Here is a 182,430-nt window from a genome sequence, read left to right as displayed (position 1 = left end):
CAGAACCTGTTTCGACAGCGGGAGGCGTATTCTACACAAGCCCAGGGGCTTGTCAACCACGCTTCCCTCCTCCGCTACCATCAGGTCTGGACCTGAACGCTACCGGACAGCTAAGTCATTGATCTACAAGACTTTTTGCCGTTCCGTTGCAGCGGAAGTGGGGCGCATTATAGGCCTATGAATCAGCAGGTCAAGCTTTATTTGAATAGGCTTTGGTAAAATCTTTTCTGTGTCTAATTATGCTGTTGCAAGGCGTTAGCTCACAGGCTTTTCCTAGGTATACCGAGCTCTCCATCCAACGCGTATGACTTATATATCTTTAAACGGTAGTCATGCGGGTTAATAGTAACAGTGCTCTATGCTTGCTAAATCTTTAGATACGCCCAGCAGCACGCCAACAAGCGAGGAATACATGAGGCTTTATTTGTTTGCTTTTGGTCTTACCGCTCTTTTTGCTTTTCAGTCAGCAGCCGCAATCGAGGAAGATGATTACTCCGCCACGTTTAGCTCGTGCCTTGATGAGTCCAAGGGCACGACCAAGGACATGCTGGACTGTATATCTGCAGAAACAAAGCTTCAGGACATGCGCCTTAATGAGGCCTATCAAAATACAATGGCGGCCTTTAGCGAGACACAGATGGGTAAACTTAAAGAAACCCAACGCTTGTGGATCAAATACCGGGATGCCAACTGCAGTCTTTATGCAAATGCAACAGGCGGTACGATTGATGCGTTGAATACGGCGTCTTGCTTATTAGATATGACCAAGGCCCGTGCTGATGAGCTAGAGCGCTTTACAGAGCAGGATCCTTCCCTTTAAACAACTTACTCACCATTCGTTAATCCTTTACTAACGAAAGCGGATTTGTCGGTTTTATCCAGAGAGTATGCACGCTCTATTTTTGCGATCTGAACACTGTACCCTTCGTACCATTTGGTGCGCCCTTTTAAACGTGCCTGCTGGTGCTCGGACTGATCTCTCCATGCTCTTATAGAACGCTCATCAGCCCAGTAAGAAATGGTCACGCCAACACCGTCTTCCCTCCTTGCAGACACTACCCCCAAGAACCCTGGCTGCTCTTGTGCCAACTTGAGCATACGCTTAGCAGTCTCAGGGTACTCGCTTTCTTGAGCACTTCGCTTTGAGATAAAAATAACTGCATAAACTGCATAACATGACGTAGAGGGAATATTCATTTCCCTTTCCTTCCAGCCAAGACGGCCTGAGTGATGCAGGCCTCTATAAATGCCTTAACAAGAGGTGGCAAGAGGCCTTTCAAGGCCTGACGCTCTGATTGGAAGAGAGTAGCAATAAAGAAGGGATGGTTATGCAGCTCAACAGCCCGAACCTCTGCCGCTGCGTTGTACCCTGCTGCTTTGAGCCTGCCAGAGAGTATTTTTGCTTCAATATCTGTATTAAGGCCATAGGCACAGCGGTATTCTTCGTAGCTCCCTGTAGCCCCATACGCTTTGGAGATGCAAGAGCCAGGGGTAAAAGTTACCTGCTCGCTTCTTTCTATTCTAATGCACACTCAAGCGGGCTGACTATAGGGTTATTACTTGCCAGTGCGGTTTCAGCATGTGCAGCGTTGGCCCAGTTCAATTCGTTACGAGCGTATTCGATCAGTGCGTATTGAAACCCAGCACAGCTACCTAAAAAGGGTAGCGCGCGAAGCCTTGCGTATTGAATAGCAGATAAGACGCCCTCCTCGCTTTGATAAGGGCTGCCGGGTGTGCACCATATCCCGTCAAATGCCTCAAAGATTGTCTCCTTTATATCGGCTGTAGCTACCCATTGGAAAGCAAGAGGTACCTGCATGCTCTGTTGAGCCAATTGCAAGGCTAGTGGAATAGCCTTATGCGCTGTGATGTTAGGATTATAGTCACCTATCAGGGCAACCCGAACATTTTGCCTATTTGTAGAGGTGTCTCTTACCGATGCGCTCATAAGCCTCTCCTGTATAGTTGTTGTTTCTTGAGCAGACACTATAAAAAGAGATGGACATGCCCACTATTGGCGCGCTGGCATGCTGGTCTTGCATAAATGCATAATCGACTCGACTACTCTGATCTTGCGCTGATCCTTGCATTAGTAAGAGGCGGCTCGCTCTCACGCGCGGCCGAACGGCTTCGCGTAGACGTATCGACGGTGTTTCGTTCTATTCGGCGTCTTGAAGCATCATTAGGCAGCGAGTTATTTGAGAAGAAGCGAACCGGCTATATGCCTACACCGACTGCCTTGCTGCTGGCGGATCAGGCTGAGCGGGCCGAACATGCCTTAGATAGCGCGCGGGCTAGTCTTGCATGTGCTGAAGCCAGCGCAGGCACAGTACAGCTGACCTGCACTGAATCCGTATTAGAAAGCCTTGTAGCCCCAGCGCTTGCCGATGTTCTGCCGGCTTATCCACAGTTGACCCTGGAAATAACAACCTCTGATAGCTTCGCCAACCTGAGTAGGCGAGATGCGGATATTGCCTTACGGCTGACAAAGATACCCCCTGAACATCTTGTAGGCCGCTGTTTGGGAGAGGTGTCTTATGTCCTGTGTGGACAGGCTAGCTATCTGGATCAAGTTAAAGATAGGAGTTGGGATACGCTAACCTGGGTATCACTCGATGACTCATTTAATGACCACCCTACAATAACCTGGCGCCAACACCATTACCCCAACCTCGTTCCACGGTATCGTTGCCAGAGCATACATGCCGTTACGCAGTTGGTACGTTCAGGGTTAGGCGTAGCCATTCTGCCGCACTTTGTAGTGCAGGCAGATCCCGAGCTTTATCCGCTAAGTCCTCCGTTAGCCAATTGCGACAGTGAACTCTGGATTCTTATACGTGCAGATGGTCGTGTACTGCAGCCTGTGCATACTCTTTACAGAGCATTAAGCGAGGCTATTTTTCTCTGAGTACGCCAGCAGTCAGGGCAAGTCCCCTTCATTTAAAAGCTATTCATATGGGACTTGATGACTGCTCCATAAGGTTTCTGCTGTACAGGAGCCAAGTGAAATCCTGCCCAGGCCGGGGCTTTCAATGCCATTGGTCGCCGAGGCACACCAAGAGTCAGACTATATGCTTGCAGCATCAGATTTTATAGTTTGATTAATGTAGGCTGTGCGCCTCTTGGTTAATGGTGCGTTGCAACCTCACTCGACACCAAGCCAACATACTCTGCTCATTTATGGAAAGCTTGCCGCCATGGCTCAATCAAATTCCTGCTTATCCGCACAGCAAGAAATTGACTCTCTGCTGGATCATCTACAGGCCGCCAATGATTTGATCGAGCACGCACTCGCCATGATTGCTCAGGTTCATCGTGGAGAAAAAAGTCCTGAAGAACTTAAGCCGCTGCGCGATGCATTCAGCTCGGTGATTAGCCTGCAGACACCTGAACACTTCGCTATTCGGCATTAAAGTAGCTGCGACCAATCTGCTTTATTGAAAGGTGCCAAGGGTACCTTTCTCTTACCTGCCTTTTATCCCTGCGCAGCTAACCAAGGCAGTATGTCTTGGCAGGGGGTTTCTATCTTTAAAGTACATATCGTGTCAGCACGCGTCTTGCCTATGTTGATCAGAATTAAAGGCTTACCAAGCTCTACAATCAGCTTGCATAGACGAAAGCTCGAATAGGCCATCAGGGACGTGCCGATTGCAACCAATGCTTGAGCCTGCCGTACGCCTTCCCAGGCAGCTTCAGCTGAGTCTGCTGAAACCCCTTCGCCAAAAAACACGACATCTGGCTTGAGTAACTCACTACCGCAGCAAGGGCAACCAGCCAAACGAAAGCCATTAAGATAAGAGGCTGCCAGATGAGCATCTCCATCGGGTGCCAGAACAGCATTGATATCTTGTAAATCAGGATTCCTTTCCTTTAGTTCAGCCTGAACGTCTTCGCGCTGCATGCGCTTGCCACAATCCAGACACACTACTCGATGCAGGTTGCCATGTAGCTCTGTGACACGGTGACTGCCCGCCTTTCCATGCAGCGCATCTACGTTTTGTGTAACGACTCCTGAAATATGCTGCCCTGTCTCTAGTTCAGCCAGTGCTTTGTGCGTTGAGTTAGGCATGGCATCACGTACGGCTGGCCAGCCCACCATGCTACGTGCCCAATAGCGCTTTCGGGCCTCAGGAGAGGCCATGAACTCTTGAAACATCATGGGCGCCTTACCCCGGCGCACTCCATTGGCGTCACGGTAATCCGGAATACCTGACGCAGTACTAATGCCTGCACCCGTCAGTATCAGCGGCTTGCGGTTGTAAATAAGCTCTTTCAGATCGGACAGCTCTTTTTCAAAATCAGGCATGACGGCATCTTCATCATTTAATAATGGACTAGCTCGGCAGCGACGCTGAGCAACAAAGCGCAGCCCTATGCGAGCACAACCCTATAAAAATTACGCGGGTAAAAGGTGCTTCCTTAACAAGGATGGCGCTATCACACGTCAAAAGTTGACCGCCTGTCGTCCTTTCAATGAAAAAGCGTCGATCTTGTATCGTTCAGCTCTTGTTCAGCCCAGATTCAGAAAGTATTCAGCCACTCTGGCGTAGTCTGAAACTGTCAGAAGATGCTCCAGTGAGGAGGCCCGATCATGATGTATCCCCAGCTGGCTGCTGCGTTCCCCGCTCCGACCGACGCAGCCGGTTCACATGTATCGGTAACTTCCTCATGTTCTTCGGCGATGTTCCTTGCAGCTCCATTGTGCACAGGCCAGTTCATCCCTGGTGGTGCATAGCCACTTTCCCCAGTGGCAGTTTCTCGATCCCCATGAAGTGCTCCTGACCTCTCCCCATCGGAGAGGTTTTTTTTGTCCGATACAAATGACCCACATCCAGAACCCTTTCCTTTATCCTCCTTTACCGAGTACTTGCCCTGATAGAAGGGCACAACACTCACCGTACCGGTCAGAAGTCGAGGATAATGACCTATCGATTCGAGTTGACCTTTGTTTGCCGAACATTCAGGAACACCCATGAAAATTCTCGTCGTCGAAGACGAAAACCTGCTCCGTCACCACCTTAAGGTGCGCCTTAGCGAAGCTGGGCATGTGGTCAATGCCGTAGGTAATGCCGAGGAAGCCCTCTATAACGCGCGCGAATTTCACCATGACCTAGCCATTGTGGATTTAGGCCTGCCGGGCATGAGCGGACTTGACCTGATCCGCCAGCTTCGCACGCAGGGTATGGCTTTGCCGATTCTGATCCTCACTGCTCGCGGTAGTTGGCAGGACAAGGTGGAAGGCCTGGGCGCTGGTGCCGACGACTATGTCGTCAAACCGTTTCAGTTCGAAGAGCTGGAAGCGCGCCTGAATGTATTGCTGCGCCGCTCCGCCGGCTTTATCCAGCCTAGCATCAAGGCCGGTAACCTGCGCCTGGATCTTGGTCGCCAGCAGGCTTTCAATGAAGAGCAGCCTCTGCAGCTGACGGCCTATGAGTATCGTTTGCTGGAGTACCTTATGCGTAACCACCAGCAGGTCATTACGAAAGAGCGCCTGATGGAACAGCTTTATGATGACGATGGCGAGCATGACAGCAATGTTATTGAGGTATTAGTTGGCCGCCTGCGGCGCAAGCTGGAAGCCTCATGCGGCATGCAACCTATTGAAACGGTCCGCGGACGTGGCTACCTGTTTACCGAGCGCTGCCAATGATCCGATCGTTCCGCCTGCGCCTTCTGTTAAGTGCGGCCCTTTTGGTCATCATCTGTCTGGGCTTGATGATCCCGGCCATTGGCAAGGCGTTTGACGGGACGGTAGAAAACTTCGTAGCCGCTCGCCTTGAGGCCAATGCCAATACGCTGATTGGTGCGGCGCGGGCCATCGACGGGCGTCTGGCGATGCCGGAAATGATCGCCGAGGAGGTCTTTGACCGTCCGCAGTCACCTATTCTGGGGTATGTATACGATCAGAATGGTCGCTTACTCTGGCGCTCCCGCTCTGCGGTACGTGAACGACCCAATTATCGACCAACATTTGATGGGACTGGCGTCAAGCTGGTCAAAACCACAGATGATGAGGGCCGTGGCTTTTTCGTTTTTGATCGTGAAGTCCTGCTGGGGAATCCGCCGGTGGCAGGCTTTAGCATCGTCACCATGCAGCCTGCCGAAGAATATGATCGCCTGCGCAGCGGCTTTATGCATCAGGTTACGCTTTGGCTGAGTGGCGTCCTGTTCGCCCTGCTGATCCTTCTGGCTGTAGGGCTACATTGGAGCCTGCGCCCGCTGCATCGTTTGAGTCGCCAGCTGGATGCCATCGAGACGGATCAGCGCGATCTGCTCGATGAAAAGAACGTGCCCAGCGAGATCAGCCGTTTGATCCGCTCACTCAATCGTCTTCTCGACTTCGAGCGCCTGCAGCGGGAGCGCTATCGCGATACGTTGGGTGATCTGGCCCATAGCTTGAAAACGCCTCTGGCTGTTCTTCAAGGCGTCACAGAAGACCTGCGCCGAAAACCCAGCCTGGAGCATGAAGTCTCTGCCCTTCAGGTTCAGATCGAGCGCATGAATCAACAGGTCGTTTTCCAGCTTCAACGGGCCACACGCCGTGGCGCGGTGCTAAGCAGACCGCTGGAGCTGCAACCACTCGTGGAGTCACTGTTCAGCACGCTGGACAAGGTATATGCCGAAAAGAAGGTCCAGTCTTCACTGCATTTTCCGCCGGGCATGAAAGTCCAGGCCGAGGAAGCCGCCATGCTGGAGGTCTTTGGCAATCTCTTGGAAAACGGTTATCGCCTGTGTCTGACCCAGGTACAGGTCAGCGCCCAGTTCATTGATGACAGCTGGATCATCGATATCGAGGATGATGGCCCCGGTATTCCAGCCGAGCGACGCGATACGGTCTTGCGCCGTGGGGTGCGTATTGACAGCCGTCATCCGGGTCAAGGAATTGGGCTGGCTGTCGTTCAGGACATTCTTGAAGGCTACCGGAGCGCCCTGACTATCGATGATTCTTCGTTAGGTGGTGCTCGTTTTCGCTTTCGTCTGCCAAGCGTCTCCCCTGAACGTCCCCGATTAGGGCACAATGAAGTCCGGACGTGACTTGCAAGTCAATGTTTGCGTCTGCCCTGTTACCCCCGCCATTTGCTCTATAGGACCCCGGCATGGAACGCGATTGCCGCCACCTGGAATCACTGTTGTACCGCGATATCCCGATCACTCAGGCCCTAGGCCTACAGGTGAAGAGTTGGGAAGCGCATTCCCTGCGTCTGCACGCGCCGCTCGATGCTAACGTCAATCATGCCCACACGATGTTTGGTGGAAGCCTCTATTGCATCGCCGTACTGGCGGGCTGGGGCTGGCTCTATCTGCGCCTGCGCGAAGCAGGCCTGGAAGAGGAAGGCCATATCGTGATTCAGGAAGGTCAGATTGCTTATCCCTTGCCTGTGACCACAGATGCCATCGCGCTGTGTGATGCCCCCAATGAGCGTGACTGGCAGCGTTTCGAGACCATGTTCCGCCGTCGCGGCCGCGGTCGTCTGACGCTGCACTCTCGCATTCTGGCTGCCAACGGTGAAGACGGCGTACGCTTCACCGGACAGTACGTGCTCCATAAGTAATATCAGGCCTGGCGGGATGCCAACTCGACGAGCGTGTCCCGCCAATGTGCCTCAGCCGGTAAGGCCAGAAAAGAAGGATTGAGAAAGTCTTCTCTTGCCTCATACGTTAATAGCTCGCCTTTGAGGTTGAGCACAGTACCACCAGCACCTTCCAATACGCCTTGAGCGGCGGCCGTGTCCCATTGAGAAGTCGGTGCCAATCGGGGATAGCAATCCGCGGCCCCTTCAGCCAGCAGGCAAAACTTTAACGAGCTGCCAACACTGGCTAGCTTGATCTCGCCCAGATGCTCACTAAGCCCAGCCAGGAGCTGCTCCTGAGCAGGACTGCTGTGTCGGCGGCTGGCAACAACCGTAAAGCCCTGCACGGGTGTAGGCCGGACATTGATCTCTTCGCCTTCCTCCCCTCGAATACGCCAAGCGCCCATTTCCGTTCCGCCGCAGTAATACAGGTCACGCGTTGGCACACCGACTACACCAAATACGACACGACCCTCTTCCACCAATGCGATGTTGACGGTGAACTCTTCACTACCGGAAATGAATTCCTTGGTTCCATCAAGCGGGTCGACGACCCACCAGCAGCGCCAACGGGCGCGCTCTTCCAGAGGGATATCACAGGCTTCTTCTGAGAGTACGGGGATGTCTGGAGTCAGCGCGGCCAAGCCTTCGCTGATGACACGATGGGCAGCCAGATCGGCCGCGGTCACTGGCGAGGCATCTGCCTTTTCCGTTACGGCAACATTATTGCGCCAATATGGCAGGATTGCTGCGCCAGCCTGGCGAACCAGATCGACGACGTTAAGCACCAGCGGTGCAGTAATGGAGACGGGCACCATCATAGAAACCTCCAAATACAGATGAGGCCGCCTCAATAACGACCGCACAGTGAATATCAGGCGGCGAATTCGCCACGCTGGATCAACAGATCTCGCACAAGATAGAGCGCAGCCAACGCCCGTCCCTCAGTAAAGCGGGGATTATCCATCAGACTGAACAGCTCGCGCAGGCTAATCTTGTCCACCTCGATCGGCTCGGGCTCATCGCCTTCCAAACGTTCGGGGTAGAGATCACGTGCTAATACGACATGAATCTTCTGGTTCATATACCCAGGTGACAGAGAAAGCTGCGTCAGGTATTCAAGCTGACGTGCACCATAACCTGCCTCTTCCTTGAGCTCGCGGTTGGCACCTTCCAGTACAGTCTCATCCTTCTCGACAAGTCCCTTGGGCAAGGACAGTTGATAGTCTTCAGTACCGCCGCAATATTCTTCGATCAGCAGTGCATGTTCGTTATCAATCATGGCTACGACCATGACTGCGCCTGGGCCGGTCCCCTTGTTGGCCAGTCGCTCATAGGTGCGTTCTTCGCCATTGGAAAAGCGCAGCTCGACCTCCTCAACAGTGAAAAGACGACTCTTGGCAACGATCTGACGGGCAAGCACAGCGGGTTTTTGGCGCATAAACGGCTCCTGAACGAATCGGGTCGGCTATCATAACGCGCCTTGTTTAAAATCCGTGGCCGGGGCGATCTGTCTTGGCGCAATCACGAAGGACTACTCACCACGTTATGGTTGAGTCCTGAAAAGAGGAAGCCATGCCTACCCTTGCCTGGAACCAGATCGACACCGTCCTACTGGATATGGACGGCACGCTGCTTGATTTACACTTTGACAATCATTTTTGGCTGGAATATCTCCCACAGTGCTACGCAAAGCATCATGGACAATCATTTGAATGGGCCATGGCCGAACTTGAGCCGCTGTTCGAGAAAAATGCTGGCAAGCTGACCTGGTATTGCCTGGACTACTGGAGTGCTCAGCTGGGGCTCTCGATTACCACGTTAAAGCGGGACATTGCCCATCTTATCGCCTTGCGTCCGGATGCCGATACGTTCCTGTCTGCCATCCAGGCGGCGGGCAAGCGCGTCGCGCTGATCACCAATGCGCACCGGGACTCGCTCTCGCTGAAGCTTGAACGTATCGAACTCGCTCCTTATTTCGACCGGATGATCAGTTCTCACGACTACGGCTTTCCCAAGGAGGATCAACAGTTCTGGTTCGCGCTCCAGCAGGACTTCGGCTTTGATCCTGCACGTACGCTGTTCATTGACGATAGCCTTCCTGTTCTGCGCAGTGCCCAGCGATACGGGATTGCTCACCTGCTGGCCGTACGCACCCCCGATAGCCGTCAGGGTCCGCGGGACACGGCCGAATTCGAGGCAGTAGAAGACTACCGAGAGCTACTCCCTCCTCAGTAGACAATTGTTACTGTTACATCCCTGTCTACAAGCAGTGCAGATGCTCATCCATGGGTTGGCCTTGCTGATGAGGCGGCGCACTGCTTAATGTGCCTGCCATGCAGTACCGAGCAGGTGCCCTTCGTCATTCAATTCTGTTTCTTTATCTATCTACGGCGCTATGCTGATAGATTCTGTCTTTATACTGCCGGAAGCCTGTCCGCCTGATCATGGACATCAAACAGCTCAAATTCCTGATTGCCCTCGATGAGACGCGCCACTTCGGCCAAGCGGCCGAACGGTGCTACGTCACTCAGCCAACCCTTTCGATGCGCCTGCGCAGCCTTGAAGAGGAGCTGGGGCTTGAGCTGGTGCGCCGGGGCCAACGCTTCGAAGGCTTCACCGAAGCAGGTCAGCGCATTCTGGCCTGGGCTCGAACCCTTATGGCGGCGCATGAGGGGCTTTATGCGGAAGCTGCTGCCTATAAGGGGCAACTGGTCGGTACTCTGCGCCTGGGGATCGTCCCCCTGGCCAGCTACGACCCCATGCCTCTGCTGCATCACCTGCGCCAGCTGCACAGCAATCTGCGCTTTCAGTTATCGGTGCTGAGTACCGAACATATTCTCGAACAGCTGGCGAGTAACCAGCTCGACCTGGGAATCTCCTATCTCAGCCATCTCAACGATCAAATGTTTGAAAGCCAGTCTCTGACCGAAACCCGAATGGGCCTGTTGTTCGACCAGCGTCACTTCCAATTTGAGGAGCCAGAGTTGAGCTGGGAGCGGGTAGCCGATTTGCCCCTTGGCCTTCTTACTGGGGGAATGCATTTTCGCCAGTCCGTCGACCATGGCTTTCGCAGCCGCGGCCTAACGCCTCGACCTGTGTTGGAAAGCGATGCGGTGCACCTGCTTCTGCAGGCCGTCAATGCAGGGTTGTGTTGCGCTGTAATGCCGCTCAAAGGCGGATTCGATGCACTGACCGAGCACTCCTGTCTGCTTCCTATTCAAGGTGGACGAGCCTTGGCACCCCTCGGACTGATCATGCGTCGTACAGCGCCTCGCCTGCCTGTAGCGGAGGCCTGCTTTGCCGAAGCGCGCTTACTCTACTCAAGCAAATGAAGCAGGTCGCTTGATAAGCCCCATCTATCGGCATATTGGTACCAGCGATTAGACGTCGCCCTTCAATAGGCTTAGGCTTTGATATGTGTCAAACAGCCGCAGGCTAATTGCTGCTATGTCTCGCTCGAATCCGCACACCGATACACCCTCGGAACAGCCCGCCAGCCAAGCGCTGCACGGATATACCTATGCCGAGCTGAAAACCCCGGAAGTCACTGGCCAGACGCCACTGGCTGAGGAATGCGCTGTTGCCATTTCCTACAATGGCATTAGCCATACCGTCATGATGGCTACACCTGCCGACATTGAAGATTTCGTTGCGGGCCTTAGCTTAAGCGCCGGAATCATTCATTCCATCGACGACATCTATGGCATGCAGGTGCGCCGCGTCGGTGAAGCGCTCAATGTTGAAGTCGAAATTTCCAGCCGGACGTTTTGGGCTTTGAAAAACCAGCGTCGCCAGATGGCTGGAACCAGCGGGTGCGGCCTGTGTGGCGTCGAGGCGCTTGAACAGGCGCTGCCGCAACTGGATCGCCTGCGTAAGGTGCAACTGCCACCTGCCGAGCATCTGGCTAATCTGCGCCAGCGGATCAACGAGGCTCAACAGTTGGGACAGCGCAGCGGCGCAGTCCATGCGGCCCTGTTTGCCGATGCTGAAGGCGAGCTAGGCCTCTGCCGTGAAGATATTGGCCGCCATAATGCGCTGGACAAGCTGATTGGTGCATTGATGCGGCAAAAGATCAGCACCCGCGCAGGCTTTGTGGTTGTTACCAGCCGATGCAGCCTTGAGTTGATCCACAAGGCCGTTCGCGCCAACCTCGCAACGCTCGTCACCCTCTCTGCACCCACAGGCCTCGCTGTGGAGTGGGCGCGCCGGCATCGTCTCAATCTTATTCATTTACCCCATCAGTCTCCGCCTCGCGTGTATAGCCCGGCGCCGCTCATTCCAGAACATCGGGAGTAGTCATGAGCAAGCAACAACGTTCCTATAAACCCTACCAGGGTCCTGCTGCAGGCTGGGGCGCGCTGAAAAGTGTCGTGCACTTCTGGCTCGATAGCGGCAAGGCGGTCAAGAACATCCGAACCCTGCTCAAGACCAACCAGGACCACGGCTTCGACTGCCCGGGCTGCGCCTGGGGTGAAGCGCCGGAAAATGGCTTGGTAAAATTCTGCGAGAACGGCGCCAAGGCGGTGAACTGGGAGGCAACCAGCCGCCGTGTAGACGCGGCGTTCTTTGCCAAGCACAGCGTTAGCAGCTTGAGCACCCAAAGTGACTATTGGCTCGAATACCAGGGTCGCCTAACTGAACCGATGCGTTACAACCCGGCAACGGATCACTATGTACCGATCAGCTGGGATGATGCGTTCAAAACCATTGCCACCCATCTAAAGGCTCTGGAAAACCCAAATCAGGCCGAGTTTTACACGTCCGGCCGTGCCAGTAACGAAGCAGCATTCCTGTATCAGCTGTTCGTAAGGGCCTACGGGACCAACAACTTCCCCGACTGCTCCAACATGTGCCACGAAGCCAGCGGAGTGGGCCTGGGGCGCAGTATAGGCGTTGGCAAGGGCACTGTGACCTATGAGGACATGGAGCACGCCGATGCGATCTTTGTAGTGGGCCAGAACCCTGGTACCAACCACCCACGCATGATTGAGGTCTTGCGTAACGCCGTGAAGCGCGGGGCTCAAGTGGTCTGCTTCAACCCGCTCAAGGAACGAGGGCTGGAGCGCTTTCAGCATCCCCAAAACCCGATCGAGATGCTGACCAATAACTCCTTACCAACAAACACGGCCTACTTCCGCCCTGCCCTGGGCGGGGATATGGCTGCCATGCGCGGAATCGCCAAATTCCTGCTGCAATGGGAGCGTGAAGCGCAACTCAATGGCAAGCCAGCTGTGTTTGATCATGATTTCATCCAGAAGCAGACCTTGGGTATTGATGAGTACCTGGCAGTGCTGGATGCCACGTCCTGGGAACACATTGTTCAGCAGTCGGGTTTGACCCTGGCCGAGATCGAGCAGGCTGCACGCATGTATGCCAAGGCCGATCGCGTGATTATTTGCTGGGCCATGGGGGTAACCCAACACCGCCATTCCGTCCCAACAGTTCAGGAGATCGCTAACCTGCAATTGCTACGTGGCAATGTGGGCAAGGAAGGCGCGGGGCTGTGCCCTGTACGTGGCCACAGCAACGTACAAGGCGATCGCACCATGGGAATCGATGAAAAAGCCCCGGCCTGGCTCAGCGATGCCCTGGAAAAGCGCTTCGACTTCAAGGCGCCTCGCGAGCGTGGTCATAACACCGTGGAAGCTATCGCAGCCATGCTGGCGGGCGAAGCCAAAGTCTTTATTGGACTGGGCGGTAACTTTGCCCAAGCGACTCCAGATACACCGCGCACCCATCAGGCATTGCGTAACTGTGACCTGACCGTACACATCGCGACCAAGCTTAATCGCAGCCATCTGGTGACTGGCAAGGAAGCATTGATCCTTCCGTGTATAGGCCGTACTGAGCTAGATATGCAGGCCACGGGTAAGCAAGCCATTACCGTAGAAGACAGCTTTAGCATGGTCCATGCCTCGGCAGGTGTGCTCAAGCCGCTTTCTCGTCAGATGCGTTCCGAACCGGCCATTGTTGCGGGAATCGCCAAGGCGACTCTGGGTAATCATCCGGTCGACTGGGAATGGCTGATCGAGGACTACGACCGCATCCGTGACCTGATCGCTGATGTGATTCCGGGCTTCAAGAACTTCAATGTGCGCCTGGATAATCCTGGCGGCTTCTACCTGGGCAACAAGGCGCGTGATCGCGTCTGGAATACGGCAACCGGCAAGGCCAACTTCGCGCCCAGCCAGTTGCCGCTGGACCTGATTCCCGAAGCGGCACGCCAGAACGGTCAGAAGCCAGATCTGATTCTGCAGACCATGCGCTCGCATGACCAGTACAACACCACGGTATACAGCCTGGATGACCGTTATCGCGGGGTGAAAGGTCAGCGTGATGTCGTATTTGTTAACGAAGCGGATATCCGCCGCCTGGGCTATGAGCCCGGTCAAAAGGTGGACATTGTCTCCCTGTGGGATGATGATATTGAACGCCGCGTCAGGGGTTTTACCCTGCTGCCATTCGATATCCCGGAAGGTCAGGCAGCGGCCTACTACCCCGAGACCAATCCGCTGGTACCGCTGGAGAGCTACGGCGAGGACAGCTTTACGCCTACCTCCAAGTTTGTGGCCATCCGGGTAGAGCCAGCCCATAGCAATACTATCGCTTCGGTCGCCTGATACCGAGCCGGTAGCCTGCCGTCGACAATGACGGCAGGCCTCTTTCATGGCAGGGCTCTATACTAAAGAGCCCAATGCCATCACCTCTCTCCTATGCATCGCCTCTCCCATTGGATAGCTGAAGACTCGCTGCGCTCTCAGATACTGACCTGTGTGGCCGGGCTACACCTGCCAGACGCTTGGGTAGCGGCAGGCTTTGTCCGTAATCTGGTCTGGGATCGTCTGCATGAGTACAAGACGTCTACACCACTGACGGATATCGACGTCATCTACTTTGATTCTGCCTGCATTGACCCTGAAAGAGACGCAGCGCTTGAAAGGCAACTTAAGGCTTGCATAGCCCTGCCTTGGTCCGTCAAGAATCAAGCGCGCATGCATACCCGAAATGGAGATCTGCCCTACCACAGCAGCCTGGATGCCATGAGCTACTGGGTAGAAGTAGAGACGGCCTTGGCTGCCCGCTTGCTGCCTACTGGACAGGTAGAAATCGCCAGCCCGTTTACGCAGGCGGGCCTGTTCAATCTCTACGTAACGCCCAACCCCAAGCGCTGCAAGCCGGAGGCTTTTAGACAGCGACAGCGCGAGAAAGGCTGGGCGCGTCAGTGGTCAAAACTCCAGTTTCTGCCTGCAGTGGATATGAGGCTAAACCAGCCGGATTTAGAGTCTGACAGGAAAAATTGTTTTTCGAACTCGAACAACTCATGAGACTCCATTGCCTACCGGTTACACTCATGGAAGATCGGTCATTATGGATATCAGGCTCAGGGACCCAGGAATTTTATGAACGCTGCATCGCTCCCTCTCGATCATCCCTTTGCTCACCACAACGGCTTTAGCCGGGTCTTTGCGCCTGACACGCTTACCTTGGGCTTCATTCTTCCGGTGGCGAGCTACCCGAACGAGCCAGGGCCATCGCTTGAGCATCATGCTGAACTGACCCAACTGGCCGATCAGCTGGGCTTTGCTGCGCTCTGGGCCAGGGACGTACCGTTTTACGATCCAGGCTTTGGCGACATGGGGCAGGTCTTCGAAGCGTTTACCTACCTGGGCTTTCTGGCTGGCACAACCAAGCGTATTACCCTGGCGACCGGCAGTGCCGTAATTACCCTGCGCCACCCGCTGCATTTGGCGAAGATGGCGGCCTCGGTCGATCAGCTCTCCAGCGGGCGGCTCATACTGGGTATCGCCTCGGGGGATCGACCCGTCGAGTACCCGGCCTTTGGTCTGGAGGATGAATATGAGCAGCGCGGAGACCGTTTCCGCGAAGCATTCGAGATGTTCCGTCTGGCCAGCGAAACGTCCTTCCCTAACGGCGACTTCGATCGCTTTGGCGACCTGCAAGGTCTAGCCGATCTGGTACCCAAGCCGTTCAGTGGCCGTATTCCAGCATTCGTTACAGGCCGCAGCCGCCAGGCAATGGATTGGATTGCAGCCAATGCCGATGGCTGGTTTTATTATTTCATTGGTGTCGAGCATGTCGCGGCCATCACCACACTATGGCGCGAGACCATCAAGCGTGTAACCGGTGAGGATACGTTCAAGCCCTTTGCCCAAGGTATGTTCTTTGACCTGGCTGAAGATCCGGATCAGGCGCCTATGCCTATTCATGCCGGACTCAGAATCGGCCGCCGTTATCTAGTGGACTACCTTGAGCATATGCAGCGTCGTGGGGTTAACCATGCCGCCTTGAACCTGAAGTCTTCCCGCCGCCCGGCCAAGGAGGTGGTCCAGGAACTGGCTGAATACGTTCTGCCGCACTTCCCTTCCCATGAACCTCTTGGGCTGTGAGGACTCAAGAGAACTCAGACTTAACAAGGGAGAGTGCTCCATGCCCCGTACCGTACGCTTTCATGAAACCGGTGGTCCAGATATACTCAAGATTGAAGACGTAGACGTCCGCTCACCTCAGCCAGGTGAAGTACAGATTCGCACAAAAGCGCTAGGCCTGAATCGTGCCGAGGCTATGTACCGCGCTGGTCAGTACACACATCAGCCTGTATTTCCGGCCATCCTCGGATACGAGGCGGCAGGTGTTATCGAGGCGGTTGGCGAGGGTGTTACTGAGTTTGCCGTAGGCGATACCGTAAGCGTCATACCGGCTTTCTCGTTCGAGCAATATGGCCTGTATGGAGAGTTGGTTAATGCGCCTGCCCATGCAGTGGTGAAGCATCCTGACGCCCTTTCCTTTGAAGAAGCGGCGGCTACCTGGATGATGTTTACAACCGCTTATGGTGCGCTGGTGGATATTGCTGATATGAAGGCTGGCGATACGGTCCTGATTCGCGCGGCTTCCAGTAGCGTAGGATTGGCTGCTATCCAGATTGCCAACTTTGTCGGCGCAACACCTATTGCGCTTACCCGGACGAGTCACAAGCGACAAGCGCTGCTCGACGCGGGTGCCAGACACGTCATTGCGACCGAAGAGCAGGACCTGACGGATGAAGTCATGAAGCTCACTGACGGCAAAGGCGCCCGTATTGCCTTTGATCCAGTAGGTGGGCCGGACGTGCCCAAGATTCTGAAGGCACTTTCATTCCTGGGCATTTTCTTCCAGTACGGCGCATTGAGTACCGAGAACCTGTCGCTTCCGGTCATGGACGTGCTGGGCAAGGACCTCACCATCCGCGGCTATCAGCTATTTGAAATCACTCAAGACGCTGACCGACTGGCCAAGGCCAAACACTTTATTCTGGATGGCCTGACCCAGGGCAAGCTGAAGCCTCAAATTGCTAAGACTTTTCCATTGGAGCAGATTGCCGAAGCTCATCGGTATATGGAGTCCAATCAACAGGTCGGCAAGATCGTCGTCACCGTTTGATCTACAACTGAGATAGGCCGTCTCGATTACGCCTGTCGAGGCGGCTCTGTCGGGTCATGATCCAGATGCATGACCTTTTCCCATTGACCTGTCATGTCATCAAAGCGCTCATCCATCACCCCAAAGCCGTGCCGCTCGTAAAAAGCTACTGCACGTACATTCATGCTGTAGACGGATAGCTCAAGGCGCGATTCGATAGACTTGGCATGCTCCAACAGAAGGCTACCGATTCCTTCGCCTTGGTGGGCCGGGTCCACAAACAAAGCCGCCAATACATTTTGCTGCAATGAGCAAAACCCCAAAACGGCCTGATCGCGTACGTACACCCAGTTTTCGGCGCTGGGCAGATACTTTTCTTTCATATCCCGCCGTTGGCTGCGCCAGAAACCAGGCTCGACGCCATCATGTGCCTCAATAGAGGCTGCCAACCAAATCGAGACCATCTGCTCATGCTCAGCGTCTTTCGCTTTACGGATCATCGTATCCCTACCTTCTCAGCTAGGCCAAGACGTTACCTTCATGAACAATATTGATAATGACCATGAAGCATAGACGCTGGAAATCTTTAATCCAACAGCAGATCATGAGAAATATTCATTTAGCCAGTTACTAGGTAAGCCCTATGTCCAGCCATTCCTCCCGTTTTCGTGCCGACTCTGTAGGTAGCCTGCTGCGCAGCCCCATCCTGAAGGAAGCTCGCCGTCGTTATCAGACTGGAGAAATGCCCAAGGAGGTGCTGCGGGCGATTGAAAATGATGAAATTCGCAAGATCGTTGCCCAACAGGAAGCCATTGGCCTTCCCGCTGTAACGGACGGAGAATTCCGCCGCGCCTGGTGGCATTTCGACTTTCTTGAACAGCTCGGCGGCGTAGAAGGCTACGAGGCAGACCAGGGTATCCAGTTCCAAGGTCAACAGACCAAATCCCGAGGGATCAAGGTCACGGGTAAATTAGACTTTACCCAGCATCCGATGCTGGAGGACTTCAAGTTCCTGGCCAGCGCTACCACTCGCAGTGTGGCCAAGATGACTATTCCAAGCCCTAGCGTGCTGCACTTCCGGGGCGGACGGAAGAACATCAGTGAAAGCGTCTATCCGGATATGGACGAGTTCTTTGCTGACCTTGCCAGCACCTACAAGAAAGCCGTGAATGCTTTTTACGAGGCGGGATGCCGTTATCTACAGTTGGATGACACCGTCTGGGCTTATTTGTGCTCGGAGAAGGAAAAGGCAGCAGCGCGCGAACGTGGCGATGACCCCGAGCGTTTGGCTGAGATCTATTCGAGTGTTCTCAATCAGGCCCTTGCCGGCCGGCCGGATGATCTGCGGATCGGTCTGCATGTGTGTCGCGGCAACTTCCGCTCCACCTGGATTAGCGAAGGCGGATATGAGCCAGTGGCTGAAGTCTTGTTCGGCAATACGGACATCGATGCCTTCTTCCTGGAATATGACACCGAGCGTGCAGGCGGCTTTGAACCGCTGCGCTATTTGCCCAAAGGTAAGCGCCAAGCAGTACTAGGCCTGGTAACGACTAAACAGGGTGAACTGGAAAGCCCCGATGCACTCAAGCGCCGTATCGAAGAGGCCTCACAGTATGCAGCTCTGGATCAATTGTGTCTGAGCCCACAGTGCGGATTCGCCTCCACGGAGGAAGGTAACCTGCTCACCGAGGAGCAGCAGTGGGCAAAACTGCAACGGGTGGTTGATGTGGCACGTGAGGTATGGGGAACCGCTTGATCGGCTCATAAGGCCGTGGCTGGAAAAGGGCATTTTAGAGCGATATTGCCCTTTTTCCGCTGTATTTCGATCAAGATAAAAAGAGGCAGACTGCCGTTCCGTAATAAAGTTTCTGTAATAAATTCATACATTTGCCTTTTGTGGAAGTTATCGCACCCTTAAGCAGGTTCCACTTGCCAAGCGAAGCGGCAATCACGAGGATCAGCGCCATCATCCTCACGTGAGTTTTGATTATGAAGTACTCCTCGATCCTTTTGTTGTCCCTGAGCCTGGTAGGTACTAGTGCGATAGCTGGCAACGATATGCAAGCCGGCGTTGGCGGTGCGTTAGGCGGGGTGCTAGGTTCGGTCGTAGGCAATGCCGTAGGCGGAAGCACAGGCGCCACGATCGGAGCAGGTCTTGGTGGCGCAGCGGGTGGTGCAGTAGGCGCCAAACGTGGCGATAAAACAGAAGCAGCCATCGGCGGCGGTTTAGGCGCAGCAGGTGGTAACGTACTGGGTAAAGCCGTAGGCGGTAGCACAGGCGCTATGGTGGGCGCTGCGCTAGGCGGCGGCGGTGGTGCAGCCCTGGGCAGCAGCATGGGCGATTCGGATAATCGTCACAGTAGCGGCCGCCGTTACGATAATCGTCGTTATGCTCACGACAACGGTTGGCACCGTGGTCAGCACAAGAAACACTGGAAGCGTCACGGTCGTTGGGACGATTGATCCCTACCCTGACGCTAAAAGAAAGGGCCACGTCTGTGGCCCTTTTTCATTTGCCGCCACTATTTCTCTTTGCTCAAGTCCACCAGCGGTATTTCACGTACCTCAATCTGGCGGCCTTGCTGGATCGTATCGACACGCTTGAGTGCCTCGTTTACCGCACCCGCATCACTGAGCAGGCTGTAGGTAATTTCAAAGTCCCGTGTTTCTTTTGGGCCTATCTTGGGTACCAGGTTCAGGTCACGCTGGAAGCGTCGGTTATAGGAGAAACTGGTTCCCGGCTCTAAACCAGTGACATAACCCTGCCCGGTGGTGTCGGTGTTTTTCCATAGGGAAAAAGCCGGCAACTGATTGATATTGAAGCTCAGGCTGACACCCTGTTTACCGGCCTTATCGTGAAGTACAGCGAGGCTGTTGCCTTGGGCATCACCGTAGGGAAACAGGTTGTATACCATCTCGTCGAAGCCCTCAGTGGGGCCCCGATAGGTTTGCCAATCCTTTAGGTCCCGCTTGGCGTAATCGTTGAACGGTGAAACCTCACGTACCGGCGCTGCGAACTTGGCGCCCTCTTCCAGGAGCGGTGTGCCGAAGTTGCTGTGGTAGAGCGCCTGATATTCCTTTTCGTAGTCGCCCTGATTGGTTAGGCGATCATGAAGCGTAAATTGCGTAGCGCCGGGTTGAGTCGTCAGTCTCGTGTCGACTAGAAAATCGATTTTTTTGAACGCCTGCTCACGCAGTTCGCCCTTCAGGTGAATCGCATAGGGCGGCTGTTCGTCAATTGTCAGCACGACCCTGGAGGCTGGGATATTGGCTGCACGTCCGTGAAGCGTCAGCAGCTCGCCGTTATCCATACCCGGATGGCCCACCCACTCGTATCCGCAACGGGTGACCATCTCGTTGAAACCTTCCAGCCACCCCAGCCCACCACGACCATTGAGTTCAATGAACGCTGGATTGACGACTTCATGAACGGGAGAATCCCAGCCCAGCCGTACAGTACCAGAGGTTGCGTAGAGCACATTCATGCCACGGTTCGGCACAACGGTCATCCTCATGGCGCCGGTATCGATTTCGATCAGGCTTACCCCTTCCTGACGGCCGCCGTGCAATGTCTTGAGGTTAACCGAGAAAGGTTTGTCTGTTTTGACGCCAAGCTGCTCACTGGTAATGCTCCAGTTTTCAGCCGGTTTGTTTGGAGCGATAAGGGTGTATTCCCAAGCGAATGCAGGAGTGGCAGCTGCCAGTAGGGTAAGACTGGCCAAACGCGCGACCATATTCATATGCAATTTCCTTGTTGTTTGTTGTTATGCCCTGCCACTTAGAGCTGAAACGATTTAGCAGAGTAGAAAAAGTGTAGAACAACAAGGCGCGTTTGCACGTATCCAATGCAGGTATAGCGCGCTTAGCGGAACAAAACGAGAGATAGGTCAAGGTGCCTATGCAGACACCTTGATTTAAGACGCATTACTCTTCGAGGCGCTCGACCTTACCCACCACAAGGCCGTAACTCAACGCCCCTACCAAGGCGGTGATGCTGATATAAGTGATGGCCGGAGCGAAGTTGTTGCCATCGACCAGCAGGCCGACCACGATCGGTACACTGATGGATGCCAGGTTACCGATAAAGTTGAACATGCCGCCGGTCAGCCCCAGTAGGCGAGCGGGCGCCAGGGCCGACACCATCGACCAAGTGATCGACGCCAAGCCATTACCAAAGAAGGCGATAGCCATGCAGGCGATAATCAGCGCCGGCGTATCAACAAAGTTCGCACCAATGATGCAGGTGGAAATCAAAAGACCGCTGATGATGGGCAGTTTGCGCGCCATACCCAGCGAAACGCCTCGGCGCACCAGCCAGTCCGAGAGCAAACCCGAGCAGATAACGCCTAGAAACGCTGCCAGAAAAGGCACCGAAGCCAGAAAGCCCGCCTTGATGAAATCCATGCCGCGGTATTTGACAAGGTAAGTCGGAAACCAGGTCAGGAAGAACCACAGCGTAGAGTTCAGGCAGAACTGACCGATGTAAATACCCCACAGCTTGCGCTTGTTGAGCACGGCCCATAGGTCCGCCCAGCGAAAGGCCGCACGGGATTGGTTCTTTTTCTCCAGATCCACAAGGCCGCCGCCCTGCTCGATCAAGGCGACCTCAGCCGCGTTAGCACCTTTGAAGTCCCTGGGCTCACGGTAGATCAGGTACCAGATCACGGCCCAGACAATGCCGACCCCGCCTGTTACCACAAACACCATGTGCCAGCCGAATGTCTGTTGCAGATAGATCAGTACCGGTGTCAGGAAAGCCAGCCCTACAAACTGCCCGGAGGTATAAAAGCCAATCGCGGTGGCCCTCTCTCCTTCAGGAAACCACGTAGTGACCACACGGTTGTTGATTGGATAAGCCGGAGCTTCCAGTGCGCCAACCGCAAGACGCAGAATAACCAAGCCCACAAAGCTGCCTACAAAGCCCAGCCCGATAGTGGCCAGGGACCACAGGGCAATGGCAATCGGATAAAGCACGCGAGGTGACACCTTGTCCACCAGCCAGCCGCCCGGGATCTGCATGGCCGCGTAGGTCCAGCCGAATGCCGACAAGATCAGCCCCATGTGCACGGGATCGATGTTCAAGTCCTGAGCCAGGTGAGGAGCGGCAATGGAAAGGTTGCTGCGGTCCAGGTAGTTGATCACTACCGTGACGAACAGCAAGACCATGATGAAGTAGCGCGAGCGCGTCGCAGGCTGGGCTTGCGCCTGAGCCTGGATCGAGCTGTACGCCGTACGGGTTGAAGAGTGTTGCATCGCCGTTACACCTGTCTTGGACTTGTTATACACAACGGGATGACTCACCGGCGGAGCCCCGCCGGTGGCCTGCTGCAAACATTACTGCCCGATATCGCGCAGTGGCTTGCCGCTCATGAGGTTACGTTCGATCTGCTCCAATGTCGTACCCTTGGTTTCCGGAACCAGCCAGAACACCAGCAGGATGAAGAACGCATTGAGTGCGCCGTACAACCAGAAGGTTGCAGCATTGCCAATGACGTTCAGCAGTGTCAGGAAGGTTGCACCGACGATCATATTGGCGATCCAGTTGGTAAACGTGGAACAACCGATACCGAAGTCGCGGCCCTTGAGAGGCTGTACTTCGGAGCACAGGGTCCAGATCAGCGGACCAGCCGACATGGCAAAACCCACGATAAAAATCAGCAACATGGCAACCGTGAAGATCTGCTGACCATGGCTTAGCGTGCCCATGTTCATCATGGTGCCCACAACGCCCATCCCTACCGCCATAACGACAAAGCCGGTGTAGAAAATTGGTTTGCGGCCCCAACGGTCCACCAGGAAAATCGCAATAAAGGTCGCCAGTACGTTAGTCAGGCCTACCGCAGCGGTAAACCACATCTGCGCATGCGTGTCGTAGCCCATGCCCTCGAAAATACGCGGTGCGTAGTACATGACTACGTTCATACCGGTGAACTGCTGGACAACTTGCAAGAGTACGCCCAAGCCAACGGAGCGACGGAAGTTGGAATTTTCCTTGAACAGCTGCCAGCCGCGCTGCGGGATGCGCAGTTGCTCTTCGATATCGCGGACTTCCTGCTGAATCGTCTCTTCATTGCCGCGCAGCTTGTGCAGCACATCCAGCGCCTCTTTCTTGCGGCCCTTCATGATCAACCAGCGCGGGCTGTCTGGAAGCGCCAGCACACCTAACAGGAACAACACGCCAGGAATGGCGATGATGCCCAGCATCCAGCGCCAGGCGCCGCTGTAACTGAACGCGGTATCGGACAGGAACGCAGCCAGAATACCAACCGTGATCATCAGCTGATACAGCGAAATCATCGAGCCACGAATCTGCTCCGGCGCCACTTCAGCCAGGTACAACGGGGCGGTGAACGATGCGATGCCAATAGCCAGACCCAGAATGAAACGGCCTGCGATAAGCGAGTTGGGTGACCAGGCGAAACCGCACAGTACCGATCCCAACACAAATAGAATCGCACCCAGGATCAGCGAACGCTTACGACCCAGCGCAGCAGACATCCAGCCGGCACCCAGCGCCCCTAGGGCGGCGCCAAGCATCATGCTGCTAACGATCCACTCGATCACGCGGTCGGAAATTTGGAATTCTTGCTGAATGAATTGCGTGGCGCCGGAAATCACGCCGATATCCAGGCCAAACATCAGCCCGGCCAAAGCCGCCAGAATGCAGGTGAACACTGCGGTCCCCCGGGTCTTCTCGGCGGTATGGGTACTACTCGTCATAAACTGGACTCCTGCCTTTTGGGCGTTGTTTTTGTAATGCCGGTCCCTCAGCAAATGCAGGCATGTGAATTTGCTATCAACCTTGGCTTTTCAATGACTCGCCAGGTTCTGCTCAGGTTCGTTACAGGATGTGAAAAATGCCGAGCCAGACGCATTTCTCGCGCCTGGCTCATCTTCACGATCTGAAAACTGGGCTTACCACTCGGCGAAACTACCGTCCTTGTGGCGCCAGATCGGATTGCGCCAGCGGTGGCCAATGGCCGCGCGCTCGATCACGTACTCCTCGTTTACTTCGATGCCCAGGCCCGGCCCTTGCGGGATCTTCACGTGGCCATCGCCATAATCGAAAACCTCGGGGTTTTTGATGTAATCGAGCAGGTCGTTGCCCTGGTTGTAGTGGATGCCCAGGCTCTGTTCCTGAATGAACGCGTTGTAGCAGTTGGCATCCAGTTGCAGGTTGACCGCCAACGCGATCGGGCCAAGCGGGCAATGCAGCGCGATGGCGACATCGTAGGCCTCGGCCATATTGGCGATCTTGCGTGTTTCAGTGATACCACCGGCATGGGACGGGTCAGGCTGGAGGATGTCCACGTAACCGTCCTGCAGGATGCGCTTGAAATCCCAACGGGAGTACAAACGCTCACCCAGCGCGATCGGTGTATTGCTCATCAGAGCGATTTCCTTGAGCGCCTCATAGTTCTCGCTGAGCACCGGCTCCTCGATAAACATCAGGCGGTAGGGCTCAAGCTCCTTGATGAGGATCTTGGCCATCGGCTTGTGAACTCGACCGTGGAAGTCGACACCGATGCCAAAATGCGGGCCGCAGACGTCACGGATGGCTGCCACGTTGGCAATGACCTGATCAACCTTGTCGAAGGTATCGACGAACTGCATCTCTTCCGAGGCATTCATCTTGATGGCGGTAAAGCCTTTTTCCTTGCGCTCCAAGGCATGGGCCGCTGTCTCGGCCGGACGGTCGCCGCCGATCCATGAGTAAACGCGGATGCTCTCGCGCACCTGTCCGCCCAGCAGATCATGCACCGGTACACCCAAGGCCTTGCCTTTGATGTCCCAGAGAGCCTGATCGATGCCAGCCAGGGCGCTCATGTGGATACCGCCGCCCCGGTAGAAACCACCGCGATAGAGTACGGTCCAGTGATCCTCGATATTGCGCGGGTCCTTGCCGATCAGGTAATCGGCCAGCTCTTCCACAGCCGCCGCCACACTATGGGCACGGCCTTCAAGGACTGGCTCGCCCCAGCCGGTTATGCCTTCATCGGTTTCAATCTTCAGAAAGCACCAGCGTGGAGGAACGATATAGGTAGTCAGTTTGGTGATTTTCATTGTTATGCCTCGATGCATTCAGGGCCGGCGGGCCGACCCGGGTCAAATCCGATGATTACTGCCCGATCAGCGCTTTCCAGCCATTGGCAAACGCGTGCGCACTGCGGCTGACGTCTTCAGGGGTCATGCCGGGCTTGTAGATGGCCGACCCCAGGCCGAAGCCGTTCGCGCCCGCTTGGACGTACACGTCCATGTTGTCAGGCGTGATGCCGCCCACAGGCAGCAGAGCCGTCTCTTTCGGAAACACCGCACGCCACGCCTTGACCACTGCCGGGCCAAGCTGCTCGGCCGGGAACAGCTTGAGCGAATCGGCCCCAGCCTCCAGCGCCGCAAAGCCCTCGGATGGCGTTGCAACACCCGGCGCACTGATCAGACCAGCCGCCTTGGTGGCACGGATCACCGCCGGATTAGCGTTGGGTGACACGATCAGCTTGCCGCCGGCAAAGGCAACGTCGGCGACTTGTCGCTCAGTCAGTACCGTTCCAGCGCCGATCAGGCAGTCATTACCCAACTCGGCAGACAACAGCCGGATGCTTTCCAGGGGCTCGGGCGAATTCAATGGAATTTCGATTAGACGAAAACCGGCCTCGTACAAGGCCTTGCCGACCGGCACGATTTCAGCTGGCGTAATACCGCGCAGGATGGCAATCAGGGGCAGTTGTTTCATGCAGGCGTCAAACATGGCGGGTATCCTCCGAAGAAGGGGTGGCGGCAGTCACCAGACCGGCTGCACAGGCGATGCGCCACAGGCCGGTACGGGTTGCCTGCTCAAGCAGACGTACATCGGTAATTTCAAAAAAGGCCAAGGCGTCCTGATAGCGACGACACAACGCCGGATCACCAATCAGCACCAGTGGTGGGCAGGCGGCGCCCTTCAGGCTGGCCACGACACTGCGCAACTCCTCACCGATCAGTAGCCCTGAGAGGTAGTCCAGGCTGTGACGTGCAGGCAGATCACCGGCCAGGAATAAGCTGCGCGTGGTAAACAAGCGTCCGACGGTCCCCTCTGCTCCGCTCTCACGGGCATTGGTGAGGCCACGCATAAAGGCGTCGTTGGACGGCTCGCTTCCCTCTTCCCGCGCAGGACGCCCCAGAATCGAGTGCTCGCGCAAGACAGCAAACAGCTCACCAGTCATGTAGGTGGAGAAGTGATCGAGTCGGCTGCTGCGGATCGTTGCCCATTTGCTGTGCGTGCCAGGCAGTACCAGCAAGGCATGCTCAGCCAGGGCAGGCTCCAGCTCGAGCGCTCCGAAAATCTGAGTCTCCTCCCCTCGCAGCACGTTTGGCAGTGTGCCGCGCTGCATCACACCGGGGATCAGACTTAGCTCGCCGCAACCACTGTCAAACGTCAGCAACCCTTTGGCAAGGCTGTCTACATCGGCCGGGCAATCTACGTAGGGAACCTCACGCCAGCCCTGTCGACTACCGATCATGCCGGCTGCAATGGCAGGCACAGACGGCCACTGCTGACGCCAATCGCCTACCAGCTCACGAAAGGCTTTGGCGAAATCGCCATCGGGTGTATGCAGGATGCCCCAGGGCTGAGAGCGGTTATCCAGTACCTGCGCATGATCGCCCAACAGATAGGCCCGTAGCGACGACGTGCCCCAGTCGAGGCCGATCAGGCGTGGCGTTGCCGTTTCATTCATGACTGACTCCACCGGAGAATGTCCATCCAAGATCAAGGGAAATGGCCTGCGCGCACGCGATGACATCCGGGCAAAGATCCCGCAGCCGTGCTTCAGACATATAGGGAATCGCACTGGCAACGCTCAGGGCTGCCACAATAGCGCCGCTGGCATCACGGATAGGTGCTGCCACGCAGCGGATACCCAATTCGTTTTCTTCCAGATCAAAACTATAGCCACCGGCGGCATAGGCCTGCTGCTGCTCCAGGTAATCCGGCCAGGGCGTGAAGTCTTCACGTAAACCCGGTTGCCCGGCGCGCCGCCTGAGACCTTCTTCATAGAGCGCCTGCCACTCAGACTCGGGTAGATCCAGCATGAGCGCCTTGCCTACCCCAGTCAGTGCTAGAGGCATGCGCAGCCCCACACGTGAGCGCATCTCAAGGCCGCGTGCGCCAGGAAGCTTGTCGAGATAAAGCACATCGCCCCCTTCGCGTACGCCCAGGTGAACGGTGTCCTGAGTCAGCGTGGCGAGTCGCTGAAGATGCGGCCGCGCCAGATTGGTCAGCGGCAGCTGGTCACGGGCCTTGAAGCCCAGCTCTATAAGTTTGGCCCCAAGCTGATACTGCCCCGCCACGCTGCGCAGATAGCCCGCCTGAACCAATGCAGTGACCAGCCGGTGCGTAGTGCTGCGCGTACAGCCAATCGCCTCGCCGATGGCGGCCAGCGTACGGGCGCCTTGAGCGATGGCATCGATAACGGCCAGGCCACGAAACAGTGCCTGAGCGCCAGCGGGCGCGTTGTTGTTTTGATCAGACATGACGCTCACTCTATTCCTTTGAAACAGCAATCTCAATATGTGAATACTAATCCCATAATATGGGATAAAGAAGTGTTCGACGACTTGTCACATGACTGCAACAATTTGGTTATCTAATGCGCGAGCATCGTGCAGAACAGTGAGGAGAACCATGGCGGGCAAGTCGATTCTTATCGTCGATGACGAGGCGCCTATTCGCGAGATGATCGCGGTTGCGCTCGAAATGGCGGGTTATGAATGCCTGGAAGCAGATAATGCACAGCAGGCCCATGCCCTGATCGTCGACCGCAAGCCCGATCTAGTCCTGCTCGACTGGATGCTCCCGGGTACGTCTGGTCTTGAGTTGGCGCGGCGCTTGAAGCGCGACGAGCTGACTGACGCAATCCCGATCATCATGCTTACCGCCAAGGACGACGAGGACAACAAGGTCCAAGGTCTGGAAGTGGGTGCAGATGACTACATCACCAAGCCCTTCTCGCCTCGCGAGTTGGTCGCTCGGTTGAAGGCAGTGTTACGCCGTACCGGCACATACGACAGTGAAACGCCGATTGAAGTGAATGGATTGATCCTTGATCCTATCAGTCATCGCGTGACCATTGACGGTGCACCAGCTGAGATGGGGCCGACCGAATATCGCCTGCTGCAGTTCTTCATGACGCACCAGGAACGTGCCTACACCCGAGGCCAGTTGCTGGATCAGGTGTGGGGCGGCAACGTCTATGTTGAGGAACGTACGGTAGACGTGCATATTCGCCGACTGCGTAAGGCATTAGGTGAGACTTACGAAAATCTTGTGCAGACCGTACGCGGAACGGGCTATCGTTTCTCGACCAAACTTTAAGAACGGGATGTGCTGTCTTGAACATGGATTGGCGTTCACTGCTGGCCCGCCATGTCTGCTTGCTCTTGCTCATTTGCCTGCCCCTGGGCTGGCTGACTGGAGCCTATGGCGCCATGCTGGCTGCCGGTCTGTTCACTTACCTGATATGGATGTCTTACCACATTGTCCGCCTTCAAAAGTGGCTGGTCACCGCGGAAGAAGGTGTAGAGCCACCAGAGGCCAATGGCTTCTGGGGTGAGGTTTTTGACAGCCTTTACTACGCCCAGCGCCGGGAGCGTGAAAAGCGTCATGCCTTAGAGGCCGTGATCGAACGTGCCCAGGCTTCGACCGCCGCGCTGCGGGACGCTATCATTCTTATCGACCGTAACGGCAATCTGGAGTGGTGGAACCATGCAGCCGAACAGCTGCTTGGGCTGCGTCAGCCGCAGGATTATGGTCAGCCCATCGCCAACCTGGTCCGCCATCCCAAGTTTTATGAATACTTCAACAAGGGTGATTACCAGGAGCCGCTGGAGCTGGCTTCGCCGGTCAATGCCACTCAGCACCTTCATATTCTGATTACGCGCTTTGGTGAAGGTGATCGCCTCCTGCTCGTACGGGACGTCAGCCGTCTTCATCAACTGGAGCAAATGCGCAAGGATTTCGTCGCAAACGTCTCCCACGAGTTACGCACACCGCTTACCGTGATCGCCGGCTATCTGGAGACACTGGTCGACAATGCCGCCGAAGATACCAATCCACGCTGGCTACGCGCATTGGGCCAGATGCAGCAACAGGCCAGCCGAATGCAGCACCTGATCGACGATCTTCTGCTGTTGGCCAAGCTGGAAGCGACCGACTATCCTGCTGAGAATAAACCTGTCGCCGTAGCGCCGCTGTTGCAGATCATCCAGCAGGATGCACGAGCCTTTTCAGGCCAGCGTGGTCATAAGATCACCCTGGAAACCGATACGAGTCTGGCGCTGAAAGGCAGCGAGGCCGAGCTGCGCAGTGCATTTTCGAATCTGGTATTCAACGCGGTGAAGTACACGCCAGACGGTGGGCAGATCAGGATTCGCTGGTGGCAGGACGCTCATGGTGCCCGGATGTCGGTTTCTGACAGCGGGCCGGGTATCGAAGCGCGTCATCTGCCCCGTCTGACCGAACGCTTCTATCGGGTGGATGCCAGCCGAGCCTCCAGCACAGGCGGTACAGGTCTTGGGCTAGCCATCGTGAAACACGTCTTGATCCGTCATCATGGGCACCTTGAAATCGAGAGTACACCGGGCAAGGGCAGCGTTTTTACCTGCGTTTTCGACCCCTCCCAAACGGCCGCTGTAACGGTCTCCGCACTAGCCGTACAACAGCACTGATGAGCGAGACTTGAAAGTCGCTCGCCGGAACCCCATGCTAGGGCCACCTTTTATCACTTTGAACCCCTAATGGACCCTTCCCCTAGTTTCGATACCTCGGTACTTTTCGCTGACTTCGGTCTTGTTCTTTTTGCACTGCTGCTGGTGCTGCTCAACGGCTTTTTCGTCGCCGCCGAGTTTGCCATGGTCAAGCTGCGTGCCACACGTGTGGAAGGCCTGGCTGAAAGCCATGGGTGGCGTGGCCGTATCCTACGTACCGTTCATGGCCAGCTCGATGCTTATCTCTCTGCCTGTCAGCTAGGCATTACCCTCGCCTCCCTGGGCCTGGGGTGGGTAGGTGAACCTGCGTTTGCCGAGCTGCTGGAGCCTCTGCTCCGTATGGCTGGTGTGAATACACCTGAGCTTGTACATGGTATTGCGTTCTTTACAGCGTTCTTCATCATTTCCTACCTGCACATCGTAGTGGGTGAGCTGGCGCCCAAGTCCTGGGCGATTCGCAAGCCCGATCTACTTTCGCTGTGGACAGCCGTACCGCTGTATCTTTTCTACTGGATGATGTATCCCGCCATCTGGCTGCTCAATGCCAGCGCCAATGCGATTCTGCGCATTGCGGGACAGGGTTCGAGCAATGGTGATCATGAGCATCATTACAGCCTGGATGAACTGAAACTTATCCTGCATTCCAGCCGCGCACTGGACCCGACTGACCAGGGCATGCAAGTGCTGGCCTCGGCTGTCGAACTGGAAGAGCTGGAAGTCGTAGACTGGGCCAACTCACGCGAAGACCTCATTTACCTTGAGCACAACGCTTCGCTGGAAGAAGTTCTGACGATCATTCGTCGACATAAATACAGCCGCTACCCCGTCTACAACGAAGACGAAAATGCCTTTATCGGCGTGTTGCACATCAAGGACCTGTTGCTGGCGATTGCCGGTCTTGATACCCAAGCCGAGTCGTTCGAGCTGGAGGACCTTATCCACCCGCTGGAGCGCGTCTCAAAGCACATGCCGCTTGGCAAGCTTCTGGATCAGTTCCGCCAGGGCGGCGCGCATTTTGCTCTGGTTGAAGAAGCCGATCACAAGGTCGTGGGCTTTCTGACCATGGAAGACGTGCTGGAAGTACTGGTGGGCGATATTCAGGACGAACACCGTAAAGCCGAGCGCGGCGTATTGGCCTATCAGCCCGGCAAACTGCTTGTACGCGGGGATACCCCCTTGTTCAAGCTCGAACGCCTCCTGCATATCGACCTGGACCATGTCGAGGCGGAGACCATGGCCGGTCTCGTCTATGACAGCTTGAAACGTGTACCCGAAGAGGATGAAGTACTGGAAGCCGAGGGCCTGCGCATTATCATCAAAAAGATGAAAGGTCCGAAGATCATCCTGGCCAAGGTCATCAAACTGGGTGGCGAAGAAGACACGTCGCAGCATCACTGACAGGTGCCAGACAGAAAAAGGCCGGCGTTCATGCCGGCCTTTTTTATTCAGGCTTACAGTTCGCCAAAGTAGGCCCGATTGCGGCCTTCCTGTTTGGCATGGCTCAAGGCGTTGAGCGCTGTATTGATCAGGGTCTTGTCGCTATCGTCCATGGTCGGCACGATACTGGCAATGCCTGCACTGATGCTAAAGCTGACGGTCGCGCTACCATATTCCAGACGCAGCATGCTCGTCTCGGCGCAGATGCGATTAGCCAGCGCCACCGCCTCGGCCTCGCCAGTGGCCGGCAGAACGAGGACGAACTTGTCATCCCTAAAGCGGGCGGCCATATCACCTGCGCGCTTGGTGTAGTTTTTGAGAAGGTTGGCCAGGGCCCGCAGGCACTCATCACCGAGCGGGCTACCAAAGGCATCGCTGATTTCCTTGAAATGGTCGATATCAATCACAACTAATGACACCACCGTTGCATTGCGCTTGGCGCGGTTGACCTCCTCGGTAAAGTGACGCTCAAAACATGGACGGCTCAACGCGCCGGTCAGTGTGTCGATTGTACTTAAGCGAATCACTTCATCATTGGCTGCTCGCAAGGTCTCGTTGGCCCGCTCGAGTACGTCCGCCTGTGCTTCGATATGCTGCTGCAGCTCCTCGTTACGCTTATGCTGCCGCTCAAGCATCTGCTGTTGGGTCTGCAAGGCTCGTTCATGCTGTTGCACCTGCTGATTACTGGCCGAAAGAGCTTCTTCATGTACCCTCAACTGCTCGGCTCGCTCATGGTCCTGACGAACGTCCAGCGCGATGGCTAGCAACATGAACTCAAAGGCAAAACCGAGGATCTGTGCATCCAGAATAAAAGGCGATAACGCAATCCAGTCCAGGACGGCCATGAGCATTAGTACCGTACTCACGGTCAGTACGGACCAGGCAATGGCGAGATACTTGGCCGACGGGTTACCCTCTCGCCATAGCGATAAGGTCATGGCTATTCCCAGGCAGCAGCTCACAAGGCCTGCCAGCTCGATCATCAGAAAGCGAACCAGCATTGGCTCGATAATGATCAGGGCTGCCGCCAATGCCCAATAGCCAATCAGGCCCAGGACAACCAGCCGCCAACCGCGGTAGCGATCCACGTTAAGAAAACGTCGGGCAAACACTAAGGCGGTAAGAAAGCTCAAGCAGCCAAAGCCCACGTAAGCTCTCATGGAAAATGCAGGCCACTCCGGCCACAGGTAGCGTTGGCCGATACCGGTCAGGCTGAGCTCATACCCCAGGACGCTGACCAGGTAGAGGCAATACCACAGGTGATTGGGGTCGCGGCGCCGCCAATACTGGCTACCGCTATAGACCAGTAAGGCTGACATGAAGCCAAAAAAGAGCATTAGCAGGGTTAGCGCGGTTTTTTCCTGCGCAATGTAATGCTCCGGTGTCATCAGCCACATCGGAACCAGCATCGGCTCATAAGAGCGCAGGCGAAGATAAACAAAGGCCTTATCGCCTGCCGACAGGGTTAGCGGAAAGACAAACGCCCGCTCTTTGAGGGAGCGGACGTTCATAGGCAGACTGTCCCCGGCGGTTTCCACCGGCCCCCACGCGCCGTTGGACAGGGAGCGAACCCGCATATCGACCTGATTGAGAATAGGCGGCTGAATCACCAGATAGCGCTGCTGGTCGCGATCGGTAGGGTTATGCACTTCGAAGCGCAGCCAGGCCCCGATCTGTTGCCGGCCCAGATTGACCGTTTCACCGCCCAGTGACTGCCAGCGATCCTCAAGGCCCGGGGCCGCCGCCTGCTCAAAGGTTAAGGTGGCAGAGGCCTGCAGGTAGCTGACCGAGTGCAGTGAAACCTTTTCCTGCGCATCGTTCAGAATCACCGCCTGGGGCAATGGATCAAACAAGGTCTCAGCCTGCAGCGAAGCGCTGAAGAACATGATCCAGAACAGCATTACCCCATACAGACGCATCAGTCATTCCTCGACCAGACCTGAGAATGCTCGGTTCATATTTGAAAAAGCAGTACTTTTCAGTGCAGCAATCCGTCACTGCAAACAACCGAAAGCTTGCAAGTACTAGGTACTACTCATTGCCTGCCGCCCTCGACTGAAACGAGTATGGCTAGTCAGAGCAGCACTAGGGGGAAATTTGAGAGGTAAACTGCAAAACAATCAAGCGCTACGGCCCACCAATCGCAAAATTAGGCAGGCTATCGACCGGCCGGGCGAACCGGAACGGAATCGACTCCAGCGACAACCCCGTGTTGCGCTGTACAACGAAATGCAAATGCGGCCCGGTACTGTGACCCGTGTTGCCAGACAGCGCCAATGGTGTACCGGTCATTACACGTTGTCCCTCCCTCACCTTGACCGAGCCTTGCATCAGGTGCAGATACACGCTCATGGTGCCATCATCATGCAGGACGCGCACAAAATTACCTGATGGATTGGCACTGCGGCCCTGCTGCTGGTCGTTTTCAACCTTGACCACGGTGCCTGAGCGCGATGCGATGATAGGCGTACCCTCCGGCATCGCGATATCGATAGCGTAGCGGCCTCTTGTCGTATTGTGGCTAAAGGCGCCGTTCGGCCCCTGACTGATCCGGAACGGTCCACCCACCCAAGGTAATGGATAGGCATAATCCTGCGCGCCCCGTCCCGGGTCACCCATTGCATAATTGAAGGTTGGCTTGTAATGAATGGCTACGCCCTGAACCTCTTTTTTGAGGCGCATCAGGGTTGTTGTACTGTTCGGTGGTAGAACACGGCGAACCGAGGCCGACTCGTTGATACCAGCCACATTCTTGAGCTGATCCAGACGAAGCTCGACCTGAACCGGCATCAGCAGGTCGTTACGTGCCTCAAAGACAGTTTCATTGCCCAGGTTTTTCGTATTCAACCGAACCTGCCGCTCGATACGCTCATTGGTGTCATCCTCGAAGATAAGCACCTTGGCACCCTTGGTGGCCTTGTCCGTATAGGTCACCACACCGTTGGCATCCGTATATTTATAGATGGGCGATGCCCACGTCGCTGCCGCCAGCGTGAACGAGCCACATAGCAAAAAGAGACGTTTCAACATGCAGGAACAGAACCGGGTGCTTTTGAGGGGGCGCAAGCCTACCAGTAGAGCACGCTCCCGACGAGGCGTTACTCGTCGGGATGTGGTGATAGGCAGCGGCATGACCTGGGCTCATGCACCAGGAACATAGTGTTTTTGCGCTGTACCGCGAGCGATCAGGCGAGACAGGTATTCCAGCTTGGCTGGATCCTTGTCTACAAAGCGGAAGAACAGCTGCAACCATTCGCTGGAGGGCTTGGGTTCCAAGGCCGCCACGGAATGCAGATAGCCGTTGAGGCGTGCAATCTCCTGCACCTCCTCACCCTGCTCCAGGTCCAATACCGCATTATCCAGCACCTGAGGCAGATTATCGCCTCGCTTGACGATAAGAACAGCTTCCTTGAGGCTCAGGGCCTTGATTACGCAAGCCATACTGGCATTGGCAAGGCGTAGTTGGCCCTGCCCAAAATTAGTCTTGCCACCACCGGAAGGCGCACGCGTCGCCGGTGCCGGAGCCGGCTGGTTTCCCGTCAGCGCACTGAGCGAGTCGTTGGCAAAGGCTGATGTCGCACGCTGGGGGCCACGCGCCACAAGCGCTTCGAGCTTGCCCACACGGCTCAGTGCCTTTTTGACCTTTGTAATGAGCTGTTCATTGGTAAACGGCTTGCCAACGAAATCGGAAACGCCAGCCTGGATAGCCTGCATGACGTTGTCCTTGTCACCACGGCTGGTCACCATGATAAAAGGCGTTTTTTGATGCGCCTCTTCGCTTCTGCACCATGTCAGCAGCTCAAGGCCAGACATTTCCGGCATCTCCCAATCGCACAGGATCAGATCGAAGGATTGCCTGCTCAGCATTGTCTGAGCCTTGCGTCCGTCCGCAGCATCCTCCATCTCGATACCCGGGAGTTGGCTACGTAGCCCTTTCTTGATCAAGTCGCGGATAAACGGTGCGTCATCCACGATCAGTACAGATACCTTACCCATCGATTACTCCATGAAGCCCCGAGCGCAGCTTCATGGATCGCTGAACGCCACGTCGGGAAAGCAAGCTTACTCGCAGCCCAAAAGCGTAGCTGAGAACATGGCCGCCTTCCTGTCGGGGGCCATGGCATCAGTCACGCGGTTTGTTGACTTCCTCTGCCATCCGGGTCAATCCCAAGTGGCGTACATCTGTTCCACGGACCAGGTAGATCACCAGTTCCGCGATATTACGGGCGTGGTCGCCAATGCGTTCCAGCGAACGCAGCGCCCAGATAACGCTAAGCACGCGGGAAATTGCCCGCGGGTCTTCCATCATGTAGGTCGCCAGTTCGCGGATCGCCGTCTTGTATTCACGGTCAACGATCTTGTCGTGCTGAGCGACAGACAAAGCCAGCTCGGCATCGAAGCGCGCGAACGCGTCCAGTGCCTCTTGAACCATCTTGCGTACCTGCTCGCCAATATGGCGCACTTCCACGTAGCCACGCGGGGCCTCACCGTCTTCACACAACTCGATGGCACGACGTGCAATCTTCGAAGACTCATCACCGATCCGCTCAAGGTCGATCACCGACTTGGAAATGCTGATGATCAGACGCAGGTCCGACGCAGCCGGCTGACGACGCGCCAGGATGCGCAAGCACTCTTCGTCGATGTTGCGCTCCATCATGTCGATCTGATCGTCTATCTCCCGCACCTGCTGCGCAAGACCGGAGTCAGCGTTAATCAGGGCACTTACAGCATCACTGACCTGCTTTTCGACCAATCCACCCATCGCCAGCAGATGGCTACGGACTTCTTCGAGTTCGGTATTGAACTGCTGTGATATATGGTGGTTAAGGCTTTCTTTGCTGATCATGGCGTTGTCGTCCTGTAAAGAATGGAGCCAACCCCCTCGGGCGGCGTTCCCTGGAACAGACCGCATCAACTACGTGGCACTGCTTACCTATAAAGCTGTGATTGCCACTGTATCGTCAGGCTGCCCGGTTTATTTAGATTCCTTTCTGAAAAGTTGCTGAGTGGTACATTCACCCAAGCCATGCGCAGCGCCCGATTAGGTTATCGGCAAGGATGCGCAGGGGTATAGGGCAGTAATCGAATTCGTAGTCAGCAATACGTTTCAGTGGGAAATCCGATAGTTAAATAGACATAAGGTAGACCATAGACTGTGACGGTTTCATTATCCGTAACGACCTGTAATGTAATCTTCGGTCTGCTTCTTGGTAGGGTTCGTGAAAACAGTGTCGGTATCGCCATATTCAATCAATTTGCCCATGTACATAAAGGCGGTGTAATCGGATACGCGAGCAGCCTGCTGCATGTTATGTGTCACGATGACAATGGTGTACCGCGTTTTCAGCTCATAGATCAGCTCCTCAATCTTGAGCGAGGAAATCGGATCCAGTGCCGAGCTGGGTTCATCCAGCAAGAGTACTTCCGGCTGCACGGCAATGGTTCGGGCAATCACCAGACGCTGCTGCTGACCGCCGGAAAGCCCTAGCGCCGACTCGTGCAGGCGATCCTTTACCTCCTCCCAGAGCGCGGCACCCTTCAGAGCCCATTCCACGGCCTCATCAAGCATGCGCTTTTTCTTGATGCCCTGAATACGCAGACCATAGACCACATTCTCATAAATGCTCTTGGGAAACGGGTTGGGCTTCTGGAACACCATGCCAACCCGACGCCGCAGCTCGGCCACGTCGGTCCCTTGGGCAAAAATATTTTGCCCTTCTAGAGAGATCTCACCGTTGATCCGGCAGCCATCGACCAGATCATTCATTCGGTTAAAGCAGCGCAGCAACGTAGACTTACCGCACCCGGAAGGGCCGATGAAAGACGTGACACGCTGCTTGGGAATACTCAGCTTGATGTCGAACAGTGCCTGCTTTTGACCATAGAACAGGTTTAGACCGGGTACTTCCAGGGCCACTGGCTCGGTCACAGGGTCAAGCCCCTGCCGTTCACGCCTGCCAACATTAAGCCCGAACCTTGGCCTTTGCATTTCACGCATGGATGACTCCATTGGGCCTCTCGACCACCTTGGGGCACCGCGGCATACCGGGCGCCCGGATTCGTTTAGTTGTCTATCGCCCGATACTTTTCGCGCAGGCGATTACGAATCGCCACGGCTGAGAGGTTGAGCGCAGCAATCACCAGAACCAATAGCAACGCCGTTGCATAGACTAACGGCCGGGCCGCTTCGACATTCGGGCTCTGAAAGCCAACATCGAAGATATGAAAGCCCAGGTGCATGATCTTTTGGTCCAGATGCAGATAGGGATAATTCAAATTGACGGGCAGTGTGGGGGCAAGCTTTACCACGCCCACCAGCATCAGTGGCGCCACTTCGCCTGCCGCGCGTGCAATCGCTAGGATCAGGCCCGTCATCATCGCCGGGCTGGCCATCGGCAGAACAACCCGCCACAAGGTTTCTGCCTGGGTCGCACCCAGTGCCAGCGACCCTTCGCGTACGCTTCGAGGAATCCGTGCTAGCCCCTCTTCAGTCGCTACGATCACAACGGGTACAGCGAGAATGGCCAGGGTCAGGGATGCCCAGAGCAGGCCGGGTGTACCAAAGGTAGGTGCCGGTAGCGAGGCGCGAAAGAACAGTTGGTCAATCGAGCCGCCCAGCACATAGACGAAAAAGCCCAGGCCGAATACGCCATAGACAATAGCCGGTACGCCAGCGAGGTTGTTGACAGCAATGCGGATCAGGCGCGTCATAAACCCCTGTTTGGCGTACTCACGCAGGTAAATCGCTGCAATGACACCAAAGGGTGTCACGATCACGGCCATGATAAGGGTCATGATGACCGTTCCGAAAATGGCCGGGAACACTCCGCCTTCAGTATTGGCCTCACGCGGGTCAGAGGACAGGAATTCCCACAGCTTGGCGAAATAAAAGCCCAGCTTTTGAAAAGTGCTCATGGCGTTAGGCTGGTAGGCATGGACCACGTTGCCCAAGCGGATCTCAGTTTCCTGCCCGGTGGCATCCCGTAGCGTCAGGCTGTCCCGGTCGAACTCCTGGCGTAGCGCGTTCAGCTGCGTTTCAAGATCATGGTAGCGCGCGTCCAGTTCGCTACGCTCGGCAGCCAGATCCGCCTGGGCAGCAGCATCCAGCCGTTCGTTCAACTCAAGGCTGCGTGCCTGCAATCGGAGTTGCTCAATCTCATGATTGACGCTGCTAATCTCGACCTTCTCGATACGGCTGATCCGACTGGCCAGCGAATCGATGCGCTTGAGACGTTCGCGCATCTCTGGCAGAGCCGCTTCCCCTTCCGCAACAACCTTGCCCGCTTCCTTGACGTTCACCAGATAGCCGTAGAAGTTACCCCACTCACGGCGCTCCAGGACGATGATGCCCTTGGGTGCCTTCTGCTCCTGCAACCACTCGCCTACGATCCAGACAAAATCACTGCCATACAGCTCCCGGTTGCCCAGTTTGATGAGTTCTCGGCTCATAAGGGTTGACCCCTCTTCTGCAACCGGCAGCCCAGCACTCTTGAGTCGCTCCCGAGGCACATCTTCGACCTGGACAACCTCGCCCATGATCATGCGCGGCGCTGCGCCTGGCACGGCATAGCGCGCCTCAACGATGTCAGACGGCCAGAAATGGGCCAGACCACGCACGGCAATCAAGGTGATCAATCCAATCGTCATGATCACAGCGATTGCCACAGCGCCACCGCTCAACCAAATGCCTGGCGCGCCGCTTTTGAACCACTGTTTCAGGGAGTCCTGCTTCACGAAGTTGTTCACCTATCAGTTCCAGCCCCTTCCAGGGTCCTACGGCTGCCGGAGCGCCGCTTACAACGAGGCATATTTCTTACGCAGTCGATGACGGATCATTTCCGCCAGCGTGTTCATTACAAACGTGAAGGACAGCAGTACCAATGCCGCCAGGAACAGCACGCGGTAGTGGGTGCCGCCTACCTCCGACTCCGGCATCTCTACAGCCACGTTGGCTGCCAGCGTTCGCATGCCTTCAAAGATATTGGCATTCATGATGGGCGTATTGCCGGTAGCCATCAGCACAATCATGGTCTCACCCACAGCACGACCCAGGCCGATCATGAGGGCAGAAAAGATCCCAGGACTGGCCGTCAGGATGACCACTCGGGTCAGGGTCTGCCACGGTGTTGCACCCAACGCCAGGGAGCCATAGGTCAGGCTGCGCGGCACACTGAAGATGGCATCTTCAGCGATGGAAAAGATGTTTGGAATAATGGCAAAGCCCATCGCCAAGCCTACAATCAAGGCGTTGCGTTGGTCATAGGTAATATGGTGCTCATGCAGCCACAACCGCATATCACCGTTAAACCACCAGGTTTCCAGATGAGGGCTCATACTCAACGCAAACCAGCCCGTCAGCAGCACGACTGGAATAAGCAGCAGGCTTTCCCAACCATCAGGCAGGCGGAAACGAATGGACTCGGGCAGCCGTGACCACAGAAACCCTGCCAGGACGATGCCGATCGGTACCAGCAGGAGCAAACTGAAAATCCCGGGCAAGTGCCCTTCTACATAAGGCGCGAGGAACAGGCCGGCAAAAAAACCCAGGATAACGGTGGGCAATGCTTCCATAAGCTCAATGACTGGCTTGACCTTACGGCGCATGCGCGGCGCCATGAAATAGGCCGTATAGACTGCGGCGGCAACAGCCAGCGGAGCCGCCAGCAACATGGCATAGAACGCAGCCTTAAGCGTGCCGAACGTCAGTGGCGCCAGGCTCAGCTTCGGTTCGGAATCATTGCTCGCCGACGTGGACTGCCAGACATAGGACGGCTTTTCATAGTTTTCATACCAGACCTTACTCCACAAGGCCGACCAGGAAATCTCTGGATGCGGATTATCCAGAGTAAAGTTTATAAGCTGGCTGTTGCGCTCAAGCAGGATATGGTTGGCCCGTGGCGAGAGCGCCAGATAACCATTGCCATCGGCTACCTTCTCGGTCAATACCGTGCGCCCGGCAGTGCTATGGAAAATGCCTAGGGTGCCCTTTTCATCCAATGCGAGGAAGCCCTTGCGCCGCTGCTCGGCTACGATCTGCGTGATCGGCGCATCCTTGAGCTGGAAATTACGAATGCGCTGAAGTTGGGGCTCGCCATCCTTTCCACGCGCCATGAACCATTGGCTGATACCACCCTTGGCATCGCCTACCAGCAGTGAAATACCGCCCAATAATTGAGCTGTCACGGTAACCTGATTGTGAGCATCATCGATCAGTTTGTAATGCCCGTTCAGGGTACGATCACGCAGGTCAAAGACGTCTGCGGCAGAGCGCCCATTGATGACATACAGCCATTGACCACGAGGATCAAGATGCAGCGCCTGAACCGTTTGCGAAAGGCGCGGCAGGTCAACCCGCTGCTGCTCAAGCGTGGTTTCGCCGGTCAGCATGTCCTCTGTACTGGTCAGCTTGAACACCAACAGCTCGGAAGCATTGGATGCCGCCAAGGTCAACTCGCCCTCACCTGCCGTCAGGCTGAGGTGTTCGAGGGCTCGTCCTTCAGGATCGACTACAACGGGTGTTGGGCCATAGGGGTAATCGACCTGAGGCACGATGACCCGTTTATTTTCGGGATAAGTCGATTTATAGATGTGCCGGACCAGCAGCGCCCGACCATTGGAAAGCCCCAGCGCCAGAACCGGTCTGACCAGATCCCGGGCAACCGAAACCACCTGGGTGCCAGGAGGAATCGGCAGCGCCTGTCGGCTTAGCTCCGCACCGTCCTTGATCCTGAAAAAGACCACGTCCCCCGCTGGAGTAACCTGCATACCAACTTCGTTCTGCTCTTCCACACTGAGCGCAAGCGGCGCTCCGGCTTGCTGCACCCAGGCGGCAGGTGCCTGCACCGCATCAGCGGTCAGCGTAGCCCCTTTGAAAAGCGGCAGTACGACATAAGCCAGATAAAAGAAGATCAGGGTAATCGCGGCCAGTACTGCCAACCCGCCCACCAGCACATACCACCGCGTGAAACGATCCATGCTGGCTCGCCAGCGGCGCTTGCGACGCATCGCAGGCGTATCGAAATCGATGCGTGCAGGGGATCGGGTTTGGTTCATGAATAGGGAGCCTGGACCTTCGTCGCGCAGAGCCTAAAGACGAGATATGACAATCAGATGACAGTAATAAGACATGCCAATGCCCACCCGTGCAGAACACGGGCAGGCAACTGTAAAAGAAGCCAGGCTCAGAAGCCCAGATCTTTCCTGGCTTTTTCAGCGACTTTAGCCGGAACTGGAATATAACCGTCTTTTACGACCGCTTCCTGACCGGTCTTGGAAAGTACCATTTTCAAGAACTCGCTTTCCAATGGACTCAAGGGCTTGTTTGGCGCTTTGTTCACATAGATATAAAGGAAGCGGGACAGTGGATAACTACCATTGAGAGCATTCTGCTCAGTGTCTTCCACATAATTGTCAGAGCCTTTTTTGGCCAGCGGTACGGTACGTACGCTGGATGTCTTGTAACCAATGCCGGAATAACCGATACCGTTGAGTGATTGGCTGATGGACTGTACGACCGAAGCCGAGCCCGGCTGCTCATTCACATTTGGCTTGAAGTCGCCCTTACACAGCGCCTCCTCCTTGAAATATCCATAGGTACCGGATACCGAATTGCGGCCAAACAGCTGAATCGGTCTGTTGGCCCATTCGCCAGTCATGCCCAGGTCACCCCAGGTCCTGATGTTCTGCTTGCCACCACAAAGAAGTGTGGATGAAAAGATGGCATCCACTTGTTCGATGGTCAGCCCCTTTATGGGATTGTCCTTGTGGACAAATAACGCCAACGCATCCACAGCCACCGGAACCGCGGTTGGTCTGTAGCCATATTTCTGTTCAAACGCTTGGACTTCGGAGTCTTTCATCCTGCGGCTCATCGGGCCCAGGTTGGATGTGCCCTCGGTCAGGCCGGGGGGCGCAGTCGAAGAACCGGCAGCCTGCACCTGAATGTTTACACTTGGATAGTTACGCTTGTAAGTCTCGGCCCACAGCGTCATGAGGTTGGCAAGAGTATCCGAGCCCACACTAGACAGGTTGCCCGATACCCCGCTGGCCTTCTGGTAGTCCGGAAGAGCCGGGTCGATGGCCGCTACAGCAGTCGTTGCGCCGAACCCAACAGCGGCAAACGTCATGGCGGCCATCAGCCTTTTGAATCTCATACCACGTTCCTTGCAAGGATGGTTAGGTAGCGCCCGTCGGCAGCCTATGGGCATTGAGCCACTATATGACTGAAATATGACCATATTGTGACGTCACTCAGGCTTATGCGCTGAATGTTCAACCGTATTTAGTGCACCGCGCACCATCATGGAGCCTGTCTTTCACCACCATTTTCTGCATTGAGTAAATTCCCCAGCAGCTACGCCCCATGGGATGAATTCAAGCCTGCCGTGCCTACACGGCGCGAACCTTGCTTGCCTAGCTATCGACCTCTGGCCGTCCAAGGAGATACCCCGTGGCTCATGCGCTTTCTTCGCACGCCGCCTCCGTTACGCCATCGGCAATAGCTGCTCCGCTGCCCCGCGCCAAGCTGATCGCTGCCGCCAGCCTGGGTAACGGACTGGAAATGTTCGACTTTACCGTCTTCAGCTTTTTCGCCAGCCTGATCGGCCAGCTCTATTTCCCCTCGGACACGCCTTATGGCTCGCTGCTTATGGCCGTTGCGGTATTTGGCGTTGGCTTTGTGATGCGCCCTTTGGGCAGCATGATCCTGGGCGCCTATGCCGACCGCGCCGGGCGCAAGGCAGCCATGCTGTTGACGATTCTGCTGATGGGGCTGGGTAGCCTGTTTATTGCCTTAACGCCAACCCATGCCCAGATTGGAATCTTCGCACCGCTGCTCCTGCTGGTTGGGCGTCTGTTACAAGGCTTCTCAGCAGGCGGCGAGATTGGCGCAGCGACAGCGTTACTATTGGAATCAGCCAGCCGGGGTAGACGCGGCTTTTATGTCAGCTGGCAGGTCATCAGCCAAGGCGGCAGCTCCCTGCTGGGCGCCATGCTGGCTGCGATCCTGCACGGCTCGCTCAGCGAAGAGGCGCTGCATAGCTGGGGCTGGCGCGTACCGTTTCTAATTGGCCTGCTGATTATTCCGGTCGGCCTCTACATCCGGGCCCATGTGGATGAAACCTATCAAGCCCAGGTAACCGATAAACCAGAACCTGCTCCAGTCATGGCCTTTCTGCGCAGCCATACACGAGGTTTCCTGCTGGGTCTTCTGATCATTATGTCGGCCACCTTGATGACCTATATCATCCTGTTCTACATGCCGACGTATACCACTCGGGTCTCGCATCTTTCTGCTACAACAGCCTATTGGATGAGCACTGCCAGCAGTGCTGTGCTGATGGTGTCCGCCCTCTTCGCCGGACTGGCTGCCGACCGCTTTGGCCATCATAAGCGGTTGGCTGCCATCGCATTGGTTATCGCTATCCTTAACATCTATCCCGCCTTCGCCTGGCTGGACTCACCAGATACGCAAGGGCTTGCCCTACTCTGCCGATTGATTGTCGTAGCTGCGCTAGGCATGAACATGACGGCGGGTCTGCTGCTCATCAGTGAGTCCCTGCCCCGCTCCGTCCGGGCAACAGGCCTTGCCATGACCTATGCCATTGGCGTCACTCTGTTTGGCGGCACAGCGCAGTTTATTGTCACTTGGCTTCTGCAAGTCACCCATGCCCCTCTGGCACCTGCCTGGTACCTGATCAGCATGCTATGCATCGGTCTGATCGGCCTGCTGGCCTTCCAGGAACGTCACCTCGACTGATCTTGCCAGTGCTCCCCTATAAGGAATCCGCCATGCCTATTGAAACGCTTCATCGTGATGAAACGACCTTGAGAATTGAAGATTTCCTGCCTGACATGATCACACTGCGACGAGACCTTCACCGGCACCCTGAGTTGGGCTACGAAGAGCATCGCACCAGTGATCTGGTGGCCGCCTCGCTAAAGGCCTGGGGGTACGAGGTTCATCGGGGGCTGGGAGGCACCGGTGTTGTTGGCACCCTCAAGGTCGGCTCTGGAAAGAAGCGGCTCGGTATTCGCGCAGACATGGACGCCCTGCCTATCGCAGAAGCTACCGGTTTGCCCTATGCCAGTGCCAATACGGGTCGGATGCACGCCTGTGGGCACGATGGCCATACCACGACCCTGCTGACAGCGGCCCGCTACCTCGCCGAGACACAAGCGTTTGATGGTACCTTGCATCTGATCTTCCAGCCGGCCGAAGAAGGGCTCGGTGGAGCATTACGCATGATTGAGGATGGTCTGTTCGATCTATTCCCCTGCGATGCCATCTTTGGTTTTCATAACATGCCGGGCGTACCTGCCGGGCAGTTCTGCTTTGTAGAGGGTCCGGCCATGGCCTCCGCTGACACGGCCGACCTACGCATCGTTGGTCAGGGCGGTCACGGCGCTGTACCGCACAAGGCCGTCGATCCCATCGTAGCCAGTGCTTCAACCATCATGGCCTTGCAAAGCATCGTGTCGCGCAATGTCGACCCGTTGGAAACAGCGGTCATCAGCATTGGCAGCATTCACGGCGGTCATGCGGACAACGTCATTCCTGATGCAGTGGATATGAAACTGACGATTCGCGCTTTCAGCAATGACGTTCGTGATCAGTTGGAGCAGCGAATTCGTAGCGTCACACGGGCCCAGGCGGAGAGCTTTGGTGCAACCGCCCAGCTCGATTACCGGCGAGGCTATCCCGTCCTCGTCAACCATGCCCAGGAAACTGCGTTTGCGCGATCAGTAGCGGAAGAATATTTTGGCGGCCAATCCATCGCGCCGAATTTTGCGCCTATCAGCGCCAGTGAGGATTTCGCCTATATGCTTGAACGGTGTCCGGGGTGCTATCTGTTCATCGGCAATGGCAACAGCGCCAGTCTGCATAACCCCGCCTACGACTTCAACGATGCCCTGCTTCCCATCGGGGCGCGTTATTGGGCCAAGCTCGCCGAACGCTACCTCGTCTGAGGCAGCATTCGGACGCAAGCAGAAGAGTCAGGCCGTGACGGGTACGACACGGCGCTCCTGACTAAGAAGCCAGGCGCCGACCAGCATGCCCAGGATAGCAAGGCCTACTACATAATATGCCGGGCCCAACGGGTGCTGCTTGAGCATCAACGTCACAATCATTGGCGTCAGTCCGCCAAAGATGGCGTAGGCCAAGTTATAAGAGAAGGACAGCCCCGAGAAGCGCACCTCTGCCGGAAAGGCAAGCACCATCACGCGCGGTACGCTGCCAATGACGCCGACCGACAGGCCCGCCATTGCATACAGCGGAAACAGCCATTCGGGGTGTGTTTTAAGGGTTGCATACATGGTCCAGGAGACGATACCTAGAAGCGCGCCACCAACGAGGAAAACCCGCCCGCTGCCAAAACGGTCTGACAACGCACCCGAAGCAATGCAGCCACCAGTCAAGAAGAGGATGGCAAGGCTGTTAGCCTTAAGGGCTGTAGCAGCGGCAAACCCATATTGAGTCTGAAGCAGCGTCGGTGTCATAAGGATCACGACCACAATGCCAGCGGTCAGCATCCAGGTCAGCAGCATCGAGACGACTATTGCGCCTCGGTAATCGCGCAGAACCGCCTTGAGCGGCACCTCACTGGCGAGCGACTTGCGCAACTGAAGCTCGGCGAATATCGGGGTTTCATGCAACCAACGACGCAAATACACCGAGAACAACCCGAACACACCACCAATCAGGAATGGAAAACGCCACGCATAATCATGCACTTCAACTGGCGTAAACACGGTATTGATCAGCGTTGCCATGAGCGAGCCGAGCAAAATGCCAAAGGTCAGGCCGGCTGTCAGCGTACCGCAGGCATAACCCACATGGCGGTTGGGCACGTGTTCAGCCACAAATACCCAGGCACCCGGCACTTCACCGCCGATGGCTGCTCCCTGGATGATGCGCAGAAACAATAGCAGCAAGGGTGCGGCAATACCGATCTGTGCATAAGTAGGCAGCAGGCCCATAAACAATGTGGGTAGCGCCATCATAAAGATGCTTAACGTAAACATCTTTTTGCGGCCCAGCAGATCACCAAAGTGGGCCATGATGACACCCCCTAGCGGACGGGCCAGATAGCCTGCGGCAAAAATGCCAAAGGTCTGGATCTGACGCAGCCACTCAGGCATCTCAGCCGGGAAGAACAGCTTGCTTACTACGGCGGCAAAAAACACGAAAATCACGAAGTCGTAAAATTCGAGGGCGCCACCTAAGGCGGACAGGGAAAGGGTCTTATAGTCACTGCGCCCTAACGGGCGTGATTCGGGCAAGGCGGAATGGGATTGCGGTCTCATGGCTCAAGTCTCGTTAGAATTATATGCACACGTTCGCGCTAGACCGTGGAACCTGGACAAGCAGGGGTTTTCCCGCACACAGGTTCGAGCTACACCGGTGAACGTCTCCCTAGTTAAGCAGGGAGGCCGTAAATCCGCACGAGGCGGAGACGAGACATTAATATAAGAGCGAGAACCAGGGAAATGAAAAGCCGTGTGAGCACTGGGCCGTGATACGTTCGTTCCGTCATCTTGTGGACAACATTACGAGCCTGGCCCGAACCGGTTAAACGCAAACCATCACCTGTGTAGCCATGACACGGCCCGGTCGGGTCTGTCATGTGCAAACCAGCACGATAGCAAATTCAAATGCTGCCGCCCAAGCTGTTTAACGAATTTATTTAAACTGTCAACACCCTGTCGTACCCGACTGGCACAGTCTATATACTGCCCATAATCAAACGACATCCGAAACGCCCGGTCAGGTTGGCCATATTCTTGCTTTACACGGTCTCCCAGCCATAAAAATTGAAAAGGGCTCCAGGGGCGCCCAGCGCATGATTGAAGAACTCGAACAAGAAGATCCGATACCTCAAGGCGATCTCGCCATGCAGATCACCGCACTCCCACGTGAAACGAACGGGTTCGGCGATATTTTCGGTGGCTGGCTCGTCGCCCAAATGGACCTGGCCGGCACGTCCATGGCCAGTCGAATCGCCCAGGGCCGTGTTGCCACAGTCGCCATTGACCGTATGGCGTTTCTGGTGCCCGTTCCGGTGGGTGCACAACTCTCCTTCTATACTCAAGCGCTGGAGATCGGCCGTAGCTCGATCCGCATGATGGTTGAAGTCTGGAGCGACGACCCGCTCTCCAACGAATGGAGCAAAGTAACTGAAGCCGCCTTTGTATTCGTCGCTATCGACGGCAGCGGTCGTACTCGCTCGGTTCCTCGCCGCTAGGTTTTACGCGAAAAGGTGATCGTATTCGGGCAGTTTTCGCACAGAACCTAAAGCGGAACGCGTCACCCTTCGTAGCAGACGCCTTTCCCCAGACGCAACGGTTGCAGCAGGTAACCGTTCGTCTCGGTAACAAATACCGCTCAGGCGGCAATTCTCTTAAATGTTCGAATCGTCACATTTACTGCCTTGTTCTAAAGGGCTCAGCTCTTTAGGATGCGCACCATTACTCATGTGCGCAACTTGCTGCACATTGAGCTGCGCAATGAATTGCGCAGGATTTCGCGGAGACGATAGGCCTGGAAGGCCATTCACTATCGCCCTCCTTAGAGCAATGGATGCTTCGGCAAGGTCATGGAATGACGTTCTCCAGTTCACTCGCTACGCATTACCTGGCATTGGCCGAACACCCCATCGAAGCGGGCAACTTCGGCGGTGAGGATGCCCGTTACTCCAGCGAGTATGAACAGCTCGAAGCTGAGCTAGCCAAAGCGTCATCCCTTCATCAGAGCGGCCAGATCGACTGGCAACTGATCTGTGACGGCAGCGAAGTGCTGCTGCGGACCCTATCCAAAGACCTGCGTGTAGCCGCTTGGCTGGCTTGGGCGCTCTATCAACGTGAGCGTTTTACTGGGTTGCAGGCGGGTATCGCCTTATTGCATGCCTTGTGCACCCAACACTGGGATGATCTGCATCCACGCAAAGTGCGCACACGCAGTGCCGCGCTAGGGTGGCTGCTGACACGACTGGAACCGGCCCTTTCTCAATACTCTCCAACACCTGACCAGCTGCCGCTGTTTCAGCAGTTGGTCGAGCACCTCAAGGAACTGGATACCTGCCTGTCAACACACCTAGGTGAAGAGGCGCCACTATTATTGCCGCTGTGTCGCCGTATAGATGAACACGTAAAGCGTGCAGGTCAGGCAGCGGCTCCGGTCAATACGATAACCAGTACCGACACCGTTACAGCCTCTCTTTCGTCATCTTCGTCCTCATCCAACACGCCAGCTGGACCGATTGAAAGTGACAAGGATGCGCATAAGGCTCTTCGCGCCCAACAGGACAGCGCCCGCACGCTTTGTACCTGGTGGACCCGACAGAAAGCGACCGACATTCGCCCCCTGCGCCTGAATCGTGCCTTGCTCTGGCTGGGTATCGACAGCGTGCCTGAGCACAACGCCGAACAGATCACTGCACTTCGTGGACTGCCCGCCGACAAGATCGCCTCTTATAAAGAGCGCTTCGAACAAGGCCAGCATGCAAGCTTGCTGGTCGACGTAGAGGCCAGCCTGGCGCGTGCTCCGTTCTGGTTCGATGGGCAACGGCTGGCATGGGAATGCCTTCAGGCTCAGGGCGCAGAGGCGGCGCTGAAAGAAATCGAAATGCCTTTTGCTCTGTTCCTAAGCCGTGTATCCGGCATCGTGGAGCTACGCTTTCATGATGGTCAGCCCTTCGCCGATGCTGAAACCCGTGCCTGGATCAGTGCGCATGTCATGCCACACCTTCAGGCACCCAGTGCGCCTCGCGAAGCAGCCCCAAGCACAGGTAATAACCGTCCTGCCTGGGAAGAAGCGCTGGAAGCCCTGTTGCCTACCCTGCGAAAGGATGGACTCAAGCACGCGGTTCAAACGCTCAAGCAAGGTATGACTACCGCCCAAGGTGGCCGTGAGCGCTTTTTCTGGCAGCTCACCATGGCTCGCCTCTGCTTCCAGGCCAAGAAATACGATCTGGCCAAGACCCAGTTACAAACGCTCGATGAGACGCTGCAACGCAGCGGTCTGGCCGAGTGGGAACCCGAACTCGCCCTGGATGTTTTGCAGCTGCTTTACCAGTGCTGCGAACTGCTGCCTCAGAACCCTGGAGTACGAGACTACAAGGACGAGCTTTACCGCAGGTTGTGCCACATCGATCTCGAAGTGGTACTTGATTGAGGCCGCACGGCCCTCACACAGAAAGGAGAAATGCCATGGCCAAAGAAGGCTCGGTAGCCCCAAAGGAACGCATCAACGTCACCTTCAAACCCGCCACTGGCAATGTTCAGGAAGAACAGGAACTGCCTTTGAAGCTAATGGTTCTGGGCGATTTTACCCAGCGCGCAGATGACCGCAAGGTCGAAGATCGCAAGCCAATCAGCATCGACAAAAATAATTTCGACGAAGTCTTGGGCAAGCAGGAGCTGACGCTAAACCTGAGCGTGCCAAACCGCCTGCAGGATGATGCCAAAGGCGAAGAGCTGGGTGTCAGCCTGAACATCAACACGATGAAGGACTTCAACCCCGCCAACATCGTCGATCAAGTACCAGAGCTGAAAAAGCTGATGGAGCTGCGTGATGCTCTCGTCGCGCTGAAAGGCCCGCTGGGTAATGCCCCGGCCTTCCGCAAGGCTATTGAAAGTGTGCTGGCTGACGATGATTCCCGCGAACGTGTACTAGGCGAACTCGGCTTGGCTGCCAAGGCCGACCAAGACGCTTGAATCAAGGACAAGGAAGAGTTCAGATGAGTACCAATACCGCTCTCGAAACCGCTCAAGTAACAGGCGAAGCCGGCATTCTTGACCGTATCATCGCTGAAACCAAGCTCACACCTGATGACGAAGCTTATGGCATTGCCAAGCGGGGCGTATCAGCGTTCATTGAAGAGCTGCTCAAGCCACAGAACGAGAAAGAGCCGGTCAAGAAGGCGCTGGTCGATCGCATGATCGCCGAGATCGATGCCAAGCTCAGCCGCCAGATGGATGAGATCCTGCACCATGCCGAATTCCAATCCATGGAGTCCTCCTGGCGTGGTCTGCAGATGCTCGTGGATCGTACGGATTTCCGCGAGAACAACAAGATTGAAATCCTGAACGTATCCAAGCAGGACCTGCTGGAAGACTTCGAGGACTCCCCGGAGATCGTTCAATCCGGTCTGTACAAGCATATCTATACCGCTGAGTACGGTCAGTTTGGTGGTGAGCCGGTCGGCGCAATCATCGCCAACTACTTCTTCGACCCCAGCTCCCCTGATGTAAAGACCATGCAGCATGTAGCTAGCGTTGCAGCCATGGCTCACGCGCCCTTCATTGCAGCAGCCGGTCCTAAGTTCTTTGGCCTGGAAGCCTTTACCGGCCTGCCAGACCTCAAGGATATGAAGGATCACTTCGAAGGCCCTCAGTTCACCAAGTGGCAGAGCTTCCGCGAGCAGGAAGACTCCCGCTATGTGGGCCTGACCCTGCCTCGCTTCCTGCTGCGTACGCCTTATGATCCGGAAGAAAACCCGGTCAAAAGCTTCGTCTATAAAGAAAACGTTTCCAGCAGCCATGAAGATTACCTGTGGGGTAATACGGCCTATGCCTTTGCAACCCGCTTGACGAGCAGCTTTGCCAAGTTCCGTTGGTGCCCGAACATCATCGGCCCGCAAAGCGGTGGCGCGGTAGAAGACCTGCCCTTGCACCACTTCGAAAGCATGGGTGAGATCGAAACCAAGATCCCAACCGAAGTATTGGTTTCTGATCGCCGTGAGTACGAACTGGCCGAGGAAGGCTTCATTGCGCTGACCATGCGTAAGGGAAGCGACAACGCCGCATTCTTCTCCGCCAACTCCGTGCAGAAGCCGAAAGCCTTTGGTAACAGCGAAGAAGGCAAGAATGCCGAGATGAACTATAAGCTGGGCACTCAACTGCCTTACCTGTTCATCGTCAGCCGTCTGGCGCATTACCTGAAGGTCCTGCAGCGCGAGCAGCTCGGTAGCACCAAGGAGCGTACCGACCTTGAGCTTGAGCTGAACAAGTGGATTCGTCAGTACGTCGCTGACCAGGAAAACCCCAGTGCCGAAGTTCGTGGTCGTCGTCCGCTGCGCGCTGCCAACATCAAGGTCACCGAGGTGGATGGCGAGCCGGGCTGGTACCGCGTTGGCCTGAGCGTTCGTCCACACTTCAAGTACATGGGCGCAGACTTCACGCTGTCCCTGGTTGGCAAGCTGGACAAAGAGTAAGCAGGAGCTAGGTGATGAGCTACGGTAGCCTGTTCGAACGTCTTTGCGGGGAAGCGGATCAGCGTACCCGCCTGACCCGGGAGCAAGCCGTTACGGCATCGATTGCTTCTCACCTGGCCAAAATGCTTAGCACCCGTGCGGGCAGCGTGCAAACGCAGCCCGATTACGGGTTGCCTGATCTAAACGATATGCGCCTGTCCCTGCATGATTCGCTGAATCAGGCGCGTGTCGCCATCGAACGCTTTATCGACGCCTACGAGCCTCGCCTCTCTAGCGTTCGAGTGTTATCCCTGCCCCGCAGCCATGATCCGCTGACCCTGAGCTTTGTTCTCGAAGGCTGGCTGGACGTGGACGGGATCAAGAAGCAGGTCAGTTTTACCGCACGTCTGGATGGCAGCGGACAAGTGAAGGTCAGCTAAGGAAAGCACATGTCGTTCAACCACTATTACCAGAGCGAGCTGTCCGCGCTGCGGCAGCTGGGCAAGCGCTTCTCTGAGCGCAGCCCGGCCCTGGCACCGTTCCTGGGTCAGAGCGGTCGGGATCCGGATGTCGAGCGTCTGATGGAAGGTTTTGCCTTTCTGACTGGACGCCTGCGCCAGAAGCTCGACGACGAGCTGCCAGAGCTGACTCACTCCCTGATGCACCTGCTCTGGCCGAACTACATGCGCCCGCTACCGGCGTTCAGCATGCTTCAGTTCGACCCGCTCAAGCGTCCCGGTGGAGCCATTACCGTCGCACGCAACACGCCAGTGGAAGCGCGTCCGGTACAGGACGTAAGCTGCCGTTTCCGGACATGCTTTGCTACAGACGTACTGCCGCTGGAGCTTTCTGCACTGGAATACTCCACCAAAGGCGAAGGCGCCCTGCTCAACCTGCGCCTGACCCTGAGTGCCGAAGGTCATCTGGGTGATATCGGCCTCAAGCGCCTGCGCCTGCATCTGGCGGGTGAGCGCTATATCAGCCAGACCTTGTACCTGGCGTTGCTGCGCCATCTGGAAGGTGTCCAGCTGATACCACTGGATGCCGACAACAAGCCGGTCAAGGCTCTCGACGATACGCCGATCCAGTTCAAGCTGGGCGCTGATCGCCTGCGTGCGGTAGGCGTCGACGAGGAAGAAGCGCTGATTCCTTACCCGCACAATACTTTCCGGGGTTACCGCTTCCTACAGGAATATTTTGCCTTTCAGGACAAGTTCCTGTTTGTCGAGCTTGATGGGTTAAATATCGTTAATGCGCTGCCTCAAGACGTCATCAAGAAGACGCGCGGCCTGGAGTTGCGCTTTGATCTGCGTAAGGTAGGCAGCCAGCGCCTGCGGCCCACCCGCGATAACGTACGCCTGTATTGCACGCCTATTGTTAACCTGTTCAACCATGACGCCCTGCCGATCCGCCTGGATGGCAAGCAGGACGAATATCTGCTGTTACCTGCCGAATACGACACCGAGCACTGCGGCGTTTATTCCGTCGAACGTGTAACTGGCTGGCGACCGGGCGGCATGGGTTATGAAGACTATGTACCGTTCGAATCATTTGAGCACGATGCCAGTTTCGACGTACCCAAGGTTCGCCCACACTACAGCGTGCGCCAACGCACCTCGATCCTGCATGACGGTGTCGACACTTATCTATCGTTCGGCATTCAGGAGTCAGGCAGCCGCTTCGGTGATGCCGTAGCCCAGGAGCGCCACGAAACGCTGTCTATCGAGCTTGTCTGCACCAACCAGAATCTACCGTTGCAGCTCAAGCTGGGCGACATCTGCCTGCCTAGCGAAGACACACCGGAGTTCTTGAGCTTTCGCAATATCACTACCGCGACACCGTGCTATGCGCCGCCACTGTCGCGCGACTTCCTGTGGAAGCTCATTTCCAATATGTCGCTGAATTACCTGTCGCTCTCCGATGTAGAAGCGCTCAAGGTGATTCTCGAAACCTATGACCTGCCGCGTTATTACGATCAGCACGCCGAAAAGATCAGTCGTCGCCAGTTAGGTGCCCTGAAAAGCATCAGCCACAAGCCGGTTGACCGACTCCACCGTGGACTACCCGTTCGCGGTATCAGCACAGAGCTGACCATGGACCCGGAAGGCTTCCTGGGTGAAGGCGACCTGTTTGTCTTCGCCTCGGTCCTCAATGAATTTTTCGCGTTGTACGCCAGCCTCAATTCCTATCATGAGCTGCGCGTGAAAAGCACACAAGGAGAAGTGTACCAATGGACGCCGCGCATGGGGCAACAGCCCTTGCTTTGAGCTCGCTGAGCTGCGGTATCCGTGAGTACACCCTCTTCCAGGGCATACAGCGGGTACTGGAAAAGCTTAGACAGAACAATCCCGACCTGGATGACGAAGCGCTCTACGACCGCCTCGAATTTCAGGCCAACCCGAGCCTGGGGTTTCCGGGTAGCGATATCGATCGTATCGAGTTCTTTGAAGAAGACGGTGAGATGCGCGCGCGGATGCGCCTGAACCTGGTCAGCCTGGCGGGTGCCGGCTCGCCCTTGCCTGCATTTTATAGCGAGCAGGCGCTAGGGGATGGCCCCTCCGGTAATCCAACCCGCGAGTTTCTGGATCTTTTCAATCATCGCTTCCAGCGCTTGTTGCTGCCGATCTGGCGTAAATACCGCTACAACGCCAGCTTTCAACGTGGCGCCATGGATGATTTTTCTGCCCAGCTGTTTGCCTTGATAGGTCTGCGTGGTGAGACGATTCGCCAATCACAGGAACTCAACTGGAAACGCCTGCTGCCCTATCTGGGCCTGCTGAGCCTGCGCGCTCACTCGGCGGCCTTGATCGAAGCAGTGCTGCGCTATTACTTCAAGCATGCCGCCATGCATATCGAACAGTGCATCGAGCGCCAGGTACAGATTTCTGCCGATCAGCAGAACCGACTGGGCCTGTGTAACAGCACCCTAGGCGAGAACCTTGTTCTTGGCCAGCAAGTACGTGACCGCAGCGGCAAATTTCGTATTCACATCCGTGAGCTGGACTGGAACCGCTTCCACGAATTTCTTCCCATTGGCGCAGGTTATGCGCCGCTATGCGCCCTGGTGCGCTTTACGTTGCGCGATCCGCTGGACTACGACCTGCGTCTGGAATTGCGCACCGATGCCATCCGCGAGCTGCGGCTTGGCGCCGATAACCCATGCCGCCTGGGTTGGACCAGCTGGCTTGGCCATGAACATGCGGACGGCGTCGTAACGCTGGCCGGCAAGACTCATTAAGGACTGATGACATGATCAACGTTGACCTGCAACAGTTGGTACAGGCACTGGATGCCGACACCCGCCGCGACCTGGAACAGGCCGCTCAACGCTGCCTGACTCGTGGGGGTAGCAAGATCCTGGTCGAAGACCTGATGCTGAATTTGCTGGAGCGTTCGGACAGCCTGCTGGCCCGCGCTCTGCAGGACGCAGACGTCGAGCCCGGTGAACTGGCGCGTACCTTACAACCTCGTGGAGAAGCCAGTGAGTCACGCAACCCGGTCTTTTCGGCGGAGCTGGTGCAGTGGCTTCAGGATGCCCTGCTGGTTGCCAGCCTTGAGCTGGGCCAGAGCCACATCGACCCCGCCGCGCTGATTCTAGCCCTGCTGCGCAACCCGATGCGCTATGCAGGTACGCAGTACCAGCCCTTAATCGCCAAGCTTGATGCCGAGCGTCTACGCGACTATGCCCAGTCCCGGAAATCACAGACTACGGCAGCTCAGTCTGCTTCTGGCGAATCCTTTCTGGCGCGCTTTACTCACAACTTCACGCAACAGGCCCGTGACGGCAAGCTCGATCCAGTCCTGTGCCGCGATGAATCCATTCGTCAGATGATCGATATCCTGGCCCGTCGCCGCAAGAACAACCCCATCGTGGTGGGTGAAGCGGGCGTGGGCAAGACCGCTATCGTCGAAGGTCTGGCGCTTCGAATTGCCGCCAGTGAAGTACCCGAAGCCCTCAAGGGTGTCGAGCTGCTGTCCCTGGATCTGGGCCTGTTACAGGCTGGCGCCAGCGTCAAAGGTGAGTTCGAGCGCCGTCTGCAAGGCGTGATTGATGAAGTCAAAGCGTCACCCAAACCGATCATCCTCTTCATTGACGAAGCACATACCCTGATTGGTGCCGGTGGTCAGGCAGGTGGCTCTGATGCGGCTAACTTGTTAAAGCCTGCGCTGGCGCGTGGAGAACTGCGTACCGTGGCGGCAACCACATGGAGCGAGTACAAGAAGTATTTTGAGAAGGACCCGGCTCTGGCTCGCCGTTTCCAACCAGTCAAACTGATGGAGCCCACGGTAACAGAAGCCATCACCATCCTTCGTGGTCTGGCCTCCGTGTATGAAAAAAGCCATGGCATCTACCTGCGCGATGATGCCGTCGTGGCTGCTGCTGAACTGTCCGCACGTTACCTGGCCGGTCGCCAGCTGCCCGACAAAGCGGTCGATGTGCTCGACACTGCCTGCGCTCGGGTTCGTATCAGCCTGGCTGCTGCACCAGAGGCCATTGAACGCCTGCGCAGCGAAATCGCTCAAGGCGAGCGCCAGTTTGCTGCGCTGAGCCGTGACCTGGAGTCTGGCCTTGCCATTGACGAAGAGGCGCTGAATCGTCTGGAAAATCGCCTGGTTGAGGCTCAGGCCGAGCAGGAACAGTTGGAAGCCCTCTGGAGTGCTCAGCGTGACCTGGCTATGCGCCTCCTGGAGCTACGTCAGCAGTGTGCCGAAGCACGCGTAAAGCAAGACAGCACAGCCGTCGAAAATATTACCGAAGCTGAAGGCCAAGCGGTAGACGAGATGGACCTGGCCACTCTGGAGCAGGAATTGGTAGCGGTTCAGACTCAGCTTTCGACAGCCCAGGCTGAAGGGCGTTTGGTCAGCTTCGAGGTCTGCCCGCGTCTGGTGGCAGAGGTGATCAGCCATTGGACAGGCGTGCCGCTGTCGCAATTAGCTCGCGAGCACAATGCAAAAGTGGCTCGCTTCGCCGATGACCTCAGCGCACGTGTTCGCGGCCAGGGTCAGGCGGTTGAAGTCCTCAACCGGGCCATGCGTGCAGCCGCTGCGGGCCTGAATAACCCTGATGCGCCCGTAGGCGTATTCCTGCTGGTAGGGCCTAGTGGTGTAGGCAAGACCGAAACCGGTCTGGCGCTGGCGGACCTGCTGTATGGCGGCGAGCGCTTTTTGACCGTCATCAACATGTCTGAATTCCAGGAGAAGCATACCGTTTCGCGCTTGATCGGTGCACCGCCCGGCTATGTAGGCTATGGCGAAGGCGGCATGCTGACCGAGGCCGTACGCCAAAAGCCTTATTCTGTCGTCTTGCTGGACGAAGTTGAGAAAGCCGATCCGGACGTTCTAAATCTGTTCTATCAGATCTTCGACAAGGGCGTTGCCAATGACGGCGAAGGCCGCGAGATCGACTTCCGCAACGTCCTCTTCCTGCTGACGTCCAATCTGGCCAGCGACCGTATCGCCAGCCTGTGCGAAGAAGGCCAGCGTCCGCCGGTTGATGAGCTGGAGCAGGCTATCCGCCCTGCGCTGACCCGTCATTTCAAGCCTGCGTTGCTGGCACGTATGCGCGTTGTTCCCTACTACCCGGTCGGCGGCGATGTGTTGCGTGAACTGGTGGGCGTTAAGTTGGAGCGTCTCGGCCAGCGTCTGGCTCGCCGTCAACTGACGCTAAGCCATAGCGAAGCATTGATTGACCACCTGACCGAGCGTTGCACTCAGAGCGATAGCGGTGCCCGCCTGATTGACCACCTGCTTGACCAATACCTGCTACCACGCATTGCTGACCGCTTGCTAGAGGCAATGGCAGCGGGCGAAACCCTGACCCATGTCCATGCCACACTGGATGGTGATGGCGCGGTTCTGTGTGAGTTTGCCTGAGGTGGTCGCAATGCTTCCCGAAGCCATTCAGCCCCTGCGCCCAACCGAAGTGCTACTTCAACGCTTCGCACGTCTGGCACAGGAGGCCAGTCGTGAGAGTTTGTTGGGTGAACTGATTGAGGCGGCCGCCCACCTTTCCCAGGCCGACCTCTGTCAACTCTACCTTTTGGACGCTACGCATACCTCGCTAACCCTGTCGGCGGCCTGGATCAACGAACAGCGCCAAGCCTGTCACGACAATAGCTTGCCCGCCGATTACGACGGGCAACTGTTGCAGTACTGCTTGTTCCAGAATCGTCCATTGGCCTTGACCGAACTCCATCCAAGCCTGCATGCCGTTGACTTTTTACCGGCGGGGTACACCTGGAAAAGCCTGCTGTGCTTGCCACTGGCCGATGCACAGGGCAGCGTACAAGGCGTCATGGTATGCGCTACACACCGTACCCGTGACCTTGAAGCCCTGAGTGGTCTGCTCTCGCCATTGGGGACCTTTGCCATCGCGCAATTGAACCTGCTTCAGCGTTTACAAACATCCGAGCCGGAAACAGCTCCGGTAACCGAACCGGTCAAACCGTGCGCCAGCGGATACGGCATGATCGGTAACAGCAACGCGATGCGAGGTGTGTACCAATTAATCGGTAAGGTTTTGCACAACCCAGTCACGGTATTGCTGACCGGCGAAACGGGTACCGGCAAAGAGCTGGTCGCCCGAGCCATTCATGATTGTGGCGCCCGCCGTACACAAGCGTTCGTCGTTCAGAACTGTGCCGCATTGCCGGAAAATCTGCTCGAAAGCGAACTGTTCGGCTACCGTAAAGGTGCTTTTACAGGAGCTGATCGAGATCGCCAGGGCCTGTTCGACGCGGCCAATGGCGGCACCCTGTTTCTGGACGAGATCGGCGACATGCCCTTGACCCTTCAGGCCAAGCTGTTGCGCGTTCTACAGGAAGGCGAAGTGCGTCCGCTCGGTTCCACCGAGACTCACAAGGTAGATGTGCGAATCGTCGCCGCAACCCACCGTGATCTCTACAACCAGGTATTGCAGGGTAACTTCCGTGAGGACCTCTACTACCGCCTCACGCATTTCCCTATTGAGCTGCCGGCACTACGCGAGCGTGGCGACGATATTCCACGACTAGCACGCCATTTTGCCGAGAAGGCCTGCGCCTTTTTGCAACGCGAACCCTGTCGCTGGACAGAAGCCGCACTGGATCGGCTGGCGGGCTACGCCTTCCCGGGCAATGTCCGCGAGCTCAAAGGTCTCGTTGAGCGCGCGGTTCTGCTATGTGACGGCAATGAATTGAGACCCGAACATTTCCCGCTGCGCCAGGAGACGATGCCCGAAGTCGGCCTGACCCTGCGCGAGCGGATGGACCAGCTGGAGCGCGGACTCGTCATTGACTGCCTGCGCAAAAACAACGGCAACCAGACCCATGCCGCCCGCGAGCTGGGCTTGCCGCGCCGCACACTGCTGTACCGCATGGAGCGGCTGAGTATCAGCCCGACCGACTTATGAGCCGACTCATGCCCCTCTTGCCAACTTCACACCAACACAACGCATCACTTGAGGTAACCACCATGCCCACTCGACTCTGGATCGCCGCACTACTGACCCTGACGCTGGGCGTGGCTGGCTGCTCCAGCAATCCAAAGAGCACCGATAAGGACTATCGCCCGCTCGGCGATCCGAAAGCACTTAACCGCGGCAATTGACGCAAGGAGTACATACCATGGAACTGGTTTTTGATCTGGTCAGCGCCCAGCAATTCGTACCCGGCATGTTGACGACGCGGACCTTTAAACAGGTCGGCGGCATCATTGGGCGCGCCGAGGACAGCGACTGGGTTATCCCCGACCGTAATCGCGTCCTGTCCAGCCACCATGCGCTGGTCAGCTGTCGTGACGACGCCTTTTACCTTACGGATACCAGCAGCAATGGCATCACGCTCAAGGATAACGGCGCCCGCCTGGTCAAAGGCCAGCCCCATCGCATTGAGCACGGCAATATATTCTGCCTGGGTGATTTCGAGATTCGTGCCCGTCTCCTGCAGGATCCCTCACGCTTCGACCTGGACCTGGGCCGTCCCATGCCAGCCAATAGCGCAAATGGTCTGATCCCGGATGATGCCTTTCTTGAACTGGACCCGCTTACGGCCCTTGATCGCCAGGACCAGGGTTATACCGAGCCTGATGAGCTATCCATCCTGGTTAGCCCACGTGTCGATGAATCCCGTGCCGACTATGCCCGTGTCGACATGGAAAGCCTGACTGTACCCAAACTGATCCCTGTACCCGAGCCAGAAGCAGCGCCACAGCCGGAACCGGTGCGGGCAGTGCCTAAGCATCAGTCACAGGAGTTCTGGGACCGTTACGGTCAGGCACTTGGCCTGGACCTGTCCGGTCTGGATGACGAAGCACGCGAGGCGTTGGCATTCAATGCGGCTCGCCTGCTGCGTCAGAGCATGAGCGGCCTGCAACAAACCCTGCGCACTCGTAGCGAGGTAAAGAACGAGCTGCGTCTGTCCCTCACGACCGTTCAGAGTGCCGGTAATAACCCCCTCAAGCACGGCGCGGATAGCACCGAAACGCTGGGGCACATGCTCAAGGGCGACAAGCCCGGCCAGCTACCGGCAGATCAGGCCATCACCCGCGCTTATCGCGACCTTCAGGCCCATCAGGTCGCCCTGCTCGCCGCCAGCCGCGCTGTCGTCAAGGCCACGCTGGACCAACTGGATCCCGAGCAGCTGACCCTGCGTTTTGAGCGTGAGGGACGCAAGCCGCTATTTGCAACGGCAGGCAGCCGCTGGCGCGCCTATCGTCGTCATCATCACAGCCTGCGCCAGGATGGCGATTGGAGCGAACGCTTGTTTGCCCGTGACTTTGCCACTGCTTATGAAGAGCAGGTCCGTCTGATCGCCACGCTGAACACCGACTTTCAAGGATGAACACCATGATCCGCTTTGCTCCCCTGGCCCTGCTGGCCGCCATGACCTTTACAGGTTGCTCTTCCATGAGCTCCGACGTGACCAAGCTTGACCTGAGCCTGTCCGGTAGCGACACCCTGAACCCGGACCTCAATGGTCGTCCTTCGCCGATCGTGATCCGTCTGATCGAGCTAAAACACCCTATTGCCTTCCAGAATGCGGATTTCTTCTCGCTGTATGAGCGCCCACGCGAGGCCCTGTCGCCTGATCTGGTCGCTTCTGAAGAAATCGAACTGCGCCCCGGTGAGAAGCGTGACCTGAAATTATCCGTCCAGAACGATAGCCGCTATGTCGGCGTACTGGCCGCCTATCGTGACCTGCCGGAAACCCAATGGCGCTATGTGATCGAGGTTCCGTCCAAACAGATCACCCGCGCGGATCTGTCCTTGGATGCCGAGGGCATTCACTCCGCCTCGCCTGAGAAAAAGGCCAAGGACTGACCCCATGACTGCACATAAAGTGATCTGGCAGGAAGGTATGCTGCTGCGTCCTCAGCACTTCCAGCAAAGCGACCGATACCACGATGACCAGTTAAAAGCGCGTACTCGTCAACTGGGAAGTTACACCTGGGGCTTCTTTAGCCTCGTTATCGACCGCCAGTTTCTAAGCATGGGTAAACTGGTGATCAGCCAGGCCTCCGGCGTGCTGCCGGATGGCGCACTGTTCGAGATGACCAGCGAAGGCGAACCCCTGGCGCTGGATGTCCCAGCCAATACCAGCAGTGCCTCTGTCTATCTGGCACTGCCACTGGTCACGGGTAATCATGTGGAGACTAGGCGCCTTGAGCAAAAGGATGTCCTGGCCCGTTATCGCGCCTATGAGGCTGAAGTCGCGGACTCGAATGCTGGTGAAAGCATCATCAGCCAAGTCAGCTGTGGTCGCCCGGACTTCAAATTGCTGCTTGGTGAGCGGTCCAATGACGAAGCCTTTGTCAAACTCAAAGTCTGTGAAGTGTTGGACACAACACCAGATGGGGTCATCAGCTTAGACGGTGATTTTACCCCTACCTATCTGCACGTCCATGCATCGGACTACCTGCTCTCCTGCCTGAAAGAAGTCATCAGCATGCTGGCCCATCGAGGTGACATCCTGGCCGAGCGCATCCGCGCCACTGGCAAGGTAGGTACCGCTGAAGTCGGTGACTTCATGATGCTTCAGCTGATCAACCGCTACGAGCCGACGCTTCGTCATTCTCTAACGCTGGAGCAGCTGCATCCTGAACTGATCTTCCGCGAGTTGCTTGGGCTGCTAGGCGAGCTGGCTACCTTCTCTAGTGAAACCAAGCGTCCGCGCCTGGATAACCGCTACCAGCACAGCGATCAGGCTCAAAGCTTTCGCAAGCTGATGGACTCACTGCGCCATGTTCTGTCGATGGTACTGGAGCAACATGCTGTCGAGCTGGTCCTGCAACAGCGTCAGTACGGCATTCAGGTATCGCCGCTGCATGATCACAGCCTCATTTCTTCCGCCTCCTTTGTCCTCGCCGCCAGCGCCCAATGCGATTCGGAAGAGCTGCGCCAACGTTTACCGGCACACCTGAAGATTGGCCCGGTGGAGCGTATCCGCCAGCTGGTCAACCTGCACCTGCCCGGTATTCGAATCAAACCCATGCCGGTCGCTCCGCGGCAGATCCCGTTCCACTCCGGCAAGACCTATTTCGCCCTCGAACTCAGCGCCGACGAACAGGCGCAACTGGAGCAGTCAGGCGGTTTCGCCATTCACGTGTCCGGTGACTTCCCCGGACTCGAACTCAAATTCTGGGCAGTCAGGAGCTGACAATGATCAAGGATCACGATTACGGTCAGGATGATAAAACCGTTGTGCTGAGCCGCCAGGGTACGGCGAGCTCGTCACATAACCCGTTGACCGACTTCGCCGACTCACCCCGGGTCGAGCAGTTGGAAGAGCGGATGATCTATGCCGCCCGCCTGCGTCCGGCGGAAAGCTTCAACTTGAGCGTCAACCCACTGATCGCGGCGGCCTCTGGCCTGTTGTCCGAAGTGGTTCAACTCAAACACAGCTACCATGCCGAAGACCTGTATGCCCTAAAAGAGCGCCTTACGACAGCCATCAAGCTGTTCGAACACCGCGCCTTTGGCGAAGGGGCTGAAAGCGGTCAAGTCATGGCAGCGCGCTATGTACTGTGCACGGTAATAGACGAAGCCGTAGTCACGACGCCATGGGGTAATGAGAGCGAATGGTCTCAGATGAGTCTTCTGAGCAACTTTCATAACGAGACGTTTGGCGGCGAAAAATTCTTCCAGTTGCTGGAGCGCCTGACACGCAACCCGGTCAAGCATCTACAGATGCTCGAACTCATGTACTTGTGCCTTGCGTTGGGTTTTGAGGGCAAGTACCGGGTCCTGCCTCGTGGCATGCTGGAGCTTGAAGCCATCCGAGACAGCGTCTATCGCCAAATTCGTCAGCTACGTGGTGATATTCCGCGAGAGCTGTCTCCCCATTGGCAGGGCCTGCAAGACGGTCGCCGCAGCCTTGTGCGCATTGTTCCATGGTGGTTGGTCGCTCTGTTTACCCTGATTTGCCTAGGTGTGCTATATGGTGGTTTCGCCTGGGTATTAGGCGAACAACGCGAAAGCGTGCTGCAGCCATACGAGCAGCTGACTACGGCCAAGATGGCCGAGCCAAATACGTGACAACAGGGATGTTTGCGCAATGAAACAGTTCTTCCGCAATCTGGCGGTTATTTTCCGTAAGACCTGGGTCTGGAGTCTGACCCTGGTTTTGGTTCTGGCTCTATTGGTCTGGTTTGTCGGACCATTGCTGGCCGTTGCCGATCATAAATTCTGGGCGCCAGCTACTACGCGACTCGTCACACTCAGTGCCCTGTTCCTCTGCTGGGGTCTCTTCATTGTATTCGTCAGCTGGCGCAGCGGTGTACGCAAGAAGCGCGCCCTCGAAACCGAGGATGGCCAGGAGCGCCTGCGTCGTCACGAACAGATCACCGAGGAACAGCAGGAGCTGCGCAGTCGTTTCAAGGATGCACTTCAAACGCTGAAAAGCTCTAGCCTGTACCGCGCCCGTAGCGAGCGCTGGAAACAGGAATTGCCTTGGTATCTGGTGATCGGCCCCCAGGGCAGTGGCAAAACCTCTCTTCTGGATTTCTCCGGTCTTGAGTTTCCGCTTAACCGTGACGCCAACCGCCTCACCAAGGATGTCGGTGGCACCCGCCATTGCGATTGGTACTTTGCCGATCACGGTGTTCTGGTCGATACCGCAGGCCGCTACCTGAGCCAGCCGGATGCCACTGTAGATGCCAGCACATGGCAGATGCTGCTGACCCTGCTGCGTCGCCGTCGCCGCGCACGTCCGCTGAATGGTGTGTTGGTTACCGTACCGGTCGATCAGCTATTGAATGGTACTGAGATCGAACTGGAAACCCTGGCTCGCCAGATTCGTGCTCGTCTGCACGATATCCACCAGCAGTTAAAGGTCGATGTTCCGGTCTATCTTGTTCTGAGCAAGGCGGACCAGGTACTAGGCTTTGAAGAGTTCTTTGACCAGCTGTCCCGCGAGGAAAGCGAGCAGGTCTTTGGCACCAGCTTCCGCAAGGAGCAAAACGCCACAGACGCAGCGGTAGTCCGCCAAGAGTTCGAAGAGCTGCTACGCCGCTTGAATACGCAGGTCATTCAGCGTATCCATCAGGAGCGCGATACCCTACGCCGTGGTCGTATCCTAGACTTTCCTCACCAATTGGCACTGATCGGTGAGCGTCTGTGCCTGTTCGTTGAACTAGCGTTTTCCGGCAACCGTTACCAACGTGCCAGCCAGCTGCGTGGCTTCTACCTGACCAGCGCGCCACAGTTGGTCAACAGCCTCGACCCCAGCACAATGAGCATCGGCCGTAACTTGGGTCTGCCCAGCAATGCCCTGCCGACCTATCGCACCGGCCACTCTCGCTTTATCCACCAGCTGCTCAGCCGCGTCATCTTCCCGGAAGCCGACCTGGCAGGCTTGGATCAGCGTGAAACGTCGCGTATCAGCTGGGGCCAGCGCGGCCTCTATGCGGGCGCAGCTGCCTGCCTGGGCTTGTTTGGCGTTCTGTGGGCAACAGGCTTCAGCGCCAACCATGATCGTCTTGAGCAACTGCGCACGCTGGGCCAGCAACTGACCGAGCAGCACAAGGCACTGACCCCGGCCGATGATGCCATGGCAGCTTTGAAATCCATGGATAGCACGTATGCCGCTGCCAATGTATTTCCGGCCGCCAGCGATGTAGCCTTGCATGAGCGCAGTGGTTTATACCAGGGCAACAAAGCCCGCCCGACCCTGCAACAGGCCTATCATCAGGAACTGCTGGATCAGCTATTACCGCGAGTAGCACGTCAGCTGGAAGAACAGATCCATGCCAACCTCAGCGACCGTGAGCGTTTGTTAGGCAGCCTGCGCGCCTATCTGATGCTGAATCTGGAAGAACGCCGCGACAACCGTTTCCTGAAGGACTGGGTGGCCACTGACTGGTCGACCCGTTACAGCGGCGATACGGTCGTGCAGAACGGTCTCAATTCCCACTTTGCTCGTCTATTGGAACAATCCTTTGCACCCTACCCGCTGAACGATGCCCTAGTTGCCCAGGCTCGCCAAGTCCTGCGTAGCGAGTCGCTGGCTAACGTCGTGTACCGCATGCTACGTGATCAGGCGAGCAGCCTGCCCGAGTACCGCTTCAGCCAACACCTGGGCCCTCAAGGTGCCGTGTACGGCGGTGCGGATTATGCCATTCCTGGCTTCTATACCCAGAAAGGCTACGAGCAGACGTTTACGACCCAAGGCATCAATCTGGTTCGCAATATCATTGAGGACAACTGGGTACTAGGCGAAAGTGATGGTCTTTCCGGTATGGATCTGAAGCGCCTGATGGTTGAGCTGGAGCAGCTGTACTTCAATGATTACGCCAATTATTGGAGCGAAGCGGTAACCCAGTTGGTCCTGGCTCCGATTGGTGACGCTAACCAAGGCGCCATGCAACTGTCAGCTCTTACGGCATCTAATTCGCCACTGCTGCAGGTACTGAATGAAATTCGCGACAACACCCGTTTCCAATCTAGTGGAAGCGATGCGGCAATGGCCATTGCAGACGCTGCGCCAAAGGGCAACGCCAAGCTGGCCAAGGCCGCTGCACTGGCGAGCGCGGCTGCCGATAAGGCGGGCGATGCGCTAGCCAAGAACCTGCCGGACACTGCCAAAAAAGCATTGCAAAAACGCTTCGAGCCACTGCATCGTCTGCTGGATGAGAACGGCGGCCCGGCGGCCGATATGGTTCCGGTCATGGCTGCATTGAACGACCTTCAGCTACAAATGGCAGGTTTGGCCCATGCCAGCGCACCCGAGCAAGCCGCATTTGAAATGGCGCGTGATCGCATGGCTGGTCAACGTGATGCCATCAATAGCCTGCGCAACGCGGCCAATCGCCTGCCGCAGCCTGTAAACAACTGGCTGAGCCTGCTGGCGGACGACAGCTGGATGATGGTGCTTAACGATGCCTATGACTACCTGAACCAACGCTACCAGAGCGAGATGTACTCGTTCTACAACAACGCCTTGAATAAGCGTTATCCCTTCAAAGCTGACAGCGAGAGCGACGTAGCCATTGCGGACTTCCGTGAATTCTTCAAGATGCAGGGCGTTGCAGACAAGTTCTTTGACAGCTACCTGAAGCCCTTCGTCAGTGGTGATTCCGGCAACTATCGTCTGCGCAGCATTGATGGTCATAGTCTACCGCTGTCCCGTGAGTTCCTGGCACAGATGGGCCGGGTCCAGACGATTCGCCGCAGCTTTTTTGCTGAGAATCCGGCTGAGCCGCAGGTCATGTTCAAGCTGGAGCCCTACTCACTGGATTCCAGTCTGACCCGTGCCAATCTACGCATTGGCAACAACCAAATGGAATACCGTCATGGCCCGATCGTGCAGACAGCGTTCCGCTGGCCTGCCGAGAATGATGAAAGCCGCGTCAGTCTTGTGCTGGAAGAGCTCAACGGTCGCCGTGTCGGTGTTGAGCAGAACAGTGGTCCCTGGTCTCTGTTCCGTATGCTGGATGCCATGAAGATTGAGCAGAACAGCAACCGGGACGCCTTGATGGTCAAAGCCGACCTTGAAGGGTTGCATGCCAGCTACCTGCTGCTCAGCCAACGTTCGCCGAACCCGTTTGACTTCGGCAACCTGCGTGGCTTCAAGCTACCGGCGTCACTCTAAATGAGTGATGTCGCCATGCTTTGGCGCAGCGCAGCGCGTACCGATGCTGGCAAGGTGCGTGCTCGTAACGAAGATGCATTTCTCGACAGTCCCGAGCAAGGTCTCTGGGCTGTCGCAGACGGCATGGGCGGCCATAGCCAGGGCGACCTGGCCAGCCGCCTGATTATTGAAAGCCTGGCGGAGCTGCCCATAGGCGCAGGCTTTGATGAGCGCCTGCAGCAGCTCCGCCAATGCCTTCACTGGCTCAACCGACGGCTAAACCAGGAACTCACGGTCATAGCCGACCAGGCAGACACCATCATTGGCAGTACCGTGGTAGCGCTACTATGCGATGACAAGCGGGCGGCTTGTGTCTGGGCGGGTGATAGCCGGTGTTATCTTTGGCGTAGCGGTCGGCTCTATCAGCTCACCAAGGATCATTCGGTACAACAACGAATGATTGATGAAGAAAAACTGACGCCTGAGCAGGCAGCTCGCCATCCCGCAGCCCATGCGCTGACCCAGGCGATTGGTGCCAATGAAAAACTGGCGCTCGACATCCTTGAGTTCAGCTTGATGCCGGGTGACAGTATGCTTCTCTGCAGTGATGGCCTGTACAAAGGAATCAGTCAGAACGCGATCGGTGCTGCTCTGTCTCTGCCGTCTGCCCAGATTGCTTTGGAACGGCTTTTCGACACGGCTCTACTAGGCCCCGCACGCGATAACCTGACCGCCATCGTCATCCGTCGACAGGAGTAAGGATGCACCTCATGGACGAACCTAACGCGGCAGTTGTCGAAGACGAGCTGACCTATTTCGCCTTTGCCAACAAGGCCCCTTCCACAACGGAAACTCTACCCAGAACTCACGGTGTAAAGGCATTACCCGATGTGCTCAGTGGACGCTACAAGCTGGAGCGTCTATTGGGCGTAGGCGGTATGGGCGCGGTTTATCGTGCACGCGACCTGATGCGTGAACAGTACGGCGACCCAGAACCCTTTGTAGCCATCAAGACGCTCAGTGAAGACTTTGCGGAATATCCCGATGCCAGTGCATTGCTCTACAGCGAGTTCGCCCTGACAACCCGCCTCCGTCACCCCCACATTGTTCGCCTGCATGGCTTTGATATCGATCGGGAAAGCGAGCGTGCCTACATAACTCTGGAAATGCTCCGGGGTCTGACCCTGGACAAATTGCTGTGTGACCATCCACAAGGCATGGGCTGGGAAGCGCTACGAGACATTGCCATTCCACTATTGGAGGCCTTGGCCTTTGCTCATAGTCAGGGAGTTCTGCATGGTGATATCAAGCCAAGCAATGTCATCCTGGCCGAAGACGGCCTGCGCCTATTCGATTTCGGCCTCGGCCAACCGGTAGAAGGCGTACTACCTGGCCTGCCTCGCCTTTCGCGAAACCGTTTTACCGCCTGGACACCGCGCTATGCCTCGCTTGAGCTGCTGGATGGAGCACCGCTTACATCCTCGGCTGACGTGTATGCCGTTTCTTGCGTCCTGTACGAGTTAGCCACTGGCCAACATCCTTACCGACGGTTAAGTGCAAAACAGGCACGTGCCATGCAAATAGAACCTACGCCTCCCGCTCAGCTATCAAAGCCTTGCTGGCAGGTGCTACGAACCGGACTGCAGTTTGCTGAACCTGACCGCCAGATTGATGCTAGCGGCCTACTGGATGGGTTTCGTCATGTCAAACAATCGTCCACTTTAGGCCGTTGGTTAGGTCTTCGTCAGTCGGCCTAAGACCGTTTGTAACCACAGCGCGGGCTTACGTCGGCTGCCGCTTAAGAAACGTGAAGCAATTACCGTTTCATTGAGCAATAGGCTTGAGTAAAAGCCTACCAGATCACATGATTCGCTCCCCATCAGACGCAAGGAGGCGCCTGTGTTTTTCGCAGCCAACGAAACACATTTTTCTTTGGTTCTGGACGGCGTTGAGACTGACTTTCAGGTCCTGAGCTTTACAGGACAGGAGTCGATCAGCCAGCCCTTTCGCTTTGACATCGAACTGGTCAGCGAACGGCCCGACCTGGACCTTGAAGCCCTGCTGCATCAGCGCGCCTTTCTGGCCTTCTCGCCCAACGGCAGCGGCGTTCACGGTCAGCTCCACCAGATCGGCCAGGGCGACGCCGGCAAGCGCCTCACCCGCTATCACGTTGTGCTAGTGCCGCGTCTGGCCTACCTTGCTCACCGCACCAACCAGCGCATCTTTCAAAAGCTCACCGTCCCGCAGATCATCGCCCAGGTGCTCAAAGACCACGGCATCCTGGCGGACGCCTACCGCTTCCAATTGGGGCCTACGGTCTATCCGCCTCGTGAATATTGCGTCCAATATGATGAGACCGACCTGCACTTCATTCAGCGGCTCTGCGAAGAGGAAGGCCTGCACTACCACTTCGAGCATACCCAGGATAACCACGTCCTGGTGTTTGGCGATGATCAGACCGGCTTTCCCAGGCTCACACCACCGACTGCCTATGTACAGGGCTCGGGGCTTGTAGCAGACGAGCCGGTAGTCAAGCGCTTTGGCGTACGCCTGGAAACCCGTACCGCCCGCGTCTCCCGTCGTGACTATGACTTCGAGCAGCCACGCCTGCGCATGGAGGCGGCCTACAAAAGCGAGGCCAAGCCCGATCTGGAAGACTACGACTACCCGGGCCGCTTCACCGATCGCACCCGCGGCAAGCATCTCGCCCAGCGCGCCCTTGAGCGTCACCGCAGCGACTATCAGCTGGCCGAAGGCGAAAGCGACCAGCCCCAGCTAGTTAGTGGTCATTTCCTGGAACTGTCTGAGCATCCCCGCCGCGACTGGAACCAGCTGTGGCTACTCACCGGCCTCTGGCATGAGGGCAAGCAACCTCAGGTCCTAGAGGAGTCGGTTACCAGTGATGTGGACAAGCACGACGGCTTTACCCAGGGCTACCGCAACCGCTTCACAGCAACACCCTGGGACGTACCCTTCCGTCCTGCGCTTGAACATCCCAAGCCCAAGATCCTGGGCAGCCAGACCGCTGTGGTCACTGGCCCCAAGGGCGAAGAGATCCATTGCGATGAATACGGTCGGGTCAAGGTACAGTTTCACTGGGACCGTGAAGGCCAGGCCAATGAGCAGACCAGCTGCTGGCTACGCGTCTCCTCCAGCTGGGCGGGTGATCGTTATGGCGGTATCGCCATCCCCCGCATCGGCATGGAAGTACTGGTCACGTTCTTGGAAGGCGACCCGGACCAACCCCTGGTCACAGGCTGCTTGTTCCACATGGAACATCAGGTGCCCTATGACCTGCCGGCCAACAAGACCCGTAGCGTTTTCAAGACCCTGAGCACACCGGGCGGCGGTGGCTATAACGAGCTGCGTATTGAGGACAAGAAAGGTCAGGAGCAGATCTACATTCATGCCCAACGGGACTGGGACGAGAACGTCAAACACGACCAGAAGATCCGCGTGGGGCATGAGCGACACGACATCGTCGAGGCTAACAGCTACACGGAATACAAAGCCGAGGAACACCGCACCACCGATGCGGACCGCAAGGTTGAGGTCAAGACCAACGATCACCTCACCGTAGGGCAGAACCAGCATGTCCAGTTGGGAACAGCCCAACTCACCCAAGCCGGCCGGGAAATTCACCTAAAGGCTGGCCAAAAAATGGTCATCGAAGCAGGGATCGAACTCACCCTAAAGGCAGGCGGTAGCTTCATCAAGCTAGACCCCAGCGGCGTCACGATCATTGGCCCCATGGCCAAAATCAACGCAGGCGGCTCAGCCAGCAGCGGCTCAGGCATTGCGATTGAGCTTCCCCGCTTACCAGGCGAGGCGGATGTGGATAAGGCTGGAGATATATTAGGAAGGTTTTCTAATGATAAACCGTGGCAAAACCGTAAAACACCTGAGTTAAACTCTATGCCCTTTATTATTCAATTAAAAAGGCCATATGAAGATCATGGAATTTCAGGACAGCCATACACCTTAGAAGTATGTGGGATAAAATATGAAGGAACAACTAAAGGTGACGGATATATATATCAAAACATACCTAAAAACTCTACCAAAGCGACATTAACTTTCTTTCCTTTTGGAAAAAAATCCTCACCATGGAAATGGGAAATTAATATAAACGAGCAACAAGAAGCCAATAAAATAAAAGGTATTCAATCACGCTTAAAAAATCTTGGATTTTATAGTGGAAAAATTGATGGAAATTGCGGCAGAAAAACCAAATTAGCAATGCGGCATTTTCAAAAAAAATGCAATATATCAGACAGTGAAAGCTTTTCAGCTGCTGATATAGAAAGATTGAAAATTCAACACTCTGTTTAGTGCACATATGAAATATGGAAATTTCAGCCTTCGTAAAGGCGATCATGACGGCGATCCTCAAAAGGATCTATTCCCTCGCTGGGGTAGTATAGATAACCCTGGTAGCGAAATTATTAGTGGCGAGACCGAGCTAGCTAACAACTCGAGCAGCGCAACATTTACTATACCGGAACATATAAAGTCACTCCAAAATGACTTGCAAACTTTAGGATTTTCCATTGTAGGCGAGCCAGATGGAAAATTTGGTCCCAGTTGCGAATGGGCAGTTCGAGAATTTCAAATTTATGCGTCTATGAGCCAAGTCGCTCGAGTTCGCCCAGAAAAAACAGGCCAGTTACTATTAAACAGTAATGGACTCCCCATAACCATTGAAAACAATAATGTTTATTATGACAGCGCAGCGAATATCGTAAACAAAGTTAGCCAAACTCCTGAAGCTCACAGCGATAGTGAAAATAAAAGTTATTATGTTGACTCACTCGAGCCAGTAACAAACGGCCACTTATATGAAGGACCCATAAGCGGCGTATTAAATAGTGAAACTAGAAATGCTTTGGAATTCTGGCTTGAAAACAATTATAGATGCCCAGTTATAATAGAAGCGTGGACTTGGGACAAGCGACTAAATAAAAGAACAAATTTAATAAATAATAATCTCTGGAGGCACGACGATATTAAAGACAGTTCTCCTCGAGTATTTTTTAGAGACTTTTCCAACTATTACGAATATCCACCTACAAGATTAACTGATCAATATCATGTATTAGGATATTATGCGACACAGGCATTTGGAGGACCAAACGCATCTCCTGGCCACAGCTGGTCACCAGAAGCATCCATCTCAATTGAAAATATCCTAGGGCACAACTTTGATGTTAACCAAATCACCTCTCCTGCATTGTCTACCTATCGAGTAATTAGAGTAGTAGCCGAGGCAGAATGTTACGGGAGATTCGACGTTTTAAACGCTTGGGACAATGCACTAATGTCAGCAGGTCCATGTCATTGGACACTAGGCATTTATAGTGGTGAAAGCTACAAGAATGGAGAATTCTCAGCCTTTATCGCCTTCCTAAAAAGCTCCGAATATACAGCATATAAAAAAGCGTTTGGAAATTTTGGATTGAGCGCAACAAATTCCTGGGGAGATGAGGAGATTTATTCCAGCAACACTTTAACTTATACCTCCTGGATTAAGTTGACTAATGAAAGCTACAACACCTCGGAGAATGAACATAACGAAAATGAATTTGATGTATTACCTAGAAGTAAAGCGGGAGCCCATTACTTAAAGAGCTGGCACTGGTTTTATAGAGTAAGCATGGCTGGGCGAACCATAGAAAACTATAGAAACTGCATGTGGAAAATGGCCAAAATAAGGCTTAAAGCTATTTTAGAAAAAGAGGTCAGCTTTCATATAAACAGCAACGTATTACGCCACACCATTAGGCAAATATATACGTCAGAGAAAGCTATAGCGATTCTTTTAAGGTGGCACGTTTATCGGCCAGCCCATATTGTAAGCAGCAATAATAATAGGCTAATCTCTATAATAGAAGAGACAATAAGAGACGCTAGAAATATAAACTGGAGCTTACCTATTAACGAATGGGGCGACACACATGAAAATGAGCTTACTAGACGCTTACTATTAAGCTTGCAAAGCATAAACAATACAATCTCGACCAGTATAAATTTTGGACTTAATCAACCCCAAGGCTCCGTTAAAACTGGAAGAAATTCTTTTATATTAGAGGACTTATGAAGTTTACTGCATTCATACTTTTGGCTTTTGCGTCTACAGCTTATTCCGCCGATCAAAATATTTGCAAAGCTTATACAGGACCTAAAAGCTTTATATCTCATTGGGTTAATGATGACACCAGCGTTGATACATTAACAACAATAGATTCAAACGATCTTTTGAAAGAGGATGGAAAGATTCATGAGGTAGGCGATCTTAATGGCGATGGAAATAAAGATTATATTTTTGAGTCTTACTCTAGCGAGGGCTCAAGCCGCGATAGAACTTATAACATACTGATACAATGCCACGGTTTTCTGGCTAACGCTGGTGGTGATTATTTCTCTGGATTCAAACTAGATGAAAATCAAAAAACCCTCACAAAAGGAGAATACAAACGTATAGTATTCTTAGCCTATAAGAGGACCGGGGATGGAGGCATAATATATAATGGAAAAACCCCTAAAACTGAACCTCAAATATGGGAGTATGACAAAGAACAAAAGAAATACAGGCAAGCTAAAAATTAAACCAATGAAATCTTATTAATTTAAACCAAAAGCCTAAGTCTTTCATTTAGCAAAACCGGAAACTTATCAAACCATGCCTGATTCAAGGGCGAAGGATGTGGGAGTGGGTATAGCGTAAACACGTGCCCTTTCCCCTCCTCCGCTGTCAGCGTGACCTCGGTATGGTTTGTAAAACGATCTTCGCTTTTCCAGAAGGCCTCTAGCCGTTGTTTCTCTTCCTTGGGTTGGTCTATCGCAAACCAGAGAAAGGCCTCGCGGCCGAAAGTGATGATAGTGCGGCCATGCCATTGCTCAATGAGCAGCTGCCGCATAAGCGGGTGAAAGCGCTTCTTGATCTTTTCGGACCAGGCTTTATTGCCAAGGGGCTTATACGGCACGGTGTTGGCCCAGAAAAATCTCTGGCTCAAGGAGCGACCTGCATCGAAGTCCGGTATGGGTTGACCGTGCAAATGCTCATAAATAACCTTGCGAGCGATCTGCCCGCCTGCGCCGATAAAGGGCTCACCGTATTTAACTTCGTCCCGCCCGGGGTCTCGGCCAAAGAAACCAACAGGTGCATCCTTACGCCCCAAGCCAATAATGGGTTCTAGCGGATCCTTTTGGTACTTCTCATAGACCTCTGTATCGATGCCTTCAATGGTGCTAGCGATCTCACGAAAGGCTTGCTGCATCTTCGGGTCGAGGGGCATGGGATTTCCTTCGTAATCGGCTTCTTGTTTATAAGACCGATTAGCAAGGGAAAGAATTCATGCCTTCCAAGGCTGCGCTCCCCCATAGCTATTTTCTCAATCACACCAATAGCGACTCCATGCCGACCAAGTGCCGTCCTGTTTTGATGCAATGGGGTAAACTCCCCGCCTCACATCTATAGGGATAGCCATACATGTTGATCAAGGCGCTGCGAATTGGCCTGGGCCAAACCATTGTTGGGCTGGATTTGCTGACGCGTCCGCGCAAGCTCAAGCGAAGTGCTGAGGCGCAGAAGCAAGTGGAAGAACAGACCGCCGGACTTGCGCTGTACCAGTTCCAGGCATGCCCGTTTTGCGTGAAGACGCGGCGAGCCATGCACAAGCTGAACCTGCCTATCACCATCCGCGACGTGAAGAAAGATCCTGAACATCGTGAAGCTTTGCTGGCAGGTGGCGGACGTATCAAGGTGCCTTGCCTTCGGATCGAAGAAGAAGGCCGTACGGCCTGGATGTACGAATCCAACGACATTATTGCCTATCTCAACAAGCGCTTCGCACCAACAAGTCGCTAATAAAAAGCCCGACCAAGTCGGGCTTTTTTATAGGTATCTCTTCAGGCCGATCAAAGATCAGTCTCTTCAACTTTACGAACCTTGATGGCATCGATGGCATACGAGGCTTCGGCCAGATCGTTATCTACCTTTTCGATTTTCATCAGCCCGATAACCCAGTAAGGCTCATAAATATCGGGCAACGGAACACCTTTTGGGAAGCGCACCAGTACAATCTGGTTTGGTGGTGGCGGCGGGACGTGAATACAGGCGCCCGGATACGGGACCAGGAAAAACTCAGTGAAATTGCCTTTGCTGTTGCTTTCCAGCGGAACCGGATAGCCCCCCAGGCGAATTGTTTTCCCGTTCATGGCAGGCACTGTACGCGTGGAGTGCATGACGGCTGGCAGGTTGCTGTCTTTTTGCTTGAGTCCGCCCTTGCTCTCAAAACCGCCTGGTAATTCGGGCGTGTCATGGGTGATCTCAGGCATGTCTTCCAGCGCCTTGCGATCCGACTCTGGCATGAGAGACAGCCAATCGGTCTCAGGCGGCTCGCCTTCTCGGGCTAGGGCGGTTGTAATCTGAGAAAAAACTAGCAGTACGGTGAGAATAAAATAGCGCATGGCAAGAAGAGTATCGGGCAATTGGGTTGCGCTAGTGTGAAGCTTCTTGGCGTTGAACCCAACTGCCCGGACGGGAAATTAGCGACGCTTGGTCACCATGCCCCAGATGAACAGAACGATGATGGCACCGACAACTGCCCCGATGAAACCTGCACCTTCACCTGCGCGGTAGATACCGATAGCTTGGCCACCATAGCTAGCTACCAGCGAGCCGACGATACCCAGGACGATCGTCATGATCCAGCCCATGCTGTCGTCGCCTGGCTTAAGGAAACGTGCGATCAAGCCAACGATGAGGCCGATGATGATGGTTCCAATAATGCCCATGAATCTTTCCCCTTCTGTGGTTTGCTTGATACGGCATATGCCGCTTGCTTAATCCGACAGTAGAAAAAACGCAGGGGTTCATCAAAATTTTTATCAAGCGAAGCGGAACTCGGACCCTCGTGCAAAGAGGGCCCGTTTCGGTCACACTTTGATCAGGGCTTCGACGTCAGCAATGCGAGCTTTTAGGGTCGCGGCGTCGTTACAGCGCAAGGTTGCATGGCCAACCTTGCGGCCCGCCTTGAATGCCTTGCCATAGTGATGCAGATGGCAGTCTTGAACGTGCAGAACCCGCTCCACTACGGGAACCTCGCCGATAAAGTTGAGCATGGCGCTCTCCCCTACCTTGGCAGTCGAGCCCAATGGCAGACCGGCCACAGCACGCAGATGATTCTCAAACTGGCTACTCTCGCTACCCTCAATGGTCCAATGGCCTGAGTTATGCACACGTGGGGCAATCTCATTGGCTTTCAAGCCACCATCAACTTCAAAGAACTCGAACGCCATCACGCCGACATAGTCGAGCTTAGTGAGCACTCGACTTACATAATCTTCGGCCAGTGCCTGCAAGGGGTGGTCTGTACTGGCAATGGATAGGCGCAGAATTCCGCTTTCATGGGTGTTATGCACCAGCGGGTAGAAACGTGTTTCACCACTACGTGCGCGTACGGCAATCAACGAGACCTCACCAGCAAAGGATACAAATCCCTCAAGGATGCACGGTACGCTACCTAGTTCGGCAAAAGCGCCCTCAACATCCGACTGGCTACGTAGAACCTTTTGACCCTTGCCGTCATAACCCAGGGTGCGTGTTTTCATCACTGCGGGCAGACCGATGCGTGCCACGGCAGCCTCAAGGTCAGCTTGGGACTGGATATCGGCGAATTCAGGCGTCGGGATGCCCAAATCCTGAAACATGGACTTTTCAAACCACCGATCGCGGGCGATACGCAGCGCTTCAGCTGAAGGAAAAACCGGAACGAACTGGGAGAGGAACGCAACGGTTTCAGCCGGGACGCTTTCGAACTCGAATGTAACCAGGTCAACCTCATCAGCCAGCTGACGCAAGTGGTCCTGGTCGCTGTAATCTGCACGAATATGCTCACCCAGCGCCGCGGCGCACGCATCCGGGGCGGGGTCGAGAAACACGAAACCCATACCCAGCGGAGTACCCGCCAGCGCCAGCATACGGCCCAGTTGGCCGCCACCGATGACTCCAATTTTCATCAGGCTTCCCTCGGATCCGGGTTATCCAGCACAGTGCGTGTCTGTTCTTCACGAAAGCGGTTCAATGCCTCGTGATATTCAGGGTATTTGCCACCCAGAATGCTGGCTGACAACAGTGCAGCGTTGATAGCGCCTGCCTTGCCAATGGCCAGAGTAGCTACCGGAACACCGGCTGGCATCTGGACGATAGACAGCAGCGAGTCGACGCCTGACAACATGGAAGACTGCACTGGAACGCCCAGTACGGGCAGGTGAGTTTTGGCTGCGCACATACCAGGCAGGTGTGCGGCGCCGCCTGCGCCTGCAATGATGACTTCGATACCGCGTCCAGCCGCTTCTTCGGCGTACTGGAACAGCAGGTCGGGGGTACGGTGGGCAGAGACCACCTTCACTTCAAAAGGAATGCCCAGCTTTTCCAGCATGTCGGCGGTGTGGCTCAAGGTAGACCAGTCGGACTTGGAGCCCATGATCACGCCTACGAGTGCGCTCATCGTCGTGCCTCTTGTCAGGCGCCCGCAGGCGCATCAGAAACCAACAAGCCACGCCGGAAGACCGCACGTGGCTTGTATATGCAGACCGGTATGTAGACCGGCCTCAAGGGCCACTGAGTATACCGTAAAGCCAAGCCAGACGAAGAGGCTGAATGGCCTTTTATAACGACTCATTGTTTCCTGTCTGGCGGCCCGCCCGTTTCTGCTCCTAACAGGTACAAAACAGACACTACACGCTTAGGCAGTCGCCCCGGCTCCCGCCTCAAGCTTGCGCCATAGCAGCCTCACCGCAGCCTTACGAACGAGCGAGCAGCGGTACAGGCGAATTTCCAGAGGAATCTGCCACTGTTCACCACCACAAGGAACGAGTTCACCCCGCGCCAGCTCGGCCGTCACACTCAAATGTGGTACCCACGCAATGCCTAGTCCCTGCAGGGCCATGCTCTTGAGACTGTCTGCCATGGCAGTCTCATAGACGGTTGTATAGCGCAGCTTGCGCTGACGTAGCAGCAAATTGACCGAGCGCCCCAGGAAGGCCCCGGCGCTATAGGCCAGCAGCGGGAAGTTCTGGCCGCTCTCCAAGTCAAACAGCGGTGAACCATCCTCCTTGGCGGCACAGACCGGCAGCATTGAAGTCAGTGCCAGATGGATAGAGGGAAAGATCTCCGGGTCCATCTGCAAGGCCGCATCCGGGTCGTAGAAAGCCATCATGAGATCACACCCCCCTTCTCGAAGCGCGTGCACAGCTTCGCCGACATTGGTTGCGATCAAGCGACTCGCAATATTCAGCCCCTCACTTCGCAAGCGAGCGATCCACCCCGGAAAAAACCCCAGCGCCAAGGAATGCGCAGCAGCAAACTGCAGGACCTCACCCTGCCCGCCCTCCAGATGGTGAAGATGACGAATCACTTCGCCAAGCTGCTCGACGACGCTGCGTGCCGTAACGAGAAAAAGCTGCCCCGATTCTGTCAGTGATACAGGGGTACGCGAGCGGTCAATCAAGGTCAGCCCCAGGCTCTGTTCCAGGCTGCGAATACGCCGACTGAAGGCTGGTTGAGTTACGAAGCGGCGCTCAGCCGCCTGGGAAAAGCTATGGGTTGCAGCCAAGGCAATAAAGTCCTCAAGCCACTTCATTTCGAGGTTCATGGTCATACTCACGAAGGGGATACGCTTGCCGATCCCAATGCGTCACATCACATGATATGCAATTTCGGCATAGGGTGCGCCGATACAGCATTGGCCAGCGTCTGGCTGGAGCCCTTATTGTATACCGCATCAGGCCTTCAACACCCACCGGGAAGTGATCCCCTATCATGTCCGAACTTGCATCATCTCGCCTCGAAAAAGATCTGCTTGGTACGCTCGAAGTCCCCGCTGAAGCTTATTACGGCATTCAAACGTTACGCGCAGTTAATAACTTTCGTCTTTCCGGTGTAACGCTTTCACACTACCCCAAGCTGGTTGTTGCGTTGGCAATGGTTAAGCAGGCCGCCGCCGAGGCAAACTATCGACTCGGGTATTTGCCAGGCGACAAGTACGAAGCCATCGTGATGGCCTGTACCAAGATCATCAATGGCGAGTATCACGATCAGTTCGTGGTGGACATGATTCAAGGTGGCGCGGGCACTTCCACCAACATGAACGCCAACGAGGTCATTGCCAACGTGGCGTTGGAAGTCCTTGGCCATGAGAAGGGTGAGTACAAATACCTGCATCCGAACAATGATGTGAACATGGCGCAGTCCACCAATGACGCTTACCCGACGGCTATCCGCCTGGGTTTGCTGCTGGGTCATGACACGCTGCTCTCTAGCCTGGAAGGCCTCATCGAATCCCTGTCTGGCAAGTCGGTAGAATTCGCCAGTGTGCTCAAGATGGGTCGCACCCAATTGCAGGATGCCGTGCCGATGACGCTCGGCCAGGAATTTCGCGCGTTCGCTACTACATTGAGTGAGGACCTGGGCAAGCTAAAGACCATCGCGCCGGATCTGCTTACCGAGGTAAATCTGGGTGGCACGGCTATTGGCACCGGCATCAACGCGGACCCAGGCTACCAGACCCTGGCTGTTCGCAGTCTGGCCGAAATCAGTGGCCAGCCACTCAAGCCCGCTGCTGATCTGATCGAGGCGACCTCAGACATGGGGGCCTTCGTGCTGTTCTCCGGCATGCTCAAGCGTCTGGCGGTCAAGCTGTCCAAGATCTGCAATGACCTGCGCCTGCTTTCTAGCGGTCCGCGCACCGGCATCAACGAAATCAACCTGCCGGCACGTCAGCCGGGTAGCTCGATCATGCCAGGTAAGGTGAATCCGGTCATTCCAGAAGCTGTGAACCAGGTTGCTTTCGAGGTGATTGGCAACGACCTGGCGCTAACCTTGGCAGCAGAAGGCGGCCAGCTTCAGCTCAACGTCATGGAGCCACTGATCGCCTACAAGATTTTCGACTCGATCCGTCTGCTCAAGCGCGCCATGGACATGCTGCGCGAGCACTGCATTGACGGGATTACGGCCAATGTCGACCGTTGCCGCGAGCTGGTGGAGCACTCTATTGGCCTCGTAACGGCGCTCAATCCCTATATCGGCTATGAAAACTCGACCCGTATCGCGCGCATGGCATTGGAATCAGGCCGCGGGGTATTGGAGCTGGTCCGGGAAGAGAATCTGCTCGACGAAATGACGCTGGCTGACATTCTGCGCCCAGAAAACATGATCGCTCCGCGTCTAGCACCGAAAAAACTCATGGCTTAACCGGCGCTCCTCACAACTCTCGTGAGGAGCTTTAAGCGGGTGCCCTCGGGTACCCGCTTTTTTTAATTCGCTCTAGATCAAGCTTCTTAGCCATACGCGTTATCAAGGAAAGGCACTTTTCAGCCGGCCCATTGCGATAAACGGTCGTGCTCCAGCACATCCCTTGAGGCAGTTAGATTTGATCTCTTGTCCTCTCTTCTGGATGATACGCGCGCCAACCTCGCCGCCTGCCGTGTTTCCGGCTCGCATACCTTGCGATTTAGGGGTTCTGTCATACCCTTGGGTTGGTACTGATGGCAGCGGATTCCAATTAGTGGCTTACCGCTCGCCCATATAATGCCTTGGCCAGGATTTATCCGGAGCCCAGGTGCTTCTATTACTACAAGTAGGCGAAAGCACTCATGCTTGATCTCCTGAATGACTTTCTTTGGGGCAAACTGCTCATTGTTGGCCTGATCGGCCTGGGTCTTGTCTTCACCTTGTTTTCGGGTTTCGTGCAGTTCCGGTATTTAGGAAGCATGTTCAGCATTCTTGGCGAAGCCTTTCAACGTAAACCCGGCCAATTGAGCTCCTTCCAAGCCCTGATGCTTAGCGTGGCGGGTCGTGTAGGCGCTGGAAACATTGCCGGGGTTGCGGTGGCCGTTACCCTGGGCGGACCGGGAGCGGTCTTCTGGATGTGGGTAGTAGCCCTGCTGGGCATGGCCACGAGTTATTTTGAATGTGCATTGGCTCAGCTGTACAAGCGTAGCGATGGCAATGGTCTGTACCGGGGTGGTCCCGCCTTTTATATCTTGCATGGCCTGAAGCAACGTTGGTTGGGGATCCTGTTCTCGATCCTGCTGCTGGTCACGTTCGGCTTGGGCTTCAGCGCACTACAGTCCTATACGATTGCCTCCTCGCTCTCTGACTCGCTGGGTCTACCCACGCTGGTCACTGGACTGGTCTTTACCGCTGTAATAACCCTGATCATTTTTGGTGGCGTGGTACGGATCGCCAAGGTAGCCGACATCCTGGTTCCTGTGATGGCGTTGTCCTACATAGCCATTGCCCTAGGCGTCATTGTTCTGCACATTGATCGCGTTCCCGAGGCGTTGGCCCTGATTGTACGCAGTGCCTTTGGCCTTGAGCCTGCGTTTGCCGGTGGCTTGGGTGCGGCGCTGATGATGGGCGTCAAACGCGGCTTGTTCTCCAACGAGGCGGGTCTGGGTAGTGCACCGAACGTAGCGGCTGTTGCGGAAGTTTCCCATCCGGCAGCCCAGGGTGTTGTGCAGTCCTTTAGCGTATTCATCGACACGCTCATTATTTGCACGTCAACGGCCCTTATTATCCTGCTGTCTGGCGTTTATGAGCCAGGTGCTGATATTCCCGGGGTTGTACTGACTCAAACGGCCCTGGCCGCAACGGTTGGCGAGTGGGGACGGGTTTTCATCAGTATTGCCCTGTTGTTGTTCGCGTTCACAACGATCATCTACAACTATTATCTGGGTGAGAATGCCTTGAGCTTTTTCACCAAGAGCCGTGTTGCTCTGATGGTCTATCGTATTCTGGTTGTGGCGCTGGTGATTTGGGGCTCACAGCAGGACTTGACCACCGTGTTCGGCTTTGCCGACCTCACCATGGGCTTGCTGGCAGTAGTCAACCTGATCTCCCTGGCGTTTCTGTTCAAGGTGGGGTTACGCGTGATGCGTGACTATGACCGTCAGATCCGGGCTGGCAACAAGGTTCCGGTTTTCGATCCCAAAAGCTTTTCTGATCTGGATCTCGACCCAACGGTTTGGAAGGCTTCCGCTTCAGCCAAGAGCGTGAAAACGCCATGACGCAAGCCGGTAACTCACAGCGCCTTATGGTGCTTTATACCGGTGGCACCATTGGCATGCAGGCCACTGAAAACGGTTTAGTGCCTGCGTCCGGCTTTGAGGCGCGCATGCGCGCCTTCCTGGCCCAGGTGCCTGAGCGAGCATTGCCGGAGTGGCACTTCTGTGAAGTACTGCCTCTGATGGACAGTGCCAACATGACGCCCGCCTATTGGCTGAGGCTTAGTGAGGCCATTGTCCGGGCAGCCGAGCAAGGCTATACCGGCGTGTTGGTCCTGCATGGAACCGACACGCTAGCCTATACCGCTGCGGCCATGAGCTTTCACCTGCTGGGGCTTGATATTCCTGTGGTGCTGACAGGCTCAATGTTGCCTGCCGGCGTGCCAGACAGCGACGCCTGGGAGAACCTGGACGGTGCTCTACAGACACTCGCAAGCGGTGCTCCCCAGGGCGTACACCTGTATTTTCACGGTGCGCTGCTGCATGCGGCTCGCTGCAGCAAGATCCGCAGCGTTGGTCGTCATCCGTTCAAGACATTAGAGCGGCAGCGTCTGACTCAACACCGTCAGACATTGCCAGCTGAGCTCAAGGCAGGCCAAGCTAGACAAGTCGCCAATGTAGCTGTTCTGCCACTCTTCCCAGGCATTTCAGCCCAGCATGTATCCGCTCTGGTTAACGCCGGTGTACAGGGCCTGGTACTGGAATGTTACGGCAGCGGAACAGGGCCAAGCGATAACGATGCCTTCCTGGCCAGCCTAAACGAAGCCTCCTCTAAAGGTGTTGCGCTGATTGCCGTCACGCAGTGTCACGAAGGTGGCGTCGAACTCGATATCTATGAAGCAGGCAGCAAGCTGCGCGCATATGGTGTCGTCTCTGGTGGCGGCATGACACGTGAAGCGGCTGTAGCCAAGTTGCAGGTATTGATAGGTTCAGGCCTATCTCCCGAGCAAGTCGATTACTGGCTGCAGCAGGACCTCTGCGGCGAACTTGCCGAGTAAGCCATACGAAAAAGGGCCCCTAGGGGCCCTTTTTGTTTTCACCTGACGCTTAGCAGCCGGTCAGCTGGGTAGCAGGACGTTCACCCGGGAAGAAAACGGGTCGAATACGTACACCCACACTATTACCGATAAAGGCTGCCACCAACCACAGCCAACCGTGCAGACTGCCAGACGCGATACCGCTGAAGTACGCCCCGATATTGCAGCCATAGGCCAAACGGGCACCGTAGCCTAGGAGAAGGCCGCCTATTACAGCCGCTACCAGCGAACGCGTTGGAATCTTCAGGCTAGGCGCAAAACGACCGGCCAGACCCGCAGCAATCAGCGCACCAAGGATAATGCCGAAGTTCATCACGCTGGTAATGTCGAACCATACAGGCTGGCTCAAGGCATTGGCGTTAGCCGGTAATTGCCAGAAATCCCAGCTGGCGACATCGATGCCCAACAACTGGGCACCTTTGGCACCCCAAACCGCAAAGGCCGAGGTAATACCCCATGGACGGCCTGCCAAAGCCAGCGTACAGAAATTCAGGATAGCCAGTGCAATCGCACCCCAGACCAACGGCCATGGCCCGCGCAGGAAGCGTGCAGCACCCTGATGCTCGTTAGGTACAGTTGCTTCCAGGCTGCCATAGCGACGACGCTCCAGGCGTACGGTCATCCAGGCAATGAAGCCAAACAGCGCCAGGCTGACAGCTATACCGGGTATGACGCCCAGGCTGGTTACCAGGGAGATTTTTGGCAACGATGGCAGTGCGAACCACCAGCCCAGATGATGCGTGGCAATGACGGAGCCAATAACAAAGAACAGCAGCGTTACCAGCATTCGTGCATTACCGCCACCAACCGTAAACAGTGTGCCAGAAGCACACCCGCCTCCCAATTGCATGCCGATACCAAAGATAAAGGCACCCACTACAACAGACGTTCCTGCGGGTGACACCAGACCCGTAACGGGCTGGCCAAACAATGTACCTGCACCCAAGACTGGGAAAAACAGCACAACAGCGATGGCCAGCATGAGCATCTGAGCGCGCAGACCCGCTCCACGTCGGTCACGAATAAAGACACGCCATGCCGACGTGAACCCAAAAGCAGCATGATAAAGCGTCAGTCCCAGCGCTCCGCCCAGAATAAACAGCAGCGCTTGCCGTCCGCTGACAGCCATATCCAAAAACACAGCGCCTAGAACCACCAGCCCTAACGCCACCATTGGCGTTGTGATCTGGCGAGGTGCTGCGGAGGTAATAGAAACGCTCATTGAGAATCCTCGACGTCATTAAGCCTGACTATTTTAGTCAAGAATTAGCGCGATACCAATATCAAAATGTCATATTCACCATTAAGACGGCTATTAGTCCGCTGGTCCGGTGGGAGTTACTGGACGTGAACTATTTCGCTAAATTTAGTCTTTTAGTGATGGCAAAAAGCTACTTCACTAAAAGGTCAGGGTGCTACTTACTATGAGTTCGACCGTGACCTTCGCACTATTCCAAACAGGTTCTGGCATGACCCTACCCACCGATCTTGGCAAGCAAATCGAGATAGATATTGCTCATCCGTCTCGTGTGCTGATGTTTAGCGCCATGGTCGAAAATCGTTACCAGGACGACATTCACAAGCGACGCAAGCGGCATATCTACCGGTCACATGTGACTGCGTTCTTTGCCTATAACAGTTTTCTGCTATGCGAATGGCTATTACTGAAAGACATCTTCTTTCAAGCCATTCTGTGGCATTTTCTTTGCGCTTCGCTTCCCACACTGGCCTGCCTTGGCATATTGAAGAAAACCACTTCTTATCGGGTTCGGGAGCTGTGCGCCTGGCTACCATGCCTCGCCGGGTTCATTGCAGCAGTGGCAATTATCCTGTCTTCTTCATCACCAGACAGAGCCTTGTGTCTGTTCTCGCTTCCCCTGATCCTGATCTATGCCAATAACACCGCAGCCTTACCTTTCCGGTATGCGCTGCCCTTCATGATACTGGTGCTTCCCGTCATCATAGGCTGCGCCTTCACTGTAAGTACGACCTTTCCCCAAGGGCTGTTTACAACCTGCATAACCATAGTGACGGGTGCTTTTTCCCTGCTTGCTAACTTCTGGCTGGAGCGCTCAGAGCGTTACTCCTACTTACTTAATCTCAGGGAGAAGCTGCGTGTTCAAAGCCTTTCTAGTACGAATCGTACCTTGCAAACGCTTTCAGATACGGACTCGCTGACCGGTATCGCCAACCGCCGATACTTTGTTACGCAGCTGGATGATCTATGGAACCGTTACGAAGCAAGTGGCGTTCCTTTTTCCTTGCTTATCCTGGACGTTGACCACTTCAAGCGCTTCAACGACTTGTATGGGCACCCAGCAGGTGATAACTGCCTGCAATGCATTGTTTCTGCCCTGCGTGAACAATTGCGTGAAGTTGACCTGCTGGCTCGGTATGGAGGTGAGGAATTTGCCGTCCTCTTGCCTAACTGCACACTGGAGCAAGCCCACGCTACCGCTGAGCGCCTGCGTGCCGCTATCGAATCTCTGGGCATCCCTCATCAGGCGCGGGGCGATGAATTGCTGATCGTTTCTGTCAGCATTGGTGCAGCGTGCAGCGACCAGGACTCACCTCAGCCGGACGACCAGTCACAACTGATTGAGTTCGCGGACAGGGCTCTTTACCGAGCCAAGCGATCGGGGCGAAACCAAATTGCCCTTGCTTGCCGTGCGGACAGCCAGGTTTTTGAAATGGCCGATGGGTTCCCGGAGCTGAAGCCAGCCGACCTGCGCCACGCGCTGGATGAGGGCCGACTGTACATGCAATATCACTCGATCCATGAGTGCCCAAGTACAGAGGTTGTTGGCTATGAAGCCCTGCTCCGCTGGAATGATCCAGTACGCGGCCTGATATCACCCGACTTTTTTATACCCTTGGCCGAGCGAAGCGGATTTATTCTGGAATTGGGTGAATGGGCATTGCGTACGGCTTGTCGGCAGGCCGCTCAATGGCCAAAAGCCTATTTCCTTTCAGTAAACGTCTCGCCTCTACAGTTTGCCGACCCAAACTTTGCCGCGCGCGTAGCTGAGATTTTAAGAGAAACCAAGCTCACACCTGCACGACTGACCCTCGAATTGACCGAAGGTGTCCCGTTAAACATCACCCCGCAAGTGCGCGAAACCTTTGCTACATTGCAAGGCTTAGGTGTCTGCTTATCGCTGGATGATTACTGCACCGGGCATTCCAATATCGCCTATCTGTTGGCCCTACCGTTCAATACCGTAAAGATCGATTCTTCCATCATTCAGGTAGAAGACGCCGATAAACGTCGGGCATTACTCAAATCCCTGGTCGACATGAGCCGGGCGTTTGGCGCCAAGATCATTGCTGAGGGTATCGAGACCCAAGAGCATCTGGATCTACTGTGCGAACTGGGCTGCGACCTGGCTCAAGGCTTCTTTCTGGCAGAGCCGCTGTTACCTGAAGCCCTTGCACATCAACATGTCACCTGGACGGCGAAGCGGGCAGTCCTCTAAGGCCGCCCACTCCACCGTTTGTTCAGGCTTCGATCTCGACCAATACCTCACCTGGATTGACGCGATCACCTTTTGCTACGTGCACCGCCTTTACCGTACCGTTGATAGACGCCTGGATCTCCGTTTCCATCTTCATCGCCTCGGTGATAAGTACCGCCTGACCTGCCTTGACCACATCGCCCTCCTTCACCAACACATCGACAATATTGCCCGGCATGGTCGTACTGATATCCCCCGGCGCACTCGCCTGCCGACGCTTACCGTCACCGCCCGAGACATAGCTATTAAGAGGCTCGAATACGACCTCTTCCGGCATGCCGTCGATAGACAGGTAGAAATGTCGTTTGCCTTCACCCTTCAGGCCAATACCGGTAATGTCTACTCGATAGCTTTCACCATGCACATCGATAACGAACTCGGTGGGTACCCCCTCCTGCGCCAAAGTTGTGCCGCTACCGTCAGGGATAGGTAACAACGCCTCTGGTTGCAACGTTCCGGCAGCACGCTCCTCCAGAAACTTGCGCCCAATATCCGGGAACATAGCAAACGTCAGTACATCTTCCTCACATTGGGCCAGATCACCTGCCTCTCGACGCAGATTATCAAGCTCTGGCTTGAGCAAGTCGGCTGGCCGGACTTCGATCACCTCCTCATTACCAATGGCCCGCTTGCGCAACAATTCGCAGACCTTACCAGGCGCCTTGCCGTAACGGCCCTGTAAGTACAGCTTTACCTCGTTGGTGATGGTCTTGTAACGCTCCCCCGCCAGGACATTGAAGAACGCCTGAGTGCCTACGATCTGCGAAGTTGGCGTCACCAGCGGTGGAAAACCCAGGTCTTCGCGTACTCGCGGGATTTCCAACAGCACATCGCTCATGCGATTGAGCGCGCCCTGCTCGCGCAGCTGGTTGGCCAAGTTGGAAATCATCCCGCCCGGCACTTGATTGACTTGCACACGGGTATCTACGCCAGTGAATTCACTTTCGAACTGGTGGTATTTCTTGCGAACGGCATGGAAATACAGACCAATCTCCTGTAACAGCTCAAGGTCCAGCCCAGTGTCGTAAGGCGTACCACGCAACGCGGCGACCATAGACTCGGTTCCCGGGTGGCTAGTACCCCAGGCCAGGCTGGAAATGGCAGTATCGATATGGTCCGCTCCGTTCTCAACCGCTTTGAGTTGGCACATGGCAGCCACACCGGCCGTGTCATGAGAGTGGATAAACACCGGCAGATCCAATGCCTCTTTCAATGCCTTTACCAGCTCACCCGTGGCATAGGGCGTGAGCAGGCCGGCCATGTCCTTGATTGCAATAGAGTCCACGCCCATGCCGGCCATGGTGCGCCCCATCTCGACAAACGCCTCAACCGTGTGCACCGGGCTGGTTGTATAGGCAATGGTGCCCTGAGCGTGCTTGCCGCTTTTCTTGACAGCCTTGATAGCCGTTTCCAGATTGCGTACATCGTTCATGGCATCGAAAATCCGGAAGACATCGATCCCGTTTTCCGCCGCCTTGGCCACAAAGGCCTCGACCACATCATCACTATAGTGGCGATAACCCAATAGGTTCTGCCCCCGCAACAGCATTTGCAGGCGGGTATTGGGCAAGGCGGCCCGCAGTTTACGCAAACGCTCCCACGGATCTTCTTTCAGAAAGCGCACACAGGCATCGAACGTTGCACCACCCCAGACTTCCAGTGACCAATACCCGACCTGGTCCAGCTTGTCGCAAATAGGCAGCATATCTTCCGTACGCATGCGCGTTGCCAGCAGGGATTGGTGGGCGTCACGCAAAACGGTATCGGTAATAAAGATCTTTTTGGACATTCTTGTTTTCCTCACAGGCCGGCATGGGCGGCGATGGCAGCCGCAATGACCAAGGCCAGTTGCTCGGGGTTGCGCTTGATCGAGTACTGCGTCAGCTCCGGGTGGCTTTCCACAAAGCTCGTGTTGAACTGACCGCTGCGAAACTCTGGGTTACGCAGGATTGCTTCGTAATACGGTGCGGTGGTTTTCACGCCTTGCACCCGCATGTCGTCGAGTGCACGCAAACCTCGCTCCAGCGCCTCTTCCCACGTCAGCGCCCAGACAATCAGCTTCAAGCACATGGAATCGTAAAACGGCGGGATCACATAACCCGTATAGATGGCCGTATCCGTCCGTACACCCGGACCGCCAGGGGCGTAATAACGGGTGATCTTGCCAAAGCTGGGCAGGAAATTGTTTTTAGGGTCTTCCGCATTGATACGAAATTGCAGCGCAAACCCGCGATGAATGATGTCTTCCTGCTTGACCGATAGCGGCTGCCCGGAGGCGATACGGATTTGCTCGCGAACAATATCGATACCGGTGATTTCTTCGGTAATCGTGTGTTCAACCTGCACTCGGGTATTCATCTCCATGAAGTACACCTCGCCTTCTGCGAGTAGGAACTCCACAGTACCGGCATTCTCATAGCCCACCGCCCTGGCGGCGCGTACGGCCAGATCACCGATATAAGCGCGCTGCTCTGGAGTCAGTTGCGGGCTGGGGGCAATTTCGATGAGCTTCTGATTACGGCGCTGGATCGAGCAGTCCCGCTCGAACAAATGCACGGTATTGCCAAAGCGGTCCGCCAGAATCTGCGCCTCGATGTGCTTGGGATTGACGATGCACTTTTCGAGAAATACTTCAGCACTGCCAAACGCCTTGGTCGCTTCGGAAATCACGCGGGGATACGCCTGCTCCAACTCCTCACGACTGTTGCAGCGGCGAATACCCCGGCCGCCACCTCCAGACGTAGCCTTGAGCATCACCGGATAGCCGATACGTTCCGCCTCACGCAGCGCCTCATCCAAATCGGCAACGTTTCCTTCGGTACCCGGCGTGCACGGCACACCAGCCGCCATCATGCTGCGACGCGCCTCGGTCTTGTCTCCCATCCGCCGGATCACTTCAGCACTAGGGCCGACAAATTTGATCCCGCGCTGCGCACAAATCTCTGCCAACTCAGCGTTTTCGGATAAGAAGCCATACCCTGGATGTAAGGCATCACAACCGGTTTCAACCGCCAGGTTCACAAGTTTTCGGGGGTTCAGATAGCCTTCAAGCGGGTCATTGCCGATGCTATGTGCTTCATCGGCCCGTTTTACATGCAGCGCATGGCGGTCAGCCTCTGAATAGATAGCTACCGAGCGAATACCCATTTCGGCACAGGCACGTACGATACGTACCGCAATTTCGCCACGATTGGCGATGAGGATTTTCTTGATCACACGCCGGCCTCTTGAGCGAGATAGGATGCCCTTTTGGGCATTTGTTCTTGTTCGCTCTAAAACCTAGACGCCTATTAGGATTATGGAAAATCAATAATTATTAGCGTATCTATAAGGTATTACTTATAGGTAAAAGAAGAGCCCAGCCCAGCCATGCGTAAACCCTTGATGCGTATGACATTACGCCAATTGCAAGTCTTTGAGGCTGTTTGCGAAACGCGCTCCTACAGCCGTGCAGCCGATATCATGGCGTTGACCCAACCTGCTGTCAGCTTGCAGATACGTCAGCTGGAAGAGCTGCTTGGTCAGCCTTTATTTGAGTACAGCGGCAGAAAGCTGTACCTCACCGAAGCGGCCGAAGCCTTGTTACGTGCAGGGCAGGATATTTTCGGGCGCCTCAACAGCCTCGATATGCAACTTTCCAATCTCCTGGGCTCGCTTCATGGACAACTTCGCCTGGGCGTAGAAACCAGCGCGCAGTACCTGGCCCCTCATCTGTTTGCAGCGTTCAAACAACAGCATCCAGAAGTCAGTGTCCATCTCTGCGTAGGCAACCACGACCACATGCTCAGGCGGCTTTCTGAAAACCGTGATGAAATCGTAATCATGTCCTTGGTGCCTTCCGATCGAGATCTGGAGTTCCTGCCTTTTCTTAATAATGAAATTATCGCGTTGGCCGCACCGGAGCACCCCGCTTGCCAATCCGGCAGCCTGACCTTGAAAGATTTGAGCGCCTATCCACTGTTGATACGTGAGTCCGGCTCTAGTACACGAAAAGCTTGTGATGAACACTTCAAGCAAAAGCGTGCTCATTTTTCCGATATACAGGAGCTGACTTCACTGGAAGCCATACGAGAAGGCGTTATTGCAGGGCTGGGCATTGCTTTGCTCCCGCGGCTGGCAGCTTATCGAGAGCTCAACGCTGGGCTACTGTGCGAGCTGCCCGTGCAGGAGTTACCGCTCTATCGTAGCTGGTGTGTAGTTCACCCGCGTAGTAAACGCCTGTCCCCTGTGGCACAGGCGTTTTTTAACTTCATTCGGGAAGAACGGAGTCGAATCACCGCATTAGCCGAACGGATCAGTGGGCTGATACCTGAGCGCTCATGACCACAGGGGCGGAAAGCAGCTCAGGATAATCCGTTAACTCCTGCTCTAAACGCAGCTGCTCGTTACGATCCTCAATGGCACGGCGAAAAGCCATGCGACGTTGATCAGCCAGTTTGCGGCGAGTTTTAGCATCGAGAAAATCGCTGTCCATACGCATGGCCATACCGTATCTCCCAAGCAAAGGTGGAGCCTTTAGCCTGCTCAGGAAAGATGACGGTTTGGCGAAACCTTGGTTAAGCTTAAGGGACAGCCGAAGAGCTGCACCTGATCATCAATGCGAGTCGCGCTCGTCCTGATGCTTGATGCTCTTGGGCGACAACCGCAGGCTTCGCAGGCTGCGCTTGACGCCCTTAAGGTGATTAACCAGCGTCGGCCCACGAGACATGGCCACACCCATTGCCAGCACGTCGATAATGACAAGGTGTGCAATACGTGATGTCAGCGGTGTATAGATCTCGGTATCTTCCGGTACATCAATGGTCAGGCTGACATTAGCCAGTTCCGCCAGGGGTGTCTGGCTCGGACAAATCGTGATCAGCTTGGCGCCGCTGTCGCGTACCAGATTTGCAGTAATCAGCAGATCCTTGGAGCGGCCAGACTGGGAGATACAGATTGCTGCATCTTCCGGCGTCAGTGTCGCCGCCGACATCGCCTGCATGTGCGGATCGGAATAGGCAAAAGCGCTGAGCAAGAGGCGGAAAAACTTGTGTTGGGCATCCGTCGCCACAGCTCCAGAAGCGCCAAAGCCATAAAACATAACGCGCTTGGCCTTGGAAATCTCCTCAATAGCCTGTTCGAGCGCCTGCATATCCAGCCGCTCGCGGATATCCATCAGCGTATGCAGCGTAGTGTCGAAAATTTTCAGACTGAAATCGACAACCGAATCGTTCTCGTGGATAGCAAACTGACCAAAGCTTGCCCCTGATGCAAGACTCTGTGCCAAACGCAGCTTCAAATCCTGGAAACCATCGCAGCCAATAGCACGGCAGAACCGTACGATCGTAGGCTCGCTGACGCCCACCTCATGCGCGAGATCCGCCATCGAGCTGTGCATGACAGCCGCCGGATCCAGCATGACGTGTTCAGCCACCTTGAGCTCAGACTTGCGCAGTAAATGGCGCGACTGGGCGATATGTTGCATCAGGTTCACAAGCGGCACTCAACTAGCAGAGATAGAAAAACATGTAGTGATACGTCTTTATACTACATCGGCACCAACGCATTCATTTACTTCGTATTTTCCGTGATAAACACCGTGGTATGAAGGCTTCATCCATAGCGCAACTTTTAGCACACCCTCTTTAGCCCAGAAGCTCAAAAGACGCACAGACAAGGCGAAAACAGTAGCTTCCTTGCCATTGCGCAAGATTTTCTCCTCAGTGCGCAAAAAGCTGCGCATCTTTATGCGACGTCTTTCACAAAAGCGATCAACCCGTTCTTAATAAAACTATAAGCTATTGATTTAAAAGGATTTTATTTTTTTGGCATAGTGTTTGTATTCTTAATGGCTCCCGGGCCAAGAGGCCCACTATTCAGGCAAGGAGAGCATCATGCCAACACCCGCGTATCTGTCCCTCGAAGGCACCAAGCAAGGTCTGATCACTGCAGGCACCTTCACGGAAGACTCCGTCGGCAACATCTTTCAGGAAGGCCATGAAGACCAGATTCTGGTTCAGGCTTTCAACCACCAGGTCATCATCCCGCGCGATCCGCAGTCCGGTCAGCCGACTGGTCAGCGTGTACACAAGCCGCTGATGATCACCAAGGTCTTTGACAAGTCCTCCCCCCTGATCTTCAACGCACTGACCTCTGGCGAACGCCTGAACAAGTGCCGTCTGGAGTGGTACCGTACTTCTGCAACGGGTACTCAGGAGCACTACTTCACCATCGAGCTGGAAGACGCCATCATCGTTGACGTGCAGTCTCGCATGCCGAACTGCCAGGACCCGAACATGGCTCACTTCACTCACCTGGAAGACGTGTACTTCACCTACCGTAAAATCGTATGGACTCACGAAGTATCCGGTACTTCCGGCTCGGACGACTGGCGCTCCCCGATCTCCGCTTAATAGAGCGGCGATCGTCTAACAGGCGCGACTCAATATCGGCTTCTGATCCCCTCCAGAAGCCGACTGGTCAGAAAAAGACTCGGGTCACTGCCTGCTAGCCGCTTGAGATGGCAAAATAAGCCAAGCGCCATGATTTCTGGCATTGGCTCATCCCATACCAGTACGGTTAGCCCTTTCGGCCAGGTCTCCTGGCCGAAATTGTTTTCGCAACAACCTTCTGGAGGAACACGGAATGTTCAACCCAGCGAATACTGCTCATTTTTCGCTATCCATTCACGGATCGACCTCAGAAGGAGAGACGCCTGACTTTCAGGTCCTGAGCTTTACAGGACAGGAGTCGATCAGCCAGCCCTTTCGCTTTGACATCGAACTGGTCAGCGAACGGCCCGACCTGGACCTTGAGGCCCTGCTGCATCAGCGCGCCTTTCTGGCCTTCTCGCCCAACGGCAGCGGCGTTCACGGCCAGCTCTACCAGATCGGCCAGGGCGATGCCGGCAAGCGCCTCACCCGCTATCATGTCGTGCTAGTGCCGCGTCTGGCCTACCTTGCGCACCGCACCAACCAGCGCATCTTTCAAAAGCTTACCGTCCCGCAGATCATCGCCCAGGTGCTAGAAGATCACGGCATCCTGGCGGACGCCTACCGCTTCCAATTGGGGCCTACGGTCTATCCGCCTCGTGAATATTGCGTCCAGTACGATGAGACTGATCTGCACTTCATTCAGCGGCTCTGCGAAGAGGAAGGTCTGCACTACCACTTCGAGCATACCCAGGATAACCACGTCCTGGTGTTTGGCGATGACCAAACCGGCTTTCCCAAGCTCACACCACCGACTGCTTATGTACAGGGCTCGGGGCTTGTAGCAGACGAGCCGGTAGTCAAGCGCTTTGGCGTACGCCTGGAAACGCGTACGGCTCGTGTCTCCCGCCGTGACTATGACTTCGAGCAGCCACGCCTGCGCATGGAAGCGGCCTACAAGAGCGAGGCCAAGCCCGACCTGGAAGACTATGACTACCCGGGCCGCTTCACCGATCGCACCCGCGGCAAGCATCTCGCCCAGCGCGCCCTTGAGCGTCACCGCAGCGACTATCAGCTAGCCGAAGGCGAAAGCGACCAGCCCCAGCTAGTTAGTGGTCATTTCCTGGAGCTGTCCGAGCATCCCCGCCGCGATTGGAACCAGCTATGGCTACTGACCGGCCTCTGGCATGAGGGCAAGCAGCCACAGGTCTTGGAAGAGTCAGTTACCAGTGATGTGGACAAGCACGACGGCTTTACCCAGGGCTACCGCAACCGCTTCACAGCAACACCCTGGGACGTACCCTTCCGTCCTGCGCTTGAACACCCTAAGCCCAAGATCCTGGGCAGCCAGACCGCTGTGGTCACTGGACCCAAGGGCGAAGAGATCCACTGTGATGAATACGGTCGGGTCAAGGTACAGTTCCACTGGGACCGTGAAGGCCAGGCCAACGAGCAGACTAGCTGCTGGTTACGCGTCTCCTCCAGCTGGGCGGGTGATCGTTATGGCGGTATCGCCATCCCCCGCATCGGCATGGAGGTATTGGTCACATTCTTGGAAGGAGACCCGGACCAGCCCCTGGTTACAGGCTGCCTGTTCCACATGGAACATCATGTTCCCTATGACCTGCCGGCCAACAAGACCCGTAGCGTTTTCAAGACCTTAAGCACACCCGGCGGTGGCGGCTATAACGAGCTGCGTATTGAGGACAAGAAAGGTCAGGAACAGATCTACATTCACGCCCAACGGGACTGGGACGAGAACGTCGAGCACGACCAAAAGATCCGCGTAGGACACGAGCGACACGACATCGTCGAGGCTAACAGCTACACGGAGTACAAGGCCGAGGAACACCGCACCACGGATGCGGACCGCAAGGTTGAGGTCAAGACCAACGATCATCTCACCGTCGGACAGAACCAGCATATCAAGATCGGTACGGGTCAATTCGTCAGTGCGGAGCAGGAAATCCACTTATCCAGTGGTTTGAAAGTTGTCCTGGAAGCTGGCAGCGAACTTACGTTCAAGGCCGGCGGCAGCTTCATCAAGCTGGACGCCAGTGGCATCACCATCGTCGGCCCAACGGTTCGCATCAACTCTGGCGGCAATGCCGGCAGCGGAACCGGTGCCGCTCCTCTGCTGCCGGGTCCTGTAAAGCCAGCCGACGCAGACAAGGCAGGTGCCCTGCTAACACCTGCACAGATCAATACCTTCAAGCGTAACGCACCCTTCTGTGAAGAATGCGAAAAGTGCAAGGAGGGATTCTGTGCACTCTGATAATTCGCTTACCCCTCAAGAGTGGTTGACTCAACACTCGGCTGATAACTCATCCCTTTATGTCGTGATGAGTAACACCAGCGATGCCAATCCACTGAAGGCCTATTACGAAGCGCATGAAGCTTTTGTCCCTCTGCCCATTTGGGAAGGTACCCCCTACGCTGGCTGGCAGCCGGTCATGCCTTACTTGGGTAGGCTCAGCCCAAACAGCACATTTCTAGAGTGGGCAGCTAAGGAAAAACATAAAGATTGGGGATGGCTAGCCCTATCCACGCATGAGCCAGCGGCTATCGTCGAGCATCTCAAGAGTCTGACTAAAGTCTTTATGCCGGACGGTAGCGAAGTGTTTTTTCGCTTTTGGGATGGCCGGCATCTAGTGCCTGTAATTCAGACCCTGGATCAGCAACTCTCTACGGTATTACCTTGCTTCGATCAGTATTGGATTAATCAATTCAACGCCAGCATAGCCTCAAATACTTACCAAACTGCTCGAACATACCCTTGGTGGAGCGTACCTCAGGCGGTACTTGATGCATTACATGAAAACGATGCCTCTACGCTGATCGATAACTTGATGCAGCACATTCAAGAAAACCACCCAGACATTTACTTCAAATTTCCAGAAATCAATCTTTTACAAAAGATCAAACGCTTCGTTCAGCGCCAGGGAACAGACATGGACGATACGGCGCAACTTATCGCTCAACTTGAAAAGGATGCTTCGCTATGAGCGCTCTGCTCGGCTCGTTCTCATTTATTGGTTTGGGTGCCGAGTCACCTGATGCAGACAAAGTAATCTCTGAATTCAAAAGCTGTTTGGGCACCTATAAAGAGCTGGCTGAAAGTTTTTGGACTGGCTGGGCATTGGATGCCGATCAGACATTCAAGATTGGCGATGAGTTAAGCGTTAGCAAGGGCAAGGACTACACTTCCCCTGTTACAAGCTACGCAACGTGCCCGCTGAATGGAGAGTTCACGTTAGTTCATGCTTTTGAAGCCGCCCGCTTTGTTCCCATCGGCAATACACCCGTACGACTGGAACCTGTTACGAAAGCATGGAGCGGAGATGAGGTTACAGGACCTGTCATTAATGATGAAATTGGTCCAAGTGGCATTAAAGTCATTTCTGGCTGTAAGCGTGGACAGCTCTATCGCATTACGTTTTTTCCGAATGTAACGAAGGCTCAGGTAGAAGCCCTATATGGCTCTTATCAAGGTGTTATCCAAAAGCTTGCTGCCTGGCTTCAAAGCGAATGGACCAATCAATTCCAGCCCTTATGGAGCACCTATCAAAGCGCTAACTCGGGACAACGTTTAAAACTTCAACTGGAGGCTGCCCTAGAGGGCTTTGAGCATGCACTGCTCTCGCTCTGGGACGACATAAAGTCACTTTTTCAGTTGATTGCTCATCCTTATGAGAATGCTAAAAAGCTCGCTAAATACCTGAGCCCAGACGAGCTGAAAAAGCTCTATACCGCCTCTAAGGAATCGCTAAGCACAGCCTTACTGATCGCTAGTGATGAGCCACTAATGTTTATTTACGTGGCGGCAATTGTTAGCTGGGTCAAGCTGTTACCGCCTCAGACATGTGTTGAAGTACTGGCTCAATTTACTGGCGAGCTTTTAATCAATATTGTCGTCGGGATTATTTTGAGCGGCGGTGCGGGGCTCGCAATCCGCGTTGGCACCAAAGCTTTGGAAACACTTAACTCCGGTAAAGCGACCGCTTTAATCAATAAGCTTGCTAATACGTTAATCACCGCAAGTCAATCCCATGCCCTGCCTATACATGCAGATACCCTAAAACCTTTAGCTACCCATGGTGAAATTAGCGGGGCGAATACAGCCCGTAAAATCAACGCCGAGGTAGCGACTGCAAGTAAAAGACCAACCCCAGCCGATACGCCGAGCCAGACAATTGAAAATGCCTCGACAGCAAGTCGAAATAAGACTCGGCGTCAAACGCGTCTGTCTCGTGAAGAAAAGGTTGATGACGTCTCCAAGCCGGCTAAGGATCCTAACGACAAACCTTCGCAGGAATGCGCCAAAACCTGTACTAATGGCTGTCCGGTTTCCATGGTTACAGGTGAGGAGTTGCTTACCCTGACCGATGGAGAGCTGGATGGGGTGCTCTCCTTTCCCTGGTCTCGCCTCTATCGCACCAGTGCCGTTGAGCACAATGTTGGCTTGGGCTATGGATGGAGCCATAGCCTGGCCCACCGGCTAGACATTCAGGGCGACACGGTTATCTGGACAGACCATGAGAATCGCCGCACCGAGTTTCCACTACCAAGCCAGCAACGTCCTGCTATTACGAACCGGCTTTCCGCTGCAGCGATCTATCTTGGCGAGGACCCAAGCGAGCTGGTTCTTGCGCAGGCGGGCGCAACGCCTCACTTTTATCACTTCCGCCGGACAGGTCAAAGCGCGCGTCTTATTTCGATAAGCGACACATACAACAACGTCTTACGTATTTCTCGCGATGCGAGAAACCGTATTGTTCGCCTAACGAACACTGCGGGTCGCGCGCTGCGCTTCACGTATGAGCACGCCCATATCGTAGCGGTTGATTATCAGGTCTACCGCCCTGCCGATAATGAAGAAGCGAGTTGGCATACCGTTCAAACCCTGGCCACCTATGGATATAACGCCCAAGGCCAACTCCTGTCTGCTACGAACGCGGCAGGTGAAAGCGAGCATTATCGCTACAACGATCAGCACGTTATCCAGGAGCGTCAACTGGCGGGCGGAGCGGCGTTCTTCTGGGAATGGGAAGGCGAAGGAAAACAGTCCCGTTGCGTCCATCACTGGGCCAATTTTGCTCAGATGGATACACGTTACGTCTGGGAAGACAACGGTACCGTTACCGTTCATAACTCAGACGGCAGCCAACAGGTCTACCAACATGATGAAAACGCTCGCCTTGTCCAACAGATCGATCCGGACGGTGCCAAGCATCACAAGGTATACGATGAAAAAGGCCAGCTGATCGCCGAAAAGGATCCGCTAGGCGCTATCACTGAATACCAGCATGACGAGGCGGGTCATCTCATTGCTGTCATCCCGCCTGAAGATGAGCCTACCTATTACGAATACCATAAAGGCTTCGTACGCACGGTTAGCCGAGGCAAGGCTGTCTGGAAATATCGGCGTAATGCCCAAGGTGACATTACCGCTCAGACGGATCCAGACGGCAACACCACTCACTACCACTATGACAGCCAGGGCAACCTGCTCAGTATTCAACATCCTGATGGTAGCCGTCATGAACTCACCTGGAATCCCCAAGGCCAGCTGATAGAAGAGTTGCTACCCGACGGTGGCAAGCGCCGCTATCGGTACGATGCGCTTGGCCGCCAAATCACTCGACAGGACGAATCAGGCGCTGTTACCCAGTATCAATGGGACGCCGTTGGCCGACTCAGTCAGGTTACGCTGCCAGGCTGTGGAACGCGCGCGTTTACCTACAATGCGTACGGCAAAATAACAGCCGAGCGGGATGAGTTAGGACGCGTTACCCGCTACGAATACGCGGACAACCTGCACCTCGTCAGCTGCCGAATCAACCCTGATGGCAGCCAGCTGCGCTATCGCTACGACAATGCTCGCCTGTTATTGACAGAGATCGAAAACGAGCGCGGTGAGCACTACCAACTCGATTACTACCCCAACGGCCTAATTCGAGAAGAAACAGGCTTTGATGGCCGTACAACAGCCTATGCCTATGACCTTAACGGCCATCTGACAGAAAAAACGGAATTCGGCGAAGATAATAGCCAGCTGGTTACCTGCTACCAGCGTGACGCAGCTGGGCGGCTGCTCGTTAAAACACTTCCTGACGACCAGAAAATCCATTACGCCTACGATGCCTTTGGCCGGCTGGTCAGTGTAGATGACGGCCAATGGCCGCTCGCTTATGAGTACGATCTTCAGGATCGCCTTATTACCGAGCATCAAGGTTGGGCAACGTTCCGTTATCAATATGATGCCCTTGGGCAGCTCAGCCATTGCCGCTTACCCGATGGCAGCCTGCTTGATTACCGCTATCGTAATGGCGGCCTGCTAAGCGCTATTGACCTGAATGGTCAGCCACTAACGGCCCACCAATACCTACCGGGCGGACGTGAACAATACCGCCAGCAAGGTGCACTGCTCAGTCATTACCACTATGACGAGCAAGGCCGCCTCCAAGCCCACCGCATCAGCCAACAGGAACGCAGCGTTTATCAACGTCGCTATGCCTACGATGCCAACGGCAATCTCGCTGCGATCGAAGACTCCTGCAAAGGCAACAAGCACTTCCATTATGACCCGCTGGATCGACTGATAGCGGTTCGGGGCGATTTGCCCGAGAGCTTTGCCCACGATCCCGCTGGTAACCTGCTTAGCCAGACGGGACAGGAAGGCGCACGCCTCGCCAATGTCAAAGGCAACCGTCTGTTGATGCAAGGCGATAGCCACTACGATTACGACGCCTATGGCAATCTGACTCGTGAACGACGCGGCGCAGGTCAGCGACTGGTCACTGAATACCGCTATGACAACCAGCACCGCCTGATTGCCGCGACACTCCCTGACGGGCGAATTGCCGAGTACCGTTACGACGCCTTTGGTCGACGCATCGCCAAAACTGTTGATGGCCAAACTACCGAGTTTCTCTGGCAAGGCGAACGGCTCATCGCCGAAAGCGGACAAGACCATTACCGTAGCTATATCTACGAGCCCGGCACGTTCCGCCCCTTGGCGATGCTGCACGGTGAAGGGAAAGCAGCCGAACCTTACTACTACCAGCTCGACCACCTCGGCACGCCACAGGAGCTGACCAGCACAGCGGGTTCTATCGTCTGGTCTGCCAAGTACCGCGCCTACGGTAACGTGGCCAAACTGGAAGCCGCCGAACTGGAAAACCCTTTGCGTTTCCAGGGGCAGTATTTTGACCAAGAAACCGGCCTGCACTATAACCGGCACCGCTACTACAATCCCAATACGGGCCGCTTTCTGACACCCGATCCGATTAAATTAGCGGGTGGGTTGAATAACTATCAGTATGTGTCCAACCCGACGGGGTGGGTGGATCCGTTGGGGTTGAATAATTGTCCTGGTATAGCAAGTTGCTCCACCGGCACAGCAGAAATTCCCACTGCTAAAGTAAATTCAGGAGAGCCTAACGCCCCCAGCCCTGAGCACACACAAGAAGAACGCCAATCAAAGATAGAAAGATTATCTGAGGCTAATGCTAAACGTCGTGTCGAAGAGTATGAAAAAAAATATGACATGCATACTATAGGTAAGCATGGTCCTGAAGTTCCTAGAGATAAGCTCAAACAAAGAGCTATTGACGGGTCTGATCCTATAACCGGAAAAGCTCCAAAAAAAGCGAAGGGCAACCCAAGCTCTCAGTTTAAAAATTGGAAGTTACAGCTACATGCTATTAATGAAGCCTTAACACGTGAAGCAAGAGGGCTTTCAAAATTCACTGGTCAAGATATGAATGAAAATCCTATAGTAAGGATTGAACAAGCTAGCTCAGGACATGGCTATAAACCAAATAAAAAGGATTCTAATAACCCACACGAGATTAAAAACATGGATGGTGCAGAGATAAAATTTGATAAAGAAGATCATGACAGACCTTTTACCGCTTATCCTATAAATTAATTATGCTTAAACATCCTTTTTTAGAAAAGCCTTATGTCGCTAATATTAATTCTTTTTTAGGAGGCATTGAAATATACGATAGAGAAGAGACGTTAGGGGAGGAGTTATGGAAATATGATCCAAATAAAGACTCTGATAGAGAAGAAATAATAAAAAAATATATTCTTACCAGCTTAAAATACCTGTCTTATAGACATAAACTTGTTCTTTTAGAAAAGCTAGGAGAACTATTGTCTATTGAAAGCCACAACTTTAGTTCTTATTTTGAGTACCTAGAAGAAGAATACAGATCACTTGCCTGGTATGCAGATGAAATCGTTGATCCGAGAGGCTTTTTCTCAAAGATTTATGAAATTGCTAAAATAGTGTGGAAGGAAGATCTTATAAAGGCAGAGTCTGAAGATCGCTCCACATGGTAGTTAATGTTTCACAACCCGATCAAGGAAGATAAAGATGCTCTTAATATGGCAAGGTTTTGGTTTTTTAGTCGTCATCATTCCCCTTTTTGTGGCCTTGATTGGCTCCTTACTAGGTGGCTTTTTAGGCGCGAGTAATCTCATCGTTTTTCCGCTAACGCTACTTGCATCTGCTATGGCCGTTTTTTATTTCGGTAAGCAACTTAATAGCCGTCCGGGAAAGATCCTGATTGGTCCAGAAACCCGGCAAACCGTTGAGCTGCGTAAGCGCCACACCTTGTTCTGGATTCCGATGCAGTATTGGGCATTCCCGTTGGGAGTACTCGGATTTGTAATGCTGCTGGGCAATCTAGTCGCTTAATCGCATTCAAGTAAGGGTTCGCCAAGCGTTAGCGAATCCTTGCTACGAACAGCATCCCTAGGTTTATAGACCTGGATCAATACCGTCCACAGTCTGCTCTCATAAGCTCATGGTTTTGAAGTCGCTACTCCATGGGCATCACGCATTTCTTCAAGCCCGAACTCCTCTCCCCTGCCGGTACGCTCAAATCCATGCGTTACGCCTTCGCTTATGGAGCGGGTGCCGTCTACGCGGGGCAGCCGCGGTATAGCCTTCGGGTCAGAAATAATGAATTCGACCATGAGCACCTCGCGCTGGGCATTAATGAGGCACATGCGCAAGGCAAACGATTTTATGTGGTGGTCAACATCGCGCCACACAACGCCAAGCTGAAGACGTTTCTCAAGGATATCGAGCCCGTTATTGCCATGGGCGGGCCCGGATGCGTTGATCATGTCAGATCCTGGCTTGATCATGCTGGTGCGTCAGGCATTCCCTCAGATGCCGATTCATCTGTCAGTACAAGCCAATGCGGTGAACTGGGCGAGCGTGAAGTTTTGGGAGAGCCAAGGTCTGTCACGCGTGATTCTGTCCCGAGAACTGTCGCTGGATGAGATTGAAGAGATCCGCCAACACGTACCGGGAGTGGAGCTGGAAGTGTTCGTTCACGGTGCGCTGTGCATGGCTTATTCCGGACGCTGCCTGCTGTCCGGCTATATCAACCGGCGCGACCCTAATCAGGGCACCTGCACCAACGCCTGTCGCTGGGAGTACAAGGCTCATCCAGGGAAAGAGGATGCATTAGGCGCTATCGTGCAGCATCATGACCCCATCGCAGCCAATTTGTCGGAACCAACGTTAGGCTCCGGTACGCCTACAGGTGAGGTTTTCCTGCTGGAAGCAGCAGGCCGACCGGGTGAGTTGATGGAGGCCTATGAAGATGATCACGGTACTTACATCATGAACTCCAAGGATTTGCGAGCCGTGCACCATGTTGAGCGGTTAGCGAAGATGGGAGTGCATTCACTCAAGATCGAAGGCCGGACCAAGTCTCATTACTACGTGGCACGTACGGCGCAGGTCTATCGCAAGGCTATCGACGACGCAGCGGCGGGCCGCCCTTTCGATAAATCCTTGATGGATACCCTGGAGTCATTGGCTCACCGCGGTTACACCGAGGGTTTTCTGCGCCGCCATGTCCACGACGAGTATCAGAACTATAACCAGGGCTATTCAGTATCCGAGCGCCAGCAGTTCGTAGGTGAATTGACCGGTGAACGTCGCAACGGACTGGCTGAAGTGATCGTAAAGAATCGCTTCGACTTGGGCGACTCTATCGAGGTCATGACGCCTAACGGCAATCTGAGCCTGTCAGTCGAAGCGATGGAAAACGCGCGCGGCATCCGCCTGGAAACCGCGCCGGGCAGTGGCCATACCGTCTACCTAGCAGTTCCGGAAGGTATTGATCTCCGATATGGATTGTTGATGCGCAACTTGGAAGCGGGTACGACCACGCGAAACCCGCAATTTCGTTAAAAAAGCGGCCGGTTCGCGCATGAAGCTGACCAGCCGCCCATGCAGTCCGGCGCGCGAGTCGTTACAATGCGTTCATGCATGATGACCTCTCTCTCCTTCTGAATTCCCTGAATGCCGCCCAGCGTGAAGCGGTGGCGGCGCCCCTTGGCCGACAGTTAGTGCTTGCGGGTGCCGGTTCCGGCAAAACCCGGGTGCTGGTGCACCGTATCGCCTGGTTGATCCAGGTCGAGCATGCGTCTCCCCACTCGCTCCTGGCAGTGACCTTTACTAACAAGGCCGCTGCCGAGATGCGGCACCGGATCGAGCAGCTCTTGAACATGAACCCACAGGGTATGTGGGTCGGCACGTTCCACGGGCTTGCCCATCGGCTGCTTAGGGCTCACTGGCAGGAAGCCAAGCTGTCCCAGAACTTTCAGATTCTGGACAGCGATGACCAGCAACGGCTTGTCAAACGAGTCATTCGTGAGCTGGGGCTGGACGACCAGCGCTGGCCAGCGCGGCAGGCGCAATGGTTTATCAATGGCCAGAAAGATGAAGGCCTACGTCCACAACATATCCAGGCTAGCGGCGATCTGTTCCTGGCAACCATGCGCAGCATTTACGAAGCGTATGAAGCAGCGTGTGCTCGCGCCGGTGTCATCGATTTCTCTGAGCTGCTGCTTCGTACCTTGGAGCTGTGGCGTGACAACCCGGACTTGCTTGCCCATTACCAACGGCGTTTCCGCCATGTGCTGGTAGATGAGTTCCAGGATACCAACGCCGTGCAATATGCATGGCTCAAGCTGCTCGCCCAAGGCGGCGAAAGTCTGATGGTAGTAGGTGACGACGACCAGTCGATTTACGGCTGGCGTGGCGCGCGTATCGAGAATATCCAGCAGTTCAATCAGGACTTCTCTGCCGCCATCATTCGTCTGGAGCAAAATTACCGCTCCACCAGCACGATCTTGCAAGCTGCCAATGGCCTGATTGCCAACAACAGCGACCGGCTTGGTAAGGAGCTGTGGACAGATACGGGTGAAGGCGAGGCTATTACCCTGTACGCCGGCTTTAACGAGCATGATGAAGCACGGTACATTGTCGAGACCATCGAGACTGAGGCCAAAAAAGGGCTCAACCTCAATGATATGGCGATCCTTTATCGTTCCAACGCTCAATCTCGAGTACTTGAAGAAGCATTGCTAAGGGAAAAGATTCCCTATCGTATCTATGGCGGCCAACGCTTCTTCGAGCGCGCTGAAATCAAGAATGCGATGGCGTATTTGCGCCTGATCTGTCATCGCCATGACGATGCGGCGCTGGAACGTGTCATCAACGTCCCGCCTCGCGGCATTGGCGAGAAAACAGTCGAGATCCTGCGCAATACGGCGCGCACGAACGGCTACTCCATGTGGCAGGCGCTGCATGATGCGGTCGGCACCAAGTCGGTATCCGGTCGGGCAGCATCCAGCCTGAATGCCTTTGTCGAGTTGATCGATGAACTGGGGCTCAGGTCTGAAGATGTCCCGCTGCATACGCTGACGCAGATCGTGATCGAACAGACGGGGCTTGTGGCCTATCACAAGGCTGAAAAAGGCGAGAAAGGTCAGGCACGGGTTGAAAACCTTGAGGAATTGATCAGCGCCGCGAAGTCCTTTGATTTCAGTGGTGACGATGATCGCTCTCCCCTGGCTAACTTCCTGGATCATGCCGCCCTGGAGTCTGGGGATAATCAGGCTGATAGCCACGAGGACTGTGTGCAGCTTATGACGCTGCACAGCGCCAAGGGTCTGGAATTCCCCCTGGTCTTTCTCGCCGGTATGGAAGAAGGTCTGTTCCCCCACAAGATGAGCCTGGAAGAGCCCGGTCGTCTGGAGGAGGAGCGCCGCCTGGCCTATGTAGGTATTACCCGGGCCATGAAGCGCCTGGTGATGACCTATGCAGAAACGCGTCGTCTTCATGGGACCGAGACCTATAACAAGCTCTCGCGCTTTATCCGTGAGGTTCCGCCAAACCTGATTCAGGAGGTTCGCCTGTCCAATTCGGTCAAGCAGCCGTTTGGCGTAGGTCGACCCAATCCTTTCGCGGGTGCCGCCGTTCCAGATACTGGGTTTGCCTTGGGTCAGCGGGTCAAACACGCCTTGTTTGGCGAAGGCGTTATTCTGAACTATGAGGGCTCAGGCCCCCATGCGCGAGTTCAAGTCAACTTCACTGCCGAAGGCAGCAAGTGGTTGATGGTGAGTTACGCCAAGTTGGAGCCGGTTTAACGTGCACTTTAGGCGGCCAAGGCCGCCTGGTCTGACTTAAAGAAGGACATTGCGTGGCTTCTTCCTGGGTATTCTGGGCATTGATGTCAGCGGTTTTTGCTGCATTGACGGCCATTTTCGGCAAGATTGGTGTTGCTCAAGTCAACTCAGACTTTGCCACTTTGTTGCGAACAGGGGTAGTACTGCTGTCGCTTGCACTGATCGTCTATGCTACTCGTCAGTATCAGCCATTAAGCTCGATCTCGCCAAAAAGCTATCTCTTTCTGGTGTTATCTGGACTGGCTACCGGAGCCTCCTGGATCTGCTACTTTCGAGCATTGAAGATGGGAAATGCCTCGCTGGTAGCGCCGGTAGACAAGCTAAGCGTAGTCCTTGTAGCTATTTTCGGTGTACTGCTATTGGGCGAGAAACTGACGCTGCGGCAATGGTGCGGCATTGGCGCAATCGGTTTTGGTGTAGTTCTACTGGCGCTGAAGCCTTAAAGGCGCAAGGAAAAGGCTTGTCGAACGGTGGGAGATTGCCGAAGCATGCAAGACAAGCCTGTTCCCTGCATAAAGGTATGCAGTTGCCCTACCCTACCAGCCGCCCTGCCTTCACTGCTTTTTTAGGCATTGGTTAAGCCAGTATCCTTGTAAAGCGATAGCCACCATCCCCTGCATCACAGCACTTCTCTCTAGTAGCCAAAGATGCAAATGGTCCGGACAGCATACCGGCTCAAAGTAGCAATGAAATGATGGCGCTCGGCTATCACTTCCAGATCTGTGCTTTCAACCACAGCCAGTCTTGAGAAAAACCTCTAATTGAGGACGCGCTAACGCTTTTTTGGAGCTGACCAATGGCATGAAATATTGCGCATAAGGCAACAGTCCAAGAGCAAATGAGGGGGCTTAGGGAAAACATGCAAAAAGCCGAAACAATTAGCGCTAGCCCTTACGCAATGTCCGGCGCAAGATGGGCACCAACGTAGTTCACGATAAGAGATCTTACGATGCAACGCATAATGAGTTTTTTCATGATCATCTGCCTGGGTCTGACCCTGAGCCTTGATGCCAATGCCAAGCGCATGGGTGGAGGCAAGTCAGCTGGCGCAGCTCCTATTCACCAAACACGTCAAGCAGCTCCACCTCAACAGCCAGGTGCAGCGGCAGCAGCACCGGGTCGTGCGGCACCAGCTGCTAGCGGCGCCTCACGCTGGTTAGGTCCATTGGCCGGTCTGGCCGCCGGCGGTTTGCTGGCTTCAATGTTCATGGGTGACGGTTTCGAAGGCTTCCAGATCTTCGACTTCCTGATCATGGCCTTGATAGCATTCGTCCTGTTCAAGCTGTTTACGCGCCGTCGTCAGCAGCAACATCAACAGCATCAGCCTGCAGTAGCAGGTAATGCTCCGATGTACCGCGAGACGCCTAACCAGCAGCCTACTGGCTTTAATCAGGGCAGCGGTGCTGCTCCGGTCATGAATACGCCTTCCTGGTTCGAAGCTGACCGCTTCGTCGCCGCGGGCCGTGAGCACTTCATGTCTCTGCAGCAGCATTGGGATGCTAACGAGATGGACAAGATTGCCGAGTTCGTGACGCCTCAGATGCTCCAGTGGCTGAAAGACGAACGTGCTAGCCTGGGTGAGGGTTTCCAGTCCACCTACATCGAAAATCTTCATGCCGAGCTGGATGGTGTGGAAGAACTGGAAGGCAAGACCATCGCTACCATTACGTTCTCTGGTCTATCGAAAGAGTCTCGTTTCGATCAGGGTCAGAATTTCAGCGAAAGCTGGCGTATGGAGCGTCTGGCTGGCAATAACGAGCCTTGGCTGCTCGCAGGTATCCGCCAGAACACATAATTGTTCTGCGTTTAAAAAAAGCCCGGCATGTCCGGGCTTTTCTATTTCTACCGTTTGTCGCACTGTTCCTACAGGTAGCGCTTTCTCAATGGCACCTTTTCCATCTTTTATATTCTTGACTAGGGTATAACACGCACCCCGCACTAGAGGATGTATTAATGGAAGACGTGATTGAAAGGCTGCGCGAAGAGAACGAACCTGTTCCAGTACCGCTCGAGCTACCCGATGAGGACCTCTTGGTCGAGATCGAAGAAGAGCTGTTGATCAGCCTTCCGCCCGAGTTTCGCGAGTTTCTTCTCACCGTCAGCGATGTGGTATATGGCAAGCTCGAACCCGTTACGGTAGCCGATCCCCAGTCCCATACCTACCTTCCAGAGGTAGCCGCTACGGCTTGGTCAGAAGGGTTGCCCCGTGATCTGATCCCGCTTTGCGAAGACGGTGACGGCTACTATGCCGTAAGCCAGGAAGGTGAAGTATTGCTCTGGTCCGATGGTGAACTGGATGACGACACCTGGGACTCTGTCTGGATCTGGGCGCGAGATGTCTGGCTGGAAAGCTGACCCTTGGACCCGCGTTATAGCGTGAGCCTGCTTCCCTTGCAGGCTTTACGAGAACACATAAAGCGGATGGCATGAGAATGACAGGCCAGACGCTGAACGTAAGCGACTGTACAAGGTCTGGATATAGCTATCTTTTCCGCTAGAAGGTAATCCCTGGATGAGCACTCCTGTCGTTCTGATCACTGGTGCCGCTGGCGGGCTCGGTCGAGCACTGGCCCAGCGTTTTTCACAGAGTCACTGGCGCGTTGCGGCGGCAGATCTGGACAAGGATGGCCTGCACGACCTCAACGGCAATGTTCCCCTGGACTCAAGCGTCGTGGCAGACCTGGGTACAGCAGAGGGTTGTCGTAATCTCATCAGCAAGGTCATGGCGCGTACTGGCCGACTCGATGCGCTGATTAATGCAGCCGGCGTTTGGCGCGAAGGGCCTGTCGAGACCTTTAGTGAAGAGGATTATGACCTTGTCATGTCGGTTAACCTTAAATCGACCTTCTTCATGTGTTCCGCTGCCATTCCCTTTCTCAAGGAAACCTGCGGAACAATCATCAATATTTCGAGCGGTGCCGGTCGCCAACCTGTTTCTGGCGCGGCGGCCTATGGCGCGGCTAAAGCGGCTATTCGCTTCTTTAGCCAGAACCTGGCTATCGAACTGGCCAAGGATGGCGTGCGGGTCAATGCCGTCTCACCAGGAGATATCGATACGCCCATGCTGGATTTCCAGGCAGCCCATTATGGCCAGGGTGACCCTAGTGGTTACCGGCGTAACTTGCTTAATCGCTATCCGCAAGGTGACCAGGCTCGCTTTATTCAACCTGAGGAAGTAGCAGAACTCGTCTACTTTCTTTGTCAGCCGCAGGCTTCTGCGATTTCAGGAGCGGATATGCCGATTGACCGGGGCTTGTCTGCAGGCCGTTCGTGAGCCGGAATAAGCAGCAAACAGACTCTATGGCAATTCGCCATAACATTGCATACTGACCTTGCCGGAATTACCGGTAGTTTGAGGATACGACGAGGCCTATATGGAAGCCGGTAATCACCAGCTCAGTATGACCATTTTAATGACGCCTGACTTGGCGAACTTCTCTGGCAAGGTACATGGTGGCGCCCTGCTTAAACATCTGGATGAAGTGGCCTATGCCTGCGCCAGCCGTTATGCAGGCCGGTATGTCGTGACATTGTCGGTTGATCAGGTGATCTTTCGCGAACCGGTCAACGTAGGTGAACTGGTTACGTTTCTAGCATCGGTGAACTACACCGGAACGACTTCGATGGAAGTCGGTGTAAAGGTCATTACGGAGAACATCCAGCAACGCTCGGTACGCCACACCAACAGCTGCTTCTTTACGATGGTTGCCTTGGGTGACGATGGCAAACCTTGCCCTGTCCACCAACTGGAACCTAAGACCTTTGATGAGAAACGCCGATGCATACAGGCACAGCAGCGGCGGCAAATTCGCCGTGAGTTGCAGGAGCGATACCAGGCGATCAAAGAGGATGTACTTCCCTCCTCTACCTGATCAGCGATCCAATAAAAACGCCGCGATTAATCGCGGCGTTTTTATTGAAGCCTTCTGTGCATTAGCGACGTTGCAACTTGAAGATGAACACCTTGGTCGCCTTACGTGGAACGATCTGGCCACCTGAGACACGTGGCGCAAAGCGCCAGCTGCTCAAGGCATCAAGCACAGAGCGTTCGAACATCTTGTTGGACGACTCCAGGATCTCTACATCAGTAATACGACCGTCTGCTGTTACGGTGAACAGCACCTTGACCTCCCCGCTCAATCCGCGGCGACGCAATACATCAGGATATTTGGGCTGATCCATCTTCAAAGGACGGATATCGCTATCGTCAATGCTCCCGGTAGGGAGGCCTGCAGGTCCTGCAGAAGTGGCGGTCTTGGCGCCAGCCGTGGCTACAGGCGCCTGAACAGGTGCGCTTGGCGCAGCCGCAGGCGCACTTGTACCCGTGGCTGGTGCAGCAGGCGCAGGGGTTGGCTCCGGCTCTACCTTGGGCTCAGGCTTCTTTTTAACCGGTAGCGGTTTTTGCTGGGTATGCTCAACCGGCTTGGGTTTCGGCTTTGGCTTGGGCTTTTCTACTACCGGCTTGGGCGGTTCAACTGGCTTTGGTGGCTCAACCGGCTTAGGAGGCTCTGGCTCTGGCGGAGCTGGAGGGGTAGGCGCTGCTGCCGGCGGCTCTGGAACAGGCTCCTTTTTCGGTAGCTGGATAAAACTGACTTTCAATTCGCTTGGGCTATCCCCTTTGCTGATATTCAGCTCAGGTGGAGTCTGCACAACAAAGAACAATGCAGTCGCCAGCGCTGCATGCATCAGAAAAGAGGTTCCCGAGGCCAGCCACCAACGACGCGGATGTGCCGCATCAGTAGCCGGCTCGGCTTTACCGACGTTCTCCTCCAAGGGAGGAACATCATCGCTTCGTGAATACCCTTCCAGCGAAATGATATTTGCACCTGGATCCGTACGGCTGGCTTTCACACCATCAACAGGCTCAACCTCACTGCGCACGACATACAGACGTACACCTTCAGCCGATTCAGCAAAATGTTCAGGCTGCAGCGAAGGGTCTTGCTCAGGCGATTTTGACCTCGCCGGCAACGTCAACGACATAGGAATGATCCACAAAGGCGGTCAGGTTTAATAATCATTATCATTAAGATAACGAATTTATCAACATTTAGCGATGACAGGTTTCTTATTGGGTGCAATTAGTTAAATCTGACTCTAGAGCGGCTGCATCTACAGCAGCATCAAAGATCAGCTCCACACGACTGTCCTTGCGCCATTCGCTGACTCGCCACTTACCTTGCGTATCTGCCTGATTGAAGCTCCACCACTGCTCATCTGAATGCAAAATGGCCTTTGCTCTAAGCAGTGCAGGCAATCTATCTAGCCATTTCTGAAAGGCCTGACGATCAAATTGCCAGCTGTGATGAAAACGCCACCCTACGGCAAAACGCCCGTCTGCCTCATGGATTTGCCTGAGAGGCTTTCCCGGCAAAAGCAGAGCAGGCATTGTGGTCTGGCTAGGGGTAGGTATAGGTGATGTCTCCAGAGCAAGCTGGCCGGCCAAATAGGCACTTCCTGGCAAGCGATTGAAGGGTAGCCTGCCCTGTTGAGTCCACTCCCACTGAATATTGGGCAAAGAGGCCAGTAGCTCCTGCCGTTTCCTATCACTCAACGACTCAGACTTGTTCAATATCAGCAGACCCACCTTAGGCAAGGCCTCGCGTTGAGCTTCAGGCAGGCATTCTCCGTTTGCTAAGCGCTGGGCATCAACCACCATAACAGCAGGTTGAACCGCCAAGACCTCCTGCCAGGGTGCCTGTGTAAGCTGCTTTAACAATGTAGCAGGATGACCTAATCCAGAAGGCTCAATAAACAAGCGCTGGGGTTTGGCTTTGCGTAACAATTGCACCAAAGCCACTTGTAGCGGTGCACCATTGACGCAGCATAAACACCCTCCTGGCAATTCGGTCAATGTAATGCCGGCATCAGCCGTATGCAGCAAGGCAGCATCAAGCCCGATCTGACCAAATTCATTGACCAGCACCGCCCACCGCTCCTGCTGGGGGCGTTGCGTCAACAAATGTCGAATAAGGCTGGTCTTGCCCGCCCCCAAGGGTCCGGTCACCAAGTGGGTAGGTATATGCTTGAGCATGTTTATGTCTCAATTCGGTCAGTGGTAGAGTCGCCGATTTCAGCCGGTCATCGCCATGTATCGCCTATTTGCCTGTCTAGCGCTCCTCGCTCCGCTCTATGTGCATGCCGAAGCGTGCTTGATACACAGCAAGGGTAAAGGCATCGACGTCAAAGTTTGCCAGCAGAATCGCTCAATTCCAGCAAATCTGTTTCACGATGGATTTTGTCGACCTCAACTGGCGGATCAGAAAGTAGAGGTTACTTTTGCTGAACAATGTCCTTCAGGTGAGTTTGGCGTTTGCCAGAACGCTCAAGTACAGGGCATGCCATACAGGCAAGATATCCACTATTACGGCATTGCTTCGGATGCGCGCTTCTTACAACCCTTCTGTGAACAACAAAGTCAGGGACAGTGGATAGATAAATCGGCTAAGCACAAAGCCGAGTTACAGTAATCCACAGGCTATAGCTGCTTTCATTGCAGCAGCTGTTATAGGCCAGTACCTGATTCAAGAGAAAAGGTTATAAAGTAACAGATTAGCTTGCGTGCAGGTGATCTAACTTATGAAAAGACCATGCACTTGGTTGCTATTGACTGCTATTAGCTCGCTTTACCCTTTGTTTGCAGATGCGAGCAATCTGCCTGTGAATTGCATGAGCACAGGGCAAATAGTCAATTGTGAAGATCTATCAGGAAGTCGCTACTACGTCTCGATTGTGGATAACTCTATTTTTATCCACGGATATGATGCCGTATCCAGACGCAGGTGGACACAAACCCAAGCGCAATATGGCCGAATCAATTTTTTGGCTGGCTATGCCTCTGACGGCGAGATTTGGTCCGGCTTTACGCGATCGATTGGCTGGACTTCGCGTGGGCGTGTATCCAGTTCATCTTCAAACCAGCAACGATTGATATGTGGCCGTATTGGCGGCTGCACATCCAGCCCATAAATAAAAGCCCCGATTAACGGGGCTTTGTTGCATTTGTTACTCTACTGTTACTGACTTGGCTAAGTTACGGGGCTGGTCTACATCGGTCCCTTTCAATATAGCTACATGATAGGACAGCAGCTGTAACGGTATGGTGTAAAGGATAGGTGCCAGTACATCATGGATGCTGGGCATACCAATCAAGTGAGTACCTTCACCATTGGTAAGTCCAGCCTCGGCATCAGCAAAAACAACCAGCTGGCCACCTCGAGCCCTTACTTCCTGAAGATTAGATTTCAGCTTCTCCAGCAGCTCATTATTAGGCGCTACCGTAACCACAGGCATATCGGTATCAACCAGCGCCAGCGGGCCATGCTTTAGTTCACCGGCCGGATAGGCCTCAGCATGAATATAGGAAATCTCCTTAAGCTTGAGCGCACCTTCCATAGCCACGGGATACTGGGCACCACGGCCAAGAAACAAGGTATGGTGCTTTTCAGCAAACAGCTCGGAAATCTTCTCTACACGCTTATCCATCGCGAGCGCTTCATCAAGGCGTGCGGGTAGACGTCGAAGCTCTTCCACCAGCTCAGCCTCAATGCCAGCGCCAAGACGATTTTGGGCGCGGCCCAGCGACAGTGTAAGCAGCAGCAATGCAACCAGCTGAGTCGTAAAGGCCTTGGTAGAAGCAACACCAATTTCGGGGCCGGCCTGTGTCAGCAGCGTCAAATCCGACTCGCGTACCAACGAGCTTGTAGCAACGTTACAAATCGCCAGACTGGCCAGATAGCCCAGTGGCTTTGCGTTTCTCAGCGCAGCCAGGGTATCCGCTGTTTCACCTGATTGGGAGATAGTTACGAACAACGTATCCGGTTGGACTGCTACACGCCGATAGCGGAATTCGCTCGCCACCTCGACTTGGCAAGGAATACCCGTAAGACCTTCCAGCCAATAACGCGCCACCATGCCAGCATGAAAGCTGGTTCCACAGGCAACAATCTGAATATTTCTGGCGCGTTTAAACAGGTCCATCGCTCGCGGACCAAACGCCTCTATAACAACGTGATCAAGACCCAACCGGCCTTCCAGGGTGCGTTGAACCACCGCAGGCTGCTCATGGATTTCCTTGAGCATGAAGTGGCGAAACGAACCTTTATCAGCAGCTTCGGCACCTTCGGTAAACTGAACGACCTCACGAGTTACCGGTGTGCCATCTACCGACCACAGCGACACACTATTCAGACGAATCTCAGCAATGTCCCCTTCTTCCAGGTAGATAAACCGGTCCGTTACCTGCCTAAGCGCCAACTGATCCGAAGCCAGGTAGTTTTCACCAATCCCGAGTCCGATCACCAGCGGGCTACCGCTTCTAGCGGCTACCAGGCGATCAGGCTGATCAATGTTGATAACCGCTACACCATAGGCGCCATGCAGATCTTTCACCGCAGCCTTTAGCGCACGTGTGATGTCCCCTGTTTCCTTCAACTTGTGATGCAGAAGATGAACAATGACTTCAGTATCGGTTTGGGAAGTAAATACATAGCCAAGTCCCTTTAACCACTCGCGCAGGGGCTCATGGTTTTCAATGATTCCGTTATGAACCACTGCAATCTGGCCATGCGAAAAGTGCGGGTGGGCATTGGCTTCAGTTGGTGCACCATGTGTGGCCCAGCGGGTATGAGCAATGCCGAGGCGGCCGCCTGTCAGACCTTCATTGTTAAGCGCATTAGCCAGTTCACTGACCTTACCAGGGCGACGAATGCGCTCCAGGGTCTGCTGCGCTGTCAGTACAGCAAGACCTGCGCTGTCATAACCTCGGTATTCGAGGCGCTTCAGCCCTTCAACGAGAATCGCGGTGATATTACGCTCAGCAATGGCGCCTACAATGCCACACATGGAAAACTCCTAAACAAGCGATGCATATGAATGCTTCGTTCAAATTTTAAAGAGTGGCTGTGGATATTTGATGGAGATCAATTATCCACAGCCACACAAATGACGTTAATGCCTCGTTCTTCCAAACGTTGCCTGGCTTCTTCCGGGAAACGTTCATCAGTCACAAGCGTATGGATGTTGGACCAAGGCAGCTCCAGATTGGGAATACGTCGACCAACCTTGTCCCCTTCTGCCATCACAACTACTTCCCGAGCGACTTCTGCCATTACACGCGACAGGCCCAATAACTCGTTGAAGGTTGTTGTGCCCCGCTCAAGGTCCAGTCCATCAGCACCAATAAACAGCTGATCGAAGTCATAGGAGCGCAAGACCTGCTCAGCCACCTGCCCCTGAAAGGATTCCGAATGAGGGTCCCACGTCCCGCCAGTCATCAACAGAACCGGCTCATGCTCAAGTTCACGCAAGGCGTTAGCGATATGAAGCGAATTGGTCATCACAACCAAACCAGGTTTGTTTTCTAATTCGGGAATAAGCGCTGCAGTGGTACTGCCACTGTCAATGATGACCCGGGCATGTTCGCGGATACGAGAGGATGCTGCGCGTGCGATGGCTTGCTTGTAAGGTGATGGCGCTTGAGTGTTATCACTCAGCAATTCATGAGGGATGGAAACAGCTCCACCATACCGGCGCAGGAGAAGACCGTTTTTCTCAAGCGCCGCCAGATCCTTTCGAATCGTAACTTCAGACGTAGCAAATAGCTTGGTCAGTTCATCGACCGTGACCTCACCTTGATTATTTAACTTGGCAAGGATGTCGTGACGACGCTGTAGGGTATTACGCTTGACCATAAGTTTCGATTCGAAATTTATATGCTACGAATCAAAACCTCAATCCAATGAAAAGTCAAACAAAAATGAAAAAGGCTGTGATGGTTTCACAGCCTTTGGATCACTTCTTTTTAACGGGACGCTGCCAGTCCGGCTTGATAACCTGTCTTGCTCTACCTAAGGCAAGCGCTTGGGCCGGTACGCTCTCGGTAATGGTTGAGCCTGCCGCAGTAGTCGCACCGTTGCCTAGGGAAACAGGTGCCACTAGCGAACTGTTGGATCCAATGAAGACATCATCCCCTATTTCGGTTTTATGCTTGTTGGCACCATCGTAGTTACAAGTAATGGTCCCAGCGCCCACATTGCAATTCCTGCCCAATACTGCATCACCCAGATAAGACAGATGGCCCGCCTTACTACCTTCATTAAGATGAGCATTCTTCAGCTCAACAAAGTTACCCACATGCACATTGGCTTCCAGTACCGTCCCTGGACGCAGTCGGGCAAACGGACCGACATCAGCACCCTCGCCAACCACTGCACCGTCTAAATGGCTATTGGCCTTGATTATGGCGCCTTGTTTAAGGGTACTGTTGTGGATAACACAATTGGGTCCGATTTCAACATTATCCTCGATCACAACCGTGCCGCTCAGGATCACATTGATATCAATGGTGACATCTCGGCCCGCCTGAACCTTTCCACGCACGTCAAACCGCGCCGGATCCAGTAACGTTACGCCTTGAGCCATGAGTTTGTAGGCAGCGCGCTGTTGATAATGACGCTCAAGATCAGCCAATTGCTTTCTATCATTGGCACCTTGAACCTCCATCGCCTCATCCGGCTGAGCAGTCGCAACACCCAAGCCATCACTCACAGCCATGGCGATTACGTCCGTCAGGTAATATTCCCCTTGTGCATTACTGTTTGAAAGGCGACTGAGCCACTCTCCCAGCCGCTCGCCCGGCACGGCCAGGATCCCGGTATTACCTTCACGGATAGCTCTTTGCGCCTCATCAGCATCTTTGTGTTCAACAATCGCATAAACCTCTCCACGATCGTTTCGAAGGATGCGTCCGTAGCCTGCAGGGTCGGCTAACTCTACAGTCAGTAACGCCAGCTGTTGGGCGCTCACCTGTTCCAGCAAACGCTGCAGTGTAGAGGTCTCGATCAGCGGAACATCCCCGTACAGGATCAATACTCGCTCTGCCGAGAGATAAGGGAGCGCTTGAGCAACCGCATGGCCTGTCCCTAACTGCTCTTGTTGAACGACAAAATTAAGGTCATCCGCGGCTAAATGCTGTTTAACGGTTTCAGCGCCATGGCCAATCACTACATGGATCTTTTGTGGAGCAAGCTCGCGGGCACGGTCAACTACATGCGCCAGCATAGGCTTACCGGCAACCGGATGAAGAATCTTGGGCAGAGCAGATCGCATACGGGTGCCTTGCCCCGCAGCAAGAATGACGATTTCAAGGGACATGTTTACGCCTCGATATGGCCGTTAAGCCTTTAAACACAAGATAAAGAATCTCAGAAGAGAATCAGGCTCAGCAAGCACTCACGGCCAGAAATGAAAAAGGGTAGCCGAAGCTACCCCTTTCATATACCGAAGCGTATTGCCTCAGCGCTTAGCCTTGTTGCGTAGCTGCTGAATAGTACGCAGCTGTGCTGCAGCTTCAGCCAACTGTGCGGAGGCAGCGCTGTAATCGAAGTTTGAGCCTTTCTCGCTCAGCGTCTTCTCAGCCAGCTTCATGGCTTCCTGAGCAGCCGCCTCGTCGAGATCGCTCGCCCGGCTGGCAATATCCGCCAACACTTCGACGACATTCGGCTGGACTTCGAGGAAACCACCAGAGATATAGAACACCTCTTCCTCGCCGCCCTGCTTGATCAGACGGATCGGGCCAGGCATGAGATCAGTCAACAGCGGAGCATGACCGGGAGAAATACCCAGATCTCCCAAGTTACCGTGGGCGATCACCATCTCCACCGCGCCGGAGAAGATAGCTCCTTCCGCGCTGACGATATCGCATTGGACTGTCTTGGCCATATGCATGCCTCGTAAGGCGCCCGTTTCCGGGCGCACGGATTACAGTTTCTTCGCTTTTTCGATCGCTTCGTCGATGCTGCCAACCATGTAGAATGCCTGCTCAGGCAAATGGTCGTAGTCACCTTTCAGAATGCCACCGAAACCAGCAATGGTGTCCTTGAGCGAAACGTATTTGCCCGGTGCACCGGTAAATACTTCTGCTACGAAGAACGGCTGGGACAGGAAGCGCTGGATCTTACGAGCACGGGATACCAACTGCTTGTCCGCTTCAGACAATTCGTCCATACCCAGAATCGCAATGATGTCCTTCAGCTCCTTGTAGCGCTGCAAAACATACTGAACGCCACGAGCAACGTCGTAGTGCTCCTGGCCAATCACCAGCGGATCAAGCTGACGAGAAGTAGAATCCAGTGGGTCCACAGCCGGGTAGATACCCAGGGATGCGATATCACGGGACAGTACGACGGTTGCGTCCAGGTGAGCGAACGTGGTCGCAGGGGACGGGTCGGTCAAGTCATCCGCAGGTACGTATACAGCCTGGATAGATGTAATCGAACCGGTTCTGGTAGAGGTGATACGCTCTTGAAGAACGCCCATCTCTTCGGCCAGAGTTGGCTGATAACCTACTGCAGAAGGCATACGGCCCAGCAGAGCGGATACTTCTGTACCGGCCAGGGTATAACGGTAAATGTTGTCGATGAACAACAAAACGTCACGACCTTCGTCACGGAACTTCTCGGCCATGGTCAGGCCGGTCAGTGCAACGCGCAGACGGTTACCCGGCGGCTCGTTCATCTGGCCGTAAACAAGGGCTACCTTGTCCAGAACGTTGGAGTCCTTCATCTCGTGGTAGAAGTCGTTACCCTCACGAGTACGCTCGCCCACACCTGCGAACACGGAATAACCGCTGTGTTCGATGGCGATGTTACGGATCAGCTCCATCATGTTAACGGTCTTGCCTACACCGGCACCACCGAACAGACCAACCTTACCACCTTTGGCGAACGGGCAAACCAGGTCAATAACCTTGATGCCTGTTTCCAGCAGCTCATTACTACCGGACTGATCAGCATAAGAAGGTGCCTTGCGGTGGATTTCCCAACGCTCTTCTTCACCGATAGGGCCAGCTTCGTCGATCGGGTTACCCAGAACGTCCATGATACGGCCCAGCGTCTTCACGCCTACCGGTACCTTGATCGCTTCACCTGTGTTATTAACGTCCAGACCACGCCTTAGGCCTTCAGTAGAGCCCATTGCGATGGAACGAACAATGCCGTCGCCCAGCTGCTGCTGAACTTCCAGCGTAGTGTCTACGCCCTGCACTTTCAGAGCGTCATAAACTTTCGGTACGGAATCGCGTGGGAATTCCACGTCAATTACGGCGCCGATGATTTGTACGATACGTCCGCTACTCATTTCGCGTTCCTCGAAGAATTAGAACCAGTCCGTCAAACCGCAGCGGCGCCGCCGACGATTTCCGAAATTTCCTGCGTAATCGCTGCCTGGCGTGCCTTGTTGTAGATGAGCTGCAGTTCGCTGATGATCTCGCCTGCGTTATCCGTGGCGTTCTTCATCGCGATCATCCGCGCCGCTTGTTCACAAGCACTGTTTTCTACAACTGCCTGATACACCTGAGATTCCACGTAACGTACCAAAAGACCGTCTAGCAGTGTCTTGGCATCCGGTTCGTAGAGGTAGTCCCAATGCTTTTGCAGGCTGGCGTTCTGCTCAGCAACCAACGGAACCAGCTGCTCGATTGTCGGCTTCTGGACCATGGTGTTGACGAACTTGTTGGAAACTACGTACAGGCGATCAATACGACCATTCAGGTAAGCGTCGAGCATGACCTTGATACTACCGATCAGGTCATTGATCGAAGGCTCTTCACCCAAATGACTAATGGCTGCGACTACATTACCGCCGTAGCTGCGGAAGAAGGACGCACCCTTGCTCCCAATCACACCGAGGTCGACTTCAGCGCTGCGATCGCGTTGCTCCGCCATGTCGCGAATCAGCGTCTTGAACAGGTTAATGTTCAAGCCACCCGCCAGACCACGGTCAGAACTGACCACGATATAGCCCACGCGCTTTACCGGACGCTCAACCATGAACGGATGGCGATATTCCGGGTTCGCATTGGCCAAGTGGCCGATCACAGCACGAATACGCTCGGCATAAGGCTTACTGGCAGCCATGCGCATCTGAGCCTTGCGCATCTTGCTGACAGCTACCTTTTCCATGGCGCTGGTGATCTTCTGTGTGCTTTTGATGCTCGCGATTTTGCCGCGAATCTCTTTTGCGCCTGCCATGTAACACCTATTGGGTTAGCAAGCGGGAGCGCATAAGGCGCTCCCGCCTGGGCTTACCAGGTTTGAGTGGCCTTGAACTTCTCGAGACCGGCCTTGATGCCAGAATCGATTTCGTCGTTGAAGTCGCCCTTCTCGTTGATCTTTGCCATCAGTGCAGCGTGATCACGGTTGAAGTACGAAATCAGGGCCTGCTCGAAGCTGCCAATCTTGTCCAGCGGGATATCCGACAGGAAGCCACGCTCAGCGGCGTACAGCGACAGAGCCATCTCAGCGATGGACATCGGTGCATACTGCTTCTGCTTCATCAGCTCGGTAACACGCTGACCATGCTCAAGCTGCTTACGCGTTGCTTCGTCCAGGTCAGAGGCGAACTGGGCAAATGCGGCCAGTTCACGGTACTGAGCCAGTGCGGTACGAATACCACCGGACAGCTTCTTGATGATCTTGGTCTGAGCGGCACCGCCCACACGGGATACGGAGATACCCGCGTTAACCGCAGGACGAATACCCGAGTTGAACAGGCTGGTTTCCAGGAAGATCTGACCGTCAGTAATGGAAATTACGTTAGTCGGAACGAACGCGGAAACGTCACCCGCTTGGGTTTCGATCAACGGCAGAGCGGTCAAGGAACCTGTCTTACCCGTTACGGCACCCTTGGTGAACTGCTCTACATACTCTTCGGAGACGCGAGAAGCACGCTCCAGCAGACGGCTATGTAGATAGAACACGTCACCTGGGTAAGCTTCACGACCCGGCGGACGACGCAGCAGCAGGGAGATCTGGCGATAAGCCACAGCCTGCTTGGACAGATCGTCATAAACGATCAGTGCATCTTCACCGCGGTCACGGAAGTATTCACCCATGGTGCAGCCGGCATAAGGAGCCAGGAACTGCAGGGCAGCTGATTCGGAGGCACTGGCAGCTACCACGATGGTGTTCTGCAGAGCGCCATGCTCTTCCAGCTTACGTACGACGTTAGCGATGGTCGACTGCTTCTGACCAATAGCAACGTATACGCAACGGATACCACTGTTACGCTGGTTGATGATCGCGTCTACCGCCATGGCAGTCTTACCTACCTGGCGGTCACCAATGATCAGCTCACGCTGACCACGGCCAACCGGGATCATGGCGTCAACCGCTTTGTAGCCAGTCTGGACAGGCTGGTCTACCGACTTACGCCAGATTACGCCCGGAGCAACCTTTTCAACCGCATCGGTTTCCTTGGCGTTGATCGGGCCTTTGCCATCGATCGGATTACCCAGCGCATCGACAACACGACCCAGAAGCTCCGGACCAACCGGTACTTCAAGGATACGGCCGGTGCACTTGGCACTCATGCCTTCAGCCAGGCCCAGGTAGTTACCCAGAACCACGGCACCTACGGAGTCCTGCTCCAGGTTCAGTGCCATGCCGTAGACGCCACCAGGGAACTCAATCATTTCCCCGTACATGACATCGGCCAGACCGAAGATGCGCACGATACCGTCAGAAACACTGACGATAGTACCTTCGTTGCGCGGTTGCGAAGAGACGTCGAGTTTCTCGATACGGCTCTTGATGATTTCACTAATTTCGGAAGGATTGAGTTGCTGCATGCTACTGCCCCTTCAAACTCAAGGTTTCAACGCTTCGGCCAGTTGCGCGAGCTTGCCGCGAACGGAGCCATCGATTACCAAGTCGCCGGCGCGAATTACCACACCACCGATCAGGCTTGCATCCTCTGATGCATGAAGTCGCACATCGCGACCGAGCCTTGCGCTGAGAGCCTTGGCGAGTTTGTCTTGCTGTTCGTCGCTCAAAGCGAAAGCACTGGTGACTTCCGCCTCGATGGATCTTTCCTGCTCGGCCTTGAACTCTTCATAGAGCTCAGCAATGGTCGGCATCAGGTCGATCCGATTGTTTTCTGCCACGGTCCGAACAAAGTTCTGGGCCTGCACATCCAGCTGATCGCCGCACACGTCAATGAGCAGCTTGGCCTTGGCGTCCGCGGTCAACTGCGGTTGCTGAAGCAGCTGGCGCACGGTCCCATCCAGAGTTACCGCGGCGAGCAGCCTCAGCGCCTCAGACCATTTGGCCAGATTCTGCTGAGACTGTGCGAACTCGAAAGCTGCCTTGGCATATGGCCGGGCCAGCGTGTTCAGTTCTGCCATGATGGCCTCGCTTAGATTTCCGCAGCCAGTCGGTCAACCAACTGTGCGTGGGCTTGGGGATCAATCGTTTTGCCCAGGATCTTCTCTGCACCAGCGACAGCCAGAAGGCCAACCTGTGCACGCAGAGCTTCCTTGGCGCTATTGATTTCCCGGTCGATTTCAGCTTGAGCCTGCTCTTTCAGACGATCGCCTTCAGCACGGGCCTTGACCTGAGCTTCTTCGATGATCTGAGTAGCACGCTTATTAGCCTGCTCGATGATTTCAGCTGCCTGGCCTTTCGCTTCGCTCAGTTTCTGGTTGGCTTGTTCCTGAGCCAATTCCAGGTCACGAGCCGCGCGGTTGGCAGCGTCCAAACCGTCAGCAATCTTCTTTTCACGCTCACGCAAAGCCGCGATGACCGGAGGCCACACGAACTTCATGCAGAACAGCACGAAGATAAAGAAGGCAACGGACTGGCCAATCAGGGTTGCATTAATGTTCACGCCAACACCTCGCTCGTTCGTTGTCTATCAATCATACGAATCATTGATTCGGATGATTAACCAACAATCTGACCAACGAAGGGATTTGCGAAGGTGAAGAACAGAGCAATACCAACACCGATCATAGTTACGGCGTCGAGTAGACCTGCCACGATGAACATTTTCACCTGCAGCATCGGAACAAGTTCCGGCTGACGGGCAGCGCCTTCCAGGAACTTGCCGCCCAACAGGCCGAAGCCAATGGCAGTACCCAGTGCGCCCAGACCAATCAGCAGTGCTACAGCGATAGCAGTCAGTCCAACTACAGTTTCCATTTTTCCTCCCGACTTTTAAGTCGTCTTGGTTAAGGTTGAAGCAAAAAAATTGTTATTCCCCATTGCCCTCGCGGGCATCCTCCCCTTTCGGAGAGGATCATCAAGTGCTCTAGCTCTTAATGACTTTCTTCATGCGCCATCGACATGTAAACGATGGTTAGCATCATGAAGATGAAGGCCTGCAAAGTAATAATCAGGATGTGGAAGACGGCCCACGCCCACTGCAGGACAATCCCTAGACCACCTAGCGCCAAACCATTGGCGAACATTATGGCGATCAGGATAAAGATCAGCTCACCAGCATACATGTTGCCGAAGAGTCGCAAGGCCAGGGAAACAGGTCTGGCAATCAGGGTTACAAATTCCAGCAGGAAGTTGATCGGAATCAGAATGATCTGAACCAGCATGTTCTTGCTATGGAAAGGATGCAGGGTCAATTCACCCAGGAAACCACCGATTCCTTTTACCTTGATGCTATAGAAGATCAACAGGGCAAATACGGATAGAGCCATACCAATAGTGGCATTGGGATCAGTCGTTGGAACCACACGGAAATACGTATGCTCCCCACCTACCAGACCCGCCAGGGACGGTAGCCAATCAACCGGCACCAAGTCCATGAGGTTCATCAGGAAAATCCAGACGAAAATCGTTAGCGCCAGCGGTGCAATCAGCGGATTACGACCATGGAAGGTGTCACGGACGCTGCTATCAACGAACTCGATAATCACTTCAACGAAATTTTGCAATTTGCCCGGCTGGCCACTAGTGGCCTTAACTGCTACGGCACGGAAAATGCAAATAAAAACTAGGCCTAGAAAGACCGACCAACCCAGAGTATCCAGGTGGAAGGCCCAAAAGCCCATTTCTTTCGCTTCTTGGGGGGTGTGGGCGAAACTCCAACCATTTACAGGATGCTGGCCATAGGTCAGGTTCTGCAAGTGGTGCTGGATGTAACCCGAAGCGGATTCTGCTGCCATGTTTGCCTCGAACGCTTTAAGGTCTAGAAGATCGTTTGACAAGTAAGGGAGCGCACCCATTGACAAAAAGTGTCAATAGATAGACACCAAACAACGCCAGTGGCATGAGTGGCTTTATCCCCGCAAACGCCACTGTGAAAAGCAGTGCCGTTAAAATTAGTTTTCCTGCTTCTCCCGCATAGAATGATCGAACTATGTCGCGAGCAGCTCGGGCGCCCGAATAACGGAACGCTTTATAAGAGAAATATGTATTGGGCAACCAAGCGATTAAACCACCCATCAAACCAGAATAAGCAGCGACCCTACCAACGAAGCAAAACAAAAATAACGCTGCACATATTGTGACGGCCAGTTGGACGAGCAGCAGATTAAATGCTGGCTGACGGTGAAACGGCAGGCGTTTGGGCATGCGATCAACCATCGCGCTCGAAGTCCTCTGGCGTCGGCTTATTTCTTTAAGCCTTGGCATACTTTGTGCCGACGTAAAGCGCGCAGAGTATAGGAGTCTACACGCGCCCATTCAAGCCATGCGGTAGTCTTTACGACTATTCGCTACATTTAGAATATTAGCGAATGTGAGCAAGAACGCCTTGCAGCTCATCAAGTGAACTATAACGGATCACAAGTTGCCCCTTCCCCTTCTGCCCATGGCGGATCTGTACTGGAGCGCCCAGGCGCTCTGCCAGCCGTTGTTCCAGACGCATGATATCAGGATCGCTCTTTTCAGGCGCCTCAACGACTTCCTTATTATTCAACCATTGCCGTACTAGAGCTTCTGTCTGACGCACGGTCAGCCCACGTGCGACAACATGACGCGCCCCATCGACCTGCTTTGTGGCCGGAAGACCCAGCAATGCCCTCGCATGGCCCATTTCCAGGTCTCCATGCGCCAGCATCGTCTTGATCTCTTCAGGCAAAGCTATCAGACGCAGCAGATTAGCTACGCTAACGCGTGATTTACCTATCGCATCAGCTACCTGCTGCTGCGTCAGCTGAAATTCCTGCTGCAGCCGCTGTAAGGCCATGGCCTCTTCAATCGGACTGAGGTTTTCACGTTGAATATTCTCGATCAGCGCCATGGCAATGGCCGCTTCGTCAGGAATATTTCTGACCAATGCCGGAATACGCTCGAGGCCGGCCTGTTGACTGGCACGCCAGCGGCGCTCACCTGCAATGATCTCGTAACGGTTGTCAGCAATAGGACGCACCACGATCGGTTGCATCAAGCCTTGGGCACGAATCGACTTGGCAAGTTCTTCAAGCGCGACCGGATCCATATCACGGCGTGGCTGGTACTTGCCCCGCTGGATGATATCCAAAGGCAGGTGCTGTAATTCACGTTGATCCGCTTTGACTGCTTCTTCCTGCAATACGTTGGCCGTAGCTCCACTCAGCAGCGCATCCAGACCGCGGCCCAGTCCCCTTTTCTTGACAGCCATGTGTATTCCTTAAGCGATTGCTTTTGCAGCCTTGCGCTGCCGGCGAGCCAGTTCGTTTGCCAAGGCCAAGTAGGCCGCAGCCCCTGTTGAGGCCTTGTCGTAAGTCAACGCGGGCATACCATGACTTGGCGCCTCGGCAAGACGGACGTTACGCGGGATAACCGTATCGTACAGCGTATTGCCAAAATGCGCCTTGAGTTGGGCGGCTACATCATTCGCCAGGTTGATACGGGGATCATACATCGTGCGCAGCACGCCCTCGATCTTGAGTCCTGGATTTAAAGCCTGACCAATACGCTGAATACTGCCGATCAGATCAGTCAGCCCTTCAAGCGCAAAGTATTCGCACTGCATTGGGATGATGACACCATCTGAAGCCACGAGACCATTGATGGTCAGCATCGATAATGACGGTGGACAGTCGATAAGCACGTAATCGTAATTCTCTCGAATCGGCGCCAGCGCTTCACGCAAGCGGCTTTCGCGCTTGCTCATGTCCAGAAGCTCGATTTCGGCAGCCGTCACGTCTCGGTTCGACGGTAGCAACTGGTAACCACCATGCTCGGAAAACTGCATGGCTTCGATGAGATCACACTGTCCGATGAGCACATCCAGAACCGAATGTTCCAGATTATGCTTATCCACACCGCTTCCCATGGTCGCGTTGCCTTGCGGATCAAGATCGATCAACAGTACCCGACGACGGGTAGCAACGAGCGAAGCAGCCAGATTAATGCAGGTCGTAGTTTTCCCCACTCCGCCTTTCTGGTTGGCTATCGCGAAAACCTTGGCCATGAGCCGCTTTACCCCTCTTCAACAATGCGGCGCAGTATCAATAGATGCCGCTGCCCTTGGCAACCCGGAACCTGCAAGGCGTGTTCTGCATCAACCTTGAAGTCGATTGGCAGAGCCGTAAGCTCATCCTCAGGATGCAATCCTTTCATGGCGAGCCATTGTGTCAATGAATCACCCAGATGTCGTGTCCAGTTTGTGAAATCAGCTAGTGAGCTGAACGCTCGTGAAACGATGCCGGTAAAACAGTAATCGGGCCTGAATTCTTCTACGCGGCTGTGGATAACCTGAAGGTTATCCAAACCCAATTCAATCTTTGCCTGAGTGAGAAAGCGAGTTTTCTTACCGTTGCTGTCCAGTACAGTAAAATCACTTCCTGGAAACAAAATAGCCAGAGGAACACCTGGCATACCACCGCCACTGCCTACATCCAGCCATCGACCAGGCTTGATATGGGGTACAACACTCAAACTATCAAGCAAGTGGCGCGAAACCATTTCATCTGGATCACGTACGGCTGTCAGGTTATAGGCTTTATTCCACTTTTGCAGCAGGCCCATGTAGGCCAGCAGCTTTTCAACTTGTTCATCTGTCAGCTCAACGCCTAAACGCCTAGCTCCCGAGCGAAGCTCCTCGCTGTAACGAATCATCCCTTCCAACATCAAGCCATTTGCTCCAACTGGCGTCCGGCCGAACGCTTTTTCAAGTGAATCATCAACAGGGAAATGGCTGCCGGTGTTACGCCAGGAATTCTCGACGCCTGACCCAGTGTCTCAGGACGGCTCTGACTAAGTTTGTGCTGGATTTCCTTCGACAAGCCGGAAATAACGGTGTAATCCAGATCGGCAGGCAACCGAATGCTCTCACTGTTACGCAGCCGTTCGATCTCATCCTGCTGACGCTCAATGTAGCCTGCGTATTTGGTCTTGATTTCTACCTGCTCGGCAACCTGCGCGTCTTCAATGACACCTCCGGTTACTTCCATCAAACCGACATAATCGATTTCCGGCCGACTCAAGAGATTTTGCAGGTTGTACTCATGGGTCAAGGGTGTACCAAAGCGCTCTGCAATGGCATCACCTTGCACTGTGCCTGGACGGACCCATGTGCTCTTCAAGCGCTGCTCCTCAAGCGCAATACGCTCACGCTTCAAGCAGAAGGCCTCCCAGCGAGCATCGTCTACCAGACCCAACTCACGGCCTTGTTCTGTCAGACGTAGATCCGCATTATCCTCACGTAGAATCAGGCGATACTCTGCGCGAGAGGTAAACATCCGATACGGTTCCTGAGTTCCTAGCGTAATCAGATCATCGACCAGTACTCCAAGGTAACCTTCGTCACGCCGTGGGCACCAACTTTCCTTGCCCTGTGCCCGCAATGCTGCGTTAGCACCCGCCAGTAACCCTTGGGCCCCTGCTTCTTCGTATCCTGTCGTGCCATTGATCTGGCCAGCAAAGAACAGCCCACCAATGACTTTGGTTTCCAGGCTGTACTTCAAGTCGCGCGGATCGAAAAAGTCGTATTCGATGGCATAACCGGGGCGCAGAATGTGGGCATTTTCCATACCACGCATTGACCGCACCAGCTCCAGCTGGACGTCGAATGGCAACGAAGTGGAAATGCCATTGGGATACAACTCATGAGTTGTGAGCCCCTCAGGCTCCAAAAAGACTTGATGGCTGTCCTTGTCCGCAAAGCGATGGATCTTGTCTTCAATCGATGGACAATAACGTGGTCCAACCCCTTCGATAACACCTGAATACATCGGTGAGCGATCAAGGTTGCTGCGGATAATGTCGTGAGTGCGGCTGTTGGTATGAGTTATCCAACAGCTCACTTGTTTGGGATGCTCATCCACAGAGCCCATGAACGACATGACGGGCAGCGGAGTATCCCCAGGCTGCTCAGTCATTACAGAGAAATCCACAGTACGGCCATCAATACGAGGAGGCGTGCCGGTTTTCAAGCGTGATACGCGTAATGGCTGTTCACGAAGCCGCGTGGACAAGGCATTGGCAGGCGGATCTCCTGCGCGGCCGCCGGAATAGTTCTGTAGACCAATGTGAATAAGTCCGCCTAAAAAGGTGCCTGTGGTCAAAACAACGTTATCCCCAAGGAAACGCAACCCCATTTGGGTAACCACACCTTTGACCTGATCCTGTTCAACAATCAAGTCATCACAAGCCTGCTGAAATATCCACAGGTTGGGCTGATTTTCCAGCATATAGCGGATTGCAGCTTTATAGAGAACTCGATCGGCTTGTGCACGCGTTGCACGTACAGCGGGCCCTTTACGGCTGTTAAGTATCCGGAACTGAATACCGGCTTTATCGGTAGCGGATGCCATCGCACCGCCTAAGGCATCGATCTCTTTGACCAAATGACTCTTACCGATACCACCAATGGCGGGGTTACAGCTCATTTGGCCCAATGTTTCAACATTGTGAGTCAGCAATAGGGTTTTGACACCCATGCGTGCAGCAGCAAGTGCAGCTTCGGTGCCGGCATGGCCGCCGCCGACCACGATAACGTCAAAACGGGAAGGGAAATCCACCACGCACCTCGTGCCTGTTTGGTTAGGGGATTAGGGAAGGCGCAGAAGTATAAGGGCTCCTCTGCTCTCTATGAAGTCCTTTTGAACAAAAAATGATCAACTGCAGGCTAGGTACTGTCAGACAATAGAAATAATAAGGAAGAAATATATAAAAGCTTATTAATGCGATTATATATGGTGAAGCCTATTTCTGTGGATAACTTGATTTTGGCTATAGCTCCTGCGGGATAAAGCGAATGATAAGTCAGAGGAGAACCTGTCATCCTCCTCATCATAAGCTTGTGATCAGCTGTGGATAATTGCTTGCTTTACTAACAGGCCTGTTTAAAGACAGGTTTAAGCTCTACTTCTACTCAGACCTTAGGTATGGTTATCAACAGGCAAAAAAAAGCCCCAGCGGACTATACCGTGGGGCTTGTTGAAGCGATGAACTGTCTTTATTTACCGATACAGAAGCTAGAAAAGATCCTGCCCAATAGATCATCAGAGCTGAATGTTCCTGTAATCTCTCCCAGCGCTTGTTGAGCCATTCTTAAATCTTCAGCTAGAAGCTCTCCAGAGCCATTAACCACGAGTTGCCGGTGCCCATGCTCTAGATAGTTGTGGGCCGCATGTAACGCTTCGAGATGGCGCTGACGCGCACTAAAGCTACTTTCGGCAGTCTGCTCGAACCCTACACAAGCTTTCAGGTGCTCACGGAGATGGTCTACGCCCTCGCCCGTCATGGCACTAAGGCTTAAGGTATGTATACCTTCCGATGTTTCCTGAAGCGCGATGTTTTCACCGGAAAGATCGGCTTTGTTCCGAATGATTGTTACTTTGTGCTCATCAGGTCGCTGTGACAGAAACTCTGGCCAAAGCGCATCAGGGTCCTGTGCTTCTGGCGCCGTGGAGTCTACAACCAGGAGTATGCGATCCGCGCTCTCGATGGCTGCCAGGGCCCGCTGTACGCCGATCTGCTCAACTCGATCAATGGTGTCCCGCAAACCAGCGGTATCGATGACATGTAATGGCATACCGTCGATATGGATGTGCTCGCGTAAGACGTCTCGAGTAGTGCCTGCGATATCTGTGACAATAGCGGCTTCATGGCCTGCCAGTGCATTGAGAAGGCTAGATTTGCCTGCATTGGGTCGTCCAGCAATAACCACTGTCATACCATCACGCAGCAAGGCTCCGCGTCCTGCCTCTCGCTCTACTTGCGCCAGTTCCTCCCGTACCCTATTGAGCAGCCCCAGCACGTGACCGTCAGCAAGAAAATCGATCTCCTCCTCAGGAAAATCGATAGCGGCTTCAACGTAAATGCGCAGCTGGATCAACTGTTCCGTCAGGCTTTCCACACGTTGTGAGAATGCACCTTGTAAGGAGCGAAGAGCATTACGTGCAGCCTGTTCGGAGCTGGCTTCAATCAGATCGGCAATTGCCTCTGCCTGGGCAAGATCCAGTTTGTCATTAAGAAAAGCTCGTTCACTGAACTCCCCTGGACGGGCAGAACGTGCACCCAAGGCAATAACTTCCTTTAGGATCAGATCTAGAACGACAGGTCCTCCATGTCCCTGCAATTCAAGAACGTCTTCTCCTGTAAACGAGTTCGGGCCAGGAAAAAACAAAGCAATTCCTTCATCAAGGGTAAGGCCGGCTGTATCCTTGAAAGGACCATAATGGGCATAGCGCGGTTTTAACACTCTGCCGCAGATTGCCTTGGCTATGGTTGTAACTGCGGGCCCAGAGACTCTGACAATGCCCACCCCACCCCGGCCAGTTGCTGTGGCAATAGCAGCAATGGTGTCTTGAATCGGACTCATTTTTCATTCTCCAGAATGCACAACGCCCCTCGAAAGGGGCGCCGTGTAAAGGGTCAGGCTATCAGGCCGGTTTGGCAGAACCATCGACCCGACGATTGATATACCACTGCTGTGTGATCGACAAGCAGTTGTTCACGATCCAGTACAGCACCAGACCAGACGGGAACCACAGGAAGAAGAAGGTAAAGATGATAGGCATCATCTTCATCATCTTGGCCTGCATGGGGTCTGGAGGCGTTGGATTCAGCATCTGCTGAACCAGCATGGTACCGCCCATAAGAATTGGCAGAATGAAGAAGGGATCCTTGGACGACAGGTCAGTGATCCAGAACATCCAGGGAGACTGTCGCATTTCTACGCTTTCTAACAGAACCCAATACAAGGCCAAGAATACCGGCATCTGTACGAGGATCGGCAGGCAGCCGCCCAGTGGATTGATCTTCTCCTTGCGGTACAGCTCCATCATCGCCTGGGACATCTTCTGGCGATCATCGCCATACTGTTCCTTCAGCGCCTGAAGACGTGGAGAAACTGCACGCATGCGAGCCATGGAGCGATAGCTTGCTGCAGAAAGCGGGAAGAAGATGGCCTTGATGATTATAGTCAACACAATGATCGACCATCCCCAGTTTCCAAGGATGCTGTGGATATGTTGCAGCAGCCAGAAAATTGGCTGGGCAATGAACCACAGGAAGCCATAGTCCACTGTCAATTCCAGACCTGGGGACAACTGCTTCAGATACTCCTGAAGCTTGGGACCGGCATATAGCGTTGCAGACGTCTCTGCCTTGGTGCCAGGAGCTACATTGAGCTGAGGCCCGGTAAAGCCCACCAGGTAATTGCCCTGGCCGTCCTTACGGGTCTGGATTTGATGCTGCTCATCCTTGTTAGCAACCCAGGCCGTTACAAAGTAGTGCTGCAACCAAGCGACCCAGCCGCCTTGGGCTGTCTCTTGTAAGGCTTGCTTGTCGATATCCTTCATCGACACCTTGCGGTATTGCTCCGCTGGCGTCCCGACAGCAGCACCCAGGTAAGTCGAAACCCCTGTTGCCGTAGTCGCAGATGGATCACCACTGGAGTCACGCTTTAGCTGTGCATAAAAAATACCGTTCCAGGCTTGGCTGCTCTGGTTGTCGATAACATAGCTGACCTGCACCTGATAGGCGTCTGGGTTGATGCAGGAAATTTTCTTCTGTGCTTTCTCAACATCTGAACAATCAATTTTCAAGCCACGGTGGAACGTAAAGCGCTTGATGTAGTTGATGCCGTTTTCAGCAAAGTTCAGATCAACAGCCAATTGATCCTGGCCATCTGCCAACACGTAATTCTGCTGCACGCTCTGATAGACAGGACGACCTGTCTGACGCGCGTCCGGACCATTGGCTCCCGTTAAACCACTTTGTGCCAGATACAGACGCTCATTGCCGTTATCAAACAGGGTGAACGGTACATCTGGCTGATCCTGGCGACGCGGATACTGGATAAGTCCCAGCTTGACGATATCACCGCCCCGGGGATCAATGGTGACATCCATGACATCCGTACGGACATGAATGGATTGTCCATTGCCGCTTACAGACTGTGGAGCTGTTCCGTTAGTCGAACGCTCACCCGCAACTGTTGGAACATCTGCTGCAGAAGTATTGCCTGTTGGTGTGTCAGTCGGTAACGCTGCAGTAGATGATTGTGCTGAAGAAGGCGTTTCGGGCTGGCCGTAATCCTTATTCCATTGCAACACCGCTGTGTAAGACACAATCGCTAGAGCGGCGATGAGAAACGTGCGCTTTATATCCATGATTACTCGGCCATCTAAGAGGTCGGTGCTTGGGATTGGTCTGCTGGTACCGAGTCATATCCATCAGCGAGCCTGAAATGACAGCAACCAAACTGGTGTATTGCCATCCAGCCATTGCGCAAGAAATTGCACAGTGCAATACCCTGAGACGTATGGTTTGAACAACTGGGATAGAAACGGCAGTGAAATGCCATCATAGACGTGATGGCATTACGGTAGAAGCGGATAAGCAGCGAAGCTGGCTCACGCATAGGAACCGTTTGCCTGTTTCGAATGTTCGGAAGGATCGGTCGTTTGTAGCTGTTTACGTGCCAGACGATTCCAAAGCTTGCCCAGATGCTGATGCAAGTCAGGATTCTCAATATTACCGAAACCTTTACGTGCAATAACGACGATATCCAAACCTTCCAGCAGATGCTGGTGGTGACGGAAAGAATCGCGGATGACACGTTTGAGCCGGTTACGCTCGACTGACAGCTTGACGCTCTTCTTACCTATCACCAGGCCGATTCGGGCATGGGACAGGCCATTCTGACGTACAAGCAGAAGAACACTATTACCAGGAATCTTGAGAGTGGGAGAGTCGAAGACATTTTGGAACTGTCTTGAACTCAGGAGCCGTTTTTCGCGGCTGAAGTCTCGACTCACCACCTGTACCGGGATTATCAGACAGCCAGACGCTTACGGCCTTTGGCACGGCGACGGGATAGAACCTGACGGCCGTTCTTGGTAGCCATACGAGCACGGAAACCGTGAGTACGGGCGCGCTTCAGAGTACTGGGTTGGAAAGTGCGTTTCATGGTCATTTACCTAGGTGTGAACGAAGCGAGGCGAAATCACCCCGTCTAAATAGACCGGCGATTCTAGAGAAAGCGAGTGAATAGGTCAATTTCCATCCAGCACCGGTTGTCAATAAAAATTCAACAAAAACAACAAAAGAACGAATTAAAAAGAAGATAGATACAGTGTTAATGTTTATAGAAAGACTTTCTTGTGGATAAGCTTGCGAAGGGCTTGTCCGGCCTGTATTTGATTGCTGTATAACTCTGCTTCAAAGCCGTCGACCTCCTGTGCTGCGGCTGAGCATTGCCTGTGGATATAGTAGTCACTTAACCACAGCCGGTTTATCAACAGGCAACTATACCCAGTAGCAAGATAGTTTACCTTTTAGTTATCCACAGCAAGATTTTAAGATTTTTTTATCTTCTATTCTGCTGATTGAGTGGTTGATGTGGATAAGTGGAAGGGGCAACGGTACAATGTCGTGCTGCATTCACCTTTGCCTGAACACATTGTTTCTATCTATATATGGAAGCGATAACAGGGTGACTTTCTTTCTGGAGTGACTGTGTCAGTTGAACTTTGGCAGCGCTGTGTCGATGTACTGCGCGATGAGCTGCCTTCTCAGCAATTCAATACCTGGATCCGTCCTCTGCAAATCGAAGCAGAAGGAACTGAGCTACGCGTCTATGCGCCGAATCGGTTCGTACTGGATTGGGTAAATGAAAAATACGTCGGACGATTGCTTGAGCTGCTCGAAGAGCAATCTGATGATGGGATGGTGCCTGAGCTGACCTTGCTGATTGGTAGTCGCAAGAGCAGTAAGCCAACGCGGTCGCCTTCTATGGCTCCGCCACCCTCTCCCGTGGTATCAGCTGCATCTCCTGTATCTGGATCGATGAACCGGGAGCCAGCCGCTGAACCCGAAGCGCATGTACAGCAGATTGAAATGCCGATTGCGGACGACGTAGATCCGCAACCTGCGCCTTTGGTGGCCAACAAGACCGAGCGTAACGTTCAGGTAGAAGGTGCGCTCAAGCATACGAGTTATCTCAACCGCACCTTTACCTTCGAGAACTTTGTTGAGGGTAAGTCCAACCAGCTGGCCCGAGCGGCTGCCTGGCAGGTTGCTGACAATCCCAAGCATGGATACAACCCGCTTTTCCTCTATGGTGGTGTAGGGTTGGGTAAAACGCACCTGATGCATGCGGTAGGTAACCACCTGCTCAAACGGAATCCCAATGCCAAGATCGTGTATCTGCATTCGGAGCGTTTCGTTGCGGATATGGTTAAAGCGCTTCAACTGAATGCCATTAATGAGTTCAAGCGGTTCTACCGCTCCGTTGATGCCCTGCTGATCGACGATATTCAGTTTTTCGCACGCAAAGAGCGTTCACAGGAAGAGTTCTTTCATACGTTCAACGCTTTGCTTGAAGGCGGACAGCAGGTCATTCTGACGAGTGATCGTTACCCAAAGGAAATCGATGGTCTTGAGGAGCGTCTCAAGTCCCGTTTCGGCTGGGGCTTAACAGTAGCTGTCGAGCCTCCTGAACTGGAAACGCGTGTTGCCATTCTTATGAAAAAGGCTGACCAGGCAAAGGTCGACTTGCCTCATGATGCTGCCTTCTTTATCGCACAGCGAATTCGTTCAAACGTTCGGGAGCTTGAAGGTGCGCTTAAACGTGTAATCGCTCATGCTCACTTTATGGGACGAGAGATTACGATCGAATTGATTCGCGAGTCGCTCAAGGATCTGCTGGCGCTGCAGGATAAGCTGGTCAGCATTGAGAATATCCAGCGAACCGCCGCCGAATATTACAAGATCAAGATCGCCGATTTACTGTCGAAGCGACGTTCTCGTTCTGTGGCACGTCCTCGTCAAGTGGCGATGGCCTTGTCGAAGGAATTGACCAACCATAGCCTGCCAGAAATAGGCGATGCCTTTGGTGGGCGCGATCACACGACAGTGCTACATGCCTGTCGTAAGATTGCTCAACTCAGAGAGTCCGACGCTGATATTCGCGAGGACTACAAAAATCTATTGCGCACGCTGACGACCTGATCAGAAGCACTTGGCAAGGGACAAGACCATGCATTTCACTATTCAACGCGAAGCCTTGTTGAAACCATTGCAGCTCGTGGCTGGTGTCGTGGAGCGTCGGCAAACATTACCGGTGCTGTCCAACGTGCTGCTGGTGGTCCAAGGTCAGGAACTGTCCTTGACAGGTACTGACCTTGAGGTCGAGCTGATTGGCCGCGTAACGCTCGAAGACAAGGCTGAGCCTGGAGAAATTACCGTACCAGCTCGCAAGCTCATGGATATCTGCAAGAGTTTGCCAAGCGATGCGTTGATCGATATCCGAACCGATGAGCAAAAGCTGCTTGTCAAGGCTGGCCGTAGCCGTTTTACGTTATCTACACTTCCTGCCAATGACTTCCCCACCGTTGAGGAAGGTCCTGGGTCAATGAGCTTTAGCCTGCCACAAAGCAGGCTGCGCCGTCTTATTGACCGTACCGGATTTGCCATGGCTCAGCAGGATGTTCGTTACTACCTTAACGGCATGTTGCTTGAGGTCAGCGAAGGTCACTTGCGTGCAGTTGCTACTGACGGACACCGTCTGGCAATGTGTGTACAGGAAGCGGGTATTCAATATGAGGGCCGTCACCAAGTGATCGTGCCACGTAAAGGCATCCTTGAACTGTCACGCCTGCTACTTGAGCCTGAGGAGCTGGTTAATATCACTTTAGGCCAGCACCACATCCGTGCTACAACGGCTAACTTCACATTCACATCAAAGCTGGTCGATGGAAAATTCCCGGACTATGAGCGTGTACTACCGCGCAACGGGGATAAGGTACTGACCGGTGAGCGCCAATTGTTACGTGAAGCTTTTAGCCGTACGGCTATTCTTTCCAATGAAAAGTACCGTGGTATTCGCCTTCAGCTGGTAACCGATCAACTGAAGATTCAGGCCAACAACCCTGAGCAGGAAGAGGCAGAGGAAGAGCTGCAGGTGGATTATACAGGGGCTGATCTAGAGATCGGCTTCAATGTAAGCTATCTGCTTGATGTACTGGGTGTCATGACAACTGACCAGGTACGTATCACCCTTTCCGATTCCAATAGCAGTGCGTTGGTTCAGGAAGCCGGCAATGACGAGTCCTCTTACGTCATCATGCCGATGCGTCTGTAATTTCGAGGCGCGATGTCTCTTATCCGCCTGACCGTCACCGCTGTGCGTAACTTGCACACGGTGACGCTGACACCTTCTCCGCGGATCAATATCCTCTACGGTGATAACGGCAGCGGTAAAACCAGCGTTTTGGAAAGCATCCATTTGCTAGCGCTGGCTCGCTCATTCCGGAGCACTCGGCTGTCACCTGTTATTCAGAACGAGCAAACAGCCTGCACGGTTTTTGGCCAAGTCAGCTTGCCTGGCGATGGTGTCAGTAACCTGGGTGTCCAGCGGGAGCGTAACGGTGATTTCACCATTCGTATTAATGGCCAGAATGCTCGAGGCACGGCTCAGCTTGCCGAAACGTTACCCGTTCAGCTGATCAATCCAGATAGTTTCCGACTGCTCGAGGGAAGTCCCAAGATTAGACGTCAGTTTATCGATTGGGGTGTGTTCCACGTGGAACCACGCTTTCTGCAAGTGTGGCAAAGGCTTCAGAAAGCGCTAAGACAGCGGAACTCATGGCTACGACATGGTAAAATGGATCCCGCCTCGCAACAGGCATGGGATAGAGAACTGACACAAGCCAGCAACGAAATCGATGCCTTTCGGCGAGCTTATATTACGGAGCTCAAACCTGAGTTCCAGGCTGCTTTAGAAGAACTGGTCGATATAGAAAACCTGACGTTCAGTTATTACCGCGGCTGGGACAAAGACCGCGAGCTGCAGGATGTGTTGACGACGTCCCTGACCCGAGACATGCAGCTTGGACATACGCAGGCCGGCCCACAGAGAGCCGATCTACGAATTAGATTAGGTAGCCATAACGCGGCAGACATCTTGTCGCGTGGCCAGCAAAAGCTGGTGGTCTGTGCATTGAGAATTGCACAGGGAAGATTAATCAATCGAGTCAAACGCGGCCAGTGTGTTTATCTGGTGGATGATTTACCTTCCGAATTGGATGAACAGCATCGCAAGGCTTTATGCCGTTTGCTGGAAGGCCTCAACTGCCAGATCTTCATTACCTGTGTCGAGAAAGAATCATTGGAATCCAACTGGCAAGACGATACGCCAGTGGCCTTGTTCCACGTCGAACAAGGATCCATTACGCAGACCCCAAGCGTTGGGAGTAAAGCATGAGTGAGAACCAGACTTACGATTCCTCCAGTATCAAGGTACTGAAGGGACTGGACGCAGTCCGCAAGCGTCCGGGGATGTACATCGGTGATACCGATGACGGTACCGGCTTGCACCACATGGTATTCGAGGTTGTCGATAACTCTATCGACGAGGCCCTAGCGGGTCATTGTGATGAAATCACCATCACTATTCATACGGATGAGTCGATTACCGTCCGCGATAATGGACGTGGTATTCCAGTAGATATCCACAAGGAAGAAGGCGTTTCGGCAGCAGAGGTCATCATGACTGTGCTGCACGCAGGTGGTAAGTTTGACGACAATACCTATAAGGTTTCCGGCGGCTTGCACGGTGTAGGTGTGTCAGTTGTAAACGCCCTGTCTGAAGAGTTGCGCCTGACTATTCGACGCCTTGGGCAGGTCTGGGAACAGGTCTATGTTCATGGCGTTCCACAGGAGCCACTCAAAGCGATTGGTGAAACGGATGGAACCGGAACGCAGATTCACTTCAAGCCGTCTGCTGAAACCTTCAGCAATATCCATTTCAGCTGGGATATTCTGGCCAAGCGCCTACGTGAACTGTCTTTTCTGAATTCGGGCGTTGGCATCCTGCTGCGAGACGAGCGCTCCGGCAAGGAAGAGATGTTCAAATATGAGGGTGGTTTACGCGCGTTCGTTGATTATCTGAATACCAACAAAACGCCTGTTAACCAGGTTTTCCACTTTAATGTGGGTGACCGTGAAGACGGTATCGGCGTGGAAGTGGCATTGCAGTGGAATGACAGCTTCAACGAGAACATCCTCTGCTTTACCAATAACATTCCCCAGCGTGATGGCGGTACCCACCTTGCCGGTTTCCGCTCAGCACTGACACGTAATCTGAACACCTATATCGAAGCTGAAGGTCTGGCCAAGAAGTTCAAGGTTGCGACTACAGGTGATGACGCACGTGAAGGTTTGACGGCAATTATTTCCGTTAAGGTCCCTGATCCTAAGTTCTCATCTCAGACCAAGGACAAGCTGGTTTCTTCAGAAGTGAAGACTGCTGTTGAGCAAGAGATGGGTAAGCAATTTGCTGACTTCCTACTGGAAAACCCAGGTGAAGCTAAGGCGGTTGTTGGCAAGATGATCGACGCAGCCCGCGCTCGTGAAGCGGCGCGTAAAGCCCGTGAAATGACACGGCGTAAAGGTGCATTGGATATCGCAGGACTGCCTGGCAAGTTGGCAGACTGCCAGGAAAAAGACCCTGCCCTTTCCGAACTCTACATTGTGGAGGGTGACTCCGCCGGCGGTTCGGCCAAACAAGGTCGTAATCGGCGGACTCAGGCAATCCTGCCGCTCAAAGGCAAGATCCTTAACGTTGAAAAAGCGCGCTTTGACAAGATGCTTTCCTCTCAGGAGGTGGGCACGCTCATTACGGCGTTGGGCTGCGGTATTGGCCGTGAAGAGTTTAACATCGACAAGCTGCGTTATCACAACATCATCATCATGACCGATGCTGACGTTGACGGCTCGCACATTCGTACGCTGCTCTTGACGTTTTTCTTCCGTCAGATGCCTCTGTTGATTGAGCGTGGTTATATCTATATCGCTCAGCCTCCGCTGTATAAGGTCAAACGTGGCAAGCAGGAGCAATACATCAAGGACGACGAGGCGATGGAGGAATACCTCACGCAAACCGCGCTTGAAGATGCCAGCTTGCACGTGAATGAGCATGCTCCAGGACTTTCCGGCGTTGAGCTGGAGAAAATGGTGAACAGCTATCGTACGGTTATGAAGTCGCTTAAGCGCCTGTCTCGTTTGTACCCATCAGATATTAGCGAACATACGCTTTATCTGCCGCGGGTAGAGCCTGAGCAACTGGCAGATCAAGCGGCCATGACCACCTGGATCGATAGTCTCCGTGCCCGTTTGAAAACTAATGAGCGTTCGGGCCTCGCCTACGAAGTGAACTTGCGTGAAGACCGCGAGCGTCATCTTTGGCTACCAGAGGTAGAAACCAAGGCGCATGGGCTGTCGAGTTACGTTACGTTCAATCGGGACTTCTTCAGCAGTAATGACTATCGCCAGATCACTACGCTAGGCACACAGATCAATAACCTGCTTGAAGACAGTGCATATGTGAAGCGTGGCGAGCGTCGCAAGGCAGTCTCTACTTTCCGTGAGGCCCTTGAGTGGCTGATGGGAGAGACGGCAAAGCGCTACAGCATCCAGCGCTATAAGGGGTTGGGCGAGATGAACCCGGATCAGTTGTGGGAGACCACGATGGATCCGAATGTACGCCGCATGCTGCGTGTCACGATTGAAGACGCTATTGCTGCTGACCAGATTTTCAATACCTTGATGGGTGATCAGGTAGAGCCGCGCCGCGACTTTATTGAAAGCAATGCCCTTGCGGTATCGAACCTAGACGTCTGACCGCTTGCAATAGTTAAAAGGCCAACGGAGACGTTGGCCTTTTTTATTGTGGTTAACTTTAACAGCGCTGATACCATGCGCTGTTTTTCCACAGCTGTGCTGGAAATCTGCTGGTAATACAGCTTGTGTATATCTAAAAGTTATACACAATAGAGTTAACACATGCCTTCTCTTCCCTTGTTGAAAACACATCGTTTACAGCTAAGGCCGTATGTCCCTGCCGATGCGCCTTTTCATTATCCACTGGCTGACAACTCCGATATTGCTTCCATGACCGGGACGCTGCCTTCGCCCTACACCCTTGAACTGGCAGAGCACTGGATCTCCAGTCATGAACGTTGGTTTATGGAGGGACGAAGCCTCAACCTCGCCGTTGTGCTTCAAGAAAATGCTGCATTGATTGGAACGATAAGCCTAAGCGGTTTCGGCTCTCCTCATCGAAAAGCTGGCTTGGCTTATTGGATAGGCAAAGCCTACTGGAATCAGGGCTACTGCAGTGAGGCAGCGAGGGCGGTGATTGAATATGGCTTTACTGCGCTTGAACTCAATCGGATCTTCGGCGAGTGTTTCCAGCGAAACCGCGCATCCATCAGAGTGCTGGAAAAGCTAGGCATGAGCTATGAAGGATGCCGGCGCGAAGATATGCACAGGGTAGAGCAATTTGAAGATGTGGTGATGTATGGCTTGCTTCAAAGGGAGTGGAAACAGGTCGCTGTATAAGTTTTCAGCTGTGTATAAAAAACCCCGGTTATCCCGGGGTTTATTTTTTATCTTATCAGCTGTCAGTGGCGGGCCTGGCCGGGGGATCAGTTAGAGCTGAATTATGCACAGGCGACATGGAAGCCAACGCTTGATCGATGAAGGACTGACTACGGGTATTAAGATCCACAATCGCACGAGGATCAGAGCCATGGGGTGACATGACTGGACCAATAATCACTTTGATAGTACCAGGACGCTTTATCCAATTCTTGTTCGGCCAGTATTCACCGGCGTTGTGAGCGATAGGCAACACCGGTACGTTCAGCGCGCAGGCCAGCGCAGCGCCACCGCGAGAAAACTTGCCAGTTTCTCCCGGTGATACACGAGTACCCTGGGGGAAGATCAGTACCCAGCAGCCTTGCTTGATATAGCGGCCGCCCTGCTCAGTAATCTGCTGAAGGGCAAGCTTGCCGTTGTTTCTGTCAATGGCAATGGGCTTAAGCAAGGCAAAGGCCCAACCAAAGAACGGTACTTTGAGCAGCTCTCGTTTGATCACTTGAGAGGTGGGTTCAAACAGTGCGGACAGGAAAAAGGTTTCCCACGTGCTCTGATGGTTAGCAATGATGATGCAGGGCGTTTTGGGGACATTCTCAAGCCCTGAGATTTCGTAACGGATGCCGCAGATAACCTTGGCCAGCCAGACAGCAAAACCAGTCCAGGCTTTGACGACAAAGCGATAACGCGCCCGATAAGAAAGCAGCGGAGCAATCAGTAGCGATACGCACGACCAGATAATACCGCTGGTGCCAAGAAGAATGTAGAAGATCACAGTACGCAGGCCGCGCATGGATTAGTCCTGTAGAAGATGTTGTACAACAGCCGCAAGGTCGGAAAAGACCTGGGTTCCTTCTGGAAGCGGCTTCTGCAGGGTTCGCTCGCCTTTACCTGTTTTTACGAGATAAGGCGTACAGCCGAGAGCGAGACCGGCGGTGAGATCGCGCAGGCTGTCTCCGACGACTGGAATGCCCGTCAGATCGTTCATTGCGTAATGCTGAGCGATCTGACGGAACAAGCCGGGGCTTGGCTTACGGCAGTCACACCCGTCATCCGGGCCATGGGCACAGTGAACGATCAGGTCAACACGACCACCCTGCCCGTTCACCAGTTGTCTGAGCTTATCGTGCATGGCTTCCAGTGTTTCACCATTAAACAACCCGCGAGCGATACCCGACTGGTTAGTGGCAACTGCCACTTTCCAGCCGGCTTTGCTCAATTGTGCAATGGCTTCGATACTGCCTGGGATGGGAATCCATTCCTCAACCGATTTGACGAATGCGTCGGAATCCCTGTTGATGACACCATCCCGGTCCAGCACGATCAGCTTCATAACAATCAACCCAGCAACGAGATATCGGCAATACCAAGGAATAACGCCCGTAGACGCGCCAGGAGCGCATAACGGTTTGCACGGACATGTTCGTCCTCGGCATTCACCAAGACCTGATCGAAGAAGCTATCAACCGGCTCGCGCAGGCTTGCCAGTCGATTAAGTGCTTCGCGGTAGTTTCGCGCCAGAGACAATGGCTCGACGTTCTGTTCGGCGTCGGTAATCGCCTCTAGCAACACGCGCTCGGCGTCATGCTCGAAGAGCGTGGCTTCAACCTGTGCCAACACCATGCCTTCGGCCTTGCCCAGAAGATTGGACACACGCTTGTTGGCGGCAGCCAGCGAAGCCGCTTCCGGCAGACCGCGGAAAGCCTGAACGGCTTGTACGCGCTGATCAAAGTCGAGTGCCGAGCTGGGATTCAAAGCCCGTACAGACAGATAGACTTCAGCTGCAACGCCTTCGTCCTCATAGCGGGCACGCAAACGGTCAAAAATGAAGTCTTGTACCTGCTGAGCCAGATCGCCTGCCTTGACCTTGTCACCATACAGATCAATCGCTTTGTCGATAGCGGCTGGAAGATGCAGGTCCAGCTGTTTTTCGATCAGAATACGCAGTACACCCAAGGCCTGACGACGCAGAGCAAATGGATCTTTGCTGCCAGTGGGCAACATGCCGATTCCGAAGATACCAACCAGCGTATCAAGCTTGTCGGCCAGTGCTACAGCGGCGCCTGTGGCAGTACGAGGAAGCTCAGCTCCTGCGCCACGGGGCATGTATTGCTCGTTCAGCGCATGGGCAACGTCTTCAGCTTCACCGCCGTTGAGTGCGTAGTAATAACCGGCAATGCCCTGCATTTCAGGGAATTCGCCTACCATCTCGGTAGCCAGATCGCACTTGGCCAGGATACCGGCACGTGCTGCTTTCTCTACGTCACTGCCAAGCTGTTCGGCAATGTAGGCTGCCAGCTGGGAAACACGCTCGGACTTCTCATAGACAGTGCCAAGTTGAGCCTGGAAGACCACATTCTTCAAGCGCTCGTTGAAGTGTTCCAGCGGCTGCTTCTTGTCCTGTTTGAAAAAGAATTCAGCATCGGTCAGACGCGGACGGACGACCTTTTCATTGCCGGAAACAATCTGGGCCGGGTCCTTGCTCTCCACGTTCGCCACGGTAATGAAACGCGGCAGGAGCTTACCGTTCTGGTCCAACAGGCAGAAATACTTCTGGTTGTCCTGCATGGTGGCGATGAGGGCTTCCTGAGGGACCTCAAGAAAACGCTCTTCAAACGAACACACCAGCGGTACAGGCCATTCGACGAGTGCAGTCACTTCATCAAGCAGACCTGCCGGCACGACGGCATTGCCCTGCTGCTCGGCAGCCAGCTCATTGACGCGGCGCTCGATCAGCTCACGCCGTTCGGCAAAGTCGGCCAGTACATAGGCTGCACGAAGGTCTTCGGCATAGTTGGCTGGGCCGGTGATGTTTACGCTGCCCGGGCTGTGAAAACGGTGACCACGGGATTCGCGGCCAGCTTTCTGCGCCAGGATTTCGCAATCCAGTACTTCATTGCCAAACAGCATGACCAGCCACTGGGTCGGGCGGACAAACTCTTCGCGGCGGGCTGCCCAGCGCATGCGCTTGGGAATAGGCAACTCACCCAAAGAGGTTTCAACGATACTGGGCAGCAACGTACCGGCAGGCTGGCCCGGGATCGTCTGGGAGAAGCGAAGCTTGGGGCCACTGCGGTCAATTGCGCTGATGTCTACACCGCACTTGCGGGCAAACCCTAGCGCGGCCTGGGTGGGGTTACCTTCTGCATCAAAGGCCGCCTTAACCGGCGGGCCATCCAGGTTCACACTGCGATCCGGTTGCTGCTCGTCCAACTGGTTGATCAGCACTGCCAAACGACGCGGTGCAGCGTAGTAACGGGCACCGACATAGTTCAGCCCGGCCGCCTTGAGGCCTTTTTCGATACCGGCGAGAAATGCCTCACCCAAGCTTTTCAAGGCTTTGGGTGGCAGCTCTTCAGTACCGAGCTCGACGAGGAAATCCTGGGCGCTCATTGTTCGGCCTCCTTGAGTTTGGCGAGTACTTCATCACGCAGTTCGGGCGTGGCCATGGGGAAGCCAAGACGTGCGCGGGCCTTCAGGTAGCTGTGTGCCACAGCACGGGCCAGGGTACGAACGCGCAAGATATAACGCTGGCGCTCGGTTACAGAGATGGTGCGGCGAGCATCCAGCAGGTTGAAGGTATGCGACGCCTTGAGGACCATTTCATAAGTCGGCAGCGGCAGGTCGAGTTCAAGCAGGCGGTTGGCTTCCGACTCGTAAAAGTCGAACAGTTCGAACAGCTTGGGCACATTGGCGTGTTCGAAGTTATAGGTAGACTGCTCTACTTCGTTCTGGTGGAACACGTCGCCATAGGTCACGGTACCGAATGGACCATCGGTCCAGACCAGGTCATAGACCGAGTCTACGCCCTGCAGGTACATGGCCAGGCGTTCCAGACCATAGGTAATCTCGCCGGTTACTGGATAGCACTCAATGCCACCAGCCTGCTGGAAGTAGGTGAATTGGGTTACTTCCATGCCGTTCAGCCAGACTTCCCAGCCCAGGCCCCAGGCGCCCAGGGTCGGTGATTCCCAGTTGTCTTCCACGAAGCGAATATCATGGACGAGTGGGTCAAGGCCAATAGCCTTCAGCGAACCCAGATAAAGCTCCTGGAAGTTTTCCGGATTGGGCTTCAGGACCACCTGGAACTGATAATAATGTTGCAGGCGGTTGGGGTTTTCACCATAGCGACCATCAGTGGGACGGCGGCTGGGTTGTACGTAGGCAGCGTTCCAGGTTTCCGGGCCGATGGCGCGGAGGAACGTGGCGGTATGGAACGTGCCGGCGCCGACTTCCATGTCATAGGGCTGCAAAACAACGCAGCCCTGCTCCGCCCAGTAGTTTTGCAGGGCGAGGATGAGATCCTGGAAGGTGCGCACGGCGGGTGGAGTCGAAGTCACGGCGTTCACCTGTGCTGGAGACGGTAAAAGTCAGGCAGTATAACCGATTAGACTCGGATGATATTTAGGTGAACGGTCTGTTCTGACCATTAGGGAGCCCTCATGCCACGTTGTTACTGGTGTACCGACGATCCGCTGTATATCGCCTATCACGATCATGAATGGGGCATACCACTGAAAGACCCGCAGCGTCTGTTCGAATTACTGGTGCTGGAAGGCTTTCAGGCGGGGCTGTCGTGGATCACCATCCTGAAAAAGCGCGCCCGTTATCGGGAAGTGCTGTTTGGCTTCGCCCCCGAACGACTGGCCGTCATGACCGATGAGGAGATCGAGGAGCGGATGCAGGATGCAGGCATCATTCGTAATCGCATGAAGCTCAAGGCGGCACGACAGAACGCCCAGGCCTGGTTGCGTCTTGACGATCCGGTGGCCTTTCTCTGGTCATTTGTAGGCGGGACGCCAAAGATCAATCATTTTCGTGATCGCAGCGAAGTACCTGCCATCACGCCTGAAGCCGAGGCCATGAGCAAGGCGCTCAAGAAAGCAGGCTTTACATTTGTAGGTCCGACTATCTGTTACGCCTATATGCAGGCTGCAGGTCTGGTGATGGATCACACGACGGATTGTGACCGTTACGCGGCCTTGTGTGATGCTTAGACGCCAAAAGGCTGATCAGCCTCGCCATGCAGCAGTACAATAACGGATTTTAGGCTTGTGGGAGTTGCTCTTGGAAAAGCTCAAAGGCGCGTTGATTGTCGGCTTCTTGCGTCTGTTGGCCCTATTGCCCTGGTCCATGGTACAGCGGCTGGGTTCCTTTATTGGTTGGTGCATGTGGAAGTTGCCGACACGTGCCGGCAAGGTAACCCGGATCAACCTAGCCCATTGTTACCCAGAGCTTAAAGACGAAGCGCTGGAGCAGTTTTCCAAGGAGTGTCTGGCTGGAATCGGCAAGACGCTGACCGAGAGTGCCTGTGCCTGGATCTGGCCGGCCGAGCGCTCACTCAAGCTGATCCGTGAAGTGGAAGGCATGGATGTACTGCAGGAGGCGCTGGCTTCAGGCGATGGTCTGGTAGGCATTACCAGCCATCTGGGTAACTGGGAGCTGCTCAACCACTTCTATTGCTCACATGCCAAGCCGATCATTTTCTATCGTCCACCTAAATTGAAGGCTGTGGACGAGCTCTTGAAAAAGCAGCGGGTTCAATTGGGTAATCGTGTTGCGCCCTCAACGCCAGAAGGCATTATCAGTGTGATCAAGGAAGTACGCCGTGGTGGCGCTGTGGGTATTCCGGCTGATCCTGAGCCAAGCCGCAGTGCTGGCCTGTTTGTTCCTTTTCTGGGTACTACAGCGTTGACCAGCAAGTTCGTACCATCGCTGCTGGCCAAGGGAAAGGCGCGTGGTGTGTTCTTCCATGCGGTACGTCTAGCCGATGGCAGCGGCTATAAGGTGATCCTTGAAGCTGCACCGGCAGACATGTACGACAAGGACCCGGAAGTGTCTGTGGCGGCCATGAGCAAAGCGCTGGAGCGTTATGTGAGCGCCTATCCGACGCAATACATGTGGAGCATGAAGCGCTTCAAGAATCGTCCTGATGGCGAGCAGCGCTGGTATTGAGTGCACCCCTTTCGGTAATGCGATCAATGCTCTATACCCAGGCAAGTCAGCTGCCCAGTTCATTGGTTTCTGGACTGGGTATTGATAACGGCAAACCGTTTCACTGATCGAGAGCTGCAGTTGAAATTTTCAATTCCCAAAATTGCTACGGCACCCTTCTGTCCATCCGAAGTCAGCGGGTCGGTTGCTATTCCGCCCGGTGCGCCCTTCTGGCGTAAGGCTTTACGGTTTGCAGGTCCAGGCCTTTTGGTCTCGATCGGCTATATGGATCCAGGTAACTGGGCAACCGCCATCGAAGCAGGCTCCCGGTTCGGCTATACCCTGCTGTTCGTAGTCCTGCTCGCCAGCCTGGCCGGCATGGTGGTCCAATGCCTGTGTTCGCGTCTGGGACTGGCAACCGGGAGGGATCTTGCCCAGCTCTCCCGTGAGCGCTATAGCCCTCGTATAGCCAAGACGCATTGGGCGCTGGCGCAGACTTCCATTATCGCCACCGATCTTGCCGAGGTGCTCGGGTGTGCGCTGGCGTTTCATCTGCTACTCGGGTGTTCGCTGACCACGGGTATTATCCTGACGGCTTTCGATACGTTATTGATCCTGGGCTTGCAGCGTCGAGGATTCCGTCAGGTGGAAGCCATCATGCTGGGGCTGGCCGCCACGATCGGCATCTGTTTCTTCATTGAGCTGATGCTGGTCAAACCGTTCTGGCCAGACGTGGCGAAAGGCTTTGTGCCTTCCTGGGAAGCGATTGCTCATCAGGAGCCGCTGTATCTGGCGATCGGCATCCTGGGCGCGACCGTTATGCCTCACAATCTCTACCTGCATAGCTCCGTGGTTCAGACGCGTCTGGTTGCGAAGGATCAGACCAGCCGCCTGGAAGCCATTCGGCTGGCGCGTTTCGACACGATCGGCTCGCTGGCGCTGGCACTGTTGATCAATGCGGCGATCATGATTCTGGCAGCATCGGCCTTTCATCGTACCGGGCATACCAATGTGGTAGAGATTCAGGACGCCTATCATCTGCTTGATCCGTTGGTAGGTGGTGCGCTGGCCAGTGTACTTTTTGGCATTGCGCTGCTGGCTTCAGGACAAAGCTCGACCTTTACCGGGACGATAGCCGGGCAGGTCATTCTGGAAGGCTACTTAAAGCTCAAGATTCCTTGCTGGCAACAGCGGTTGGCTACTCGTGCGATAGCCTTGGTTCCAGCCTTGATCGGCGTTTGGTGGTTAGGTGAAGGCTCCGTAGGCAAACTGCTGGTATTGAGCCAGGTCGTCCTGAGCCTGCAGCTTCCGTTTGCACTCTATCCGCTCATTCGAATGACGAGCGATACGAAACTCATGGGGCCTTTTGTCAATCGCACCTATACCAAGCTGCTGGCTTGGTTGCTGTTCGGTATCATCAGTCTCGCCAACCTGTGGCTTCTGGTGCAGTGGCTATCCTGATGACAGATGGAAAGCAGTGAGTAGGAGAACGTGATGGGTATCAATCAGAGACGCCACCCACGTATAGCCATGAAAGTCCGGTTGCGCATCACGCATCCGGACTTTGGCGAGCTGATCTGCCAGACACGCGATCTGTCTGATGGGGGCGTCTATGTACAGCATGCGACGTTGACGGAGTGGCCGGTCGGCACAAGGGTGCAGGGGCAGGTGCTGGACCTGCCTATCGAGGCACCCATAGTAGATATGGAAGTAATGCGCGTGGATGCACTTGGTGCGGGCTTCCGCTTCCTGCGAGGATAGGCCAGAGAGTTTGGCTTAGCCCTTTTGCTTATCCAGACGCTTCAGGAAAACCGTCATTTCTTTCTCTGACTGCTTATCGCCTTTGGCTTGGGCTGCTGCCAGGCCCGTCTGCCAAGCCGTACGCGCCCCGTCACTGTCGCCCTGCTGATCCAACGCCTTGCCAAGTAGCTTCCAGGCAGCGGAGTAACCTGCATCTTGTTCCACACAGCGTTGAAGGTGTACAGCCGCCTGGGTAGCATCACCCGCATCCAGATAGCCCTTGCCCAGCCCGAACCGCAACATGGGATTATCCATTCCCTTGGCCAGCATTTTTTCCAGTGATTCGAGCATGGGCAGTCCTCTTATTTAGCGATTTTGATCAGCTGGGCGTAGTAAAACCCATCGTGACCATTTTCTTGGGGAAGCAACTGTCGGCCATGTGGCTGTTTGATCCCCCAGGGTGCTGGGATATCCAGCTCCCTGGCGCCCGGCGTTCGCGCCAGAAACGCGCCGATGTTATCGGTATTTTCAACCGGCATTACCGAGCATGTGGCATACAGCAGAATGCCTCCCACCTCCAGTGTGGGCCAGAGTGCATCCAGGAGCTCAGCCTGTAACTGGGCCAAGGTAGGAATATCCTCGGGTGTACGGGTAAGCTTGATATCCGGATGGCGACGGATGACGCCTGTGGCTGAACAGGGTGCGTCGAGCAGAATGCGCTGGAACGGTTTGCCGTCCCACCAGTTATCCACTGCGCGGCCGTCCGCTGCAATCAAGGTGGCAGAAAGGTTGAGGCGGCTGAGGTTTTCACGCACTCGGGCGAGACGCGCCTCCTCGGCATCGATAGCCACAACTTCGGCCAGGCGCTCTTCCCGCTCAAGGATGTGGCACGTCTTGCCGCCGGGGGCGCAGCAGGCATCCAGCACACGCTGGCCAGGTGCCAATTCCAGCAACAGGGCTGACAGTTGCGCGGCTTCGTCCTGAACGCTGACACGACCCTCGGCAAAACCCGGCAGGGTTTTTACATCCTGAGCTGCCAGCAGGCGAATGCCGTCCTCACTGTAGGCACAGGCTTCAGCCTCGATACCGGCGGCAATGAGTTCGGCCAGATAAGCGTCTCGTGTTCCCAAGCGATGGTTTACCCGCAAAATGAGCGGGGGATGAAGATTGTTGGCGTGGCAGATCGCTTCCCAGTGCTCAGGCCAACGCGCCTTGAGTTCTTTTTGTAGCCAACGCGGATGGGCCAGCCGAGCGGCAGGGTCACGCTCAAGGCTTGCCAGGATCTCTTCGCCTTCCCGTTGGGCACGACGCAGTACTGCATTGAGCAGGCTTTTTGCCCAAGGCTTTTTAAGCTTGTCCGCACAGCCTACGGTTTCACCTAAGGCTGCATGGGCAGGCACGCGGGTGTAGAGGAGCTGATACAGACCAACCAGCAGCAGCGCCTCCACGTCGCGATCAGCTGCCTTGAATGGTTTTTGTAACAGCTTCTCGGCCAGCAGAGCCAGCCGGGGCTGCCAGCGAGCGGTGCCAAAAGCCAGCTCCTGAACGAGCGCACGATCCCGTGGATCAACCTTGTCCTGTTGGGCTGGCAGGCTGCTACCCAGAGAGGCGCGGCCTGCCAGCACGGCAGCCAGTGCCCGAGCCGCAGCAAGACGGGGATTAAGACTCATAAGCCAAGTACCTGACCTGCGGCAAAGCGCTCACGGCGGGCATTGAACAAGTCAGCAAACGCGAGCGGTTTACCGCCAGGAAACTGTATACGCGTTAGCAGCAGCGCGCCTTCACCACAGGCAACCCGTAAACCTTCACGGCTGGCCTCCAGAATCTCACCGGGCTGTCCGTTACCGTCTACTACTGTTGCTGCGTAGATTTTCACGCCCTCTCCCGCCAGTGTGCTGTGGCATAACGGCCATGGATTGAAGGCACGAATCAGCCGTTCTAGATCGACAGCAGGACGGCTCCAGTCCAGCTTGGCTTCTTCCTTATTAAGCTTATGAGCGTACGTTGCCAAGGCATCATCTTGCAGCTTGTCTGGCAACGTACCGGCTGCCAGCGCAGGAATAGCTTCGACAACCGCTTCTGCGCCTAGTAATGCGAGACGGTCATGTAGGCTGCCACCGGTGTCTTCGGCGGTAATCTGTGTACTTACCTTGCTCAACATGGGGCCGGTATCCAGGCCCGCTTCCATCCGCATGACCGTGACGCCCGTTTCGGCATCGCCCGCTTCGATGGCACGCTGGATCGGCGCAGCCCCTCGCCAGCGAGGTAATAGCGAGGCATGGCTGTTAATGCAGCCCAGGCGCGGAATATCCAGTACGGCTTGCGGCAGAATCAACCCATAGGCCACGACGATCAGGAGATCAGGCTTAAGGGCTGCAAGCTCTGCCTGTGCATCAGCGTTGCGTAGCGTCTGAGGTTGATAGACCGGAATGTTGTGAGATTCCGCCAGCTGCTTGACGGGACTCATCGCCAGTTTCTGCCCTCGTCCAGCCGGACGGTCAGGTTGTGTATACACGGCGGCTATTGAGTAGCCTACCCTTAACAGAGCATGTAGATGGCGGGCGGCAAATTCTGGTGTACCAGCAAAGACAATACGCAAAGGTTGAGTCATGGGGCTCTCATGGATCAGTACAAGGCAGCAACTGCTCGCTACTATAAAGGCGAGTCTTGCATAGGATAGAGGTCTTGGCACCAGAATGAAAAAGGCCTGCTGCTGCAGGCCTTTTCAGAGCGATCAGGCGTTCTGCTGGCGGTGCTGCTTTTCCAGCTTTTTCTTGATGCGGTCGCGCTTGAGCGAGGATAGATAATCAACAAACAACTTGCCGTTGAGGTGATCCACTTCATGCTGAATGCAAACAGCCAGCAGGCCTTCGCAAATCATCTCGAACGGCTCGCCATTACGATCAAGGGCATTTACCTTGACGCGTTCAGGTCGCTCTACTTTTTCGTAGAAGCCCGGTACGGACAGACAGCCTTCCTGGTACTCGCCCAGGTCCTGGGTCAGGGGTTCCAGTTTCGGGTTGATGAACACGAGCGGCTGACTCTTGTCTTCACTGATATCGATGACGATCAGCTGTTTGTGAACATTGACTTGGGTAGCGGCCAATCCTATGCCAGGCGCTTCGTACATGGTTTCGAACATGTCATCGATCACCTGACGAAGGGCATCGTCCACCTCCGCAACCGGCTTAGCGATAGTGCGCAAGCGGGGATCAGGGAATTCTAAGATATTTAAAAGGGCCATGATGTGTGTGAAGCACGTGTGGAATAAATTCGAAAGGCACTGCTAAGATGCAGCAGCGTTGATTTAATAGCCCCGCCAGGGAGTGATTGGGGCATTCCCTCAGGGTTTTTTTGCATATTGCACATAGTAAAGGGATTCACCGGATGAGGAAATCGTTGTTCGCCCTGTTGCTGGTGGCGGCTAGCAGTTGGGTGCAGGCCGACGTACAGCTGCGCCAAGGGCATCCAGACAGTTACACGGTGGTGCGCGGCGATACCCTTTGGGATATTTCCGGCAAATTTTTGAGCAAGCCCTGGCAGTGGCCAGAAATATGGCATGCCAACCCACAGGTCGAAAACCCGCATTTGATCTATCCCGGCGATAGACTGAATCTTGTCTACGTTGATGGTCAGCCTCGGCTGATGCTTAACCGTGGCGAGTCCCGCGGGACGATCAAGCTGTCGCCTACCGTCCGGTCGACACCGGTTGCCGAAGCGATCCCAACGATTCCGCTGGAAGCCATTAACAGCTTCCTGTTGTCGAATCGTGTCATTGATGATGCCAGCCAATTCAAGACAGCCCCCTATATCGTAGCCGGCAACGCTGAGCGTGTTGTCAGTGGTGCTGGTGACCGGGTTTACGCCCGTGGTCATTTCACCGAGGATCAGCCTGCCTACAGTATTTATCGGCAGGGCAAGGCATATCGAGATCCTCAGACTGGAGAATTTTTGGGCATCAATGCCGACTACGTGGGCAGTGGTGACAAAATCACTTCTGAAGGTGACATGACAACGTTGGTGCTCAGCCGGTCCAATGAAGAGGTTCGCCTGGGCGATCGCCTCTTCCCTACAGAGCAACGTGTGGTTAACTCGACCTTCATGCCCAGTGCGCCTGAAAGAGACGTCAACGGTATCATCCTTGATGTTCCACGTGGTGTTACCCAGATCGGCCAATTTGATGTGGTCATCGTCAACAAGGGCGCACGTGATGGCCTGGTTGAAGGCAACGTACTGGCCGTCTACAAGACTGGCGAAACGGTACGCGACCGTGTAACCGGTGATAACGTCAAGATACCTGACGAGCGGTCCGGGCTGATGATGATCTTTCGTGCCTACGACAAGCTCAGCTATGGCCTGATTCTTAATGCGAGTCGCCAGCTCTCTGTTATGGACAAGGTCCGTAATCCTTAAATAGTCATACTGGCGCAGCCTTTCAAGGGCTGCGCCACGATCAAGGATGATCGTATGTCGTTTTCTTCTCCAGCGGAGCTCGAAGCCCGCCTGCGTTTGCATAGCCTCCCTGAAATTGGTCCTCGCCGGTTTCTCCATCTGATCCATGCCTTTGGCACTGCTTCTGCTGCGCTCAGTGCACCTGCTTCTGCTTGGCAGGCGTTAGGTATTCCTGCCGTATGCGCACAGGCACGGCGCACGGTAGAAACCCGTGAGCGCGCTGCCCATGCCCTCGCCTGGCTGGAAAGCAGTCATCATCATCTGCTGTGTTGGGATGACCCCCGCTACCCCGCACTGCTGGCCGAAACCAAAGGCGCGCCGCCTCTGCTCTATGTAGCGGGAGCCGTGGAACTGCTGGAGCGGCCTCAGCTCGCTCTGGTCGGCAGCCGTCAGGCGAGCGCCTATGGGCTCGATAACGCTCGCCGCTTTTCCAGAAGCCTTGCGGCGGCAGGTTTCTGCGTAACCAGCGGCCTTGCGCTCGGTGTCGATGGTGCAGCTCACGAAGGTGCGCTGGAAGCCAGCGGCGCTACGGTTGCCGTATTGGGCACAGGACTTGAGCGACTCTATCCTCGCCGCCATACCAGCTTGGCTCGTCGTATCGTCGAACACGGCGGTGCGCTGGTATCAGAGTTGCCACTGGATGCTGCACCGAATGCCGCCAACTTTCCGCGGCGTAACCGTATCATCAGCGGGTTATCACTCGGTGTACTTGTGGTCGAGGCGAGTCCTTCGAGTGGCTCCCTGATCACAGCGCGGCTGGCAGCAGAGCAAGGACGCGAAGTGTTCGCCATTCCTGGCTCCATTCATCATCCCGGCGCACGCGGATGTCATCAGCTGGTTCGTGAGGGTGCACAGCTCGTCGAGAGCATTGAGCATATTCTGGAGTCGCTCAGGGGGTGGCAAGTACCCTTTGGGCAAGCTTCTCTGCCTTTAACCGTTGCGCCAGATCCGGCAGATGTTCCACGTGAAACGCATCCATTACTGGACTTATTAAGGGCCTCACCCCAGAACAGCGAGACGCTTGCCCAACTCAGTGGTTACGAGGTTTCTCATTTGTTGGCCGAGCTGACAGAGCTTGAACTAGACGGCCGTGTGGCGCGTGAAAATGGAGTTTGGGTCTATCGAGCGTGACGGGCGAGTCTCGGTTAAACTCGTGATCTTTTTATGGACAGGAGTGAACCGATGCTCAGCTGCTGGCGCGTTCAATATGCTGCTCACGTCATACGCCACGGCGGTGTAATCGCCTACCCGACCGAGGCAGTCTGGGGCCTGGGATGTGATCCCTGGGATGCGGCTGCGGTCTATCGGTTGCTACGTATCAAGCAGCGTCCGCTGGAAAAGGGTTTGATTGTGGTGGCTGATAACATCAGGCAGTTCGATTTTCTACTGCATGATCTGCCCAAGGAATGGAAGGACAAGCTATCGAGCACTTGGCCGGGGCCCAATACCTGGCTGGTACCACACCAGAACCGCTTGCCGGGCTGGGTAACGGGCGTGCATCAAACGGTGGCCTTGCGTGTAACGGACCACCCATTAGTGCGTGAGCTGTGTGCATTGGCAGGTCCGATTATTTCTACCTCCGCCAACCCGGCGGGACGCCCAGCAGCCCGCTCGCGCCTCAAGGTGGAGCAATACTTTTCCAAGGAATTGGACGCTGTGCTGGGCGGAGCGCTCGGGGGCCGCAGGAGCCCCAGCGTTATTCGTGATCTTGAAACCGGTCAGGTCTTCCGGCCCTGATAAGGAGTTTATCTGGGGCGACAGTCAATTAAGGGGTTCGTCGGCAAGTATATGGCGGACCCGGTTGGCCAGCTCATCAATGAGGAAGGGTTTACCAATAATAGCGGTGCCTTCTGCTAGATTACCTTTGGGTTGGACGGTTTCGCCCGCGTAACCAGTCATGAAGAGGATTTTCAGGGTGGGACGTGATGCCCGCGCTCGCTCGGCCAGTTGCGTGCCGCTCATGCCGGGAAGCCCCACATCGGTGATCAACAGATCCACTGGTGTATTGGATTCCAGGATAGCCAGAGCCTCATGGGCATGGTGAGTATCCTGTGCTGAATACCCTAGCTCATCGAGGACTTCGACGACCAGCAGACGAACAGCGGAATCATCCCCAACAACAAGAATGGATTCGCCATTTCCTGGAATTACAACAGATTCAATCTCGCCCTCGTCTATGACGTCTGCTTGAAGCGCCCGGGGAAAATACAGGGTGATCGTCGTGCCTTGCCCTACTTCGCTTTGCAGTGTGACGTGACCGCCAGACTGCTTTACAAAGCCATAGATCATCGACAAACCCAGGCCGGTGCCCTGCCCGATCGGTTTGGTGGTGAAGAACGGGTCAAAGGCTTTGGCTACCACCTCCGGGCTCATACCCGTGCCGCTGTCACGTACTGTCAATGTCACGTAATGGCCGGGATTTAAATCCCCTAGGGGATGGGCAGCCTCGTTGAAGAAGTGACCTGTCTTGAGCACGAGTGTGCCACCTTCAGGCATGGCATCTCGCGCATTGATCACCAGGTTCAACAGGGCGTTCTCCAACTGATTGGTATCGGACAGGGCGTGCCAGAGGTTGGGGTGCAGTTGAGTAATGATTTCGATGTGCTCGCCAAGGGTACGACGGACCAGATCCTCCAGCGAGGTAACCAGGTCATTTAGGTCGATAGGCTGGGGATCGAGCGTCTGGCGACGTGCAAAAGCCAGCAAGCGTTGCGTCAATGTGGCCGCGCGATGAGCCGAAACACTGGCGGCCTCCATATAACGCTCCAGCCCTTGAAGCTGCTGGTTGCCAATTCGGCGCTTCATGATTTCCAGTGAACCAATGATGCCAGTCAGCAGGTTATTGAAGTCATGGGCAATACCGCCGGTGAGTTGGCCGACAGCTTCCATTTTTTGGGACTGGCGCAGGGCTTCTTCGGTCTGTTTTAGCATCACCGCCGCTTCTACTTCAGCCGTGACATCCCGTGCAAAGACATAAACCTGTCCGTCTTTATCGGCAGTGGCCTTCCAATCGATCCAGTGCCACTCGCCGGAGCGGGCTCGGTAACGGCTACGAAGGCCATTAAGCGTCTCGCCTATAGTGAGTTGGCGGAAGTGTTGGGTGGGCGATGGATCGTCAGGATATTCCAGGCGGGAGGGCTCGAAGCCTAGCAGCTCTGCGGTGGACCAGCCTAATTGGCGCGTCCAGGCAGGATTAAGACTTTGCCAGCGGTCACCAGCGAATACGCCTAGCAGATCATCCGACAGTGCCCAGGTGCGGTCGCGTTCGGCGGTTCGCTGCGCAACACGCTGCTCCAGGGTCTCGTTCAGTTGACGCAAATGCTGTTCGGCCTGACGAATCTCAGTGATGTCAGTATGTACGCCTACCCATTCACAAATGATGCCTTCTTCGATAACCGGAATCGCCCGGACCGAAAAGATTCGCCATTTACCATTTTGACAGCGAACACGCTGTTCATCGTGGAACACCTTGCGTCCGCGCAAGGCAGCGCGCCATCGTTTGAGCGAGCGAGGCGCATCCTCGGGATGCAGGACACGTGTCCAGCCGGTGCCTTGGTACTCTGCATAGGTTTGGCCGGTCAGGGCGCTCCAGGCTGGCTGCTCGCCTATCATGCGACCCCTGGCATTGTTGGTCCACAGTACGCCCTGAACGGCATCAACTGCTGCACGAAAGCGCTGGTTGGACAAGTGCAGCGATGCCTCAACCTGCTTGCGTTGAGTAATGTCGACGACTACTGCACTCACGTATTGCGGAATGCCGTCTGAATCATGAGCTAGCGAGACGTGCAGGCTGGCCCAGACAGGGGAGCCGTCAGGGCGGATATAGCGTTTATCTAGTAAATAGGGCTCCCCTGTCTTGAACATCTGCTGAGTCAGCATCCAGCTGGTTTGCCGGTCTGCCTGATAGGTCAGCGCATCAACATTACTGCCGATCAATTCTTCTTCGGAGCGCCCCAGGATGTCGCAGTAGCGTCTATTGACGAGCACGATGGTGCCGTTGAGGTCCGTCTGACAAATGCCTACCGCGGCCTGATTGATCAGTGTGGACAGGCGGTTGGTACGATCCTGCAGGGTGGCTTCAGCCTGTAGCCGGTCTTCGATATCGATGGAGACAGTTACTGACGCAACAACCTCTCCTGCTGCATTACGAACAGGCGCGCTGGAGACCTCAAATGTGCGAATGGTCCCGTCTGCCCGACAATAAATCATGGGTTCCGGAGGGACAGGTTTTCCGTACGTGAGCGCCCGTACGGTAGGGTAATCCTGGACGGTATAAGGTCGGCCGTCGGGATGGATGGCCCCGAGATGCTCATAACGATGCAGATCCTCCCCTCCCGGCGTAATGCCAAGCTGGACCTGTATCTGCTTATTGAGCATCAGGGACCGCCCGGTCCCTGCCTCGGAGATGGAAATGCCCAGAGGCGCCTGCTCCAGCACACTGGTCAGCAATCCGCTTTCGAGCTGTAGCCGAGACTCGCTCTGGTGAAGCTGATCCTGGGCTCTTGCCTTCTCGATGGCAACCGAAGCGAACTGCGCCAACTGCACTACGATGGCCTCGTCTGCCTCGTCAAATTCACCCGTAAACTTGTCCGAAAGTTGGATCAGGCCTAAGTTAGCGCCCTTGTGGCTGATCAGCGGGACGGCCAGCCAGCCACGCATGGGTGGATGTTCGCTGGCATACGTACCAAAGCTTTTCCAGCGTATATGAGCTTCCATTTCAGCCTGGGTCATGCGCAGAGGCTGATTGGTTTCACAGACCATGGCATAGATGCCACTGCCGCTAGGAGGGGCATCAAGATGCCGCCACTGGGCATACTTTTCAGAGAGTGACACGCTGGTAATGGATTGGCTCCAATCCTCTCCCTGGGTCATGCTGACTACGGCCTGGTGCGCCCCTACGATCAGGCGGGCCTGCTCGGTAATAGCGTCTAGGGTCGTTTTCATATTGGGCGCTGAGGCAATCGTCCGGGTGGCTTCGGCCAGCGCCTTGAGCTGAGTCACGCGACGACTGAGCACATCTGTCAGGCGGTCACGGTCACGTTCGGCATACAAGGATTGGGTCCGATCTCGTAGGGTCAGCAGAAAGCCGAGATGAATGCCCTCTTTCGCCAGAGGTACGGTACGTGCGCTTCCCCAGAACCGCGTGCCATCGCGGCGTACATACCAGCGCTCGCTATTCACATGGCCTTTCGTTCGGGCTGATTGCCGCTCCTGATGAAGGATAGGGCTTACAAGGTCTTCGGAATTAAGCAGGATTTCAGCAGACTGACCAATAGCCTCGGCCTCGGTCCAGCCGAATAACGTCTGGGCGCCTGCATTCCAGCTGGTCAGTCGCCCTTCCAGGTCCGTGGTAATGATGGCGTAATCCGTAGCGCTGTCGAGTATCGCAGCGAGAAGGGCTTGATGAGGCATACGATCGACACAGGCTCCAAATCAGCGGTACTACAGAGGAGACAAGCGAGGCTTGCCTCCTTTCCTGCACTTATGACCGCTCTAGTATCAGAACGGTCGACCCCGTTGTCTCCCTGCCAGTCAGCGCACGGTGCGCCTGAGCGGCTTCGGATAGCGGATAGCGTTGGTTGATCTCGATCTTGAGCGTACCGCTGGCGACCAAGCCAAAAAGTTCGTCTGCCATGGATTGCAGCCATTCCGGCGTATCGGCATAACCTGCCAGGGATGGACGTGTGACAAATAGCGAACCTTTCTGGTTCAGGATCGCAAGGTTGACGCCTGTCACAGCCCCGGATGAATTACCAAAACTGACCATCAGGCCTCGCGGCGAGACGCAGTCCAGTGAGGCCTCCCAGGTGTCTTTGCCTACGCTGTCGTAGACGACGGGACATTTCTTGCCATCGGTCAACTCAAGGACTCGCTTGGCGATGTCTTCCTCCTTGTAATTGATCGTTTCCCATGCGCCCAGGCGGCGAGCATGCTCGGCCTTGGCCGCAGAACCCACTGTACCGATCAGGCGTACGCCTAATGACTTGGCCCATTGGCAGGCCAGGGAGCCAACCCCACCGGCTGCCGCATGAAACAGGATGGTTTCACCTGCTTCGACACGATAGGTCTGGCGTAGTAGATATTGAACGGTCAATCCCTTAAGCATGACCGCAGCGGCCTGCTCGAAGCTGACACTGGCAGGCAGATGCACCAGGCTACGTTCCGGCAGGGTATGGACCTCGGCATAAGCGCCCAGTGGGCCGGTAGCATAGGCAATTCGATCACCTACCTTGAAGCGGGTTACGCTGCTACCGATGGCCTCGACGATGCCCGCGCCTTCACTCCCCAGCCCGGACGGCAGGGTGCTGAGAGGATACAAACCGCCCCGGTAGTAGGTATCGATAAAGTTGAGCCCAATGGCTTCGTTGCGGACACGTACCTCGTTCGGCCCTGGTTCGGCAGGCGTAAAATCGACATATTCGAGCACTTCCGGGCCGCCGGTGCGGCTGAACTGGATACGTTTTGCCATGGGAGTTTCCTTATAAGAATAGTGGCTGAGCCCTAATCCAATCCCTTGCGAAGGCCTTCGTCAACCGGGAAAGCGCCCTCCAATGGTATGATCCATGACTTTCTTTACCCTGCCCTACTCCAGGTGATGACCGTGAATGACCGAATCGAAGCCGTAAAGGCATACCTGCTCGATCTACAGGATCGCATCTGTCAGACCTTGGAAGCTGAGGACGGCCGGGCCCGCTTCATGGAAGAGGCCTGGACCCGCCCCACCGGTGGCGGTGGTCGTACACGCGTGATCGGCGATGGCGCTGTGATCGAAAAGGGAGGTGTGAATTTCTCCCATGTACATGGCGATAGCATGCCGCCTTCCGCCAGCGCCCATCGACCTGAACTGGCGGGCCGTAGCTTCGAAGCCATGGGTGTCTCACTGGTGATCCACCCGGAAAATCCGAATGTGCCTACCTCCCATGCCAATGTGCGTTTCTTCATTGCCGAAAAAGACGGCGAAGAACCGGTCTGGTGGTTTGGCGGCGGTCTGGATTTGACGCCTTATTATGGTAACGAGGAAGACTGCATTCACTGGCATCGGGTAGCACGGGATGCCTGCGCGCCGTTTGGTGAGGATGTCTATCCACGTTACAAGGCCTGGTGTGATCGTTACTTCCAGATCAAGCATCGGAACGAGCCGCGCGGCATTGGCGGTCTGTTCTTTGATGACTTGAACGAATGGGACTTCGAGACCAGTTTTGCCTTCATCAGGGCTATTGGCGATGCCTATCTGACTGCCTACCTACCCATCGTGCAGCGTCGTCGTAACGAGCCCTTCACGGAAGCGCAGCGCGAATTCCAGGCGTACCGCCGTGGTCGCTATGTCGAGTTCAACCTGGTATATGACCGGGGCACACTCTTCGGTCTACAGTCAGGCGGCCGTACCGAGTCGATCCTGATGTCCCTGCCGCCCGTTGTGCGCTGGGGTTACGACTGGAAGCCAGAGCCTGGCAGCGCAGAAGCGCGATTGACGGAGTTCTTCCTGACTGACCGTGACTGGCTGGCCAATACCTGATACTCCTTTATTGATCTTGCCCAAGGATATTCCATGGACCGTTACGCCGTCATTGGTAACCCCGTTGCCCATAGCAAGTCGCCTGCTATCCATAGCCGTTTTGCCGAGCAAGTAGGTCAAGCGATGCGATATGACACATGGCTTGCGCCGCTTGGCGAATTCGAGCGTAGCGCGCGCGAGTTCTTTACCGAGGCAGCAGGCGCCAACGTAACGGTTCCATTTAAAGAAGATGCCTTTCGATTCGCTGATGAACTGACGGAGCGTGCCCGGCGTGCCGGTGCAGTAAATACGCTGAAGAAGCGGGAAGATGGCACTTTGTTAGGCGATAACACAGACGGTGCCGGGCTGGTCCGTGATCTGACAGTGAATGCAGGTCTCTCTCTGACCGATAAGCGCATTCTTATTCTCGGCGCTGGCGGTGCAGTGCGCGGTGTATTGGAACCTATTCTGGCCGAGCGTCCTGCCGCGTTGGTTATCGCCAACCGTACTGAGAGCAAGGCCTTACAACTGGCGCGGGAGTTTGCATCGCTAGGAGCTATTGAGGCAGCAGCTTTCAGTCTTCAAACCGAGCCGTTCGACCTTATCATCAATGGCACGGCCGCCAGTCTTTCGGGTGACGTGCCTCCGATCTCGCCTGCGTTGATCCGCGCCGGTATAACGGTCACGTACGACATGATGTACAGCAAAGAGCCGACGCCTTTCTGTCGGTGGTCGAGTGCTCACGGTGCAACTCAAGTACTGGACGGCCTGGGCATGTTGGTCGAGCAGGCTGCCGAAGCGTTCTACCTCTGGCGTGGTGTACGACCGGAGAGTGCTCCCGTGCTGGCTGAACTCCGGCAGCAGTTGGCAGGGTCTTAAAGCTCATCTGTGTTTAGACAAAGGCATGTACCTATACGGTAGTCTGCCCTTTTCAGGCGACTGGATGCTGGTCTAAACAGGGAATCACAAATGGCTTTAAAGGGCTGTGGATAAGGTTATCTATTATTGAGCAAATGGATATTTATCCAACCCAGATAAATCCTAGCAAGACTGTATACAGGTAAGAATAGAGATAACGGCTTGGGCTACTAAAGATAATCCGCCAGCAGAGCTAAGCACGATGTATCCGAAGCCGCAAAATGCGCTTGTGGATAAAAGTAGATATTTACCGGGAGCGTTAAAAGAATCCACAGATCCCTGTTGCTGGGTTCAATGTGCAAAGCAGGCATAAACCTTAGGAATACTCAGTACCTGGGGATAACAGCCAGGCACTGAGTTGGAACGTCAGTTCAGCAGTGTTGCATCCAGGCTGATCTTGGCATTCAGTACCTTCGATACCGGGCAGCCTTCCTTCGCCTTGTTGGCGATTGTCTGGAACTGCTCATTGTCGATACCCGGGATCTTGGCCGACATGGTCAGATCGATTGAAGTGATTTCAAAGCCTTCGCCAACCTTGTCCAGTGTAACCGCGGCCTTGGTCTCGATACGCTCGGCCGTGAAGTTCTCCATGCCTAGCATCATGGAAAATGCCATGGAGAAGCAGCCCGCATGTGCTGCGCCGATCAGCTCTTCCGGATTTGTGCCGGGCTGTTCTTCGAAGCGGGTATTAAAGCCGTAAGGATTTTCCTTCAGCGCGCCACTGCCAGTGGAAATCGTACCTTTACCGTCCTTTAAACCACCTTGCCATACAGCAGATGCTGTCTTTTTCATGGTTTTTCTCCTGTGGGTTGACTCAAGTTATATGTGAAATCGGATGGTGGGCAAAGTTCGTCGGGGGTGCGGCGAAAGGTAAGGCGTACAGGTGGTGTTCATCAGGGTAAGGTAAAAAGGCCGGAGCAAATGGCCAGGGTTGTGGTCAGCCTATGACCTGCTCTTTCTCCGCCTCGATCTATCTAAAGGAGTCGTCATGGACTATAAAAACCTCGGGTCTACGGGCCTGAAAATCTCCCCGCTGTGTCTGGGCTGCATGACTTACGGCGTGCCTGAGCGTGGCAATCATCCGTGGACGATGGGCGAAGAAGAGAGTCGCCCGCTGCTTAAGAAAGCCCTCGACATGGGTATCAATTTCTTTGATACCGCGAATGCCTATTCCGATGGCACCAGTGAAGAAATCGTCGGCAGCGCGTTGAAGGACTTTGCCCAGCGTGACGAGATCGTGCTGGCAACCAAGGTTTATTTCCCGATGCGCAACAAGCCCAACGTCGGTGGTCTGTCGCGTAAGGCGATTTTTGCCAGCATCGATGCCAGCCTCAAGCGCCTGGGTACTGACTATGTAGACCTGTACCAGATCCATCGGTGGGATTACGAAACACCCATCGAGGAGACCATGGAGGCGCTGCATGATGTAGTGAAGGCCGGTAAGGCGCTGCACATTGGTGCGTCCAGCATGTATGCCTAGCAGTTTGCCAAAGCCTTGCATGTGGCCGACCGTAACGGCTGGACCCGTTTCGTCACTATGCAGAATTACGTGAACCTGCTGTACCGTGAAGAAGAGCGTGAAATGCTGCCGCTCTGCCATGATGAAGGTATTGGGGTGATTCCCTGGAGCCCCATGGCGCGCGGGCGGTTGACTCGTGACTGGGACGCCAGCAGCGCACGGGTTGAGAGCGACGAGTTTGGCAAGAGCCTTTATGCGAACACAGCGGATGCGGATCGCCGCGTGGTGGAGCGTGTCGCCGAGATCGCTCATGAGCGCGGTGTGCCTCGAGCGCAGGTGGCATTGGCTTGGGTACTACAAAAGCCCGGCATCAGCGCACCAATCATTGGTGCCTCCAAGCCGCAGCATTTGGAGGACGCCGTTGCTGCGCTCTCGCTTAGGCTGACAGCAGAAGAAATTGCCCGCCTTGAGGAGCCTTATGTTCCTCACGCTGTAGTCGGCTTTGCCTGATCATTGTCTTTCCGGTATGGCTTTTGCCATGCCGGGTTCCTCCCCTATCGTAACGTCTGATTGACTCATCCTATCTACGCTATAGTCACTAAGAATACCTAGGTTACTTTTAATAACTCCCTTAGGGGCGTACAGTGAACTCATAATGTAAGCATCATCAGCGAGGTTGCCATGGACGATTCGAACAAGTCCGCTACTGGGCGCCGACGACTGAAAAACCACGACTGCCCCATTCGTGATGTGTTGGACCGTGTAGGCGATGCCTGGTCAGTGCTGGCTGTTTTCAAGCTGGATAACGGGCCGCTGCGTTTCAATGAGCTCAGACGTCAGATTGAGGGAATTTCCCAACGGATGCTGACTGTCACTTTGCGCAATCTGGAGCGCGATGGACTCATTACCCGAACGGTTATTCCATCCACGCCGCCTCAGGTGGAGTACGGCCTGACCGAAATCGGGCAAAGCCTGGTTATTCCTATTCGAGCATTGGCTGATTGGGCCGCTCAGTCGCAGCCGCTTATTCAACAGGCGCGCGATACTTATGATCTGGCCGCGCGGCAGCGCCACGTTGAAGAGCCTGCTGCAGCTAACGAGGAGATTTCTGCATGACCCAACTCAAAGACACCGCTATTTCCGTTCTGGATCTGGCACCGGTACGAGATGATGGCACTGCTGCGCAAGCCTTGCACAACTCGTTAGATCTCGCGCGCCATGCAGAACGGCTGGGTTATAACCGGTTCTGGGTGGCTGAACACCACAACATGGACGGTATTGCCAGCTCCGCTACTGCCGTGTTGCTCGGTTATTTGGCAGGCGGTACATCCACAATCCGGATTGGCTCTGGTGGCATCATGTTGCCCAACCACGCCCCGCTGGTTGTCGCCGAGCAGTTCGGTACGCTGAATGCCTTGTATCCAGGCCGTATCGATCTGGGACTTGGCCGTGCGCCCGGGTCAGATCAGATGACAGCTCACGCGTTGCGCCGCGACCGTTTGGGAAGTGCTGATGATTTCCCTTCTGATGTAGAAGAGCTGCAATACTTCCTTGGCCCTCGGCAAGAGGGGCAAAAAGTGATTGCCATGCCGGGTGTCGACAGTGGCATACCTGTCTGGTTGCTAGGCTCAAGCCTTTTCAGTGCACAGCTGGCGGCAGCCAAAGGCTTGCCATATGCCTTTGCGTCCCACTTTGCACCACGCTACATGCATGAGGCTATTCGTCTGTACCGCGAGAACTTCCGCCCTTCTGAAGTGCTGGATAAACCCTATGTCATGCTGGGTGTACCGTTAGTAGCGGCAGACAGTGACGAAGAAGCGAATTACTTGGCAAGTACCGTTTACCTGCGTGTTCTGGCGCTGATGCGTGGCCAGAGCCTGGTGCTCCGTCCGCCTGTTCGTAACATGAGCCCGGAGTGGTTACCTCATGAAAGGGACGCAGTGATGAACATGCTTGGCATGGCTATTATTGGTGGCCCTGAAAAGGTTCGCGAGCGTATTGATCTGTTGCTTGAAAAGACCGATGCGGATGAGCTGATCTTTACCTGCGACGTATACGAACATGCCGACCGACTCAGGTCGTATCAACTTCTGTCCGAGCTTAAAGGCTGAAATAAAGGGCGCTACGGCGCCCTTTATTGATATGAAGATTTAGTGAATCGTGATATCACTGCCTCTGAAAAGAGCTATCAATAAAGTATTACATTGATACTAATTATCTGAGGTTTTACTGGTCTGCAAAGTTTTGCTGCCAGAAGTGTTCAAATGCATCTTTCCACTCAGGTAGTTGTACATCCCAGTTGGCCTGAATGCTTGAACAGTCCAATCGTGAATTTGCCGGGCGTTTCGCCGGAGTCGGATATTCACGTGTTGGAATGGGATAAAGCCGGGCACGTAATTTACCCTGCTCTTCAAGTTTATGAGCAATCGCTTTGGTAAAGCCAAACCACGATGTTTTGCCGGTCGAAGTAAGGTGGTAAATCCCCCAGGGGCCGGGATTATTTGCGGTAATGCGCCTCACGAGGTGTGCAGTAGCTGAGGCAATCGTATCGGACCATGTTGGTATACCAATCTGATCATCCACAACACGTAGCTCATCTTTTTCCTGCAACAAGCGGTGCATGGTGAGAACGAAGTTGTTTCCGTCCTGGGAATAAACCCAACTGGTTCGCAAGATCAGGTATTTACCGCCTACCGCCTGGACTGCCTTTTCGCCAGCAAGCTTGCTTTTGCCATACACACTGGAGGGATGGGTAGCGTCATCTTCTCGATAAGGCTCACGCTTATCACCATCGAAGACATAGTCAGTGGAGTAGTGAATAAACGGAATGTCTCGCGCTGCCGCTTCTTCTGCCAGAATTCGCGGGGCTTCGGCGTTTACCTTGAAGGCCATATCGACCTCCGTCTCAGCCTTGTCTACGGCGGTATAGGCAGCAGCATTGATGATCAGGTCTGGCTGTACACGTCGAACGGTTTCACGAATGGCCTCTTCGTTTGCAAGATCCATTGCATCACGGCCAAGGACAAGCAGTTCATAATCGTCTTTAAGGTTTCTTTGCAACGCCTGAGAGACTTGACCGCTTCGACCTGTAATTAAGACTTTCATATTTCTCCAGCCTGATCGACCGCCGTTAATCAGCATGTAATGTACTAATCAATTACGGGTTCGATAGTAGTTGGTTTAATAATGAGCTAATGGTGCTCCATTATCTCCAACGTTAATCATCATGATGATAGCTATGTTGAGCGCATTCCAAAGTTAAACAAAACTTTAAACAAAGCGAAAAACATAGAGCGCCGCAGTTTATAAAAAACCAAGGCAATAGCATGCCTGCCTATACGGGCAAGGCCAGAGGCGGGATGGAGCGCTATGGCGGCGTGAGCAGCCAGGAAAAGGCGTTAGTCATAAAACGTGCCAATAACAGCGTGTCTAGTCGGCGAACACTAACACACCTTTGTGACGCTTTGTCAGCAAAGTTGTTTCAAGCAAGACAAGCGCAGACGAGTATTTTTGAAAGGCCATGACGTTGGCAGAAGAGGCGGACCTGGTACCATGCGGTTTGTGAGATCTATGGCAGGGCCGCGCTCTTCGGGTAACTATCAGGCAGGCTTTTGTACCAGCGCAAGGCCGGTCATTTCCTTGAGGCTATCCAGCGACAGGCCTTCGACAAGTTCACTTACGTACACCTTGCCGTCAGCAATATCGAAGATTGCAAGGTTGGTATAGACGCGTGATACGCAGCCCACGCCAGTCAATGGATACGTGCAATGCTCAACCAGCTTGCTCTGCCCGCTTTTTGTCAGAAGATCCATCATGACAAAAACCTGCTTGGCACCAATAGCAAGGTCCATGGCGCCCCCTACAGCAGGAATGGCATCAGGCTCGCCGGTATGCCAGTTGGCCAGATCGCCTTTGGCAGATACTTGAAAGGCACCTAGCACACAGATATCCAGGTGGCCGCCGCGCATCATGGCAAACGAATCTGCATGGTGGAAAAAGGCGCCACCCGGCAGTAGCGTGACAGGCTGTTTACCCGCGTTGATCAGGTCAGGGTCTTCCTGGCCCTCCCCCGGTGCCGGGCCCATGCCGAGGATGCCATTTTCGCTATGGAGGAAGATTTCACGATCAGCGGGTAAATGATTGGCCACCATGGTGGGCAGTCCAATTCCCAGGTTGACATAGGCCCCCTCGGGGATGTCTTGAGCGACTCGGGCTGCGATCTGATTGCGATTGAGTCTGTTCATTACTGATCTCCTGAAACACGGACAACGCGTTGCACGAAAATGCCTGGCGTAACGATGACTTCAGGGTCGATCTCGCCCAGCTCTACGATTTCACGCGTCTGCACAAGGGTCGTCTTCGCAGCGGTTGCCATGATGGGCCCAAAATTACGTGCTGCCTTGCGATAAGTCAGATTACCCCACCGGTCGGCACGGTCGGCGCGAATCAGGGCAAAGTCGGCATGGATGGGATACTGAATGACATAGTGCTTGCCGTTGATCTCTCGTGTTTCCACGCCTTCTGCCAGAATGGTGCCGTAACTGGTCGGCGTGAAAAAGGCACCGATACCGGCACCGGCGGCGCGGATACGCTCGGCCAGATTACCCTGCGGGACCAGCTCCAGCTCAATCTTGCCGGCACGGTAGAGCTCGTCGAATACATGAGAATCTGTCTGGCGTGGAAACGAACAGATAATTTTGCGAACCTGGCCTGCCTTAAGTAGTGCTGCCAGACCCGTATCGCCATTGCCTGCATTGTTATTGATGATGGTCAGGTCTTTCGCGCCTTGAGCAATCAGGGCATCAATCAGCTCTGAAGGCTGCCCGGAAGGGCCGAATCCGCCAATCATCACCGTCGCGCCATCGTGAATATCTTCCACAGCCTGGCTCAGGCTCTCGACAATTTTATTGATCATTGTATGTCCTCATTCAAGGGCCTCGGCAGTATGCATACATCGTCCGAGGAGATAGGCCGCATGAGTCGAGCATATGCGATTGCATCCCTTGAAAAAGGTCTAGATGTCCGATAATCGGACACAAAACGCTTCACCTGTGCGTTTATCGACCGAGACACCTCCCTTGTGCATTCCCAGGCGTGAATTCAAGAAGGGAAATCCGTCGATTTATAGCGTTATGAAAGAATTAATAGACGCAAAACCGGTCAAGGTTATAACTTGAATAAACGCACTGATGGCAAAAGGCCTTGCGTCAAGAGTTAGTGAGTATGCTAACTAAATATTTGTGTGCTCTGATTCACGTTGTGCTGTAGAAGTCTGAATCATTCCTGAACACGAGAGAATCGTTTAAGCAAAAAGCATTGTGATCCCGACGTTTCCTTTTACTGTGTCGACTTATTGTAGAAGCCACAGGAAATTCGGCTTCGCGTTAACGCTATTAACTTAAGGGATTTGAATGAATATTCTTCAGGAAATACTGAATGAGCTATCTTCACTCCGCGTCCAGCGTTGGACGTTTCGTACCCAAAGAGCAGCATGTCTTTTGGGGTGAACGAGTCAGCGAGTTGCTGCAGATCGTTGCGATCAATCACGGCTTTGATTTGATGCGCCTTGGCGCAAGCGAGGCTTATCGCCTCAAGGGCTTTCTGGATACGCTCGAACAGAGTGATTATTCGGAACTGGCTGACTGGAATAACAGGGTATTTGCCTGTACACGTCTTACCTGCCGGGTCGAACTTGAAAAGTACATGCTCGAAGGCATGCCCAAGTCCTAATACCCCTTCCTTTCCCAGGCTGGCTGTCCGCCTTGTATGACAGCCTGACCATCTATTACGAAACAACTTCCTCTTCAGCCGATGCAGGCTTGGTCAGGCGCATCGAGGTCAGGTATAGCGAAAATACCAGGACAAAGGCGCCTAGCAGGAAGCCAATATAAGGAATCCTGAACGCGATCAACAGGGCGACAGCAGCACCGCTGGCAGCAGCAGGAATAGCTCTGAAAATATCGAGCTTCAAGGTAAAGGGCTTTCCACATTTGGGACACAATCGGCTTCCATCCGACTCAGGCGGACCGATGAGTGCAGCGTGGAAGGCGCTGATGCTTTGTTTGCAGTGAGGGCATTTCATGCTGAATTCCTTTTCAAGCAGTCAGGCAGTTTGATTACATGCTGAAATCCTACGCGGACGCTGAACAAAATGAAAAGCTGTAGCGCAGGCCTGTGAGCAAGTTCATGCAAATGAGCATGAGTTTATGTTAGGCCATGAGCAGGTACGTTGAATGTAGGGCTCATTGTCGATTGAGTATGACCTGCTGATAGCATGACAGTTTCGAGTCTTGCCCGTGTTCAACCTGGGTCGACTCTGCGCTCAGGCAACTGTGTCCCTGTGCTATACGAAGTAGCGCAGCGTGTTGCGGGGGTGATGACGTGGCCTTTCGTCTGAAACATTGATTTGACATTGGGCCTGCGGTGCCGTTCCCAGATAGGCCATCTTCGTTTCAAAGATCAAACCGTTTTTATCCGGGATGTAGTCGCTAGAGGCTATCCAGCGCGGCGGCTTTAGCAGGACCGTTTCGTTAGGTTATCTACCAGCAAGTTTGCTGCCTCTCTTATGAGCGTGTCCAACAGACGAAATGCTCTCACCAGCCCTTCCGCCTTGTTGCAGAATCCCAGACAGGTAGATGAGCCTTCTCCCCTCCGGCAGCGCTGTCTGCCTGGACCGACGGGCCTGGCTAACCGGGCCGTAAGCACAATAAATAAAAAGGGTGGTAGCGATGGAGCACATTCTCAAAGCAGCCTTCGGCTGTCCAAGCGAAGCCGAGCATGTCCGACATGAGTTGATCGCAAAAGGTGTAGCCGGTCGGCATATCTCAGTTTCAACTCCTCAAAATGAGGCGGCGGGTTCTTCTATAGGCTCTCTAGGTGAGCGAATCAGCCATTTCTTTTGTTCACTTTTTGACCTGGCCGATGATGAGCCTCCGCGTGAGGCCATTACCCATCACTCGACTGTCTTGACAGTCACGCTTACTGAGCACCAGCAGCAAGCCGTAGTCGAGGCCGTACTGGCACAGAACGGAACAATGAATTTTCATGCCCTGACGGGTGACTATGCCATCTCCAGTCACTATCCCTGCTCGACCTGTACGCTCGGCATGGGCTCCTTTGCGTTGGCTAGTCGGGTGCCACAGGAGGCGACAGGCAGCCGGTTTGTACCGACCCAGGCGGAAGAAGAGGCCTGGCTGAACAAGCCTCCGCTGGAGCTGCCCTCGTTGTCCTTGTCATTTGCCAAACCCTGATCACAGGATCAGGGTGGCTGGACTAGGCAGGCCGTGCTGCCATAGCCTGACCGAGATAGCGCTGAATATCGTCTGTCATCCAGGTGCCTTCAGCCAGTTGCGGCTCGCAGGCATGAGCCTGACGCAATTTTTGGTGGGTCTCGGGGTTCGTGCCTGCATAAGCGGTAAACAACGTGATCCAGCGTTGCGCCAGCTCCAACGCTTCTGGAGAGTCTGGCGGCAATCCGTTATCCATGATGCGGCGTAGATCGGCCAGAAGCGGCAGCCATTTAGGGATCTGCTCCGCATAGTTCGCCTGCATGAAGGTGAACTCTTCGGGCGTGAGATACCGCTCATAGAGCGCAAGCTTGCTGGCCGTAAAGGCCTTCAGGATAAAGCGGGTCATCTCGGGGGTGACCCCCGTCTGTTCCTGTAGAGGGGCCGTGCGGCTGAACAGCTCGTTGAGTCGCACGGCCAGAGCCGGATTGGTTGATGTATTGTGCTCCAGGAGCGTCATCCAGCGCCGTGCCAGCGACTGCGCTTGAGCTGACTCAGGAGGCAGCCCTTGCTGGAGGAGCTGATGGGCTTCCCTCACCAGCGCGTGCCAAACCTGCTGGTTGGCGGCGGTGTAGAAAGGCAGATCATTCAGGTCTTCAGGGGCGAAATGCTGTTCGTACATGGTCATCAATTCCAGGGTTTTCAACCAGTCGGCCAGGTCAGGCTCCTTTCCTTCATTAAGTTGGCGATGCAGGTCTGCCAGGCGATTACGCAGATTCGTCTGCCGGGTAATCTGCCGGTCCAGCAGGCGGATCTGCTGCTCGGTGATGGTCAGGAGCGCAACGTCTGGCTGCGTCAGAAGGGTTCCGATCTCGGCCAGCGAGAGGCCCATGCCACGCAGGGCCTGGATCTGGTGCAGCCGGGCGATATCGGCCCGGTTGTACAGTCGGTATCCGGCATCGGAGCGCGTGGAAGGTGTCAGCAGGCCGATGCTGTCGTAATGGTGAAGAGTTCGAATCGTAAGACCCGATTGCTTGGCCAGTTCACCCACTTTCAATAGCATCGAATTGCTCCTTTCTCTCACGTGCGGAATTGATCCTGAGGCCTCACGTTACGATAGGGTCAAGTGCAATTGCATGCGTCATTGGGATCAGACAGACATGCGACAATAATGCGCTAGGATCTGGCCGTACCGTATAGGAGTAGGTAATGGGGTTTTTTGAAAAACTGCGCAGCCGATCGGCTAGAAAAGCGATTCGAAGATTGCCTAAATTGCATCGAGAAACCGCTAAGCTCAGGGAGCTATACCCGAGCTACACCATAGGCACAGGTACCTATGGTGGTTTAACCGTTAGTGATTGGCACGAAGGCTCGACCCTGATGATTGGCTCTTACACCTCCATTGCCGCTAATGTTCAGATATTTCTAGGGGGTCATCATCGTATCGATTGGATCAGTTGTTACCCGTTTCCTGCGATGCTTGATGAGGCTGCGCATATTACCGACTACGGCGGTACTAACGGTGATGTGGTCATTGGCAGTGATGTCTGGCTTTGTTCAAATGCCATGATCCTGTCAGGGGTTAGTATCGGACACGGGGCTGTTGTTGCAGCTGGGGCGTTAGTGACGAAGGATGTAGCCCCTTATGAGGTGGTGGGCGGGAACCCGGCGCGCCATTTGAAGTGGAGATTTCCTGAAGCAGTTAGGGCGCAGCTTTTGGAGTCTTGTTGGTGGGACTGGCCAGAAGAAGAGATACGCAAGGTATCTCCGCTGTTATGTTCGAAAGATATTGATGCTTTCTTATCGTACTGCCAGTCCCGTTAAGCCTGTTGGCTCATGACGAGAAAACGTGCCAAACGAATAACTTTGTAAGGCTACGCTTTGGGCACGGGAGCTGGTTTATTCCTGTTGGCCAGGAATCCAACCAGCGCCCAGCCCAGGCCGCTCACAACGACGCCAATGGATAGCGCCACGGCCAGACGAAATGCGCTGCCGTATACCAAGGGGGCAAGCCAGCCGCTGACAACTGAGAAGAAGATCATCTGGACAAACCCTAATACCGAAGCCGCGGTGCCGGAAAGCTCCGGTACGCGCTCGAGGATTCGCAAGGTCATAGTGGGTATGCCCAGTGAAAGGCCAAAGACAAACAGCCCGTGCGGGATAACGGCCGCGTAGACGTTCAAGTCGGTAGCAAGCCCGGTGTAGGTCAGGTTGATCAGGCAGCTCAGCCCAAGCATGAGGTAGGCAAAACCAATCAGGCGGCCGGACGGTAGCTGTGAGGAAAGCCGGGCTGCCAGAAAGGAGCCGCTGGTCAAACCAATCACGATGGGAATGAACAGATAACCAAAGTCGGTCTCAGCCAGCCCCAGGACATGGGTGACGAAGTCAGGGGCAGCGCCTATCAGAAAGGCGAAGCCGCCAAACAGCGCGCCGAATACTACCGCTCGGGCCATGAACTGCCCGTCCCGTATCACTCGCCCGTAATTACGCGACAGGACGCTTAAGTCGAATGCCTGCCTACGCTCCGGTGACAGGGTTTCCGGCATGAAAAACGCACAAAGCGAAGCACTGAAAACAGCAAGGCCGGCCAGGAAAAAGAAGACGCCTCGCCAACCGGTGTGTTCTGACAAATAGCCACCAATGATAGGCGCGAACGCTGGAGACACGCTAAATACCATGATGATGTAGGACATGGTCTTTTGGGCCACTGGCCCCTTATAACAGTCCGTTACGATGGCCTGTCCCACGACCATGCCTGCACCGGCAGATAGTCCCTGGCAGATACGGCCTGCGAGCAGCCAGTCAAAGCTGGGGCCGAGCGCAGCAACCAGCGAGCCGGCGATGTAGACCACCAGTGCCGTCAGGATGACACGACGGCGGCCGAACGAGTCGGACAGGGTGCCATGAAGCAGGGTCATGAATGCAAAGGCCAGCATGTACAGCCCGAGCGTTAATTGGGTCTTTTCCGGGGTCAGCTGAAAGTCACGGCCAATGGCGCCAAAGGCTGGCAGGTAGGCATCGATCGACATGGGGCCGATACAAGCCAGCGCGCCGAGGATCAGCACCATCACGGGATAGCGTGGAATCGTAGTGGTCGTTTGCAAGGAAGATAACCTGTCACGGGCCGAAGGTGGCCCGCATCAAACAAGGAAAACGCCTGTCTCTCAGGACAGGATGATCAACCGATCCGGCAACTCATTACGCGTATGGGTAGCCGGCAGGTGGTGCTTCAGGTGCTCGCCGCATGCTTCGATACAGGTCAGAAAGCCCTGAAGCGTCTCGCCGCGGCGAATCTGTTGCGTAAAGGTTGCGATGATCGACTGCCAGGTTTCGTCACTCAGTTTTTGTGAAATTCCCCGATCCACCAGGATTTCCACATAGCGTTCGGCCTCGGAGACAAAGATCAGCATGCCGGTTTCGGCCTGAGTGTGGTGAAGGTTGTGCTCAAGAAATTGACGGCGTGCCAGGTTGGAGGCCCGCCAGCAGCGCACTTGCCGGGGAATCAGCCGCGTCGTGATAGCCGGAAGGCGAAAGATCAGGCTCAACACTATCAATGTTGCCCACTGGGTTAACAGCAATTCATGAGGGCTTAGCCAGCCAGGATAATAGTTGATTGCGCCCGGGATGATCAGTGCGATCAAGCTGGCCCAAAGCAGTGGAATATAGGTGTAGTCATCGGCTCGGGCTGCCAGCACGGTCACCAACTCTGCGTCGGTATCGCGCTCAACCCGAGTGATGGCTTCAGCGACCTGTCGCTGCTCGTGCTCGTTAAGTAATGTCATAGAGGTCCGCTCTCCTTACCAATCACCTGAAGCACCACCGCCGCCAAAGCTGCCGCCGCCTCCACCAAAACCACCTCCTCCAAAGCCGCCGCCCCCCGAGCGACCACCGCCGCCAAGAATGCTGCCAAGGATGGCACCGGTCAAAACCGAATTGCCTCGCCCGCCACGTCCACCACGGCCACCACCACCGCCCTTCATCATGAACAGGATGATAATGAACAAGACAATAAAGAGGATCGGTGTAGGGCGATCTTCACTTTCATGACGGACGTCTTGGGGCGTGGGGCGTGCAAGGGGGTCACCGCCTAGTACCTTGAGCATGGCACCAGTGCCTTCGCTGATACCTTGGGTAAACTGGCCCTGTCGGAATCGGGGAACAATCACTTGATTGATGATCAGGAAAGACTGCGCGTCCGTCAGCCGACCCTCCAATCCATAACCGACCTCAATCCGTACCTTGCGGTCATCCCGCGAGACAAGAAGCAGCGCGCCATTGTCCTTGCCCTTCTGCCCGATGCCCCAGTGTCGACCGAGCTGGTAGCCATATTCCTCAATGGGGCGGCCCTGAAGACTGGGAATGGTCGCGACCACGACCTGCTCGGTCGTCGCCTGTTCATGGGCCTTGAGCATCTGCTCCAGCCGAGCCTTGGTCTGAGTATCCAGCATTCCGGCTTGATCAACGACCCGTCCGGTCAGCGGTGGAAAATCGGGCTCCTGCTGGGCCTGTGCAAACGCAGCACAAGCCCAGAGCAAAAGCCATAGCGGAAACGCTTGGAGCAACCGGCGATCCATCATTGGTTAAAATTGACCTTGGGCGCCTGATCGGCATTAGGCGCCGTGGCCTTGAAGTTTTCCCGGACAGGCAGGTCGCCATAGAAAATCTTGTGCCAGATGCTGCCTGGGAACGTACGGATTTCAGTGTTATAGCGCTCGACCGAGGCGATAAAGTCGCGGCGGGCGACAGCAATACGGTTCTCGGTACCTTCCAGCTGGGATTGCAGAGCCATGAAGTTCTGATTGGACTTAAGGTCCGGATAACGCTCGGACACCACCATCAACCGACTCAGGGCGCCGCTCAGTTGCTGCTGGGCCTGGTCAAACTGCTGGAGTTTCTGCGGATCATTAAGCGTGCTGGCATCGACCTGAATAGACGTTGCCTTGGCGCGTGCCTCGATAACCGCCGTAAGGGTATCCTGTTCCTGCTTGGCGTAACCCTTTACGGTCTCTACCAGATTTGGGATGAGGTCGGCCCGGCGCTGATACTGGTTTTCCACCTGTGCCCATGCAGACTTCACCTGCTCGTCATAGGTAGGAATATTGTTGATGCCGCAGCCGCTCAAGAGCGAAGCCAGCACCGTGAAGACTGCGATCTTCCAGCTGAAGCGTAGTCTCTGGGTCATATACATTGCGTGTAGCTCTCCGTCTGTATTACCTGAATACGGGGTGACCAATACGATCATGGCTTCGTGATAACGAAGCGTACGTATGAGTTCGGATAGCGCGACCCCGTAAGAGTTCAGGCGATCAATCGCCGCCTCCACTATCGCCTCCACTATCGCCGCCACTGTCTCCTCCGCAATAACTCCAGGAATCGCCGCCTTCCGTGCTGTCTGTGCTTACCTCACAGCTGTCACTGCTGTCGAAACCAGCCATTCGATAGCGGTCATCCTCATCGTCATCCAAGGCATAACCGGAAGAGGTATCTGTTGAGGCGTAGAGTACGTAACTCTCATATTCCTCGGTTTTGCCGGCGCGCCTTGCGCTACCGGCAATACTCTTTTTAGGGCGGTAATACCGTTTACGCCTGGGATGTAGGGTAAACCGCACAGGGACATGACGAATAACGATGAATATTGCTCCCCCTGCTAGAACCAGCCACACAAGGGTTTTGAGCGAAATAGAGGGCAGACTGAGCAGCGGTGCTGATTTGACGCCTTCATAGGTGATCGGCTGGAGAGCCATTGACGCATCATCCAGTGTTGCGATGATGGCGGTTGCACCCTGGCTTACCCCCTTGTTGTAGTCCCCTGCGTCAAACGCAGGAATGACCTTCTCGTCAAGAATGCTCTGGGATATAGCATCGGTCAGCGCGGACTTCAGACCCGCTCCGACCTCAAGGTGCACCTTGTTTTCATTGCAGGCATAAACCAGCAGGATCCCGTTGTCCTTTCCTATCACACCAACGCCCCAATGACGTTCAAGCCGATGGGCGTACTCTTCGATCGTCAGGCCGTCGAGGCTGGGCAGCGTTACCACAATGATCTGGTTCGATGTGGCCTGCTCATACCGATGAAGCTGGTGCCTGAGCCTGGACTGCGTGAGTGCATTCAGTAGATGAGCGTTGTCCACAACACGTCCGGTCAGTGCCGGGAAATCAGGTCTTGTATCCGCCTGACATGGCAGGCAAACCAGTAAACCCATCAGACATCTTGTAGCAAGCGATTTAATGACAGGAGCAGAGAATAGGATCTGCCAATAGGAATGCATGATAACGCTGACCTCCCAGGTCGATAGACGCCGCAGCGCCTTGCCACTCCGTGGCATGAGCAATACATTCAAGGATAAACAATCAAGCCGCTTGGGAATGTGACGCTGTTCCGCTAGAGGCGCAGGCAGGAGGTATCCGCCTGTTAATACAGGTCAGCGGCCTGCACGAAGGACGTGTCACGCTCGGATATCAAAGCAAGCAATCGCCTGTTATCAAGCAGAAGACGAGGGAGAAGTAGAAGGGAGATACAACGGGGCTGCACGGGGGTTGATACCGGATCGGCACGTTGGCCGCTGCGCTATCACCTGCCGGGCAGCCCCGGAAAGTTCTCGCAGCAATAGAGCGTTTCGTCGCTTATTGGTTCACTGCGAGACCTTTTCATCAGATCAGCTGTTTTCGATACGGAAACCGATTTTCAGCGTTACCTGGTAATGCGCCACCTTGCCGTCCTGAATATGACCGCGCGTCTCGGCGACTTCAAACCACTCCATGTTCTTGATGGACTTGCTGGTCTCCGCCAGGGCGTTGTTGATGGCATCTTCAACGCTGGTAGTGGAGGAGCCGACAATTTCCAGCTTCTTGTACGTGTGATGATCAGACATGAAAACCTCCTGGTTAGAGTTGGCCACTCACCTGGCCAAGGAAAGAACTGTGTGTTTAATGAGGCTCATCAAACCGTGGATTAGTTCAGTGTGTATAAGTGTTGATCAGGTTTACGTCGCACTTTCCCCGCTGGGTGAAGTCAGACCCGAAACACCCAATGAAACAGGAGGTTCACGCCATGGCTCGTAACAGTTCCTATCAGGCAACCCTTGAAAATCTTGAAGACCAGATCCAGACATTGAAAGATTCTCTGTCTTCCTTGAAGCGCAGCGCTTCAGCGGAGTCCCGTCATTCATTGAAGTCCTTCAGGGACAACACCAGCCACGCGCTGCACCGTTCGGGTGAGAGCCTGGAAGACTTTTATGACGAAGCACGCGTACTGGCCTTAGAAGCCAGCAAAATCGCCGGGACGAGTGTGCGCAAGCACCCTTGGGCTACTGTAGGCGTGGTCGCCGGACTGACTGTTCTGGCTGGCTGGTGGCTCCTGCGCGACGAGTAATGTCGCCTTTTTCGCCGCCCGCCTTGCCGGGCGGCGACGACCCTTTCCTACTCTTCTGCCAAGGCTGTCTTCAGCCACTGCGCAAGGCGCTGGGCGCGCTGATCCGCCAGCCGCCCCGGCACCCACAGGGCCAAAACCGCTTCTGTCTCGACGAACCCCCACGGCGCTATCAGCCGCCCTGCAGTCAGGTCTCCAGCCACTAGCGGTTTAGGCGCAATGGCGACTCCCAGCCCAGCCACAGCAGCTTCCAATAGATAATAAAGATGCTCGAAACCTGCGCCAAAGCTCAGGCTGCTTGCCGATAAGCCATGGCGCTCTGCCCAGGCGGGCCATGCCTGTGGGCGGGAGACGGTATGCAACAGCGGCTCGCCCAGTAGCGCATCGGGTGAGGCATTGTGGAACGTAGAGGCATGGGCATAGCGAGGACTGACGACAGGACCAATGCACTCGGGCGCAAGCACATGCACCTGCATGTCCGGTGGTGCAGCGGGTTCGGCAAACAGGAGCGTGGCATTCAGGCCGGGGCGGCGTGGGTCCAGCTCACCTTCACTGGTGGACAGGCTCAGGCGCAGGTCAGGCAACTCCCGGTTGAGCCTGTCCAGCCGTGGAATAAACCAGCGAGCCAGAAGACTGCCCGAGCAGCCCAGTACGAAAGGCGCATCGTTGGCACCGCGCTTGAGATCAGCGCATATGCTGCGTAGCCGCTCGAACGCTTCGGCGCTGGCGTCCCGCAGTCGAAGACCCGCTTCAGTCAGCGCAAGACCTCGCCCTTCCCTGACGAACAACACTACGCCTAGCTGTTCCTCCAAGGCACGGATCTGGCGGCTCACTGCGCCATGGGTAACAAACAGCTCTGCCCCTGCCTTACTAACGCTACCTAGACGGGCCGCAGCTTCGAAGGCACGCAAGGCATTAAGAGGCGGTAATTCGTTCATCCAATGACCTGTGAGTTTTTCTAACAGATAGGCGCTATCTTATCGATTTATTCCTGCCGGGTAACCAGTTAGTGTGGATGTCATATTCACAGGGAGCTTTCCCATGACCGAAATGACGTACAGCCAAGGCCCTGATGCACAGGGCATGTTTGGCCAGTTTGGTGGCCGCTACGTGGCCGAAACCCTGATGCCGCTGGTTCTTGACCTTGAGCGTGAATACACCGCTGCAATGAAGGATCAGGCGTTTCTGGATGAGCTGGCCTATTTCCAGCGTGACTACATTGGCCGCCCCAATCCGTTGTATTTTGCCGAGCGCCTGACCGAGCATTTTGGTGGCGCCAAGATCTACCTGAAGCGCGAAGAGCTGAATCACACTGGCGCGCACAAGATCAACAACTGCATCGGCCAGATTCTCCTGGCCAAACGCATGGGCAAGACACGCATCATTGCGGAGACTGGCGCCGGCATGCACGGCGTTGCCACGGCTACCGTAGCCGCCCGCTTCGGCTTGCCTTGCGTGATCTACATGGGCACCACGGACATTGATCGCCAGCAGGCCAACGTCTTTCGCATGAAGCTCCTGGGTGCGACGGTGATTCCGGTCACGGCGGGCACGGGTACGCTCAAGGATGCGATGAACGAAGCCCTGCGCGACTGGGTAACCAACGTTGCCGATACTTTCTATCTGATCGGCACGGTTGCCGGTCCGCACCCCTACCCCGCCATGGTCCGTGACTTCCAGGCTGTGATCGGTCGTGAAGCCAAGGCGCAGATTCTGGAAAAGGAAGGCCGCCTGCCTGACAGCCTGATTGCTTGCGTAGGTGGAGGCTCCAATGCCATGGGCCTGTTCCATGAGTTTGTGGACGACAAGGACGTGGCGATTATTGGTATCGAAGCTGGCGGTCACGGTGTAACTACCAACAAGCACGCCGCTAGCCTGAGCGGAGGCGTTCCTGGCGTCCTGCATGGCAACCGCACGTTCCTCTTGCAGGACGATGACGGTCAGATCACTGATGCGCATTCTATCTCTGCGGGCCTGGACTACCCCGGCATTGGCCCGGAGCATGCCTGGCTGCATGACATGAAGCGCGTTGAGTATGTGCCGATCAATGACGACGAGGCACTGGCCGCCTTTCACCAGACCTGCCGTCTAGAGGGCATCATTCCGGCGCTGGAATCCGCTCACGCTCTGGCCGAAGCCTACAAGCGCGCGCCTACGCTGCCAAAGGATCACATCATGATCGTCTGCCTCTCCGGCCGTGGCGACAAGGATATGCAAACCGTGATGAGTCATCTGGGAGATAAGTTATGAGCCGCCTGGAAGCCCGCTTTGCCCAGCTGAAGCAAGAAGGCCGCGCTGCACTCGTCACCTATACCACGGGCGGTGATCCGGACTACGCGACCTCGCTGGCGATCCTAAAGGGCCTGCCCAAGGCGGGTGCTGATGTGATCGAACTGGGCATGCCCTTTACCGATCCCATGGCGGATGGCCCGGCCATTCAGGCCGCAGCCCTGCGTGCACTGAAGAACGGACAGACCCTGGCAAAGACGCTGGACATGGTGCGTGAATTTCGCCAGGAAGAGGCCGAAACGCCGCTCGTGCTGATGGGCTACTACAATCCGATCCACCGCTACGGTGTAGAGCGCTTCCTGGCCGAGGCCAAGGAGGCCGGCGTAGATGGTTTGATCGTGGTGGATCTACCACCCGAGCACGACGCCGAACTGTGCGATCCGGCCCAGGCGGTAGGGATCGATTTTATTCGCCTGACCACACCCACGACAGACAACAACCGTTTGCCGCGTGTGCTCAATAGCAGCTCGGGCTTTGTGTATTACGTGTCGGTAGCCGGTGTTACCGGTGCCGGTTCGGCCACAGGTGAGCATATCGAACATGCTGTCGCGCGGCTGCGCCAGTTCACCCAGCTGCCACTGTGCGTAGGCTTTGGTATTCGTACCCCAGAGCAGGCCAAAGTGGTTGCTCAGTTGGCCGAGGGCGTAGTCGTAGGTTCGGCCCTGGTCGATCAAATCGCCAATGCGCAAAATAGCGCTGAAGCAGTAGACGGTGTGCTGGGCCTGTGCGGCAGCCTGGCAGAAGCGGTACGCAGTGCGAGACGATAATGGAGAAGCATTGGGGGGATGGGGCTCGCCGGGCTCAGACCACCTTATGAGTTCTTAAGGCTTAGGCATTGCATCCTGGTGCTTTGACGTTGCTAGATACTGTCCATAGGGCATTAGCCATGAACAAAAAAGCCGCTGCAGATACAGCGGCTTTTTTCCGGGTAGGATGGGTTTAGCGAAGCGATACCCGTCTGCCTCTCGCCTCTCCTTCCCTTCGCTTACTGCGCCGCCACTGCCTGGCGAGCGGCCATATGGCGCTGCTGCTTGTAAGCCTTGGCAACCTCCGGAATGGGAGTGACCTTGCCGGTCTCTATCCATTTGCGCAGACGGTTAGCGTCAGCCATGTGGGTGTATTTACCAAAGGCATCCAGTACCACGAATGCAACCGGGCGGTTATTCATGACCGTACGCATGACCAGACAATGACCCGCTGCGTTGGTAAAGCCGGTCTTGGTAACCTGAATATTCCAGTCGCTCTTGCCTACCAAGTGGTTAGTGTTATGAAAACCCAAGGTGTAGTTGGGCTTGCGGAACGCCACAGTCTTCTCTTGCGTGGTGCTTAATTGACCAATCAGCGGATAGTTTCGAGTGGCCTGGAGCAGTTTAACCAGGTCACGGGCGGTCGAGACGTTATTCAGGGACAGACCCGTCGGCTCGGTATAATGGGTGTTGGTCATACCCAGCGCACGCGCCTTGGCGTTCATGGCTGCAACAAAGGCCTTCACACCGCCCGGGTAATGCTCGGCCAGACTGGTGGCAGCACGGTTTTCTGAGGACATCAGCGCCAGCAACAGCATGTCATGACGGCTGATCTCGCTGCCCAGACGCACACGCGAATACACACCGCGCATTTCCGGCACATCATCAATTTTAATGGCCAGCATTTCATCCATGGGCTGCCTGGCGTCCAGGGTGACCATGGCGGTCATCAGCTTAGTGACGGATGCAATGGGCGCTACGACATCGGGGTTGCTGGAATACAAGGGCTGACCCGTCTGCATGTCGACCAATAGGGCACTGCCCGAGGCCAGCTCTTGCCGCATCGGCACAGTAGCCTTGGCCTCTGCTGCACTGACACTCGCAGCTCCCAGGCTGCCCCCAATCAATACAGCACTCAATACGAGAGAAAGATATTTCACGTGAATATCGTCCGGCTGAAAAGGTGAATAGCGGACTTGACCTGTCTGGCATACCAGCGAGCACAGCGTAGACAGGTGCCAAGTCCGGCGCAGCGGCAGTATAAGGGGCACCCTCCCAGGCTATGGAACCCCCTTAACCAAGTTTTTTCGTGGCGCGAAGGTAAAGGTTTGCTGACATAGCGCTCTGACGACGCGGATGGCGATAGACTGAAAACAGCCCATGCCGTTAGTAACGGATTGTTTTGAATCAGGATCCTCTAAATCGCCATGTGGGAGACCACCATGAATCGCATGAAAAAAGCCATCGCCAGCGTATGCGTTACGTTGTGTGTGGGATCCTCACTTGTGCTGGCTGCGCCGCCGGATCAAATGAACGGACCGCAGGGCAGCGGCAAGGAACACGGTCAGGGCGCGCAGATGCCGCACGGCCAGGACCATAAAGGCGGTTCTGCCCAGTCGAAGGGTAGCCAGGGCAATCAAGGACATGGTGGTCCGCAGGCCAGCCAGGGCCATGGTAAACGGTTACCTCCACAGGATTTCAGCCCGGTACGTGAAACCATTCGGGCCCACAAGGGCGAGATCGGCCGCGGCTCACCGCTTCCGCCGGGGCTGGTGATCGCCAAGGGCAAGCCACTGCCCCATGGATATGGCAAGCCGCTGCCGCCCGGCATCGCCAGGCAGCTACCCCGCTATGAGGGTTATGAATGGCGCCGCTTGGGCACGGATATGGTGCTGATCGCCATCACGACCGGTATCGTGTATGAGGTCCTGCACAACGTGCTGGATTGATTGGTCAATCCTTTGAGTGGTGGCGCAGTAACCCTGCGTTAGTGCACCTTTGCCTAGACTGAAGCAGCCCGTGGTGCCGCACAGTGCGTCATCACAGGCTTACTGAAAGTCATATTGCACGGGTTCTTCGGGTAGCACGGACAGGTCAAGCGGCCTTACCGCACCCATCCAGAGGGCATGGTCGCGGTGATCGGCACGATCATGGCCTGTCACGGGATGGAGAAAGATCACCAGCCCGTTCCGGTTGAGCGCAAGCCAGGGCACCACATCAGCGAATACCTCTGGGCGAAACGACAGCTGACAGCTCCAGTCCGGGTGAAGACCGACCGGTCGTTGATGGACCCGGCCCATCGTCACAGCAAAGCGGCGCGCGGCCTCTTCGCATAACGCCTGAGCCTGCGCCAGTGTCGCTGCGTCGAAATAGACGTGGGCGTGGTAGCCCTGGATAGCAACTGTCATGCGTTATCCTTCGAACCGGATAACAACCTTGCCCACATGGCTCTGGCCATCCATGTAGCGATAGGCCGCTTCGGCTTCTTCGAAGCTGAAAACCTTGTCGATTACTGGCTCGATGCGATGAAGAGCAATGGCGCGGTTCATGGCGTCGAACATTTCCCGGGAGCCAACGTAGATGCCTTCCAGGACTACGGAGCGCTGAATAAGCGCCGCCGGGTTGATCTCCCCACCCGTCAGCACACCGATCAGGTGCGTGGCACCACCAGGGCGAGTGGAGCGCAGCGAGCGAGGCAACGTACCGGCACCGCCCACTTCAACCACATGGTCTACCCCAATGCCGTCAGTGAGATTGAGAACCTGCTCCTGCCATTCCGGGTGCTGCTTGTAGTTCACGGTTTCGTGAGCGCCCAGGGCTTTGGCTTTTTGCAGCTTTTCATCGCTGGATGAAGTAATGATGGTGCGTGCTCCGGCCGCATGAGCGAATTGCAGGCCGAAAATAGAGACCCCGCCTGTGCCAAGCAGCAATACAGTCTGGCCGGCTACCAGTGGCTGAACACTGCCGAACAGCGCATGCCAGGCTGTTACGCCAGCGCAGGGCAAGGTTGCACCGGCTTCATAGGAGAGATGCTCGGGTAGCGTCACTACACCGTTCTGGTCGAACAGCACGTACTCGGAAAGCACCCCATCGATAGCGCCGCCCAGTGCTGAAGCACTGTGAGTAGGGTCCAGGTGGCCGCCGATCCAGGTCTGCATGAAGATACCAGCAACACGATCGCCTACCTTCACACGGTCGACATCATCCCCAATCTCCACCACTTCGCCCGCACCGTCAGACAGC

164 protein-coding genes and 3 pseudogenes (1 of these 167 cut by a window edge) are annotated in these 182,430 nt (G+C 54.8%); 84 read left to right on the top strand and 83 right to left on the bottom strand.

All coding sequences use genetic code 11. The annotated features are described in order from the left end of the window. Positions 1 to 412 precede the first annotated feature (412 nt). Positions 413 to 820, top strand: a complete 408-nt coding sequence (locus IEX86_RS11930; RefSeq protein WP_188866325.1) for a lysozyme inhibitor LprI family protein — start codon at positions 413 to 415, stop codon at positions 818 to 820. A 5-nt stretch (positions 821 to 825) separates the two neighbouring features. Here the strand turns inward: IEX86_RS11930 and IEX86_RS11925 are convergent, their stop codons facing one another. Together IEX86_RS11925 and IEX86_RS25915 are read right to left on the bottom strand one after the other, a co-directional pair. After that, a complete protein-coding gene (locus tag IEX86_RS11925; protein WP_188866324.1) occupies positions 826 to 1,197 on the bottom strand; it encodes an antibiotic biosynthesis monooxygenase family protein in 372 nt (123 codons plus the stop codon). After that, positions 1,194 to 1,948, bottom strand: a pseudogene (locus IEX86_RS25915) (CTP synthase C-terminal region-related (seleno)protein). Before IEX86_RS25915 ends, IEX86_RS11925 begins: the two are co-directional and overlap by 4 nt. A 96-nt stretch (positions 1,949 to 2,044) precedes the next feature. Here IEX86_RS25915 and IEX86_RS11915 point away from each other — a divergent pair. Beyond that, positions 2,045 to 2,908 carry a LysR family transcriptional regulator gene (locus IEX86_RS11915; RefSeq protein ID WP_188866323.1) on the top strand — a complete coding sequence of 288 codons (864 nt, stop codon included), beginning with the start codon at positions 2,045 to 2,047 and terminating at the stop codon, positions 2,906 to 2,908. A gap of 289 nt (positions 2,909 to 3,197) precedes the next feature. Then, complete coding sequence (locus tag IEX86_RS11910) at positions 3,198 to 3,413, top strand: hypothetical protein (RefSeq protein WP_188866322.1); 216 nt, start codon at positions 3,198 to 3,200, stop codon at positions 3,411 to 3,413. A 62-nt stretch (positions 3,414 to 3,475) separates the two neighbouring features. Here IEX86_RS11910 and IEX86_RS11905 read toward each other — a convergent pair whose 3' ends face one another. After that, complete coding sequence (locus IEX86_RS11905) at positions 3,476 to 4,306, bottom strand: NAD-dependent protein deacetylase (protein WP_188866321.1); 831 nt, start codon at positions 4,304 to 4,306, stop codon at positions 3,476 to 3,478. Positions 4,307 to 4,972: 666 nt separating this feature from the next. On the opposite strand from IEX86_RS11905, the gene IEX86_RS11900 reads away from it, so the two are divergent. From IEX86_RS11900 to IEX86_RS11890, 3 genes are all read left to right on the top strand, one after another. Then, positions 4,973 to 5,650 (top strand): response regulator transcription factor, encoded by a 678-nt coding sequence (locus tag IEX86_RS11900; protein WP_010796231.1) that lies wholly within the window; start codon positions 4,973 to 4,975, stop codon positions 5,648 to 5,650. Continuing rightward, positions 5,647 to 7,035, top strand: a complete 1,389-nt coding sequence (locus IEX86_RS11895; RefSeq protein ID WP_188866320.1) for an ATP-binding protein — start codon at positions 5,647 to 5,649, stop codon at positions 7,033 to 7,035. The genes IEX86_RS11900 and IEX86_RS11895 overlap by 4 nt, the downstream gene beginning before the upstream one ends. A gap of 62 nt (positions 7,036 to 7,097) precedes the next feature. After that, entirely contained in the window at positions 7,098 to 7,553 is a 456-nt protein-coding gene (locus IEX86_RS11890; RefSeq protein WP_188866319.1) for a YiiD C-terminal domain-containing protein, read from the top strand. Between the two features lie 2 nt (positions 7,554 to 7,555). Here the strand turns inward: IEX86_RS11890 and cysQ are convergent, their stop codons facing one another. Next, on the bottom strand, positions 7,556 to 8,392 hold the full coding sequence (gene cysQ / locus IEX86_RS11885; protein ID WP_373290424.1) for a 3'(2'),5'-bisphosphate nucleotidase CysQ: 837 nt from the start codon (positions 8,390 to 8,392) through the stop codon (positions 7,556 to 7,558). A 53-nt stretch (positions 8,393 to 8,445) separates the two neighbouring features. Continuing rightward, positions 8,446 to 9,012 carry an ADP compounds hydrolase NudE gene (nudE, locus tag IEX86_RS11880; protein ID WP_188866318.1) on the bottom strand — a complete coding sequence of 189 codons (567 nt, stop codon included), beginning with the start codon at positions 9,010 to 9,012 and terminating at the stop codon, positions 8,446 to 8,448. A gap of 134 nt (positions 9,013 to 9,146) precedes the next feature. On the opposite strand from nudE, the gene yrfG reads away from it, so the two are divergent. From yrfG to IEX86_RS11845, 7 genes are all read left to right on the top strand, one after another. Then, positions 9,147 to 9,809, top strand: a complete 663-nt coding sequence (gene yrfG, locus IEX86_RS11875) for a GMP/IMP nucleotidase (protein ID WP_188866317.1) — start codon at positions 9,147 to 9,149, stop codon at positions 9,807 to 9,809. Positions 9,810 to 10,018: 209 nt separating this feature from the next. Next, the gene (locus IEX86_RS11870; protein WP_188866316.1) at positions 10,019 to 10,906 is read left to right on the top strand and encodes a LysR family transcriptional regulator; all 888 of its coding nucleotides are present in this window, start codon (positions 10,019 to 10,021) and stop codon (positions 10,904 to 10,906) included. A gap of 115 nt (positions 10,907 to 11,021) precedes the next feature. Then, the gene (gene fdhD, locus IEX86_RS11865; protein ID WP_188866315.1) at positions 11,022 to 11,870 is read left to right on the top strand and encodes a formate dehydrogenase accessory sulfurtransferase FdhD; all 849 of its coding nucleotides are present in this window, start codon (positions 11,022 to 11,024) and stop codon (positions 11,868 to 11,870) included. Positions 11,871 to 11,872: 2 nt separating this feature from the next. Continuing rightward, on the top strand, positions 11,873 to 14,194 hold the full coding sequence (locus tag IEX86_RS11860; protein ID WP_188866314.1) for an FdhF/YdeP family oxidoreductase: 2,322 nt from the start codon (positions 11,873 to 11,875) through the stop codon (positions 14,192 to 14,194). Positions 14,195 to 14,287: 93 nt separating this feature from the next. Continuing rightward, positions 14,288 to 14,899 carry a nucleotidyltransferase family protein gene (locus IEX86_RS11855; RefSeq protein ID WP_188866313.1) on the top strand — a complete coding sequence of 204 codons (612 nt, stop codon included), beginning with the start codon at positions 14,288 to 14,290 and terminating at the stop codon, positions 14,897 to 14,899. A gap of 75 nt (positions 14,900 to 14,974) precedes the next feature. After that, positions 14,975 to 15,982, top strand: a complete 1,008-nt coding sequence (locus tag IEX86_RS11850) for an LLM class oxidoreductase (RefSeq protein WP_188866312.1) — start codon at positions 14,975 to 14,977, stop codon at positions 15,980 to 15,982. Positions 15,983 to 16,022: 40 nt separating this feature from the next. Beyond that, entirely contained in the window at positions 16,023 to 17,012 is a 990-nt protein-coding gene (locus IEX86_RS11845; RefSeq protein WP_188866311.1) for a zinc-dependent alcohol dehydrogenase family protein, read from the top strand. 26 nt (positions 17,013 to 17,038) lie between these two features. Here the strand turns inward: IEX86_RS11845 and IEX86_RS11840 are convergent, their stop codons facing one another. Then, the gene (locus IEX86_RS11840; RefSeq protein WP_188866310.1) at positions 17,039 to 17,491 is read right to left on the bottom strand and encodes a GNAT family N-acetyltransferase; all 453 of its coding nucleotides are present in this window, start codon (positions 17,489 to 17,491) and stop codon (positions 17,039 to 17,041) included. A 143-nt stretch (positions 17,492 to 17,634) separates the two neighbouring features. On the opposite strand from IEX86_RS11840, the gene IEX86_RS11835 reads away from it, so the two are divergent. Then, positions 17,635 to 18,747: a cobalamin-independent methionine synthase II family protein gene (locus IEX86_RS11835; RefSeq protein ID WP_188866309.1), complete on the top strand. Its 1,113-nt coding sequence runs from the start codon at positions 17,635 to 17,637 to the stop codon at positions 18,745 to 18,747. A gap of 233 nt (positions 18,748 to 18,980) precedes the next feature. Beyond that, on the top strand, positions 18,981 to 19,454 hold the full coding sequence (locus IEX86_RS11830; protein ID WP_188866308.1) for a glycine zipper domain-containing protein: 474 nt from the start codon (positions 18,981 to 18,983) through the stop codon (positions 19,452 to 19,454). 59 nt (positions 19,455 to 19,513) lie between these two features. Here the strand turns inward: IEX86_RS11830 and IEX86_RS11825 are convergent, their stop codons facing one another. From IEX86_RS11825 to IEX86_RS11795, 7 genes are all read right to left on the bottom strand, one after another. Next, positions 19,514 to 20,731: an aldose 1-epimerase family protein gene (locus tag IEX86_RS11825; protein WP_188866307.1), complete on the bottom strand. Its 1,218-nt coding sequence runs from the start codon at positions 20,729 to 20,731 to the stop codon at positions 19,514 to 19,516. Between the two features lie 184 nt (positions 20,732 to 20,915). Further along, positions 20,916 to 22,244, bottom strand: a complete 1,329-nt coding sequence (locus IEX86_RS11820; RefSeq protein ID WP_188866306.1) for an MFS transporter — start codon at positions 22,242 to 22,244, stop codon at positions 20,916 to 20,918. A gap of 81 nt (positions 22,245 to 22,325) precedes the next feature. Further along, positions 22,326 to 23,711, bottom strand: a complete 1,386-nt coding sequence (locus IEX86_RS11815; RefSeq protein ID WP_188866305.1) for a sugar porter family MFS transporter — start codon at positions 23,709 to 23,711, stop codon at positions 22,326 to 22,328. Between the two features lie 195 nt (positions 23,712 to 23,906). Next, positions 23,907 to 25,055, bottom strand: coding sequence for a galactonate dehydratase (gene dgoD / locus IEX86_RS11810; RefSeq protein ID WP_188866304.1), 1,149 nt, complete (start codon positions 25,053 to 25,055; stop codon positions 23,907 to 23,909). A 55-nt stretch (positions 25,056 to 25,110) separates the two neighbouring features. After that, a complete protein-coding gene (locus IEX86_RS11805; RefSeq protein WP_188866303.1) occupies positions 25,111 to 25,737 on the bottom strand; it encodes a 2-dehydro-3-deoxy-6-phosphogalactonate aldolase in 627 nt (208 codons plus the stop codon). Further along, positions 25,730 to 26,704 (bottom strand): 2-dehydro-3-deoxygalactonokinase, encoded by a 975-nt coding sequence (locus IEX86_RS11800; protein WP_188866302.1) that lies wholly within the window; start codon positions 26,702 to 26,704, stop codon positions 25,730 to 25,732. The genes IEX86_RS11805 and IEX86_RS11800 overlap by 8 nt, the downstream gene beginning before the upstream one ends. Beyond that, the gene (locus IEX86_RS11795) at positions 26,697 to 27,500 is read right to left on the bottom strand and encodes an IclR family transcriptional regulator (RefSeq protein ID WP_188866301.1); all 804 of its coding nucleotides are present in this window, start codon (positions 27,498 to 27,500) and stop codon (positions 26,697 to 26,699) included. Before IEX86_RS11795 ends, IEX86_RS11800 begins: the two co-directional genes overlap by 8 nt. A gap of 151 nt (positions 27,501 to 27,651) precedes the next feature. On the opposite strand from IEX86_RS11795, the gene phoB reads away from it, so the two are divergent. From phoB to IEX86_RS11780, 3 genes are all read left to right on the top strand, one after another. Further along, entirely contained in the window at positions 27,652 to 28,341 is a 690-nt protein-coding gene (gene phoB, locus IEX86_RS11790; protein ID WP_188866300.1) for a phosphate regulon transcriptional regulator PhoB, read from the top strand. 17 nt (positions 28,342 to 28,358) lie between these two features. Next, complete coding sequence (phoR, locus tag IEX86_RS11785; RefSeq protein WP_373290423.1) at positions 28,359 to 29,693, top strand: phosphate regulon sensor histidine kinase PhoR; 1,335 nt, start codon at positions 28,359 to 28,361, stop codon at positions 29,691 to 29,693. A gap of 69 nt (positions 29,694 to 29,762) precedes the next feature. Beyond that, complete coding sequence (locus IEX86_RS11780) at positions 29,763 to 31,130, top strand: hemolysin family protein (RefSeq protein WP_188866298.1); 1,368 nt, start codon at positions 29,763 to 29,765, stop codon at positions 31,128 to 31,130. 53 nt (positions 31,131 to 31,183) lie between these two features. Here the strand turns inward: IEX86_RS11780 and IEX86_RS11775 are convergent, their stop codons facing one another. The 8 genes from IEX86_RS11775 to IEX86_RS11740 all read right to left on the bottom strand — a co-directional run bounded on the left by IEX86_RS11775 (position 31,184) and on the right by IEX86_RS11740 (position 42,325). Beyond that, positions 31,184 to 33,088 (bottom strand): sensor domain-containing diguanylate cyclase, encoded by a 1,905-nt coding sequence (locus tag IEX86_RS11775; protein WP_188866297.1) that lies wholly within the window; start codon positions 33,086 to 33,088, stop codon positions 31,184 to 31,186. 208 nt (positions 33,089 to 33,296) lie between these two features. Continuing rightward, positions 33,297 to 34,199, bottom strand: coding sequence for a peptidoglycan DD-metalloendopeptidase family protein (locus IEX86_RS11770; protein WP_188866358.1), 903 nt, complete (start codon positions 34,197 to 34,199; stop codon positions 33,297 to 33,299). A gap of 111 nt (positions 34,200 to 34,310) precedes the next feature. Continuing rightward, positions 34,311 to 35,165, bottom strand: coding sequence for a response regulator (locus tag IEX86_RS11765; RefSeq protein ID WP_188866296.1), 855 nt, complete (start codon positions 35,163 to 35,165; stop codon positions 34,311 to 34,313). A 127-nt stretch (positions 35,166 to 35,292) separates the two neighbouring features. Further along, on the bottom strand, positions 35,293 to 36,018 hold the full coding sequence (gene phoU, locus IEX86_RS11760) for a phosphate signaling complex protein PhoU (RefSeq protein WP_010796260.1): 726 nt from the start codon (positions 36,016 to 36,018) through the stop codon (positions 35,293 to 35,295). A gap of 321 nt (positions 36,019 to 36,339) precedes the next feature. Then, positions 36,340 to 37,170, bottom strand: a complete 831-nt coding sequence (gene pstB / locus IEX86_RS11755) for a phosphate ABC transporter ATP-binding protein PstB (protein ID WP_188866295.1) — start codon at positions 37,168 to 37,170, stop codon at positions 36,340 to 36,342. Positions 37,171 to 37,235: 65 nt separating this feature from the next. After that, positions 37,236 to 38,906: a phosphate ABC transporter permease PstA gene (pstA, locus tag IEX86_RS11750; RefSeq protein ID WP_188866357.1), complete on the bottom strand. Its 1,671-nt coding sequence runs from the start codon at positions 38,904 to 38,906 to the stop codon at positions 37,236 to 37,238. Between the two features lie 60 nt (positions 38,907 to 38,966). After that, positions 38,967 to 41,225 (bottom strand): ABC transporter permease subunit, encoded by a 2,259-nt coding sequence (locus tag IEX86_RS11745; RefSeq protein WP_188866294.1) that lies wholly within the window; start codon positions 41,223 to 41,225, stop codon positions 38,967 to 38,969. 128 nt (positions 41,226 to 41,353) lie between these two features. Next, positions 41,354 to 42,325, bottom strand: coding sequence for a phosphate ABC transporter substrate-binding protein PstS (locus IEX86_RS11740; RefSeq protein ID WP_188866293.1), 972 nt, complete (start codon positions 42,323 to 42,325; stop codon positions 41,354 to 41,356). A 296-nt stretch (positions 42,326 to 42,621) separates the two neighbouring features. On the opposite strand from IEX86_RS11740, the gene IEX86_RS11735 reads away from it, so the two are divergent. Beyond that, positions 42,622 to 43,929, top strand: coding sequence for an MFS transporter (locus tag IEX86_RS11735; RefSeq protein WP_188866292.1), 1,308 nt, complete (start codon positions 42,622 to 42,624; stop codon positions 43,927 to 43,929). 32 nt (positions 43,930 to 43,961) lie between these two features. Then, complete coding sequence (locus IEX86_RS11730) at positions 43,962 to 45,140, top strand: M20 aminoacylase family protein (RefSeq protein WP_229685309.1); 1,179 nt, start codon at positions 43,962 to 43,964, stop codon at positions 45,138 to 45,140. Positions 45,141 to 45,167: 27 nt separating this feature from the next. Here the strand turns inward: IEX86_RS11730 and IEX86_RS11725 are convergent, their stop codons facing one another. Next, positions 45,168 to 46,478, bottom strand: a complete 1,311-nt coding sequence (locus tag IEX86_RS11725; protein ID WP_188866291.1) for an MFS transporter — start codon at positions 46,476 to 46,478, stop codon at positions 45,168 to 45,170. Positions 46,479 to 47,017: 539 nt separating this feature from the next. Between IEX86_RS11725 and IEX86_RS11720 the strand changes: the two genes are divergently transcribed. The 20 genes from IEX86_RS11720 (at position 47,018) to IEX86_RS11625 (ending at position 73,014) form a co-directional block, all read left to right on the top strand. Beyond that, the gene (locus IEX86_RS11720) at positions 47,018 to 47,416 is read left to right on the top strand and encodes an acyl-CoA thioesterase (RefSeq protein WP_188866355.1); all 399 of its coding nucleotides are present in this window, start codon (positions 47,018 to 47,020) and stop codon (positions 47,414 to 47,416) included. Positions 47,417 to 47,772: 356 nt separating this feature from the next. Continuing rightward, entirely contained in the window at positions 47,773 to 49,344 is a 1,572-nt protein-coding gene (tssA, locus tag IEX86_RS11715; protein ID WP_188866290.1) for a type VI secretion system protein TssA, read from the top strand. A 35-nt stretch (positions 49,345 to 49,379) separates the two neighbouring features. Further along, positions 49,380 to 49,886 (top strand): type VI secretion system contractile sheath small subunit, encoded by a 507-nt coding sequence (tssB, locus tag IEX86_RS11710; protein ID WP_188866289.1) that lies wholly within the window; start codon positions 49,380 to 49,382, stop codon positions 49,884 to 49,886. Between the two features lie 23 nt (positions 49,887 to 49,909). Further along, the gene (tssC, locus tag IEX86_RS11705) at positions 49,910 to 51,385 is read left to right on the top strand and encodes a type VI secretion system contractile sheath large subunit (protein ID WP_188866288.1); all 1,476 of its coding nucleotides are present in this window, start codon (positions 49,910 to 49,912) and stop codon (positions 51,383 to 51,385) included. Positions 51,386 to 51,396: 11 nt separating this feature from the next. After that, positions 51,397 to 51,804, top strand: coding sequence for a type VI secretion system baseplate subunit TssE (tssE, locus tag IEX86_RS11700; RefSeq protein ID WP_188866287.1), 408 nt, complete (start codon positions 51,397 to 51,399; stop codon positions 51,802 to 51,804). 9 nt (positions 51,805 to 51,813) lie between these two features. Further along, the gene (gene tssF / locus IEX86_RS11695; protein WP_188866286.1) at positions 51,814 to 53,631 is read left to right on the top strand and encodes a type VI secretion system baseplate subunit TssF; all 1,818 of its coding nucleotides are present in this window, start codon (positions 51,814 to 51,816) and stop codon (positions 53,629 to 53,631) included. Then, positions 53,595 to 54,602 (top strand): type VI secretion system baseplate subunit TssG, encoded by a 1,008-nt coding sequence (gene tssG / locus IEX86_RS11690; RefSeq protein ID WP_188866285.1) that lies wholly within the window; start codon positions 53,595 to 53,597, stop codon positions 54,600 to 54,602. The genes tssF and tssG overlap by 37 nt, the downstream gene beginning before the upstream one ends. An 11-nt stretch (positions 54,603 to 54,613) precedes the next feature. Next, on the top strand, positions 54,614 to 57,238 hold the full coding sequence (gene tssH / locus IEX86_RS11685; protein WP_188866284.1) for a type VI secretion system ATPase TssH: 2,625 nt from the start codon (positions 54,614 to 54,616) through the stop codon (positions 57,236 to 57,238). Positions 57,239 to 57,248: 10 nt separating this feature from the next. Then, the gene (locus tag IEX86_RS11680; protein ID WP_188866354.1) at positions 57,249 to 58,754 is read left to right on the top strand and encodes a sigma 54-interacting transcriptional regulator; all 1,506 of its coding nucleotides are present in this window, start codon (positions 57,249 to 57,251) and stop codon (positions 58,752 to 58,754) included. Between the two features lie 62 nt (positions 58,755 to 58,816). After that, entirely contained in the window at positions 58,817 to 58,951 is a 135-nt protein-coding gene (locus IEX86_RS11675) for a hypothetical protein (protein WP_010796278.1), read from the top strand. Between the two features lie 17 nt (positions 58,952 to 58,968). After that, positions 58,969 to 60,183, top strand: coding sequence for a type VI secretion system-associated FHA domain protein TagH (tagH, locus tag IEX86_RS11670; RefSeq protein WP_188866283.1), 1,215 nt, complete (start codon positions 58,969 to 58,971; stop codon positions 60,181 to 60,183). 5 nt (positions 60,184 to 60,188) lie between these two features. Next, positions 60,189 to 60,662 carry a type VI secretion system lipoprotein TssJ gene (gene tssJ / locus IEX86_RS11665; RefSeq protein ID WP_188866282.1) on the top strand — a complete coding sequence of 158 codons (474 nt, stop codon included), beginning with the start codon at positions 60,189 to 60,191 and terminating at the stop codon, positions 60,660 to 60,662. A 4-nt stretch (positions 60,663 to 60,666) separates the two neighbouring features. After that, positions 60,667 to 61,998: a type VI secretion system baseplate subunit TssK gene (gene tssK / locus IEX86_RS11660; RefSeq protein WP_188866281.1), complete on the top strand. Its 1,332-nt coding sequence runs from the start codon at positions 60,667 to 60,669 to the stop codon at positions 61,996 to 61,998. A gap of 2 nt (positions 61,999 to 62,000) precedes the next feature. Next, positions 62,001 to 62,876, top strand: a complete 876-nt coding sequence (gene icmH / locus IEX86_RS11655) for a type IVB secretion system protein IcmH/DotU (protein WP_188866280.1) — start codon at positions 62,001 to 62,003, stop codon at positions 62,874 to 62,876. 19 nt (positions 62,877 to 62,895) lie between these two features. Further along, complete coding sequence (gene tssM, locus IEX86_RS11650; protein WP_188866279.1) at positions 62,896 to 66,429, top strand: type VI secretion system membrane subunit TssM; 3,534 nt, start codon at positions 62,896 to 62,898, stop codon at positions 66,427 to 66,429. After that, a complete protein-coding gene (locus IEX86_RS11645; protein WP_188866278.1) occupies positions 66,430 to 67,167 on the top strand; it encodes a PP2C family protein-serine/threonine phosphatase in 738 nt (245 codons plus the stop codon). Between the two features lie 11 nt (positions 67,168 to 67,178). Further along, entirely contained in the window at positions 67,179 to 68,165 is a 987-nt protein-coding gene (locus tag IEX86_RS11640; RefSeq protein ID WP_188866277.1) for a serine/threonine-protein kinase, read from the top strand. A gap of 142 nt (positions 68,166 to 68,307) precedes the next feature. Next, positions 68,308 to 70,740 carry a type VI secretion system tip protein TssI/VgrG gene (gene tssI, locus IEX86_RS11635; protein ID WP_188866276.1) on the top strand — a complete coding sequence of 811 codons (2,433 nt, stop codon included), beginning with the start codon at positions 68,308 to 68,310 and terminating at the stop codon, positions 70,738 to 70,740. Positions 70,741 to 70,747: 7 nt separating this feature from the next. After that, positions 70,748 to 72,505: a peptidoglycan-binding domain-containing protein gene (locus tag IEX86_RS11630; RefSeq protein ID WP_188866275.1), complete on the top strand. Its 1,758-nt coding sequence runs from the start codon at positions 70,748 to 70,750 to the stop codon at positions 72,503 to 72,505. Continuing rightward, on the top strand, positions 72,502 to 73,014 hold the full coding sequence (locus IEX86_RS11625) for a hypothetical protein (protein WP_188866274.1): 513 nt from the start codon (positions 72,502 to 72,504) through the stop codon (positions 73,012 to 73,014). Before IEX86_RS11630 ends, IEX86_RS11625 begins: the two co-directional genes overlap by 4 nt. Before the next feature lie 20 nt (positions 73,015 to 73,034). Here IEX86_RS11625 and IEX86_RS11620 read toward each other — a convergent pair whose 3' ends face one another. Further along, positions 73,035 to 73,703 (bottom strand): uracil-DNA glycosylase family protein, encoded by a 669-nt coding sequence (locus IEX86_RS11620; RefSeq protein ID WP_188866273.1) that lies wholly within the window; start codon positions 73,701 to 73,703, stop codon positions 73,035 to 73,037. 194 nt (positions 73,704 to 73,897) lie between these two features. Between IEX86_RS11620 and IEX86_RS11615 the strand changes: the two genes are divergently transcribed. Then, a complete protein-coding gene (locus IEX86_RS11615) occupies positions 73,898 to 74,275 on the top strand; it encodes a glutaredoxin family protein (RefSeq protein ID WP_188866272.1) in 378 nt (125 codons plus the stop codon). A 50-nt stretch (positions 74,276 to 74,325) separates the two neighbouring features. Here IEX86_RS11615 and IEX86_RS11610 read toward each other — a convergent pair whose 3' ends face one another. The 5 genes from IEX86_RS11610 to IEX86_RS11590 form a co-directional block, all read right to left on the bottom strand. After that, on the bottom strand, positions 74,326 to 74,877 hold the full coding sequence (locus IEX86_RS11610; RefSeq protein ID WP_188866353.1) for a DUF3299 domain-containing protein: 552 nt from the start codon (positions 74,875 to 74,877) through the stop codon (positions 74,326 to 74,328). Between the two features lie 78 nt (positions 74,878 to 74,955). Beyond that, a complete protein-coding gene (locus IEX86_RS11605; RefSeq protein ID WP_188866271.1) occupies positions 74,956 to 75,204 on the bottom strand; it encodes a GlsB/YeaQ/YmgE family stress response membrane protein in 249 nt (82 codons plus the stop codon). A 141-nt stretch (positions 75,205 to 75,345) separates the two neighbouring features. Then, positions 75,346 to 76,428: a 5-(carboxyamino)imidazole ribonucleotide synthase gene (locus tag IEX86_RS11600; RefSeq protein ID WP_188866270.1), complete on the bottom strand. Its 1,083-nt coding sequence runs from the start codon at positions 76,426 to 76,428 to the stop codon at positions 75,346 to 75,348. Further along, a complete protein-coding gene (gene purE, locus IEX86_RS11595) occupies positions 76,428 to 76,919 on the bottom strand; it encodes a 5-(carboxyamino)imidazole ribonucleotide mutase (protein WP_019367489.1) in 492 nt (163 codons plus the stop codon). The genes IEX86_RS11600 and purE overlap by 1 nt, the downstream gene beginning before the upstream one ends. A gap of 237 nt (positions 76,920 to 77,156) precedes the next feature. Continuing rightward, positions 77,157 to 78,065: a LysR substrate-binding domain-containing protein gene (locus IEX86_RS11590; protein ID WP_188866269.1), complete on the bottom strand. Its 909-nt coding sequence runs from the start codon at positions 78,063 to 78,065 to the stop codon at positions 77,157 to 77,159. 167 nt (positions 78,066 to 78,232) lie between these two features. On the opposite strand from IEX86_RS11590, the gene aspA reads away from it, so the two are divergent. From aspA to IEX86_RS11575, 3 genes are all read left to right on the top strand, one after another. Next, a complete protein-coding gene (gene aspA, locus IEX86_RS11585) occupies positions 78,233 to 79,663 on the top strand; it encodes an aspartate ammonia-lyase (RefSeq protein WP_188866268.1) in 1,431 nt (476 codons plus the stop codon). A 401-nt stretch (positions 79,664 to 80,064) separates the two neighbouring features. After that, positions 80,065 to 81,480 carry an alanine/glycine:cation symporter family protein gene (locus IEX86_RS11580; protein WP_188866267.1) on the top strand — a complete coding sequence of 472 codons (1,416 nt, stop codon included), beginning with the start codon at positions 80,065 to 80,067 and terminating at the stop codon, positions 81,478 to 81,480. After that, positions 81,477 to 82,475: an asparaginase gene (locus IEX86_RS11575; protein ID WP_188866266.1), complete on the top strand. Its 999-nt coding sequence runs from the start codon at positions 81,477 to 81,479 to the stop codon at positions 82,473 to 82,475. The genes IEX86_RS11580 and IEX86_RS11575 overlap by 4 nt, the downstream gene beginning before the upstream one ends. Positions 82,476 to 82,524: 49 nt before the next feature. On the opposite strand, the gene IEX86_RS11570 is transcribed toward IEX86_RS11575, so the two are convergent. Next, positions 82,525 to 83,736: a YeeE/YedE family protein gene (locus IEX86_RS11570; protein ID WP_188866265.1), complete on the bottom strand. Its 1,212-nt coding sequence runs from the start codon at positions 83,734 to 83,736 to the stop codon at positions 82,525 to 82,527. A gap of 247 nt (positions 83,737 to 83,983) precedes the next feature. On the opposite strand from IEX86_RS11570, the gene IEX86_RS11565 reads away from it, so the two are divergent. Beyond that, on the top strand, positions 83,984 to 85,990 hold the full coding sequence (locus IEX86_RS11565; RefSeq protein ID WP_188866264.1) for a putative bifunctional diguanylate cyclase/phosphodiesterase: 2,007 nt from the start codon (positions 83,984 to 83,986) through the stop codon (positions 85,988 to 85,990). A 22-nt stretch (positions 85,991 to 86,012) separates the two neighbouring features. Here IEX86_RS11565 and oadA read toward each other — a convergent pair whose 3' ends face one another. Together oadA and IEX86_RS11555 are read right to left on the bottom strand one after the other, a co-directional pair. Beyond that, positions 86,013 to 87,818, bottom strand: coding sequence for a sodium-extruding oxaloacetate decarboxylase subunit alpha (gene oadA, locus IEX86_RS11560; RefSeq protein WP_188866263.1), 1,806 nt, complete (start codon positions 87,816 to 87,818; stop codon positions 86,013 to 86,015). A gap of 11 nt (positions 87,819 to 87,829) precedes the next feature. Further along, positions 87,830 to 89,245 (bottom strand): acetyl-CoA carboxylase biotin carboxylase subunit, encoded by a 1,416-nt coding sequence (locus tag IEX86_RS11555; protein WP_188866262.1) that lies wholly within the window; start codon positions 89,243 to 89,245, stop codon positions 87,830 to 87,832. A 153-nt stretch (positions 89,246 to 89,398) separates the two neighbouring features. Here IEX86_RS11555 and IEX86_RS11550 point away from each other — a divergent pair, with 153 nt between their 5' ends. Next, the gene (locus IEX86_RS11550; RefSeq protein WP_188866261.1) at positions 89,399 to 90,352 is read left to right on the top strand and encodes a LysR family transcriptional regulator; all 954 of its coding nucleotides are present in this window, start codon (positions 89,399 to 89,401) and stop codon (positions 90,350 to 90,352) included. Here the strand turns inward: IEX86_RS11550 and IEX86_RS11545 are convergent. From IEX86_RS11545 to IEX86_RS11535, 3 genes are all read right to left on the bottom strand, one after another. Further along, positions 90,324 to 90,515 (bottom strand): PA3496 family putative envelope integrity protein, encoded by a 192-nt coding sequence (locus IEX86_RS11545; RefSeq protein ID WP_188866260.1) that lies wholly within the window; start codon positions 90,513 to 90,515, stop codon positions 90,324 to 90,326. The genes IEX86_RS11550 and IEX86_RS11545 overlap by 29 nt on opposite strands. Before the next feature lie 108 nt (positions 90,516 to 90,623). After that, entirely contained in the window at positions 90,624 to 91,502 is an 879-nt protein-coding gene (hexR, locus tag IEX86_RS11540; RefSeq protein WP_188866259.1) for a transcriptional regulator HexR, read from the bottom strand. Positions 91,503 to 91,550: 48 nt separating this feature from the next. Beyond that, positions 91,551 to 91,718, bottom strand: a complete 168-nt coding sequence (locus IEX86_RS11535; RefSeq protein ID WP_188866258.1) for a hypothetical protein — start codon at positions 91,716 to 91,718, stop codon at positions 91,551 to 91,553. Between the two features lie 184 nt (positions 91,719 to 91,902). Here IEX86_RS11535 and IEX86_RS11530 point away from each other — a divergent pair, with 184 nt between their 5' ends. The 13 genes and pseudogenes from IEX86_RS11530 (at position 91,903) to IEX86_RS11470 (ending at position 108,818) form a co-directional block, all read left to right on the top strand. Next, positions 91,903 to 92,421 carry an Hcp family type VI secretion system effector gene (locus IEX86_RS11530; protein WP_188866257.1) on the top strand — a complete coding sequence of 173 codons (519 nt, stop codon included), beginning with the start codon at positions 91,903 to 91,905 and terminating at the stop codon, positions 92,419 to 92,421. A gap of 232 nt (positions 92,422 to 92,653) precedes the next feature. Continuing rightward, complete coding sequence (locus IEX86_RS11525) at positions 92,654 to 94,714, top strand: type VI secretion system Vgr family protein (RefSeq protein WP_188866256.1); 2,061 nt, start codon at positions 92,654 to 92,656, stop codon at positions 94,712 to 94,714. After that, complete coding sequence (locus IEX86_RS11520; protein ID WP_188866255.1) at positions 94,704 to 95,444, top strand: DUF4123 domain-containing protein; 741 nt, start codon at positions 94,704 to 94,706, stop codon at positions 95,442 to 95,444. Before IEX86_RS11525 ends, IEX86_RS11520 begins: the two co-directional genes overlap by 11 nt. Beyond that, positions 95,441 to 100,372, top strand: a complete 4,932-nt coding sequence (locus tag IEX86_RS11515; RefSeq protein ID WP_188866254.1) for an RHS repeat-associated core domain-containing protein — start codon at positions 95,441 to 95,443, stop codon at positions 100,370 to 100,372. Before IEX86_RS11520 ends, IEX86_RS11515 begins: the two co-directional genes overlap by 4 nt. A 2-nt stretch (positions 100,373 to 100,374) precedes the next feature. Then, positions 100,375 to 100,791, top strand: a complete 417-nt coding sequence (locus IEX86_RS11510) for a hypothetical protein (RefSeq protein ID WP_188866253.1) — start codon at positions 100,375 to 100,377, stop codon at positions 100,789 to 100,791. Positions 100,792 to 100,825: 34 nt separating this feature from the next. Beyond that, on the top strand, positions 100,826 to 101,149 hold the full coding sequence (locus IEX86_RS11505) for a hypothetical protein (RefSeq protein ID WP_188866252.1): 324 nt from the start codon (positions 100,826 to 100,828) through the stop codon (positions 101,147 to 101,149). 131 nt (positions 101,150 to 101,280) lie between these two features. Further along, positions 101,281 to 102,664, top strand: a pseudogene (gene trhP / locus IEX86_RS11500) (prephenate-dependent tRNA uridine(34) hydroxylase TrhP). 74 nt (positions 102,665 to 102,738) lie between these two features. Further along, positions 102,739 to 104,907: a DNA helicase II gene (uvrD, locus tag IEX86_RS11495; RefSeq protein WP_188866251.1), complete on the top strand. Its 2,169-nt coding sequence runs from the start codon at positions 102,739 to 102,741 to the stop codon at positions 104,905 to 104,907. 53 nt (positions 104,908 to 104,960) lie between these two features. After that, a complete protein-coding gene (locus IEX86_RS11490; RefSeq protein ID WP_188866250.1) occupies positions 104,961 to 105,389 on the top strand; it encodes an EamA family transporter in 429 nt (142 codons plus the stop codon). A 506-nt stretch (positions 105,390 to 105,895) separates the two neighbouring features. Then, positions 105,896 to 106,741 carry a Tim44 domain-containing protein gene (locus IEX86_RS11485; protein ID WP_188866249.1) on the top strand — a complete coding sequence of 282 codons (846 nt, stop codon included), beginning with the start codon at positions 105,896 to 105,898 and terminating at the stop codon, positions 106,739 to 106,741. 158 nt (positions 106,742 to 106,899) lie between these two features. Further along, positions 106,900 to 107,301, top strand: a complete 402-nt coding sequence (locus tag IEX86_RS11480) for an SMI1/KNR4 family protein (RefSeq protein ID WP_188866248.1) — start codon at positions 106,900 to 106,902, stop codon at positions 107,299 to 107,301. A 157-nt stretch (positions 107,302 to 107,458) separates the two neighbouring features. Further along, on the top strand, positions 107,459 to 108,220 hold the full coding sequence (locus IEX86_RS11475; RefSeq protein WP_188866247.1) for an SDR family NAD(P)-dependent oxidoreductase: 762 nt from the start codon (positions 107,459 to 107,461) through the stop codon (positions 108,218 to 108,220). 100 nt (positions 108,221 to 108,320) lie between these two features. Beyond that, positions 108,321 to 108,818, top strand: a complete 498-nt coding sequence (locus IEX86_RS11470; protein WP_188866246.1) for an acyl-CoA thioesterase — start codon at positions 108,321 to 108,323, stop codon at positions 108,816 to 108,818. Positions 108,819 to 108,879: 61 nt separating this feature from the next. Here the strand turns inward: IEX86_RS11470 and IEX86_RS11465 are convergent, their stop codons facing one another. Together IEX86_RS11465 and IEX86_RS11460 are read right to left on the bottom strand one after the other, a co-directional pair. After that, positions 108,880 to 109,929, bottom strand: coding sequence for an energy transducer TonB (locus tag IEX86_RS11465; RefSeq protein ID WP_188866245.1), 1,050 nt, complete (start codon positions 109,927 to 109,929; stop codon positions 108,880 to 108,882). A gap of 85 nt (positions 109,930 to 110,014) precedes the next feature. Beyond that, the gene (locus tag IEX86_RS11460) at positions 110,015 to 110,980 is read right to left on the bottom strand and encodes a CobW family GTP-binding protein (protein WP_188866244.1); all 966 of its coding nucleotides are present in this window, start codon (positions 110,978 to 110,980) and stop codon (positions 110,015 to 110,017) included. Between the two features lie 55 nt (positions 110,981 to 111,035). On the opposite strand from IEX86_RS11460, the gene IEX86_RS11455 reads away from it, so the two are divergent. After that, entirely contained in the window at positions 111,036 to 111,416 is a 381-nt protein-coding gene (locus IEX86_RS11455) for an NADH:ubiquinone oxidoreductase (RefSeq protein ID WP_188866243.1), read from the top strand. A gap of 535 nt (positions 111,417 to 111,951) precedes the next feature. Here IEX86_RS11455 and glmS read toward each other — a convergent pair. The 21 genes from glmS to rpmH all read right to left on the bottom strand — a co-directional run bounded on the left by glmS (position 111,952) and on the right by rpmH (position 132,090). Continuing rightward, positions 111,952 to 113,790: a glutamine--fructose-6-phosphate transaminase (isomerizing) gene (gene glmS / locus IEX86_RS11450; RefSeq protein WP_188866242.1), complete on the bottom strand. Its 1,839-nt coding sequence runs from the start codon at positions 113,788 to 113,790 to the stop codon at positions 111,952 to 111,954. A 77-nt stretch (positions 113,791 to 113,867) separates the two neighbouring features. After that, positions 113,868 to 114,638 carry a DeoR/GlpR family DNA-binding transcription regulator gene (locus tag IEX86_RS11445; protein WP_188866241.1) on the bottom strand — a complete coding sequence of 257 codons (771 nt, stop codon included), beginning with the start codon at positions 114,636 to 114,638 and terminating at the stop codon, positions 113,868 to 113,870. 100 nt (positions 114,639 to 114,738) lie between these two features. After that, the gene (gene glmU, locus IEX86_RS11440; RefSeq protein ID WP_188866240.1) at positions 114,739 to 116,100 is read right to left on the bottom strand and encodes a bifunctional UDP-N-acetylglucosamine diphosphorylase/glucosamine-1-phosphate N-acetyltransferase GlmU; all 1,362 of its coding nucleotides are present in this window, start codon (positions 116,098 to 116,100) and stop codon (positions 114,739 to 114,741) included. A gap of 141 nt (positions 116,101 to 116,241) precedes the next feature. Next, positions 116,242 to 116,667 carry a F0F1 ATP synthase subunit epsilon gene (locus tag IEX86_RS11435; protein ID WP_010796327.1) on the bottom strand — a complete coding sequence of 142 codons (426 nt, stop codon included), beginning with the start codon at positions 116,665 to 116,667 and terminating at the stop codon, positions 116,242 to 116,244. A gap of 39 nt (positions 116,668 to 116,706) precedes the next feature. Beyond that, positions 116,707 to 118,083 carry a F0F1 ATP synthase subunit beta gene (atpD, locus tag IEX86_RS11430; RefSeq protein WP_188866239.1) on the bottom strand — a complete coding sequence of 459 codons (1,377 nt, stop codon included), beginning with the start codon at positions 118,081 to 118,083 and terminating at the stop codon, positions 116,707 to 116,709. Between the two features lie 32 nt (positions 118,084 to 118,115). Then, positions 118,116 to 118,976 (bottom strand): F0F1 ATP synthase subunit gamma, encoded by an 861-nt coding sequence (gene atpG / locus IEX86_RS11425; protein WP_188866238.1) that lies wholly within the window; start codon positions 118,974 to 118,976, stop codon positions 118,116 to 118,118. 53 nt (positions 118,977 to 119,029) lie between these two features. Then, positions 119,030 to 120,574 carry a F0F1 ATP synthase subunit alpha gene (atpA, locus tag IEX86_RS11420; protein ID WP_010796330.1) on the bottom strand — a complete coding sequence of 515 codons (1,545 nt, stop codon included), beginning with the start codon at positions 120,572 to 120,574 and terminating at the stop codon, positions 119,030 to 119,032. An 18-nt stretch (positions 120,575 to 120,592) separates the two neighbouring features. Beyond that, entirely contained in the window at positions 120,593 to 121,129 is a 537-nt protein-coding gene (locus tag IEX86_RS11415) for a F0F1 ATP synthase subunit delta (RefSeq protein ID WP_188866237.1), read from the bottom strand. An 11-nt stretch (positions 121,130 to 121,140) separates the two neighbouring features. Further along, positions 121,141 to 121,611, bottom strand: a complete 471-nt coding sequence (locus IEX86_RS11410) for a F0F1 ATP synthase subunit B (protein ID WP_188866236.1) — start codon at positions 121,609 to 121,611, stop codon at positions 121,141 to 121,143. A 56-nt stretch (positions 121,612 to 121,667) separates the two neighbouring features. After that, on the bottom strand, positions 121,668 to 121,925 hold the full coding sequence (gene atpE, locus IEX86_RS11405) for a F0F1 ATP synthase subunit C (RefSeq protein WP_188866235.1): 258 nt from the start codon (positions 121,923 to 121,925) through the stop codon (positions 121,668 to 121,670). Positions 121,926 to 122,041: 116 nt separating this feature from the next. Continuing rightward, entirely contained in the window at positions 122,042 to 122,905 is an 864-nt protein-coding gene (gene atpB, locus IEX86_RS11400; RefSeq protein ID WP_188866234.1) for a F0F1 ATP synthase subunit A, read from the bottom strand. 16 nt (positions 122,906 to 122,921) lie between these two features. Further along, complete coding sequence (locus IEX86_RS11395; RefSeq protein ID WP_188866233.1) at positions 122,922 to 123,326, bottom strand: F0F1 ATP synthase subunit I; 405 nt, start codon at positions 123,324 to 123,326, stop codon at positions 122,922 to 122,924. A gap of 145 nt (positions 123,327 to 123,471) precedes the next feature. After that, positions 123,472 to 124,344: a ParB/RepB/Spo0J family partition protein gene (locus tag IEX86_RS11390; RefSeq protein WP_188866232.1), complete on the bottom strand. Its 873-nt coding sequence runs from the start codon at positions 124,342 to 124,344 to the stop codon at positions 123,472 to 123,474. 9 nt (positions 124,345 to 124,353) lie between these two features. Further along, entirely contained in the window at positions 124,354 to 125,139 is a 786-nt protein-coding gene (locus IEX86_RS11385; protein ID WP_188866231.1) for a ParA family protein, read from the bottom strand. 8 nt (positions 125,140 to 125,147) lie between these two features. Then, a complete protein-coding gene (gene rsmG / locus IEX86_RS11380; RefSeq protein ID WP_373290431.1) occupies positions 125,148 to 125,798 on the bottom strand; it encodes a 16S rRNA (guanine(527)-N(7))-methyltransferase RsmG in 651 nt (216 codons plus the stop codon). Next, the gene (mnmG, locus tag IEX86_RS11375) at positions 125,798 to 127,690 is read right to left on the bottom strand and encodes a tRNA uridine-5-carboxymethylaminomethyl(34) synthesis enzyme MnmG (RefSeq protein WP_188866230.1); all 1,893 of its coding nucleotides are present in this window, start codon (positions 127,688 to 127,690) and stop codon (positions 125,798 to 125,800) included. The genes rsmG and mnmG overlap by 1 nt, the downstream gene beginning before the upstream one ends. A gap of 437 nt (positions 127,691 to 128,127) precedes the next feature. Continuing rightward, positions 128,128 to 129,495: a tRNA uridine-5-carboxymethylaminomethyl(34) synthesis GTPase MnmE gene (gene mnmE / locus IEX86_RS11370; RefSeq protein ID WP_188866229.1), complete on the bottom strand. Its 1,368-nt coding sequence runs from the start codon at positions 129,493 to 129,495 to the stop codon at positions 128,128 to 128,130. A 61-nt stretch (positions 129,496 to 129,556) separates the two neighbouring features. Beyond that, positions 129,557 to 131,290, bottom strand: a complete 1,734-nt coding sequence (gene yidC, locus IEX86_RS11365; protein WP_188866228.1) for a membrane protein insertase YidC — start codon at positions 131,288 to 131,290, stop codon at positions 129,557 to 129,559. 14 nt (positions 131,291 to 131,304) lie between these two features. Beyond that, positions 131,305 to 131,541, bottom strand: coding sequence for a membrane protein insertion efficiency factor YidD (gene yidD / locus IEX86_RS11360; protein ID WP_188866227.1), 237 nt, complete (start codon positions 131,539 to 131,541; stop codon positions 131,305 to 131,307). Then, positions 131,534 to 131,941 (bottom strand): ribonuclease P protein component, encoded by a 408-nt coding sequence (rnpA, locus tag IEX86_RS11355; RefSeq protein WP_188866226.1) that lies wholly within the window; start codon positions 131,939 to 131,941, stop codon positions 131,534 to 131,536. The genes yidD and rnpA overlap by 8 nt, the downstream gene beginning before the upstream one ends. Positions 131,942 to 131,955: 14 nt before the next feature. Beyond that, the gene (gene rpmH / locus IEX86_RS11350) at positions 131,956 to 132,090 is read right to left on the bottom strand and encodes a 50S ribosomal protein L34 (RefSeq protein ID WP_010796343.1); all 135 of its coding nucleotides are present in this window, start codon (positions 132,088 to 132,090) and stop codon (positions 131,956 to 131,958) included. A 548-nt stretch (positions 132,091 to 132,638) separates the two neighbouring features. Here rpmH and dnaA point away from each other — a divergent pair. From dnaA to IEX86_RS11325, 5 genes are all read left to right on the top strand, one after another. Further along, the gene (gene dnaA, locus IEX86_RS11345) at positions 132,639 to 134,132 is read left to right on the top strand and encodes a chromosomal replication initiator protein DnaA (RefSeq protein ID WP_188866225.1); all 1,494 of its coding nucleotides are present in this window, start codon (positions 132,639 to 132,641) and stop codon (positions 134,130 to 134,132) included. Positions 134,133 to 134,160: 28 nt separating this feature from the next. Continuing rightward, positions 134,161 to 135,264 (top strand): DNA polymerase III subunit beta, encoded by a 1,104-nt coding sequence (gene dnaN, locus IEX86_RS11340; protein WP_188866224.1) that lies wholly within the window; start codon positions 134,161 to 134,163, stop codon positions 135,262 to 135,264. A gap of 12 nt (positions 135,265 to 135,276) precedes the next feature. After that, positions 135,277 to 136,386 (top strand): DNA replication/repair protein RecF, encoded by a 1,110-nt coding sequence (gene recF / locus IEX86_RS11335; RefSeq protein WP_188866223.1) that lies wholly within the window; start codon positions 135,277 to 135,279, stop codon positions 136,384 to 136,386. Further along, positions 136,383 to 138,803 carry a DNA topoisomerase (ATP-hydrolyzing) subunit B gene (gyrB, locus tag IEX86_RS11330; RefSeq protein WP_188866222.1) on the top strand — a complete coding sequence of 807 codons (2,421 nt, stop codon included), beginning with the start codon at positions 136,383 to 136,385 and terminating at the stop codon, positions 138,801 to 138,803. Before recF ends, gyrB begins: the two co-directional genes overlap by 4 nt. 162 nt (positions 138,804 to 138,965) lie before the next feature. Then, a complete protein-coding gene (locus IEX86_RS11325; protein WP_188866221.1) occupies positions 138,966 to 139,523 on the top strand; it encodes a GNAT family N-acetyltransferase in 558 nt (185 codons plus the stop codon). A 55-nt stretch (positions 139,524 to 139,578) separates the two neighbouring features. Here IEX86_RS11325 and IEX86_RS11320 read toward each other — a convergent pair whose 3' ends face one another. The 4 genes from IEX86_RS11320 to glyQ are packed head-to-tail and all read right to left on the bottom strand — an operon-like array spanning position 139,579 to position 143,899. Continuing rightward, a complete protein-coding gene (locus IEX86_RS11320) occupies positions 139,579 to 140,352 on the bottom strand; it encodes a lysophospholipid acyltransferase family protein (protein ID WP_188866220.1) in 774 nt (257 codons plus the stop codon). Between the two features lie 3 nt (positions 140,353 to 140,355). Continuing rightward, positions 140,356 to 140,892 carry a D-glycero-beta-D-manno-heptose 1,7-bisphosphate 7-phosphatase gene (gmhB, locus tag IEX86_RS11315; protein WP_188866219.1) on the bottom strand — a complete coding sequence of 179 codons (537 nt, stop codon included), beginning with the start codon at positions 140,890 to 140,892 and terminating at the stop codon, positions 140,356 to 140,358. 5 nt (positions 140,893 to 140,897) lie between these two features. Continuing rightward, on the bottom strand, positions 140,898 to 142,952 hold the full coding sequence (glyS, locus tag IEX86_RS11310) for a glycine--tRNA ligase subunit beta (protein WP_188866218.1): 2,055 nt from the start codon (positions 142,950 to 142,952) through the stop codon (positions 140,898 to 140,900). Further along, the gene (gene glyQ / locus IEX86_RS11305) at positions 142,949 to 143,899 is read right to left on the bottom strand and encodes a glycine--tRNA ligase subunit alpha (RefSeq protein WP_188866217.1); all 951 of its coding nucleotides are present in this window, start codon (positions 143,897 to 143,899) and stop codon (positions 142,949 to 142,951) included. The genes glyS and glyQ overlap by 4 nt, the downstream gene beginning before the upstream one ends. A 102-nt stretch (positions 143,900 to 144,001) precedes the next feature. Between glyQ and IEX86_RS11300 the strand changes: the two genes are divergently transcribed. From IEX86_RS11300 to IEX86_RS11285, 4 genes are all read left to right on the top strand, one after another. After that, positions 144,002 to 144,556, top strand: coding sequence for a DNA-3-methyladenine glycosylase I (locus tag IEX86_RS11300; protein WP_188866216.1), 555 nt, complete (start codon positions 144,002 to 144,004; stop codon positions 144,554 to 144,556). 70 nt (positions 144,557 to 144,626) lie between these two features. Continuing rightward, positions 144,627 to 145,514, top strand: a complete 888-nt coding sequence (locus IEX86_RS11295) for a lysophospholipid acyltransferase (RefSeq protein ID WP_188866215.1) — start codon at positions 144,627 to 144,629, stop codon at positions 145,512 to 145,514. Positions 145,515 to 145,634: 120 nt separating this feature from the next. Continuing rightward, complete coding sequence (locus IEX86_RS11290; protein ID WP_188866214.1) at positions 145,635 to 146,954, top strand: Nramp family divalent metal transporter; 1,320 nt, start codon at positions 145,635 to 145,637, stop codon at positions 146,952 to 146,954. A gap of 33 nt (positions 146,955 to 146,987) precedes the next feature. Beyond that, the gene (locus tag IEX86_RS11285) at positions 146,988 to 147,254 is read left to right on the top strand and encodes a PilZ domain-containing protein (RefSeq protein WP_188866213.1); all 267 of its coding nucleotides are present in this window, start codon (positions 146,988 to 146,990) and stop codon (positions 147,252 to 147,254) included. A gap of 15 nt (positions 147,255 to 147,269) precedes the next feature. Here IEX86_RS11285 and IEX86_RS11280 read toward each other — a convergent pair whose 3' ends face one another. From IEX86_RS11280 to def, 4 genes are all read right to left on the bottom strand, one after another. After that, entirely contained in the window at positions 147,270 to 147,584 is a 315-nt protein-coding gene (locus IEX86_RS11280) for a tetratricopeptide repeat protein (RefSeq protein WP_188866212.1), read from the bottom strand. A gap of 11 nt (positions 147,585 to 147,595) precedes the next feature. After that, positions 147,596 to 148,903 (bottom strand): 16S rRNA (cytosine(967)-C(5))-methyltransferase RsmB, encoded by a 1,308-nt coding sequence (gene rsmB, locus IEX86_RS11275; RefSeq protein WP_188866211.1) that lies wholly within the window; start codon positions 148,901 to 148,903, stop codon positions 147,596 to 147,598. Beyond that, on the bottom strand, positions 148,900 to 149,844 hold the full coding sequence (gene fmt, locus IEX86_RS11270; RefSeq protein ID WP_188866210.1) for a methionyl-tRNA formyltransferase: 945 nt from the start codon (positions 149,842 to 149,844) through the stop codon (positions 148,900 to 148,902). The genes rsmB and fmt overlap by 4 nt, the downstream gene beginning before the upstream one ends. A 123-nt stretch (positions 149,845 to 149,967) precedes the next feature. Then, on the bottom strand, positions 149,968 to 150,477 hold the full coding sequence (def, locus tag IEX86_RS11265; protein ID WP_188866209.1) for a peptide deformylase: 510 nt from the start codon (positions 150,475 to 150,477) through the stop codon (positions 149,968 to 149,970). A 143-nt stretch (positions 150,478 to 150,620) separates the two neighbouring features. Between def and IEX86_RS11260 the strand changes: the two genes are divergently transcribed. The 3 genes from IEX86_RS11260 to tsaC are packed head-to-tail and all read left to right on the top strand — an operon-like array spanning position 150,621 to position 153,422. After that, positions 150,621 to 151,646: a LysM peptidoglycan-binding domain-containing protein gene (locus IEX86_RS11260; RefSeq protein ID WP_188866208.1), complete on the top strand. Its 1,026-nt coding sequence runs from the start codon at positions 150,621 to 150,623 to the stop codon at positions 151,644 to 151,646. Positions 151,647 to 151,700: 54 nt separating this feature from the next. Next, positions 151,701 to 152,816 carry a DNA-processing protein DprA gene (gene dprA, locus IEX86_RS11255; protein WP_188866207.1) on the top strand — a complete coding sequence of 372 codons (1,116 nt, stop codon included), beginning with the start codon at positions 151,701 to 151,703 and terminating at the stop codon, positions 152,814 to 152,816. Positions 152,817 to 152,867: 51 nt separating this feature from the next. After that, complete coding sequence (gene tsaC, locus IEX86_RS11250) at positions 152,868 to 153,422, top strand: L-threonylcarbamoyladenylate synthase type 1 TsaC (RefSeq protein ID WP_188866206.1); 555 nt, start codon at positions 152,868 to 152,870, stop codon at positions 153,420 to 153,422. A 24-nt stretch (positions 153,423 to 153,446) separates the two neighbouring features. On the opposite strand, the gene IEX86_RS11245 is transcribed toward tsaC, so the two are convergent. After that, positions 153,447 to 157,097 carry a PAS domain S-box protein gene (locus tag IEX86_RS11245; RefSeq protein ID WP_188866205.1) on the bottom strand — a complete coding sequence of 1,217 codons (3,651 nt, stop codon included), beginning with the start codon at positions 157,095 to 157,097 and terminating at the stop codon, positions 153,447 to 153,449. Between the two features lie 70 nt (positions 157,098 to 157,167). After that, positions 157,168 to 158,154, bottom strand: coding sequence for an NADPH:quinone reductase (locus tag IEX86_RS11240; protein ID WP_188866204.1), 987 nt, complete (start codon positions 158,152 to 158,154; stop codon positions 157,168 to 157,170). Positions 158,155 to 158,286: 132 nt separating this feature from the next. Here IEX86_RS11240 and hemF point away from each other — a divergent pair, with 132 nt between their 5' ends. Together hemF and aroE are read left to right on the top strand one after the other, a co-directional pair. Then, positions 158,287 to 159,201 carry an oxygen-dependent coproporphyrinogen oxidase gene (hemF, locus tag IEX86_RS11235; RefSeq protein WP_188866203.1) on the top strand — a complete coding sequence of 305 codons (915 nt, stop codon included), beginning with the start codon at positions 158,287 to 158,289 and terminating at the stop codon, positions 159,199 to 159,201. 33 nt (positions 159,202 to 159,234) lie between these two features. Continuing rightward, on the top strand, positions 159,235 to 160,059 hold the full coding sequence (gene aroE / locus IEX86_RS11230; RefSeq protein ID WP_188866202.1) for a shikimate dehydrogenase: 825 nt from the start codon (positions 159,235 to 159,237) through the stop codon (positions 160,057 to 160,059). A gap of 405 nt (positions 160,060 to 160,464) precedes the next feature. Here aroE and IEX86_RS11225 read toward each other — a convergent pair whose 3' ends face one another. Further along, entirely contained in the window at positions 160,465 to 160,890 is a 426-nt protein-coding gene (locus tag IEX86_RS11225; protein WP_188866201.1) for an OsmC family protein, read from the bottom strand. A gap of 196 nt (positions 160,891 to 161,086) precedes the next feature. On the opposite strand from IEX86_RS11225, the pseudogene IEX86_RS11220 reads away from it, so the two are divergent. From IEX86_RS11220 to IEX86_RS11210, 3 genes and pseudogenes are all read left to right on the top strand, one after another. Beyond that, positions 161,087 to 162,067: pseudogene (locus tag IEX86_RS11220) on the top strand (aldo/keto reductase). A 171-nt stretch (positions 162,068 to 162,238) separates the two neighbouring features. After that, a complete protein-coding gene (locus tag IEX86_RS11215) occupies positions 162,239 to 162,673 on the top strand; it encodes a winged helix-turn-helix transcriptional regulator (protein ID WP_188866200.1) in 435 nt (144 codons plus the stop codon). Next, complete coding sequence (locus IEX86_RS11210) at positions 162,670 to 163,668, top strand: LLM class flavin-dependent oxidoreductase (protein WP_188866199.1); 999 nt, start codon at positions 162,670 to 162,672, stop codon at positions 163,666 to 163,668. The genes IEX86_RS11215 and IEX86_RS11210 overlap by 4 nt, the downstream gene beginning before the upstream one ends. 115 nt (positions 163,669 to 163,783) lie before the next feature. Here IEX86_RS11210 and rfbD read toward each other — a convergent pair whose 3' ends face one another. The 3 genes from rfbD to IEX86_RS11195 all read right to left on the bottom strand — a co-directional run bounded on the left by rfbD (position 163,784) and on the right by IEX86_RS11195 (position 166,472). Further along, positions 163,784 to 164,662, bottom strand: coding sequence for a dTDP-4-dehydrorhamnose reductase (rfbD, locus tag IEX86_RS11205; protein WP_188866198.1), 879 nt, complete (start codon positions 164,660 to 164,662; stop codon positions 163,784 to 163,786). 494 nt (positions 164,663 to 165,156) lie between these two features. Continuing rightward, positions 165,157 to 165,801, bottom strand: coding sequence for a 3-oxoacid CoA-transferase subunit B (locus IEX86_RS11200; RefSeq protein ID WP_188866197.1), 645 nt, complete (start codon positions 165,799 to 165,801; stop codon positions 165,157 to 165,159). Further along, positions 165,801 to 166,472 (bottom strand): 3-oxoacid CoA-transferase subunit A, encoded by a 672-nt coding sequence (locus IEX86_RS11195; RefSeq protein ID WP_188866196.1) that lies wholly within the window; start codon positions 166,470 to 166,472, stop codon positions 165,801 to 165,803. Before IEX86_RS11195 ends, IEX86_RS11200 begins: the two co-directional genes overlap by 1 nt. A gap of 521 nt (positions 166,473 to 166,993) precedes the next feature. Between IEX86_RS11195 and IEX86_RS11190 the strand changes: the two genes are divergently transcribed. Continuing rightward, complete coding sequence (locus IEX86_RS11190) at positions 166,994 to 167,287, top strand: hypothetical protein (protein WP_188866195.1); 294 nt, start codon at positions 166,994 to 166,996, stop codon at positions 167,285 to 167,287. Positions 167,288 to 167,342: 55 nt separating this feature from the next. Here IEX86_RS11190 and IEX86_RS11185 read toward each other — a convergent pair whose 3' ends face one another. Further along, on the bottom strand, positions 167,343 to 167,639 hold the full coding sequence (locus IEX86_RS11185; RefSeq protein ID WP_188866194.1) for a hypothetical protein: 297 nt from the start codon (positions 167,637 to 167,639) through the stop codon (positions 167,343 to 167,345). A gap of 646 nt (positions 167,640 to 168,285) precedes the next feature. Here IEX86_RS11185 and IEX86_RS11180 point away from each other — a divergent pair. Further along, positions 168,286 to 168,807 (top strand): hypothetical protein, encoded by a 522-nt coding sequence (locus IEX86_RS11180; protein WP_188866193.1) that lies wholly within the window; start codon positions 168,286 to 168,288, stop codon positions 168,805 to 168,807. A 22-nt stretch (positions 168,808 to 168,829) separates the two neighbouring features. On the opposite strand, the gene IEX86_RS11175 is transcribed toward IEX86_RS11180, so the two are convergent. Next, a complete protein-coding gene (locus tag IEX86_RS11175) occupies positions 168,830 to 169,846 on the bottom strand; it encodes a MerR family transcriptional regulator (RefSeq protein ID WP_188866192.1) in 1,017 nt (338 codons plus the stop codon). A 146-nt stretch (positions 169,847 to 169,992) separates the two neighbouring features. Between IEX86_RS11175 and IEX86_RS11170 the strand changes: the two genes are divergently transcribed. Then, entirely contained in the window at positions 169,993 to 170,607 is a 615-nt protein-coding gene (locus IEX86_RS11170; protein WP_188866191.1) for a CatB-related O-acetyltransferase, read from the top strand. Positions 170,608 to 170,657: 50 nt separating this feature from the next. On the opposite strand, the gene IEX86_RS11165 is transcribed toward IEX86_RS11170, so the two are convergent. From IEX86_RS11165 to IEX86_RS11140, 6 genes are all read right to left on the bottom strand, one after another. Next, positions 170,658 to 171,887, bottom strand: coding sequence for a multidrug effflux MFS transporter (locus IEX86_RS11165; RefSeq protein WP_188866190.1), 1,230 nt, complete (start codon positions 171,885 to 171,887; stop codon positions 170,658 to 170,660). A gap of 60 nt (positions 171,888 to 171,947) precedes the next feature. After that, positions 171,948 to 172,565: a TPM domain-containing protein gene (locus IEX86_RS11160; RefSeq protein WP_188866189.1), complete on the bottom strand. Its 618-nt coding sequence runs from the start codon at positions 172,563 to 172,565 to the stop codon at positions 171,948 to 171,950. Positions 172,566 to 172,580: 15 nt separating this feature from the next. Continuing rightward, complete coding sequence (locus tag IEX86_RS11155) at positions 172,581 to 173,357, bottom strand: TPM domain-containing protein (RefSeq protein ID WP_373290430.1); 777 nt, start codon at positions 173,355 to 173,357, stop codon at positions 172,581 to 172,583. Further along, positions 173,357 to 173,965 carry a LemA family protein gene (locus tag IEX86_RS11150; RefSeq protein WP_373290429.1) on the bottom strand — a complete coding sequence of 203 codons (609 nt, stop codon included), beginning with the start codon at positions 173,963 to 173,965 and terminating at the stop codon, positions 173,357 to 173,359. Before IEX86_RS11150 ends, IEX86_RS11155 begins: the two co-directional genes overlap by 1 nt. Positions 173,966 to 174,089: 124 nt before the next feature. After that, complete coding sequence (locus IEX86_RS11145; protein ID WP_188866187.1) at positions 174,090 to 174,986, bottom strand: TPM domain-containing protein; 897 nt, start codon at positions 174,984 to 174,986, stop codon at positions 174,090 to 174,092. A gap of 453 nt (positions 174,987 to 175,439) precedes the next feature. Then, entirely contained in the window at positions 175,440 to 175,655 is a 216-nt protein-coding gene (locus IEX86_RS11140) for a dodecin (protein ID WP_010796383.1), read from the bottom strand. A 179-nt stretch (positions 175,656 to 175,834) separates the two neighbouring features. On the opposite strand from IEX86_RS11140, the gene IEX86_RS11135 reads away from it, so the two are divergent. Next, on the top strand, positions 175,835 to 176,155 hold the full coding sequence (locus IEX86_RS11135) for an ElaB/YgaM/YqjD family protein (protein WP_188866186.1): 321 nt from the start codon (positions 175,835 to 175,837) through the stop codon (positions 176,153 to 176,155). 47 nt (positions 176,156 to 176,202) lie between these two features. Here IEX86_RS11135 and IEX86_RS11130 read toward each other — a convergent pair whose 3' ends face one another. After that, on the bottom strand, positions 176,203 to 177,090 hold the full coding sequence (locus IEX86_RS11130) for a LysR family transcriptional regulator (RefSeq protein WP_188866185.1): 888 nt from the start codon (positions 177,088 to 177,090) through the stop codon (positions 176,203 to 176,205). Positions 177,091 to 177,193: 103 nt separating this feature from the next. Here IEX86_RS11130 and trpB point away from each other — a divergent pair, with 103 nt between their 5' ends. Both trpB and trpA read left to right on the top strand, forming a co-directional pair. After that, positions 177,194 to 178,402: a tryptophan synthase subunit beta gene (gene trpB, locus IEX86_RS11125; RefSeq protein ID WP_188866184.1), complete on the top strand. Its 1,209-nt coding sequence runs from the start codon at positions 177,194 to 177,196 to the stop codon at positions 178,400 to 178,402. Further along, positions 178,399 to 179,208, top strand: a complete 810-nt coding sequence (gene trpA, locus IEX86_RS11120; RefSeq protein ID WP_188866183.1) for a tryptophan synthase subunit alpha — start codon at positions 178,399 to 178,401, stop codon at positions 179,206 to 179,208. Before trpB ends, trpA begins: the two co-directional genes overlap by 4 nt. Before the next feature lie 218 nt (positions 179,209 to 179,426). Here the strand turns inward: trpA and pbpG are convergent, their stop codons facing one another. Further along, on the bottom strand, positions 179,427 to 180,347 hold the full coding sequence (gene pbpG, locus IEX86_RS11115) for a D-alanyl-D-alanine endopeptidase (RefSeq protein WP_373290421.1): 921 nt from the start codon (positions 180,345 to 180,347) through the stop codon (positions 179,427 to 179,429). 330 nt (positions 180,348 to 180,677) lie between these two features. Between pbpG and IEX86_RS11110 the strand changes: the two genes are divergently transcribed. Further along, positions 180,678 to 181,136: an anti-virulence regulator CigR family protein gene (locus tag IEX86_RS11110; RefSeq protein WP_268239861.1), complete on the top strand. Its 459-nt coding sequence runs from the start codon at positions 180,678 to 180,680 to the stop codon at positions 181,134 to 181,136. Positions 181,137 to 181,235: 99 nt separating this feature from the next. Here IEX86_RS11110 and IEX86_RS11105 read toward each other — a convergent pair whose 3' ends face one another. Both IEX86_RS11105 and IEX86_RS11100 read right to left on the bottom strand, forming a co-directional pair. After that, a complete protein-coding gene (locus IEX86_RS11105) occupies positions 181,236 to 181,595 on the bottom strand; it encodes a DOPA 4,5-dioxygenase family protein (protein ID WP_188866182.1) in 360 nt (119 codons plus the stop codon). A gap of 3 nt (positions 181,596 to 181,598) precedes the next feature. Then, on the bottom strand, positions 181,599 to 182,430 hold the 3' portion of the coding sequence (locus IEX86_RS11100; RefSeq protein WP_188866181.1) for a zinc-dependent alcohol dehydrogenase family protein. The gene runs 185 nt beyond the window's last position; the window shows 832 of its 1,017 coding nt (coding positions 186-1,017); its start codon lies off the right edge, out of view — the gene reads right to left on this strand; it ends in the stop codon at positions 181,599 to 181,601.

This window comes from Pseudomonas asuensis (assembly GCF_014646755.1).
Classification (GTDB): Bacteria; Pseudomonadota; Gammaproteobacteria; order Pseudomonadales; family Pseudomonadaceae; genus Chryseomonas; species Chryseomonas asuensis.
This window is presented reverse-complemented; position numbering and strand designations above follow the sequence as displayed.

Bases quoted from the DNA above. Each gene is read 5' to 3' on its own strand.
- IEX86_RS11445 (WP_188866241.1), bottom strand. From the start codon at position 114,638: ATGGTCAAGCGTAATACCCTACAGCGTCGTCACGACATCCTTGCCAAG.
- IEX86_RS11620 (WP_188866273.1), bottom strand. From the start codon at position 73,703: ATGCCCCTCGACCCGAAGATGCAGCAAGCCTTTCGTGAGATCGCTAGC.
- IEX86_RS11855 (WP_188866313.1), top strand. From the start codon at position 14,288: ATGCATCGCCTCTCCCATTGGATAGCTGAAGACTCGCTGCGCTCTCAG.
- tssC (WP_188866288.1), top strand. From the start codon at position 49,910: ATGAGTACCAATACCGCTCTCGAAACCGCTCAAGTAACAGGCGAAGCC.
- IEX86_RS11200 (WP_188866197.1), bottom strand. From the start codon at position 165,801: ATGAACAGACTCAATCGCAATCAGATCGCAGCCCGAGTCGCTCAAGAC.
- IEX86_RS11395 (WP_188866233.1), bottom strand. From the start codon at position 123,326: ATGGTTGATCGCATGCCCAAACGCCTGCCGTTTCACCGTCAGCCAGCA.
- oadA (WP_188866263.1), bottom strand. From the start codon at position 87,818: ATGTCCAAAAAGATCTTTATTACCGATACCGTTTTGCGTGACGCCCAC.
- gmhB (WP_188866219.1), bottom strand. From the start codon at position 140,892: ATGAAGCTGATCGTGCTGGACCGGGATGGTGTCATCAACAGGGATTCC.
- IEX86_RS11460 (WP_188866244.1), bottom strand. From the start codon at position 110,980: ATGCTCAAGCATATACCTACCCACTTGGTGACCGGACCCTTGGGGGCG.
- cysQ (WP_373290424.1), bottom strand. From the start codon at position 8,392: ATGATGGTGCCCGTCTCCATTACTGCACCGCTGGTGCTTAACGTCGTC.
- IEX86_RS11470 (WP_188866246.1), top strand. From the start codon at position 108,321: ATGGAAGCCGGTAATCACCAGCTCAGTATGACCATTTTAATGACGCCT.
- purE (WP_019367489.1), bottom strand. From the start codon at position 76,919: ATGAGCGCACTCGTAGGCGTGATCATGGGCTCCAAGTCCGACTGGTCT.
- IEX86_RS11130 (WP_188866185.1), bottom strand. From the start codon at position 177,090: ATGAACGAATTACCGCCTCTTAATGCCTTGCGTGCCTTCGAAGCTGCG.
- IEX86_RS11780 (WP_188866298.1), top strand. From the start codon at position 29,763: ATGGACCCTTCCCCTAGTTTCGATACCTCGGTACTTTTCGCTGACTTC.
- atpD (WP_188866239.1), bottom strand. From the start codon at position 118,083: ATGAGTAGCGGACGTATCGTACAAATCATCGGCGCCGTAATTGACGTG.
- IEX86_RS11515 (WP_188866254.1), top strand. From the start codon at position 95,441: ATGAGCGCTCTGCTCGGCTCGTTCTCATTTATTGGTTTGGGTGCCGAG.
- IEX86_RS11150 (WP_373290429.1), bottom strand. From the start codon at position 173,965: ATGACCCAGAGACTACGCTTCAGCTGGAAGATCGCAGTCTTCACGGTG.
- icmH (WP_188866280.1), top strand. From the start codon at position 62,001: ATGATCAAGGATCACGATTACGGTCAGGATGATAAAACCGTTGTGCTG.
- phoU (WP_010796260.1), bottom strand. From the start codon at position 36,018: ATGATCAGCAAAGAAAGCCTTAACCACCATATATCACAGCAGTTCAAT.
- IEX86_RS11580 (WP_188866267.1), top strand. From the start codon at position 80,065: ATGCTTGATCTCCTGAATGACTTTCTTTGGGGCAAACTGCTCATTGTT.
- atpG (WP_188866238.1), bottom strand. From the start codon at position 118,976: ATGGCAGGCGCAAAAGAGATTCGCGGCAAAATCGCGAGCATCAAAAGC.
- IEX86_RS11600 (WP_188866270.1), bottom strand. From the start codon at position 76,428: ATGAAAATTGGAGTCATCGGTGGCGGCCAACTGGGCCGTATGCTGGCG.
- IEX86_RS11795 (WP_188866301.1), bottom strand. From the start codon at position 27,500: ATGTCTGATCAAAACAACAACGCGCCCGCTGGCGCTCAGGCACTGTTT.
- gyrB (WP_188866222.1), top strand. From the start codon at position 136,383: ATGAGTGAGAACCAGACTTACGATTCCTCCAGTATCAAGGTACTGAAG.
- IEX86_RS11915 (WP_188866323.1), top strand. From the start codon at position 2,045: ATGCATAATCGACTCGACTACTCTGATCTTGCGCTGATCCTTGCATTA.
- IEX86_RS11745 (WP_188866294.1), bottom strand. From the start codon at position 41,225: ATGAACCAAACCCGATCCCCTGCACGCATCGATTTCGATACGCCTGCG.
- tssJ (WP_188866282.1), top strand. From the start codon at position 60,189: ATGATCCGCTTTGCTCCCCTGGCCCTGCTGGCCGCCATGACCTTTACA.
- yrfG (WP_188866317.1), top strand. From the start codon at position 9,147: ATGCCTACCCTTGCCTGGAACCAGATCGACACCGTCCTACTGGATATG.
- IEX86_RS11680 (WP_188866354.1), top strand. From the start codon at position 57,249: ATGCTTCCCGAAGCCATTCAGCCCCTGCGCCCAACCGAAGTGCTACTT.
- fdhD (WP_188866315.1), top strand. From the start codon at position 11,022: ATGTCTCGCTCGAATCCGCACACCGATACACCCTCGGAACAGCCCGCC.
- IEX86_RS11770 (WP_188866358.1), bottom strand. From the start codon at position 34,199: ATGTTGAAACGTCTCTTTTTGCTATGTGGCTCGTTCACGCTGGCGGCA.
- IEX86_RS11610 (WP_188866353.1), bottom strand. From the start codon at position 74,877: ATGCGCTATTTTATTCTCACCGTACTGCTAGTTTTTTCTCAGATTACA.
- def (WP_188866209.1), bottom strand. From the start codon at position 150,477: ATGGCCCTTTTAAATATCTTAGAATTCCCTGATCCCCGCTTGCGCACT.
- IEX86_RS11630 (WP_188866275.1), top strand. From the start codon at position 70,748: ATGAAATATGGAAATTTCAGCCTTCGTAAAGGCGATCATGACGGCGAT.
- trpB (WP_188866184.1), top strand. From the start codon at position 177,194: ATGACCGAAATGACGTACAGCCAAGGCCCTGATGCACAGGGCATGTTT.
- IEX86_RS11480 (WP_188866248.1), top strand. From the start codon at position 106,900: ATGGAAGACGTGATTGAAAGGCTGCGCGAAGAGAACGAACCTGTTCCA.
- tssH (WP_188866284.1), top strand. From the start codon at position 54,614: ATGATCAACGTTGACCTGCAACAGTTGGTACAGGCACTGGATGCCGAC.
- IEX86_RS11860 (WP_188866314.1), top strand. From the start codon at position 11,873: ATGAGCAAGCAACAACGTTCCTATAAACCCTACCAGGGTCCTGCTGCA.
- atpB (WP_188866234.1), bottom strand. From the start codon at position 122,905: ATGGCAGCAGAATCCGCTTCGGGTTACATCCAGCACCACTTGCAGAAC.
- IEX86_RS11550 (WP_188866261.1), top strand. From the start codon at position 89,399: ATGCGTAAACCCTTGATGCGTATGACATTACGCCAATTGCAAGTCTTT.
- IEX86_RS11900 (WP_010796231.1), top strand. From the start codon at position 4,973: ATGAAAATTCTCGTCGTCGAAGACGAAAACCTGCTCCGTCACCACCTT.
- IEX86_RS11545 (WP_188866260.1), bottom strand. From the start codon at position 90,515: ATGGCCATGCGTATGGACAGCGATTTTCTCGATGCTAAAACTCGCCGC.
- trpA (WP_188866183.1), top strand. From the start codon at position 178,399: ATGAGCCGCCTGGAAGCCCGCTTTGCCCAGCTGAAGCAAGAAGGCCGC.
- IEX86_RS11385 (WP_188866231.1), bottom strand. From the start codon at position 125,139: ATGGCCAAGGTTTTCGCGATAGCCAACCAGAAAGGCGGAGTGGGGAAA.
- IEX86_RS11505 (WP_188866252.1), top strand. From the start codon at position 100,826: ATGCTCTTAATATGGCAAGGTTTTGGTTTTTTAGTCGTCATCATTCCC.
- IEX86_RS11725 (WP_188866291.1), bottom strand. From the start codon at position 46,478: ATGAGACCGCAATCCCATTCCGCCTTGCCCGAATCACGCCCGTTAGGG.
- IEX86_RS11155 (WP_373290430.1), bottom strand. From the start codon at position 173,357: ATGGATCGCCGGTTGCTCCAAGCGTTTCCGCTATGGCTTTTGCTCTGG.
- IEX86_RS11930 (WP_188866325.1), top strand. From the start codon at position 413: ATGAGGCTTTATTTGTTTGCTTTTGGTCTTACCGCTCTTTTTGCTTTT.
- recF (WP_188866223.1), top strand. From the start codon at position 135,277: ATGTCTCTTATCCGCCTGACCGTCACCGCTGTGCGTAACTTGCACACG.
- IEX86_RS11260 (WP_188866208.1), top strand. From the start codon at position 150,621: ATGAGGAAATCGTTGTTCGCCCTGTTGCTGGTGGCGGCTAGCAGTTGG.
- IEX86_RS11870 (WP_188866316.1), top strand. From the start codon at position 10,019: ATGGACATCAAACAGCTCAAATTCCTGATTGCCCTCGATGAGACGCGC.
- uvrD (WP_188866251.1), top strand. From the start codon at position 102,739: ATGCATGATGACCTCTCTCTCCTTCTGAATTCCCTGAATGCCGCCCAG.
- fmt (WP_188866210.1), bottom strand. From the start codon at position 149,844: ATGACTCAACCTTTGCGTATTGTCTTTGCTGGTACACCAGAATTTGCC.
- IEX86_RS11605 (WP_188866271.1), bottom strand. From the start codon at position 75,204: ATGGGCATTATTGGAACCATCATCATCGGCCTCATCGTTGGCTTGATC.
- IEX86_RS11465 (WP_188866245.1), bottom strand. From the start codon at position 109,929: ATGTCGTTGACGTTGCCGGCGAGGTCAAAATCGCCTGAGCAAGACCCT.
- IEX86_RS11765 (WP_188866296.1), bottom strand. From the start codon at position 35,165: ATGGGTAAGGTATCTGTACTGATCGTGGATGACGCACCGTTTATCCGC.
- rsmB (WP_188866211.1), bottom strand. From the start codon at position 148,903: ATGAGTCTTAATCCCCGTCTTGCTGCGGCTCGGGCACTGGCTGCCGTG.
- IEX86_RS11910 (WP_188866322.1), top strand. From the start codon at position 3,198: ATGGCTCAATCAAATTCCTGCTTATCCGCACAGCAAGAAATTGACTCT.
- IEX86_RS11850 (WP_188866312.1), top strand. From the start codon at position 14,975: ATGAACGCTGCATCGCTCCCTCTCGATCATCCCTTTGCTCACCACAAC.
- phoB (WP_188866300.1), top strand. From the start codon at position 27,652: ATGGCGGGCAAGTCGATTCTTATCGTCGATGACGAGGCGCCTATTCGC.
- rfbD (WP_188866198.1), bottom strand. From the start codon at position 164,662: ATGAAAGTCTTAATTACAGGTCGAAGCGGTCAAGTCTCTCAGGCGTTG.
- IEX86_RS11830 (WP_188866308.1), top strand. From the start codon at position 18,981: ATGAAGTACTCCTCGATCCTTTTGTTGTCCCTGAGCCTGGTAGGTACT.
- IEX86_RS11300 (WP_188866216.1), top strand. From the start codon at position 144,002: ATGCCACGTTGTTACTGGTGTACCGACGATCCGCTGTATATCGCCTAT.
- IEX86_RS11190 (WP_188866195.1), top strand. From the start codon at position 166,994: ATGAGCTATCTTCACTCCGCGTCCAGCGTTGGACGTTTCGTACCCAAA.
- IEX86_RS11775 (WP_188866297.1), bottom strand. From the start codon at position 33,088: ATGCGTCTGTATGGGGTAATGCTGTTCTGGATCATGTTCTTCAGCGCT.
- IEX86_RS11565 (WP_188866264.1), top strand. From the start codon at position 83,984: ATGACCCTACCCACCGATCTTGGCAAGCAAATCGAGATAGATATTGCT.
- IEX86_RS11845 (WP_188866311.1), top strand. From the start codon at position 16,023: ATGCCCCGTACCGTACGCTTTCATGAAACCGGTGGTCCAGATATACTC.
- IEX86_RS11325 (WP_188866221.1), top strand. From the start codon at position 138,966: ATGCCTTCTCTTCCCTTGTTGAAAACACATCGTTTACAGCTAAGGCCG.
- IEX86_RS11160 (WP_188866189.1), bottom strand. From the start codon at position 172,565: ATGACATTACTTAACGAGCACGAGCAGCGACAGGTCGCTGAAGCCATC.
- mnmE (WP_188866229.1), bottom strand. From the start codon at position 129,495: ATGAGTCCGATTCAAGACACCATTGCTGCTATTGCCACAGCAACTGGC.
- IEX86_RS11180 (WP_188866193.1), top strand. From the start codon at position 168,286: ATGGAGCACATTCTCAAAGCAGCCTTCGGCTGTCCAAGCGAAGCCGAG.
- IEX86_RS11210 (WP_188866199.1), top strand. From the start codon at position 162,670: ATGACCCAACTCAAAGACACCGCTATTTCCGTTCTGGATCTGGCACCG.
- IEX86_RS11455 (WP_188866243.1), top strand. From the start codon at position 111,036: ATGTATCGCCTATTTGCCTGTCTAGCGCTCCTCGCTCCGCTCTATGTG.
- dnaN (WP_188866224.1), top strand. From the start codon at position 134,161: ATGCATTTCACTATTCAACGCGAAGCCTTGTTGAAACCATTGCAGCTC.
- IEX86_RS11175 (WP_188866192.1), bottom strand. From the start codon at position 169,846: ATGCTATTGAAAGTGGGTGAACTGGCCAAGCAATCGGGTCTTACGATT.
- yidC (WP_188866228.1), bottom strand. From the start codon at position 131,290: ATGGATATAAAGCGCACGTTTCTCATCGCCGCTCTAGCGATTGTGTCT.
- IEX86_RS11825 (WP_188866307.1), bottom strand. From the start codon at position 20,731: ATGAATATGGTCGCGCGTTTGGCCAGTCTTACCCTACTGGCAGCTGCC.
- IEX86_RS11675 (WP_010796278.1), top strand. From the start codon at position 58,817: ATGCCCACTCGACTCTGGATCGCCGCACTACTGACCCTGACGCTGGGC.
- IEX86_RS11280 (WP_188866212.1), bottom strand. From the start codon at position 147,584: ATGCTCGAATCACTGGAAAAAATGCTGGCCAAGGGAATGGATAATCCC.
- IEX86_RS11835 (WP_188866309.1), top strand. From the start codon at position 17,635: ATGTCCAGCCATTCCTCCCGTTTTCGTGCCGACTCTGTAGGTAGCCTG.
- IEX86_RS11145 (WP_188866187.1), bottom strand. From the start codon at position 174,986: ATGGGTTTACTGGTTTGCCTGCCATGTCAGGCGGATACAAGACCTGAT.
- atpE (WP_188866235.1), bottom strand. From the start codon at position 121,925: ATGGAAACTGTAGTTGGACTGACTGCTATCGCTGTAGCACTGCTGATT.
- IEX86_RS11890 (WP_188866319.1), top strand. From the start codon at position 7,098: ATGGAACGCGATTGCCGCCACCTGGAATCACTGTTGTACCGCGATATC.
- IEX86_RS11590 (WP_188866269.1), bottom strand. From the start codon at position 78,065: ATGAACCTCGAAATGAAGTGGCTTGAGGACTTTATTGCCTTGGCTGCA.
- tssK (WP_188866281.1), top strand. From the start codon at position 60,667: ATGACTGCACATAAAGTGATCTGGCAGGAAGGTATGCTGCTGCGTCCT.
- tssM (WP_188866279.1), top strand. From the start codon at position 62,896: ATGAAACAGTTCTTCCGCAATCTGGCGGTTATTTTCCGTAAGACCTGG.
- nudE (WP_188866318.1), bottom strand. From the start codon at position 9,012: ATGCGCCAAAAACCCGCTGTGCTTGCCCGTCAGATCGTTGCCAAGAGT.
- IEX86_RS11570 (WP_188866265.1), bottom strand. From the start codon at position 83,736: ATGAGCGTTTCTATTACCTCCGCAGCACCTCGCCAGATCACAACGCCA.
- IEX86_RS11905 (WP_188866321.1), bottom strand. From the start codon at position 4,306: ATGCCTGATTTTGAAAAAGAGCTGTCCGATCTGAAAGAGCTTATTTAC.
- yidD (WP_188866227.1), bottom strand. From the start codon at position 131,541: ATGCGTGAGCCAGCTTCGCTGCTTATCCGCTTCTACCGTAATGCCATC.
- IEX86_RS11740 (WP_188866293.1), bottom strand. From the start codon at position 42,325: ATGAGATTCAAAAGGCTGATGGCCGCCATGACGTTTGCCGCTGTTGGG.
- IEX86_RS11815 (WP_188866305.1), bottom strand. From the start codon at position 23,711: ATGACGAGTAGTACCCATACCGCCGAGAAGACCCGGGGGACCGCAGTG.
- pstB (WP_188866295.1), bottom strand. From the start codon at position 37,170: ATGCGTGAAATGCAAAGGCCAAGGTTCGGGCTTAATGTTGGCAGGCGT.
- IEX86_RS11615 (WP_188866272.1), top strand. From the start codon at position 73,898: ATGTTGATCAAGGCGCTGCGAATTGGCCTGGGCCAAACCATTGTTGGG.
- tssA (WP_188866290.1), top strand. From the start codon at position 47,773: ATGACGTTCTCCAGTTCACTCGCTACGCATTACCTGGCATTGGCCGAA.
- IEX86_RS11140 (WP_010796383.1), bottom strand. From the start codon at position 175,655: ATGTCTGATCATCACACGTACAAGAAGCTGGAAATTGTCGGCTCCTCC.
- IEX86_RS11645 (WP_188866278.1), top strand. From the start codon at position 66,430: ATGAGTGATGTCGCCATGCTTTGGCGCAGCGCAGCGCGTACCGATGCT.
- IEX86_RS11135 (WP_188866186.1), top strand. From the start codon at position 175,835: ATGGCTCGTAACAGTTCCTATCAGGCAACCCTTGAAAATCTTGAAGAC.
- IEX86_RS11225 (WP_188866201.1), bottom strand. From the start codon at position 160,890: ATGAAAAAGACAGCATCTGCTGTATGGCAAGGTGGTTTAAAGGACGGT.
- IEX86_RS11730 (WP_229685309.1), top strand. From the start codon at position 43,962: ATGCCTATTGAAACGCTTCATCGTGATGAAACGACCTTGAGAATTGAA.
- IEX86_RS11245 (WP_188866205.1), bottom strand. From the start codon at position 157,097: ATGCCTCATCAAGCCCTTCTCGCTGCGATACTCGACAGCGCTACGGAT.
- IEX86_RS11435 (WP_010796327.1), bottom strand. From the start codon at position 116,667: ATGGCCAAGACAGTCCAATGCGATATCGTCAGCGCGGAAGGAGCTATC.
- IEX86_RS11170 (WP_188866191.1), top strand. From the start codon at position 169,993: ATGGGGTTTTTTGAAAAACTGCGCAGCCGATCGGCTAGAAAAGCGATT.
- IEX86_RS11185 (WP_188866194.1), bottom strand. From the start codon at position 167,639: ATGAAATGCCCTCACTGCAAACAAAGCATCAGCGCCTTCCACGCTGCA.
- IEX86_RS11320 (WP_188866220.1), bottom strand. From the start codon at position 140,352: ATGCGCGGCCTGCGTACTGTGATCTTCTACATTCTTCTTGGCACCAGC.
- IEX86_RS11195 (WP_188866196.1), bottom strand. From the start codon at position 166,472: ATGATCAATAAAATTGTCGAGAGCCTGAGCCAGGCTGTGGAAGATATT.
- IEX86_RS11925 (WP_188866324.1), bottom strand. From the start codon at position 1,197: ATGAATATTCCCTCTACGTCATGTTATGCAGTTTATGCAGTTATTTTT.
- glyS (WP_188866218.1), bottom strand. From the start codon at position 142,952: ATGAGCGCCCAGGATTTCCTCGTCGAGCTCGGTACTGAAGAGCTGCCA.
- tssF (WP_188866286.1), top strand. From the start codon at position 51,814: ATGTCGTTCAACCACTATTACCAGAGCGAGCTGTCCGCGCTGCGGCAG.
- IEX86_RS11640 (WP_188866277.1), top strand. From the start codon at position 67,179: ATGGACGAACCTAACGCGGCAGTTGTCGAAGACGAGCTGACCTATTTC.
- rsmG (WP_373290431.1), bottom strand. From the start codon at position 125,798: ATGTTGGAAGGGATGATTCGTTACAGCGAGGAGCTTCGCTCGGGAGCT.
- glmS (WP_188866242.1), bottom strand. From the start codon at position 113,790: ATGTGTGGCATTGTAGGCGCCATTGCTGAGCGTAATATCACCGCGATT.
- aroE (WP_188866202.1), top strand. From the start codon at position 159,235: ATGGACCGTTACGCCGTCATTGGTAACCCCGTTGCCCATAGCAAGTCG.
- tssB (WP_188866289.1), top strand. From the start codon at position 49,380: ATGGCCAAAGAAGGCTCGGTAGCCCCAAAGGAACGCATCAACGTCACC.
- dgoD (WP_188866304.1), bottom strand. From the start codon at position 25,055: ATGAAAATCACCAAACTGACTACCTATATCGTTCCTCCACGCTGGTGC.
- IEX86_RS11575 (WP_188866266.1), top strand. From the start codon at position 81,477: ATGACGCAAGCCGGTAACTCACAGCGCCTTATGGTGCTTTATACCGGT.
- IEX86_RS11105 (WP_188866182.1), bottom strand. From the start codon at position 181,595: ATGACAGTTGCTATCCAGGGCTACCACGCCCACGTCTATTTCGACGCA.
- IEX86_RS11475 (WP_188866247.1), top strand. From the start codon at position 107,459: ATGAGCACTCCTGTCGTTCTGATCACTGGTGCCGCTGGCGGGCTCGGT.
- tssG (WP_188866285.1), top strand. From the start codon at position 53,595: ATGGACGCCGCGCATGGGGCAACAGCCCTTGCTTTGAGCTCGCTGAGC.
- IEX86_RS11820 (WP_188866306.1), bottom strand. From the start codon at position 22,244: ATGCAACACTCTTCAACCCGTACGGCGTACAGCTCGATCCAGGCTCAG.
- IEX86_RS11840 (WP_188866310.1), bottom strand. From the start codon at position 17,491: ATGATCCGTAAAGCGAAAGACGCTGAGCATGAGCAGATGGTCTCGATT.
- IEX86_RS11530 (WP_188866257.1), top strand. From the start codon at position 91,903: ATGCCAACACCCGCGTATCTGTCCCTCGAAGGCACCAAGCAAGGTCTG.
- glmU (WP_188866240.1), bottom strand. From the start codon at position 116,100: ATGTCCCTTGAAATCGTCATTCTTGCTGCGGGGCAAGGCACCCGTATG.
- aspA (WP_188866268.1), top strand. From the start codon at position 78,233: ATGTCCGAACTTGCATCATCTCGCCTCGAAAAAGATCTGCTTGGTACG.
- IEX86_RS11215 (WP_188866200.1), top strand. From the start codon at position 162,239: ATGGACGATTCGAACAAGTCCGCTACTGGGCGCCGACGACTGAAAAAC.
- IEX86_RS11285 (WP_188866213.1), top strand. From the start codon at position 146,988: ATGGGTATCAATCAGAGACGCCACCCACGTATAGCCATGAAAGTCCGG.
- tagH (WP_188866283.1), top strand. From the start codon at position 58,969: ATGGAACTGGTTTTTGATCTGGTCAGCGCCCAGCAATTCGTACCCGGC.
- IEX86_RS11800 (WP_188866302.1), bottom strand. From the start codon at position 26,704: ATGAATGAAACGGCAACGCCACGCCTGATCGGCCTCGACTGGGGCACG.
- dprA (WP_188866207.1), top strand. From the start codon at position 151,701: ATGTCGTTTTCTTCTCCAGCGGAGCTCGAAGCCCGCCTGCGTTTGCAT.
- IEX86_RS11240 (WP_188866204.1), bottom strand. From the start codon at position 158,154: ATGGCAAAACGTATCCAGTTCAGCCGCACCGGCGGCCCGGAAGTGCTC.
- IEX86_RS11625 (WP_188866274.1), top strand. From the start codon at position 72,502: ATGAAGTTTACTGCATTCATACTTTTGGCTTTTGCGTCTACAGCTTAT.
- IEX86_RS11805 (WP_188866303.1), bottom strand. From the start codon at position 25,737: ATGTTTGACGCCTGCATGAAACAACTGCCCCTGATTGCCATCCTGCGC.
- tsaC (WP_188866206.1), top strand. From the start codon at position 152,868: ATGCTCAGCTGCTGGCGCGTTCAATATGCTGCTCACGTCATACGCCAC.
- atpA (WP_010796330.1), bottom strand. From the start codon at position 120,574: ATGCAGCAACTCAATCCTTCCGAAATTAGTGAAATCATCAAGAGCCGT.
- IEX86_RS11510 (WP_188866253.1), top strand. From the start codon at position 100,375: ATGCTTAAACATCCTTTTTTAGAAAAGCCTTATGTCGCTAATATTAAT.
- IEX86_RS11485 (WP_188866249.1), top strand. From the start codon at position 105,896: ATGCAACGCATAATGAGTTTTTTCATGATCATCTGCCTGGGTCTGACC.
- IEX86_RS11525 (WP_188866256.1), top strand. From the start codon at position 92,654: ATGTTCAACCCAGCGAATACTGCTCATTTTTCGCTATCCATTCACGGA.
- IEX86_RS11895 (WP_188866320.1), top strand. From the start codon at position 5,647: ATGATCCGATCGTTCCGCCTGCGCCTTCTGTTAAGTGCGGCCCTTTTG.
- IEX86_RS11415 (WP_188866237.1), bottom strand. From the start codon at position 121,129: ATGGCAGAACTGAACACGCTGGCCCGGCCATATGCCAAGGCAGCTTTC.
- rpmH (WP_010796343.1), bottom strand. From the start codon at position 132,090: ATGAAACGCACTTTCCAACCCAGTACTCTGAAGCGCGCCCGTACTCAC.
- IEX86_RS11390 (WP_188866232.1), bottom strand. From the start codon at position 124,344: ATGGCTGTCAAGAAAAGGGGACTGGGCCGCGGTCTGGATGCGCTGCTG.